The organism is Wujia chipingensis, assembly GCF_014337155.1.
Taxonomy (GTDB): Bacteria; Bacillota; Clostridia; order Lachnospirales; family Lachnospiraceae; genus Coprococcus_C; species Coprococcus_C hominis.
The window spans coordinates 932,672-1,163,357 of sequence record NZ_CP060632.1 but is presented as its reverse complement, the minus strand read 5'-3'; the positions used below and the strand labels follow the sequence as shown (position 1 = coordinate 1,163,357).

General features: G+C 43.6%; 212 protein-coding genes, 11 tRNA genes and 1 pseudogene (2 of these 224 cut by a window edge). 35 read left to right on the top strand and 189 right to left on the bottom strand.

The features are described from left to right. Both H9Q76_RS05530 and H9Q76_RS05525 read right to left on the bottom strand, forming a co-directional pair. Nucleotides 1–200, bottom strand: partial view of a cadherin-like beta sandwich domain-containing protein gene (locus H9Q76_RS05530; RefSeq protein WP_021984301.1) — the 5' end (the start) only. The gene continues 1,762 nt to the left of window position 1, outside the view; the window shows 200 of its 1,962 coding nt (coding positions 1–200); it begins with the start codon at nt 198–200; its stop codon lies beyond the left edge, outside the window. 39 nt (nt 201–239) lie between these two features. After that, nucleotides 240–2,060 (bottom strand): dockerin type I domain-containing protein, encoded by a 1,821-nt coding sequence (locus tag H9Q76_RS05525; protein ID WP_118670862.1) that lies wholly within the window; start codon nt 2,058–2,060, stop codon nt 240–242. 192 nt (nt 2,061–2,252) lie between these two features. Between H9Q76_RS05525 and H9Q76_RS05520 the strand changes: the two genes are divergently transcribed. Then, nucleotides 2,253–2,325 (top strand) — tRNA-Thr (locus tag H9Q76_RS05520). 57 nt (nt 2,326–2,382) lie between these two features. Here H9Q76_RS05520 and sigH read toward each other — a convergent pair. The 6 genes from sigH to H9Q76_RS05490 form a co-directional block, all read right to left on the bottom strand. Continuing rightward, nucleotides 2,383–2,976, bottom strand: a complete 594-nt coding sequence (gene sigH, locus H9Q76_RS05515; protein WP_249321807.1) for an RNA polymerase sporulation sigma factor SigH — start codon at nt 2,974–2,976, stop codon at nt 2,383–2,385. Between the two features lie 18 nt (nt 2,977–2,994). Next, nucleotides 2,995–3,768, bottom strand: coding sequence for a 23S rRNA (guanosine(2251)-2'-O)-methyltransferase RlmB (gene rlmB, locus H9Q76_RS05510; protein ID WP_249321806.1), 774 nt, complete (start codon nt 3,766–3,768; stop codon nt 2,995–2,997). A gap of 21 nt (nt 3,769–3,789) precedes the next feature. Further along, nucleotides 3,790–4,206, bottom strand: a complete 417-nt coding sequence (locus H9Q76_RS05505; RefSeq protein ID WP_249321805.1) for a Mini-ribonuclease 3 — start codon at nt 4,204–4,206, stop codon at nt 3,790–3,792. Next, complete coding sequence (gene cysS, locus H9Q76_RS05500; protein WP_118545083.1) at nt 4,191–5,600, bottom strand: cysteine--tRNA ligase; 1,410 nt, start codon at nt 5,598–5,600, stop codon at nt 4,191–4,193. Before cysS ends, H9Q76_RS05505 begins: the two co-directional genes overlap by 16 nt. A 79-nt stretch (nt 5,601–5,679) precedes the next feature. Beyond that, nucleotides 5,680–7,446, bottom strand: coding sequence for an ABC transporter ATP-binding protein (locus tag H9Q76_RS05495; RefSeq protein ID WP_249321804.1), 1,767 nt, complete (start codon nt 7,444–7,446; stop codon nt 5,680–5,682). Further along, on the bottom strand, nt 7,439–9,175 hold the full coding sequence (locus tag H9Q76_RS05490) for an ABC transporter ATP-binding protein (protein ID WP_249321803.1): 1,737 nt from the start codon (nt 9,173–9,175) through the stop codon (nt 7,439–7,441). The genes H9Q76_RS05495 and H9Q76_RS05490 overlap by 8 nt, the downstream gene beginning before the upstream one ends. A gap of 127 nt (nt 9,176–9,302) precedes the next feature. Between H9Q76_RS05490 and H9Q76_RS05485 the strand changes: the two genes are divergently transcribed. After that, a complete protein-coding gene (locus tag H9Q76_RS05485; protein WP_021984293.1) occupies nt 9,303–9,617 on the top strand; it encodes a DUF1292 domain-containing protein in 315 nt (104 codons plus the stop codon). A 6-nt stretch (nt 9,618–9,623) separates the two neighbouring features. Here H9Q76_RS05485 and H9Q76_RS05480 read toward each other — a convergent pair whose 3' ends face one another. The 22 genes from H9Q76_RS05480 to H9Q76_RS05375 all read right to left on the bottom strand — a co-directional run bounded on the left by H9Q76_RS05480 (nt 9,624) and on the right by H9Q76_RS05375 (nt 32,652). Next, nucleotides 9,624–10,322, bottom strand: a complete 699-nt coding sequence (locus H9Q76_RS05480) for a hypothetical protein (RefSeq protein WP_196020039.1) — start codon at nt 10,320–10,322, stop codon at nt 9,624–9,626. Beyond that, nucleotides 10,304–12,139: an ATP-dependent helicase gene (locus H9Q76_RS05475; RefSeq protein WP_249321802.1), complete on the bottom strand. Its 1,836-nt coding sequence runs from the start codon at nt 12,137–12,139 to the stop codon at nt 10,304–10,306. The genes H9Q76_RS05480 and H9Q76_RS05475 overlap by 19 nt, the downstream gene beginning before the upstream one ends. Before the next feature lies 1 nt (nt 12,140). Continuing rightward, on the bottom strand, nt 12,141–12,647 hold the full coding sequence (locus H9Q76_RS05470; RefSeq protein WP_021984290.1) for an SEC-C metal-binding domain-containing protein: 507 nt from the start codon (nt 12,645–12,647) through the stop codon (nt 12,141–12,143). An 80-nt stretch (nt 12,648–12,727) separates the two neighbouring features. Continuing rightward, entirely contained in the window at nt 12,728–12,970 is a 243-nt protein-coding gene (locus H9Q76_RS05465; RefSeq protein ID WP_249321801.1) for a hypothetical protein, read from the bottom strand. Nucleotides 12,971–12,997: 27 nt separating this feature from the next. After that, complete coding sequence (locus tag H9Q76_RS05460; protein WP_117780745.1) at nt 12,998–14,299, bottom strand: ABC transporter permease; 1,302 nt, start codon at nt 14,297–14,299, stop codon at nt 12,998–13,000. Between the two features lie 19 nt (nt 14,300–14,318). Then, nucleotides 14,319–15,560: an efflux RND transporter periplasmic adaptor subunit gene (locus tag H9Q76_RS05455; RefSeq protein ID WP_021984287.1), complete on the bottom strand. Its 1,242-nt coding sequence runs from the start codon at nt 15,558–15,560 to the stop codon at nt 14,319–14,321. Continuing rightward, a complete protein-coding gene (locus tag H9Q76_RS05450) occupies nt 15,553–16,257 on the bottom strand; it encodes an ABC transporter ATP-binding protein (protein ID WP_021984286.1) in 705 nt (234 codons plus the stop codon). The genes H9Q76_RS05455 and H9Q76_RS05450 overlap by 8 nt, the downstream gene beginning before the upstream one ends. Continuing rightward, complete coding sequence (locus H9Q76_RS05445; protein WP_249321800.1) at nt 16,257–17,684, bottom strand: efflux RND transporter periplasmic adaptor subunit; 1,428 nt, start codon at nt 17,682–17,684, stop codon at nt 16,257–16,259. Before H9Q76_RS05445 ends, H9Q76_RS05450 begins: the two co-directional genes overlap by 1 nt. Before the next feature lie 11 nt (nt 17,685–17,695). Continuing rightward, nucleotides 17,696–19,021, bottom strand: coding sequence for a replication-associated recombination protein A (locus tag H9Q76_RS05440; protein ID WP_117780720.1), 1,326 nt, complete (start codon nt 19,019–19,021; stop codon nt 17,696–17,698). Between the two features lie 10 nt (nt 19,022–19,031). Further along, a complete protein-coding gene (locus H9Q76_RS05435; protein ID WP_021984283.1) occupies nt 19,032–19,421 on the bottom strand; it encodes a response regulator in 390 nt (129 codons plus the stop codon). Nucleotides 19,422–19,449: 28 nt separating this feature from the next. Next, nucleotides 19,450–20,043 (bottom strand): TetR/AcrR family transcriptional regulator, encoded by a 594-nt coding sequence (locus H9Q76_RS05430; protein WP_021984282.1) that lies wholly within the window; start codon nt 20,041–20,043, stop codon nt 19,450–19,452. Between the two features lie 214 nt (nt 20,044–20,257). Beyond that, a complete protein-coding gene (locus H9Q76_RS05425) occupies nt 20,258–20,461 on the bottom strand; it encodes a cold-shock protein (RefSeq protein ID WP_021984281.1) in 204 nt (67 codons plus the stop codon). An 84-nt stretch (nt 20,462–20,545) separates the two neighbouring features. Next, the gene (locus tag H9Q76_RS05420) at nt 20,546–21,442 is read right to left on the bottom strand and encodes a DUF5688 family protein (RefSeq protein ID WP_249321799.1); all 897 of its coding nucleotides are present in this window, start codon (nt 21,440–21,442) and stop codon (nt 20,546–20,548) included. 108 nt (nt 21,443–21,550) lie between these two features. After that, nucleotides 21,551–22,597 (bottom strand): histidinol-phosphate transaminase, encoded by a 1,047-nt coding sequence (hisC, locus tag H9Q76_RS05415; RefSeq protein ID WP_118545088.1) that lies wholly within the window; start codon nt 22,595–22,597, stop codon nt 21,551–21,553. Between the two features lie 18 nt (nt 22,598–22,615). After that, nucleotides 22,616–24,073, bottom strand: a complete 1,458-nt coding sequence (locus tag H9Q76_RS05410; RefSeq protein ID WP_249321798.1) for an aminoacyl-histidine dipeptidase — start codon at nt 24,071–24,073, stop codon at nt 22,616–22,618. 36 nt (nt 24,074–24,109) lie between these two features. Beyond that, nucleotides 24,110–26,476, bottom strand: coding sequence for a beta-glucosidase (locus H9Q76_RS05405; RefSeq protein WP_021984277.1), 2,367 nt, complete (start codon nt 26,474–26,476; stop codon nt 24,110–24,112). Nucleotides 26,477–26,503: 27 nt separating this feature from the next. Further along, complete coding sequence (locus H9Q76_RS05400) at nt 26,504–27,337, bottom strand: undecaprenyl-diphosphate phosphatase (protein ID WP_021984276.1); 834 nt, start codon at nt 27,335–27,337, stop codon at nt 26,504–26,506. Nucleotides 27,338–27,396: 59 nt separating this feature from the next. Further along, the gene (gene pap / locus H9Q76_RS05395; protein WP_249321797.1) at nt 27,397–28,881 is read right to left on the bottom strand and encodes a polyphosphate:AMP phosphotransferase; all 1,485 of its coding nucleotides are present in this window, start codon (nt 28,879–28,881) and stop codon (nt 27,397–27,399) included. A gap of 21 nt (nt 28,882–28,902) precedes the next feature. Beyond that, nucleotides 28,903–30,183: a glutamate-5-semialdehyde dehydrogenase gene (locus tag H9Q76_RS05390; protein ID WP_021984274.1), complete on the bottom strand. Its 1,281-nt coding sequence runs from the start codon at nt 30,181–30,183 to the stop codon at nt 28,903–28,905. Between the two features lie 63 nt (nt 30,184–30,246). Then, nucleotides 30,247–30,867, bottom strand: a complete 621-nt coding sequence (locus H9Q76_RS05385; RefSeq protein ID WP_118373668.1) for a flavodoxin family protein — start codon at nt 30,865–30,867, stop codon at nt 30,247–30,249. 40 nt (nt 30,868–30,907) lie between these two features. After that, complete coding sequence (locus H9Q76_RS05380) at nt 30,908–31,684, bottom strand: ZIP family metal transporter (RefSeq protein WP_249321796.1); 777 nt, start codon at nt 31,682–31,684, stop codon at nt 30,908–30,910. A gap of 131 nt (nt 31,685–31,815) precedes the next feature. After that, nucleotides 31,816–32,652, bottom strand: coding sequence for a pyridoxamine kinase (locus H9Q76_RS05375; protein WP_249321795.1), 837 nt, complete (start codon nt 32,650–32,652; stop codon nt 31,816–31,818). 200 nt (nt 32,653–32,852) lie between these two features. On the opposite strand from H9Q76_RS05375, the gene pdxR reads away from it, so the two are divergent. Together pdxR and H9Q76_RS05365 are read left to right on the top strand one after the other, a co-directional pair. After that, nucleotides 32,853–34,271, top strand: a complete 1,419-nt coding sequence (gene pdxR, locus H9Q76_RS05370) for a MocR-like pyridoxine biosynthesis transcription factor PdxR (RefSeq protein ID WP_249321794.1) — start codon at nt 32,853–32,855, stop codon at nt 34,269–34,271. Nucleotides 34,272–34,396: 125 nt separating this feature from the next. Then, on the top strand, nt 34,397–35,239 hold the full coding sequence (locus H9Q76_RS05365; protein ID WP_249321793.1) for a putative ABC transporter permease: 843 nt from the start codon (nt 34,397–34,399) through the stop codon (nt 35,237–35,239). Nucleotides 35,240–35,278: 39 nt separating this feature from the next. Here the strand turns inward: H9Q76_RS05365 and H9Q76_RS05360 are convergent, their stop codons facing one another. From H9Q76_RS05360 to rho, 8 genes are all read right to left on the bottom strand, one after another. Next, nucleotides 35,279–37,213 (bottom strand): EAL domain-containing protein, encoded by a 1,935-nt coding sequence (locus H9Q76_RS05360; RefSeq protein ID WP_249321792.1) that lies wholly within the window; start codon nt 37,211–37,213, stop codon nt 35,279–35,281. A gap of 30 nt (nt 37,214–37,243) precedes the next feature. Beyond that, nucleotides 37,244–38,044, bottom strand: coding sequence for a hypothetical protein (locus H9Q76_RS05355; protein ID WP_249321791.1), 801 nt, complete (start codon nt 38,042–38,044; stop codon nt 37,244–37,246). 66 nt (nt 38,045–38,110) lie between these two features. Continuing rightward, nucleotides 38,111–38,548: a GatB/YqeY domain-containing protein gene (locus H9Q76_RS05350; RefSeq protein WP_021984266.1), complete on the bottom strand. Its 438-nt coding sequence runs from the start codon at nt 38,546–38,548 to the stop codon at nt 38,111–38,113. Between the two features lie 46 nt (nt 38,549–38,594). Continuing rightward, nucleotides 38,595–39,671: a peptide chain release factor 1 gene (gene prfA / locus H9Q76_RS05345; RefSeq protein WP_021984265.1), complete on the bottom strand. Its 1,077-nt coding sequence runs from the start codon at nt 39,669–39,671 to the stop codon at nt 38,595–38,597. Between the two features lie 145 nt (nt 39,672–39,816). After that, the gene (prmC, locus tag H9Q76_RS05340; RefSeq protein WP_249321790.1) at nt 39,817–40,692 is read right to left on the bottom strand and encodes a peptide chain release factor N(5)-glutamine methyltransferase; all 876 of its coding nucleotides are present in this window, start codon (nt 40,690–40,692) and stop codon (nt 39,817–39,819) included. Between the two features lie 8 nt (nt 40,693–40,700). After that, a complete protein-coding gene (locus H9Q76_RS05335) occupies nt 40,701–41,648 on the bottom strand; it encodes a DUF1385 domain-containing protein (protein WP_249321789.1) in 948 nt (315 codons plus the stop codon). Between the two features lie 75 nt (nt 41,649–41,723). Next, nucleotides 41,724–41,927: a 50S ribosomal protein L31 gene (gene rpmE / locus H9Q76_RS05330; RefSeq protein ID WP_021984262.1), complete on the bottom strand. Its 204-nt coding sequence runs from the start codon at nt 41,925–41,927 to the stop codon at nt 41,724–41,726. 154 nt (nt 41,928–42,081) lie between these two features. After that, on the bottom strand, nt 42,082–43,551 hold the full coding sequence (gene rho / locus H9Q76_RS05325; RefSeq protein ID WP_118734038.1) for a transcription termination factor Rho: 1,470 nt from the start codon (nt 43,549–43,551) through the stop codon (nt 42,082–42,084). 235 nt (nt 43,552–43,786) lie between these two features. Here rho and H9Q76_RS05320 point away from each other — a divergent pair, with 235 nt between their 5' ends. After that, complete coding sequence (locus tag H9Q76_RS05320; RefSeq protein ID WP_021984260.1) at nt 43,787–44,305, top strand: DUF4364 family protein; 519 nt, start codon at nt 43,787–43,789, stop codon at nt 44,303–44,305. On the opposite strand, the gene yihA is transcribed toward H9Q76_RS05320, so the two are convergent. From yihA to H9Q76_RS05265, 11 genes are all read right to left on the bottom strand, one after another. Beyond that, nucleotides 44,280–44,879, bottom strand: coding sequence for a ribosome biogenesis GTP-binding protein YihA/YsxC (gene yihA, locus H9Q76_RS05315; protein WP_021984259.1), 600 nt, complete (start codon nt 44,877–44,879; stop codon nt 44,280–44,282). The genes H9Q76_RS05320 and yihA overlap by 26 nt on opposite strands. Continuing rightward, nucleotides 44,879–46,171 (bottom strand): ATP-dependent Clp protease ATP-binding subunit ClpX, encoded by a 1,293-nt coding sequence (gene clpX / locus H9Q76_RS05310; protein ID WP_021984258.1) that lies wholly within the window; start codon nt 46,169–46,171, stop codon nt 44,879–44,881. The genes yihA and clpX overlap by 1 nt, the downstream gene beginning before the upstream one ends. A gap of 35 nt (nt 46,172–46,206) precedes the next feature. Further along, nucleotides 46,207–47,493, bottom strand: coding sequence for a trigger factor (tig, locus tag H9Q76_RS05305; protein ID WP_021984257.1), 1,287 nt, complete (start codon nt 47,491–47,493; stop codon nt 46,207–46,209). 212 nt (nt 47,494–47,705) lie between these two features. Beyond that, on the bottom strand, nt 47,706–47,909 hold the full coding sequence (locus H9Q76_RS05300; protein ID WP_117780736.1) for an alpha/beta-type small acid-soluble spore protein: 204 nt from the start codon (nt 47,907–47,909) through the stop codon (nt 47,706–47,708). Between the two features lie 87 nt (nt 47,910–47,996). Continuing rightward, nucleotides 47,997–53,711 (bottom strand): YDG domain-containing protein, encoded by a 5,715-nt coding sequence (locus tag H9Q76_RS05295; RefSeq protein ID WP_249321788.1) that lies wholly within the window; start codon nt 53,709–53,711, stop codon nt 47,997–47,999. 207 nt (nt 53,712–53,918) lie between these two features. Next, on the bottom strand, nt 53,919–54,137 hold the full coding sequence (locus H9Q76_RS05290) for a hypothetical protein (RefSeq protein ID WP_021984255.1): 219 nt from the start codon (nt 54,135–54,137) through the stop codon (nt 53,919–53,921). 116 nt (nt 54,138–54,253) lie between these two features. After that, entirely contained in the window at nt 54,254–54,733 is a 480-nt protein-coding gene (locus H9Q76_RS05285) for an S-ribosylhomocysteine lyase (protein WP_021984254.1), read from the bottom strand. Between the two features lie 84 nt (nt 54,734–54,817). Further along, entirely contained in the window at nt 54,818–55,519 is a 702-nt protein-coding gene (locus tag H9Q76_RS05280) for a 5'-methylthioadenosine/adenosylhomocysteine nucleosidase (protein WP_118373677.1), read from the bottom strand. A gap of 327 nt (nt 55,520–55,846) precedes the next feature. Beyond that, nucleotides 55,847–56,557: a YkgJ family cysteine cluster protein gene (locus tag H9Q76_RS05275; RefSeq protein WP_249321787.1), complete on the bottom strand. Its 711-nt coding sequence runs from the start codon at nt 56,555–56,557 to the stop codon at nt 55,847–55,849. 375 nt (nt 56,558–56,932) lie between these two features. After that, nucleotides 56,933–57,796, bottom strand: a complete 864-nt coding sequence (locus H9Q76_RS05270) for a zinc ribbon domain-containing protein (protein WP_249321786.1) — start codon at nt 57,794–57,796, stop codon at nt 56,933–56,935. A 32-nt stretch (nt 57,797–57,828) separates the two neighbouring features. Further along, nucleotides 57,829–59,187 carry an NPCBM/NEW2 domain-containing protein gene (locus tag H9Q76_RS05265; protein ID WP_249321785.1) on the bottom strand — a complete coding sequence of 453 codons (1,359 nt, stop codon included), beginning with the start codon at nt 59,185–59,187 and terminating at the stop codon, nt 57,829–57,831. A 149-nt stretch (nt 59,188–59,336) separates the two neighbouring features. Between H9Q76_RS05265 and H9Q76_RS13875 the strand changes: the two genes are divergently transcribed. Then, complete coding sequence (locus H9Q76_RS13875; RefSeq protein ID WP_177986922.1) at nt 59,337–59,498, top strand: helix-turn-helix domain-containing protein; 162 nt, start codon at nt 59,337–59,339, stop codon at nt 59,496–59,498. Nucleotides 59,499–59,515: 17 nt separating this feature from the next. Here H9Q76_RS13875 and H9Q76_RS13770 read toward each other — a convergent pair whose 3' ends face one another. The 14 genes from H9Q76_RS13770 to thyA form a co-directional block, all read right to left on the bottom strand. Continuing rightward, the gene (locus H9Q76_RS13770) at nt 59,516–59,638 is read right to left on the bottom strand and encodes a hypothetical protein (protein ID WP_283243530.1); all 123 of its coding nucleotides are present in this window, start codon (nt 59,636–59,638) and stop codon (nt 59,516–59,518) included. Nucleotides 59,639–59,956: 318 nt separating this feature from the next. Further along, complete coding sequence (locus tag H9Q76_RS05255; protein ID WP_021986153.1) at nt 59,957–61,018, bottom strand: electron transfer flavoprotein subunit alpha/FixB family protein; 1,062 nt, start codon at nt 61,016–61,018, stop codon at nt 59,957–59,959. A 25-nt stretch (nt 61,019–61,043) separates the two neighbouring features. Next, entirely contained in the window at nt 61,044–61,823 is a 780-nt protein-coding gene (locus H9Q76_RS05250; protein ID WP_021986152.1) for an electron transfer flavoprotein subunit beta/FixA family protein, read from the bottom strand. A 13-nt stretch (nt 61,824–61,836) separates the two neighbouring features. After that, nucleotides 61,837–63,003, bottom strand: a complete 1,167-nt coding sequence (locus tag H9Q76_RS05245) for an acyl-CoA dehydrogenase (RefSeq protein ID WP_021986151.1) — start codon at nt 63,001–63,003, stop codon at nt 61,837–61,839. A 77-nt stretch (nt 63,004–63,080) separates the two neighbouring features. Next, nucleotides 63,081–63,953, bottom strand: coding sequence for a 3-hydroxyacyl-CoA dehydrogenase family protein (locus tag H9Q76_RS05240; protein ID WP_021986150.1), 873 nt, complete (start codon nt 63,951–63,953; stop codon nt 63,081–63,083). A gap of 34 nt (nt 63,954–63,987) precedes the next feature. Beyond that, nucleotides 63,988–64,779 (bottom strand): enoyl-CoA hydratase-related protein, encoded by a 792-nt coding sequence (locus H9Q76_RS05235; protein WP_021986149.1) that lies wholly within the window; start codon nt 64,777–64,779, stop codon nt 63,988–63,990. Nucleotides 64,780–64,822: 43 nt separating this feature from the next. Next, nucleotides 64,823–66,007 (bottom strand): acetyl-CoA C-acetyltransferase, encoded by a 1,185-nt coding sequence (locus tag H9Q76_RS05230; protein ID WP_117781522.1) that lies wholly within the window; start codon nt 66,005–66,007, stop codon nt 64,823–64,825. A gap of 115 nt (nt 66,008–66,122) precedes the next feature. Beyond that, the gene (locus tag H9Q76_RS05225; protein ID WP_117781528.1) at nt 66,123–68,066 is read right to left on the bottom strand and encodes a YgiQ family radical SAM protein; all 1,944 of its coding nucleotides are present in this window, start codon (nt 68,064–68,066) and stop codon (nt 66,123–66,125) included. Between the two features lie 102 nt (nt 68,067–68,168). Beyond that, nucleotides 68,169–69,170, bottom strand: coding sequence for a rod shape-determining protein (mreB, locus tag H9Q76_RS05220; protein WP_021986146.1), 1,002 nt, complete (start codon nt 69,168–69,170; stop codon nt 68,169–68,171). Between the two features lie 109 nt (nt 69,171–69,279). Further along, nucleotides 69,280–71,997, bottom strand: a complete 2,718-nt coding sequence (locus H9Q76_RS05215; RefSeq protein ID WP_249321784.1) for a hypothetical protein — start codon at nt 71,995–71,997, stop codon at nt 69,280–69,282. A 55-nt stretch (nt 71,998–72,052) separates the two neighbouring features. Continuing rightward, nucleotides 72,053–74,410, bottom strand: coding sequence for a tetratricopeptide repeat protein (locus H9Q76_RS05210; RefSeq protein WP_249321783.1), 2,358 nt, complete (start codon nt 74,408–74,410; stop codon nt 72,053–72,055). 30 nt (nt 74,411–74,440) lie between these two features. After that, a complete protein-coding gene (locus tag H9Q76_RS05205) occupies nt 74,441–75,538 on the bottom strand; it encodes a heavy metal-binding domain-containing protein (protein ID WP_249321782.1) in 1,098 nt (365 codons plus the stop codon). 145 nt (nt 75,539–75,683) lie between these two features. Further along, nucleotides 75,684–76,187 carry a dihydrofolate reductase gene (locus H9Q76_RS05200; protein WP_021986142.1) on the bottom strand — a complete coding sequence of 168 codons (504 nt, stop codon included), beginning with the start codon at nt 76,185–76,187 and terminating at the stop codon, nt 75,684–75,686. A 22-nt stretch (nt 76,188–76,209) separates the two neighbouring features. After that, on the bottom strand, nt 76,210–77,040 hold the full coding sequence (gene thyA, locus H9Q76_RS05195) for a thymidylate synthase (protein ID WP_021986141.1): 831 nt from the start codon (nt 77,038–77,040) through the stop codon (nt 76,210–76,212). A 105-nt stretch (nt 77,041–77,145) separates the two neighbouring features. Here thyA and H9Q76_RS13975 point away from each other — a divergent pair, with 105 nt between their 5' ends. Further along, nucleotides 77,146–77,505, top strand: a complete 360-nt coding sequence (locus H9Q76_RS13975) for a helix-turn-helix transcriptional regulator (RefSeq protein ID WP_408646520.1) — start codon at nt 77,146–77,148, stop codon at nt 77,503–77,505. After that, entirely contained in the window at nt 77,430–77,765 is a 336-nt protein-coding gene (locus H9Q76_RS05190) for a helix-turn-helix domain-containing protein (RefSeq protein WP_021986140.1), read from the top strand. Before H9Q76_RS13975 ends, H9Q76_RS05190 begins: the two co-directional genes overlap by 76 nt. Here the strand turns inward: H9Q76_RS05190 and H9Q76_RS05185 are convergent. The 4 genes from H9Q76_RS05185 to H9Q76_RS05170 all read right to left on the bottom strand — a co-directional run bounded on the left by H9Q76_RS05185 (nt 77,755) and on the right by H9Q76_RS05170 (nt 83,318). Then, complete coding sequence (locus H9Q76_RS05185; RefSeq protein ID WP_118373831.1) at nt 77,755–78,219, bottom strand: hypothetical protein; 465 nt, start codon at nt 78,217–78,219, stop codon at nt 77,755–77,757. The two genes, H9Q76_RS05190 and H9Q76_RS05185, sit on opposite strands and share 11 nt — an antisense overlap. Nucleotides 78,220–78,280: 61 nt before the next feature. After that, entirely contained in the window at nt 78,281–81,481 is a 3,201-nt protein-coding gene (gene carB, locus H9Q76_RS05180; protein ID WP_249321781.1) for a carbamoyl-phosphate synthase large subunit, read from the bottom strand. Next, nucleotides 81,481–82,554: a carbamoyl phosphate synthase small subunit gene (locus H9Q76_RS05175; RefSeq protein ID WP_021986137.1), complete on the bottom strand. Its 1,074-nt coding sequence runs from the start codon at nt 82,552–82,554 to the stop codon at nt 81,481–81,483. The genes carB and H9Q76_RS05175 overlap by 1 nt, the downstream gene beginning before the upstream one ends. Before the next feature lie 155 nt (nt 82,555–82,709). Then, a complete protein-coding gene (locus H9Q76_RS05170) occupies nt 82,710–83,318 on the bottom strand; it encodes an epoxyqueuosine reductase QueH (protein ID WP_021986136.1) in 609 nt (202 codons plus the stop codon). Between the two features lie 217 nt (nt 83,319–83,535). Between H9Q76_RS05170 and H9Q76_RS05165 the strand changes: the two genes are divergently transcribed. Beyond that, nucleotides 83,536–83,769: a hypothetical protein gene (locus H9Q76_RS05165; protein ID WP_021986135.1), complete on the top strand. Its 234-nt coding sequence runs from the start codon at nt 83,536–83,538 to the stop codon at nt 83,767–83,769. Nucleotides 83,770–83,853: 84 nt separating this feature from the next. Here H9Q76_RS05165 and H9Q76_RS05160 read toward each other — a convergent pair whose 3' ends face one another. The 5 genes from H9Q76_RS05160 to ispF form a co-directional block, all read right to left on the bottom strand. After that, a complete protein-coding gene (locus tag H9Q76_RS05160; protein WP_021986134.1) occupies nt 83,854–84,375 on the bottom strand; it encodes a DUF6106 family protein in 522 nt (173 codons plus the stop codon). Nucleotides 84,376–84,377: 2 nt separating this feature from the next. Next, complete coding sequence (gene gltA / locus H9Q76_RS05155) at nt 84,378–85,766, bottom strand: NADPH-dependent glutamate synthase (RefSeq protein WP_021986133.1); 1,389 nt, start codon at nt 85,764–85,766, stop codon at nt 84,378–84,380. A gap of 13 nt (nt 85,767–85,779) precedes the next feature. After that, nucleotides 85,780–86,625 carry a sulfide/dihydroorotate dehydrogenase-like FAD/NAD-binding protein gene (locus tag H9Q76_RS05150; protein WP_021986132.1) on the bottom strand — a complete coding sequence of 282 codons (846 nt, stop codon included), beginning with the start codon at nt 86,623–86,625 and terminating at the stop codon, nt 85,780–85,782. Between the two features lie 125 nt (nt 86,626–86,750). After that, complete coding sequence (locus H9Q76_RS05145; protein WP_118670836.1) at nt 86,751–87,761, bottom strand: GNAT family N-acetyltransferase; 1,011 nt, start codon at nt 87,759–87,761, stop codon at nt 86,751–86,753. A gap of 36 nt (nt 87,762–87,797) precedes the next feature. Beyond that, nucleotides 87,798–88,364, bottom strand: a complete 567-nt coding sequence (gene ispF, locus H9Q76_RS05140) for a 2-C-methyl-D-erythritol 2,4-cyclodiphosphate synthase (protein WP_021986130.1) — start codon at nt 88,362–88,364, stop codon at nt 87,798–87,800. Between the two features lie 218 nt (nt 88,365–88,582). On the opposite strand from ispF, the gene H9Q76_RS05135 reads away from it, so the two are divergent. Beyond that, complete coding sequence (locus tag H9Q76_RS05135) at nt 88,583–89,617, top strand: hypothetical protein (protein ID WP_021986129.1); 1,035 nt, start codon at nt 88,583–88,585, stop codon at nt 89,615–89,617. 82 nt (nt 89,618–89,699) lie between these two features. Here the strand turns inward: H9Q76_RS05135 and H9Q76_RS05130 are convergent, their stop codons facing one another. The 4 genes from H9Q76_RS05130 to H9Q76_RS05115 form a co-directional block, all read right to left on the bottom strand. Then, nucleotides 89,700–90,602 carry a hypothetical protein gene (locus H9Q76_RS05130; protein ID WP_117781527.1) on the bottom strand — a complete coding sequence of 301 codons (903 nt, stop codon included), beginning with the start codon at nt 90,600–90,602 and terminating at the stop codon, nt 89,700–89,702. A gap of 303 nt (nt 90,603–90,905) precedes the next feature. Further along, nucleotides 90,906–90,979 (bottom strand) — tRNA-Met (locus H9Q76_RS05125). Nucleotides 90,980–90,986: 7 nt separating this feature from the next. Continuing rightward, a tRNA-Val gene (locus H9Q76_RS05120) sits at nt 90,987–91,059 on the bottom strand. Between the two features lie 129 nt (nt 91,060–91,188). Beyond that, nucleotides 91,189–92,136 (bottom strand): AEC family transporter, encoded by a 948-nt coding sequence (locus H9Q76_RS05115; RefSeq protein ID WP_196020065.1) that lies wholly within the window; start codon nt 92,134–92,136, stop codon nt 91,189–91,191. 191 nt (nt 92,137–92,327) lie between these two features. On the opposite strand from H9Q76_RS05115, the gene H9Q76_RS05110 reads away from it, so the two are divergent. The 7 genes from H9Q76_RS05110 to H9Q76_RS05080 all read left to right on the top strand — a co-directional run bounded on the left by H9Q76_RS05110 (nt 92,328) and on the right by H9Q76_RS05080 (nt 93,131). Then, nucleotides 92,328–92,402 (top strand) — tRNA-Pro (locus tag H9Q76_RS05110). A gap of 33 nt (nt 92,403–92,435) precedes the next feature. Continuing rightward, nucleotides 92,436–92,506, top strand: a tRNA-Gly gene (locus H9Q76_RS05105). A 40-nt stretch (nt 92,507–92,546) separates the two neighbouring features. Continuing rightward, nucleotides 92,547–92,620, top strand: a tRNA-Arg gene (locus H9Q76_RS05100). A gap of 15 nt (nt 92,621–92,635) precedes the next feature. Then, nucleotides 92,636–92,709 (top strand) — tRNA-His (locus tag H9Q76_RS05095). A gap of 42 nt (nt 92,710–92,751) precedes the next feature. Beyond that, nucleotides 92,752–92,823 (top strand) — tRNA-Gln (locus H9Q76_RS05090). 16 nt (nt 92,824–92,839) lie between these two features. Next, nucleotides 92,840–92,912, top strand: a tRNA-Lys gene (locus H9Q76_RS05085). 137 nt (nt 92,913–93,049) lie between these two features. After that, nucleotides 93,050–93,131 (top strand) — tRNA-Leu (locus H9Q76_RS05080). A gap of 46 nt (nt 93,132–93,177) precedes the next feature. Here H9Q76_RS05080 and H9Q76_RS05075 read toward each other — a convergent pair. From H9Q76_RS05075 to H9Q76_RS05035, 9 genes are all read right to left on the bottom strand, one after another. After that, nucleotides 93,178–95,637 (bottom strand): transglutaminase domain-containing protein, encoded by a 2,460-nt coding sequence (locus H9Q76_RS05075; protein WP_249321780.1) that lies wholly within the window; start codon nt 95,635–95,637, stop codon nt 93,178–93,180. A 129-nt stretch (nt 95,638–95,766) separates the two neighbouring features. Next, entirely contained in the window at nt 95,767–97,884 is a 2,118-nt protein-coding gene (locus H9Q76_RS05070; RefSeq protein WP_249321779.1) for a zinc-ribbon domain-containing protein, read from the bottom strand. Nucleotides 97,885–97,890: 6 nt separating this feature from the next. After that, nucleotides 97,891–98,598, bottom strand: coding sequence for an ion transporter (locus H9Q76_RS05065; protein WP_118734027.1), 708 nt, complete (start codon nt 98,596–98,598; stop codon nt 97,891–97,893). Between the two features lie 71 nt (nt 98,599–98,669). After that, entirely contained in the window at nt 98,670–98,972 is a 303-nt protein-coding gene (locus H9Q76_RS05060) for a DUF2442 domain-containing protein (protein ID WP_207660254.1), read from the bottom strand. Nucleotides 98,973–98,984: 12 nt separating this feature from the next. Further along, the gene (locus H9Q76_RS05055; protein WP_118670833.1) at nt 98,985–99,248 is read right to left on the bottom strand and encodes a DUF4160 domain-containing protein; all 264 of its coding nucleotides are present in this window, start codon (nt 99,246–99,248) and stop codon (nt 98,985–98,987) included. A 128-nt stretch (nt 99,249–99,376) separates the two neighbouring features. Further along, the gene (locus H9Q76_RS05050; protein ID WP_177983976.1) at nt 99,377–100,777 is read right to left on the bottom strand and encodes a uracil-xanthine permease family protein; all 1,401 of its coding nucleotides are present in this window, start codon (nt 100,775–100,777) and stop codon (nt 99,377–99,379) included. Between the two features lie 29 nt (nt 100,778–100,806). Further along, entirely contained in the window at nt 100,807–103,107 is a 2,301-nt protein-coding gene (locus H9Q76_RS05045) for a xanthine dehydrogenase family protein molybdopterin-binding subunit (protein ID WP_249321778.1), read from the bottom strand. Nucleotides 103,108–103,110: 3 nt separating this feature from the next. Continuing rightward, a complete protein-coding gene (locus H9Q76_RS05040; protein WP_118545106.1) occupies nt 103,111–103,584 on the bottom strand; it encodes a (2Fe-2S)-binding protein in 474 nt (157 codons plus the stop codon). 2 nt (nt 103,585–103,586) lie between these two features. Then, nucleotides 103,587–104,381: an FAD binding domain-containing protein gene (locus H9Q76_RS05035; protein ID WP_249321777.1), complete on the bottom strand. Its 795-nt coding sequence runs from the start codon at nt 104,379–104,381 to the stop codon at nt 103,587–103,589. A gap of 128 nt (nt 104,382–104,509) precedes the next feature. Here H9Q76_RS05035 and H9Q76_RS05030 point away from each other — a divergent pair, with 128 nt between their 5' ends. Genes H9Q76_RS05030 through H9Q76_RS05010 form a run of 5 tightly spaced genes read left to right on the top strand, consistent with a single transcriptional unit; the run spans nt 104,510 to nt 108,757 of the window. Then, nucleotides 104,510–105,625, top strand: coding sequence for an ABC transporter substrate-binding protein (locus H9Q76_RS05030; RefSeq protein WP_249321776.1), 1,116 nt, complete (start codon nt 104,510–104,512; stop codon nt 105,623–105,625). Beyond that, on the top strand, nt 105,600–106,589 hold the full coding sequence (locus H9Q76_RS05025) for a FecCD family ABC transporter permease (protein ID WP_249321775.1): 990 nt from the start codon (nt 105,600–105,602) through the stop codon (nt 106,587–106,589). Before H9Q76_RS05030 ends, H9Q76_RS05025 begins: the two co-directional genes overlap by 26 nt. Next, nucleotides 106,586–107,380, top strand: coding sequence for an ABC transporter ATP-binding protein (locus tag H9Q76_RS05020; RefSeq protein ID WP_249321774.1), 795 nt, complete (start codon nt 106,586–106,588; stop codon nt 107,378–107,380). Before H9Q76_RS05025 ends, H9Q76_RS05020 begins: the two co-directional genes overlap by 4 nt. Continuing rightward, entirely contained in the window at nt 107,377–107,712 is a 336-nt protein-coding gene (locus H9Q76_RS05015; RefSeq protein ID WP_117780956.1) for a winged helix-turn-helix domain-containing protein, read from the top strand. Before H9Q76_RS05020 ends, H9Q76_RS05015 begins: the two co-directional genes overlap by 4 nt. Further along, a complete protein-coding gene (locus H9Q76_RS05010; protein WP_330594784.1) occupies nt 107,645–108,757 on the top strand; it encodes an NTP transferase domain-containing protein in 1,113 nt (370 codons plus the stop codon). The genes H9Q76_RS05015 and H9Q76_RS05010 overlap by 68 nt, the downstream gene beginning before the upstream one ends. On the opposite strand, the gene H9Q76_RS05005 is transcribed toward H9Q76_RS05010, so the two are convergent. The 18 genes from H9Q76_RS05005 to H9Q76_RS04920 all read right to left on the bottom strand — a co-directional run bounded on the left by H9Q76_RS05005 (nt 108,729) and on the right by H9Q76_RS04920 (nt 136,841). After that, a complete protein-coding gene (locus tag H9Q76_RS05005; protein WP_330594783.1) occupies nt 108,729–109,715 on the bottom strand; it encodes a tRNA dihydrouridine synthase in 987 nt (328 codons plus the stop codon). The two genes, H9Q76_RS05010 and H9Q76_RS05005, sit on opposite strands and share 29 nt — an antisense overlap. Further along, complete coding sequence (locus H9Q76_RS05000; protein WP_249321773.1) at nt 109,712–111,052, bottom strand: MATE family efflux transporter; 1,341 nt, start codon at nt 111,050–111,052, stop codon at nt 109,712–109,714. Before H9Q76_RS05000 ends, H9Q76_RS05005 begins: the two co-directional genes overlap by 4 nt. Before the next feature lie 67 nt (nt 111,053–111,119). Then, entirely contained in the window at nt 111,120–118,172 is a 7,053-nt protein-coding gene (locus H9Q76_RS04995) for a Cna B-type domain-containing protein (RefSeq protein ID WP_249321772.1), read from the bottom strand. A gap of 314 nt (nt 118,173–118,486) precedes the next feature. Beyond that, nucleotides 118,487–118,741 carry a hypothetical protein gene (locus H9Q76_RS04990; RefSeq protein ID WP_118734023.1) on the bottom strand — a complete coding sequence of 85 codons (255 nt, stop codon included), beginning with the start codon at nt 118,739–118,741 and terminating at the stop codon, nt 118,487–118,489. 73 nt (nt 118,742–118,814) lie between these two features. Beyond that, the gene (gene pcrA / locus H9Q76_RS04985) at nt 118,815–121,094 is read right to left on the bottom strand and encodes a DNA helicase PcrA (RefSeq protein ID WP_249321771.1); all 2,280 of its coding nucleotides are present in this window, start codon (nt 121,092–121,094) and stop codon (nt 118,815–118,817) included. A gap of 4 nt (nt 121,095–121,098) precedes the next feature. Continuing rightward, on the bottom strand, nt 121,099–121,782 hold the full coding sequence (locus tag H9Q76_RS04980) for a PspA/IM30 family protein (RefSeq protein WP_021984951.1): 684 nt from the start codon (nt 121,780–121,782) through the stop codon (nt 121,099–121,101). 128 nt (nt 121,783–121,910) lie between these two features. After that, nucleotides 121,911–122,399, bottom strand: a complete 489-nt coding sequence (purE, locus tag H9Q76_RS04975; protein ID WP_021984952.1) for a 5-(carboxyamino)imidazole ribonucleotide mutase — start codon at nt 122,397–122,399, stop codon at nt 121,911–121,913. A gap of 41 nt (nt 122,400–122,440) precedes the next feature. Then, nucleotides 122,441–126,085, bottom strand: a complete 3,645-nt coding sequence (locus tag H9Q76_RS04970) for a CAP domain-containing protein (RefSeq protein WP_249321770.1) — start codon at nt 126,083–126,085, stop codon at nt 122,441–122,443. A gap of 21 nt (nt 126,086–126,106) precedes the next feature. Continuing rightward, nucleotides 126,107–127,582: a thymidine phosphorylase gene (locus tag H9Q76_RS04965; protein ID WP_117780962.1), complete on the bottom strand. Its 1,476-nt coding sequence runs from the start codon at nt 127,580–127,582 to the stop codon at nt 126,107–126,109. A 51-nt stretch (nt 127,583–127,633) separates the two neighbouring features. Continuing rightward, on the bottom strand, nt 127,634–128,824 hold the full coding sequence (locus H9Q76_RS04960) for a phosphopentomutase (protein WP_118734019.1): 1,191 nt from the start codon (nt 128,822–128,824) through the stop codon (nt 127,634–127,636). A gap of 25 nt (nt 128,825–128,849) precedes the next feature. Next, nucleotides 128,850–129,689, bottom strand: coding sequence for a formate/nitrite transporter family protein (locus H9Q76_RS04955; protein ID WP_117780964.1), 840 nt, complete (start codon nt 129,687–129,689; stop codon nt 128,850–128,852). 93 nt (nt 129,690–129,782) lie between these two features. Next, the gene (locus tag H9Q76_RS04950; protein WP_249321769.1) at nt 129,783–131,879 is read right to left on the bottom strand and encodes an aminopeptidase; all 2,097 of its coding nucleotides are present in this window, start codon (nt 131,877–131,879) and stop codon (nt 129,783–129,785) included. 27 nt (nt 131,880–131,906) lie between these two features. Continuing rightward, entirely contained in the window at nt 131,907–132,236 is a 330-nt protein-coding gene (locus H9Q76_RS04945) for a hypothetical protein (RefSeq protein ID WP_177983952.1), read from the bottom strand. Then, nucleotides 132,237–133,139, bottom strand: a complete 903-nt coding sequence (locus tag H9Q76_RS04940) for a dihydroorotate dehydrogenase (protein ID WP_249321768.1) — start codon at nt 133,137–133,139, stop codon at nt 132,237–132,239. Then, a complete protein-coding gene (locus H9Q76_RS04935; protein WP_249321767.1) occupies nt 133,139–133,903 on the bottom strand; it encodes a dihydroorotate dehydrogenase electron transfer subunit in 765 nt (254 codons plus the stop codon). Before H9Q76_RS04935 ends, H9Q76_RS04940 begins: the two co-directional genes overlap by 1 nt. Before the next feature lie 21 nt (nt 133,904–133,924). Continuing rightward, on the bottom strand, nt 133,925–134,851 hold the full coding sequence (gene pyrF / locus H9Q76_RS04930; protein WP_249321766.1) for an orotidine-5'-phosphate decarboxylase: 927 nt from the start codon (nt 134,849–134,851) through the stop codon (nt 133,925–133,927). 82 nt (nt 134,852–134,933) lie between these two features. After that, the gene (locus tag H9Q76_RS04925; RefSeq protein ID WP_118545119.1) at nt 134,934–136,259 is read right to left on the bottom strand and encodes a dihydroorotase; all 1,326 of its coding nucleotides are present in this window, start codon (nt 136,257–136,259) and stop codon (nt 134,934–134,936) included. Nucleotides 136,260–136,271: 12 nt separating this feature from the next. Next, a complete protein-coding gene (locus H9Q76_RS04920) occupies nt 136,272–136,841 on the bottom strand; it encodes a chorismate mutase (protein ID WP_249321765.1) in 570 nt (189 codons plus the stop codon). A 174-nt stretch (nt 136,842–137,015) separates the two neighbouring features. Here H9Q76_RS04920 and H9Q76_RS04915 point away from each other — a divergent pair, with 174 nt between their 5' ends. Genes H9Q76_RS04915 through spoVAE form a run of 5 tightly spaced genes read left to right on the top strand, consistent with a single transcriptional unit; the run spans nt 137,016 to nt 140,049 of the window. After that, entirely contained in the window at nt 137,016–137,672 is a 657-nt protein-coding gene (locus H9Q76_RS04915) for a stage V sporulation protein AA (RefSeq protein ID WP_021984964.1), read from the top strand. Continuing rightward, entirely contained in the window at nt 137,662–138,081 is a 420-nt protein-coding gene (locus H9Q76_RS04910; RefSeq protein WP_021984965.1) for a stage V sporulation protein AB, read from the top strand. Before H9Q76_RS04915 ends, H9Q76_RS04910 begins: the two co-directional genes overlap by 11 nt. A 24-nt stretch (nt 138,082–138,105) precedes the next feature. Next, complete coding sequence (gene spoVAC / locus H9Q76_RS04905; protein ID WP_021984966.1) at nt 138,106–138,558, top strand: stage V sporulation protein AC; 453 nt, start codon at nt 138,106–138,108, stop codon at nt 138,556–138,558. A 27-nt stretch (nt 138,559–138,585) separates the two neighbouring features. Continuing rightward, nucleotides 138,586–139,641, top strand: a complete 1,056-nt coding sequence (gene spoVAD, locus H9Q76_RS04900) for a stage V sporulation protein AD (RefSeq protein ID WP_249321764.1) — start codon at nt 138,586–138,588, stop codon at nt 139,639–139,641. Nucleotides 139,642–139,689: 48 nt separating this feature from the next. Then, a complete protein-coding gene (spoVAE, locus tag H9Q76_RS04895; RefSeq protein ID WP_021984968.1) occupies nt 139,690–140,049 on the top strand; it encodes a stage V sporulation protein AE in 360 nt (119 codons plus the stop codon). Between the two features lie 81 nt (nt 140,050–140,130). On the opposite strand, the gene H9Q76_RS04890 is transcribed toward spoVAE, so the two are convergent. Further along, the gene (locus tag H9Q76_RS04890; RefSeq protein ID WP_249321763.1) at nt 140,131–143,037 is read right to left on the bottom strand and encodes a transglycosylase domain-containing protein; all 2,907 of its coding nucleotides are present in this window, start codon (nt 143,035–143,037) and stop codon (nt 140,131–140,133) included. A 225-nt stretch (nt 143,038–143,262) separates the two neighbouring features. Between H9Q76_RS04890 and H9Q76_RS04885 the strand changes: the two genes are divergently transcribed. Both H9Q76_RS04885 and H9Q76_RS04880 read left to right on the top strand, forming a co-directional pair. After that, nucleotides 143,263–144,345 (top strand): FIST N-terminal domain-containing protein, encoded by a 1,083-nt coding sequence (locus H9Q76_RS04885; protein ID WP_249321762.1) that lies wholly within the window; start codon nt 143,263–143,265, stop codon nt 144,343–144,345. A gap of 24 nt (nt 144,346–144,369) precedes the next feature. Continuing rightward, entirely contained in the window at nt 144,370–145,338 is a 969-nt protein-coding gene (locus H9Q76_RS04880) for a methyl-accepting chemotaxis protein (protein ID WP_117780974.1), read from the top strand. A gap of 26 nt (nt 145,339–145,364) precedes the next feature. Here H9Q76_RS04880 and H9Q76_RS04875 read toward each other — a convergent pair whose 3' ends face one another. The 15 genes from H9Q76_RS04875 to mtaB form a co-directional block, all read right to left on the bottom strand. Then, on the bottom strand, nt 145,365–146,057 hold the full coding sequence (locus H9Q76_RS04875) for a zinc dependent phospholipase C family protein (RefSeq protein WP_249321761.1): 693 nt from the start codon (nt 146,055–146,057) through the stop codon (nt 145,365–145,367). Then, nucleotides 146,042–146,773, bottom strand: coding sequence for a hypothetical protein (locus tag H9Q76_RS04870; RefSeq protein ID WP_021984972.1), 732 nt, complete (start codon nt 146,771–146,773; stop codon nt 146,042–146,044). Before H9Q76_RS04870 ends, H9Q76_RS04875 begins: the two co-directional genes overlap by 16 nt. Nucleotides 146,774–146,786: 13 nt before the next feature. Then, nucleotides 146,787–147,428, bottom strand: a complete 642-nt coding sequence (locus H9Q76_RS04865; RefSeq protein ID WP_021984973.1) for a TetR/AcrR family transcriptional regulator — start codon at nt 147,426–147,428, stop codon at nt 146,787–146,789. 124 nt (nt 147,429–147,552) lie between these two features. Next, entirely contained in the window at nt 147,553–148,290 is a 738-nt protein-coding gene (locus H9Q76_RS04860; protein ID WP_118545124.1) for a SigB/SigF/SigG family RNA polymerase sigma factor, read from the bottom strand. Next, nucleotides 148,291–148,734 carry an anti-sigma F factor gene (spoIIAB, locus tag H9Q76_RS04855; protein ID WP_021984975.1) on the bottom strand — a complete coding sequence of 148 codons (444 nt, stop codon included), beginning with the start codon at nt 148,732–148,734 and terminating at the stop codon, nt 148,291–148,293. After that, the gene (locus tag H9Q76_RS04850) at nt 148,727–149,077 is read right to left on the bottom strand and encodes an anti-sigma factor antagonist (protein WP_021984976.1); all 351 of its coding nucleotides are present in this window, start codon (nt 149,075–149,077) and stop codon (nt 148,727–148,729) included. Before H9Q76_RS04850 ends, spoIIAB begins: the two co-directional genes overlap by 8 nt. Before the next feature lie 96 nt (nt 149,078–149,173). Beyond that, entirely contained in the window at nt 149,174–150,313 is a 1,140-nt protein-coding gene (locus H9Q76_RS04845) for a tetratricopeptide repeat protein (protein WP_195540832.1), read from the bottom strand. A gap of 1 nt (nt 150,314) precedes the next feature. Continuing rightward, nucleotides 150,315–150,500, bottom strand: a complete 186-nt coding sequence (locus H9Q76_RS04840; RefSeq protein ID WP_021984978.1) for a hypothetical protein — start codon at nt 150,498–150,500, stop codon at nt 150,315–150,317. Further along, nucleotides 150,497–151,816 (bottom strand): bifunctional folylpolyglutamate synthase/dihydrofolate synthase, encoded by a 1,320-nt coding sequence (locus tag H9Q76_RS04835; protein WP_021984979.1) that lies wholly within the window; start codon nt 151,814–151,816, stop codon nt 150,497–150,499. The genes H9Q76_RS04840 and H9Q76_RS04835 overlap by 4 nt, the downstream gene beginning before the upstream one ends. A 32-nt stretch (nt 151,817–151,848) precedes the next feature. Then, nucleotides 151,849–152,343, bottom strand: a complete 495-nt coding sequence (gene queF / locus H9Q76_RS04830) for a preQ(1) synthase (protein ID WP_021984980.1) — start codon at nt 152,341–152,343, stop codon at nt 151,849–151,851. Between the two features lie 10 nt (nt 152,344–152,353). Further along, nucleotides 152,354–156,055 carry a helicase-exonuclease AddAB subunit AddA gene (gene addA / locus H9Q76_RS04825; protein WP_249321760.1) on the bottom strand — a complete coding sequence of 1,234 codons (3,702 nt, stop codon included), beginning with the start codon at nt 156,053–156,055 and terminating at the stop codon, nt 152,354–152,356. Beyond that, nucleotides 156,025–159,282 carry a PD-(D/E)XK nuclease family protein gene (locus H9Q76_RS04820; protein ID WP_249321759.1) on the bottom strand — a complete coding sequence of 1,086 codons (3,258 nt, stop codon included), beginning with the start codon at nt 159,280–159,282 and terminating at the stop codon, nt 156,025–156,027. The genes addA and H9Q76_RS04820 overlap by 31 nt, the downstream gene beginning before the upstream one ends. A 52-nt stretch (nt 159,283–159,334) precedes the next feature. Next, nucleotides 159,335–160,120, bottom strand: a complete 786-nt coding sequence (locus tag H9Q76_RS04815) for a zinc ribbon domain-containing protein (RefSeq protein ID WP_021984983.1) — start codon at nt 160,118–160,120, stop codon at nt 159,335–159,337. Nucleotides 160,121–160,252: 132 nt separating this feature from the next. Next, nucleotides 160,253–160,324, bottom strand: a tRNA-Glu gene (locus H9Q76_RS04810). 131 nt (nt 160,325–160,455) lie between these two features. Continuing rightward, the gene (gene mtaB, locus H9Q76_RS04805; RefSeq protein WP_196020119.1) at nt 160,456–161,778 is read right to left on the bottom strand and encodes a tRNA (N(6)-L-threonylcarbamoyladenosine(37)-C(2))-methylthiotransferase MtaB; all 1,323 of its coding nucleotides are present in this window, start codon (nt 161,776–161,778) and stop codon (nt 160,456–160,458) included. A 135-nt stretch (nt 161,779–161,913) separates the two neighbouring features. Here mtaB and H9Q76_RS04800 point away from each other — a divergent pair, with 135 nt between their 5' ends. Then, nucleotides 161,914–162,147, top strand: coding sequence for an HPr family phosphocarrier protein (locus H9Q76_RS04800; protein WP_021984985.1), 234 nt, complete (start codon nt 161,914–161,916; stop codon nt 162,145–162,147). Nucleotides 162,148–162,207: 60 nt separating this feature from the next. On the opposite strand, the gene H9Q76_RS04795 is transcribed toward H9Q76_RS04800, so the two are convergent. The 13 genes from H9Q76_RS04795 to H9Q76_RS04740 all read right to left on the bottom strand — a co-directional run bounded on the left by H9Q76_RS04795 (nt 162,208) and on the right by H9Q76_RS04740 (nt 180,471). Next, on the bottom strand, nt 162,208–162,633 hold the full coding sequence (locus tag H9Q76_RS04795) for a GNAT family N-acetyltransferase (RefSeq protein ID WP_117780984.1): 426 nt from the start codon (nt 162,631–162,633) through the stop codon (nt 162,208–162,210). 32 nt (nt 162,634–162,665) lie between these two features. Continuing rightward, complete coding sequence (gene hisF / locus H9Q76_RS04790) at nt 162,666–163,427, bottom strand: imidazole glycerol phosphate synthase subunit HisF (RefSeq protein ID WP_021984987.1); 762 nt, start codon at nt 163,425–163,427, stop codon at nt 162,666–162,668. A 20-nt stretch (nt 163,428–163,447) separates the two neighbouring features. Continuing rightward, nucleotides 163,448–164,053: an imidazole glycerol phosphate synthase subunit HisH gene (gene hisH, locus H9Q76_RS04785; protein ID WP_021984988.1), complete on the bottom strand. Its 606-nt coding sequence runs from the start codon at nt 164,051–164,053 to the stop codon at nt 163,448–163,450. Nucleotides 164,054–164,201: 148 nt separating this feature from the next. Then, nucleotides 164,202–165,443, bottom strand: a complete 1,242-nt coding sequence (locus tag H9Q76_RS04780) for a tyrosine-type recombinase/integrase (RefSeq protein ID WP_249321758.1) — start codon at nt 165,441–165,443, stop codon at nt 164,202–164,204. Between the two features lie 93 nt (nt 165,444–165,536). After that, on the bottom strand, nt 165,537–165,746 hold the full coding sequence (locus H9Q76_RS13970; RefSeq protein WP_408646519.1) for an excisionase: 210 nt from the start codon (nt 165,744–165,746) through the stop codon (nt 165,537–165,539). Between the two features lie 58 nt (nt 165,747–165,804). Beyond that, a complete protein-coding gene (locus H9Q76_RS04775; RefSeq protein WP_249321757.1) occupies nt 165,805–166,128 on the bottom strand; it encodes a hypothetical protein in 324 nt (107 codons plus the stop codon). 92 nt (nt 166,129–166,220) lie between these two features. Next, nucleotides 166,221–166,781, bottom strand: coding sequence for a hypothetical protein (locus H9Q76_RS04770; RefSeq protein WP_249321756.1), 561 nt, complete (start codon nt 166,779–166,781; stop codon nt 166,221–166,223). A 366-nt stretch (nt 166,782–167,147) separates the two neighbouring features. After that, entirely contained in the window at nt 167,148–175,430 is an 8,283-nt protein-coding gene (locus tag H9Q76_RS04765; protein WP_249321755.1) for a phage tail tape measure protein, read from the bottom strand. 63 nt (nt 175,431–175,493) lie between these two features. After that, a complete protein-coding gene (locus tag H9Q76_RS04760) occupies nt 175,494–175,676 on the bottom strand; it encodes a hypothetical protein (protein WP_249321754.1) in 183 nt (60 codons plus the stop codon). A gap of 223 nt (nt 175,677–175,899) precedes the next feature. After that, entirely contained in the window at nt 175,900–178,716 is a 2,817-nt protein-coding gene (locus tag H9Q76_RS04755; protein WP_249321753.1) for a hypothetical protein, read from the bottom strand. 171 nt (nt 178,717–178,887) lie between these two features. Next, a complete protein-coding gene (locus H9Q76_RS04750) occupies nt 178,888–179,157 on the bottom strand; it encodes a hypothetical protein (RefSeq protein WP_249321752.1) in 270 nt (89 codons plus the stop codon). Nucleotides 179,158–179,323: 166 nt separating this feature from the next. Further along, a complete protein-coding gene (locus H9Q76_RS04745) occupies nt 179,324–180,055 on the bottom strand; it encodes an SEC-C metal-binding domain-containing protein (protein ID WP_249321751.1) in 732 nt (243 codons plus the stop codon). Nucleotides 180,056–180,297: 242 nt separating this feature from the next. Then, nucleotides 180,298–180,471 (bottom strand): hypothetical protein, encoded by a 174-nt coding sequence (locus H9Q76_RS04740; RefSeq protein ID WP_249321750.1) that lies wholly within the window; start codon nt 180,469–180,471, stop codon nt 180,298–180,300. 50 nt (nt 180,472–180,521) lie between these two features. Between H9Q76_RS04740 and H9Q76_RS04735 the strand changes: the two genes are divergently transcribed. Then, complete coding sequence (locus tag H9Q76_RS04735) at nt 180,522–180,758, top strand: hypothetical protein (RefSeq protein ID WP_249321749.1); 237 nt, start codon at nt 180,522–180,524, stop codon at nt 180,756–180,758. A 366-nt stretch (nt 180,759–181,124) separates the two neighbouring features. On the opposite strand, the gene H9Q76_RS04730 is transcribed toward H9Q76_RS04735, so the two are convergent. The 3 genes and pseudogenes from H9Q76_RS04730 to H9Q76_RS04720 form a co-directional block, all read right to left on the bottom strand. Next, entirely contained in the window at nt 181,125–182,318 is a 1,194-nt protein-coding gene (locus H9Q76_RS04730; RefSeq protein ID WP_249321748.1) for a hypothetical protein, read from the bottom strand. A 47-nt stretch (nt 182,319–182,365) separates the two neighbouring features. Next, nucleotides 182,366–182,653, bottom strand: a complete 288-nt coding sequence (locus H9Q76_RS04725) for a hypothetical protein (RefSeq protein ID WP_249321747.1) — start codon at nt 182,651–182,653, stop codon at nt 182,366–182,368. Between the two features lie 488 nt (nt 182,654–183,141). Then, nucleotides 183,142–183,342: pseudogene (locus H9Q76_RS04720) on the bottom strand (cold-shock protein); the annotation flags it as partial. A 655-nt stretch (nt 183,343–183,997) separates the two neighbouring features. Between H9Q76_RS04720 and H9Q76_RS04715 the strand changes: the two are divergent. Further along, entirely contained in the window at nt 183,998–184,816 is an 819-nt protein-coding gene (locus H9Q76_RS04715) for a hypothetical protein (protein WP_249321746.1), read from the top strand. 55 nt (nt 184,817–184,871) lie between these two features. Here H9Q76_RS04715 and H9Q76_RS04710 read toward each other — a convergent pair whose 3' ends face one another. The 11 genes from H9Q76_RS04710 to H9Q76_RS04660 form a co-directional block, all read right to left on the bottom strand. Further along, entirely contained in the window at nt 184,872–185,714 is an 843-nt protein-coding gene (locus tag H9Q76_RS04710) for an SH3 domain-containing protein (protein WP_249321745.1), read from the bottom strand. A 227-nt stretch (nt 185,715–185,941) separates the two neighbouring features. Next, on the bottom strand, nt 185,942–186,376 hold the full coding sequence (locus tag H9Q76_RS04705) for a hypothetical protein (RefSeq protein WP_249321744.1): 435 nt from the start codon (nt 186,374–186,376) through the stop codon (nt 185,942–185,944). 305 nt (nt 186,377–186,681) lie between these two features. Continuing rightward, entirely contained in the window at nt 186,682–186,918 is a 237-nt protein-coding gene (locus tag H9Q76_RS04700; RefSeq protein ID WP_249321743.1) for a hypothetical protein, read from the bottom strand. A gap of 182 nt (nt 186,919–187,100) precedes the next feature. Next, entirely contained in the window at nt 187,101–187,976 is an 876-nt protein-coding gene (locus H9Q76_RS04695; protein WP_249321742.1) for a tyrosine-type recombinase/integrase, read from the bottom strand. Between the two features lie 513 nt (nt 187,977–188,489). Continuing rightward, a complete protein-coding gene (locus H9Q76_RS04690; protein WP_249321741.1) occupies nt 188,490–188,924 on the bottom strand; it encodes a type II toxin-antitoxin system VapC family toxin in 435 nt (144 codons plus the stop codon). Further along, nucleotides 188,911–189,135: a hypothetical protein gene (locus H9Q76_RS04685; protein WP_249321740.1), complete on the bottom strand. Its 225-nt coding sequence runs from the start codon at nt 189,133–189,135 to the stop codon at nt 188,911–188,913. Before H9Q76_RS04685 ends, H9Q76_RS04690 begins: the two co-directional genes overlap by 14 nt. 14 nt (nt 189,136–189,149) lie before the next feature. Continuing rightward, nucleotides 189,150–189,497, bottom strand: coding sequence for a DUF6471 domain-containing protein (locus tag H9Q76_RS04680; protein WP_249321739.1), 348 nt, complete (start codon nt 189,495–189,497; stop codon nt 189,150–189,152). Nucleotides 189,498–189,658: 161 nt separating this feature from the next. Further along, a complete protein-coding gene (locus H9Q76_RS04675) occupies nt 189,659–189,967 on the bottom strand; it encodes a hypothetical protein (protein WP_249321738.1) in 309 nt (102 codons plus the stop codon). Between the two features lie 118 nt (nt 189,968–190,085). Beyond that, complete coding sequence (locus H9Q76_RS04670; protein WP_249321737.1) at nt 190,086–190,715, bottom strand: hypothetical protein; 630 nt, start codon at nt 190,713–190,715, stop codon at nt 190,086–190,088. A gap of 107 nt (nt 190,716–190,822) precedes the next feature. Beyond that, entirely contained in the window at nt 190,823–191,014 is a 192-nt protein-coding gene (locus H9Q76_RS04665; protein WP_249321736.1) for a hypothetical protein, read from the bottom strand. Nucleotides 191,015–191,073: 59 nt separating this feature from the next. Then, nucleotides 191,074–191,391 carry a hypothetical protein gene (locus H9Q76_RS04660; RefSeq protein ID WP_249321735.1) on the bottom strand — a complete coding sequence of 106 codons (318 nt, stop codon included), beginning with the start codon at nt 191,389–191,391 and terminating at the stop codon, nt 191,074–191,076. A 275-nt stretch (nt 191,392–191,666) separates the two neighbouring features. On the opposite strand from H9Q76_RS04660, the gene H9Q76_RS04655 reads away from it, so the two are divergent. Beyond that, on the top strand, nt 191,667–192,182 hold the full coding sequence (locus H9Q76_RS04655) for a DnaJ domain-containing protein (protein WP_249321734.1): 516 nt from the start codon (nt 191,667–191,669) through the stop codon (nt 192,180–192,182). Nucleotides 192,183–192,538: 356 nt separating this feature from the next. On the opposite strand, the gene H9Q76_RS04650 is transcribed toward H9Q76_RS04655, so the two are convergent. Then, on the bottom strand, nt 192,539–192,805 hold the full coding sequence (locus tag H9Q76_RS04650; RefSeq protein WP_249321733.1) for a helix-turn-helix domain-containing protein: 267 nt from the start codon (nt 192,803–192,805) through the stop codon (nt 192,539–192,541). Between the two features lie 316 nt (nt 192,806–193,121). After that, a complete protein-coding gene (locus tag H9Q76_RS04645) occupies nt 193,122–193,457 on the bottom strand; it encodes a hypothetical protein (protein ID WP_249321732.1) in 336 nt (111 codons plus the stop codon). A 132-nt stretch (nt 193,458–193,589) separates the two neighbouring features. Between H9Q76_RS04645 and H9Q76_RS04640 the strand changes: the two genes are divergently transcribed. Continuing rightward, a complete protein-coding gene (locus tag H9Q76_RS04640) occupies nt 193,590–194,117 on the top strand; it encodes a hypothetical protein (protein ID WP_249321731.1) in 528 nt (175 codons plus the stop codon). Here H9Q76_RS04640 and H9Q76_RS04635 read toward each other — a convergent pair. The 31 genes from H9Q76_RS04635 to efp all read right to left on the bottom strand — a co-directional run bounded on the left by H9Q76_RS04635 (nt 194,041) and on the right by efp (nt 219,132). Then, nucleotides 194,041–194,490: a zinc-ribbon domain-containing protein gene (locus tag H9Q76_RS04635; RefSeq protein WP_249321730.1), complete on the bottom strand. Its 450-nt coding sequence runs from the start codon at nt 194,488–194,490 to the stop codon at nt 194,041–194,043. The two genes, H9Q76_RS04640 and H9Q76_RS04635, sit on opposite strands and share 77 nt — an antisense overlap. A gap of 38 nt (nt 194,491–194,528) precedes the next feature. Continuing rightward, nucleotides 194,529–195,158: a hypothetical protein gene (locus H9Q76_RS04630; RefSeq protein WP_249321729.1), complete on the bottom strand. Its 630-nt coding sequence runs from the start codon at nt 195,156–195,158 to the stop codon at nt 194,529–194,531. 107 nt (nt 195,159–195,265) lie between these two features. Further along, a complete protein-coding gene (locus H9Q76_RS04625) occupies nt 195,266–195,652 on the bottom strand; it encodes a WGR domain-containing protein (protein WP_249321728.1) in 387 nt (128 codons plus the stop codon). An 18-nt stretch (nt 195,653–195,670) separates the two neighbouring features. Continuing rightward, nucleotides 195,671–196,345, bottom strand: a complete 675-nt coding sequence (locus tag H9Q76_RS04620; RefSeq protein ID WP_249321727.1) for a hypothetical protein — start codon at nt 196,343–196,345, stop codon at nt 195,671–195,673. 62 nt (nt 196,346–196,407) lie between these two features. Then, nucleotides 196,408–197,679: a hypothetical protein gene (locus H9Q76_RS04615; protein ID WP_249321726.1), complete on the bottom strand. Its 1,272-nt coding sequence runs from the start codon at nt 197,677–197,679 to the stop codon at nt 196,408–196,410. A 228-nt stretch (nt 197,680–197,907) separates the two neighbouring features. Next, nucleotides 197,908–198,195 (bottom strand): HU family DNA-binding protein, encoded by a 288-nt coding sequence (locus H9Q76_RS04610; protein WP_249321725.1) that lies wholly within the window; start codon nt 198,193–198,195, stop codon nt 197,908–197,910. 13 nt (nt 198,196–198,208) lie between these two features. Beyond that, nucleotides 198,209–198,640, bottom strand: a complete 432-nt coding sequence (locus H9Q76_RS04605; RefSeq protein ID WP_249321724.1) for a hypothetical protein — start codon at nt 198,638–198,640, stop codon at nt 198,209–198,211. Between the two features lie 389 nt (nt 198,641–199,029). Beyond that, the gene (locus H9Q76_RS04600) at nt 199,030–200,535 is read right to left on the bottom strand and encodes a hypothetical protein (protein WP_249321723.1); all 1,506 of its coding nucleotides are present in this window, start codon (nt 200,533–200,535) and stop codon (nt 199,030–199,032) included. 135 nt (nt 200,536–200,670) lie between these two features. Further along, on the bottom strand, nt 200,671–201,204 hold the full coding sequence (locus tag H9Q76_RS04595; protein WP_227572907.1) for a hypothetical protein: 534 nt from the start codon (nt 201,202–201,204) through the stop codon (nt 200,671–200,673). 41 nt (nt 201,205–201,245) lie between these two features. After that, nucleotides 201,246–202,064: a sporulation transcription factor Spo0A gene (gene spo0A / locus H9Q76_RS04590; protein ID WP_021984991.1), complete on the bottom strand. Its 819-nt coding sequence runs from the start codon at nt 202,062–202,064 to the stop codon at nt 201,246–201,248. Nucleotides 202,065–202,190: 126 nt separating this feature from the next. Further along, nucleotides 202,191–202,985, bottom strand: coding sequence for a sporulation transcription factor Spo0A (gene spo0A / locus H9Q76_RS04585; RefSeq protein ID WP_227572908.1), 795 nt, complete (start codon nt 202,983–202,985; stop codon nt 202,191–202,193). A gap of 129 nt (nt 202,986–203,114) precedes the next feature. Continuing rightward, on the bottom strand, nt 203,115–204,191 hold the full coding sequence (locus tag H9Q76_RS04580) for a SpoIVB peptidase S55 domain-containing protein (protein ID WP_249321722.1): 1,077 nt from the start codon (nt 204,189–204,191) through the stop codon (nt 203,115–203,117). Nucleotides 204,192–204,320: 129 nt separating this feature from the next. Then, nucleotides 204,321–206,006, bottom strand: a complete 1,686-nt coding sequence (gene recN, locus H9Q76_RS04575; RefSeq protein WP_249321721.1) for a DNA repair protein RecN — start codon at nt 206,004–206,006, stop codon at nt 204,321–204,323. Next, complete coding sequence (locus H9Q76_RS04570) at nt 205,997–206,446, bottom strand: arginine repressor (protein WP_021984995.1); 450 nt, start codon at nt 206,444–206,446, stop codon at nt 205,997–205,999. Before H9Q76_RS04570 ends, recN begins: the two co-directional genes overlap by 10 nt. 1 nt (nt 206,447) lies before the next feature. Beyond that, on the bottom strand, nt 206,448–207,284 hold the full coding sequence (locus H9Q76_RS04565; RefSeq protein ID WP_249321720.1) for an NAD(+)/NADH kinase: 837 nt from the start codon (nt 207,282–207,284) through the stop codon (nt 206,448–206,450). Further along, nucleotides 207,277–208,116, bottom strand: a complete 840-nt coding sequence (locus H9Q76_RS04560; RefSeq protein ID WP_118373861.1) for a TlyA family RNA methyltransferase — start codon at nt 208,114–208,116, stop codon at nt 207,277–207,279. The genes H9Q76_RS04565 and H9Q76_RS04560 overlap by 8 nt, the downstream gene beginning before the upstream one ends. A gap of 21 nt (nt 208,117–208,137) precedes the next feature. Further along, nucleotides 208,138–210,015 (bottom strand): 1-deoxy-D-xylulose-5-phosphate synthase, encoded by a 1,878-nt coding sequence (gene dxs / locus H9Q76_RS04555; protein ID WP_118373862.1) that lies wholly within the window; start codon nt 210,013–210,015, stop codon nt 208,138–208,140. Nucleotides 210,016–210,053: 38 nt separating this feature from the next. Further along, nucleotides 210,054–210,941 (bottom strand): polyprenyl synthetase family protein, encoded by an 888-nt coding sequence (locus tag H9Q76_RS04550; RefSeq protein WP_118545131.1) that lies wholly within the window; start codon nt 210,939–210,941, stop codon nt 210,054–210,056. After that, the gene (gene xseB, locus H9Q76_RS04545) at nt 210,931–211,128 is read right to left on the bottom strand and encodes an exodeoxyribonuclease VII small subunit (protein WP_021984999.1); all 198 of its coding nucleotides are present in this window, start codon (nt 211,126–211,128) and stop codon (nt 210,931–210,933) included. Before xseB ends, H9Q76_RS04550 begins: the two co-directional genes overlap by 11 nt. A 6-nt stretch (nt 211,129–211,134) precedes the next feature. Then, nucleotides 211,135–212,475, bottom strand: a complete 1,341-nt coding sequence (xseA, locus tag H9Q76_RS04540; RefSeq protein ID WP_117780992.1) for an exodeoxyribonuclease VII large subunit — start codon at nt 212,473–212,475, stop codon at nt 211,135–211,137. Further along, the gene (nusB, locus tag H9Q76_RS04535) at nt 212,472–212,918 is read right to left on the bottom strand and encodes a transcription antitermination factor NusB (protein WP_117780993.1); all 447 of its coding nucleotides are present in this window, start codon (nt 212,916–212,918) and stop codon (nt 212,472–212,474) included. The genes xseA and nusB overlap by 4 nt, the downstream gene beginning before the upstream one ends. Nucleotides 212,919–212,929: 11 nt before the next feature. After that, nucleotides 212,930–213,292: an Asp23/Gls24 family envelope stress response protein gene (locus H9Q76_RS04530; RefSeq protein WP_021985002.1), complete on the bottom strand. Its 363-nt coding sequence runs from the start codon at nt 213,290–213,292 to the stop codon at nt 212,930–212,932. A gap of 132 nt (nt 213,293–213,424) precedes the next feature. Beyond that, the gene (locus H9Q76_RS04525) at nt 213,425–214,060 is read right to left on the bottom strand and encodes a SpoIIIAH-like family protein (protein ID WP_021985003.1); all 636 of its coding nucleotides are present in this window, start codon (nt 214,058–214,060) and stop codon (nt 213,425–213,427) included. Between the two features lie 10 nt (nt 214,061–214,070). Further along, entirely contained in the window at nt 214,071–214,466 is a 396-nt protein-coding gene (locus tag H9Q76_RS04520; RefSeq protein WP_117780994.1) for a hypothetical protein, read from the bottom strand. A 4-nt stretch (nt 214,467–214,470) separates the two neighbouring features. Next, on the bottom strand, nt 214,471–214,941 hold the full coding sequence (locus tag H9Q76_RS04515; RefSeq protein ID WP_021985005.1) for a stage III sporulation protein AF: 471 nt from the start codon (nt 214,939–214,941) through the stop codon (nt 214,471–214,473). A 2-nt stretch (nt 214,942–214,943) separates the two neighbouring features. Further along, nucleotides 214,944–216,269: a stage III sporulation protein AE gene (locus H9Q76_RS04510; RefSeq protein ID WP_249321719.1), complete on the bottom strand. Its 1,326-nt coding sequence runs from the start codon at nt 216,267–216,269 to the stop codon at nt 214,944–214,946. A 16-nt stretch (nt 216,270–216,285) separates the two neighbouring features. Continuing rightward, a complete protein-coding gene (locus H9Q76_RS04505; protein WP_117780996.1) occupies nt 216,286–216,672 on the bottom strand; it encodes a SpoIIIAC/SpoIIIAD family protein in 387 nt (128 codons plus the stop codon). Nucleotides 216,673–216,683: 11 nt separating this feature from the next. Next, nucleotides 216,684–216,878: a stage III sporulation protein AC gene (gene spoIIIAC, locus H9Q76_RS04500; RefSeq protein WP_021985008.1), complete on the bottom strand. Its 195-nt coding sequence runs from the start codon at nt 216,876–216,878 to the stop codon at nt 216,684–216,686. 19 nt (nt 216,879–216,897) lie between these two features. Further along, nucleotides 216,898–217,437, bottom strand: coding sequence for a stage III sporulation protein AB (locus H9Q76_RS04495; RefSeq protein ID WP_249321718.1), 540 nt, complete (start codon nt 217,435–217,437; stop codon nt 216,898–216,900). After that, complete coding sequence (gene spoIIIAA, locus H9Q76_RS04490; protein ID WP_242995430.1) at nt 217,434–218,396, bottom strand: stage III sporulation protein AA; 963 nt, start codon at nt 218,394–218,396, stop codon at nt 217,434–217,436. The genes H9Q76_RS04495 and spoIIIAA overlap by 4 nt, the downstream gene beginning before the upstream one ends. 175 nt (nt 218,397–218,571) lie before the next feature. After that, nucleotides 218,572–219,132 carry an elongation factor P gene (gene efp / locus H9Q76_RS04485; RefSeq protein WP_117780999.1) on the bottom strand — a complete coding sequence of 187 codons (561 nt, stop codon included), beginning with the start codon at nt 219,130–219,132 and terminating at the stop codon, nt 218,572–218,574. Between the two features lie 444 nt (nt 219,133–219,576). Here efp and H9Q76_RS04480 point away from each other — a divergent pair, with 444 nt between their 5' ends. Further along, nucleotides 219,577–220,941, top strand: a complete 1,365-nt coding sequence (locus H9Q76_RS04480; RefSeq protein WP_117781285.1) for a citrate/2-methylcitrate synthase — start codon at nt 219,577–219,579, stop codon at nt 220,939–220,941. Between the two features lie 86 nt (nt 220,942–221,027). Here the strand turns inward: H9Q76_RS04480 and H9Q76_RS04475 are convergent, their stop codons facing one another. The 10 genes from H9Q76_RS04475 to murB all read right to left on the bottom strand — a co-directional run. Next, a complete protein-coding gene (locus tag H9Q76_RS04475) occupies nt 221,028–222,227 on the bottom strand; it encodes an esterase/lipase family protein (RefSeq protein ID WP_249321717.1) in 1,200 nt (399 codons plus the stop codon). A 19-nt stretch (nt 222,228–222,246) separates the two neighbouring features. Further along, a complete protein-coding gene (locus H9Q76_RS04470; RefSeq protein ID WP_021985014.1) occupies nt 222,247–222,537 on the bottom strand; it encodes a hypothetical protein in 291 nt (96 codons plus the stop codon). Between the two features lie 115 nt (nt 222,538–222,652). Beyond that, the gene (locus H9Q76_RS04465; protein ID WP_249321716.1) at nt 222,653–223,450 is read right to left on the bottom strand and encodes a DUF3169 family protein; all 798 of its coding nucleotides are present in this window, start codon (nt 223,448–223,450) and stop codon (nt 222,653–222,655) included. Further along, nucleotides 223,443–223,658, bottom strand: coding sequence for a helix-turn-helix transcriptional regulator (locus H9Q76_RS04460; RefSeq protein ID WP_117781281.1), 216 nt, complete (start codon nt 223,656–223,658; stop codon nt 223,443–223,445). The genes H9Q76_RS04465 and H9Q76_RS04460 overlap by 8 nt, the downstream gene beginning before the upstream one ends. Further along, nucleotides 223,645–224,385 carry a hypothetical protein gene (locus tag H9Q76_RS04455; protein ID WP_118373868.1) on the bottom strand — a complete coding sequence of 247 codons (741 nt, stop codon included), beginning with the start codon at nt 224,383–224,385 and terminating at the stop codon, nt 223,645–223,647. The genes H9Q76_RS04460 and H9Q76_RS04455 overlap by 14 nt, the downstream gene beginning before the upstream one ends. Nucleotides 224,386–225,291: 906 nt before the next feature. Beyond that, nucleotides 225,292–228,012, bottom strand: coding sequence for a tetratricopeptide repeat protein (locus H9Q76_RS04450; RefSeq protein ID WP_021984213.1), 2,721 nt, complete (start codon nt 228,010–228,012; stop codon nt 225,292–225,294). Between the two features lie 79 nt (nt 228,013–228,091). Continuing rightward, nucleotides 228,092–228,349 carry an HPr family phosphocarrier protein gene (locus H9Q76_RS04445; protein WP_021984212.1) on the bottom strand — a complete coding sequence of 86 codons (258 nt, stop codon included), beginning with the start codon at nt 228,347–228,349 and terminating at the stop codon, nt 228,092–228,094. Then, a complete protein-coding gene (gene whiA / locus H9Q76_RS04440) occupies nt 228,339–229,193 on the bottom strand; it encodes a DNA-binding protein WhiA (protein ID WP_021984211.1) in 855 nt (284 codons plus the stop codon). Before whiA ends, H9Q76_RS04445 begins: the two co-directional genes overlap by 11 nt. A 2-nt stretch (nt 229,194–229,195) precedes the next feature. After that, entirely contained in the window at nt 229,196–230,071 is an 876-nt protein-coding gene (rapZ, locus tag H9Q76_RS04435) for an RNase adapter RapZ (protein WP_021984210.1), read from the bottom strand. Beyond that, nucleotides 230,068–230,686: the 3' portion of a UDP-N-acetylmuramate dehydrogenase gene (gene murB, locus H9Q76_RS04430; RefSeq protein ID WP_021984209.1), read on the bottom strand. Its footprint extends 260 nt past the window's final position; the window shows 619 of its 879 coding nt (coding positions 261–879); its start codon lies beyond the right edge, outside the window; it ends in the stop codon at nt 230,068–230,070. Before murB ends, rapZ begins: the two co-directional genes overlap by 4 nt.

Sequence of the window (230,686 nt, the reverse complement as noted above, 5' to 3'; positions counted from 1 at the left end):
TTGTAGGACACATAGATCGTGTATGCGGAAATATCCGAGCCACTGACGGATATCGTTGCAGTAACGTTATTTCCCACGCTCACGGTGCTTGCGCTCAATGCAATCACTACATTTGCCGCCTGTGCATCAATCTTTCCAAATTGCAGGCATAAAATGAATGCCGTTAAAATTGCCAGTCCACGTTTCAAAAATTGTTTCATGATAGTCCTCCTGCTTTTTCCTGTCGTTTCTCATGTATGTTACTGGATTGTCTCCAATCCAACAATATGCCGCTGTATCTTGACGATATCCAACGCGGTTACTTTTCCATCTCCATTGATATCCGCGATTGCAAGCACATCACTGTTTAACGCGTCCAGACCAACGATCAGACGCTGCAGCTTGACAATATCCAAAGCCGTGATCTTGCCATCACCGTTCAGGTCGCCCTTCTTGCCACCCGCAGACGGTGTCGTCGGGTTGTTCGTTGCCGTGCCCCGCACGACTGTTAATTTATAGGTTCTGGTCGCACCACTCTGCGCCGTTACCACAAGGCTGATCACGTTTGTTCCCTGTGACAGACTCACCGTTCCTGCGCCGCTCACACGGGCATTCTTATTCACCGGTGTTGCTGTGATATTGATCTTATCTACGGAAGCGGACACGATCAGAGAATAATCCGTCGTATTGTTCACCGCATAGGACGGTGTCAGTCCGTATCCCGCAATGGAAAGCGTTTTGAGCCAATTATTTGGATTTCCGGAATCCGCAGGTTTTGAAACTGCCTGTGACGGCAGGCTGGAATAAACCGGAATCTCAAACATCATCGAAGAGTTGAGCAGATTATTGTTTTTATATGCATTGTAGCTTGTCAGGCACTCCGTTGCCGGTGACTGGATATTCGTCATGTACTGATGACTGAACAGACTGCTCTTGTTTGTCACGTTAAATTTCTGTGTATATAACGTATTCTGTCCGACATTGATATACGATGCACCGAGATACTGTGCACCGCCAATGATAGACTTTGCTGCGGTGTTCCACGGACGTCCATATGAACCGCTTCCGGCCGCCCATTGCAAGCCCTTTACCGCTGCATTGCCATTTGGCGTGTCAAATGCTCCAATGTTGTAGAAGTTATAAATGCCCGGATATGAGGAATTCGTTCCAGAACATGCAGTTCCAATCGTAGAACCCATCTCCAGACGGATACGGCTCGCAATATGATATGGGCTGACACCGGACTGTGCCGCTGCCTCCATAATGATCTGTGCATAGGTGCGGCTGTCACCTGCCGGTTTTGTCTGCGACATAAAGGTCCCCTTCAAAATTGCTTCCACACCAGTCTCATTCTGTACGCCCTGCTGATAAGACAGGCTCTCAAATGCAAAAATATAATTTTCATACAAGTATGTACGTGGGTCCATATAATAAGCAACCAGTTCATCCGATGCCGCAAACCATGTCTTTCCATCGAAGGAACTCCATGTGTCCGTTGCAATGTTATAGCCGATTGTCGTCGATCTCCAGTTATAATGCGGATACGAGCTTGTTCCATAGATCAGATTCTTGACCTGCCCGGATTTGGATACCTCATTAGCTACAAGTGTATTCCAATCCACTCCGGTCTGAACCGCCCGAAATTCCCAGTTTGGGTATTTCTCATGGATGGCACGCAAATAAGGCTTATAGCTGTCCGGGAACCCCTGCGCCGAAAGCTTTGCCTCAAAATCAGCATCCCCACTCGGTGTCGAAGGTGTCGGTGCTACACCAGCCACCACGTATTGGGAACTCACATATCCGGTATAGCTGCCCCCATTATAGGTGAGCGTTACCTTATACCAGCTGGAATTGGATGTATCCTGTATCGTCAGTGCCTGTCCACCATTTAAATAAATTGTATTTCCATTGGAATCTTTTATCGGCGTACCACCGGGTGTCTCACGAAAATAAACCCCAGTTACACCAGATTTTATAGAACCTTCCGTTGCTGCTGACGCATGCAAAACGGGTATATATTGAAAAAGCAGAACAACCATGCAGATTGCCACTACCGTTGCTATCCATCGTTTTTTTGTCATCAAACCACACCTTTTCTGAATTTGAGCCTAGTTATACAAGGGTAGTATAACACAATATATTGATGGTTGCAGTAATTTTTTGGCTTTTTTTGTGATTTTTCACAGAATTTTCTGAATTTTTGTTTTCAACATTCCCTCTTGACAGAAAACCAATAATAAAGTATTATCTCTGTTGTGCTTTATACAAAGCAAGCTGGTATGGCTCAGTCGGTAGAGCGTCGCATTGGTAGTGCGGAGGTCACGGGTTCGATTCCCGTTACCAGCTTATTTTAAAAAAGAAACTTCCTTAACAAAGGAAGTTTCTTTTTCTTTTTGTCTAATTTTATTTTTTCGATAATTTCCCACGGATACGCTGCAATGCATTGTCAATCGACTTCTCTGTCTTTCCGAGCTGTTCTGCGATCTCCTCGTAGGAAAGTCCCTGCAAATACAGTTTTAACACCTGCTGTTCAAGCTTGCTAAGCTCTTTTTTGATACGAGCATTCCGATCTTCGATCTGTTCGCGTGCAATCAATAGCTTCTCCGGGTCTTCTTCCCGGCTTGTGGAAAGACGTTCCTCCAGCATGAAGTTGTCACCCTCCTCGCTGTTCATATACAACGATACATAGGAATTTAACGGCACATGCTTCTTGCGGTTCGAGTTTGTGATTGCATTCTGAATCTGTCTGCGGATACAGACACTGGCAAAGGTGGAAAAGCTGGCTGCCTTGTCCGGGCTGTAATCCCGGATTGCCTTAAAAAGCCCAATCATCCCCTCCTGCGCCAGATCCTCGGTTTCCGCGCCGATCAGATAGACTGTACGCACTTCCCGTTTGACCAGATATCCATACTTTTGCAACAGGAACTCTGTTGCCTCATCCTCACCAGCCCGTCCAAGCGCAAGTATTTGATTGTCGTCCATCTTTGTATAATCCAACGCTTCTTCTCCGTATTTTTACCGCATTCTCTGCCGCACAACCTCATAGGCAAGCACGCCGGCTGCCACGGATGCATTCAACGAATCTATATCGCCCTTCATCGGGATCGATACAACATAATCACATTTTTCTTTGACAAGGCGGCTCACACCGCTTCCTTCGTTTCCGATCACAAGACCGATCGGTCCGGTCAGGTTCGCCCGGTACATCACCTCACCGCCCATATCAGCGCAGGCAAACCATAGGCCTTTTTCCTTTAGTTCTTCGATTGTCTTGGCAATATTTGTCACCTTGGCAACTGGTGTATAGTGGATTGCACCTGCCGAAGCCTTGACTACCGTTGCAGTCAGTCCGACTGCCCGGCGCTTCGGAATGATCACGCCATGTGCCCCACACAGATTTGCAGTACGGATAATCGCACCTAAGTTATGCGGATCCTCAATCTCATCTAAAATAAAGATAAACGGATCCTCGCCCTTTTCCTTTGCTTTTTCTAAGATATCATCCACTTCCGCATATGAAAATGCCGCTGTAATTGCCATCACACCCTGATGCTTCCGGTCTGGAGACATCTGATCAAGCTTTTCCTTGCTCACAAAATTTACGATCACATCTTTTTTCTTCGCATCACGTAAGATGGATGAAATCACGCCATCGCGCAGACCATCCTGAATATACAGCTTGTCGATTGTTTTTCCGGCACGAAACGCCTCTAACACCGCATTTCTGCCTTCAATCATATGGTCGTCCTGCGGTTCCTGTTCATTTATAATATTCTTATTCTCACTCATCTTTGTTTTCCTTCATCATACTTATGATTCTTTACTCTCAAGATACTGCCGGATCATACCATCCACAAAATATTGCAGCCGGTCCATATCTCCCTTCAGATACAGATATCCATACAGTGCCTCTAAACCGGTCGCTTTGCGGTACTGTCCCATCGTGGCATTCTTTGCCTTGGAATGGGTATTCGTATTTCTGCCACGCTTGTAGACATCCAGCTCATCTTCTGACAGTTCTTCCATGATCTGGTCGATATAATCTGCCTGATTCACCGCCTTAACGATCTTGCTGACCTCCACATGATACTTATGCGGCTGCATGTTGGAATGTGTGACGAAATATTTCTTCACAAGCAGATCCAATATACTGTCACCCATATACGCAAGCGCAAGTGGCGAGTACTGATATGCATTTACCTGTTCGGTCTTTACGCTCTCTTCCATCTTACACCTTCTCTGGTATCCTCCAGAATGATTCCCTTCTCTGTGAGCAGATCACGGATTTCATCCGCTCTCGCAAAGTTCTTTGCCTTTCTGGCTGCCTGACGTTCCTCGATCAGATTCTCGATCTCCTCGTCTAAAAGCACCTCCTGCTCCTTGATATCAATACCAAGAATATCCATCAGCTGTTTCATCGTATCATAGATCTTCTGCGCAAATGCCTTGCTTGTTACACCAGCCTCGACATTTGTATTTGCAAATTTTACAAGCTCAAAGATAACAGAAATCGCATCGGCTGTATTTAAGTCATCTTCCATCGCATCTTCATAGCGCTTTACAAACGCTGGAATCTCCTCTGCCAGCTTTGTCTCTGCCTCGGTCATATCTGCAACTGTACTGTTGTTGATTGCTTCCTCTACCTTTGATGCTGATGTGCGGATTCTGTCCAGTCCGTTCTTAGAGCTTTCCACAAGCTCTGATGAGAAATTAAGCGGACTTCTGTAATGTGCGGAAAGCATGAAGAAACGGATGACCTGCAGATCGTACTTTTCTCCAATCTCTCTTACCGTGAAGAAGTTTCCAAGTGACTTGGACATCTTCTCGTTGTTAATCTTCAAAAATCCATTGTGCATCCAGTACCGTGCAAACTCTGTATCATTGGCTGCCTCACTCTGCGCGATCTCATTCTCATGATGTGGGAAGATCAAATCCTCTCCACCGGCATGAATATCAATGACATCGCCAATATACTTCTTCGACATAACCGAACACTCCAGATGCCAGCCTGGTCTTCCATCGCCCCAAGGAGATGGCCATGATGGCTCGCCTTCCTTCTTCGGCTTCCAGAGTACAAAATCAAGCGGATCTTCCTTCTCATCCTCACCGGATACAAGAAGTTCACGGTTTCCGGCACGCAGATCGTCAATATTCTTCTTAGAAAGCTTACCATAATCAGAGAACTTTCTCGTACGGAAATATACGGTTCCATTTACTTCGTATGCATAGCCCTTCTCAATCAGCGTCTCTACCATTGCGATCATGTCCGGGATTTCCTTCGTTGCCTGCGGATGTGTCGTTGCTTCTTCTACATGAAGCGCTGCCATATCCTTCTTGCACTCTGCGATGTAGCGCTCGGAAATCACAGACGCATCCACACCTTCTTCATTCGCGCGCTTGATGATCTTGTCATCGACATCGGTAAAGTTTGACACATAGTTTACTTCATAGCCCTTGTACTCAAAATATCTGCGCAATGTATCAAACACGATCATCGGTCTTGCATTTCCGATGTGAATATAGTCATATACGGTTGGTCCACAGACATAGATACCTACCTTGCCCTCGTTGATCGGATGAAATTCATCCTTATGTCTGGTGAGTGTATTAAAAATCTTCATACCTGTTTGTTCCTCCTGCGATCGTTCCATTTTTCTTTTTCAAATATGTCATGCAATCCGCGGTTTGTCAAGCAAAAGCTTAGTGTGCAAACTGTGAATTGTACAGATTCGTGTAGAAGCCATTCTGTGCCATAAGCTGGTCGTGGTTTCCCTTCTCGATGATATTTCCATCCTTCATAACTAAGATTACATCTGCCTCGCGGATTGTTGACAATCTGTGTGCAACAATAAAGCTCGTTCTGCCCTGCATCATACGGTTAAATGCCTTCTGGATCCGGATCTCCGTACGTGTATCAATGGAAGAAGTCGCCTCATCTAATATAAGCATCGGCGGCAATAACAGCATCACCCGTGTGATACACAAAAGCTGTTTCTGACCCTGTGAAAGATTGCCGCCATCCTCAGCGATCACCGTGTCATAGCCCTGTGGCAGACGGCGGATGAAGCTGTCAGAATGTGCAAGCTTCGCTGCCTGTACGATCTCCTCATCGGTAGCATCCGGCTTTCCGTATGCAATGTTCTCACGAATCGTACCGCTCTTTAACCATGTCTCCTGCAATACCATACCATAATTCTGGCGCAGGCTGTCTCTTGTCATATCCCGGATATCTGTACCATCAACGGAGATCGCACCGGTATCCACATCGTAAAAGCGCATCAGCAGATTGATGAGTGTACTCTTTCCACATCCGGTCGGACCAACGATTGCCACGCGCATACCCGGCTTTACGGAGAGGTTCAGGTTCGTGATGAGCGTCTTATCCTTTACATAGGAGAAGTTCACGTCCTTAATCTCGATCGCGCCCTTCGTATCTGTTAATACATATGCGTTTTCTTTCTCCGGTACCTGCGGTGTCTCATCCAAAAGCTCAAACACACGTCCGGCACATGCCATCGCATTCTGAAGCTCGGTAATGACGTTCGATATCTCGTTAAATGGTTTCGTATACTGGTTCGCATAGCTCAAAAAGCATGTAAGCTGTCCGACAGTAAATCCGGTCGAAATTACGGAAACTGCGCCGATGATACCAACCGCCGCATACACAAGGTTGTTAACGAATCTTGTACACGGATTGACAATGGACGAATAAAACGTAGCTGACATGCTGTCCTTCTCCAGACGTTCGTTGATCTCTTCAAAGCGGTCTAACGCATCATCCTCATAGCCAAATGCCTGCACGATCTTCTGCTGTCCGATCATCTCATCCACAAGCGATGTGATATCTCCACGTGTCTCCGACTGCTGATGGAACAGATGATAGGTACGCTTCGCAATAAACGATGCCACAAACAAAGAAAGCGGAGTCAATACAATTACAACCAATGCGATCGGTACATTTACGGCTATCATAAATCCAAGCGTTGCAAGAATCGTTACGATTCCGGTGAACAACTGTGTAAATCCCATCAAAAGTCCGTCTGCAAACTGATCGATATCCGACACGATACGGCTCACGATATCGCCATGCTTGTGTGAATCGATATACGAAAGCGGAAGCTCCTCCATATGATTAAACACTTCGATACGGATATCCCGCACAACGGAGTATGTGATATGGTTGTTAATAATATTCATAAACCACTGTGAAAGCACTGTCACAACGGTTACCATCAAAAATGTATAGATGATGTCCTTGATTCCATCGAAGTCAACCAGACCTTTTCCGACGATCAGGTCGATTGCATTACCGGTCAGAATCGGTGCATACAAGGTAGAGGCAACGGTGATCATTGCACAGACAAACGAAAGGATGACCAGAATACGGTATTTCTTGATGTGTGTCAGTACACGTTTTAACACAGCTTTATCAAAGCCCTGCAGCTTCTTTTTCTTATCCTTAGACATCTGCCTTCACCTCCTTGTTCTGGGATGCATAGATCTCCTGGTATACCGGACAATTCTTCATCAGTGTATCATGATCGCCTATCCCCGCGATCTTACCATCGTCCAAAACGACGATCTTATCTGCATACATGATGGAGGATGCACGCTGCGATACAAGGAACACGGTCGTATGATCCGTTTTCTCCTTGATTGCTTTCCGGAGTGCAGCATCCGTCGCATAGTCAAGTGCGGAAGAACTGTCATCAAGAATCAGGATCTCCGGCTTCTTCACAAGCGCACGCGCGATCGTCAGTCTCTGCTTCTGTCCACCGGACAGGTTCTTACCGCCCTGGTTCAGCATAAACCCGATCCCTCCATCCTTCTGCTGCACAAAATCCTCCGCCTGTGCAATCGAAAGCGCTTCCTCGATCTCCTCGTTCGTTGCATCTTCCTTACCCCAGCGGATATTATCCGCGATCGTTCCGGAGAACAGCACTGCCTTCTGCGGAACGACACCGATTTTTTCTATCAACTGCTCTCTTGGATATTCCATTACATCCACACCGTCGATTTTAATACTGCCCTGTGTGCAGTCATAGAAACGAGGGATCAGATTCACAAGTGTGGACTTACCAGAGCCGGTACCTCCGATAATACCAATCGTCTCGCCACGTTTTACCTTCAGCGATAAGCCCTCGATAGAAGATTCCTTTGCCTCCGCATACGTGAGACCAGCATCGACAAACTCCACCTTCGGAATCGCTGTACCACCGGCTGCTTCCACGGATGCAGTCTCATATGTCTGGCTGCTTGTCGTCTCAAAGATTGCCCCAAGACGGTTTGCACAGGCAACTGCCTTGGTCTCGGTAATGATAAGGTTGGCAAGCTTTACAAGTTCAATCAGAATCTGTGACATGTAGTTTACAAGTGCGTAGACCTGACCCTGTTTCAAGATACCAAGATCTACCTGCTTTGCGCCGCCCCAGATCAGGGCTACAATCGACAGGTTAATGACTGCGTAGGTCAGCGGATTTAAGAAAGAAGAAATCTTTCCGACGAAAAGCTGTCCTTTCGTCAGTGCTTCCGTTACCTCGGCAAACTCCTCTTTTTCCTTCTTCTCCTGATTAAATGCACGGATGACACGCACACCGGACAGATTCTCTCTGGATTTCAATGTCACTGTGTCAAGCTTGCTCTGTACTTTCTTATATAAAGGAATCGAAACAAGCATGATTCCAAATACGATCACGATCAGAACCGGAAGCGTGATAAAGAATACACGCGACGCCTTCGCATTGACCGTAAATGCCATGATCGTTGCGCCGAATACGATAAACGGTGAACGCATAAACAGACGCAGGAACATATTGATTCCTGTCTGCACCTGATTGACATCACTTGTCATACGTGTGATAAGTGTCGCACTACCGAGCTTATCGATCTCTGTATAGGAAAGTGTCTCGATATGCTTGAACAGATCATACCGGATTTCCTTTCCGATTCCCATTGCCGTCTTCGCTGAAAAATACTGCGCTGTGATGGAACATCCAAGTCCAATTACGCCGAGTCCGACCATGACAAATGCCATCTTGTAGATATACGGCTTGTCATTTCCCGCAATACCATTATCAATGATTGCCGCCATAACGAGCGGTACCAAAAGCTCAAAGGCCGCTTCTAACATCTTGAATAACGGTGCTAAAATTGCTTTCCATTTGTAATTTTTGAAATATTGTAATACTTGTTTCACGTTTCTTTCCTTTTTCTCTTTCCCTTATTTTATAGTTGACCTATGATACAAATTCCCTTAAACTATTATAGACAAGGATTTTTCTTTTTCAATACAAAATCAAAAAAATGTAAAGGAGATTCATACTATGGACGATAAAAACAGATCATTTTCAACCGATAATACCGACGACGATGACTATGTAGACATGGTGTTAGATGATGGCACAGAGCTTCATTGCAGTGTCATTGCCATCTTCCCAGTCGAAGGTCAGCAGTATATCGCATTGCTTCCGGACAAAGTCATAGAAGGCTACGAAGAAGACGACGTCTTCCTCTACCGTTACACAGAGAAGGAAGGCGACGACGTCGAACTTGGCATGATCGATTCCGAAGAGGAATACGAGATCGTTGCCGATGCGTTCGACGAGCTTTTAGATAACGAAGCCTACGAAGATATGTAAGCTTCTCTATTCTGTAAGGTCATAGATTTCCACTGTCTGTGTTTCAAACTGGAAGCTGTAAATGTATGACCACTGTGTCGTTCCGTTCAGACACAGATCGACATTTCCATAAAATGTACAATTATCATTTGCATCCAATGAAAATCCATCTACTGTCACACCGTAGATGGATGTTTCTTTGTCTGACAGCTCTTTCATCCGCAGGCAACTGTCGATCACCATCTGCCGCACATCATCAAGCGTGGTTTCTTTCTTCACAAGCGCATCCGTCAGCGTAAGCTTCTTATCCTGAATCCTGTCATAATTATAGCTTGCTATGTCTCCATAGCCACCGACAAGTGGATATTCGACATAGCGTACAACCGCCTGTAAATACTGATTCGTGCTATATTCTGTTGTGCGGATCTCCGGGATGATCTCTTTTCCATCTTTGTCTTTCTCATAAATTGCTCCCGGTCCATCCATGATGTCCTGATTCAATTCTTCGATCACCGCACTGTCATGCGTCGATGTAAATTGCGGAAGTTCTATCGCATGTCCGTCCAGTTCCGTATGTACTGCATACGTCAGGGAAGAATCCTCCGATGCATAATTTACCGCTTCGGTTGCATCTTCCTTTGCTGCACAGCCAATCAGGCACAGACAGCTTCCAATCGCCGCAAGCACCATAACCAGTTTTCCCTTTTTTAAGATTCCTTTTGCCATGTAATATCCTCCACAAACCGGCTCTTATCTTTTGCCTTTCCTGCGATTGTTCTCGGTACATAGATATGCATCGCATGTCTTGCCCGCGTCATCGCCACATAAAACATCCGCCGTTCCTCTTCGAGTTCCGCTGCCGTTTTTGCCTTTTTATACGGCGTAATCTCTTCCACTGCATCGAGAATGTACACCGTGTCAAATTCCAATCCCTTCGCACTGTGCATCGTCATAAGATTGACACCCTTCCGCATCCGGTTCTTCTCCTGCTGTCTCGCAAGCTGCTCTTTGTATTCATCTATAAATGTAAAAAGCTCCGCGTAGCTTTCCATATCTTTAATCATATATCCAAATTCATCTAAAACCTCATACATCTCCGATGCATCAAGCTGGCGGTATTCCGCGTAATCCTTAATATACGTGTCATAACCGATAAAATTCCGTATGAAATTGAGTGCCGGATACGGGCGCAGCTTCCGAAGCATCTTTACATCTGCCATCAGCTTATCCAGATTCTCGACGACGGACTCCTTATTGCGGAGCCGAAACCGCAGCTTATCATAATCAACCGGATCTTCAAGCAAGGCGTCCCGGCTGATATAGCGCGACGGTTTATTTATGATTCTTAAAAATGTCGCCCGCGAGGTATCGCCCATCGCAATCCGCATATAATCCAGCACATACCGCACTGCAAAATGGTCAAACAGATTCGGCAATGCATCACTCAACGTATATGGGATATTATATTGATTGAGCTTATAGGCAAGCCGACGCGGCTGTAAATTTGTCCGGTACAACACCGCTTGTTTTTCATATGCGATTCCAGCCTGATACTGTTCCCGAATACGCCGTATGATACACTCGTTTTCCTCCGCCTCATCCTTCACGGTATGCATCTGTACAATCCCAGGTTCTTTTGAAACTGCTTTTAACTGCTTCTTATATCGCGTCTGGTTCTTCTCAATTACCTGCGTTGCCGCCTGCACGATCCGGTAATCGGAGCGGTAATTTTCTCCGAGGTACACAATCTCACAACTTGAAAAATCCTTGCGAAACTGCTGCATGATCTCTGGTCTTGCGCCCCGGAATCCATAGACGGACTGGTCATCGTCTCCGACGATACATGCATTTTGCCGTGGATTTGCCAGCATCCGAAAAATCTCATACTGAATCCGGTTGCTGTCCTGAAACTCATCTACCATGATATATGGAAACAAACTTCTACATTTATCCAAAATATCCGGTCGCGCTGTTAATAGTTCATAGCAAAGTACCATCATATCGTCAAAATCGATCAGCTTCCTGCGTTTTAACTCTGCATCCAGCCGTCGGTACAATTCCCGGAATGCATGTTCTGGCATATCCTTACTGTAATAATTTTCCACATCCATCATGTCGCATTTGACAAGGCTTACCTGTGAAACAATACTGCTTACAATCTCTTCCTTGTTCTCGTAGCTCAGCTCCATCGTATGTAAAATCTGCTCGATGATCCCCCGCTTTTCTTCCTCGGAAATCACACGCAGCATGGATTGCCCATATGCAGTTTTTAAAATCCAATAAAATATGGAATGAAAGGTTCCAAATCGAACCGGATATTCCTTTCCGGGTGTCATCGCACGAAAGCGTTGCTGCATCTCCCCTGCGGCTGCCCGTGTAAAGGTTATAACAAGAATATCTGCGGGTGAAACACCCGCAGATTCTATCAGATACTTGATTCGTTTTGTAATTACAGTTGTCTTCCCGGAGCCCGGTCCTGCAATCACCATCATAGGTCCATCCACATGCGAAACCGCCTTGGATTGTGCCTCGTTTAATTTCATATTATGCATTCGCTCCACAGCACTTCTTATACTTCTTTCCGCTTCCGCAAGGACATGGATCGTTACGTCCAACCTTTGGCGGCTTTACGATTGTCTTGGAAGACTTCTGGATCTTGTACAGTTCCTTTCTTCTCTCAGGAGTCAGGATCTTATCCCACTGTGGAAGTGTATACAACCACTCTGCGTTGCAGTCTACCATGTTCATATAAAGCTTCTCTGGATCATAACCAAGCGCTACCTGTGAATCTTCTTCCAGCTCATCGACCTTGTTTGGCACGATCAGACTGTCCTCGATACCATCCAGAAATCCGATCATCAGCTCAATGCTCATATCGTACTTCTCAGCCAGTTCTTTGACTGTACCGCCCTCGATCTCAACCGGATTCTCAAGAATCTTCTCATAGATTGCCTTTTCTCTCTGGAAATAATCAAGCCAAAACTCCTTTCCTTCTGGAGTTCTGTCATCAAGACTATATGCATGCTCACGCCATTCTGTTAATAAACTCATAACCGTACCTACACAGTGTTATCCTGTGTTTTCCTTTCATTTTTTCATCCAATCTAGTATAGCAAACCAGCCTTTATTTTTCAAGACCGATTCTTTTTGTGATTTTGCAGAACCTTTCCCAGCCAAAGCACCACATAAATGAGTATCGGTACTATAATCACCAGCGCCAGACTCGGCATAAAATATTTGCTGCCCGTCACGCCGGTCACGATCACCAATATGATCAGTGCAAAGATCACAACCAGTCCCACCCACGCCATTACACGTAAAATCGGGCGTCTGCGTATACTTTGTTCATACGTTTCTGTCTTTTTTTCTTCCATGCTCTCTCCATCGCCGCAGCGTTTTGCTTATTCATATCGAAGTGCATCGATTGGATTCAGGTTCGATGCCTTGACCGAAGGAATAAATCCAAACACAATTCCAATCACCATAGAGAAGATTACTGAGATTGCAATCGCTGCTCCGCTGATTGCAACCGGAACTGATGCAACATCAGAAATCAGATATGCAAGTCCCACGCCAGCGCCAACTCCGATGATACCACCCATGCTTGTAAGCACAGCTGCCTCTGTCAGGAACTGCATCAAAATCACTGATTTTCTAGCTCCTAACGCTTTCTTCAGACCTATCTCTCTCGTACGTTCTGTCACAGATACCAGCATGATATTCATAACGCCGATACCACCTACCAAAAGAGAAATACTTGCAATCCATATGAGCTGCTGGCTTGTCGATGCACTGACCTCCTGCATTGCCTTCGCAGTCTCCAGAAGATCTTCACTCTTATACTTAAATGAAGAGCTGCTGCTATCTTCATCCGTTCCGCCTTCCGAAACATTCTCACTGCTTGTGGCTGGCATATAGGAATTCATGATATCCGCCGTTTTCTTTCCTGCATTTGTCATGGCATCTGTACCCGCCGGCTTCACAACCAAGTTATATGGCTCATCAAACGAGAAGATCAAAGGCCAGTTGACATCTGTGATAAACACCTGACCGGAGGATGTATTTCCATAGTAGGTATACCAGTCATTCATATTGGTAACCTTCGGAGTAAACCCATCAATCTGTTCAACAACACCGACAATAATAAACGGCTCGCCCTTGATCTCCAGGGTCTTACCGATCGGATTCTCACTTGCAAACAATGTATTCGCTGCAACGGTATCCAGAATTACGCCCTTGGTATAATTCGTCCAGTCCTGATCCTCAAACAGTCGCCCGGTCTGCACGGTATATCCCATCACACGGAAATAATCCTTATCTACACCATAAACCGGTGCATTGCCCAGATCCTTTGTTCCGCTGTTGATACCTTCATAAAGTGCGCCATACCGGTAAGATGCAACAGCCGTTACCTCATCCACTGCCAGAATCTCATTTTTTATATCATCTGTGACCATTGGCATATTCTCCGGTGTAGAAGAATCACCGGATGTATAGGTCCATTCACCCTGATACAATTTTACATTTACAATATTATTTCCAGAGCCGACCAGATTCTCTTTGATCTGCTCACTGGTTCCCTTGATTGTTGATACAATCGCAATAATTGCCGCAATACCAATAATAATACCAAGCATGGTAAGAAGGGAACGCATCTTATGTGCCCAAATACCTTGGAACGATAATCTTATATTTTCTAACATAGACTGATTTCCTTTCTTATCAATTATACAGATCATCCGTCGACTTCTGTACAGTCTTTACGCCTTCCACTGCCTCATCGAGATATGGGAATGCAATATAATCCTGCATCGTCAGACCACCAAGTATCAGAACAGCATCTCCGGATGTCTTATTTCCAACCTTAATGTAGGTTTTCTTCAATCTTCCATCAACATCCTTCATGACATAGTAATTGCTTCCTTCCTGTTTCATAAATGCCTTCGACAAATAGAAACCGCCACTCGTGTCCTCCGAACCGGAATTCAGTGTAATCTCCATATACATATTCTGACTGACATCCGTGGAATCAGTCAACGCAATCTTGATTGGATAATAGGTTTCCACCTTGCCATTGTAATTCGTATATCCATCCGCCGGGAACGTAGAAATCTCTGTGATCGTACCTTCATAATTCATACCGGTATCATAGCAATACATCGATACGGTATCACCAACCTTGACCGTTGACATTGCAAGCTCACCAATTTGGCTTTCGACCAGATATCCATCTGCCGCACTGACAACAAGAACCGGATCTCCGCTCGAAGCTGCTTCATCCGCAGTTATCACGCTCTTTACCACGCCATCGAAATTCGCCAGTACTTCACCGGTTGCGTTCTGCATCTCTTCCATCTGAAGCTTGACCTGTGCAATCTCGTACTGTGTCTGCATTGTTTTGATTTCCTGTTCTTTCTGCGCGATCTGATTCTTCAATTCCTCTCTTGTCGGAGGCGTATCTGCATCCGGATCTGTATCCGGATCCGGCTGTGGCGCATCTGAACCTGTTGCAACCGGAGTCGCCGGTGCCTCTGTTGTCGGAATATCCTCTAATGGTGTAGTTGCTTTTAACTTCTCGAGTTCACGCTGTGCATCAATAATCGACACGCGGGATAACTCCAGTTCCGATCTTTGCAGTTCTAACTGTAAGTCGTTGGCAGTTGTATCATACACAAGCAGCACATCACCTGCTTTCACGCTCTGACCTTCCGTTACCTTGATCTCCGATACGGACTGTGTCTTTCCTACATAGACCTTCTGCTCAGAATTCACAGTCACATTTCCACTCAATGTACTGTTATCCCACATATCCGAAGCGTCATATCCAATATCACTGACCGCATACACGCCTGCAGTCTTACTATTCTGATTCTTCTGCTTCAAGGTGCGGAGTGCAAAATAAATACCACCGAGCACAACCACGCAGGAAAGAACGATAATAATTATTTTCTTTGCCTTATTCATGCTCATCACCTCCGGTCACCGGCTGGGCATCTCCCTCATACAGCTCACCATCAATGATTTTTACAACTCGATCTGCATAAGACGCAATCTCGTCAGAGTGCGTAATCATAATGATTGTCACTCCCTGCTTATGCAGTGTGTCAAACAGCTCCATCACCTGTAAACCTGATTTGGAATCAAGTGCTCCCGTCGGCTCGTCGGCAAGCAGAATCTTCGGATCTGCCACCATCGCACGCGCAATCGCCACACGCTGTTTCTGTCCACCGGAAAGCTGTGTCGGCTTGAAGCTGACACGATCCGCCAGATCAACCATCTCCAGCATTTCTTTTGCCTTTTGTTTTCGTTTCTTGATCGGCACCTTCGCATACTGTAACGGAAGCGCTACATTGTCAAGTGCACTCTGTCTTGGCAGCAAATTAAAATTCTGAAATACGAATCCAATCTTCTGGTTGCGCACTTCGGAAAGTTCTTTATCTTTGCACTTTTCAATCTCCACATCATCAAGCAGATAAGTTCCTGAAGTTGGCTTATCAATACATCCGATAATATTCATCAGCGTGGACTTACCAGAACCTGATGGTCCCATAATCGCCACATACTCCCCTTCTTCTACACAGAGATTGATATCTTTCAGTACAGGCACTTCCATCGTGCCCTGAATATAATTCTTATAGATATTTTTCAATTCCAGTAACACTATTGCACCACCTCGCTATCGCTGTCTGGCGCAGATTCATCCTGTGGTGCAGCTTCTTCCACGGATCCATCAATGCCATCCGTATTGGCACCATCATCAATATTATTTATGCTGCCATCATCTAAAATACCATCATCCGTGTAACCGTCCACGCTGCCATCATCCGTGTATCCATCATCATAAAGACTATCTCCACCGGTTGCATCCTCTACCGTATCGTCAATCACAACGTCCTCATAGTTATGTGTAACCTTCATACCTTCCTTGACACGATCTTCCGGATATGCAATATAATCATCCTCCGTCAGACCAGACAGAATCTGATACCGCATCATATTCTCATCATACTCACCAAGTTCTACTTTACGCTTCTCAATGTATCCCTTTGCATTTTCTGCCCATACATAGGCACCATCGTCCTCCTGCATGATATAATATTCATCCAGCCACAGACCTTCCTTCACGTCACCCTGTCCATAGTCTGCTTCCACATAGACATGCTGACCGAGCATCAGACCATCCGTGCTGTCCAGGCTGATATAAAATGGATACTTTGTTGCTGTTGTTCCTGAACTCATATAATAATCATTGTTGTTTCCATTGTCCGGATGTTCGAGATCAATCTTCGTTACAGTACCTGTCCAGGTTGAATCATCCACTCTGGAACGTATAATCATGCTCTGTCCCTCTGACATACTGCGGACTGTCAGTTCGCTTGCGGTTGCCTTGATTCGGTAATCGCCCTTTGCCATAATTGTGATATACGCGTTGCTTGTCGAATCTGAACCATTATCCGAATTACTATTGCTGCTATCATCATCCGAGCTGCTTGTCGAATTGTTCTCATTGATTGTCTTGATGATACCATCCATCGGTGCAACAACCTTTGTATTCTCCATAGAAAGCTTCTGACGATCAATCTCCAGCTGCTTTGCACTTGCATCATAGTTGGCCTGATTGACCTGTGCCTGCAGATTCTGGATCTGTGCGCTGTAGCTTAACTGCTCCTCCGCTGGTGCTGCTGCCTTCTCTGTCGTAAGCGATGCAATCTGTTGATTCAGTGTCGCAATGTTATTGTTGATGCTTGTAAGCTCCAGCTCCAACTGACGAAGCTGCAACTCCATGGACTCGGTATCGTACTCAAACAGTACTTCACCTGCCTTGACTTCATCTTCTTCCTTCACATACAATTCCTTGACTTTCTTGTCACTGTCACGGTTTACACCCTTGACCTCCTGTGACTCAACCGTTCCCATATAGCGGCTTTCTGTCAGGTCATATCCTCCATTTAAGTCGGATATTTTTGTTGCATATACCAACTCTTCGTTCGATGCCTTTTTATTATGCAAAACATAATAAATTGCTCCGGCTGCGCCTGCAAGAACAAGCAGTACTACAATTAAAATGATGATTCCCTTTTTCTTCATTTCCATACCTCTTACTTTTCTTTTTTTATCAGGTGAAACCAATCCTGTATACGCTTTTCATATCCGAGATTCCCCGGCTTATAGAATGTTCTCCCTACTAACTGATCCGGCAGATACTGCTGTTCCACATAATGATTTTCATAGTCATGTGCATACTTGTATCCAACGTTTCCAAGCTTTTCCGCCCCGGAATAATGCGCATCCCGGAGATAGACCGGCACCTGACAGTTTCCAACCTCTTTGACTGCCTGCATCGCATCGAAAATCGCATTGACTACCGCATTGCTCTTCGGTGCACATGCCACATAGGTTGCCGCCTGCGCCAATATGATCTGCGCCTCTGGCATACCAACACGTTCCACTGCCTGTGCACATGCGGTTGCCACCTGTATTGCCTGCGGGTCTGCGTTGCCGACATCCTCACTGGCACAAATCATAATTCTTCTGGCGATAAATGTCACGCTCTCCCCTGCGTATAACATCTTTGCCAGATAATACACGGCGGCATCCGGATCGGAACCGCGCATGCTTTTTATAAACGCGGAAATAATGTCATAGTGGTTATCTCCGTCTTTATCATATCGTATGGAGCGCCGCTGAATGCACTCCTCCGCCACAGGAAGATCTATCACAATCTTCCCCGTCTCCGGATTCCGCTCGGTCGACAGGATGCCAAGCTCAACTGCATTCAGTGCATGTCTCGCATCGCCCTCCGACATATCTGCCAGAAAATCAACTGCCTCCTCCGTAATCTCCGCGTCATAGCTTCCCATACCCTTTTCGGTATCGGTCACTGCACGCCGGATCAACGTCTTGATGTTCTCCTTCGACAACGGTTTTAACTGAAAAATAGAAGAGCGCGATATTAACGCAGAATTCACTTCAAAATAAGGGTTCTCCGTTGTCGCGCCTATCAGTATTACCGTTCCATCCTCTACAAACGGGAGAAGATAATCCTGCTGCGCTTTGTTAAACCGATGAATCTCGTCCACAAAAAGAATCGTCTTCTTGCCATACATTCCGAGATTATCTTTTGATTCCTTCACCACTGCCTCGATATCCTTCTTCCCGGCAGTCGTCGCATTCAGTTCCTTAAATACCGCGCTCGTCGTATTGGCAATCACCATCGCAAGCGTTGTCTTCCCCGTCCCTGGTGGACCATATAAGATAATCGAGCTGAGCTTATCTGCCTGTATCACACGGTACAACAGCTTATCCTTTCCAAGAATGTGCTCCTGCCCTACTACCTCGTCCAATGAAGTCGGCCGAAGCCGCTTTGCAAGCGGGGATTCGCCCTTCTTCATGTTTGTCTCTCTCATATAATCAAATAAATCCATTTGCTTTTACCTAGATGATCTCAAGCTTGCGAATCAGGCTGTCAAACTTCATGATATCAATCGGTTTACACATGTACTCCTCATAATCATCACTCGCATAACTTGCATCAAACCCTTCATCAAGTGCACTGATCATAATGACCTTACAGCGCTTGTCTCTTGGTGTACCAAGCTTCCGCTCCGCATCCCGGATAGACGCCAGCGCCTTATATCCATCAATCTTTGGCATCATAATATCCATACAGATCAGATCGAACCGTTCGTTCGTGCTGACCGCATTTACAAATTCATCCACGGCTGCGATTCCATCTCTTGCCAGTACGACTTCACCATACTTTGACAACAGCTTCTGCATAAATTTTCCACTTGCCAAATCGTCCTCTGCTACTAATACTTTCATAAACTGCCTCCCAATCCTATTCTCACGCTTATTTTTTTATCTGAAGTAACTGCATCCATTTCTGAATATTATCCATATATTCTTCCTTGAACGACTTCTTGTGATAAGAAATTCTGCGTTCCAATATATGACTCATCGCCATACCCGTTACATTGTTTGCCAACACAGGCGCCGAAATGACGTCTGAGATTTCTCCGGCGTCCATTGCTTTTTGAAACAAGTCTCCCAGAAATGCCAAACGTTCTGTGATGCACCATGCAATCCTCTCCCGCGTCTCCACGATATGTAACAGTTCTTCATACTGAAGCATCAATGTGGAAATCGCATAATAGTTATCATAATAGGTTGCATACGCTTCCAGATAATCGATCAGTTTTTCCACATAGGTTGCATCCTTTGCCTGCACCGTCTGACGAATGCCTTTGTCAAACTTTGAATATGTTTCGACCACCTCCACGAGCACTTCATCAATGCCGCCAAAATATTTGTACATGAGTGCCTCTGACATATTTTCCTTCAGGGCAAGGTTTTTAGTTGTAAGAGCTGATAATCCGGATTCGCTGATAATTTCGATTGCAGATGCAATTATTCTATCTTTTCTCGATACAAAGCTGTCCCCCAATAGTATTCCTCTCCGTCCTATTTTTTACATACGTTCATTCTATGCCATTTGCCTGTTTTTGTCAATAAAATACAAAAATAGGAGCCATCGTTTTACACGGTGACTCCTACTTTGTTTCACTCAATAAATATAACAAATCCCAATTCAAAATTCAGTATAACAATGCATGCAGAATCTATAAAATATAGGTACCCTGTTACTTGATTAAGCTAAACTACTTGATAACAGTTACGTTTGTAGCCTGTGGTCCCTTCTCGCCATCAACAACATCAAACTCAACCTTCTGATTCTCTTCAAGGTTCTTGTAACCTTCCATGTTCAGTCCTGAGTAATGTACGAATACATCCTTGCCGTTCTCGTCTGTGATGAATCCAAAGCCCTTCTGGCTGTTGAACCACTTTACTGTACCTTTTGTCATGACAAATCCTCCAATTTTTAAAATCGCATTTCTATCTGAAAATGCGTTTTAACAATAGCACACACACGTGCATTCGTCAAGCATTTATCCTACAATATTTCCCAATTCTTTATCGTAAAAATAGACCGCATCTGACAGAAATTCCGTGTCGGGAACTACAAATTCATTGACTTCCCGCAGTGTATTTTCTAACATTTCCTTTTCTTTTTTTGCATCTGTAAGACACAATAACAGCTCGTTCACACTCGACGGCACGATGTAGACACTTTTTCCCATCTGCTCTGCAAACGAGGCGACCACATCCTTGTAGAGCAGCATCGTCGCACCATAGATAAACTGCCGGTTCGATAGGATATAGACCTCCGGTTCCTCCGGATACACATGTTCCTGTGGAAACCGTGTCCGCAAAAACTCATCCAGCCGCATAAGAAATGGCGGAAACAACCGGATCGTGTTCTCCTTTGCCATACAGTACAGTTCTTCCACTGTACATGCGCTCTTCTCCATGCTGTCATAGTCAATCAACGCAGACGCAATCCCCGCCTCGTCCATCTTTACAAGATAGCGGAACGTAATTGCCATATCATGAAACGGAATATACGGGCAGTTTGCAAGCGTCTCCTGATTGCGTTCGTAATTCACCAGACGCAAAAACACACGACTCTGCATCTGATCCAGATCAACTGTCAACGGTTCCTGCTTTTGCAGGCAGTCTTCCACCAGTCTGTATTCCTTTGCGACCAGTTCTAACACATCGGAAAGTGATGCCTGCTGCCGCACCATATACTGATAATATTGTTCCAGATAAATCGTTGGGGATACATAATCTCCCTGCAATAAGATCACAAGTCCGACATGCTCGACGCCATTGTTATGACACACCGTCTCCAGCCGGATGCTCTCGATCTCATACTGCAAAAGATACTCTGCGATACCGTTTACCACGGCATTACAAAAAGATTTAAAATCCATACGCTCCATATTTAAAACTCCTTTATTCTAAATAATTCACGTAGGAAAATTCAGACCGGACATGTCTGAATGATGACATCCCTTATTATATTTTCTTTTTTACAAAAGCACAACCACTTACAGCAAAGTTTTCAAAAATGCAACAAATAATTGCATTTCTTTATCGGTTCCAATGCTGATACGCAGATAATTGTCAATCCTTGGCTTATCAAAATACCGTACGAAAATCTTATGTTCTCTTGCGTTCTCAAATATTTCTTTCGCCGGAATCGTCTTGTGTGTCGCAAATACGAAGTTCGCACTTGACGGAAGCACAGTAAATCCAAGCGCCTCGATCTCCTTTACAAACCATGTTCTCGTATCGACAACCTTCTTGACCATCTCCTTAAAATAGTCATCTGCCTTGATCGAGCAGGTTCCAAGCTCGATGCTTGTCAGATCCATCGTATAGGAATTGTAGGAATATTTGACATCGTTTAAGTAACCGATCAGTTTCTCATTTCCGAGCGCATATCCGATACGGAGTCCTGCCATCGAACGGGACTTCGAGAATGTACGGACAACAAGCAGATTGTCAAATTCCTTCAGAAGCGGCAGTGCTGTCTGTCCACCGAAGTCGACATATGCCTCATCCACGATCACGATCACATCCGGGTTGTGGCTTACGATGTCACGCACAAATTCAACCGGCTCTGCGATTCCGGTTGGTGCATTCGGATTCGGGAATACAACGCCTCCATTTTCCCCATAATAATCGGACGCTTTGATACGGAAGTCCGCATCGAGCGGCTTCGTCTCATATGGAATCCGGAGCATATCTGCCCACACATCGTAGAAGGAATATGTAATATCCGGGAAGAAAATCGGCTTTCCCGAATTGAAAAATGTCATAAATGACATTGCAAGTACATCGTCGCTTCCGACACCGACAAATACCTGATTTTTATCCACACCGTGATACTCTGCAATTGCATCAACCAGCTTTGTCGCTGCCGGATCCGGATACAGACGCAGATTTTCTAACTCTACCTGCTTATTTAATACCTCAGGTGCCGGTGGATATGGATTCTCATTTGTATTTAACTTGATAATGTCCTGTTCCTTTGGCTGTTCGCCCGGTACATATGGCACAACCTTTCGTATATTTGCTTCCCAGTTTCCCATAAGTCTCGTTCCTCCAAACTATTTCAGTCTCTTTAAGATCTCCAGTGTATATTCCCACGTTCTCTGCACGCTGTCAACATGCAATCGCTCGTTCGGTGTGTGGATGTCATACATCTGCGGGCCATACGACACGCAGTCCAGATCCTTCATCTTATCCATGAAAAGTCCACATTCCACGCCCGCATGGATCACATCCAGCTTCGGCTTCCCGCCATATAACTCCTCGTAGACAGCGACCATCACATCGCGCAGCTTTGATTCCTGCTTATACTCCCATGCCGGATATGTCCCGCTCTCCGTGTACTGTCCACCCAGATGTTCACACAATGTCCGGATCTGTAAAGCAAGCAGATTCTTCTCACTACCTACACTGCTCCGCACCGAAAATCCCATCTGTACTTCCTCTTCCTTCATGGTAAGAATTCCAAGATTGAGCGACGTCTGCACGAGTCCCGGCATCGCATCACTCATTTTCTGCACGCCATTTGGAAGCAGTACGAGTGCATCGATAATTGCATCGCCGCTCGCACGGTTCATCACCTGTGCCACCGCTTCTGTACATTCTTTTATCTTCAATGTCACATCCGGATCACTTACCTGGTATTCATGGCTGATCGTCGCCTGCAGCGTCTGCACCGCCTGCTTCACAGTATCCTTTGCTTCTGCTTCCACGACAAACACTGCCTGTGCCGCACGTGGAATTGCATTATCCTTCTTGCCACCGTCGATCAACACGAGCCGGATGTCTGCCGCTGTCTGTATCGCCTTTAACGTTCTGCCTAGCGTCTTGTTCGCATTCGCGCGCTGCTTGATGATCTCCATGCCAGAATGTCCACCGAGCAGTCCATCAACACTAAGCTGCATACAGACCGGATGCATCAGATTACATGCTTCCCACACAATCGGCATATGGCAGACCGCCGTCATACCTCCGGCACAGCCGACCAGAAGCTGTCCCTCATCCTCCGAATCAAGATTCAGCATATACGATGCCTGCAGATCATCGGTTGTAATCCCTGCCGCACCAAGCATGCCGATTTCTTCGTCGACCGTAATCACAACTTCCAGCGCCGGATGTGGTATATCTGCAGCATCCAGAATGGCAAGTGCAAATGCAACCGCGATTCCATCGTCGCCGCCAAGGGTTGTCCGGTCTGCACGTATCACATTCCCATCAAGCACCAGATCCAATCCCTGCGTATGGAAATCAATCTCCTTGTCGTCCGTCTTCTCACAGACCATATCCATATGTCCCTGTAACATCACGACCGGCGCATCTTCGTAACCGCTCGTCGCCGGTTTCTTGATGATGACATTTCCAAGTGTATCCTGTCTCACATAGAGATTCCGTTCCTTTGCAAATGCAACCAAATAATCGCTGATTGCCTGTGTGTCCGAAGATTCGTGCGGAATCCCACAGATCTCCTCAAAATAATGAAAGACTGCTTTCGGTTCTAACTGTGCAAGCACTGCCATAGTGGCTGCCTCCTTTTTTTCGCAATTACATGCATATTATTTTTTCTTTATAGCTCTTACTTTCTCTTCAAATGCGGCAATGAAATGTGCCACCTTCTCCTCCGTCCGAAGGTGTGCGTCGAGATCGACTAATATCTCGCGCAAAGACTTCTGTGGGGAGTACTGATAATTGTTCCGGATCACGCCGATATCCCAGCCCTCGGCTGCCCACGCCTGATTTGCCGCTGTAAGCAGTGCCTCATTCTCGCAGATGACCTTGAGCTGTGTATCCACACTATAACTATATGGAGATTTCACATCGAGATAGATGCGTGTCTCGCCAAATACATCCTCCGCTGCCGAAGAGGTTGCAGCCAGAATATCATAATAGCCTTCCTCCACTGCAAACTGTTCAAGATCCATATCATACGATGCAAGATCCCGGATTGCAATGGCGAAAGTTACATCCTTCTTCTCGCCCGGTGCAAGCTTCACCTTCTCGAAGGCTTTCAGCTCCTTCTCCGGCTTTGCAAGTGTGCTGTACGGATCATGAATATAGATCTGTATGACTTCGCTACCTGCGACCTTACCGGTATTCTCCACGGTTGTATGAACCTTGATCGTATCCCCATCGACTGCCGCATCCACCAGCTTGCAGTCAAATGTTGTATACGACATGCCATAGCCAAATGGATACCTTGGACGGAGCTTCTTCTTATCATAATACCGGTAACCGACGTAGATACCTTCGCCATACGATACATGATACCCATCTCCTGGGAAATTCATGTATGTTGGCATATCCTCGATCCGCTCTGGGAATGTAATCGTCAGTTTACCAGATGGATTTACCTCACCTGCGATCATATCGGAAAGTGCCTTTGCACCTGCCATACCCGGAAGGAACGTTGCAAAGACTGCCTTTACATTGTCTGTATCAATCTCACGCATATCGATCGGTCCACATGTGTTCAGAACTAAGATCACGTTCTTGCCAGCCTGTGCTAACCGCTTTAACACTGCCAGATCCTCATCGGCAAGCGCAAGTGTCTTCCGGTCATTTCCTTCCATGCCCGGTACGATGCCGATCATAACCACATACTCTGCCTGCGCTTCGTCAACTACATCGAAATACCGTGCAAACTCTGCCGCTACGTCCCCGTGACGGCTTGTATCAATCCCGGCAGAACCGGAGCCACACTCTAACATCTGTGCATGTCCGCTGCCAAGCAGTGCGATCTTCGTATGCTTTGCAAGCGGGCAGGCTGCATCATTCTTAAGCAGTACAATTCCCTCGCAGGCTGCCTCGTAGGCTGCCTCGTCCGTCTGCTTTATGATTTCATCTACCGGAAGCTTGTCAACTTCTTCCTTCTTATAGTTTTCTGTAATCCACTTGATTGCAGTAAGTACACGTTCGCATGCCTGATCGACCTTCTCCTCTGACAGTGTAGCTGCTTTCACTGCATCATAGATTGCCTGTGGTTCGCCCGGTCCCGGCATCGCGAGATCCGTTCCGCCAGCAAGTGCCTTTGCAGGATCTAAGACAGCGCCCCAGTCCGACATTACCATACCGTCAAAGCCGAAATCCTTGCGCAGCTTCTCCTCTAATAACCATGCACTCTCTGTACAGCGCACACCGTTGATCCGGTTGTACGCATTCATGATAGACTTCGTGCCACCCTCTTTTACGCACGCACGGAAGCCCGGAAAATAAATTTCCTCCAATGCACGCTTCGAAATCGTCTCATCGATTCCTACCCGGTTTGTCTCCTGGCTGTTCGCCGCATAATGCTTCACGGTTGCAGAGACACCATAGCTCTGGATGCCCTTGACGATTTCCGGTGCAAGCTTCGATACGACACACGGATCCTCAGAATATCCCTCGAAGAGACGTCCATTTCTCGGATCACGCAGAATGTTGACATTTGGTCCGAGCAGGAAATGCACGCCATAGACACAACACTCTAATCCAAGTGCCTCACCAACCTTGCGGATTACCTCCGGATTCCACGTACAGCCAAGCAAAATGCCCGGTGGATAACAGCCCGGCGCATAATCCTTACCCTGCAGGCGCACGTCCATATGCTTCTTCACCCAGCCGTATAACACCTTCTCATCTTCCGAAAGCTTCTCCGGCTCAAAATAATGCTCAATCACATGTACAAGCCGCGTGCTTCCAATCATATTGACCGGCTTGCTCGTATCTGCGTCGATCTGCTTACGCTCCTCGGCATTCGACCAGTCCTCATACTCGGTCATATCGCCGAATACCTGCTCCAGATTCATACCGGTTGCACCGTCCAGAAGCTGCATACGCGGCACACCGAGACGGTCGATTCCATAGCTTCCGAAGAAGGTCGCACCATTTACCAGATGCGACTTCTCCTCGAGCGTCATATTCTTTATAATTTCCTGTATTTCCATTTCTTTTCCTCCAGTATATAGATAGCTTTATGCAGCCAGTGCAAAATATGCGATCACGGCGATGCCGAGGATGATACGATACACACCGAACACCTGGAAATCATGCTTTTTGATATAGCTCATTAGGAACTTGATCACTACAAGTGAAACAGCAAACGCAACGGCACAGCCGACAATCAGGATCACAAGCTCCGAGCTTGTGATTGCCACACTCATCTTAATTACCTTCAAAAGCGAATATCCAAACATAACCGGAACCGCTAAGAAGAATGTAAATTCAGCAGCTGCTACACGGGATACACCGATCAGGAGTGCTCCTATGATCGTCGAACCGGAGCGGGATGTACCCGGTACAATGGATAACACCTGGAAAAGACCTATCAAAAACGCAGTCTTATATGTGATATCTTCCAGCTTCTCCACCTTCGGTGTCCGCGTCTTGTTCCAGCGTTCCACGATGATAAAAACGATACCATAAAAGATCAGGGCACCTGCGATCACATACGGCGTCTCGAAATGTGCTGTGATATAATCATCAAACAGCAGTGTCACGATAGCACCCGGGATGCAGGCAACAACAACCTTAAACCACAGGGAAAATGTCTCCTTCACACAGACCGGTTTTGACTTATCTTTCATCTGAAATGGCCACATTTTTTTCCAGAACAACAGGATAACTGCCAAAATTGCGCCAAGCTGAATGACAACAAAAAACATCTCCTTGAACTCTTTGGATGCCTGAATCTGGATGAACTCATCCACCAGAAGCATATGTCCGGTACTGCTGATCGGAAGCCATTCTGTGACTCCTTCTACAATTCCTAAAAAAACAACCTTTAAAATTTCAACTATACTTAACATGGTTTCCTCCGGCAGAAGCGTTTGTATCCGAAACGCCCTGCATTTTTGATTTTAATATTTTATGAATTTTTCTTTTTCTTGATCTGCTCTTCCATCGCCTGAATCACAATCTCCAACGCTTTTATGCGCGCATATTTTTTATCGTTGGATTCCAGTATATGCCAGGGCGCATACGTCGTATTTGTCTTTTGCAGCATCTCATTAACCGCATCCTCATAGAGATCCCATTTTCCCCGGTTTCGCCAGTCCTCATCAGTGATCTTCCAGCGTTTCTCCGGGGTATTCTGACGAAGTGTGAACCGCTCTAACTGGGTATCCTTGTCGATCTGCACCCAGAATTTCACGATGACGGCACCCCAATCATCAAGTTCTTTCTCGAACTCATTGATCTCGTTGTACGCCCGCTGCCAGTCGTTTTCCGAACAGAAGCCTTCCAGACGCTCTACCATCACACGTCCATACCAGGTACGGTCGAAGATTGCAATGTGTCCGCTCTTCGGCAGTCTGGTCCAGAAGCGCCACAGGAAATGCCGGTTTTTCTCGTGTGGCTCCGGGCTTGCAATCGGGTGAACCTCATAACCGCGTGCATCGAGAGCCGCAGCAATCCGCTTGATATTACCACCCTTTCCGGCGGCATCCCAGCCCTCATAAGCGATGATAACCGGAATCTTCTCACGATATAACACATTGTGCAGTTCCGACAACCTTTTTTGCAGCTTTTCGAGCTTCTCCTGATATTCTTCCTCGGTAAGTTCCTTGTTCAAATCCACATCCGCAAGCTTCGGGATTGGAGAAAGCGGGAACAGATTCGGCAGGATCGGTACTGCACGTCCACTGTTTGCAAGCGCAGTCTCAATATTCTGATTGATACGCTCTAAGATCTGCAGCTCTGCCCATTTCTTACTCTTTGCATCAATGGCATACCACGGTGCATACGACTGATTTGTCTGCTCCATGTAAGTCTGATAAACCTCTGAACATTTCTTATGCTTTTTGTTCTGCCACAAGTCCTCCTCGGAGACACGCCATGCCGTGTTCTCATCAGCAAGCAGCTCCTCCATCCGCTTCTTCTGCTCATTCTCATCAATATAAAAGAAGAATTTCAGGATCGTGCAGCCGTTATCCGAAAGTGTCCGTTCAAACCGCTTGATACTGCAGATCTTCTTTCCAAACGCTTCCTCGTCCAACTGCTCATGCACACGGTCTCTCACGATTTCTTCCATCCAGCCGCCATCCATGAACGTGAACTGTCCATTCTCCGGAATCCGCTTGAAATATCGGTATAAAAATGGTTTCCGAAGCTCGGTCGGCTCCGGCTGATCCATTGTCTCAACATGGAAAAAACGCGGATCCATGTTCTTAATGATCTTGCTTAACACACTGCCCTTTCCGGCAGCCCCAAATCCCTCGAACAAAACCAGTACCGGAAGCTTCGCTTCTTTGACCTTGATCTGCAAGGTGGCAAGCTTCTCTCTCGCTGCGGACAGTCTCTCCTTGAGTTCCTCGTCCTTCGGTTTCGTGATTGATGCGATCGTTTTCTCCATAGGCATCCTCCTTCTTACCTCTTACGGCAAATCAACAAAATGGAACTTCTTTCTTCCCTGTGCATAATCATCGACGATATGTCCATCGCCAAACAGCTTATATTTGTAACTGAGCAATCCCTCTAACCCGACTGGACCTCTCGCATGTAATTTACTTGTACTGATGCCGACCTCTGCGCCAAATCCATAGCGGTAGCCGTCGGCAAACCGTGTGGAACAGTTCTGATATACGCCTGCTGAATCAACCATTCGCATGAAATGAAGTGCCGTCTCCTTGTTCTCAGTCACGATGCTGTCCGTGTGATGGGAACCATGCCGGTTGATATGGTCGATTGCCTCATCCACCGATTCCACAATCTTCGCCGACAAAATATAATCAAGATACTCGGTATCATCGTCCTTCTCCGTCGCAGGTACACAATCTACCAGCGCCTGAATCTCCTTCGTTCCACGAAGCTCGACGTGCTTTTCTTTAAGTGCCTGTGCCAGCTTCGGAACCAGCTCCTTCGCAATATCCTTGTGTACGAGCAATGTCTCTACGGTATTGCAGGCACTAACATACTGTGTCTTCGCATCTAAGATAATTGGAATCGCCTTCCCGATATCCGCATCCTTATCTACATAGATATGACAGATGCCATCCGCATGCCCCATAACCGGGATATTCGTATGACTCATAATATACTGCACAAATGCATTGGACCCACGTGGGATCAGCAGATCCACAGAACTCTGACAGGTAAGCAGCTCATTGATCTCACTTCTTGCCTCGAGCTGCAGCATACAGTTTTCCGGAAGTCCTGCTTCCCGTACCGCCGCATAGATCGTATCAAATAAGATCTTATTGCTCTTTGTCGCCTCACTGCCACCCTTTAAGATCACACAGTTTCCACTCTTGATACAGAGTGCGGATATCTGCACAAGTGCGTCCGGTCTTGCCTCGAAGATCACACCGATCACACCGATCGGACATGTCTCACGGTACAAGGTAAGTCCCTCATCGAGTTCTCTGGCAAGCTTCGTCTGGAACAGTGGATCCGGCATCTGCACCAGATCATGAATACCATTTATGACATCGCGCAGCTTTCCTTCATCGAATTTGAGACGCTTTAAGACAGGCGCTGCAATCCCATCTTTTTCTGCCTGTTCCATATCCTGTCTGTTTGCGTCAAAGATCGCATCCTTGTTGTCCATCAATGCTTTCGCAACTGCCAAAAGCGCCTGGTCACGAAGCTCACCGGTTGTTCCTGCCAGCTTCGGGCTTGCCAGCTTCACAAGTCCTGCCTGTTCTTCTATCGTCATATGCTCCTCCTTGCTGTGTGTTCCACAAAAATCACAGAACTCACACATTGTATTTTCTTATTACTATCGTATAAAATTCGTCTGGTTCGAGCGGTCTGCCGTCGGCGGTACAAGCCCCTTCTCCTTACCAGCTTCTAAGCATTTCAACACCCACGCCATATTGTGTCCGAGGTTCCGCATCGTCTGCATACCCTCGAGATCCTTCGCCGCATCCTCTGCATTTCTTCCATGCACCTGATTCCAGTAGGTCGAACCGACGGTAATCATCTGCGTGATACCGAAATATTTGTTCAGCACATCAAAGGTCGTCGCGGTGCCGCCACGTCTGGCTACTGCCACCGAAGCGCCCGGCTTATGTGCAAAATGCTTACCGCTGCTGTAAAATACCCGGTCTAAGAACGACTGGATCCGTCCACTTGGATGCGCATAGTAAACCGGCGTACCGAATATGTATCCATCCGCGGCTTTTGCCTTCTCCACAAAGGCATTTACCGCATCATCGGAGAAGATACATCCGCTCTCTGTGCACTGTCCACAGCCAAGGCAGTCTGCGACCGGACCACCGCCGATCTGGAAAATCTCATACTCGATGCCATCTTCCTCGAGTGCCTTTCCGACCTCGGTCAAGGCTGCCATCGTCGTTCCGTTGATATGGGAGCTTCCGTTTAACATCAATACTTTCATTTTATTTCACTCCTTATTCTAACTAATTCTATATTAACATTTATCCAAGTGCTACATCGAGCACCATCATCAACGCAAAGCCAATCGCTGTCCCGATTGTTCCGATATTCGTATGCTCACCTGCCTGTGCTTCCGGAATCAGTTCCTCCACAACAACATAGATCATCGCACCGGCCGCAAAAGACAGAAAATACGGAAGGATCCGCGTCATCTGTGCTGCAAGCAGGATCGTCAGAAATCCGAACACCGGCTCCACTGCACCGGATGCCATGCCACATAAGAATGCTTTCGGCTTTCCCATTCCCTCGCCCTTTAAAGGCATAGAGACAATCGCGCCCTCCGGGAAATTCTGAATCGCAATACCAAGTGACAGAGCAAATGCACCCGTAATCGTAATTCCGGCATTGCCTGCAAGCGCACCGGCAATCGTGACACCGACCGCCATGCCTTCCGGTATATTGTGCAGCGTGATTGCAAACAGCATCATCAGTGTCTTGCTGATCTTCGCATGCACGCCCTCCGGCTTATCGCTGTTTAAGTGCAGATGCGGGATCAAAGTATCGAGCAACAACAAAAATGCAACACCAAACAAAAATCCGATGGTCGCCGGTACCCATGCGATTCCGCCCTGTGCCTCTGTCATATCGATCGAAGGAATCAGAAGCGACCAGACCGATGCAGCAATCATCACGCCGGACGCAAAGCCGAGCAACGCTTTCTCAAGCTTCGGAGCGATTTTTTCTTTCATAAAAAATACCATTGCCGCGCCAAGAGTTGTTCCTATAAAAGGTATGCCAAGGGCAATCAATATATTCATATATGCCTCCTTATTTCGTAGATATCCATATTATATACAAAATACCCGGAATCGGCAACAAAGAATAAAGGATTGCACGGCCAAAACCAATGCAATCCTTCCTTGGGGATTCAGATATAAGTAATACGCATTTATTTGTTCAATTCCGTCACAAGCATCGGCAATGCACGCTCAAAGCATACGCCATACCAGTGTCCGTCGTCTGTTTTCTTAATACTGTCCACAACGAAATCAGCAGCCATCTTTGCAGCTTCGGAAATCGTCTTTCCCTGCATCATCGCACCTGTAAAAGCTGCCGCATAACAATCGCCGGTTCCATGTGAGCTCTTTGGCACCTTCTCTGTGAAATAATATTCTGCTTTTTTCTCTGCGCAGTCATATACGACAACTCCGATCTTATCATCTTCAAAGCTGATGCCTTTTAAAACAATCTTCTTGCAGCCAAGCTTCGCAAGAGCCTCTAAAATCATCTGTACATACGCTTCATCCTGTCCTTCTAACCGCAGTTCACAGCCAGTCATAAATGCCGCCTCTGTAATATTCGGAAGGATAATATCCGCACTGCCGCAGAGCTTTGCCATCTGTGCAACAAACGCATCATCAAATCCATAGTACAGGCTTCCGTTATCCGCCATCGCCGGATCCACGATCAGAAGTCCGTCTTCCTTCACAACACGTTTTTTCAGATCATACACATATTCAATCTGTGTGATACTGCCAAGGTATCCGGTGTACAGGCAGTCAAACCTGATGCTTTCTTTCTCCCAGTGATTCATAATACCCGGGATATCCTCTGTCAGATCACGGAATGTATACCCGGTAAATCCGCCCGTATGTGTGGATAGCACAGCGGAAGGCAGTATGATAGTCTCTACGCCACATGCCGAAATGATTGGAAGTGCAACTGTAAGGGAACACTGTCCCATACATGAAATATCCTGAATAGTCAAAACTTTTTTATCTGTCATATTAAACACCTCTTTTTTATTTTCTCTAACTATATAGTCATTTTGACCTTGTGTAAATCTCCAATTGTAAAATATCTGAAAATGTCAGATTTACAAAAATATAAATATAGTTTATACTTTTTAAAAGAAAACATCCAATTCTATATAAAATAGCGGCATTTTCAACTTACAATGCCAGAATACAGAAAAAGGAGCTTATCATGTTAACCTACTCTTTCGATAAACGCGGCGGTCAAAGCCTGTATGAATACCTCTATAACTGCATGAAAACTGACATTATAAACGGTGTTTTATCCCCAAATGAAAAGCTGCCATCCAAACGTGCATTTGCAGGCAATCACGGCATCAGCATTGTCACGGTCGAAAACACGTATGGACAGCTGATGGCAGAAGGATACATCTATTCCAAACCCAAAAGCGGATTCTTCGTTTCCCCGATACAAAGTCAGATTACTTCCGTAAGTAACGAATCTGACCTTATTGAAGCAAAAAAAGCTTACATTCATGACAATTCCATCAATCTGATTTCCAATCATACAGCTCCGGAGAATTTTCCTTTTTCTATCTGGGCGAAGCTGACTCGTCAGATTTTAAGTGAGCAAAGTCCGGATCTGTTAGTGCCTCCACCTGCCGGCGGTGTACCGGAATTACGTACAGCCATTGCCAGACATCTGCACGAATTCCGCGGCATCAACGCATCCCCGGAACAGATCATGATCGGTGCCGGAACAGAATACCTGTATGGTCTGATCGTGCAGCTGCTTGGACGGGAGCTTGTCTACGGACTGGAAAATCCGAGTTCCAAGAAGATACGCAGCATCTATGAGGCTCTCGGTGTGAAGGTTGCACCGCTCGAGATGGACGAGGAGGGGATTCAATTAGATGCCCGGAATCTGACGATTCCCGACATCATCCAGATATCTCCATCCCACCATTTCCCAACCGGTATTGTAACTTCTGTGAGCCGGAGATACGGACTTTTGCAATGGGCAAACGAATCGAATTCCCGCTATATTATCGAAGATGATTTCGACAGTGAATTCCGTCTGCAGGGAAAGCCGATTCCATCCCTGTTCTCGATGGATACTACAGACAAGGTTATCTATTTTAACACCTTTACCAAAAGCCTTGCCTCCACGATTCGTATCAGCTATATGGTTCTTCCCAAGTCCCTGCTTCATCTGTATTACAACAAGCTTGGCTTTTATGCCTGTACGGTATCGAATTTCGAGCAGTATACACTTGCAGCCTTTATACGGGATCAATATTTTGAGAAACATATCAATCGTATGCGGAACCACTATCGCAGTCTGCGCGATGAGTTGATTGCAGGTTTTAAGCAAAGTCCGCTTGCTGATAGGATCACAATCAGCCAGGAAAATGCAGGACTGCATTTTCTGCTGCATATTGACAGCAAAAAAAACGATCAGGAATTACAGGCGATGGCTCAGGTCCACGATATCACACTCGCATTCGTCTCCGATTATTACAGCTTTGATTTCAAATCTGATATAAGCCGGTACGACCACACTGCGATCATCAATTATTCCGGACTTAACATGGACGATATCCCGGTCGTGATCAAACGGCTCAGCAGTGCCTGGAGCGATTCACTATGATGCCTGCCGCAGCATTTCAATTATTTGAATTGTTCCATATATATCTTTGAAAATGTATATTTTCTTCGCAAACAACAAATGTTATACTTATGTTATCTTTATACGCAAACACAAAGGAGGATATTATGTTCGCTTATAATCTCTGGCAATGGATTGCCTTTTTCATCATCTACTGCCTCATCGGCTGGATCGGTGAAAGCTTATATGTATCATGGGAACACAGGAAATGGGTCAATCGCGGATTCCTGCATGGTCCGTTTCTTCCGATTTACGGATTTGGTGCTGTGATCATTCTGATTTCCACCATTCCGGTCCGCAATAACTATTTTTTAATTTTCCTGTTTGGTATGCTTGGTGCCACCCTGCTTGAGTACTTTACCGGATGGGCGATGGAACAGATCTTCCACGTCAAATACTGGGATTACACCTACGACTTCTGTAACCTGCACGGTTATATCTGTCTTGGCTGTTCTCTCACATGGGGCGTCTGTGCACTGCTTCTGACCGGGCTTGTGCATACCCCGATTGAAAAACTTGTTTTATCCCTTCCTGCTGTACCTCTGATGGTCATCGATATCGTATTCGCGGTTTATTTTATCTGGGATATGATTACATCTGCACAGGAAGCATTTGATTTAAAGAAGATCATCCTTGAAAACGAGGAAGTCCAGCGTCTGCAGAAACGTCTTGATGTGATACATGCCTTTGCGGAGGACGACAAACAAAAATTTGAAGACCATCTGAAAGAAAAGAATATGCAGTACAATAAGAGCAAAGAAGAAATCACGAAAGAGTTTGAAGCAAAGCTGCAAGCTGCTAAAGATCGCGTAGCGAATCGTTCCGAAAAAGCAAAGACACACGCGACCCGCATCATCCGCAGAAATCCGGGTTCTATCTCTTATAAACACAAAGAAGAATTTGAAGCAATCCGGAAACGTATTGAAGAACGTATGCAAAGCAAACGCTAAATTACACATCCTTTTACAATAAAAATCCAGGCGTTCCTCTTATGAGGATGCCTGGATAAATTTTACGAATTCTTCCCGCGGAATCGGCTTTGAAAAATAATATCCCTGAATATATTCACATTCAAGCTCCGAGAAAAGCTTCAACATCTCTTCTGTCTCCACGCCTTCGACTACAATCTTCATCTTCATTGCCTTGATCATATTGATTGCATTCGTCAGCACAATCCCAAGCTTCGGATTATCGTATAACTCCGTAAATGTCCGGTCTAATTTAATAATATCGAATGGTAATTTTACGATACGCTGCATATTCGAATATCCGGTTCCGAAATCATCCAAAGAGAATTTCATCCCCATGTTGGTCAGATCTTTGATATTATCCTCAAGTGCCTGCTGCGAGATGGATGCAGCTGTCTCTGTAATCTCCAGATTCAGCTGTTCCGGCCGTACTCCATAGCGGGTTAAAATCTCCATAATGTGATTCGCAAGTTTCGGCTGCATGCACTGTACCACAGACAAATTCACTTCGATATAGGACATTCCAAGCTTCTTATATTCGTCGCTTGCAATAAATGCACACACCTGTTCAAGCACGAAATCACCAATTTTGTGGATTGCTCCACTCTTCTCCGCTACCGGTATAAATACCTCCGGCGAGATAAAACCATACTTTTCATCCTTTAGCCGGATCAAAGCTTCCGCAGAATGGAACTTTTTTTCCTTCACAGAATAAATTGGCTGATAGTATACCTCGAACCGTTTATTTGACAACGCAGATTCAATAATCGTATCCATATCGTGCATCATATCATAATGTAGCCGCTTCAACAGTTCTGAAGCAGTCATAATGTCACCAGTAAACGGAACTTCCTGTAAAGTATCTCCAAATGCCATCAAAGTATCCACATCGGAGATATCCTCCGGGCAATCCGCAATACAAATATTAGTAATAAAATTGACCGACATCTGATTGATCACAAAACAGGCTTTCAAAGAGCGATTTAGTTCCTCTGCTATATCCGGAGCATGGCCCGACAGCGTATCTTCCAATACATATCGGAATTTTCCTTGTCCCAGATAATACATCGCAGCCTTTAACTTCTTCTCTTTATCCAGACGCATCATATATTCCGAAATCCCCGCCATCACCTGCATGCATTTCCCATATCCAAGCAATTCACGCAAGGATGCATAGTTTGTAATGTTGACCATAATGATATGTATCGGCTTTCTCGTCCTGAATGCATGCCGCATATCATCCATATACGCCGTCATCTTATCCAATCCGGTTATCATATCCAATCGTTCCTCCGGGCGCTGCAGCATCAGAGAAATAAACATCAGACCGATTGCCATGCAAAGCATCTCTACCAATGACGTCGGATAAAAATACTGTATAGCGACACCGGCAATTTCCGCCACAAAGACAATCCCCAGAGAAACGAGATATCTTCGCCGGAACATCTTCCGATGTATTCCAAGATAAACCAATCCGTAAATCAAATAAATCACTGCACATACATATAACAGCGTAAAATATTTACCTCGCGTATATTCATACTGTGCGTTGATATAAAAAATCCATTTTGTTGCCGGACTCGTCAGAATCAGTCCGGTTATCACAAGCACCGGGAACGATGACAAAAAGGCAAGCAGCCGTTTCGCCTTGAACAAATGCCAGGTATCTGTCATTGCTACCAGATATGTAATATAAAATGGCATTTCTAAGCTATGCAGCACCAGGTATCCCATATGCGCCACATATTTTGTAAACACCTGCTGCACACCAAGATTATCCAGATGCACCGCCCAGATATCAAACAAAATTGTAAGCCATGCCACAACTAACACTTCCAAAAAGGAACGGTTCACTTTTCCCTTGATCATTCGTCTGAGAATCGTTGTTATAATCAATATGGATATAATCAACATGGCACAATAATCATAATTGACATTTTTGTAAATGACTCCCATAGTCCCTCTTCTTTCGCTTCCATATACTTCTTACATATCCGGATATAAGAAATGAACCACATCCTCTGCCTGCATCTCCTGCAGGTGGCATGGATCTGTCTCCTCGTCCGTATACCACCGCATACTGACAGAATCCTCCAGATAGAAATACCCGACTCCGCACTCCGGATGTCTCGCGTACCACGCCGGATACTGTTTCTGCATCACCTGTTCGGCAAGCTTCACCGCCTCGCTTTTTGCGCCATCATCAAGATATGTCCCACAGATACGCACACCTGGCGGACTTGCATGTACAAGCAGTACACTTCCATCCATACAGCGCCCCAGACTCATCCAGACATGCCCTTCCATACTGCATATATCGCCCGGTTTATAGTCTCCCTGCACCAGATACCCCCAACTGCGTGCCGCACAGGCACGTGCCATCTTCGACGCTCCGGTCACATATCCGGTCTCTCCGTTTCGGGTATGAAATACATTGTACAAAAGCCAGCCGATATAACCGGAGCAATCCAACCCATCGTGACTTTGATATCTGGTCTTGTCAAAATCATATGTTTCTGTCTGTCTTGCAGCATATTCCGCCCATCGCTTTGATACACCAAGTGTGACAGCCTCCCTGCCAGCCCCTGCATCCTCCTGATTCCAGCCGCCGCCCCAGATATACATCGTCTGTCCAACCGGAAGCAGCGATGTCCGAAGCAGCCGTTCCATCGAAAATTCCCGCAGATGCTCCGGTGCCGGTCTGTGTAACACAAGACTCATCAAAATCCCTATTACGAAAAGCAGGATGCCTGCTGCACCCTGCCTGATGCGCGTGGAACTGTTCATATGTCATCTTCTTTCATATCTATCATTCAAACATATGATGAAGTTCCTGCACAATATTACTTTCTTTTACTTACAAAGTTCTGCTACAACCGCATTGATCACCTTGCCGTCTGCCTTGCCCTTTAACTGTGGCATAACCGTCTTCATGATCATTCCCTTGTTCTTTGTAGCGATCACATCTGCACATTTCTCTGTCAGAAATGCCTTTACCTCATCCTCGCTCATCAGAGATGGCGCATACTCGTTAATGACATCGTAACGTGCCTGATACTCTGCAAGCAGGTCTGTACGCTCTGCCGGGCAGGTATCGATCTGCTCTTTGGCTGTCTTCAACTCCTTTAAGATTACGCGGTCTACCAGTTCTTCCTTGATATCATCGCGGCAACCCTCGTCGATAGCTACCTTCTTTACTGCGGAAATCAGAGAAGAAATGGAATCCTTTCTTGCCTTATCTCTTGCCTTCATAGCGGCGATCATGTCTTTCTGTAATGTTTCTAACTGCATAATTTTATTCCTCCATTCATATTTATACGGGTATGGACACGCCATCCTATTCTTCATTCATCTTAGCAAGCTTCGCAGCCTGATCCGCTGCGATACATGCATCGATAATCTCCTGAATGTCACCATTCATAATCTTGTCCAATTTGTATAATGTCAGTCCGATCCGGTGATCCGTCACACGTCCCTGTGGGAAGTTATACGTACGGATCTTCTCGGAACGGTCACCCGTACCAACCTGACTCTTACGAAGATCTGCTTCTGCGTCGTGACGCTTCTGCATCTCAATATCTAACAGTTTTGTACGAAGCAGGGCAAATGCCTTTGCCTTGTTCTGAAGCTGTGATTTCTCTGTCTGGCTGTAGATCACGATTCCGGTTGGAATATGCGTCAGACGTACCGCAGAATCCGTTGTATTGACACACTGTCCACCATTACCGGATGCACGCATGACATCGATACGGATATCCTTATCCGGGATATCTATCTCATCCACTTCCTCTGCCTCTGGAAGAACAGCAACACTGGCGGTACTTGTATGGATTCGTCCGCCACTCTCTGTCTCAGGCACACGCTGTACACGGTGTACACCACTCTCGTATTTCAATACGGAATACGCACCATTTCCGGTTACCATCGCTGTAACTGACTTCATACCTCCGATACCGATTTCTTCAGCTTCCATCAGTTCAACCTTCCAACGACGACTCTCCGCATAGTGCACATACATACGGTAAAGCTCTGCTGCAAAAAGTGCTGCCTCATCGCCACCGGCACCTGCACGGATCTCTAAGATGACATTACGCTCATCGTTCGGATCTTTCGGCAGAAGCAGGATTTTAAGTTCGTTCTCGCACTTTTCCACCTGCTGCTTCGCTGAAGAAAGCTCTTCCTTCAGCATCTCACGCATCTCCTCGTCGCTTTCGCCCTCCAGCATGGATAAGCTATCCTCGATCGTCTGCTTCGCTTCCTTATACTCCTGATATTTCTCTACGATTGGTGCTAAATTTGCCTGTTCCTTCATCAGATTCCGGAAACGTTCTGCATTGCTTGCCACATTCGGATCTGAAAGTTCATTTTGTAATTCGTCCAGACGGGCTACCAGATCCTCTAATTTATCAAACATATTTTTATCCTCCAACTATTTTTCTATCTCAATATACCCTTCCTATGTGCCAGACATCTATAACATCTCATTTATCCGATTATATACGCCACAAGGATTGTCTGGCTGTTTCAGCCAGATCAGGTATCTCATTATGTATTTTCTCTTATGCGAGCGCTGGATACCGCGCCATCACGATCCGGTCAAGTCCCGCATAATCTTTCATTTCCTCTACATCCACATATCCATTCTCTACAAGGAGTCCCCGAACAGCATCCAGCTGATCCTGTCCAATTTCAAACAGTATATATCCATCTTCATACAGATACTCCCTCGCTTCCCGAATAATCTTATCATAAAAATACAATCCATCCGCTTTTCCGTCAAGTGCCAGATGTGGTTCAAAATCACGCACCTCTGCCATGAGCTTTGGAATCTCATCCGTCCGGATATATGGCGGATTTGATATTATCATATCATATTTTTCTTCAATCTGCGCAAATAAATCGGTCTGTATTACCGTACAATCTGCCTGTAACCGCTCCCGGTTTTTCTTCGTAAGAGTGATTGCCGCATCCGAAATATCCGCAAGGTCAACCGATACAGCCGGAACAAGCTTTGCTACACTGATTCCGATACAGCCACTCCCACAACACATATCTAACACACGCAGCTTTCCGTCACCGGTTTGTTTCCGTTTTTTCTCTCTGAGTTTCTCCAGCTTTCCACATGCCTGTTCCACGAGAAGCTCCGTCTCCGGTCTTGGGATCAGCACTTCCGGTGCTGTTGCAAACTCCATCCCCATAAATTCCTGTGACCCAAGAATGTACTGGCATGGCTTATGCGTCATACGTTCCGTGACATAAGCACGAAGCTTCTGCGCCTGTTCCTCTGACGCTTCCTCTGCCATACGCAGAATCAGTGTCGAATATGTACAGCCTGCCACATCCATTGCAAAAAGCCGGATATCACTGTCCGCCTCCGGAATGTCTGCCTGTCTCAGACGCTCTAATTCTTCCTTCATCAATGCCTGCCACGTCATAGTTTTCCTCACTTCTCATTCTTTGCCTGTTCTGCCAGATATCCACGCCAGTCCAAAACTGCCTCCACCGAAGCAATCGCAACCTCGACCATATCCTCCGTCGGCTCCTTGGTCGTCAGTCTCTGGATCAGAAGTCCCGGCTTACTGAGCAGATTGGCGATCCACGACTCACTGTTTCCTGCAAACCGGATAAATTCATAAGAAATTCCTGCAATCACCGGAACAAGCAGGACACGCAACAATAACCGCAGCCACATGGCATCTACTGTAATACACATAAACACTAAAATACTAACAATCATAACGATGAACAGAAAACTCGTTCCACATCGTTTGTGATACCGGGATGCCTGCATGACATTCTCCACCGTCAGCTCATTTCCATGTTCCAGACAGTTGATCGTCTTGTGCTCTGCACCATGATACATATACGTTCGCTTAATATCTTCCATACGTGAAATCGCAATCACATACCCAAGAAAAATTGCCAGACGGATCACGCCTTCAATCAGTCCGATCAGCGCATGGCTTTTTATCACATCATCTAACAGCGATGCAATCCACGCCGGAAGCAACATAAAAAGTCCGACTGCCAGCACAATCGAAAATGTAACAGTCCCTGCCATCTCTGCTTTCTCCGCACGTGCTTCCTGTTCTTTCGTTTTTTCTTTCTTCTTTTTCTTTTCCTTCTTCGGCGCTTCCTCTTCCTCGTCCTCGAAGAACTGTGCCGAATACATCAGTGTTTTCACACCGATGGTGAGCGACTGTACAAAACTGAATACTCCTCGCACAATCGGCAGATTACAAACTGCCGGACGATCAGAGGTTCCTGTACACCGATTTGTCTTTACTTCTATTTGCTTATCTGGTTTCCGGACGGCGACAGCATATCGGTCATTGTTACGCATCATGACACCTTCCATAACTGCCTGTCCGCCGATATTTATTCTGCTCATACTCCACCTTTTTCATACATATGAAAATAGGCTTGCTACATTATTGTAACAAGCCTATTCCATGTCATTTCCGTATTATGCCTGAACACCGTACTTACGATTGAACTTATCGATTCTACCACGAGCCTGTGCAGCCTTCTGCTGACCTGTGTAGAATGAATGGCACTTTGAACAAATTTCAACATGGATATCTTCCTTTGTTGAACCTGTTACGAACTCGTTACCACAGTTGCAAACAACCTTTGCCTGATAGTACGCTGGATGGATTCCTTCTCTCATTTCTTTCACCTCTTAAATCATACTTGCTACCATGTGCTAGACATAGCAGACTGTTTATTACACAACATACGGATTTTATCATACCATATCAAGAAATTCAAGCATTTTTTTGATATTTCTGATAATTTTTGTCACATTTATTCCGGCTGTTTTCCTATCTTCTTCCATATGGCAAAATCTTCTTTACCATCTCGATAAATTCCCGGTTATTCTTTGTTCTTGCGAACAACTTCAGGATTTCATCGGTAAATTCTTCCGACTTTGCAGAGGTCAGTGCCTTATGGATCATATTGACTGCCTCCTGCTCCTCTGGAGTCAAAAGCAGATCGTCACGTCTCGTACCAGACTTCGCAATATCGATTGCCGGGAAGATTCGTTTCTCGGATAATTTCCGGTCAAGCACCAGCTCCATGTTGCCAGTTCCCTTGAACTCCTCGAATACGACATCATCCATACGGCTTCCGGTCTCTACCAGTGCCGTTGCAAGAATTGTCAGGCTTCCGCCCTCACGCATATTACGTGCCGCACCGAAAAACCGCTTTGGCATATGCAGTGCTGCCGGGTCAAGACCACCAGACAACGTTCTTCCACTTGGTGGTACCGTCAGGTTGTATGCTCTTGCCAGTCTTGTGATACTGTCAAGCAGGATCACAACATCCTTGCCATGCTCGACCAGACGTTTTGCACGCTCGATTACCATCTCCGATACACGCTTATGGTGATCTGGAAGCTCATCAAATGTCGAATAGATAACCTCAACATTTTCACCCTCGATAGACTCGCGGATATCTGTCACTTCCTCTGGACGCTCATCGATCAAAAGCACGATCAGATGCATGTCCCGGTTTCTTGTGCTGATACTCTTTGCAATCGCTTTCAGCAGGGTTGTCTTACCTGCCTTTGGAGGCGATACGATCATACCTCTCTGTCCCTTTCCGATCGGAGAAAGCAGATCCACGATACGGATAGCGACCGGAGCACCTGTCTCGTCAAGTGAAATACGCTCATTCGGGAAAATCGGTGTCAGATCCTCGAATGGTTTCCGCTTTGCTGCGACCGATGGCAGCATACCATTCACATGACGGATAAACAAGAGTGCCGAGAACTTCTCGCCTTGTGTCTTGTTCCGCACCGGACCTCCGATGATATCACCTTTCTTCAAACAGAACTTCCGGATCTGTACCGGCGATACATAGATATCACGATCACCTGGCAGATAGTTTGCACTACGGATAAATCCATAGCCCTCAGTCATAACTTCCAGAATACCATTTGCCTCCGAACCACTGTCTAGCTTCGGATTGTATTCCTGTCCGTCAAATACCTGAATCTCCGCTTCTGTCTCGCCTTCCTCCGGCTCAATGTTCCGAAGCTCCTGATAATTTTCTGCCGGATTCTTTATGCGGTTCGCCTGTCGTGTATCCGGACGTACTTTTGCCATTTCCTGGTTTTTGCGCTCCGTAGCTTTCTTCTGCTCGGCTTCTTTTTTCTTCGCTGCCATCATCTTCTCCATATTTTCCAGAAGCTCGGCAAGCTCGGCTTTTTTGAGTGTTGAAATATTGCGGATTCCTTTTTCTTTCGCATACTCCCGCAACTCAGCCAAAGACATTTTTCTAAATTCCATGCGTGTCTCCTTTTTCAAATAACCTACTTTTATGTTGCATTTTGTACTTAACTATTTGTATTCTCTAATTCTGGGGCATCTCACTGAATAATGAAGTGATACTTTATACCTTTAGAAAGATTATATTTATCTTAGCACACTTAATGAAACTCGTAAACCTTTAATTTTGCTTTTTTTCTTGATTTTTGCTTTCTGGTAGCGTAAAGTAAAAAGGACACAATAGGAGGAACGTATCATGGAAGGGTTATTACTATACAAACTGATGATTTTATATATGCTGGATCGGACCGATTATACGATGACGAACTCTCTGATCTCGGGCTTTATTGTTGGAAAAGATTACACGAGTGTGTTCAATCTGCACGAGTCCTTAAGCGAGCTGATCAACGATGAGTTCATCTCCACGGACACAATCCGCGACACGATTCATTATAAGATCACAAGCTCCGGCGAGGAGGCACTCTCCTATTTTGAGAACCGTCTGCCTTACGCCATCAAGGAAGATATCTTAGAATATCTCAAGGCAGAGCGTATCAACGTAAAAAAAGAGTCCGAAATCTATGCGGACTACTTTTACAACGATTCGAACTGGTACACCGTACAGTGCATCATCAAAGATCGAAAGGAAACCTTGATCGATCTGAAATTCGATGTCCCAACAAAATCACAAGCCGAAACCATTTGCAACAACTGGCGCAGCAAAAGTTCCGGCATTTATGAATATCTTGTCAATCAACTGTGGATGTCTGAATAGAATCCTCAATCAAGTTCCAAATCTCCTCTTTCCCCTGTTTTGATACAGCGGAGAAGGGAATTATTTTTGTCTCTTTTCCACATCCCAGTGTCTCTCGAATCACTTTTATGTTCTTGTCTTTCTGACTCCGCTTGATCTTGTCCAGCTTCGTCGCAATGATAACCGGCTCATATCCATTTGCCACGATCCAGTTATACATCGTTACATCATTTTCTCCCGGTGCATGCCGGATATCAACCAAAAGCAATACTGCCTTTAACTGTGTCGACGCATGCAGATACCGTTCAATCATCTTGCCCCATTTGTTACGGATTTCCTGCGATACTTTCGCATAGCCATAACCGGGCAGATCAACAAAATACAGATTCTTGTTGATATTGTAGAAGTTGATCGTCTGTGTCTTTCCGGGCGATGCCGAAGTCCTCGCCAGCGATTTCCGGTTCAATAAACCGTTGATCAGCGAAGACTTTCCAACATTTGATTTGCCCGCAAAAGCAATCTCCGGGAATGTATTTTCCGGCAATTTACTCGTAATGCCGCATACTGTTTCTAATTCTGCTGATTTGATAACCATTACGCGATTGAATCCTCTTGCTTTATACGCTTACGGGAAGCGTTTTTCTTCGTTCTTGGTTCGTCTGAGCGCTCAATGATCGGACCTGCAACGCCATCCACCATATCCTTTGTAATACGGCAGCTGACAACGGTATCATCAGAAGGAATCTCATACATCTGTTCCATGATCGTCTTCTCAATGATCGCACGCAGTCCTCTCGCACCGGTCTTTCTTGTCATAGCTTCCTTCGCAATCTCACGAAGTGCATCTTCATCAAAAATCAATTCGACACCGTCTAATTCAAACAGCTTCTTATACTGCTTGCAGATGGAGTTCTTTGGCTCTGACAAAATCTGTACCAACGCATCCTCATCCAGAAGATCCAACGTAACACTGACTGGCACACGTCCGATAAACTCTGGAATCAGACCATACTTTACAAAATCCTCTGGCAATACCTGCTTTAAAATCTCGCCAACCTTCTTGTCGGAAGAACGGTCTGCGATCTCTGCATTGAAACCGATGGATTTCTTACCGATACGGTTGTCAATAATCTTCTCCATACCTTCGAATGCACCACCACAGATAAAGAGAATATTCGTCGTATCAATCTGAATAAACTCCTGCTGTGGATGCTTTCTTCCACCCTGTGGTGGAACGGAAGCAACCGTGCCCTCGATGATCTTCAAAAGTGCCTGCTGTACACCTTCACCCGATACGTCTCGTGTGATAGATACATTCTCAGACTTCTTTGTAATCTTATCGATCTCATCAATATAGATAATACCATGCTGTGCACGCTCGATATCATAATCGGCTGCCTGAATCAGCTTCAATAAGATATTCTCTACATCTTCTCCGACATAACCAGCCTCAGTCAAAGCAGTTGCATCTGCGATTGCAAACGGAACATTTAAAAGCTTTGCCAGTGTCTGTGCCAGATATGTCTTACCGGAGCCCGTAGGTCCGATCATGATGATATTACTCTTCTGAAGCTCGACATCAAAATCCTTCTCTGCCAAAATACGCTTATAATGGTTGTATACGGCAACCGAAAGCACCTTCTTTGCCTGCTCCTGTCCAATCACGTAATCATCCAGAAATTCTTTGATTTCCTTCGGTTTCAAGAGATTGATTTCTGAATCGGAAGGCTCATTATCAAATTCATCCTGTATAATCTCAGAACAAATCTCAATACACTCATCACAGATATATACATTCGGTCCTGCAATCAGCTTGCGCACCTGTTCCTGTGATTTGTTACAGAACGAACATCTCACTTTTTTCTTATCGTCTGAACGATTTGCCATTCTAATTATCTCCTAACTCATGTGAAGCTTTTTGATTAAACTTCCTTACAATTCTCGCCAAGGAATTCGAGTGCCTTTCTGGAAGCGATATCCTTCTTGATATTCTCCAGCTCTGGTGCACCGATCATATCTTTCAGTTCCTCTGGCTTCATCTGGTACTGTGTAGCCATATCCTGGATCTCAGCATCTACATCGTCATCACTTGCAACGATATTCTCAGCAGCTGCAACTGCTTCAAGAACAAGGCTTGTCTTGATTCTTGCGATTGCATCTGGCTTTACACGCTCTAAGAACTCTTCCTTTGTTGTTCCCATGAGCTGGAGATACTGCTCCATCTGAAGTCCCTGATACATCATTCTCTGAGACATCTCATTCATGATTCTTTCCTGGTTGTACTTAATCATTGCCTCTGGAATCTCAACCTCAGCTGCCTCAGCGATCTTCTCAACTACCTTAGACTGCTTCTCGCGCTTTGCCTGCTCTTCCTTCTTTACTTCCAATGTCTTCTTCTTGTCTTCCTTGTACTCAGCAAATGTCTCAAAAGAAGAAACATCACTTGCGAACTCGTCATCAAGCTCTGGAAGCTCCAGAGTAGAAATTGCAAGAAGCTCTACCTTAAATACAGCTGGCTTACCCTTCAGATCTTCTACATGATACTCTTCTGGGAATGTTACGTTTACATCGAACTTATCGCCAATATTCTTGCCAACGATCTGATCCTCAAATGTATCAATGAAGGAGTGTGAACCAAGTGTAAGCTTGTAGTTCTCGCCCTTTCCACCTTCGAATGCAACATCATCTACAAAGCCTTCGAAATTGATTGTAACTTCATCATCCATCTGTGCAGCTCTGTCTGTTACATCGATCTTTCTTCCGTTTTCCTTCTGATCCTTCAGGATCTCTGCCATAACGTCTTCGTCTGTTACTGTTGTATCGATCTTCTCGATCTCAACACCCTTGTAATCACCAATCTTGATTTCTGGCTTTACAGCTACAGTTGCTGTAAAGATGAAATCCTTACCCTTCTCGATCTGTGTTACATCGATCTCTGGGTTTGAAGTGATCTCTTCCTCACAGTTCTCGAGTTCCTTTGGATAATACTCATTTATAAGCTGATTTGCAGCATCTTCATAAAAGATAGCAGCACCGTACATTTTCTCGATGAATGCCTGTGGTACTTTTCCCTTACGGAATCCAGGTACAGAGAATTTACTCTTCTGCTTGTTGTATGCAGAAGTGATTGCCTTTGTAAACTCCTCAGCTGGTACTGTAATTGTTAATTTTGCCATGCTTCCGTCTAATTTTTCTACTGCTAAACTCATTTGTTTTTTTCCTCCTTAACTTGCAACGCCTACTATCCATTGTAAGCACTATTCTCTGCATTATATCATAAGATTTTTCGCAAGTCTATATATTTGCTCAAAAAAAGAGCTTGTTTCTATATCTTATGCAATAATGTTTCCCATTATCACCGATATAGAAACAAACTCCCTTACATGGTCTTACTTAGCGCATATCCATCTGGTCAGATTGATTACTTACCAGACATCTGCTGCTCCTGCTTCTTGATCATCTGTCTGACCATCTCGCCACCGATTGAACCGCTCTCACGGGAAGTAAGATCTCCGTTGTAACCCTGCTTCAGGTTTACACCGAGCTCGTTTGCTACTTCCATCTTGAACTTGTTCATAGCTTCCTTAGCCTCTGGTACGCTTGTTGTGTTGTTTGAGTTCTTCATAATTATCTACCTCCATACTTTTAAATTAAGACATGTTTGTCTTACTCTTATTATGTTCGGTATGCGAAGAACTATAACTGTTAATTTTTAGAAACTTTTTCTCTTTTTGATCGTAACTACGATTCCTGCACCTGCAAATACGATTGCACATACAAGCAATACAATTGGTGTTGCATCACCCGTCTGCGGAGAACCAGTCGCTCCCATATATGTATACTTCACTGGGTTCTTTGACGTGTTCTGTCCACCGTTTGCTCCGTTACCACCCGGTGTCACATTTGCATTCGGTGCCTTTGGTCCCTCCGTTGTACCCGGTTGCTCTGTCGTACCTGGATTTTCCGTTGTGCCAGGATCTTCCGTTGTATCATCACGCTTTGTCGAATAGAACCATGCGAGAATGACCATATCCTTTGTGACATTTGTATAATCCTGATCCCAGCCTTCAAAGGTGTATGTGTAATCCTTGGTTGGTGTCTTCGTCGGTGTTCCCTCTGGTGGTGTTGCAGAAGCACCCTCTTCTACAGTCTCTGTCTTCAGGATATTTCCATCGCCGTCCTTCCATACAACCGTGTAAGTCTTCGGCTGTGTCACACGATACAGTGCGTAGGTCGAGAAACGGTCTGTGTTGATGATCACATAATCATGCGTCAGTGTAACCTCACTTGCATCTGTCCAGCTCTTGAACAAATAATCCGTTCCCTCTGCATGCAGCGATGCTACCTTGATGTTCTCACCTGCCAGATCCTCCAATGGGAAGGAGATCGTCACGGGCTCATACAGTCTTGTCAGATTCTGTGAATACTCTAAATTTCCAAACTCATTATATACATTTTTCACGATGTATAATCTTATATAACGAACAATTTCTGTCCGGCTGCCAAGCTTATCTGCGAAGATTCCCTGCTCTTCGGATGTCACATCGCTTACCTTGATGTAGCTTGCATGCAAAGCAATATCGATCCGGCCACCATTTTGAACGATTCGAAGATCATCATCCGTTACATTTCCCTTGTAGTAGCTGTTGTTGTAGATCTTATCCAGACCATCCACAGCAATCTCTACATCGCCATCATCCAAAATCACATCCGTAGACAGACCGGAAAGTACAAAGTTGATTCCTCCGGTTGTCGAATAGGTCTCTGGATAGGTGATCATGCCATCGGCAACTGTCACGGATGCCTCTTTCGTCAGAGTACCGTTTGTTGCAACGATACGATACGTTCCATCGGATACACCGGTGAACATATACCGTGTATTGTCTGCGCTTGTTACAACCTCACCGCCGACAATCGTATTGCCACGGTACAGGTTAATGTAGATTGGCTTATCCTTCACATCATCTGGCAGTGAATCGTTATAAGCTGCCGTACCGTAGATCGTAGTCGTCGAATTGCCAGACAGCGTCTTAAAGCTTCCTTCGATCACACGCTCCTCAGAAGAATTCAGTGTCGCTGCATGTACACGGTAATTATATACCGTATCTGGTGTCAGCTTGCTGAAATTGTAGATCATCTCAATTCCGCTTGCAGTATCTGTCTTATTGACAAGTACGGTATCGTAGCTTGTCTCAGTCGCTTTCTTATACTCGATATAGCACAGGCTCTTTGACAATGGGTTTGTTCCCTGAATTACCTGCGCCTCGATATGTGCTGTTGTATTTGTGATTGCTGTTACCGGTGTTACTTCCAGTCCAAGCGGCTCAAAGCTTACCTCTGCGGACTTGTTGCCTGCATTATCATAAGCAACAATCGTGTAAGTTGCACTGCCATCTGCCTTGAAGCTTCCCTTTGCCACACCATCTGTATCTGTTACCGATACAGCGTTGCCATTTACGAGTACCCGGTCAGTATCTACACCACTGATCAAATCAATTGCCTGGAAGTTGATTGTTACATCTCCATTTGCATCAACCACAGAATCTGTGATCGTCACAGCCGGTCCATCAATATCAACCTTTGCATCCTCAGAAGCAGTATCACTCTGACAGCCCGCCTCGCTGACTGCCCACGCTTCCACTGTCACATCACCCTGTCCGTCCAGCGCAAATGTATAACTCTCTCCGGTAAAACTATCCTGTGATTCATGCTTTCCACTTGCGTCTGTATAAATCACTTTATAATATGTCTTGACCGGAACCTTATCACTTGTTTCCGTTGTTGACTTGATTGTTACCTTCGGCTTATCCTCGATCAACCAGCCTGCATTTCCAATCGCACCATTATCGCCCTTCGCGATTGATACGCTTGGCTTGTCTGGTCTCTCCGAAGAAATATGACTGTAGGTTACCTGCTCGGTAGACTGATTACCTGCAATATCCGTTACAACTAAGATATAGGTTCCACTCTCTGTTACATCATAGCTTTCTGTCCAGCTCTTCGCGCCAGCGGCAGACCATGTCTGGATCGGCTCACTGCCTGTGCTGTCCTTGTACAGTGCGATGCTGTCAATACCACTTTCCAGCTCACCCTCTGTCGCATCCATCGTAATCGTGACATCGGACTGGAACTGCGTCTGGCTTTCTCCATCATCAGACAATGTCACTGCCGGTTTGATGCCATCGAAGAGGAATGGACCCTGCTTCTCTACATCTACCGTATTGCCTGCATTATCCTTTACCACTGCCGAGATATAATACTCACCCGGTGTGTAATTATTTGATGCACCACCTGTAATGATCTGGTGGAAGGTATAATCTGTAATCTTTGCATTCTTTGTCGCATTGGCACCATACGCAGATGTCGTAGCTGTCACAGTTGTACTTGGTGTCTCAACACTCCATGTCACTTCATCCAGTCCACTGTCGATATCCGTTGCTGCGATTGCTGCATCCAATGTATTGTACCACTTATCTGTCAGCGCAGCCTCTCCATTTCCCTGTACGCTCAGCGCAGCAGTTGGAGGGGTTCCTTCAACCATCCACTCATAATATTTATCTGTCAGACTTGCATCAGTGTTCGTTGTATAACATACCAGCTTTGTATGTGCAGACTCCTTCTGCTTTGTATCGGTTGCCCATACAACCAGCTGTCCGGCATAGCCGCTTCCTACCAGAAGTGTTGCCTCATACAGACCATTTCCCTTCGATACCATCTTTGTCTGCATCGTCGTGGTCGGAACGGTACTTGCGTCCTCACCTGCGAAATAATAATGCAGGTAATCACAAGGGCTTTCGTCTGAACGGTATGTAACTGTCAGTGTCATACCTGTGACATTGTTCTGCGAATGATAATATGTACCAAACCCAAGCTGATTTACAAAGCCGGTCGGTTCCACTGTATGGCTTACATAAACCGGAATCTTTGTATCTACAATGATCGTCTCCTTCACTGTGTAGATTGTAGAGATTGCATTGGTTGTCGAATTGTACAACTGGAACCGGATGTTCGTGTAAGTACCATCTGCCGTAATACCTGCGGACTGGTTCTTGAACAACGCTTTTGCCTGTGCACGTGTCATCGTGTCGGAAATATCAACCTCGCCATCACTCAGGATTCGAACCATATCATATCCGTTCGTTGCCACGATCGTATAACTTGGATAATATCCACCAACCGCAGTCTCCTTGATGGAGAAATATCCATCGGAGCTTTCTCTTGTCACCGAGAATTTCGGTGGATTTGCAACAACTACTTCATAGTTTCCGTTGCTTGCAAAGGTTGGACGGATATAGTAATACGCATTTGCCGGGCTGCTATAAATCTTGCGGTTTGTCTCCCATGCATCCTTGTTATTCAGTCCAAGATATCTTGTCATAAATGTATTCGGATCTGCCGCATATGCATTCTGCTCTTCATTGTTATTTCCCTGTGCAATATTATCTGGATTCGTAATCGTCAGTGTACATTCCGGACTATCCTGTCCAAACAATACAGAATCCACATCATATGCAACCTCCACGTTCAAGGTACGCTTCGTTACAGTAGCTGCGTTTGCCACATCGAGGTGTCCCTCTTCTACATTCAGCAATTCATAGCAGTTTGCATTATTTCCAGATAATCTTGGTGATGTCAGACGGATCGTCTTTCCAGTTCCGACATCCTTGCCCTTCACACTTCCTGTATCAAGCATCTTTGCGGTTACATCGAACGTTACCTGAATCGCATCGTTTGTTATACAATCCGGTACACTGCCGTCCTGTGCTGTGACAGACGCTGTCGTCTGCACCTGGATAGTATCCGAATTATCATACACCTTCGTCAAAGTTCCTCCTGTGGAAGCATCCTTGACTTCTCCAATGATAACCGGAAGCTTTTCAACAGCAAACACAAGATTAAAGGTTGCTGTCTTACTTGTGTCATTCGTATCTGTCACCGTAAATGTATAGCTCTGTGCATCCGTTGTCACATTGTTCGGTGTACCTGTTATCGTATAAGAATTTGCCGATTCGTTTACAGAAAGTCCATAAGTACCAAGTCCGGTTGTAACCGCCTGCATACCATTTGTAAACTGGATGGACTCACTCTCTGCGCCATCTTTCTTGTACTTTGCTGTAATGACATGGTTCATAGCTGTACCGTACATGCCTGTCACAGCCGCATCACTGCCATCGACCTTATTGCCGTCGACATACAGCTCAATTTCCTTATATTTCCACTGACCGATCAGCTTAACCGGTGCAACATTCGTTGCATCTGTCAGTGCACCATTTTCTTTTACAAGTCCACTGTCAATCGTCGCAGCCATCGTTGCTGTCTGGGATGGATCAATAATCGTATCCGTGCCCTCGATCTTCCAGCCTGCGAAATAATATCCTTTATTCTGAATATAAGCACTCTCATCCAAAGTCATGATAGAGACTGTATCGCCATATGCAAAAGCTGCACTCTCAACAACTGCATCGGCTGACTCTACCGGATCAAGCACACCTACAACCGATGGATCATACAACTGGTATGTCAGCTTCATGTCCTTGATTGGCTCCCAGCCTGCCTTTACCGTAATCGTGTTCGTACGGACATCAGAAGATTTCACCTCGATACTCTGACCGATCATCTTGTCTCCAAGGCTGATATACTTATATCCTCTCTTATAGAAATGATAGGTATCGTCTGATCCCGGTACGGCAAATGTCATCACCTGTTCGACATTACCGGTATTTGTCTCATTTGTCGGTATTGTAACACTTGCGACGTCTCCCTGATCACCACAGTCAGAAAATGCAAGCGTATATGCGGTTCTTGTAATCTTTACAAATACCTGATATGTTCCATTTTCTGTCGTGGTCATCTGGTTGCCTGCGATCGGCGTTGTACACTGTGCATCGCTGTACAGATTTCTGTCTGTCGTAAAATATTTTGCATCCAGACCAAATCCCTGCAGAATTTCTGCATTATCGCTCATCAAAGTAATGGTAGAGTCTGCAACTGCACAAGCCTTTGAAAAACCGGCAATTGTCTGAGATGAGGTTGTATATGCATAGTATGTAACATTTGCTGTTTCTGCATCCGCCGTTCCGTCATCTGCGGCATCGGCATTTCCGTCTGCATCAAGCAACTGGATCGGATCATCCGCTCCATCCCCGCTGTTCATCACACTGGTTGCATCCGTAGCAGTGTTCGTGAGTGCTGCATTTGCATCATCACCATTATTTACAGCGGATGACGTCAGGAACAGCGACTGCGTGATCAGAAGTGCCACAACCATAATTGATGCGACCATCTTCTTGCCATTTCCGCGTCCCCAGCAGATGGCATGCGAGATTGCAGTTACAACCGCAACCAAAGCGAGCATCGGATAGACTAATATCCGGTGTTTCTTTCCGATATCCAATAATTTACTTACCAGCTTGTCTTTAAAGTTCATAGTTACACCTCTCTACCTTATAAACTCTCTATATCCTCGATACATTTTCCATAATAATTCAAGTCAAACTATACCTGTCCGCAATTATAATTCATTGTACCATACTGATATGTAAAATCAAATACTTTTTATAAAATTCCTACAAAATATTGGGGTTCATTTAGAAAAAATGACTTATTTTGTATCTTCGGGTGCTGGCCAAAGCTCCTACTGATACCACGACTGCTTCCAGAGCGGAACATATGAACCTTCATAAAACGATGACAGGTTCTGATTGAGATATGCGAGTTCCTTTTCATATTCGCTTCGGCTCATCCCTTTGTAATAAAAAGGTTGTTCCTCCACGATCGAAGGGTTACGGAATGCATCATACTCAGCCAAACTCTCATACTCAAGTTTTCTTGGAATGTCCTGTTCTTCTCCCATACAACTCCTCCTTCCATCCTTACCTTATAGTTAAGATGATAAGAGGTTTGCATGGGATTTTCAAGACATTTTGTAAAATGCAACAAATACGCGCATTTTGTGGATATTGTGGATAACTATTCCGGATAAACAAGTCTCTCTTCCGAAATATTCTCCAATACTTCCGTCAGATACTTCTTGCTCAGATATTTCGCCATCGGCAGGTTCATATCGAGATAATTTCCGCAATCCCGCGCACACGCGCCCGGTACATCGCCCTCGAACTCGCTCATAAATGTATACAGTTCCTTCAGCAACGGCACGATATCCTTCGATTCATACTCGCCTGCCAAGATCAGATAAAAGCCTGTCCGGCATCCCATCGGTCCAAAATAAATAATCTTCTCTCCGTATTCCTTATGATTCCGGAGAAAAGTTGCTGCCAGATGCTCAATCGTATGCACCTCTGCTGTATTCATCACCGGCTCATAATTCGGTCTGGTCATACGCAGATCAAATGTTGTAATCACATTTCCGCCGACGTTATCCTTTCTTGACACATACACACCCGGCAACAAATTCAAATGGTTCACTGTAAAGCTTGCTATTTTCTCCATGATTTTACCTGCTTTCTTATTGATTCTATATTCGACATGTGATTCTATTTATACATGGAATCACATATGAGATTAACTCTTATTCTATGCATTCGCATATCCTGCAACGATTGCCTGCACGAGCTTTACGCTGTGCGCGATTGCCTTCGCCTCAAAGGTTGGATAATCCTCCGTCGCACTGTCATCCGCCTTATCTGAGATCGCTCGGATAATCAGAAACGGAATCTGATTCAGGTAAGCAGCCTGTGCGATCGCTGCACCTTCCATCTCAGTACAATCGCCTGCAAATGTATTCAGGATAAATTCTTTCTTCGCCTTATCAGAAATAAACTGATCGCCACTGACCACGCGTCCTTCAAATACATGAATATCCGGATTCACGCGCTCGCAGCACTCCTTCGCCAGCTTTCGCAGCTTCTCATCTGCAATAAATGTCGATGTCTCCATCCGAGGAATCACGCCCGGCTCATATCCAAAGCCTGTCGCATCCATATCATGCTGCAGTGCATCAGTCGAAAGCACAATATCGCCGATATCAATCTTCGCATTTAAGCTTCCTGCAATTCCTGTGTTGATCACAGCATCCACATGATACAGATCACACAGAATCTGTGTGCAGATTCCCGCATTGACCTTTCCGATTCCAGAGCGGACAACGACAACCTCTTTGCCATTCATCGTTCCCTTATAGAATTCCATAGAAGCCTTTGTCTCGACTGTGACATCCTGCATAGTTTCCTTTAATTTTGCAACTTCTTCATCCATTGCGCCGATAATTCCGAGCATTTTTGTTCCTCCTTAATTCCAATATAATTGCAAAATGGATATTTCTATCTTCCATATTTATATTTGAAATCCAATTCTATGCGATGTATTGAAACTACGAATTACTAAATGTTCTGGCACACATTATCTCGTCACACGAAACCGCCGCCAATTCGCCATCCGTGGCTCAATGGCGGCTTGATTGAACATCGTGTTCAATCATTTCTGCTTATCTTCCAGAACATTAAGTAATTCTAAGTTCCAAACATATGCATATTCTTGAATTTCAAATTATAAATATGGAAATATGCATGTCCCGTTTTGCAATTATATATTTTCTTCCTCTTACTAAAAATGCGCGAGAGATTCTCTTGCATTTTCTATCTTATTACATAAACTTTCGTAGATTGTTGTGATTCCGGTATCGTCGTAAGCGGCTTCCGGCAGGTCCGCAACATAGAATTCGTTCAGAATATACATCGCCAATTCCTGAAGCTTCTCGCCACGGCCACTCTGCTTATGTTCCACCATCTTCTGTCCGGCTGTGCGGATCAATGCATGCCACACCGTGACAAATTCCCGGTTCTTCTCCGGGCATCGCAAGCATGTCCACTTTTTCACCTTGATCTTCGCAAGGTTCTTCTTGGCACATTCGCCTGTCTGCAAGAAATAAGAGAAATCTCCCTTGTCATCATAGACTCTTCCAAGCGGGAACAGCCGACAGATTCCCGGTCGCACATCATGAATCCGGCACCGCCCATCTGCATCAAGATAAGCACATCGTTCCTGTTCTTTCATGCTGAGATTCGGCAAGATCAAGCCATCCACGATATTCAGCTCCACATTTCCGGTTGCAAGGAGCTGTTCGAATGTCAGCTTCGCTCCCTCCGAGAAATTCTTCAACAGCCAGATATCATACGGATCCAAGATGATAGAATTTCCCATGCCTGTACAGCATTTGAAACAGCCATCACACCCAGCCGTATCCGCTTTCACCATATCATTTTCTCTATATGTCCGTCCATCGGATATCTCTTCCAGACTACATTCGCGTATCATAGGTAACTCCTTTTTCTGTAACTTTTTCCACGTAACGATAATAGCAGAATTATTTGCGTAATACAAGAGGATACCTTTCGTGAGGTATCCTCTTTGTGTTTTTACTACTCTTATTTGGTGCTTATGTAATTCAAAAAACCCACAATCACTAGCAAAAGAGTCAAAATCTCCATCGTGTTCATACGACCATTCTCCTTTCTTCTTATTTTGGAAGGATGCTTCCTTTTATATCTGTGTATAGATTTCAAAGCTCCCTTCTAAATATAGAATGTCTTGTTTTTTATTTTTTTTATAATTTCGCAAAATTTTTTTCTATAAAAAAGATTCACTGCATACGGGAGGATATACAGTGAACCTTTTTATTATCATATTAAATTATTCCTCTATTTCAGCGCCTCCCGCGCCTCCCAAATCAATATATACTATATCATTTTGATTGTATTCTGTATCAATTTCGAAGGTACCTGCCTTTTTAATCAATGAAAATAAAAGATTATCCATTTTTGCTGTTGGTTCTTTCAAAACCCACTGTTGATTCGCATAATCGAATTCCGCCCTTACCCAATTCTGATGTATTTGTCCATCATTTGGATATTTCCACAAAACACTATATTCAAACGAGTCATATGTATTCGTGATAGAAGTTACTCCCATTTGCATAACATTGTATGCATCATAGACGCCAATAAAATTCATTATATCCCTACCCGTAAATTCCGGTTCCACTTTATACTCAAATTCCGTATAATTTTTCTGAGTGTTTTCCTCATCTTTTAAATCTGCATAATATTTCTTTTGACTATAGCAATAATCCCATTTCACGTCAGTCTGACGAGAGCCTAAAATCGGAACTTTCAATGTAACCTGAACATTTGTCAGATATCCAATCCCCAGATCAATATCTGCTATTGCTGAAAATTCATTGAATTTTTCATAAAAAACAGATGTGATTTCAATCTGCTGCTCTGACTCAATATATATATCATTTATGTGATCGTTATCGTCTAGTACACTTCCCGATGATCCTACCAAAAAATTTGTTATATTACTGCCATCGGAATATTTATGCTCAATATATGAAAAATATGCGACACCAAAAATCACTACACATAATACACATATTACCATGCCCAACAGTATCCTTTTTATTATCTTTCCTGCCGTTGCCTGCGCGCTCCCACAATTCGGACAAACAGGCTGTCCTTTTTCTATATAATTCCCACAATTTTTACAATACACGTTATCACCATTCCTCTCATCCAAATGCAATCTTATTCATTTTCACTTGGCAAAACACCATTGTCCGCCTCACCTGATACGCCATCTGCATTCGTCCCTTTCGGCACATATGTTTTATTCAAATACAGATCACATAAGCCTACGGAGAAATCTTCTGTATAAGTCAAATGTCCACCATTCATAAAATTAACCACAAATACGCCTACTGAGACCTGATTTCTTCCAGATATATCTAAGTTGATTTCAAGCGGCATATCTCCACCCCGAATCCAATCGGATTTATATAAGATATCATCATCTCCTAAAACGAAGAACTGTGCTCCAAAATTATCTGCGGTACAATCTTTCGAATCGAAGTCTATTGCAAATAATCCAGTAAGTGTATCATAATTTCCATCAATATTGTAAATGGTCTTATATCTATAATCTTTTAAATCTCCAATTCCCATATTATCCTCAACACTTACTTTTTTGCCTGCATAACCGGAATTTCCTGTATTGGTCTTATCTCCGGTTGACCAGTTCTTTACAGACACATATTCTCCTGTCGTTTCAGCAAAAGAATCCAGAGAAAATAAATTTACCGGTGTAAACTCCTCTACACGAGCTTCCTGTGCCTTTAACTCTTCATCATCTTTTATACGTCCCAATGCAGGATTTAATACTTTCTTTGCATTTTGGTAGTCTCCATTGCTCAAATACTGTTCAGATTCTGCAACAACCTTGTTTACCCATTCATTTTCAAGCTCAGCTATTTTTACAGTGTATGTCTCATCCTTAAAATAATCATACAACTCATTGTAATCTATGATTGCTGTTTGATAGTCTCCATCCGACACGCACTTTTCAATCTGCGCTTCTACATTCTGCTTGTACTGACTTTCTGTATCCGCAATCCAAGTATCCGCACTGCCATCATCATATACATCCTTCGAATCTTTATATGCAGAAATTGCTTTTGCATATTTATCCTCAGAAATATATGTCTCGCCTAATTTATGTACCTCTTCCAAATACTTATTACCATCATCTACAATCGCCTGCTGTGCCTTTTCATAATTCGTATCTTCTGCAATTACATCTGCATAGCTCTTGATTGACAACTTGTAGTTATTTACATTACTTGCATTTTGCGCTGATGCGAACGCATCCTTTGAATTTTTGAGATTATCCAGTAGTGCTTGCTCTTCATCAATTTTTGTTTTCATTTCTGAATCTGCATTATTATACATAGAACTTAATTCTGAAGATGCTTCATCATAGGAAATATCTCCATTATTGTACTGCTTCACGACATTCGTAATTTCCTTGGAAAACTGTTCCTGACTTTTTGTACAACCGCATAAAATGATGGCACACATAACCAATAAAAATATTTTTATTTTTTTCATTTTAGTCTGCTCCCCTTGTTTATTATTTTATAAAAATTTTAGCATATTGTGATTATATTCACAATATGCTATTTTTAGCAATTTAGATATACTCTATAAAAAAGGAAAGGTTGATTCTTTTGATAGACTATTCTCCGCTTTGGGTTACCATGGAGCAAAAGAACATAAGTCAATATAAACTTTTAAAATCCGGAATTGATAATCGAACTTTAGATAGTTTGAAAAAAGGCAAAAATATTACAATGTTAACCCTGAATAAATTATGTAATATTTTAGAATGTACTCCAAATGATATCGTTACATTCAAATAAACAACCAATACGTCAAATTATTGGTTGTTTATTTTTTCAGCTAGTTTTCTCTCCGCAACCTTACGATAAGCTTCCGGGATGGTTTTTCTTGCTTGCTTTTCTCTTCCTGCACCCACGCCGTGGGTTTTTCCGCTTGCCACTTTCTCTCCACGCCCACTTTTCTCCCCGCAACCCAACAATAAGCTTCCAGGGTGGGCTTTCTCGCTTGCTTCTCTCTTCCTACGCCCACGTCGTGGGTTTTTCCGCTTGCCAATTTCTCTCCACGCCCACTTTGAGTCAACAAGCTTGCACAGAGACAAGATGGCGCTCTGCACATCTTGTCTCTGATTAGCGGTCGTCAAATGCACCGCATAAATGCGTGCATTTTCCTCGTCGCTATAACAAAAAACCACCGCATATCTTACGATACACGGTGGTTCTAAACTCTTATTTACTATTTACTTTTGCAAGTAATCAAATTACTTTGCAGCAAGCTCAGCCTTGATAGCCTCTGTCAGTGCTGGAACGATCTTGTTCAGATCACCAACAACACCATAATCAGCTACATCAAAGATTGGAGCGTCTGGGTCCTTATTGATTGCAATAATGATATCAGACTCTTCCATACCAGCTACATGCTGGATTGCTCCTGAGATACCGATTGCGAAGTAGAGCTGTGGACGTACAGTCTTACCTGTCTGACCAACCTGAAGCTCCTTTGGCTTCCAGCCTGAATCTACAACGGCACGTGAGCATGAAACCTGTCCGCCAAGTACGTCTGCAAGATCCTCCAAAAGCTTGAAGTTCTCAGCAGAACCAACACCACGACCACCAGATACAAGAATCTTTGCATCCATGATATCCTTGATGTCTGAAACAGCCTTAGAAATCTCAAGGATCTCTACATATCTGTTATTTGGTGTGAAACCTGGGTTGTAGTTGATAACCTCAGCCTTTGCACCCTCAACCTTGTCAAGCTTCTGCATAACGCCTGGACGTACAGTAGCCATCTGAGGACGGTTGTCTGGACATGCGATTGTAGCGATTGTGTTACCACCAAATGCTGGACGAGTCATAAGAAGCTGATTGTGCTTCTGCTCCTTTCCAGGGATTGGGTTAACAGGGAAATCACCGATCTCAAGTAATGTACAGTCTGCTGTAAGTCCTGTCTGAACTCTAGCTGAAACTGTAGGACCAAGATCACGGCCGATTGCTGTTGCACCAACCAACATGATTTCTGGCTTGAACTCATTGATAACTGAAGCAAGTGCGTGTGCATATGGCTCAGTTCTGTAATTCTTCAACTCTGGATCGTCTACTACGATTACCTTATCTGCACCGTAAGCAGCAAGCTCATCTACAAGTCCTGAAACATCAGAACCAACCAATACTGCTGTTACTTCTGTGCCTAACTTCTCTGCAAGTCTCTTTCCTTCGCCAACAAGCTCGAAAGAGATTCCGCTTAATACATTATCTACCTGCTGTGCAAAGACGAATACGCCCTTGTACTTTGCTAATTCTTCTGCATTCATTGCTCCCATTTTATTCACCACTTTTCCTTTTTAATTAAATTACGTGCTTATCCTTCAGTTTACCAACAATATAGCTTACTGGATCTGCGTCTTCTGGAGCCATCTCTCCCTGACCCTTCTTAACCTTGTCAGAAGCTCTGGCAATCTTTGTTGGAGAACCATTCAAACCGATGTTTGAATCATCAACATCTACAAGATCTGCTCTACCAAGAGTTGTGATCTCTGCATTGACTGCATCGAAGATTCCACCTGGTGTCATATATCTTGGATCATTTAATTCAGAAAGTGCTGTGATAAGACATGGCATCTGAGCCTTTACCATATGGTAACCGTCATCATACTGACGCTTAACGATTACGCTGTCTCCATCTACCTTGATCTCCTGTGCATAAGAGATAACTGGAAGTCCAAGGTGCTCAGCGATCTGAGGACCAACCTGAGCTGTATCACCATCGATAGCCTGACGGCCTGTGATGATCAGATCATAGTCAAGCTTTCTGATCGCACCAGCGATTGTTGTAGATGTTGCCCAAGTATCAGCACCACCAAGTACACGGTCTGTTACAAGAACACCCTTGTCAGCGCCCATAGCGATTGCTTCCTGAAGAACATCTGCAGCCTTTGGAAGTCCCATTGTAAGAACTGTAACCTCAGCGCCATACTGATCCTTCAGTCTAAGAGCTGCCTCAAGACCAGCCTTATCATCTGGGTTCATAATTGTGAGCATTGCTCCTCTATTCAATGTACCATCTGGGTTGAACTGTACGCCACCCTTTGTATCAGGTACCTGCTTAATACATACGATAATTTTCACGATAAGTACCTCCTTACTTTAACAAGTTTGCTGAGATAACCATACGCTGTACTTCTGAAGTACCTTCGTAGATCTCTGTGATCTTAGCATCTCTCATCATACGCTCAACGTCATACTCCTTGATGTAACCATAACCACCATGAAGCTGTACACACTTTGTTGTTACTTCCATAGCAACCTCAGCAGCATATAGCTTAGCCATAGCAGCCTCTACAGAGTAAGAAACCTTAGCGCCACTCTGATACTCATCTTTCTTTCTTGCAGCCTTGTATACAAGAAGCTTAGCAGCCTCGATCTTTGTAGCAAGATCAGCAAGTACAAACTGTGTATTCTGGAACTGGGCAATTGATCTACCAAACTGCTTTCTTTCCTTTACATAGTTTACAGTTGTCTCAAGAGCGCCCTCAGCGATACCAAGTGCCTGAGCAGCGATACCGATACGACCACCATCGAGTGTGTGCATAGCGATATTGAAGCCCTTGCCCTTCTGTCCAAGAAGTGCATCCTTAGGGATACGGCAGTCTGTGAAGATCAACTCATATGTAGAAGAACCACAGATACCCATCTTGTTTTCCTTTGTACCAAATGTAAATCCAGGTGTTCCCTTCTCTACGATAAATGCAGAAATCTCTTTCATCTTTCTGCCACGCTTCTCGATGATACCTGTAACAGCGATAACGATATATACGTCAGCTTCCTTACCATTTGTAATGAAGCACTTAGAACCATTCAGTACCCACTCGTCACCATCAAGAACTGCCTTTGTCTGCTGTCCCTGTGCATCTGTACCGGCACCTGGCTCTGTCAGGCCGAACGCACCGAGCTTCTTACCAGATGCAAGATCCGGAACATACTTTGCCTTCTGCTCTGGTGTACCAAATGTTACGATCGGGTCTACACACAGAGATGTATGTGCAGATACGATTACACCTGTTGTACCACAAACCTTAGAAAGCTCTTCTACACACATAACATATGTGAGAATATCACAGCCCTGTCCGCCTAATTCCTTAGAAACAGGAATTCCTAAGAAACCATACTTTGCCATCTTGTCTACAGTCTCTCTTGGAAATCTGTGCTGCTCATCAATTTCCTGCGCAAGAGGCTTTACTTCGTTCTGCGCAAAATCCTTGAACAGAGTCTGCGCCATTTCATACTTCTTGTCTAAAGTGAAATCCATTCTTTCTATCCTCCATAATAGATTGATTATTACATCCGCACATGGCTGAAAAGCCACGTGCGGGGATTGTACGCTTATTACTGAGCGTCAACAGGTGTCTTTGTGCGATCTGCGTTGTATACATAGAAGCCCTTGCCTGTCTTACAGCCGAGGTTTCCACCACGTACCATCTTACGAAGCAATGGACATGCACGATACTTGCTGTCGCCTGTTTCCTTGTACAGAACATCCATGATTGCAAGGCAGATATCCAGGCCCACGAAATCACCTAACTCAAGTGGTCCCATTGGGTGGTTTGCACCAAGCTTCATAGCTGCATCGATACCAGCGATATCAGAAACACCTTCCATCTTGATGAATGCTGCTTCGTTGATCATTGGGATAAGGATACGGTTTACAACGAAACCGGCAGCCTCATTTACCTGAACAGGTGTCTTGCCGATCTCTTCAGAGATCTTGATGATCTTATCAACTGTCTCCTGTGGAGTATTTACACCAGCGATAACCTCAACAAGTTTCATTCTGTCAGCAGGATTGAAGAAATGCATACCGATCATAGGACGTGTAAGACCATTTCCAATCTCTGTGATAGAAAGTGAAGATGTATTAGAAGCGAAGATACACTCTGGCTTTGCAATCTTGTCAAGCTCAGCAAATGTTGTCTTCTTAACTCCCATATCCTCAAATGCAGCTTCTACGATCAGATCGCAGTCTGCACAGAGATTTTCCTTCAGACCAGGTGTGATGCTTGCAAGAATCGCATCTACCTTCTCCTGTGTCATCTTTCCTTTTTCTACAAGTCTAGCGTAGCCTTTCGCGATCTTATCCTTTCCGCCTTCAGCCCACTCCTGCTTGATGTCGCAAAGTGCAACTTCGTAGCCATCAACCATAGCAAATGCCTTTGCAATGCCCTGTCCCATGGTACCAGCACCAATAATGCCAACCTTCATGTTTATTTCCTCCTTAAAATTTTAATTACTTTTATTATTTGTTCTGGAATGGAACAACCTTTAACTTCTTCTCCTTGTCTTTCTCAAGGAAGTTGCCCATGCCAGCCTTCTGGTCTTCTGTCTCGAAGCAGTCACCGAAGAGCTTCTCTTCGATTACAATTGCTGTATCCATATCTACCTGAAGACCATCATTGATTGCCTTCTTGCAGTTTCTGACAGCGATCGGAGCATTTGCTGCGATGCCTGCTGCCATCTTCTTCGCTGCCGGAAGAAGCTCTTCCAATGGATATACAGCGTTTACAAGACCGATTCTGTATGCCTCATCAGCCTTAATATTTCTTGCTGTGTAGATCATCTGCTTTGCCATACCAGCACCTACCAGACGAGCGAGTCTCTGTGTTCCACCAAATCCAGGTGTGATACCAAGACCTGCCTCCGGCTGACCGAATACCGCATTCTCAGAACAGATACGGATGTCACAGCTCATAGAAATCTCACAACCACCGCCAAGTGCAAATCCGTTGATTGCAGCGATTACCGGGATTGGGAATGTCTCGATCTTACGGAATACATCATTTCCCTTCTTACCGAATGCTTCGCCCTCAGCCTTTGTAAGTGTAGACATCTCTCCGATATCAGCACCTGCAACAAATGACTTCTCGCCGGCGCCTGTAAGAACTACGGCTCTTGTTGTATCCAGATCGATTGCATCGAATGTAGCCTCAAGCTCATCCAACACCTGACTATTCAACGCATTCAAAGCCTTTGGTCTGTTGATCGTTACAACGCCTACAAAGCCTTCCTGCTCATAAGTAATAAATTCCATCTTAATCTCCTTAAACTCTATCCAAGTATGTTACGCGGCTCAATTAGTCCTCAATCTTAACGATTGTAGAGCAGCCCATACCACCACCGATACACAGTGTAGCAAGACCTGTCTTAGCGCCTCTTGCCTGCATCTCATGAAGCAATGTAACAAGGATACGGCATCCGGAAGCTCCAACCGGATGACCAAGTGCGATTGCACCACCGTTTGGATTAAGCTGCTTCTCTGTATCAATACCAAGATCCTTACCAACTGCGACTGACTGTGCAGCGAATGCCTCATTTGCCTCGATGATATCGAAATCTTCGATCTTCATGCCTGTCTTAGCCATAACCTTCTTTGTTGCAGCAACAGGTCCGATACCCATGATTGAAGGATCAACACCTGCAAGTGCACCTGCAACGAATGTAGCCATAGGCTTAACACCAAGCTCCTTAGCCTTCTCCTCAGACATAACAACGATTGCTGCTGCACCATCGTTGATACCAGAAGCGTTACCAGCTGTAACGAATCCGCCTGGGTTGATTGTACGAAGCTTAGCCAGAGTCTCAACAGTTGTTCCAGGACGAGGACCCTCATCCTTCTTGAACTCGATCGTCTCTTTCTTCTTCTTAACCATAACTGGAACGATCTCTGCGTCAAATGCACCAGACTCCTGAGCTGCTGCTGCCTTCTGCTGGCTGTTTGCTGCAAATGCATCAAGCTCTTCACGAGTCAGACCCCACTGCTCACAGATGTTATCAGCTGTCTTGATCATGTGGTAATCATTGAATGCATCCCAAAGAGCATCGTTTACCATTGTATCAACGAGCTTGCCATTGTTCATTCTGTAACCAAAACGAGCGTTCATAGCTGCGTAAGGAGCCATAGACATGTTCTCCATACCACCTGCTACAACGATGTCAGCATCGCCAGCCTGAATCATCTGAGCTGCCATGTTAACACAGTTCAGACCAGAACCACAAACTACGTTTACAGTAACAGCAGGTGTCTCGATAGGAAGTCCAGCCTTCAGAGATGCCTGACGAGCTACGTTCTGTCCAAGACCTGCCTGGATTACGCAACCCATATATACATGATCGACCTGATCTGCAGGAACGCCTGCTCTGTTCAGAGCCTCCTTGATTACGATAGAACCTAACACTGGTGCTGGTGTTGTTGAAAGTGCACCACCCATAGTACCGATTGCTGTACGACATGCGCCAGCTAAAACTACTTTCTTTGCCATGTTGAAAATTTCCTCCATTTCGTTTTATTGTTTCTATCTGTGCCGATCATGCATATGTCGACACGCCTAGATAGATAATATCATAATTTCCATGGTTTCGCAATAAAAGAAACCTTTACTTTTGTTTCTTTTTATGTACATTGCGTATACTTTTTTTGTTTTTTGTATTCATTTGCTGCTTCTGGTTTTGCCCCTGCTTCTGTGCAGAATTTTTATGTTGCACATTCGAACGATTTCCAGATTGTTTATTCGATGCGCCATATTGAGATTTTTTCTCATTTGCAGCATTCTTCATCTTCCGCGGTTTGATCAGACAGTTCTTATCGAACCCGATCAGATCCGTCCGTCCTGCTTTCACAAGTGCCTCATGCACCAGATCGTAATTATCCGGATTCCGGTACTGGATCAGTGCACGCTGCATCGCCTTTTCATGTGGAGAATTTGGCACATATACCTTCTCCATCGTCCGCGGATCCACGCCAGTGTAATACATGCAGGTTGATATCGTCGAAGGTGTCGGATAGAAATCCTGCACCTGTTCCGGCATATAACCCAGATCCCGCAGATATTCCGCCAGTTCCACCGCTTCTTTCAGAGTGGAACCCGGATGTGACGACATGAGATATGGTACCATATACTGCTTCAATCCAAGTTCCTCATTGATCCGTTTGTATTTCTTGCAAAATGCCTGAAAGACTGCATTTTCCGGCTTACCAAGCTTCATCAGTACCTTGTCAGAGATATGTTCCGGCGCCACCTTCAGCTGCCCGCTGACATGGTATTTGCAAAGTTCCCGAAAGAATGTATCATCCTTGTCCGCCATCAGATAATCAAACCGGATACCCGAACGGATAAATACCTTCTTCACCTTCGGCAGACTTCGGAGCTCCCGCAGTAATTTCAGATAATCGGAATGATCCACAATCAGATTCGGACATGGCTTTGGGAACAGACACTGACGGTTCGCACAGACGCCGTATTTCTCCTGTTTCTTGCAGGCGCGCTGCCGGAAATTCGCCGTCGGGCCGCCAACATCATGGATATAACCCTTAAACTCCGGATCTTTCGTCATTTCCTTTGCCTCTTCTATAATGGATGCATGACTGCGTGTCTGCAATGTCCGCCCCTGATGAAATGTAAGCGCACAGAAGCTGCACCCGCCAAAGCACCCCCGGTTGCTGACCAGCGAGAATTTGATCTCCGATATCGCAGGGATTCCACCCTGTGCCTCATAAATCGGATGATAGGTCTTCGTATATGGAAGCGCATACACCTCGTCCATCTCCTGCTCCATCAGTGGTTCCGCCGGTGGATTCTGGATCACATATTGATAATCCTTATATTTTTCTACCAGAATCTTCGCGGTGATATGATCTGTGTTATCATATTGGATTTTAAAGCTTCGCGCGTAATTTAATTTGTCTTCCTGCAACGCGTCATACGACGGAAGCTCAATATAGTCTTCATACAGATGTTCCAGATTTCTTGCTTTGTAGACCGTTCCATGAATAAAACTTAAGTCTTTGATGTCGATGCCGCTTTGCAGCGCATCCGCGATCTCCACAATGGCATGCTCACCCATACCATAGATCACAATATCCGCCTGTGCATCAACGAGAATCGAATGTTTCAACTTATTGGACCAGTAATCATAATGTGCCAGCCGGCGCAGACTTGCTTCGATACCGCCTGCCACAATTGCCGCATCCTTGTATTTCTTCCGGATCAGATTGCAGTAAACGATTGTCGCATAATCTGGTCGTTTTCCCATCTCGCCACCCGGGGTGTATGCATCTGTATGCCGTCTTTTCTTGGAAACAGTATAATGGTTCACCATTGAATCCATATTTCCGGCGCACACCAAAAAGGCAAGCTTCGGCCTGCCATAAATCGCAATCGAATTTTCATCCTTCCAGTCTGGCTGTGAAATGATTGCCACTTTATATCCATGTGCCTCTAACACACGGCTGATGATCGCCGGTCCAAAAGATGGATGATCCACATAGGCATCTCCGATCACATAGACAAAGTCCGGCTGTTCCCAGCCCTTTAATTGCATTTCCTTCTGCGTGAGTGGGAGGAACCGCTCATCATATGTATATTCCACACCATGTTCACGCAATGTTTTCTTCTTATTTTCCACGTATTTCTATCCTGTCTCTTACTCTTCCAAGGTTCTTCCGTCCTTGATATAATAATGGGCTGTTCCTGCACCTGTCGCAACAACCTGATCCGGATTCTTGATGTTCACAACCGGGACACCAATCTTATCCATAATAAGCTTGTCCATACCAAATATCTTGCTTCCGCCTCCGGCAAGGATAATACCATGCTCGGATATATCGGAAACCAGTTCCGGTGGTGCCGCCTCCAACATCTCCCGAACGGAATCCAAGATCTGATCTGTCTCCTCCTGACACGCCTCGATCATCTCAGAGGATTTGACTGCCATCTTCGTTGGAAGTCCGCGCACCAGTTCCTTTCCACGTGCATACCCGATCGCATCCTGTTCCCGCGGATACACAGAACCAATGTCCTTCTTCAACTGTTCGGCAGAGCTTTCGCCCAGCAGCACATTATGACGTTTCCGCATATAACGGATGATTGCCTCATCGAAATCATCGCCACCAATCTTGATGGAACTGCTATGCTGCACACCGCCTCTTGCTACGATTGCAATATCCGTCGTTCCCGCACCGATATCCACAACCATCGCACCAACTGCCGACTCAATATCCACACCTGCACCGATGGCTGCCGCAAATGGTTCCTCAAGCACATACACATTCTTTGCACCGGTACGGTATACTGCATCACACGCTGCACGCCGCTGTACGTCCGTGACACCACTTGGCACACAGACGCAGATGTTTGGTTTGCCCCAGATCTTTCGTTTTGCAATCGCTGACTTCACATAGATCTTGAGCATACGCTCCGTCATAATATAATCGGAGATAACACCATTCCGGATCGGACGTGTCACCTCAATATCCTCCGGTGTCTTTCCAAGCATCTTTTTGGCTTTATTTCCAACCGCAATGATCTTTTTACTTTTAGCCTCATATGCAACCACCGATGGCTGGTTGACTACGATTCCTTTGTCTTTTATGTATATGACCGTATTCGATGTTCCAAGGTCTATACCGATATCTATATTTACCACGTTTTATACCTCTTATCTTCTGGTTTCTTATTTATCATCCCGTCTATTGGCTTATCACGTAAAAAGCCGATGCTTAAATTATAAGCATCGGCTCTGATTTTTTCAACGATTATTTAAAATCTTCACTTAGTAAATATTTCCGGCTGGAACCTTTTGCCTTCTCACGATCGTCACATTTGAGCATTGCCTCATCGCAAGCCTTGAGCATACGATCGATATTTCCAGACTCCATTGCCATCAGGAGATTCTTTACAGTGCCTTCTACAGAATCATCTGTCTTAAAGCCCTGCTGTTTGAAATATCCCTTTGCAATCGCAAGCATATCCTGTGTAGAAATGCCTTCCATATTGATCTGGTGTGTAAACTTATCCTTGGCATCTCCAGTCGCTCCAAACAAGCGGTTGATAGACTCAGTCGCACCTGTCAGAATCACAACAACATCGTTTACATCCTTGGCTGTAAGTTTCATCAGCTCTGTCATCTTATCTGGTGCGATCAGACCTGCATTTTCAACAACCATACATCCACCGGCAAGCTTTGACATTGCATCTGCAAGTTTAACCTTGTTCAATGCCTGTGCCTTGATCTTCGCGATCGTCTTCGCCTTGCAGATTCCCATATCGTAGAAGCTTCTTGCGAAATCTTCTCCGACACTGGTCAGACCAAATCCGTGATCACCCATCATACATACGTTACGATTCTCCTGATCAACAGTAATGGCATTGAATGTATCCACGAGACTCTTTCCGGATTTCTCCATCTTTGTATACTTTTCAAGGTAAGATGCAGCAAGTGGAAGTTTTCCTTCCTCCGCTGGCTGTGTCAGGTCGATCTGAATGCTGTCTGCCTGCTCTGCCGCCTTCAGCGCTTCCTCTTCGGCCTTCTTTGCAGCCTCTAAGATCTTGCGGGCTTCCTCAGCCTTCGCCTTTGCTTCCGCCTCTGCCTTTGCAGCTTCCTCGGCTGCCTTCTTGCGAGCCTCTTCTTCTGCCTTTGCAGCAAGTTCTTCCGCTGCCTTCTTCTTTGCTTCCTCTTCGGCTTTCTTCTTTGCTTCCGCCTCTGCCTTCTTCTTAGCTTCTTCTTCAGCCTTCTTGCGTTTCTCTTCCTCAGCCTTTGCCTTTGCGGCTTCTTCCGCTGCCTTCTTTGCATCTGCCTCTGCCTTCTTACGAGCTTCCTCAGCTGCCTTTAGTGCTGCCTCTTCCGCCTTCTTTGCTTCTTCTAAGATACGCATAGCCTCTTCGGCTTTCTTACGGGCTTCTTCGGCTGCTTTCTTTGCTTCTTCCTCAGCCTTCTTACGGGCTTCTGCTTCGGCTTTCTTCTTGGCTTCTTCCTCTGCCTTCTTCTTTGCTTCCGCCTCTGCCTTCTTCTTTGCTTCCGCCTCTGCCTTCTTCTTTGCCTCTGCTTCGGCTTTCTTCTTTGCTTCTTCCTCAGCTTTCTTCTTTGCTTCTGCTTCGGCTTTCTTCTTTGCTTCTTCCTCAGCACGCTTCCGATTCTCTTCTGCACGCTTTGTTGCTTCTTCTTCTGCCTTCTGTGCCTGTTCTAAGATACGCTTTGCTTCTTCGGCTTTCTTCTTTGCCTCTTCCGCCTTCTTCAAAGCTTCCTGCTTTGCCTTGGCTCTTGCCTCTTCCTCAGCCTTCTTGCGGGCTTCCTCGGCTGCTTTCAGACGTGCCTCTTCCGCTTTCTTACGTTTTTCTTCCTCTTCTGCCTTGAGGCGTGCCTCCTCGGCTGCACGTTTCTCAGCGGCTGCAGCTGCACGCTGTTTGGCTGCTGCTTCTGCGATTCTACGCTCCTGTGCAGCTGCCTTTTCTTCTGCCTCTTTCAGCTTCTTTCTTCTGGCTTCTTCTTTCCGCTCAGCTTCCTCAATAGCCGCCTTCTTCTTGGCTGCCTCTGCCTCCGCTGCCTTCTTCGCCATCTCTTCCTGCGCCTTTTTCTTTTCTTCCTCTGCCTTATTCTCAGCATCGCCATACTGCGCAAGCTTTGATATCTCTGCACCCAGAGCATCCTCATCCTCATCGCCAAGATCGTACATACTCTTCACATCATTGGTTGGAGTACTCCGGTTTGGCACAATGCTGATGATATCATCTGCATCATCCTTGGATGCTTTGTTCTCCTGTGCTTTCCACTCTACACCATCGGAAATAATCGTTGTATTTCCCTGTTTTGTAAAGGATGCTTCCTCTTCTGCATCATCCCCATTGATTACCTTTACATCGCCACTGCCACCGGATAATTTTGTAGGACGCAATCTTGCTTTTTCATCATCCTGGGCCTTTTTCTTCTCAGGTGCTTTCTCTTCCTGCTTGTTACCCATGTCAATATTGAGGCCAAGCCCTCCAGATGGCTCTGTAGCTCCAAGGCTACCGCCCAGTCCTCCAAGTCCTTTGCTCTCTGTCTTGCCACCTGACAGTCCGCCACCTACTGGTGCTCCAAGTCCGCCGCCAGCCGGCTTATCTAAGGATTTTCCAGACTTATCTGCCTGAATGCCAACACTCATGCCAAGTCCTTCATCACTTGCCTTCTTTGGCTCTTCCTTCGCAGGTTCTGCTGCCTTTGCAGGTACCTCTTCTGGTTCCTCGTCCTCCAATTTAATACCAAGTTCTGCAGCTTTCTTACGACGCTTCTTCTCTTCGATTTTCGCAAGTTCTTCTGCTGACAGAGTTTTGTATTTTGGCTTATTGTGGTCTGCAGCAGCTTTTCCCGCATCTGCAGCTCCAGACAATTGCATTGCTTCCTGCTCTTTTTTCAGTTTTGCAGCCTTGGCAGCCTTCTCTTTTTCTACCTGTGCTCTTACTGCAGCAATCAATGCTTCTCTTTGATCAATAGCCACTCCCATTGCCTCCTTTCAGTCATACCTTCTCTCGGTCATATCTTCTCGTCAAGAATTATCTGTATTCTTTTACACGTTTTAGCAAATTCTTCTTAACAGAATCTATCTTCAAAGATGCTTTTAACTCATCTCGTGAAGGTCCTTTTTGTACCGGCTGTTCCTCATTCACCTCAGCCTTTGGTGTTGTTGGAATCGCATCCATGCTGATACCAAGGGATGCAAGCAATGCTTCCGCCTCTCTCTGCATCTGCTCTTCCTTCTGCATGTTCTCCGTCATCTTATCCTGCGCTTCTTCCATGATCTCGTTGAAATTATTTTCAACAACTTTCACTTCTTTGTGATAATCCGGGAATAACGATGACTTGAATACCGGGAAGTCCAACTTCTTTTTTTCCGGTTTCGTTGTAAACGGAGCTACATGGAATTCCTCTTTCGGTTCTTCCTCCGGCTCCTCGATTTCTTCCTCTGTCTCTGGTTCTTCCTCAACAACATCTTCTACTGTCTCTTCGATCTCCAGTTCTGGCTCGGCTTCCACCTCTGGCTCTGGTTCTACGACCTCCGGCTCCTCGATTTCTTCCTCTGCCTCTGGTTCCTCTTCGACAGTCTCTTCAATCTCCAGTTCTGCCTCCGGTTCTTCTTTCACAGCTTCTTCCACCGTCTCTTCGATTTCCGGTTCTGGTTCGGCTTCAATCTCTGGCTCCGGTTCTACAACCTCTGGCTCCTCGATCTCTTCCTCAACCTCCGGTTCTTCTTCGACAGTTTCTTCTGTTCTCTCTTCGATTTCCGGTTCTTCTTCGACAGTCTCTTCAATCTCCAGTTCTGTCTCCGGTTCTTCCTCCACAGTTTCTTCAATCTCAGGTTTCGGTTCCGGCATCTTCATCTCTCCGAATTCATCATCCACAGTTTCAGAGAAATCGTCAACCTCATATTCTTCCTCAAAATCTTCCGGCGCCAGTTCCACTGTCTGGAATTCAAACGTCGTTTTCCTGGCTGTTGTCACTTCTGCTTCCTTCGTCTCGGTCTCCTGCGTCACATGTTCCTTGGATGCAAGTTCCTCAATCGTATCCGCTTCTGCTTCAAAACCATCATCTTCATCTACTACGACTACATCTTTTGCAATTGTCCCTTTTCCATGTCTCATATCTTCCGCCTGCCCTGTTGTCTCTGCAATCTCTGATGAAATGTCACTATTTGATTCTTTCGGCTCTTCCGATGGTTTTACATCTTCCGATTCCGATGTTACTTCTTTTGTTTCTTCTATATCAGCATCCGTTGTCTCAGATTCTTCCTCGTGTTTCTTTCTCTTCCGTCTCTGGAAAAATCCCTTCTTTTTTTCTTTTTCCGGTTCTTCCGCTTCTGTCTCAGACGCTTCCTCTGCCGTTTTTTGTTCTGATGTTTCTGTCACAGATGCTTTCTCTGCTGTTTCTTGTTCTGTCACAGTTGTTTTCTCAGACATCTTCTGTTCTGTCTCATCCGCAACTGTCTCAGGCACTTTCGTTTCGGTTTCCGTTTTTTCTTCGGTAGCAGGTTTCACTTCTGCCTCAGTCTTTTCAGCTTCCGCCGCTGCCGCAGCTTCTGCCTTTTCCTGCTGCTTCTGTTTTTTCAACAGCTTCTTTTCTTTCCGTTGCTCTTCGCGTTCCTGCTTTTTGAGCATCTTCTGCACTTTCTTCTCCGAACCGGCAGGTGTATATGAATCCTCATACATGATCGTGATCTCTGCCTCTTTCGGATGCATCCGCAAATCATCGGCTGCAAGCAGCTCCTGTTCTTCTGCACGAAGTGCCTCCATATCTGGATCATCATCTACAGCTTCAGTGTCCGCATATATATCGAAATATGTATCTACCTTTACTTTTCCAGCTTCGATATCCAATATAATCTGGCTGTTATCGGAATTCTTGAACGATGCATGATATAACTCAGCCAGCGTCGCCGCCTCGTTCTGTTTTTCCTCTTTCTTGTAAAGCAGATATAACTCAAAGCTCCAGTCATAGTCCAGATTGTGTGCATACCCGGCAATCAATGGTTCCAGCGTCTTGTAATCGTCCGCATGTTCATGCTTATTCCAGACATATTCCATGTCCCGGCTGTCATATGCATTGGCATCAAACATATACATATCGTAATACGTCTTTGCCAGCTGGAAATATCCCATCCGCAAATACAGCTCCACAAACGTATACAAAACCCGCTTCGATTCCGGTCCCAGACGATGCGCCATGATCAGACATCGTCTGGCATCCTTATATCTATCATTTTTTATGTAAATCTCTCCACACAGTCTCAGGAACTGTGGGTTCAGGGATTTTGTCAAATCCTGATGTTCCACTAACTCAAGTGCCAGACTATATTCTCTGGAATTCGCCAACTCTTTAATTTTATTTACACTCGCCATGCTGAGTCCTGCGCCCATACCCTGTCACCTCTGCCAGTTTCATTTTACTTAGTGTCCTTCAAAGACCTTTTCTACCTTCTCGATTACGGTGTCTTTCATGTTGCCTCTTGTCTTTTCATACTGCAATCCTGACTCCATAATCTCCAAAAGTTCCATTCTGTACTCGCTATCAATATCCTTGATGTATTCCATCAATACATCCTTCAGTTCAATGACATATTCCTTCGTCTGCATCTTTGCAAGCATCTCATCTGGATTGAACTTCGATGTACTCTTCATGTCTTCCTGCTTACGTCCACAGATCAGACATTCATCTGCGCCAGCCTCGTTTACATAACCACAGTTACATGTCCAGATCATGCCATCGGTACGATACTTCTCGACTGCATCAATACCACGTTTTTCTTTAAGTGCAGATAATCTATGTAACGGCATGCTGACATCGATTGGCTGGTCGTTGCACGCGAATACACCACGGCTTGTCACATATTTGGAGATGCGTACCTTTGCATCCTTCAAAAGCAGAATATCCTTTGCAGGAAGCTTACACTCCATATCCTTGGATTCGATCAGAGAAACATTTCCTTTCTCAAATACAAAATCCAGATCCTTTAACAGCAATCGTTCTTCATACAGGTTTGTCAGCTCGACGTCTGCACGGATTGCACGAATATCATCTTTGTTATAATTAAAGAAATCTGTAGAAATTGTTACCCCATTCTTAGAACCACGTAACCATACACGTACCGGTCTTGGCACCAGACGATTATAGTAGTTGCTGACATACAGAGATTTTTCTGTAACTGGATTCTCCTCTGGCTTCTTCTTCAGGCGAACAGCTGTACCAGAAGCGATCGTTCCTACGGAATAGCTTGCAAACTGTGTATAATTCAGTTCCACGCCAATTACCGCATCCGCTTTCTTTCTTGCTGCGATTGTCTGCAAACGCTTCAGTGCTGTCTCATTTACCTGCTCCAGCTTGCCTGTCAGCTTCTCACTCTCGGAATCTGACATCTCACTCACACCGGCTGCAAACCCCTTGAAAAAGTTCGAGCTAAGTACCGACTGTACATTTACAAATCCCAAATACTCTACGATTTCGTAACCCTCAAAGCCCTGTCCGGACGTCAACATTACTTCTGCCATTTTTATTACCCTCCCAAAATAAAAATAATCGCTCAAATTTACCTTAAATGATACCATACTTCCGTCATATTTGAAAGACTTTTTGTATGATTTATAACATTTTCATCAATTATTTTGTGCATTTTATGCAAAAATCACCAAATTTCTAAAATGCTAATGGATTTTTATTCTCATATTTGTGGAAATAAAACTCCAAATCAAAATAGGTATGCTCATCGCTGTCCGCGATCATTTCCCAGTTCTCCAGTTCATCCAGATTCGGGAAATGTGTATCCGCTGCATAATCATAGTTGATCTTCGTCACATGCGCATATTTGCAATACGGAAGCAGCATCTCGTAGATCTGTCCGCCACCGATTACAAAAATTTCCTTATCCTCATATTTTTTCAGTTCCTCGAACAGTTCTTCTTTCGAGTGAACAACCGTACCCCCTCGCACGGTATAATTCGGATCAGTCGATAAAATGATATTATCTCTTCCCGCAAGCGGCAGGCCATTCGGGAATCCTGCCAGTGTCTTCCTTCCAAGTACAACGACATTTCCCATTGTCGTCTGTCGGAAGAATTTGTGATCCTCTGGTATTGATACGAGCAGATCGCCCTTGTTTCCAATCGCCCAGTTGTTATCTACTGCTACTATTAAGTCCATATTACCCTCCAAATATTTCGCTCTAAACCGCTATTGGTATGTTCTTGATCTGTGGTCCGGTCTGATAATCTTCGATTGTAAAATCATCAACCGTAAAATCATAAAAATCTTTGACATCTGGATTGAGTGTTACTTTCGGCGCCGGATACGTCGGCCGGCTGATCAGCTCTTCCACGATCGGAATGTGTCTGTCATAGATGTGTGCATCTGCGATCACATGTACCAGCTCTCCCGGTTCAAATCCAGTTACCTGTGCCATCATATACACAAGTGCCGCATACTGTACGACATTCCAGTTATTCGCTGCAAGCACATCCTGCGAACGCTGATTTAAGATTGCATTTAATTTGTTGCCTGTGACATTGAACGTCACGCTGTACGCACACGGATACAGGTTCATCTCGGACAGATCCTGATGCACATAAATGTTCGTCATAATACGGCGGCTGTATGGATTATTCTTCAGATCATAGATCACACGATCGACCTGATCCATCATACCCTCTTTGTATTTGTGCTTCACACCGAGCTGGTAACCATACGCCTTGCCGATCGAACCATCTTCGTCTGCCCACGCGTCCCAGATATGGCTGTGCAGGTCATGGACGTTATTTGATTTTTTCTGCCAGATCCAGAGCAATTCATCAATTGCGGATTTGATATAAGTTTTTCGAAGTGTGATCGCCGGAAATTCCTCCGCCAGATTATATCGGTTTACAACACCAAACCGTTTGATCGTATATGCCGAAGTCCCATCCTCCCATTTCGGACGCACCTTTTCGCCCTTCGTATCGTAACCGTTCTCAATAATATCCTTACACATCGCAATGAACAAATCATCTGCTTTACTCATGTTTTGTCTCCTTCTCCTATTTTGTGCAGTATTCACAGTCTCACTTGTGAATATGTGCCAATCTTATTTTTTCTGCTTGTATTTTTTTCTTTTTCTGTTAACATAATGCCCATGGAGGTACATTCTATGATTCCAAAAGAATTCGGGCCTCGTCTAAAAATTTCGCGTCGTCAAAAACATCTCAATCAAACCGACATTTCCAAACGACTCAATATTACAAGACAAGCCTACAGTAACTATGAAACGGGAAGATGTGCGCCGCCAGTCGATGTTCTGGCTGAACTTACACTGCTTCTCGAATATGATTTCTTTTCTATTTTTCTGGAAGCGGCTGCTTCCAAATTATTTCATTCCAATTTTCAATTTTATCCAGAAAGCGAGGATCTATCATGTCAGACACAACCACCTTTGGAGCTATGCTCATTCGTCTCCGACTCCACTCCGGTTACACCCAGAAAGAAATAGCCGCATCGACCGGCATCTCACGTTCATCGTATTGTCATCTGGAAGCGGACTACCGAAAGCCAACGATGGAATTTTTTATTAAGCTTTGCATCTTCTATAAGCAAAATCCCGTGAAGCTCCTGCTTCCACTTTTCCCGGAAGAATCCATGGATTCCCAGAAGCATTATCTGCAATATTTAAATTCGTTATGTGAAATCCGATACAAATCAGACACGAAGCGCAATCGAAAGCGCAACGTCAAATGCTGGTCTAAGAAATAGCATCAAAGTTGTTCCCGATCAGAAATCCGGCTTCCGCCTGTTTCCGGTTCTTCTCGTATGGATTACTCTCTGAATACTGGATCTGTGTCGTCGTCTCTCCACCTGCAACATACGTTCTGCCGCATTCCGGACAGACCCCCATCTTCAATGTTACATTCGCCGATATCAGCTTCGCGCCCGGCTTGCTGCTTTTCTGAATCGCATTTGCCACGTGCTCCCGTTCATGCGCACTTACCTTCGCGTATGATTCTCCTGCCGCAATCTTGCCCGGTGTCTTAAACGATACGTCCGGTTCATTCGAACCATCGACATACTCGCGGTTCTTACACGTCTGACATTCGACCGGCTTCACCTTCGTAGAAGTATCGACCGTATTGTCCGCATTGACCGGTGTGACGCGGCTGACACCGCTATATGGAATTATATAGTTGTTACTCATCGAACCAATATTCATTCCATCACCTCAAAAAATAAAGGTAACCAGACAGATAATCTGCATGGTTACCTTTATTTTACTATATTTCGCTTATATCCACAAGAGAAAGATTGTGTCTGTCAGATGACTCTAAGCTTGTAAGAAGCGCATGTGCGGTATCTAAGCTTGTGAGAACCGTCACACCTGTCTCGATTGCATTTCGACGGATTATGAAGCCGTCCTTGCTGTGTTCTACTCCCTGGGATGGTGTATCGATAACAAGATCGATCTCATGTGACAGAATCAGGTCTAACAGGTTCGGAGAAGGCTCTTCCACCTTGTTAATCGGTTTTGCAGGTACGCCATTCTCATTCAGGACACGGCAGGTACTTCTTGTCGAATAGATCTCATAACCAAGTGCGGTAAACCGCTGTCCGATTTCTACTGCATCCAGCTTATCGGAATCCTTTACTGTAAGTATCATCTTCTTATACTTCGGCAGATTCACGCCGTTTCCAAGGAATGCCTTGAACAACGCTTCGTTGTAATTTTTCGAGATACCAAGGCACTCACCGGTTGATTTCATCTCCGGACCAAGACTGATCTCAGCACCCCGGATCTTCTCAAAGGAGAATACCGGCATCTTGATTGCGAAGTATTCAGATTCCGGCTGTAATCCCGGTGTATAGCCCATATCCTTGATCTTCTCGCCTGTGATAACTCTCGTTGCAAGATCAACGATCGGAATACCGGTTACCTTACTGATGTATGGTACGGTACGGCTTGATCGCGGGTTAACCTCGATGACATATACCTCATCCTGATATACAATAAACTGAATATTGATCAGTCCGATAACATGCAGGCTGTTCGCAAGCTTCTTCGTGTAGTCTTCGAGCACACGCTTGATCTTCGGTGTGATCGTCTGTGCCGGATACACGGAAATACTATCTCCGGAATGGATACCTGCACGCTCGATATGCTCCATGATACCAGGAATCAGGATATCTTGGCCATCACATACGGCATCAACCTCGATTTCCTTACCCATCAGATATTTGTCAACCAGAACCGGATGTTCCTGCTCATGGCGATTGATAATCTCCATAAACTCAATGATATCCTTATCTGAGATTGCAATCTGCATACCCTGTCCGCCTAATACATAGGAAGGGCGAACAAGGACCGGATAACCAAGCTCATTGGCTGCTTCCAGCGCTTCCTTTGCTGTAAATACAGTCTTACCGGCAGCTCTTGGGATACAGCATTTCTCCAGAATCTCATCGAACAGTTCTCGGTCTTCGGCCGCATCGACATTTTCAGCACTTGTACCAAGGATTGGCACGCCCATCTCCAAAAGCGCCTCCGTCAACTTGATGGCTGTCTGACCACCGAACTGTACAACCGCGCCATCCGGTTTCTCGATATTTACGATAGACTCTACATCTTCTGCCGTCAGCGGCTCGAAATACAGACGATCTGCGATATCGAAGTCTGTACTGACTGTCTCCGGATTATTATTTACGATGATTGTCTCATAACCCTTATTCTTCAAGGTCCATGTACTGTGTACCGAGCAGTAGTCAAACTCGATACCCTGTCCGATACGGATCGGACCGGAACCAAGCACCATGATCTTCTTCTTATTCTCATCCACTTCGACTTCGGATTCGCCATCGTAGCAGGAATAATAATATGGTGTCTCCGCCTCGAACTCCGCCGCACAGGTATCTACTATCTTGTAGGATGCATGAATACCATAACCATAACGAAGCTCCTTGATTTCCTTTTCCTTCTTGCCAGTAATCTGTGCGATTACCTTGTCCGGAAACTCCATGCGCTTTGCTTCCTGCATCATTTCCTTCGTGATCTCAGGTGTCTCACGCAACAATTTTTCTTCCTGTACAATATTGTTGATCTTATCGATAAACCAGATATCTACCTTCGTAATATCATGGATTTCCTCTGCGGAGATTCCACGGCGCAGCGCTTCTGCGATGACGAAGATTCGACGATCATCAATGCGGTGCAGCATCTCATGGATTTCTTCCGTCGGAAGATCATTGTAATTCTCGTAGATCAGGCTGTCCACATGCTGTTCCAGGGAACGAAGTGCCTTCATAAGTGCACCCTCGAAGTTCGTACAGATACTCATAACCTCACCGGTTGCCTTCATCTGCGTCGTCAGCTTGCGGCTTGCCTTGATGAACTTATCGAAAGGAAGTCTCGGCATCTTAACTACAACATAATCAAGTGCCGGCTCAAAGCTTGCATATGTCTTACCTGTGATAGCATTTTTAATCTCATCCAGATTATATCCAAGTGCAATCTTCGCAGCCACCTTCGCAATCGGATAACCGGTTGCCTTCGAAGCAAGTGCCGAAGAACGGCTTACCCGCGGGTTTACCTCGATTACACAATATTCAAATGTCGTCGGATGCAATGCAAACTGTACGTTACATCCCCCCTGGATACCAAGCTCTGTAATGATATTTAAAGCAGCACTACGAAGCATCTGGTATTCCTTATCTGCCAGTGTCTGTGATGGTGCAACAACGATAGAATCTCCGGTATGGACACCAACCGGATCCAGATTCTCCATATTACATACGGTAATACAGGTACCGTTCGCATCACGCATAACCTCGTACTCAATCTCTTTCCAGCCCGCGATACAACGCTCAACCAATACCTGACCGACACGTGACAGACGCAGTCCGTTCATCAGTATCTCTACGAATTCTTCTTCGTTGTGCGCGATACCGCCGCCGCTTCCGCCAAGCGTATACGCCGGACGCAGCACGATCGGGTACCCGATCTTCTCAACGAACGCCAGACCATCCTTGATGTTCGTTACGACTTCGGATGGTGCACATGGCTCATGGATCTTCTCCATAGTCTTCTTGAATTCCAGACGATCCTCTGCTTTCTTGATCGTTTTAGAAGATGTACCAAGCAGCCTTACATTATGTTCCTTCAGGAAACCAGACTCTTCCAGTTCCATCGCGATATTTAACGCTGCCTGACCACCCAGTGTCGGAAGCACGCTATCCGGCTTTTCCTTCTTGATAACTGCCTTCACAACCTCCGGTGTCAAAGGCTCAATATATACCTTATCTGCAATATCCTTATCTGTCATGATGGTGGCAGGATTCGAGTTGATCAATACTACACAGATGCCCTCTTCCCTCAGGGAACGGCATGCCTGTGTACCGGCATAATCAAACTCTGCCGCCTGTCCGATGACAATCGGACCGGATCCAATAACTACAACCTTTTTTACGTGTGGATTCTTTGGCATTATTTAGACACCTCCATCATATTCATAAACTCATCAAACAAAAATCCGGTATCAAGCGGGCCTGCACAGGCTTCCGGATGGAACTGTACCGTCTGTACATTCTTTCCAAGGTAATGAACACCCTCAATTGTCTTATCATTTACATTGATAAAGCTTGGCTCTGCAATATCACGATCCAACGTCTCTTCCTTTACCACATAGCCATGATTCTGTGTTGAAATATATACCTTCCCGGTCTTTAAATCCTTTACCGGATGATTTGCTCCACGATGTCCATATTTCATCTTCTGTGTATCTGCACCGTTTGCAAGCGCCAGAAGCTGATGTCCAAGACAGATTGCGAAAATTGGAATCTTCGTAGCAAAAAGCTTCTTGATTTCCTCGATTGTCTTCACATTGTCCTTCGGATCGCCAGGACCATTCGTCAGCATAATGCCGTCCGGTGCATCCGCGATGATCTCCTCTGCAGGAGTCTCCGCCGGATATACAGTCACTGAACAACCACGCTCCAACAGACAACGCACAATGTTCTTCTTCACACCAAGGTCGATGACCGCAACCTTATAACCATCGCCTGGGAAGCTCATCTTCTCCTTGCATGTGACATCCAGCACAACATGTCCCATGCTCCATGCCTTGATCCTTTTGATACAATCGTCCTTATCAAAATTCTCATCCGTTGTGATCATGCCCTTCATCGTACCTTTGTCCCGCAGAATCTTCGTTAATGCACGTGTATCAATTGCCTCAATTCCGGTAATATCATTTTCTATAAGAAATGACTCGACACTTTCCTCGCTTCGGAAGTTGCTTGGCCGCTTCGCCAGTTCTCTGACAATAAAGCCAGACTGCCATGGGCGCTCCGCCTCCATATCTTCCTTACAAATACCATAGTTACCAATCAACGGATACGTCATACACACAGACTGTCCTGCATAAGAAGGATCCGTCAGTACTTCCAGATAACCAGTCATCGATGTGTTAAATACGATCTCACTGATAATTTCCTTGGTCGAACCGACGCTTTTCCCCTCGAATACATGGCCATCTTCCAGTATCAGAAATGCTTTCATAGTCTTTGTCCTTTCTTCTTAGATTTACTTGCAAAACAAGAAATTTGCTCAAAAAAAAAGAGTGAAACGGAAAAATTGCATAGTTATCCGAAGCTCTTTTTTTCTCAAATTGCAAAAATTATACATCAATTTTCGTCATAGCACAACCCCTTTTGTCAGATTCTTTTATTCTTCTTTTGTTCCTCCCTTTCCAAGCGGCTGTAAATACATCCACAATAGTCCTGCCGGTACAGGTGATACTCCCGTGACAGCTCGATGGAATGAGCATATCCATTTTTTTTCTTGAAATCACTGTACAGATATGCAACGCCATATTTTTCTGCCATCCGCTCACCGATCTCGTTTAACCATGCCGCGTTTTTGTGCGGACTAATCGAAAGTGTCGTCGTAAAAATATCGAAACCGTGCTCCTTCGCATACCGGGCGGTCTCCTCTAACCGCAGTTCATAACACTTATAGCAGCGGCGTCCACGCTCCGGTTCTTTCTCCAAGCCTTTCGCGATCGCATAAAACTTCTCCGGCTCATACGCACCGTCACACACAACTACATTTCTCGCAAACTCAGCCTCCTGTGTAAACCGTTTCAATTCTTCGATCCGCTTCTCGTATTCTTCCTTTTCCGTGATGTTTGGATTGTAAAAAAAAGCCGTGATATCAAATTCTTCATATAATACACTCAGCACATGGGAACTGCACGGTGCACAGCATACATGCAATAACATTTTTTTTGTTTTTTTTACATTTTCGTTTATTTCCTTGTCCATTTTTATCCCTTCCTTGTCACTTCGACGAAAAAAGTCGTCCAATCGACCTACAAAAATGACGATTTTTGTGCAATATTCACAGTTGACTTTAGCAATAATATACAATATACTAAAGTCAATGAAAGAACTATAATATGATTAGTTATGATTATATATTTTTACAGCTTGAAGGGCAAGAGTAAAAACGATAGAATCGCTATATGGGAGGTAAGAAACTATGACAGTGGATCAGGCAGTTAAAAAATTCAAATTAGAGCCACTTAACGTATATACGGCGAAGGCAAAAGCAAAAGAACTGAACGTAGAGGAAGTTCTGTATATGAATGTTCAGAAGAACAAATATGCCTACATCGTAAAAGATGGTGCGCGTGGCTATGTGCTCTATCAGGATGAAAAAAGTATTTATTCCAAGATGTACAAAGGTCTTAAGATGACCCCACTTGAGCCATAATTGTACATATTTCGTATACGTATATATAATATACACAAAAAGAAATCCGGAGCTTCGATGCAAATCGAGGTTCCGGATTTTTGGTTATTCACTATATTTATTCTTATAGAACAGCTTCACATGCTCTATGCATTTATCATTCAGTTCCACAATTACCGCTTCCGTGCGGTTTTTGCTGTTGTTGATGAATGCGTACCACTTCTCTTTCCTGTCCGGAAAGCAGGAAGTGTAATCCCGGATGATCATATCCGGATGTGCCTGACGTTCATTGTCAAACAGGATTGAAGTATATGGCAGCACCTTCTGAATCTTACCTGCCTCAAACTCATAAACCTTTTTCCGTGATGAGCGTTTTACGATCTTCGAGATCTCGCAATCCCCGTTCACAAATATATACTCATACTCCAATTCCTGCCGCGTCGCTGTAATAATCGTAAGAGCAATACCTATAATCAGAATCGACGGACCTACCCAGCCTGCTATAAACGTCCAGATCGCAAGTCCTACAACCATCAAAGCAGCGGATGCCACAACAGGCATCCGGTCCTTTGCTTTTAATTTCTTTTGTACTGCGTATTCCGCATAACCTTCCAAGTTATTTACCATACTTACATTTCCTTTAATGACTCATCAATTGCCTTTGCCGCCTTCTTACCGGCACCCATTGCAAGGATAACGGTTGCTGCACCTGTAACAACATCACCACCGGCATACACATGCTCGCGCGTACTCTCACCAGTTTCTTCGTTGACGATGATACCGCCCCACTTCTGTGTTTCCAGTCCTTCGGTTGTCTGGCGGATCAACGGATTCGGTGACTGACCGATTGCGATGACAACTGTCTCAACCGGAATTACCGTATTCGATCCCTCGATCGGCTGCGGACGTCTACGTCCGGAAGCATCTGGCTCACCAAGTTCCTGTGCAACTACCTCGATGCCAGTTACCCAGCCATCTTCTCCGTGGATCTCAACCGGGTTGTTCAGGAGCTTAAAAATCACGCCCTCTTCCTTTGCATGCTCAACTTCTTCCTTACGGGCAGGTACTTCCTCTGCACCACGACGATATACAATATATACTTCCTCTGCACCAAGTCTCTTAGCCGTTCTTGCTGCATCCATCGCTACGTTACCGGCACCGACAACGGCAACACGCTTGCCGACCTTGACAGGTGTTGGAACTTCGCCCTTCTTATAACCCTTCATCAGATTGACACGTGTCAGGAACTCATTTGCGGAATATACGCCAAGCAGGTTCTCGCCCGGAATGCGAAGGAAGTTTGGAAGTCCGGCACCCGTTCCAAGAAATACTGCGTCAAATCCGCGTGCAAACAGATCATCCACGGTCAGAGAACGTCCGATTACAACATTTGTCTCAAGATCTACACCAAGATCTGTAATATTCTCCAGTTCCTTTGCAACCAGAGACTTAGGAAGACGGAACTCAGGAATACCATAGCTCAACACGCCACCAGCCTTATGTAATGCTTCAAAAATCGTTACATCGTAACCCTTCTTTGCAAGTTCACCTGCACATGTAATACCTGCAGGACCGGAACCGACAACTGCTACACGCTTGCCATTCTTCTCGATGTTCAGTTCTGCCTTTGCACCGTGTGCCATGTGGTAATCTGCCACGAAACGCTCCAGACGTCCGATGGATACAGACTCACCCTTGATACCACGGATACACTTACCCTCGCACTGATTCTCCTGTGGGCAGACACGTCCACAGATTGCCGGAAGTGCATTCTCACTTGTAATGATCTCGTATGCTTTCTCGAAGTTACCGGCAGCTACCTGCTCGATAAATCCAGGAATCGGTACATTAACCGGGCATCCGGTCATACAAGGTCTGTTCTTACAGTTAATACATCTGGTTGCTTCCTCCATTGCCATCTCGGCTGTATAACCGGTTGCAACCTCTTCAAAATTCTTATTTCGTACATTCGGATCCTGCTGTGGCATAGGAACCTTTGTTGGACTCATATTTGGCATCTTTCGTTCCCTCCTAATTCTGCATCTGATCTGCCTGAAGCTTCATCATACACTCGTGTTCTTCTTCCTTGAAGAATGTCTGACGCTTCATACACTGATCGAAATCAACTTCAAATCCATCGAAGTCCGGTCCATCTACACAGGCAAACTTCGTCTCGCCACCAACTGTGACACGACATCCACCACACATACCTGTACCGTCGATCATGATCGGATTCAAAGAAACTGCGGTCGGAAGGTTATATTCCGGCTTCTTTGTAAGTGCTACTACAAACTTCATCATGATGAGTGGTCCGATTGCGATTGCATGGTCATATTTCACACCGGCATCTAACAGCTCCTGCAGCTTCTTTGTAACAACGCCCTGCTCACCAAGAGAACCATCATCTGTCATGATATATACATTGTCACAGAACTTCTCGAACTTCTCCTTGAGAAGTACAAGTTCTGCGGTACGTCCACCAATGATCACATCCACTTTTGTACCCTGCTCGGCAAGCTTCTTTGCCTGTGGGTAAAGTGGAGCTGCTCCAACACCACCTGCAACACCGATCACACGTTTCCACTCTTTGTTGAGTGGTGCCGGCTGTCCAAGTGGACCTACAAAATCCTGAAGGTAATCGCCCTCATTCAGCTTTGCCATCAGAGTTGTTGAATATCCAACTACCTGGAAAATAATCTCAACTGTATTGCGTTCGCGGTCAAAATCCGCAATTGTAAGAGGAATACGCTCGCCATCTTCATCCACTCTGACGATGACAAACTGTCCTGCCTCACAGCGTGCAGCTACATAAGGAGCTTCAATCTCCATCATGACAACAACCGAATTTAAGACTTCTTTTTTTACAATCTTATACATGGTCTACCCCTATCTCTTAAAAATTTACTTTATATTTACGCATCGTTTCTCGTGCGTCATTATCTGATAAATTATATCACATATACTTTCATAATCAAAGTTTTTCTTAAAAAATCTATCTGTTTTTATACAATTTCATCGAAAAAACTTGCTTCATGCAGTATTGACATCAATGAATCATCCCCCTGCAGTGAAAGCGCCATAAACCCATATCCGTCGTTCATCCGTACAGACACGCCAAGCATATTTGCAATATCATCGCAGAAATGCCGCTCCGACATCGTCACGACCAGTCTTCTGCAAAATGCATGTTCTGCCAGCCTTACCGCTGCATCCAGCACATATCGCACATGATCATCAAAGCTTTCAAAACGCTCCACATACATCGTATCATCATAGATATCATAAGAAAACATACCTGCCAGACGTTCTTCCACCTGCCCGTCATCCATGTGCATACCATCCTCATACACAGCTACCACATCTCCATTCTGGCAGCGATGTTCCATGCACATCTGCTCCAGATATTGCGGCGTACGATGCGCGTAAATCTGATATTTCTTTGCCAGTGCATCATTTACTTCTCCAGACAGATGCTCCAGTATATCTGCGCGTTCCTCATGCAGATCTTTCAGATTCTTCGTATAATATCCTTCCTCACCAGAAAGATCATCCGGTACGACATCCTCGTCCTCCAGCTCTGCAATATCAATATCCAGTTCCAACGTATGAAATACCTTCTCAAAGCCAAGGCTCTCATAGTATTCTTCCCGTTCCGGCATCAAAAACGTAAACGCTCTGCCGTCCTTTTTCATATCTGCAAGCACGCGCTGCATCATTTTGTGCATGATGCCCTGCTCCCGATATTCCGGTTTCACAGCCACTCCGACTATGTAATAGCACAGTTCCTTTTTCCCTTCTACTTGCATCTCATAAGGATTCAGATGGATCATGCCTGCCAGCACATCCCCCTTATAAGCAAGTAAAATCTTATTTTGCTTACAAATCTCTGTAAAATAATAATCCGCAAATTCCTCCGGATCATCAAATATTTCATCCCACATCTGTCGAACCTCAGCAAGCACCTCCGGTTCACCTTCAAAATATTTGAGCCTGCAACTGTCTCCGTCACTCATGAAACTAAAATATCCTCCTATATCTATCTATTATTTTTATCTTTTTGCACAACCCATGCATCCCATGCATGGATTGGCAGCATTTTCTACAGTATCATCTACCACACGCGAGCTTCGATAATCAAAATTATCGATTGTCTCAAGCAGGCAGATCGCCTGGGAACTGATTCCCTGTCCCTGCCCGGTAAATCCAAGGCCTTCCTCTGTTGTCGCCTTGACATTAACCTGATTTTTATCAATCTGCAGCCGTGCCGCAATGTTCTCCCGCATTGCATCAATATACGGCGCAAGCTTTGGTCGCTGCGCAATCACGGTTGCATCTACATTTCCAATCACATAATTATTTGCATCCAGAAGCTTCCGCACTTCCTCCAGAAGCCGCATACTGTCCGCGCCTTCGTAAGCCGGATCGGTATCTGGGAAATGTTTTCCGATATCTCCCAAAGCTGCAGCCCCAAGCAGCGCATCCATAATCGCATGCACCAGCACATCCGCATCCGAATGTCCAAGCAGACCTTTCTCATACGGGATCTCCACGCCTCCCAAAATCAGGCGGCGTCCCTCGACTAATTTATGCACATCATATCCCATGCCAACTCTCATGGTTCCTACGCTCCTTTATATCAGGCAAAATTAAAGTATCGTACTATAATCTATCATATTTGCCCCATATATGCAAACGTTTCCTTTTCTCATGGTTAGAATTGCCACAATTTGTTTTTCTATATTTACGAATCTGTCATTTCATTGTAAAATGTTACTATCACAGGCATAGAGTAAAATGTACTGTACAAATTTATACATAATGAGGAGGGTTTATTATGGGTAGATCCGGCGGCGGTGGCGGCGGCTTTAGCAGCGGCGGTCACGGTGGCGGCAGTCATCATGGTGCAAGTTTCAGCGGCGGTGGCGGTAGCTTTCGCAGCAGTGGTTCACGCGGAGGCGGTTTTGGCGGTGGTCCAAGGCCTCACGGTCCCGGTCCGGGACCTAGACCATACGACGATTACGGTCCGGGGCCACATTACTATCATGGAGGTCCGGGCATGCCACCACCTCCACCACCGAGAAGAAGATATTATGGAGGCAGAACAACTTACGTATATTCAAACGGCAGTAGCGGCGGTGCATTTGTTACTATAATCATGCTCATGCTCGTCCTGATCGTATTCTCTTTCTATATGCAGTTTAAAGGTGGATATACAGGCGACACACTCAGCGATAACCGTATTTCCGAATACGCAGAAGATCAGTATAATACAATATTCAGCGGTCGCGAGGACGGACTGCTCCTGGTCGTAGATGAAAACGACAATGGTCAGTTCAAATATGGTGTCAAAGCCAATGCACTTATGGATACATACATTAACAGTATGATCTCCGCATATCAGAATAACTACAATGATGATCTCGGTATCCAGTTAAAGGGCATGCTGGAAGACACATTGGAAATCATGAAGCAGGATGGCATCTCAAAAATCAAATCCGACAAGGCATTTGACTCTCACTGCTATCGGGATGATTTAAACTGGATTGATACAAAGAACAACGTCGTAACCGGCGCACAGGAATTCTACGATGCAACCGGTATCCAGTTCTATGTAATGTTCGTAAAGACTCGTACCATCGCCAAGGCAACGAATCATTCTGCCGGCGTATTCAAGGTACTGATCATCGCAGCAGCGGTTGTCATCGTCGTATGTATCCTCTTCTCATGGTGGAAGAAGCGTACCGCACAGAAGAACAAGGAGCAGGAGGACTTAGAGCGTACATTAAAGACACCGCTTGAAACCTTTGGTTCCACACCGATGGATGATTTAAAGGCTAAATACGATAATCAGGATAATAACCAGTCATAACGCTGAATCCGAATTTGCCAATTTGATTTAAAAGAAAAAAGGGAATGTTTCCATGTAATTCATGAAAACATTCCCTTTTCTTTTACCATGCAGTTGCAATATCTAACTGATTTGGATTTGACGCTGCAAATCCGCCTGTATCTACTACTATCGCTGTACCAAGGCTGCTCTCTACAAGCGATCCTCTTGGATGTGTGTTCAGATCTGCGGCAACCATAACATAATCACCGTACATTTTTACGCCATCCTCGCGAACCCAATACTGCCCTGGAATTCCCATTCCCTGCATCGTTGCTACGACACCATTCATATTCAAGTTGTAATACGTTTCTTTTCCGCTTGGTCCGTAGTTTACACCCTTGGATGCAGTCAGCTTTCCGTCTCCGGTCTGATTTGTATATGTAGTCACATATGTCTGTGCATTTTGTGCGGTTTTTAAAACTGCCTTCTCTGCATAATATGTCTCTACCGTCTTCAGGAATTCATCATAATTGTCGCGAACTGCCAATACCTTGTCTCGCTCGTCGCTCGCCATCAGTGACGGCTTGATCTCAACTGGTAATGACTTTACATGTGCGATGAACTCCGAATATACCGGATTCGTCCGTGCTTCGACCATCGTCTGAAGCATGCTTCTGTCTGCAACCGATGTTTCTTCTATCATATTTGTCACATTCATATTTGTCTGAAACTTCGGTGTGAGTTTTGCTACATCAGTCGTTACAGCCTTTGTCATATCATTCCCAATACTCTCTGTAACTTTCGCTGCCTGAACAGCTTCTCCGATGCGCTCCTGCGTTGTAACTGCTGCAAGCACCATAGACTCTGTTGTCATTGCCGGTGCCGGAGCTTCTGCAAGTACCTCTGTTACCTTCTCATTTGTTGTGCTATTGGCTTTGTAATCTTCCAATAATGTTGGTGCGTATAAACATACTGCTAAGATCATCACAAATCCTATCATTAGCTTTTCGATGTTTAACCTCATCTAATCACTCCTTTTCCAAAACCGTTTGTTCGCAACAAACTTCCCCTATTTAACATCATGTTTGTTAACTTGTCAATACATTTTTGAAATTTTTTAGAAATATTTGAAACATTTTTGTAACATTTTTCGATGTTTTGTCACAATTAATCACATTTCCTGCATTATTTACATATTTTAGAACAGCATCCGAACGAATTCGACAACCGCGCATCGACAAAAAGGCACAAAAAAATCTCATGCCATTTCTGACATGAGATTCTATTTGCACATTCTATTCTATATAGAATTTCAGGCATAAAAAAATAGCGGAAGGGGGATTTGAACCCTCGACACCACGGGTATGAACCGTGTGCTCTAGCCAACTGAGCTATTCCGCCATAAAAATGGGACCTATAGGGCTCGAACCTATGACCCTCTGCTTGTAAGGCAGATGCTCTCCCAGCTGAGCTAAGATCCCATTCGTTTTTGTGTTGTTTGCTCAACACTCTTGCTATTTTACATACCTTGCTTCCATTTGTCAAGCATTTTCTTGAATTTTTTAACATATTTTTTCAAATGCTCTGAAGCCCGCATATTTACGTGGTTTTTAGATGCATCCAATCGAGCGCAAAATAAAGATCCACAAGGTAAGTGTCACAGATGACAGCAATGTCGTAAGCACAATAACATTGGAAGTCAGGATATCATCGTTGTCCATATTCTTCGCCATGACATAACAGCTCACCGTCGTCGGGGATGCCAGCATAATCAAAATCGCTACCATCTCACTCGGTGCAAATCCGAGCTTATATGCAAATGGTAAAAACACGAGTGGCAATCCGATCAGTTTGATAAAAGTTGCACCAAGGGCAGGCTTGAGTCTGGCAATCGCCTGTTTCGTGTCAAACCCGGCACCCACCGCCAGCAATGCAATCGGTGTTGCAGTCTGCGCAACATAATTGAGTGTCCGTGCCGGAATCGTCGGGATTGGCAACCGTACCAGTGATGCGATCAGTCCCAGAACAATTCCTATAATAATTGGATTTTTCGCAATGTTGATACAAGCGTTCTTGATTTTACCATAATCTTTATTTGCCTCTGTATTTGCATTAAATACCAATATAATGACTGATAATATATTGAAGAACGGAACTGCCGCCACGATCATAAGCGGTGTCATGCCGATCTCCCCACAGATATTCTCCACAAATGCAACACCCAGAATTGCTGCGCTTCCCCGCGCGCCCGCCTGTGCAAACGCCCCTACCATTGTCTTGTCCTTCAGGGTAAGCTTTGCAATGCCCCACACAAGAAAGAACATAATGATCGTCACGATCATACAGAACAGGAAGAACTTTACATTCATATCCTTTCTCACATCGGAACCTGCAATATCCCGGAACAACATAACCGGAAGTGCGACAATAAACACATATTTATTCGCCACACGCACAAATTCGTCCGTCAGAAAACCGATCCTTCTTAATATATATCCTAACAGAATAATCAGGAAAATCGGAATCGTCACATTCACACTAAATATAAAATTATCCATTGTTTTTTCCTCTTTAAAAATCTTTTTGCATTGCCTAGTGTACCACACTCGTCGACAAATTCCAAGAAATGGCGCTATTTTCCTATATTTTTCGGCATTTTAAATTTTTTAAAAAAAGTTGTTGACAACCACCCCTGCTTTATGTATAATAACACTTGCGTTGAGACGAGGCAGACAAATAAATGCCTTATCGGGGTGTGGCTCAGTTTGGCTAGAGCGCCTGATTTGGGATCAGGAGGTCGCAGGTTCGAGTCCTGTCACCCCGACTTAATATCTTCTCTTCGCCAAGCTCAGATTAAGCGGGTGTAGTTCAATGGTAGAACACTAGCCTTCCAAGCTAGATACGTGGGTTCGATTCCCATCACCCGCTCTTTATTTTGCAAATACATTTCGTGTATGCAAGATATTATGTGTCCGTAGCTCAGCTGGATAGAGCAACGGCCTTCTAAGCCGTGGGTCGGGGGTTCGAATCCCTTCGGGCACATTTTTATATTATATGGTGGGTATGGCGCAGTTGGCTAGCGCGCCAGATTGTGGCTCTGGAGGCCGAGGGTTCGAGTCCCTCTATCCACCCTCTTCTTTTAGATTGCAGGCTTTGCAAGAGTAGGTTTTTAATGGGCTATCGCCAAGCGGTAAGGCACAGGACTTTGACTCCTGCATTCGTTGGTTCGAATCCAACTAGCCCAGCTTTTTTATTTTATACGGGCCACTAGCTCAGTCGGTAGAGCACTTGACTTTTAATCAAGTTGTCGGGGGTTCGATTCCCCCGTGGCTCACTCTTTGGCAGATGAATTCATCTGCTAATTTTTTATTAGGGCGACAGCCCGTGACCGAAGTAAGCGCAGCTTACGGAGGGGCATGGATTTAGCTTTCGTTCTTTCATATTATAATATATTAATTTCACAATTCACATGCGGGTGTGGCGGAATTGGCAGACGCGCTAGATTTAGGTTCTAGTGGGCAACCCCGTGCAGGTTCAAGTCCTGTCACCCGCATTCCATAAAAAAGCAAGAGTTTGAACTCTTGCTTTTTTTATCTCTGTTATCGTGCTATAAACGTATTCGGATTATTCTGTATCATCCCACCATAATTCGATGCCGGTGCTGCTGCCCCTTTCGGCACCAGAAGAATCTGGATTCCTTCCAGCCGGTAAGCATATCCCGCGGTTCCGGAAGACTCTCCGTTCTTCGCCCAGCCAAGCCATCCAAAATGCTGCGCATGCACCCGGTAATAGATATCATAATGCTGTGCCATCTCACCGGTAAGCCGGATCTGGATTGCCTCTAAACGTTTCGCCTGACCGGAAGTTCCTGACATCGCACCATCCTGTTTCCAGCCGCTCTCCCATCCATAGCTCTGGATGTGCGTTCTGTACTGCACACTACCGGAATAACCACAGTTTGACAGCTTGATATTGATTCCTTCCAGCCGTTTGCTCTTGCCGAATGTCCCGGAGCAATCTCCGTTCAGCTTCCAATTCTGCCATCCAAATGACTGCACATGTGTCTTGTACATGACATTCGGCTGACTGTTGTACCCCGGAATCGCAATACTGTTTGACGATGTTCCATTTACATACGCTCTTGTACGATACGCAGAGCCGGATGCATTCACGCCTGCATAATTCACAGATGGCGCTGCACTGCCTGCAGGCAGGACAACAATCTGGATTCCCTCGAGACGTTTCGCCAGTCCAGCTGTACCGGATGGTTCGCCGTTCTTCGCCCAGCCAAGCCAGCCAAATGACTGTGCATGCACCCGATAATATACGTCATATTTACCGGCATCAGCACCGGTAAGCTGAATCTTAATCGCCTCTAACCGTTTGCTTTCCCCGCTCGTTCCATTCGTCTCTCCATTGTAGGACCAAGGAAGCCAGCCATAGGTCTGACAGTGCGTCGTATACTGAATCCCAAGATTGGATTCGTTCTGAATATTGATCCGAATCGCCTCAAGGCGCTTCGCCATCCCCGATGTGCCTGCCATCGTTCCATTATATCGCACGTCCTGCCAGCCAATCGACTGCACATGCGTACTGTACGCAACAGACGCAAGCTTCGAGATTGCAGCGCCTCCTTCTGTATAATCACATCTGGAACAGCCGATTACCTGTTCCCTGCCATCATTCTGATTCGTCGGTGCAACCCGTTCGGATACAACTCTGGTCATGCTATGTCCGAGTGCCGGAAGCTCCTCTGTCCTTGTCTGCTTACAGCCAGCCGCTGTGCATCTATAAGTCCGAATCCCCTTCTGTGTACAGGTTGCTGCTTTTGTCACAGTTCCCGCATCCCATCTGTGCTCCGTATGTTCTTCCACATAAGAAACCCGAAATGTGAACTGTGTCGCACTTCCTGTTGCCTGCAGACTCACATCGAAATTGCCACATGACCAATCCATCTGATTGATTGCATAAGCAGTTATACCATTCAGTATTCCGGAATAGCTTGGCGGATAACTGCTGTTATCCGCCGCAATTGTAAATGTCGTCTCCCGCGCATCAAGCTTTGCCTGTATCCGCGCCCGGTACGCTTCTGCCCACCTTGCCGCATCTCCATTTCTTACAAGGTAATTATTCGCAAGACTTGTCGAACGCGTCTGGTACCCGGATGTCGTATACAGATCTGCATGATGTTCATGCGCAATCGCCATCAGTTCATCGGTCAAGCCGAAATACATATATCTCTGGTCAAAATCATACCAATGTTCCGATGTATCATCCCACGTACAATCAACCTGATACCACTCGCCGTCTAACTTCACGGCATTCCATGTATGATTATCTGCCCTATCTTCGATTCGTTCGTTCGGAATACCCGTAGCCGTCAGAAGCTTCGCATACGCCCGCTGGTAGCTCTCGCAGGTTCCTAACCCTCTCGTCAGTGCACCTTCTGCGGAACACCACGCAAGCGTTTTGTCGTACTCCAATTTCGCATTCAGCCAGTTATGCAGCCACAATGCCCGGTCATAGTCAGAACCGGTTGTTTTCCTGTTGCACTGCGCAACGGCGGATTCCACAATGGAATCGACGCTTGGATGATCCGCGTCAGAGACGGATATCGTCACATCTATAGAAAAGTACACAACCGGCGAAGACATATTCATAACGTAAAACCGGAAATAATACGTTCCCGACGCGGTCATTTTGAACTTCAAGTCATAGGTACTGCACTCTTTTGTATAGTTTTTCCATTCACTATAGGTTGGATCCACAAGCATTTCCCGTTCTGTGCTTCCGGGATTCGAATAGTTCGGTGATGTCATATAATACTTATTTGACGCATTTCCTCCTGTCGCTGACAAATGAAATACCGTTTCTTCCCCTAATTTCGGTTCATCCCATTCCACCTTGAATGTTACACCTTTTTCCGTTTTGGTCTGACAGTATTGATAGCTTTTCTCTGCCGCATGTACCTGCACGATGTGTATGTTCATAACAACCATCAGCATGCACACCAATAACGAAATAACTCTGTAAAGCCTTCTCTTTGTTTTGTTCCTCATACCTCGCCTCCTCATTTGTAATATTACTGTTTTCCCCCCCTTGCATTCTATCCCCGAAATACACTTCCCACCGCAGCCAGATACTCCTCTATCTAAAATCAGGCGCATATTAATTTTACTTATTCTATATCAATTCGTTTTACCACATCTAGGGCAAATATTTTTTCTACTCATATAATTAATAACAGCTTCCCATTCGCAACCACAACTGCACTTCCACCATGCTTTTTTATTGCTAAAAGGAAACACCTGATTCGCTTCTATGCCATTCTTTTGACTATCCCATCGCTCTGCGACTAATGGAAATTTTGTTTGTAAATCGTTATATCCTTTCAAAATCCTTCTATTTGAGCAATATGGGCATCCCCTACCAAGTGTTCTCTTACTTATAACCGCTTCCCACTCGTGTCCCTGCTTACACCTCCACCAAACCTTTTTGTTACTAAATCTTGTATACTGCGATGGTATTTTTTTATTCTTATTATAATCCCATTCCTTTGCCAGCTCCGGGAAAAAGGTTTGTAAATCATTATATCCTTCCAAAACTTTTTTATTAGCACAATAGGGACAACCTTCTCCATTTACTCTGCTCTTTATTTCCGCTTCCCACTCATGCCCCTGTTTACACTTCCACCAAACCTTTTTGTGACTTCCAACACTCACTTGTTCTGGCAAAATCATGTTGTTTTTTTCATACCCCCATTCCCTTGCCAAGTCAGGATATTTCCTCAATAGGCTATTCGATTTTGCTAAGTTTATATACTTAGCCCATATTTCCTGCTTATCTCTATGTATGTCTATATCCGGCTCATACTTTTTCCCGTTAATTTTACTTATTTTTGCAAAAATCTTATAAATAACATTTTCAAGTCCAATATCTTTTCGTTTTAAATTTCTATATATTATATTTTTTTGATCTTGGATATCTTGTTCCGTTTCTTTTACTCTTATTAAAACAATATCTGCTTTATGCAGATATTCATCTTTTCTCAATTCTCTCTCCTTAGCTTCCAAGGAACTATGATAAAAAATCCCATCATATTCTATTCCAATGTGATAATCAGGAAGATATATATCCACTTCATTTTTTTCTATAACATATCTGTTAATTACATCTTCATATTTTGAAATATAGTACAGTATCGCCTGTTCCGGGAACGATGTATGTAATTCCTGAGAGCAAACTGGACATCCTGTATGTAAAGAAACCCTATTATTAGGCGTAGCCATCCACTCATGGCCTCTTTTACATTTCCACCAATACTTCTTACCGCTATTGGGCATTATCTCAAAGGGTTTTATTAATTCATTTTTATCATAATTCCATTCTCTTGCAATCTCTGGATATACTGTTTGTAAATCATTCTCCCCAATTATTGTTTTTTCACCGGCACAAAACGGACAACTACATCCTGAAGCTCTACTATATATATTCGCCTGCCATTCATGCCCATATTTGCATTTCCACCATACTTTTTTTGAACTTCCTGCAGTCAGCTTTGTTGGTGAATATTCCAAATTTCTATCATAATTCCATTCTGCTTTTAATTGAGGTTCTGTTGTAAACAAATCATTATACCCTATCAATACTTTTCTATTAGCACAATACGGACAGCCTGTTCCCTTTGATTTTGTTCTATCATTTACCTTAGCAAGATAAGAATGATTATTCGCACAAATCCACCATGCTTTATAGCCACTATGTGCACTTATAGTTTCTATATCTCTATTGTTTTTTTCATAATCCCATTCCTTTTCAAGTTCCGGAAATAATGTCTGCAAATCATTAAAACCTACCAGCACCTTATTTCCAGCGCAATACGGGCAGCCTGTTCCCTTTGATTTTGTTCTATCATTTATCTTAGCCTCATATTTATGTCCTTTAGCACACACCCAATGCACTTTATAATTTGAATTTCCGAAATAATCTGATGGTTTGTTACCATTTAATTTCCAATCCCATTCTTTCGCAATATCTGGATATAAAGTTTGTAAATCATTTTCTCCTTTTAATAACTTCTTTCCCGAACAATATGGGCAATTACTATCTTTTACTGATGTTCGATTATTTACGGATACCACCCATCTATGTCCTTTTTCACATTTCCAATGAATTTTTTTAGTACTTCCATATGAAAGACTATCTGGTGTATATCCACCATTCATTTCCATATCCCATTGTTTAATGTATATATCTTTTTGATATTTTTCACACCATTCTCTAAAGGTCAATTTAACTGTCCCCATCAAAAACTATTTCTCCTCTATCTCACTCATATAACCTGCCGTAATAATACCTGCCGGTAATGCAACAATCGCTATTCCGACAAACGAAGATAACATTGTAATAATTCTTCCTGCATCAGTAACTGGATATATATCACCATAGCCAACCGTTGTTAATGAAACCGTAGCCCAATATATTGCATCAAACAATGTCTCAAATGAGTCTGGTTCAACATTAAATATAACAAGTGCTGCTATCATAATATAACAAACAGCTAACGAACCTACAGTAACCAATGAATCTTTCGATTTCTTCAAAACATTCGAAATTATCTGTATATTTTTCGAGTAACGTACTGTTTTAGCAATTCTGAAGACTCTAAATGTTCTAATCATTCTACACAATCTCAAAGTCTTAAATCCAGCATTCAATACTGTTATTGATGGCAAAATAGATATAAAATCGATGATTGCCATTATAGAAAATGGATATAACACAAATGATAGTTTCCCTTTTTTCAGTTTCATGTCTGCCGTGAACCATCGTATTATATAATCTACAATAAAAATACCAGCTGCTACCTTATCTATTATCAGAAGAATATTATAATCTTTCTTAAACGCCAATGGTATCAGACTGATAAAAATAATCACCATCATAAATATATCATATACTTTACTAACCTTATCGTTTTCACTTGAATGTTCTACTATTTCAAATAATCGTTTTCTCATAAGATTCCTCACCTGATCATATATAAAAACAGCAATCAAATAACCACTGACTGCTGTTTTTATATTTCCATTCACATTGCGCTCTTCAAAGAATCATACGGATAGCTTTCCTGATAGACAGTTTCTGGTGCTATATCTATTTCACCATCCATCCATGTAATAACACCGTGGAAAACGCTCATATTTTTCAACACTTCCTCATCTTTTAACGGTTCAAATGCACTTCCTGTCAACAATGTCGTATCAAACAATCTTTTTTCACCATTTGAAAATGTTACAAGAATCATTCCGCCGCGAAGCAATGTTGCATCTTTTACTTTTATTTCTTTTGCTTCACTTGCCGCATAACAAACTCCATCTACAACGTACATCATGAAGCACCTCCTTTACATAGGTTTAATTTTATTAAAATGTTCTCCACGCACCGCCAAATTCCATGCGGCATATGCCTCTTCTTCGTGAAATGCAAGCCAGCCCGTTACCATTTTTAATTGTTTATATGGCAATGAGCCTGCCAGCAATTCACCATCTATTCCTATTGCTGCCTCATACTCTCCATAATATACATGAACATGGGGTTTATTATGTTGTTTTGTATCCATAAACAACATATAAATGACCATTCCCCCAAATCTACTTAACTCTGGCATATAATTCCCCCTTTAATATTTATCTCAAATATATCGTAACATCTACATTGTAATTTATCAATATATTTCAGACATACTTGCCAGATTTTTCTATCCCCGAAATACACTTCCCACCGCAGCCAGATACTTTACTGCTCTTCTTTTTCTTTTGGAAGTACAATATTCAACAGGATTGCCACAATCGCAGCAGGCACGATTCCAGAGCCGCCAAACACAAGCTGTACAAGCTTCGGTGCATGGACAAGGATATCCGGATTTGCTCCCATACCATAGCCAACACCGAGCGCTACAGAGACAATGGAGAGATTACGCGAATTCATCGGATTCTTCGTGATCAGCTGGATTCCACTGAATACAATCGAAGAAAACATCATAACTGCGGCACCACCGAGTACTGACTGCGGCATGATAGAAATAAGCGCCGCAAGCTTCGGACAGAGTCCACAGAGAATCAGGAACACAGCTCCCGTTGCAAGCGCATAACGATTCACAACCTTTGTCATGGCAACAAGTCCGACATTCTGGCTGAAAGACGTATTCGGCAGGACACCAAAACAGGCAGCAAGCGAAGATCCAAGTCCATCACACATAACACCACCGGACAACTCCTTATCGGTTGCTTCCCGTCCCAGACCACCTTCCATAACACCGGAGATATCTCCAACTGTTTCAACCGCTGTAACAATAAACATGATCATAACCGGCAGAATTGCACGCATATCAAATACCGGCTTGACCGGCATGATCTTCGGGATAGCAAACCATGCAGCATCTGCTACCTTGTCCCAGTTCAGCACCCACGCTTTTGTATACTCGACGCCATCGGCAGTCACCCCGGTCGTAGGAAGCACAAATCCCATAACGATTGCAGCAATATATCCAGCAATAATACCCAATAAAATCGAGGAAGAACTCAAAAATCCTTTTGTGCAATGCTTGAAGATCAATATCACAATCAGCACAAAGAGTGCCAGCAGCAGATTCTCCATCGAGCCGAAATCTTCCGCCTTGTTTCCACCGCCAAAAGAATTGATTCCAACAGAAATCAGGCTTAAACCGATGGACATAACAACTGTACCTGTCACAACCGATGGGAAAAACTTCCGGAGCGGTTTTAAAAAGAACCCAAGCACCGTCTCAAAAAAGCCGCCTAAAATTGATGCCCCCATGATTGCTCCATATGCGGATACACCGCCCCCCATCGTTGCTGCGACGCTGTTAAATACACCAATAAACCCGGATGATGTACCCATGATGATCGGTACACGTCCGCCGACCGGACCGATTGCAAAAAGCTGCACCAATGTCACAATTCCTGCAACAAGCATTGCATTCTGAAGCAGGGAAAGCTGCAGCCCGGCAAACTCTCCTCCTGCGATTCCACAGGCACCTGTGATGATTAAAAGCGGTGTAAGGTTTCCAACAAACATCGCCAAAACATGCTGCAATCCAAGAGGAATTGCCTGCGCAAGTGGCATCTTTCCATCCATCTGAAATGCCGCATCCGATAACTTAAAACTCTTTTTCATCTGTTTTTCTCCTTGTCTTTGGTATTTGCTTATCTAAAATCATCTTCCGGCATCGACATCAATATCTTCTCCGGTGTGATCGGAAGTTCTCTGTGCCATACACCTGTCGCCCGGTAAATTGCATGAGCAATCGCCGGTGCCGGTGTGTTGATCACGATTTCCCCGATGGATTTTGCGCCAAATGGACCTGTCGGCTCGTAGCTATTCTCAAACTCAACCCGTAGGTGTCCCATGTCCAGCCGCGTTGGGATTTTATATTGCATAAAATTGGACTCAACCGGTTTTCCGTTTTCATCATATGTGATATTCTCAAACAACGTATGACCGATTCCCTGCACGATTCCACCCTCTGCCTGGATACGTGCAAGTGCCGGGTTGATTGCGATTCCACAATCCACAACTGCCACATAATCGAGGATTTTTACCTCCCCGGTATAGCGGTCAAGCTCAATTTCCACCATACCAACCATATATGGCGGTGGAGAAACCGGTGAAGAATGTGATGCAGTTGCAACCGCCGCAATATCATTTGCCACCTGATCCTTCACACTGATCTGCGCCAGTGTAACACGCTCGTCTGTGTTAATCTTCCGCACACACCCATCTTCGAATACCGTTTCTTCCGGTTCACATCCAAGCATTCCCGCCGCAATCGCACACAGTTTTTTCTTCAGCTCCTCGCAGGCAAGCTCTACTGCTTTTCCTGTTACATAGGTAGTCGAAGATGCATAAGAACCGGAATCATACGGAGATGCGTCCGTATCTGCGCCAAATACTGCCACGTCATCCACAGAACAGTCCATACACTCAGCCACCATCTGCGCCAGAATCGTATCACAGCCGGTTCCCATATCTGCCGCACCGATGATCAGGTTAAACGTTCCATCATCTGCCAGCTTCACAGTTGCAGAACCGACATCGACGTTGGATATACAGGAACCCTGCATCGCCATCGCAACACCGGCGGTCCGCACTTTTCCATCGCCCATCTCCCGGACCGGATATTTCTCTTCCCAGCCAAAAAGCTCACGGCATCTTGCCATACAGCGGTCAAGCGCGCAGGCATTTGCAATCTCTCCATAATACGCCGGCATCTTCATGCCCTCCCGGAGCATATTTTTCTCCCGAATCTGCGTCGGGTCGATGCCAAGCGACTCCGCAAGCTCATTGACCGAGGACTCCAGAGCAAAGATTCCCTGGGTTGCGCCATAGCCGCGATAAGCACCCGCCGCCATTGTATTTGTATAGACGACATCGTAACCAAACCGGAACGCCTCAAGTCCTCCTGTATAAAGTGGAATTGACTTGTGTCCGCTAAGTCCGACCGTCGTCGGTCCATGTTCCCCATATGCACCTGTATTGGAAAGTGTGTACAGATCAAGTCCGCGGATATGTCCGTCCCGGTCTGCACCCAGCCGGACAGTGACTTCCATCTCATGCCGCGGCGAACCTGCAATCTGGCTTTCGTACCTTGTAAAGATGAGTTTCGCCGGGCGCCCCGTCTGCATCGTCACAAACGCCGGATACACTTCGCTGACTGCAGTCTGCTTCGCACCAAATCCACCACCAATCCGCGGTTTTTCCACGCGGATTTTGCTTTTCGGGATTCCAAGCGCTCTCGATAAAATCCGGCGCACATGGAAAACAATCTGTGTCGAAGAAATCACATGCAGTCTTCCATACCGGTCAAGACATGTATATGTGCGAAATGTTTCCATCATTGCCTGGTTGAACGCACGCATATGATAAGCATGGGAAAATGATACCTCACAGTCCGAAATCACGGCATCGACATCGCCATCTCCGCTTAATTCATGTGCGATCACATTCCGTTTTGCATCACCACCCACATCAACCGGCGGATACCAGTCATCCTCCGGATGCACAAGCACCGGATTATCCTTCGCTTTGTGGAAATCAAGCACCGGCTCTAACACATTGTATTTCACTTTCACAAGCTTCATCGCTTTGCATGCCGCTTTTTCATCCTCTGCTGCAATGATTGCGACAACATCTCCCACAAACCGCACGTGCCGGTCGATAATCAACCGGTCATACGGAGATGGTTCCGGATAAGTCTGACCTGCGATTGCAAACCTTGTTTTCGGCACATCCTCCCATGTATAGATATCCACCACGCCCGGAATTTTCTTTGCAATTTCTGTATGGATTTCTTCCACAATCGCATTGGCATGCGGACTGCGTAGAAGCTTCACGACAAGCGCAGGACCCGTGATATCATCTGTATACACCGGTTTTCCCAGCAGCAGCTGCATGGAGTCTTTCTTCCGGACTGATTTGTGAATGGCATTGTAATTCTTATGTTCCATCGCTTACTCCTTTCCCTGCTTCTTCCTATTTATATAGTCCAGGTAATTCCGGATTCCCCGGAGCTGTCCTTCGTATCCGGAACACCGGCATAAGTTTCCTGCCAGGTACGCACGTATCTCATCATCCGAAGGATCCGGATTCTCTCGGAGCAATGCAATCGTATTCATGACAAATCCCGGATTGCAAAATCCGCACTGATCAGCCCCCTGGTCAGCGATAAATCCAACAAAACCGGATGCTTCCTCCTGCAGTCCTTCGAGCGTATATACTTCATGTCCATCCGCTCTTGCACAGAGCACCGAACATGACAAGACTGGGGTTCCATCTAAAAGCACGGTACAAAGCCCGCAATTTGCGGTCTCACAACCGCGCTTCACACTGTAGCAGCCATGCTTCCGCAGAAAATCAAGGAGCAGAAGATCCGGCGATACTGATTCACAAATCAGTGTTCCATTTACTTTGATTTTGATATCCATGTCTATGCCTGCTCCTCTCCGATTTTCTTTGTTAACCGATAGCAAAGCGCACCTGTAAGGCGTGTGCGGTATGCTGCACTGCCCCGGTGATTGCCGGCTGTCGGGATTTTTGTCTCTACCCATTTTGCAAACTGTTTTGCACGCTCTTCTGTGATTCCGTCTGTGAGAAATCCTTCCTCATCCGTGATACAGATTGCTTTGCCCGGTCTCGCACCGACAGAAATCCGGTATGTACCGGAAACATTTGCCGCTGCACATGCAAGAACCGGGAAATCTGTCCGTTGATTACGAACCGATGCATACGCATAGACACCCGGTGTTTTCTTCACGATCAGACGCACAAGCACGTCCCGGTCCGGTTTTTTCTCGGCGAACTCCTGCAACGGAATTATACCGCCCTGAAACAGTTCCACGTATGTATCCATAGCAAGAAACATCGTCAGGACATCCGAGAAGCCAAACCGTCCCCAGATACTGCCGCCGACAGTTGCCAGGTTCCGGAACTGAACACCGACAATATCCTTTAAGGCATCTCTGACCGCGCCCTGCGTATATGCATACAGTCCTTCATGCAGCTCGATTTCACGCAGAGACACCATCGCACCGATAAAAAATGCATCCGCGTTCTCATCAATCCTGTCAAGTCCCAGCTCGCACAGATCGATTGCCGTCTGGATTGTCCGATCCTGCATCTTCGTCCAAAGCATTCCACCGAGGATCATGCTTCCTTTTTTCTGGTTCAGCGTATAAGCTTCTTCCAGATTTTTTACACGAACATAATTCTGTATTGTTACCATAAAAGCTCCTTCTATTTCTCTAACCGCTTTTTTCCAATTTTATATTATAGTAAAAATACTTGCCTTTGAAAAGCGGTTTTGTTACAATACCGTTGTATTATCAAAAGTATAACGAAAGGGTTTTTATTATGAAACAAAGATTCAAAAAACATGTAGCACTTATACTCATCGGCCTGATGCTGCTCTCTCTGATCGGATGCAGCAAACCTGCATCCACAGAGACAACCACAACAACGGAAACAGCTGTCACAGAAGCACCGGCAGCCTCCATATCGGATGCTGCTACAACGGCAGACAGCACCCCCGCAGATGCCAGTGAAGAGGGCTCTGATGCGCAGACGGTCTATCCGGTCACAGTCACCGACCAGACTGGTCGTGAAGTCACAATTGAAAAAGAACCGGAGTCAATCGTGAGCGGATACTATATCTCCACAAGTCTCCTGCTTGCACTCGGTCTGAAAGACAAGGTAACAGGCATCGAAGCAAAAGCAGGTAAGCGGCCAATCTACAAACTTGCGGCGCCAGAATTCCTCGAGCTTCCAAATGTCGGCACAGCCAAGGAATTTGACTTAGAAACCTGCGCTTCCCTCTCCCCAGAGCTTGTCATCCTGCCTATGAAATTAAAGGATGCAGCGCAAAGCCTCTCTGAGCTTGACATCCCTGTCCTGCTTGTCAATCCGGAAAGCGAAGATCAGTTAGAACAGATGATTGAACTTGTCTCCACCGCAACCAACACAAAGGAAAACGCAGATGCCCTTCTTTCTTATATTGATGAGAAAAAAGAGATGCTCGAAAAAGACTTATCCGGCGTCGATGCAAAAAGCGTCTATCTCGCCGGTAACTCTTCCCTTCTTTCCACTGCCGGTCCGGCGATGTATCAGTCAGGGCTTATCGAACTGGCAGGCGGTAAAAATGCAGCATCCGAAATCACGGATACCTATTGGGCCGAGATCAGCTACGAGCAGCTTCTGGCATGGGATCCTTCTTATATTATTCTCGCTTCGGATGCAGAATACACACCCGAAGATGTATTAAACGACGAGAATCTGAAGGAGTGCACCGCAGTCAAAAACGGAAATGTCTATGCAATCCCTGGCGATATCGAAGCATTAGACAGTCCTGTACCAGGCGGAATCCTGGCATCCATCTGGCTTGCCGGAATCCTGCACCCGGATCAGGTATCTGCAGATATGTATACAGAAGAAAAGGCAGCGTTCTATGAAACTTTCTACGGAATCAAGTAATAAAATTAAATTCGCCCTTATCGTCGGAACCGTTTTCTTAACGGTTCTGACGATTTTTTCATTTTTTGTCGGCCGCTACCCACTCACACTCTCCGGAATTATATCCGGTGATTCAAGACAGTGGCAGGTGTTTGTGACATTGCGCGCAAGCCGCGGAATCGTCGGCTGTATCGGCGGTTTCGTTCTCGGCGTAGCAGGTTTTGTCTTCCAGACTGTATTCCGGAATCCATTGGCATCACCAGATATCATCGGTGTATCTTCCGGTGCCAGCGCCGGTGCCGCGTTCGGCATCCTGTTTCTGTCCGGCTCTATGGCAGTGACTGCGTCTGCATTTGCCGGTGCTCTCGGTTCTGTTGTTCTAGCGCTTATGCTCGCATCCCTCACTGCCGGGCAGGATGGCAGAGGAATCGTGTTGGCGGGAATCGCGGTACACAGCTTAGCCCAGACAGCGCTCATCTTCCTGAAGCTGCTCGCCGACCCGGAAAAACAGCTTGCATCCATCGAATACTGGATTATGGGGAGTTTAAATGGTATCAGTCTCTATTCCATCAAAGGAAATGTGATTCTCTGTATCCTCTGTGTCAGCGCACTTTTTTTGTTGTACCGGCAGATTATGATGCTTTCCCTGCACGATGACGAAGGGCGTATGCTCGGTGTTCACACACAACATCTCCGGCTTTTGATTCTCCTGATTGCAACGCTGGCAACATCCGGAATCATCAGCATGACCGGGCTTATCAGCTTCATCTCTCTGCTTGCACCGCACGGTGCACGTCTGATCATCAAAAACAACCGGCTATCCACGATGTTTCTAAGTGGGATCATCGGTGGCTGCCTGCTGACACTCGGAGATATTCTGGCACGAAGCGTAGCTTCCACAGAACTGCCGGTCAGTATCTTCACCAGTCTTGTTGGCGCACCATTTTTGATTTATCTATGCGTAAGGAGGAACCGCGAATCATGAGTCTGCTCACAATCAGTCACCTGTCTGCCGGATATGGCAGAAAAGAAATCCTACACGATATCAGCTTTACGTCGCGTCCTGGAACAATCACCGGTATTCTCGGTGCAAATGGATGCGGCAAAACTACACTTTTAAAAGCGATTGCGAACATCCTCCCGCACAAAGGTTCCTGTCTGCTTGCAGAAAATACACTGGAATCACTTTCTGCACGGGAACTTGCAAAGCAATGTGGATATATCCCCCAAAAAAGCGGAATCACAATTGATCTGACAGTCCTGGATGTTGTCCTGATGGGGTATCATCCGGACTTATCGCTGTTGCAGCCTCCCACCGTGCAGATGAAAGAACATGCCAAAGCAACTCTCACGATGGTCGGTCTTCCCGATCGTGAGCAGGCAAACTACAACCAGCTAAGTGAAGGACAAAAACAGTTATGTATCCTTGCACGGACATTCGTCGGTGCACGTAAGCTTCTGCTCCTCGATGAGCCGGAAAGCGCCTTAGATTTCCGGTTCCGGAACCAGATGATGCAGCACCTGCGGACATATGTGACTGCCCATGACGCCTGTGCGCTTGTCACACTCCATGACCCTTCTCTGGCATTAAACACCTGTGACGAGCTCCTTGTCCTGTCGAAAGGCACACGTTCCGGGAAAATCTCCCCGAAATTGACTCCTGTTTCAAAGATGGAGTCGCTGCTTTCCTCGATTTATGGTACAATCAATATCACAAAGCTCCACGACAAAAGCGGGAACGAACACCTTGTTATGATACAGGAGGAGTCCATATGAAAGCTGTTACAAAAATTACTTTTTACGATGAACAGGATGAAAAATTCTTTGGTGAAGGTCCCTGTCGTCTGCTGCATGCCATCGAAGCAGAGGGCTCCCTGCGTGCAGCTGCAAGCTCGATGGGACTTGCTTACTCGAAAGCGCTTCGTATGATAAAAAATGCCGAGCATGCACTCGGATTTCCACTCACAAGCAGGACTGTCGGTGGCAAATCCGGTGGTGGAAGCACTCTGACACAGGAAGGAAAGGAATGGATAGAAAAATATGAACGGTATCGAGATGCCTGCATACAGGCCAACCGCAAATTGTATCTGGAGATCTTTTCGCGCTAGCAGCAAAAAGCATCTGATTCTGACCGGAAGCCGCGGAAGCGGAAAGTCCACGCTTCTTTCTGCCCTTTTCCCACAACCAATGCCCGGGCTTACGTCCTATGTAGTACCCGAAGATGGTGTCTATATGAAAAAAAACCTGTCAGGCGAGGCTGTCCAGATTGGAAGATATCAGGCAGATGCACCCGGAAACACAAACAAAATGCAACCGGTTCCGAAAGCATTTCTCACAAAAGGCATCGAATTTCTGGATATGTGTATCCGTCATCCATCCGACTGGGTAACCATCGACGAAACCGGTTATCTGGAACAGACAATTCCTGCGTATCAGGAAGCAATTTCCCGTCTGCTCGCAGCCAAACATGTACTTTTAGTTGTCCGTAAACAAAAACTTCCTTTCCTGGACGCTCTCTGCAAGCGGGATGATTGTTTTCTCGTAGATTTAGATAAGCCTTATGGAGACACGTTCTGTATCATCATGGCATCCGGGAAAAGCAAACGCTTCGGTGCCAATAAACTCCTCACTGATTTTAATGGGAAACCACTGATTGCATACGCGTTTGATGCGACCGAAATGCTTGGGCAAAACCGGCTGGTTGTGACGATCCACCCGGAAATTGCACATATATGTAAGAAACAGGATATCCCATTTCTTCTGCATAATCTGCCGGACCGGAACGATATGATTCGACTTGGAACCGGTGCAATAAAGAACAAAGCAAGCCACTGTCTGTTCCTGCCTTCAGACCAGCCGCTCGTCTCACGGGAGACAATCGGTGCATTGCTTTTCTGCGCCAAAAATGCACCCGATACGATCTGGCGGACTTGCAATCAGAATACTGTCGGTTCCCCGGTTGTTTTTCCATCTGCTTACTTTGATGAACTTTCTGCACTACCTCCAAAAAATGGCGGCAATACTGTGATTCAAAACCACAGGGAACATGTAAGACTCCTACCGGTTACACAACACTATGAGCTAGCAGACATCGACACACCAGAGGATATGCAGGCAATGAAGATTATTGCAGCGCATGCACGGGCAAAGTAAATACACTTCTCACCGCAGCCAGGTACTCCTCCGGTCGATCTGCTTTCTTTACCTTCTTCAGCTCCCGCTCTGCTTCTGGAAACATCTTACCCAGATAAAACCACACTTCCTTCATCTTAAAGAGCGCATCCCGCTCACAGTCCATCTCTTCCCGGTACCCAGCATACAACCGGTCATGGTACTCCTTTAGCTCTGCCGTTGTTACCGACTGCCCTGTCCGGATCTCCCGTACCAGTCCCGGATTCGCAATTACACCTCTTCCAAGCATAATGCGGTCTACCTGTGGAAACATCTCCCGGAACACATGATAATCTTCCACCGTGAAGATATCTCCGTTATAACAGACCGGGTGCACACATTCCTTCAGTGCTTCCGCAAATACATCGAGATTCGGTTGATTGTTGTAGAAATCCTTCTGCAGACGTGGATGAATGATCACTTCGGAGATAGGATACCGGTTATAGATCTGCAGGATATCCGCAAACTCTTCGGGAAACTCCATTCCGATCCGCGTCTTCACAGAGATCTTGCAGCTTCGCTCCTCCGGCAGTCTGGATATCCCCTCAAATACCGCATCAAAGAACCGGTCTAATCGATCTGGTTCCTCTAAGAATCCACTTCCTTTCTTCTTCGATACGACCGTTGCCATCGGACAGCCCAGATTCAGATTCACTTCCTGATAGCCAAGCTCCGCCAGCATATTGCACGTCGTAAGGAACTGTTCCGCATCGTTCGTCAGAATCTGCGGCACGACATACATGCCCCGGTTATGCTCCGGTGCTACATCCTTCCGCTCTCTTGTCTTCAATATTTTCTTCTTCGATGGTGCGATGAACGGTGTCACATACTTGTCCATATCGCCAAACATCGCATGATACACATTCCGGTACACATACCCTGTCACGGATTCCATCGGTGCCAGATAAAATTGTATTTTCTCGGATTCTGTAATACTCACCGTAGCTCTCCTCTATCATCAGCATTTTCTTCCACATGTTTCGGGCGGAATATATACAGCAAAATTGCTTTACATATATTGTCTGCGATCATGCAAAGCCAGACTGCCTTTAAACCCAGTCCAAACACATTCACGCATAAGAACGTACCAAATATCCGGATGCCCCACATGCTGACCGCCTCACACGCGAACACATGCTTCGTCCGACCCATACCATAGGAAATACCCTCTAAGACAATCATCAGTCCAAAAAACGGCTCTGAAAACGAAACCAGACGCAGCATCTCACTTCCGATCCGCGCCGCATTGACTGAGTTCGTAAACAGACGCATAAATGGATATGCGAATAGGTAGAGTCCGATACCATTTACTACCATAATCAATAATGTGATCAGGATCGATACCCGCTCCGTTGCTTTTAATTTCCGGATATCCTTCTCTCCGAGTGCATTTCCGACCAATGTACTGGTCGCCACACGCAGTCCGTATCCTGGAATATAGACAATCTGCTCCGCTGTAATGGCGATTGAATGCGCCGCAAATATCGTCGTTCCCATACCAGATACCATCCGCGCAAACGCAATGTATCCAAAGCAGCTTACGAAAGTCGTGCCAAGCGCTGGAAGTCCAATCGTAAATGTCTCTGACAGAATCTCCCGGTCGAATCTCCTGTCCTCTCGCGTTGGTCGAAGCTTCGTCTTGCTGAGCATCAGCAGAAACATCGCAATACCGCCGATTCCAAAACTGATGCAGGATGCGATTGCCGCACCTGCCACGCCGAGATTCAGACCATATATAAATACCGTATTCAATAGGATATTTAACACATTTTCACCCACGCTGATAAACATCGGCGATTTCGTATCCTTAATGGATCGAATCATCGCGGAAAAGACGCGGGAAGACGCCCGAAACACAAGTGAAATGCTTGTAATTGTGAAATACACGCTTGCCGGTCTTACAATATCCGGTTCAACGCCCATCCACACCGGAATATACGGGGACAGCACAAGCGCGATCACTTCCAATAACGTTCCGATTGTAAATGCATATAGTATTGATTGTCCAGCCAGTTTCTTCAGTTTGGCTTCGTCCCCGGCTCCATTTGCCTTCGATGCAATCGCCAGCACAGCAACCGCAATCGCACTTGGAATTGAGTGGATCAGCCAGCCGATGGTTGTTGTCGTGCTGACTGCTGCCGTTGCTTTCTCACCCAGATGTCCCACCATCGCCGTATCAACATATTGAAGCAGCGTCGACAGCACCTCTTCTAATACCGTCGGGATGGATAAGGTAATCAGCGATCGAAACGCTTCCTTATAGTATGTTTGTTTCATTTATTTTCAAATCCTTCTGTTTACTTAAAAGAAGGGCTTATAGAAAGCCCTTCTTCGTAAAACTTATTTACTTATCGCTTCGTTTCTTTTTGGAAACACCAAGTATGATTATTCCAACAGCCGCAACTATCATTATAATGGTGATTGGAGCAATCGGCGCTGTATCACCTGTCTTCTTCACTGTGTTGGAAGATGTCGTAGTTGTAGTTGTTGTCGTACTCGTAGTACTTGTCTCCGTCGTCGTAATCTCTGTGGTTGTATCCGTCGTTTCAGTGGTTTCTGTAGTCTCAGTCGTTTCTGTGGTTTCTGTGGTCTCGGTCGTCTCAGTCGTTTCCGTTGTCTTATCATACGTATTTGTATATGCAACACTTGCTGTCGCATGATCTCCGATTACAACCGAAGCGGTTTTGCCCTCCACCGCAGTCTGCGCGTCTACCACATATGTGATCTTGCTCAACGTATATCCATCTACATCTGAAGCAATCTCATTGACTGTATAGCTGCCTGCATTGCAACTGATTTCCTTTGACCACGTCTTACTAGCAGTATCATAAGAAAAATCTGCAAGACTATAGGTTGTCTTTGTACCGGTTGCATCCTCAACAACCTCAAAGCGAATTGTCTGCTCCGCATCTGTTTTGGATACACCACCCGCTACGGTCTTTGTCAACACAAGCTTCGCCGGAGCATATGTATTTGTTACAACAATCGTATCTCCAATACTTCCACTTGACGGTGCATAAGAAGCTACATAATTTGCAACCTCTGTCTCTCTCACACTATACGATATCTCAACGCCATTCTCGTATTTGTCGAGATCTGTAAATGTACCCTTCCAGTTATTTGTCTTATCCAGCTTCAAAGTCTTTGTCGTTGCAACACCATTCTTATAAAGCGTGACTGTGATTGCACTATGATCATCTGCTGCCAGGTTGTCGCCAACCCACTTCTTTTCAACCTCGATATCACCCTTTTGTGTTGTATATGAATTTCGAACCTCAAATACACCGTTTTCACCAGCATCTTCTGCTGTCACAGTTGTACCAGAAGCATTCTTCTTCACATAACTTACTGTATATCCGGCTGGTACATCGACTTCTTTGACTGTATATACATATTCTGTATTTGCTGCTACATCACTGTACTTCGGAAGCTCTGTCCATGTATAAGTCCAATGATTTGTTTCACTCAAAGTTACCGTGTCATATACATTTCCATCGTACATTAACTGTACCTGTATGCTGGTTGGTCGTTTCCGGTCATTATTATTCTGATCATCCCATACCTTTGTCACAGTTCTTGTTGTCGATGGATAAGAATTGGTAATTGTGATAGAACCATTTCCTGTTGCATCAACTGTCATCGGACTGTAGGATACGCCATAACCCTGTGGTACAGCGACCTCCTTGACTGTATATACAATCTGCTGACCAGCCTCATTATATGGAAGGTCATTCCATGTATAAGTCCAGTGATTTGCATCTTCCAGTGTTACAGCGGCTCCAACCGCGGAACCATTTGCATATAATTGAACATCTACACTCGTCGGACGGGATGTAGCATTATTATCCGCCCATACTTTATTGACTGTGATATTTCTTGTCCGAACTGTACGTTTATTCGTAATCGTTGTCGCTGATCCTGATGTCACAACAGTCGTTGTATAACCGCTAACTGTACCAACTTCTTCAACCGTATACACAATATCCGTACCTGCCGCATTCTGCTTGTTCAGATCATTCCACGTGTATGTCCAATGATTGGTCTCATTCAATTCCTTCGTTGCTTCCGGATCTGTAACAGCTGTGCCATCCGCTATAAGTCGTACTGTAATTGGTGTCCGCAATCCATCGCGGTTGTTATTATCATCCCATACCTTTGTCACTGTATGACTGACTTTATCCATCGAGTACTGGTTTGTGATAACCGCCAGATACGTTCCATCACTCTGCTTCTGGATTACAGATGACTTCTGTGAATATGAAGCAGGCATGCTTGCAGTATCTTCAACAACCGAATACTTGATCTCTACACCATTCTTATAAACCGGCAGATTGCCCCAGCTTGCAGTCCAGTTATTCCCTGCTGTCAATGTAATATCCTTCGACAGGGAAACTCCATTTTCCATTAAGGAAACCTTAAGGGTCCGCGGTCTATATCCATCCGCGTCATTATTATCATCCCAATCCTTCCGGATTGACACCTTCGTTGTCTGTAAAGTATTCGTGATATCATAGCCATTCGCTGCATATCTCGTCGTATACCCAGAAACCGGTGTTTCTTCTACCTTATACCGGATTTCCTCATCTGTACCTGCATAGTATTTATCCAGATTATCAAAGGTAAAGTTCTTCGTCGTTTCTGTTGTACTCAGACTCTGTGTTTTTACCAACTCCCAATCGGCTGTCGTACCATTCTTCAATCGATACAGTTTCAACTCAATGCTGGATGGACGATACGCTTCATATCCCGTATCTACCCATGTCTTGGTTCCTGATACAGATGTTTTTTCCGTTTTATTCTCGAAGATGACGGCACCTAAGCTTGTTCCTGCACTGCCGCTCGCAGCTCCATTCACATATTTCTGCACAGAAGTAACTGCGGCATCCAATTTGTTGCCTGCAGTATTCTTTGTCACATTTACCTTGACTACATAATACGTATCATCTTTTGTAACACCTGCATAACCAGATTCTTTTTCATAAATCTTGTAAATGTGCTCTCCGACATTTCCTGTCACTGCAGAATCATATGTTAGTGGTGTGAATGTTACGGTTCCATTTGTACTTCCATTTGTTGTTCCTGTAGCAGCCCCTGCCGTCTTTATTGACAGATCTGCATTCAGCTCATCCACTGCAAATCCCGCAAATGTATAGTTAGCTGAATAGTTCGTTGCATTATCCAGCTTCTTTAATGCAGTAAATGTAATGCTGCCGGATGTCTGAATCATTGTATTCACGATATCATAAGTACCTGCAGGGTAACTTGTCGTATATCCAGCGACCGCTGTCTCTACTACCTTATATGGAATCTCAGTAGCCATTCCCGGATAATACTTTGGCAATGTTCCAAATGAATACTTCCATGCACTTGCTGCATCTACAGTCCTGACTGCTCCGACCTGCTCCCAATCGGCATCGTCATTCTCGTTTCCACCCTGTTTCAACTTATATAACTTTACCTGAATGCTAGCCGGACGATCTGCTGTGGTATCACCAACCCATGATTTTGTACCCTGAATCGTCGTAGTCACGGTCGTATTATTAAATACAACCTCTGAAGCCGTGGTACCGGTTCCTGCACTGTTATACTTCGTAATCTTACTGCATGTTGCAACCAGCTTTGTCGGATTTGTAGCATTATCCAATGCAACATCTACCGTCAGAATATAATAGTTCGTATCCGTTGTTACATCTGTGTACCCAGAGCTTTTCTCATAAACCTTGTAGTAATGTTTTCCTACATCTCCTATTGTTGCAGAACTATAACTTACCTTATCCTTAAATATAATTGTTCCCGTTGTATTACCAGCAGTTGTTCCGGTCGTAATATCCTTTACCCTGGTAGCGTTTGCAGCGTCTGCTGATACCTCTTCCACTGCAAAATTCTTAAAGGTATAGGTGTTGCCACTTGCATAAGCGGTTGTGCCATCCAACTGCTTTGTAGCTGAGAAGTCGTAGGAACCTGTATAGTATGTAGACTTTTCATTCTCATATGGAAGATTATATCCCGTATCATTTGTAAACGTCTTTCCCTCGTAACTGTTTGGAATCGTTATGTTCGACGACTTTTTAAGTACAAAGTAAAACGAATCTGCCCGAACATCAAACCCTTCTGCAGCAGATACCTCTACCAATTCATAAATCTGATCATAATTCAATCGGTCAATCGTCAACTTACCTGCAACATCATCCGTTACTTTCAACACATCCGTATCCTTTACCATCGTTCCACGTGTCATGATACCTGTTGTAGAATCATAGGTTGCTTCATACAAACGGAATGTAGAATCTTTCAGTGCATGTGTCGTTCCAGCCGCATCGGTCCAATATTTATATAACTCTATCGAGCCATAATTAGATTCTGCCTCATGCTGTCCTTTGGTAAACACCTGTCCCTGGAACGTTTTCGATCCACCCTGATCTGGCTGATACCCATTTAATGTAAACGTATTGGAAGACTGCTCATCTGTCAATGTTATCGAACTATTTCCTTCCATAAACTTCAGATTACACTTCGTTGTATAGGTTATCTTCAAATACTTGCTATCTGGTAATTCAAATTTCAGTGAATTTGAAGATCCATCATAGCTGACTGTATAATCGGTTCCACTTGTCAATGGTGTTTCTGTACCGCCATTTACTTCGTATACCTTGATACTCTGCATATTATAAGAGAATGCAGTACCGAGTTTATCCACAGCCGTTAATTTTCCATCTCCCGGTACCAGATCATAAGCACCCTTGTTGACTTCGATCGTATACTCCGCTGTATTATATTTACTGTTATCTGCACCTGTCGTGTTATCATAGGTACCGTAAAATACTCCGTCCTTCGATACCAATGCAGGTGCTTTCAATGTCGTTGTCGTTGATACTGGTGTTCCAACATTTGTACTGCCTATCTTTAGCTGAGCAGAATTCGTAAAGGTTTCCGATCCCTTCTTTGCAAAATCCTCCAGACTTGTTACTTCTGTCGTATACTTAATCCGAACATGTGTCTCTGTTCCCGCTGAATAGTTGTCAATGGCATTCATCAAAGCAATATAACCCGCAGTAATCGGAATCGTAAAACTTGCAATTCCATTCGTTTCACTTGTCTGAAGATCAATGTTCGGTATCGTTGCTCCACCTGCATAATACGGCATATCCGATAACTTCCCCGCTGTATTATGCGCTACATCCCTGACATAGAAGTATGCAGTTATCATGCTGGAAGATAATTTCATATCCGTTGGTAATGTATCCGCAATCGTAACAGATTCTCCACCTGAAAGCGCAATGGAATTCAATGACACATCTAACATGTAGCTAATCTTACCTGTTTCATCTACCTGCGTTGTAACTGTCTTATTCAAAGGTGGCAATGGATTTGTATATACATCCTCATCACTTTTTTTCTCTTCCTTGCCATTTGCAGAATAATAAATGTTTGCTTCGTTTTTATAATTTCTCTGTACCTGATTCAAATCAGTATCCAAAATCTTAGTCTTGTATTCTAATGTTATTTCCTTTACCGGATTCGATCCTGTAAAGAGACTATCTTTAAACGCAAACTTATAATCATATCCTTGATTATTTCCTGCAGTGTCTGGTGTATATGTCACATATTCATTGTCAATATTAGCATCATTCGAATCAGTTACATCTACATCAAACGATGAATTATCTTTTCTTGTAAATGTAATCTTTGTGTTATATATGCCTGACATGCTTCCCGGATTATTCCAGTATTTTTGCATATTATCTTTGATATACACATTTGTCAGATTTTCTGGAATATCTTTCACAGAAACCGTCCAATAAATATATCCATCCTGCATTTTCACAGCATGCTTTTCAATAGACCATTCTTTTCCCGGCGTCTGCACAGTTCCGGTTCCCGTATATTTATAACCCTTATTTGTTGTAAGAGTTACATCATTTTTCACATCCAGTTTGGTCGCAGAATCCATATAATCATCTGTTACCTTTGTGTAAACAGTTGCCGTATATACACCGTTGTTCCCCGTAAAATCAGTAGCGCGCAATGTCTGTTTTGTATCTCCCAGCAAATTGCCATCCTTATCACACAGCCCTGATCCAATCTCTGGCATATCCTCAATTGTGCCAGAACCAAGCAACGCATCCAAAGAATCATACTCTCCTGCATAATCCTTCAGATCAATCGTAATCGTCCATGTCACAACCTTGGAAGTTTCATCCAACGAACCTGTTTTCTTTACTTCTGGTCTTGTCACATCGTAAGTTGCTGATGTAGTTCCCGTTTTTGTCTCTTTTTTATTATTCTTATATGTATAATCTACTGTATTCGTATAAGAAGTACTATTCGCATTATCCGGATCAAAAATACCTTCATCTGTCTCTACATCATAAGTAACTTCCACGGTCGTAGTACTGCCATCCGATGAACCAAGTTTGTTCAAAGCATTTGCCAGAGCACCAAAGCTTCCATATATGGTATTCGCAGTGACATTTGAATCATTGCTGCTTGCAATCTTGATATTGGAGATATTCTTTAAGTTTGCACCTAAACTATCTGTCAAAGATACCCCGGACACAGAGCCAGTCGTTTTTAATGTCAACTTATATGACTGCTTCCACGTATTTGTACTCTTGTCATAGGTTGCTTTTCCATCGGTTGCTTTCTGTACTGTCAATGTACTTGTTGCTGTTCCATCATCGTAAATCACATCTGAAACTTTTTTCTTTGCAGTTCCAATCGTTATTTTATCTCCGGATCCCTTATCGGTTTCCGTCAGCTTTACATTTCCATATATTGTTCCATCTCCCTTTCTTGTGTTTTCCGTCAAGAAAGTCTGATTATCAAGGCATATATATGCATAACCATTACTAATATAAATATAACCTACTTTTTTTCCTTCAAGCATAATATCCTGTTTTCCGGATATCAATTCAAGGTTATTCAAATCATTAAAATTTACTTTGATATAAATAGGATTTCCATCTCTTGGAATGGCACTGTTATCTAACTCCCATTTATATTTTAAGTTAAACTCATCACCTTCGAATACTTTTGTTACCTGATCCAAATCCGTCTCCTGCCCATTATGTTTAACACTGGCAGTAAAATTCATCGTTATTCCATTTGACGTATCTGTATATGCATTGTTCCAAAGTGAAAGATCTACGGAATCATCTGCCACATTTTGTGAGGTTTCATTCAGATTCTCTTCTTCTAAAGGAACACCATTTTGATTTTCTTGTGTTCCTAAACTTTGCTGCCCTGTTGCGAAATTTGCATCACTCTCCGATGCGACACTCTCTGTCTCCCCGCCTTCCGCAATCGGTGTATAGCTGATGTTCTGGAATAATGAAATTAACATCAACATAGAAAGCAGAAATGCAACTACTTTTTTTCTGGTTTTTTGTTTGTTCATAAACTCCATCCTCCATTTTCTTTTTTCAAATGCATCCTGGCATATATGCATTGGAACCATCTATGATAAACTCTGACGTTTCTTCACGCAGAGAACAATTAGATTAATTACTGTTCAGATTTTATATCGACAGTAACCCACTATTGCATAATATTCTACACGAAACCATCCGTATTTTCAATATATCATGCCTGCAAAAACACGCTATTTTTGACTATTTTAGAATCGTGCACCGCAAGGCGCACCACCACAAAAAAACCTGCCACACCAATTCTGGTGCGGCAGGTTTTTGTAACCATCTTCCGAAGTATGTTTTATTCTCCGTCCTTCTTCTCCTCTGCGGATGCCTCTGCATCGTCATCATCAAAGAAGCTATCATCAAAGTCATCATCGTAATCATCGAAATCATCTAAGTAATCTGGTGTCAGGTACTTGTAAACTGCTACGCAGATACCTACGATGATTGTCAGAATACCAACGATCAATGCAACAGAGAGAAACGCGTTCTTTGCTTCTGTTACGCATTCGTCTTCTTTTACAACTTTTACTTCGTCACAACACTTTCTCATAGTTTTCTACCTTCCTTTCATCGCTACTGATAAACTAATTTTACCACAGCTTATCCGATATTTCTACCGTGATTTACAACTTTTTCATTTTTACAAGCGATGCAAATAAATGTTTTTCACCAACACGGTCGAAATTCACGACGATTTCCTGATCGCCGCCCGATGGAATCACATCAATCACCTCGCCATTTCCAAATTTAATATGGCGTACTTTATCTCCTACTTCATAGCTTGCCGGTGCAGAAGCTGCATTTCCCATCGGAAATGCCTTTCCAAATCCCGGATTGGCACTCGGGTTCGCATTTGACGTGGCAGAGCGCGTATACGGATTGTTCTTGCCATATGCCTTTAGCTGAATCACCTGCTCTGCCGGTTTCTTTGATGGAATCCGATCCATATTCGCAGGTGCATAGCCAAAAGCCTTCTCTTCATACTCGAGATAATGCTTCGGAATCTCCTTGACGAACCGCGATACTTCCTCGAAATTCGTCGAACCATGCACCATCCGTTGTCCGGCAGCCGTCATATACAGTTTCTCCATCGCACGTGTAATTCCGACATAGCAAAGTCTCCGCTCCTCTTCAAGCGCATCTGGATCATCCGAATCCAGCGACATGCCACTTGGGAATAACCGTTCTTCCATACCTGTCATAAATACATATGGAAACTCCAGACCTTTCGCGCTATGTAATGTCATCAACGTCACCTTCGCGGTTGGCACACCATCTTCGTCTTCCTCCTCAGTGTCTGCCACGAGTGCAATATCTTCAAGAAGTCCGGTCAGCGTCGGCACCTCTGCACTCTCTTCATAGGTAACGATCTTATTCTTTAATTCCTCTAAGTTATCCAACCGGGTACGCGCCTCATCCGTAGCCTCTGCGGTAAGCGCTTCACGATATCCACTTTCATCCATGATTGCATCGAACACTTCACTGATGAATTCTCCATGTACCAGACGCGCCTTAAAGCCTTCCATCATATCTGTAAACTTGCGAATCTTCTCCACGTTACGTGTCATGCCTGGTACTTCTTCGATATCTAACAATGCATCATACAGATTATACTCATTCGACTGTGCATACATATCAAGCTTATCCACGGTCGTCGCACCGATTCCACGCTTCGGCACATTGATAATACGTTTGATTGCCTGATCGTCAATCGGATTTGCAAGCACCTTCAGATAGCTTACGAGATCCATGATTTCTTTTCTTCCATAGAAATTCTGTCCACCATAGATCTTATATGGCAGATTCTCATACAGAAGTTTTTCCTCAAGCACACGGGACTGCGCATTCGTACGATACAGGATCGCGATATCATCGAGTGATACCCCCTGATTCTTCAAGGTTTTGATCCGGGACGCAACACCGTTTGCCTCCTCGTACTCCGTACCGTAACGGGTAAATGTTACCTTCTCACCATCTTCCTGCTCAGTCCAGAGACGTTTATCCTTTCTTCCCTCATTATTCGCGATCACCGCATTCGCAGAATTTAAGATATTCGCCTTGGAACGATAGTTCTGCTCAAGCTTTACCACCTTAGCATCCGGGTATTCTTCCTCAAAATTCAGGATATTATAGATGTTCGCGCCACGGAATTTATAGATACTCTGGTCGTCATCACCCACGACGCACAGATTCCGGTATTTTGCAGCCAGCATCTTCACCAATATAAACTGTGTATGGTTTGTATCCTGATACTCGTCCACCATAATGTACCGAAACCGAGTCTGGTATTCGGCAAGCACATCCGGGTTCGTCTCAAAAAGGAAGATCGTCTTAAAAATCAGATCGTCAAAATCAAGCGCATTGTTGCTCTGCAGACGCTTCTGATATTCCCGGTAAACCTCTGCAATCTTCTGGTCCCGGAAGCTTGCTGCATGTTCTTTCTCGTAATCGTCCGGTGTCATGTACCCTTCCTTCGCCTTCGATATCGCCGAAAGCATCGCCCGCTCCGGATAGAGCTTCGGGTCTAATTGCAGATATTTCAGCACTTCTTTTACAACTGTCTTCTGTTCACTTGCATCATAGATTGTGAAACTGCTTGTTCCACCAATCTTGTCAATATGTTTACGCAGAATCCGCACACACATGGAATGGAAGGTTGATACCCACACACTCTCAGCACCAAATCCTACCAGATTATCTACTCGTTCCCGCATCTCTGCCGCAGCCTTGTTCGTAAATGTGATTGCCAGTATATTGTATGGATTGACTGACATCTCATCAATCAGATATGCGATCCGGTGCGTGATCACTCTGGTCTTTCCAGAGCCAGCACCAGCTAAAATAAGTAAAGGCCCGTCGGTTGTACAACAGGCCTCTAACTGTTTGTCATTTAATCCTGGCATCGGTTTACTGTAAACCTAACTTTGCCTTCATCGCTGCCAGCTCATCCTGTACAGCTGCATTTGGAGCTGCATCATACTTGGCTGCTAAACTGTCGATACCACTCTCCTGTGTTGTCTGATTTAATTCGGTCATGGCATTTGCCTGATCAAGCATTGCGTTCGCCTTTGCTTCCATACGATCAAAGGCAGCCATGCTGCTTGCTGAATCTGACAGATTGTTCGTCATCTTGTTCAGACGATCCTGAGTCTTAGCAACCTTCATCTTCGCCTTGATTGCATCACGGCGGGAGTCAAGCTGGTTGATATCTGTCACAAGCTTGTCATGCATCTGACGCATCTTCATCGCATTTGCAGCTGCAACATCATAGGTCTGCTGCAAGCTTGCCTGCTTCGCTGTAAGCTGGTTCTTCTGCTCTAAGAACTTCATGGCATCTGCTTCGTTTCCGGCAAGAAGTGCCTTCTCTGCGTATGCCTGCATCTTTGTAATCTCAGAATTCACTTCATCAAGCTCACGCTTGCATCTCTGCTCATCTGCCATAACGGCAGCTGTTTCCTTCTTCACTTCTGCCAGATCCTTCGTCAGGTTGCGAAGTGTCTGATCAATCATCTTCTCCGGATCTTCTGCCTTATCGAGAAGTGCATTGATATTTGAAGCCATAATGTCTTTAAATCTCTGTAAAATTCCCATTGTAATAAAACCCTCCTATAATTCTCATCTTCATACCGTGAAATCCACGTTGCTTTTATTATACTTGATAAAGATAGTAAAGTAAAATGGAATTTTGTTAAAAATTGGTGTTGTCTCTGCAACTTGTCTTAGTTGTATTTTGCAATCACTTCTTCGTTTGCCTTCATGGCGCTTTCTTCCATCTGCTTTCTCTCTGCAAGGAGCTTTTCCTGCACTTCCTTATGCTGTACACCGATGATCTGCAATGCGAGATATGCGGCATTCTTTGCACCATTGATTGCTACGGTTGCAACCGGAATTCCGGATGGCATCTGCACGATAGAGTAAAGTGCGTCCTGTCCATCGAGTACGGAACCGGAGATTGGAACACCGATAACCGGAAGAACCGTCTGGCTTGCAACAACGCCCGGAAGTGCGGCTGCCATACCTGCGGCTGTAATAAACACTTCTGTGCCATTTCCGTTTGCTTCCTCGATAAATGCGGAAAGTCCTGCATGTGCACGGTGTGCTGACAGGCATCGCACATCAACCTGTACGCCATAGTCCTTCAGAATCTTAATTGCTGGCTCTACCTTTGGAAGATCACTTGTGGAACCCATAATCACTGCTACTCTCATTTGTTCTGCCTCCTTGATGTTAAATATATTGTATTGTATCACTATCTCCTGATAAAGGAAACAGTATTTGTTGCTGTTATGTTATCGTATGTTCTTCCGGGTTCCGGAGATCCCTTTGGAACCAATATGATTTGTATACCTTCCAGTCTTTTTGCCAGTCCGGCAGTTCCGGATGCTTCTCCGTTTTTTGCCCACGACAGCCAGCCAAACGACTGTGCATGTACGCGGTAATAAATATCATAGTGTTCTGCCATCTCTCCATAGAGCGAAATCCGGATTGCTTCTAATCGTTTTGCCTGTCCGCTTGTACCGGACATTTCTCCATCATTTCTCCATGTATTCGGATCATTTTCATTTCCCTGCCATCCATAAGATTGTACATGCGTTGTGTACCTTACACCACCTGAATATGATGCGTTCGACAACTTGATATTGATTCCTTCCAACCGCTTTGCCTTGCCGCTGGTTCCGGACATCTGTCCGTTGGTTTTCCATGTCTGCCAGCCAAAGGATTGTACATGGGTCTTATACATTATATTGGCGTTATACGCATCCCCCGGAATCTGAATCGAACCATTCTGCAAAGCAACATAAGCACGGGTATTCACAGATGACGGATTCACATTCGCATACGATTGTCCTGGCGCCGATTCTCCTTTCTTCACTACAACAATCTGAATTCCTTCCAACCGCTTTCCATACCCTGCTGTTCCGGATGGTTCCCCATTTTTTGCCCATGCAAGCCAGCCGAATGACTGTGCATGTACACGATAATAAATATCATAGTTATCTTTATCTGCTCCGGTCAGACGGATTTTGATTGCTTCTAAACGTTTTGCCTCACCGCTCGTTCCGTTTTTCTCGCCATTTGCAGACCACGGCAGCCATCCATACGTCTGGCAATGTGTAGTGTACTGTACACCAAGATTCGCATTTCCGGATACACGCACCCATATATTTTCCAATCGTTTTGCTTCACCACTTGTACCTGCCATCCAGCCATTTGACATTGCCGGTTGGGAATCACCATATGTCTGGATATGCGTCTTGTAGCTGACATCTACTTGTGGAATTACCGTTGGTCTTGGTACTGTAGTTCCATATGTAAATGTACTGCTTCCACTTACCGCGCCACACTGTGAACAGCTATAATAGTACACAGCTGGCGAATCATAGGTTGCATCCGACTTTTTCGTTGTATTGCTTACTATCTTCGCCGTAAATTGATGCGGCAATTTATCACCATACGTAAACACATCTGTACCTGTTTTTCCGCACCGACTGCACTCGTAATAATATGTTGCCGGTGACGTACATGTTGCTGCACTTGCCATGTAAGCATCAGATATATGCTTTACAGAATACGCATGCCCCAATGCTTTTCCATACGAATATTGCACATCTCCCTTCTCATTACATCCACTACATGCATAGTAATATCTGGCTGATGATGAACAATTCGCTGCACTTGCAAGATATGTATCGGATATTATCTTTTTAGTATAAGAATGATCCCCTGCCGTACCATATGTATACGTTTTTGCATTTGCAGACTTATCTACTGCTCCGCATCTCGCACAACTATAATAATAAATTGCCGGCGATACGCAATTTGCCGGTTCCTTTAACGCAGCTTCCGTCTGAACTTTCTGTGTATACTGATGGTTCAGTTTGTCTCCGCTATAAAATGTTGTCGTTCCCTTCTGTCCACATCCCGCACAGCTATAATAATACGCTGCCGGCTTTTCACAGGTTGCTGCACTCGCGAAATGCGCTGTATCTACATGCTGTACCGTATAAGAATGTGCTGCCAGACTGCCAGATTCAAAAGTCTCTGTACTTAGCTTTTTACAGTTGGAACAGCTCTTGTAATATGTTGCTTTCTTCGTACACGTTGCATTGCTTTTTAATGCTCCTGTTACTGTCGGATCATTCACATATGTATGTGTAATGGTGTATGTTTTCTCAACTGATTTTGAAAAGATGCCTTTACCCGTAATCTTGCATGTACCTGTTGTTCCACTCGTCGAATGACTCACGGTATAATCTGTTCCGCTTGTCAGCTTAATGCCATTATAAGTTACTGTTGGAGCAACCGCAGATGTACTTGTTCCACATGATATAGACGTCTTCGCCAGTGTCACTACCGCATTACTGATATCTACCGATCCAGTTGCTCCTACTCGAATTGTGTAGGATCTTTTTATAGAAGGGTTGTATTTTGGGTATACAGAAATCGTAACAATTCCTGCTTTTTTCACTTTCAAAACAGCATCGTTCGGTTGTACAATACTCTTTTTGGGAGCCTCTACAATACTGTCATCTGAGCTTTCAAACATAACATCTCGATAACCGCTATCTCCATTCACATCTTTTACATAACACAAAATATTTGAACCTACTGAATTTTCAGTTGGTACACTTAGATGATAATAACTATCCGACGATTCACTATTTCTCCAACATAACAACATTGATGTCGGAGGAACAATCGTAATCGTTGCGTTACAGAAAGAGCAGACACCGGTTGCCTTGCCTGTACTGTCAGCCGTACCATAGACGTAGGAATGTGGTGCTTTTTCTATTGTTTCTTTTATGGTCATCCCGCATTTTGAACACTTGTATATGTTCTCTCCGGTTGTCTGACACGTTGGTTGAACTGTTGACTGCAATACTTTATTATGATTACAGCTCACAGTAAGACTAAATGTACAAAGTACGGTACTTCCTTTTTTGCAAGTAATCGTTGTAGTTCCGGCTTTCTTTGCAGTAACTACTCCATCCGCTGTCACGCTTGCTACTGTTGTATCAGAGGATGTGTATGTAACAGTATCAATCACCCAGAGATCAAGAGTCTCTGATCCATTTACCAGATGAACCATCGGTGTGAGTTTCTGCGTTTCTCCTAAATACTGTGTTGCTTCCCCCTTAAGATAATACTTGTTGATATATGCGTCTTTTACTTCGACTTTCTGCATAATATCTGTATGTCCTGATAAGGCAGACTGGCTTAAGCTCTGGGAAGTGCTGTTAAACTCACCCGCTAACGTATTCGGATAACCAGAGGCAGTTGTATAAAAATCCCCCAGTCCAACATAGGTATTCCTTGGATCAATCATGCTTGTATAGTGACCGGTTACGGCATCTGATGTCTGCTTTACCCAGTCAGATTTCTCGTCATACCACTGGTTAATCCCCGATACCAGATTTCCCTTATTCCAATTATACGCTAACACTTCGGCATATGTTGATACACCATTGTATTTTACAGTACTCAAGCCTTTCCCATTCAGACGGTTATGTCCACTTCCCACAAATCCGAAACACAATCCACCTTCCACCGCACGGATTCTCGCAATCCGCTCCAGATCGGTCGACCATTTGATTGGTACATAATCGGATGCCGTAAGCATCCGGTTTGAATTTCTCGGATCTGGTACATTTCCTGCCTCGCATGCTTCTTTTCTTATTTCATTAATCCGGTTCAATGCATTTTGTGCATCTACATAATACGTTCCATACACCCCGAACATCGTACATCCTGTCGATGGCGCACTTACATCCGTCTCCAGTATTGTGTACTGTGCCGCCTCTGCGATTGGCGACAGTTCCGTCATACCCATACTGAATATCATTGCAAATGCAATGATATATGCAACAAGTCTCTTCCCTCTACGTTTTTTCATTCGCCCCTCCTGTAATTTTCCCTACACCACTATATCTTTCACAAGTTTCTCTGGTTTTATTTGTCTCTGCTCAACCGTATATGCCCCAAGCAACCGTTTCTTTGCTTCTTCGAATACACCCATATCATCGATATACATATAAGCAAGCACGTCGCCTTTTCGCACTGCGTCGCCCAGATGTTTTCTGATATCCAGCCCGACACCTAGGTTGATCGTGCTGTCCTTCGTTGCACGTCCGCCGCCTAAGATGAGGTTCACCATGCCAACCTCGCTTGTGTTGCAGGCTGCCAGATATCCATCCTCTTCACAGACGATCGGAACACAGTTTGCCGCGAGCCGGAATTTGTTCACATCGTCGATGTATGTGCCATCGCCACCCTGTGCTTCCACAAACTCTTTGAACTTGGCAAGTGCCGCACCGCTCTCGATTGCTTTTTCACACTGTGCCTTCGCAGCTTCAAAATCATCGGATTTTCCTGCCGCCATATACATGTATGCCGCCAATGTGAGTGATACAGTAAGCAGGCGGTGAATACCATGCCTGTCGTAGCCCGCACAATTTTCCATCCCCGCACAATCTGCCTTGTCTGTGCGGTCCGCACCATATCCCTGTTGCGCTATATTTTCGATTGCACTATAGGCATCACACCGGCTCTGCACGTCTGTATCCCCGCTTGTGTCATATGTGAGATATGGCTTCACATCCTTCATCGACAACACCTGCACCGCCTCGATCACTTCGAGCGCATTGCCAACCTTGCAGCCGAGCGGTTCGTTCATATCCGTAATCACACCATAACACGTTCTGCCAGCAGATTTGCCGATATCAACCATGATCTGTGCCAACGCCTTTGCATCTGTTTCGTTCTTCATAAATGCGCCGCTGCCACATTTCACATCCAGCACGATTGCATCCGCACCTGCCGCAAGCTTCTTGCTCATAATCGAAGATGCAATGAGCGGCAGACTGTCGACTGTCGCCGTCACATCGCGCAGCGCATAGATCTTCTTATCTGCCGGTGCCAGATCTCCGGTCTGTCCGACAAGCGCCAACTTCATCGAATTGACGTGTTCAATAAATTCTGTCTCCGGGATACTCACACAGAAACCCGGAATCGCCTCTAACTTATCAATCGTACCGCCCGTGTGTCCAAGTCCTCTGCCGCTCATCTTCGCAACCGGTACCCCCAGACTTGCGAGGATCGGAGCCACGATAAATGTCGTCTTATCCCCGACACCTCCGGTACTGTGCTTATCGACCTTCACACCGTGGATGGCTGCAAGACTGAGCTGGTCGCCGCTTTCCGCCATCGCATGTGTCAGTGCGCAGGTCTCATCGTGCGTCATGCCTTTGTAGTAGACACACATCAGCCACGCACTCATCTGATAATCAGGGATTTCTCCCTTCGTAAACCCTTCCACGATAAAACGGATCTCATCTGCAGTATGCTCTGCGCCGTTCCGCTTCTTCATGATCATATCGTACATTCGATACATCTTACGTCACCCCCTGTGTCGTAAATACATCCTAGCGATTGTCATATCATGCTACATAATATCCTGCAGGAAACTCTTCCCAATTGCCTTTTCATCATCCACACAGCTTCCAAGCAGGTACTCCTCCACGGTCTTTCCAATATCCGCAAAAGTCGGTCTTGTGCCAAGATCCGTTCCCTGCTTCAATCCCTTTCCATACATCAGAATCGGAATATATTCCCGTGTGTGATCGGTTCCCTTAAAGGTTGGATCACAGCCGTGATCCGCATCCACGATCAAAATATCCTCGTCCGTCATCTGCGCATACAGTTTCGGCAGCCATGCATCGAATTCTTCGAGCGCATTCTTATAGCCAAGCGTATCTCTTCGATGTCCGTATTTCATATCAAAATCAACCAGATTCGTGAAGATCAGTCCCGCCGGTTCTGTCTGCATATAGTCAAGCGTCTTCTGCATGCCATCGGTATTTCCGGTCGTATGCACCGACGCACAGATGCCACTGCCATGGAAGATATCACTGATCTTACCGACTCCGCATACCCGCACGCCCGCATCTGCCAGATGCACCAGCACATTGTGTTCCGACGGTTCTAACGCATAGTCACGCCGGTTGCTCGTACGCTCGAACCCATCGCCTTTTCGTACAAATGGTCTTGCAATCACACGTCCGACGCCATGTTCACCAACCAGAATCTTTCTTGCAATCTCACACATCTCATACAATCTTGGAAGTCCGACCTTCTCCTCGGACGCCGCGATCTGGAATACCGAATCTGCCGACGTATAGACGATCGGATATCCGGTCTTCATGTGTTCCTCGCCATATTCTGCAATGATCGGAATGCCGGATGCGACCTTGTTTCCGTAGATGGCTCCACAACCGGTCTGCTCGATAAATGCATCGATAATCTCCTGTGGGAATCCATTTGGATACGTCGGGAATGCATGTTTTGTATGAATCCCAATCATCTCCCAGTGTCCGGTTGTCGTATCCTTGCCGTTGGATAACTCCTGTGCCTTTCCATACACGCCGATCACATCCTGCTTTGTTGCTGCATCGTAAAACGATGTGTTCTCAATCGCACGAAGTCCAAGCTTCGTCAGATTGTCAAATTTTGCATCTGGATATGTCTCTAAAATATGTCCAAATGTATCGGAGCCAACATCGCCGAACTTATCTGCATCCGGTTCCTCTCCGATTCCTGCACTGTCAAGTACGATCCATATTACACGTTTTGCCATATTTCACGTCCTTTCTGCAAAAGTTCTATGCTTCTGCCTTGTTTTTATTTCTGTAAATCAGGTACAGTGGTAACGCTACAAATACGACTCCACCCACGATATTTCCAAGTGTTACCGGAAGGAGGTTGTTCAGGAAGAACTTACCAACTGTCATCGAATTAAGCTGATCCGGTGTCATGCCTGCCATGATTGCCGCATTGTAGTATGCCTCACCGTGCTTTGCAAGAAGTCCGGCAGGAATGTAATACATATTTGCCACGCAGTGCTCATAGCCTGCAATAACAAACGCCCAAATTGGGAAGAAACATGCGAAGATCTTTCCAATCGCATCCTGACATACACCTGCCAGAAGCACTGCCAGACATACAAGGATGTTACACATGATTCCAGATGTAAATGCCTTCATGAAACTTAAATTCATCTTATTATAAGCCGTCTTGATCGTCGCTGCTGCAAGTGCGCCATTCCCATAATCAAGCTGTCCACAACGGTTTACCAGAACAACTACGATACACGCACCGATCAGATTCGTGATAAATACAACTACCAATACACGAATCATATCGAGAAGCCTGATCCGCTTGTCAAATACAGCAAATGACATCAGGCAGTCACCTGTGAAAAGCTCTGCGCCAATCAGCACAACAAACATCAATCCCACCGGGAATATCGCACCTGCTAATGACTTCGCAAGTCCTGTATTGCTGATTCCGTAAACTGCCGCGCTGCTGCTCGATGCACCAATCGCAATGAAAGCACCTGCCAGCATACCGAGCAATACCAGCTTTCCGAACGAAAGCTTTGTTTTTCCTTCGTATACCCCCATGTTATCTGTAATCAGATCACCGATCTTTTTCGTACCCATTTTTTCTTCCTTCCTGTGTCTTCCATTTTATAATTTTTATATTCTATCAGAAGTCAACAACCGGCTTCCGCAGAAATCTTTCTCTTAGCACGCTTACTTCAGTGCTTCATTCAGTGCTTCTGTACCCGGAAGCACAAACCTTCCATCCTCAATGATTGCCGTCTTTGTGCCATCCGGCTTCACGGCATAGATTCCTCCAATCTCCTCATATGGGATCGTGATATCGGTATGGCAGTTAAAATATGCACCTGCCCGCGCCTCCTTGTCCTCTGAATTGCGCAGTGCGGAGCACTCATTTTCCTTCGCTACGATCTCTCTACCATCGGGGTTGTACAGACGACTGTCTTCGCTGTAGCTGTAACATGTATCACCGACTGCAAAATGCGGTCCCATCTTCTCTACAATCAGAATCGGGAGCTTGTATAAGATTTCATATTTTCTTGCCATCGCATATGCCGTCGTGTTCGTACCGATCGCGAATTCACCGATTGGAAGTGTCTCATGGTGGAATAGCAGATTCTCCTTGATAAGCCGCTTGTTCTCTGCCTCATCCTCGAAGTTCTTACAGGTATAATCAGCAACCTTTCCATCCTCGAAGGTAAGCTTCAAGTCTGTGTATTTAAGTTCGTTCAAATACACCTGGCTCACATGCAGCGTTCCCTTCGTACCGTTGAGTACCGGGGAAGTAAATACTTCACCAAGCGGGATATTCACATCTGCCAGACAATTCTCGAAGTTCGTCTGTGTCTTGCGGTCGATCTTGTGCAGCATCACCTTCATGTCCGTCTGGTTGCCACCCTTGCCAAGCACCTGTACATATTCTGCATCATCGAGACAATCAATCATCGTCTGCTGGATGGATTTGTATTTCTCATTATCGAGCGTATTCACTTCCACAACTGCATCGAAGATCTCCTCGAAATCCGCACCAATCTCCGGGATTGGATATGCGATAATCGTGAAGCTGTACTGGTCATGTGGAATGTAATGATTTGTGATCTCCGCCGCCTTCGACGCATATTCCACAGACATCTTCTGCTGCTTGTCGGATAATTTCCAGACTGTCGGCTTCGTCTGCGGGCTGAACGGATCTTCGCCGAACACCTCAATGACCGCCGGACCTGCATAGACAAGCGCAGCTTCTTTCTCCTGCTCATAGGTCTGCTCCATAACTTCGAGCTTCCGCTCCATGAACGCGCGGTCGAAGAACACTGCATCATCGCCCGCATGGTCATACTCATACTGCTTGTTCGCCGGTGTCGCAGCATATCCGGTACGGATCGTTGCCTTCCGGTTCATACGGCTGACCGGATACCGGAACAGTATTGATGCCAGACCTTCTTTCTCAAACATCTGGATTGCCGCTTTCACCATGCGCTCCTGTCCGATCGCATAGCGGATATTCACAGACTTCTTCGGGCTGATATCGATCCGCATCGTCTCAAAGCCCTTGATAAAGCCCTGCACATACGTGCATGCCAGACTTTCGATCTTCTCCTCCGGAAGCTTCGCCAGATACTGCGCCATCCGAAGCTCATTTTCACCGATATATTCGCCGTACGCATACAGATAATCCGGTGTCATAAGGTCACTCTGCATGATGATATCATACGCAAAAGGATTCACGCATGTAACCGTCTCCCGGATTCTTCTTGCAACAAGCACATCCGCATAATCATACATATAGTAATAGATAGCTTCCTTGATCTCCTTCTCGTCTGGAAGCTTCTCTCCTTCGGATGCAGTAAAGATTCCATACACCTCTAAGAAAAGCTCCATCAGGGAAATCATCGCCTGCATCTCATCTTCATACGCGTACGCAATCATAGCACGGATCTCCGCGTATAACATACATAAATATTTGCCATATTCACCAAGTTTTTCCACGGCATAATCCGGGTTTGCAAAGCTTGCGTCATAATGCTCCGGCAAAATGTCTGCATATAAATTGTGATTGATCTCCTGTAATTTCGAAAGTGGAAGGTCGATCTTACCCGGCTGTGACACAATCTCGTACACGTCATACACATACAGAATAAACTCTGCCACACTGTCAAAATATGTTTTGAGATTCTTCGCACCTGCATCCATCTTCGCAAGTGTATCCCAGATTGTCTGATCCTCTTCCTTTATTTCACTGATTCGTTCTATCGCAAGCTGCATACGCTCCTGCAAATCCGCGTCGTTCATAGTTTCCTCCTACCTCGTCCAAAGACTTTAAAATCTGCCTAATAAAATGATTATGACCGGAACCACAAAGGATACGATGTTCAGCCAGATGGAGATCCGCTTGCCACGCACGCCGCCCTTCTGGGACTGTAAACCCATGCGTGCAAAGATCTCTCCAACGATCGACAGCAGCATGGCGATGATATACAATAACCCGAATACCTCCGGCACATGCCCCGCCGTCGCGATGGACACAATCACACTGACAACTTCGATAATCAGCGCGATTCCACCCATGCAGTCAGCGATAATCGTATCGCTCGCAAACGATGAATCTGTAAAATAATATCTTCGTTTCTTGAACAAACCCATAATCATTTATTTTACACAGCCAATCAGGGTGTTGATATCATCTACCCCGTTTGCCTGCATATATTCCTCAATTCCTTTTATAATCTCAACGGTTGCATATGGATTGTGGAAATTCGCCGTTCCAACTGCAACTGCGGTTGCACCAGCCATGATCATCTCCAATGCATCCTCTGTATTCATCACGCCTCCCATACCGATGATTGGCAGTTTCACGGCATTTGCCACCTGATATACCATACGCACTGCAATCGGATGGATCGCCGGGCCGGATACACCAGCCGTCTTGTTTGCAACTGCAAATGCACGGCGCTTTATATCAATCTTCATTCCGGTCAAGGTGTTAATCAGGGAAAGTGCATCACTTCCGGCTGCCTCGGCTGCCTTCGCCATCTCCGTAATATCTGTGACATTCGGAGAAAGCTTCATGATGATTGGCTGCTTCGCCTTCGCCTTAATTGCCTTCGTGATATCATACAGGGCTTTTGGATCCTGTCCAAATGCGATACCACCCTCTTTCACGTTCGGGCACGATACGTTGATCTCCAGAAGGTCAACCGGTTCATCGCCCAACCGCTCTACGACATCCAGATAATCCTCTGTGCTCTTGCCGCACACATTGACGATGATCTTCGTATCCTTCTCCTTTAAGAATGGGATATCCCGTTTCACAAATGTGTCAATTCCCGGGTTCTGCAATCCAATCGCATTCATCATGCCGCCATAAGTTTCTGCCACACGCGGTGTCGGATTCCCCGGCCACGGAACATTTGCCACGCCCTTTGTCGTTACGGCTCCAAGGAGATTTAAATCTACGAACTCGTCGTATTCCATACCGGAGCCAAATGTACCGGATGCAACAGTGATTGGATTCTTAAGCTCCACTCCTGCAATACTTACCTTTGTATTCATTATAGCTCCACCTCCTCAGCATAAAATACAGGGCCATCCTTGCATACACGCTTATTCTTCACCTGTGAATGGTCGTCAATCTCCTTCGACTTGCATACGCAGGCAAGGCAGGCACCCACACCGCATGCCATACGCTCTTCCAAGGATAACTGTGCTTCGATGCCATGCTCCAGTGCATAGCTCTGAATCGCACGAAGCATCGGTGTTGGTCCGCAGGCATAAATCTCTGTGCCCTCGATGCCGTACTCGCGAATTGCATCCATAACCGTTCCTTTGACACCGATCGTGCCGTTGTCGCTGGATTTGTATACCGTTCCGTATGGTTCAAATTCCTCGGATAAGAATTCCTCATCACGGAATCCAAGCACGATTGACTTCTCGCATGTAAGCTCTTTCGCAAGCTGCAGCATCGGTGGAATACCGATTCCGCCGCCGATCAGGATTGCCTTCTTATCCTTCTTCGTAAATCCGTTTCCAAGTGGTCCGAGTATCGTGATCGTATGATCGGAGGTGAGCATCGAGAATTCCTTTGTGCCCTTTCCTGCAATACGATATACGATCCGGAGTGTACCTGCTGCACGGTCAATCTCACACAGACTGATTGGACGTGGAAGCAGCTTGCTTCCGTCTGCGGAATACAAGTCAATAAACTGTCCCGGTACTGCCTGGCTGGCAATCTCCGGTGCCTGTATCACCATTGAATATATGTCTGTGGCGATCTCGTCCTGACGGATGATCTTCGCCTCCATCTTTATCTTTCCCATTTTCGACTCCTCTTAATTCTCTTAACGGTTTGCTCTGGCGCCGTTAATGTCGGCGATCATGTCCTTGACTGCCTGGCGGCTCGCATCTGCATATCCGGTCTCACCGAAAGATGCGTATTTGTCCTGCTTGTAAGCAGCGATGATGCCACGGGAAGAGTTGACGATCGCGCCAAGTCCATCCGGATTGAAGTAATGTACGAGATCTGCTGCCTTACCGCCCTGTGCACCGTAGCCCGGTACAAGGATGTATGTCTTCGGCATCAGCTTCCGGAGTATCTTACCCATCTCCGGATATGTCGCACCAACCACACATCCGACATTGCTATATGTATCGCCCATGCAGGCTTCACCCCACTCAACGACTTTCTCTGCAACAAGCTCGTACAATGGACGGCCATTAATAAGCTGATCCTGGAACTCGCCGGAAGATGGATTGGATGTCTTCACAAGTACGAAGATACCCTTATTGTACTGCTTGCATACATCCACAAATGGCTTCACACCATCGGTTCCAAGATATGGATTGACTGTCACGAAATCCTCATCGAATCCAGCATATTCTTTGCTTCCTACCTGCACCTTGCCAAGATGTCCGACTGCATATGCCGTTGATGTAGATCCGATGTCACCACGCTTGATGTCGCCGATGATTACAAGTCCCTTCTCCTTTGCATATGCACAGGTCTTGTGGAATGCAATGAGTCCCTCGATTCCAAACTGCTCATACATTGCGATCTGCGGTTTCACCGCCGGAATCAGATCGTAAGTTGCATCGATAATTCCTTTATTGTATTCCCAGATTGCCTCGGCTGCACCTTTTAAGGTTTCTCCATACTCAGAAAATGCTTTCTTCTGGATATACTCCGGTACATAGGAAAGCATCGGGTCTAATCCAACTACGATTGGTGCGTCCTTCTTCTCAATCTGTGCTACTAATTCGTTAATCATTTATTTGTCCTCCTAATAATTTGTGTCCTCACGGCAGATCGGCGGCGTCATCCTGAATGGAACTTCGTTCCATGGCCGCCTCCTATTGGTCTTCTATAATTGCTCCATTGTAACGAAGCTCACCATCTACGATGGTCGTCAGAACTTTTCCAACTAATGTCTGTCCGGTATATGGGGTATTGTGTCCCTTCGATTCAAACTTAATCGGATCAACGACCCATGTTTCTTCCGGATCGAAGATTACGATGTCCGCCTTCGCTCCCGGTGTCAGTCTTCCGTACTTGTCATCGATGCCGATGATCTTCGCAGGATTGTAGCTCATCTTCGTCGCCATATCCATGATATCCATAAGGCCAGGTGCTACAAGTGCCGTATACGTAAGTGCGGCAGACGTCTCTAATCCGACGATTCCAAATGGTGCCTTATCAAAGAACTGAGCCTTCTCTTCTGCGGAATGTGGTGCATGATCGGTAGAGATTGCAGGCATCGTTCCGTCTACCAGTCCTTCCACCAGTGCCTTTACATCCTTCTCTGTCCGGAGTGGCGGATTCATCTTGTAGTTGCTGTTGGCTTCCTTGATATCTGCATCCGTCAATGTGAAATGATGCGGACAAACTTCGGCTGTGACATGCGCGCCAAGCCGCTTCGCCATCCGCATAAGCTCGACCGTTCCAATTGTGGAACAATGGCAGATATGAAGCTTCGCCCCTGTCTCATGCGCAAGAAAAATATCACGCGCGGTGATGACATCCTCCACGGAATTCGGAATACCCGGCACACCGAACTTCTCGGATGCAACGCCCTCATTTAACACGCCTTTTCCAACGAGATCCTTGTCCTCGCAGTGCGCCATGATCACTGCACCAAGCTCGGCTGCCTTCTTCATCGCCTCGCGGTAGACACGGATATCCATAACACTTTTTCCATCTTCGGAAAATGCAACAGCGCCTGCCTTTAACATCGCTTCCATATCGACAAGTTCTTTTCCTTCCATCCCTTTCGTAATAGAGGAAAGCTGCTTCACATGCACATATGCATGCTCCGCACGTTGCAAAATATCCTGCAATACTTCCACGTTATCGACAACCGGTTTTGTGTTTGGCATCGCACAGACTGTCGTCACACCACCCGCGGCTGCTGCACGCGAACCGGTAATGATGTCTTCCTTGTATGTCAGTCCCGGATCACGAAAATGTACATGCAGATCAATAAAGCCCGGCATTACATATTTACCCTTTGCATCGATCACAAGATGTCCATTTTCCTGGGCTTCGTTGTAATCTGCCTGCTCGCCGCGGCTTCGCACGTAAATCTTCTTTATACAATCCTGTTCAATCAATACGTCTGCGATCTCGTGCAACCCGGTTGCAGGATCGACGACGTGACCATCAACTATGAGCATAATAATCCTCCTGTGTATTTATACTACATACATCTTATACGTCACACTTTCCTTGTATAACATGTAGAATAACCTTCGTTGTGATTCGAGTGCATCCGTACCGGAAACACGCACGGTTACACTTACTTTACTGCCTTCGTACTGCAATGCAGTCACTTCGGTTCCGAAGTCGCCAAGTACGGAAAGCATATCCTGTATAGACATCCCCTGTTCCGCCTGTGGATCGGGTGTCAGCTCGATCTTCACAGATGCATCTGTGGTGTCTCTTTCGTTTATCGCTGTCTGAACTGATCTATACTGCGTCTCAAATTCCGTATCCACATTTCCTTTTCCAAGGAAGATTCCATACTGATGATACCGCGATAATTGCATAACCTTCCGCACATACAGACGGTACAGTTTTTCCTCATCTGCATCACCGGGGAAACGTGCGTACACCTGCTTTTCGCGCTCTGGTTTGTATACGCTGTCCTGCGTTTGAAGCTTCGCTTCTGCCACATCTTCCGAGCAGCGCAGGCGATCCGTAAAATAGCGATGCATCGCATCATCCACCGCGTTGATCTGTTTTCGTATCTGATCTAATTCCATATTCTGATTTGTATTCCTTCCTGAATCCTTTTTCAAACCATAATTATTTTTTATTTTACCATAAGTCGACAAAAAAAGAAATGTTCTTGCTAGAATTTAACAGGATATCCCTGCAAAAAATTCTCATACTATCCATATATATCAAATCAATCAGAAAATGGAAGGGAATGTATTATGAATCAAACAGAGCACGCAGAAACAACCGTATATCTTTCCCTCGATGCAAGCACGATGGTTGCGTCCAAGCAGGTACACATTGAAGATATTGCTTCCGTCTTTTGCAGCCAGCCGGATATCATGCACGACGTGAAAAAAATCAAGCTGTTTACATTTCGTGACAACGAGCAGGGGCAATTAGTCGTCAATGCCCTTGCAATCATTGGAGAAATTCTGAAATACGATAAATCCGTGACTGTCCAGAATATTGGCAGCCAGGAATGCGTCGTCTACTATCGGAACTTAAGCGACGGACACAAACGAACCGGAAAAATAAAAGCCGCATTTCTGATGCTGCTCGCCTTTTTCGGAACCGCCTATTCGATCATGTCCTACAACGGGGACGTCGGTGCCATTGATCTGCTGCAGGATCTGTATCAGATGTTTACTGGAACGCAGGCAAGTGCAACCACTGCCGGATATCGATTTGGCATTCTGTTTTACTGTGTCGGGCTGTTCTTCGGTATGCTGCTCTTCTTCAATCACGGTCTGAACCACAAGAAAGCCGATGATCCGACACCGCTGCAGGTACAGATGCGATTATATGAGCGGGATGTCAACGATGCAATCGTTGTAGACAGCGCACGGGAGGGAACGAGTCTCGATGTTGATTAAAACGATTGCTTACTGTTTCTTTTGTATCTGTGCCGGAAGTGCTGTTTCCGCTGGTTTTGTCGCATTTATCACGATGCTTGGTATCTTCGATAAACTGGCAGAGCAGATGAAATCCGGCAAAGGTGTCCACCGGATTGAAGCTTTGATCATCGCCGGTGTCACGATTGGAAATGCTGCGTATCTGTTCGGACTCCGGATTCCGATCGGGCTGGCAGGATTCAGCATCTTCAATCTGTTTGGCGGCATTTTTATCGGGTGTCTCGCCGGTGCTTTAGCAGAAACCTTACAGGTCATGCCAATTCTATCCCGCCGTTTGGGCGTGCGGACATGGCTCCCTTATGTGATTGCCGCGGCTGCCATCGGAAAAGCACTCGGCTGCGCCTGGCAGATTCTGTTTTTCCCTTCTTAAATTATAGCGAAAGGAGTTATCTCTATGAAAGTAAAGCAAAACGACCAGGAATATAACCGTTACGTCGAAGCGATCACGCCGAAACACAGTTGTTTCAAAAACTGCCTGCACGCCTTTCTCGTTGGCGGCTGTATCTGTCTGCTCGGGCAGGTGATCTTCAACGTATGTACGACGCAGTTTCATTATGAGGAGGCAGACGCAATGAGCGTCTGTTCGATCCTGCTTGTATTTCTCTCCGTCCTGCTTACGGGGTTAAACCTCTACAAACCACTCGCGAAATATGGCGGTGCCGGTGCTCTGGTTCCGATTACCGGATTTGCGAATTCCGTTGCCGCCCCAACGATCGAATACAAAAAAGAGGGTGAAGTGTTCGGAAAAGGTGTCAAAGTGTTCACGATTGCCGGACCTGTTATCTTATTCGGTGTCGTAGTAAGCTTTGTCGCCGGTTTCATCTATTGGATTTTCAAACTACTGTAATAACAGATTATCCAGAAAGGAGTTATTATGAATCAGAATGAACAAGAAAAAACAAATCAGGCTGTCGGAAAACAGACCATACGCTTTGCCTGTCCACCAGCAATTTTAAGCCGTGCCTCAATCGTCGGTGACATGGAAGGGCAGGGACCTCTCGCCTCCTATTTCGACCAGATTGAGCCAGATCCTGCCTTCGGCATGGACTCGTGGGAAGAAGGCGAATCCGAAATGGTGCGCCGCGCAGTACAGACTGCCATCACGAAATCCGGCATCGCCAAGGAGAATATCCGCTATATCTTCGGTGGCGATCTGCTTGGACAGTTGATCGGTTCTACATTCGGTCTGAAAGATTTTCAGATACCTATCTTCGGTCTGTATGGTGCCTGCTCCACCTGTGGCGAAGCATTGTCACTTGCAGCTATGACTGTCAATGCAGGCTATGCCTCGCATGTCATTGCTGTGACAAGCAGTCACTTCGGTGGTGCAGAAAAACAGTTCCGGTTTCCACTGGAATACGGAAACCAGCGCCCACTCTCTTCTACCTGGACAGTCACTGGAAGCGGCGCATTCCTTGTATCTGCAACCAGTCCAGATCAGCCGATGAAAGAATACCCTCGCATCACTTCTGTGACAACCGGAAAAATCGTTGATTACGGCGTACGGGACAACATGAACATGGGCGCCTGTATGGCACCTGCCGCAGCAGATGTCATCTACCAATGTCTCGAAGATCTCGCCGTCAAGCCATCGCATTTTGATAAAATCATCACTGGCGATCTTGGAAAAGTCGGCAGTGAAATTCTGATAAAACTGTTACGGGATAACGACTACGACATTGAGAAACAGCATATGGACTGCGGCGTCTGTATCTTCGACAACGAGGAACAGGATACCCACAGTGGCGGCAGTGGCTGCGGCTGTGCAGCTGTCACACTTGCCGGCTATATTCTGCATCAATTAGAATCAAACGAATGGAAACGCGTGTTATTCGTCCCTACCGGAGCATTGCTTTCTACAGTCAGCTTCAACGAGGGACAGACGATCCCCGGCGTCGCGCACGCCGTTGTCATCGAACACATCGAATAATACACGCATCCGCGTGCTTCATTATATCTTAGATTGGAGGATGTATATATGGACTATATTCTTGCTTTTGTCATCGGTGGAATCATCTGTGTACTGTCACAGATTCTGATGGATACAACCAAGCTTATGCCCGGACGGGTGATGGTGATCTTAGTCTGCACGGGGGTAATCTTAGGGGCAGTTGGCATCTATGAGCCTTTCATGAAATTTGCCGGAGCGGGTGCTTTCGTTCCCCTGACCGGATTCGGCTACAACCTGTGGAAAGGAATCAAGGATGCAGTAAACGAAGATGGCTTTCTCGGACTGTTCCGCGGTGGTTTCAAAATGGCAGCCGTCGGAACCTCCGCCGCTTTGATCTTCTCTTACTTTGCATCTCTCATCTTCTCTCCAAAGATGCCAAAGAATTGAAGCTTTATTTATAACAAAAACAAAAAGAAGTATCTGATTGCAGTCATAAACAACTGTTCTCAGATACTTCTTTGATTTATATTACGTTTGCGGCTCCGGTGCCTGTGTCGTCGGCTCCGGTTGCTGTGTTGTTGGTTGCTGCGTTGTTGGCGCCTGTGTTGTCGGCGGTTGTTGCGTCGTCGGTGCCGGCGGCTGTGTTGTCGGCGTTGGTGCCGGATCGGTACCTCCAGTCTTCTCAAAGGTAACACTGATCGTTCCGTTTGCCTGTACATCGTTAAATGTAAAGCTTGAAACAGCGCCCTGACTCTGTCCATTTACAATGACATCCTTGATCCGGTATCCATTGTGCGGTGTGATATAGAAGGTTACATTGGCACCCTTCGCAACTCGAACCGTCGGTGAAATCGTTCCTCCTTCACCTGCTGAAGAAGCAAGTTCAATCTCACCCTCCTCTAACGGTGTATGAATATCACACACCTCATCAGTATATGTGTATCCATCAGTAGATTCTCCATTGGAGCCTACCAGCTTCTTATTTCCGTTTTCATCAATCTCGACTGTAAATGAAACAGTCTCCGGACATCCACTGTTTGCAAGTTTATGTGATTCTGTACAGAACTCAAGTGCCTCGTGTCCACTACATCTCTGTGATGGGATATCTGCCTGTGCATAATAATCCGAAGAAGTTGGGCAGCCTTCACCCGGAAGCAATCCGGTGATCTCGCAGACGCTGATCGTCGTGATACCCTCAGGTCGCTCAAAGTCTGCCGATGTATCCTGTCCTTCTAACTCTACAATCTGATCCATGATATCGCGCCACATATATTTATGTGTATTCTGTCCACCCATATCAACGTTACTGTCATAACCCATCCAGATAGACGCGGTATAATATGGTGTCATACCGCAAAACCAAAGATCATAGTTTTCAGAGGTTGTACCTGTCTTACCTGCACAAGTCATACCAGACTGTAATCTTGCCGGCGTACCAGTTCCGCTTGTAACTACGGACTTCATCGCCTCGATCAACTGCCATGCAGTTGTCGGCTTGATTACCTCATGGGAGGTTGGTGTCGTGTTGTCAACTACCACATTTCCATCATGATCGATAATCTTGGTAAACAAAACCGGCTGATTGTAAACACCACCATTTGCAATCGATGCATAAGCGGCTGTCATCTCATAATTCGTAACACCATAACTCAATCCACCCAGTGCACACGCCTGTGTCTTATCTGTGAGCAGCGTACCATTGCTGTCCACCTCCTGGTCTACCAGTGTCGTATATCCAAACTTCAACAAATACTCAAATGCTGCCTCTGGTGTCTCTTCGGTAATTGCCTTTACCGCACAGACGTTAATGGAGCTTGCGATACTCTTACGGATCGTACAATATCCGCTATGTCCGCCACCGGCATTCCGAACCTCATTACCATTTGCATACTGATATGGCTCATCGTTAAACGATGTTGCAAGACCTGCCTTACCACTGTCGATCAGCGGTGCATATGCTGCTACGATCTTGAACGTGGAACCCGGCTGTCTCTCTGCCTCCGTTGCACGGTTAAATGCACGGTTTACGGTCTTCGTACCACGTCCGCCTACCAGTGCTTTTACATAGCCGGTATGCTGATCCATGATTGTGAACGAAAACTGTGGCTGCGGTGATACAGAAAATGCTTCAGCGACATAGGTTCCGCCTGTCTCTTCCAGCATCGCTTCCTTGAATGTGTCGGCTGCGGCTCTCGCATCCTGTTCACTCGGATAAATATTATTATACTTTGAATTTCCTGTCTGCTCTGCAAAATAATTGGTCAGATCGCCAATGCTGTAATTGTAATTTGTTTCTTTGTCGGCTCCCAGAAGTGTCAGCTTGTAGCTCAAACCAACCTTCGTGCTATTGCTTACATATTCCGGATTGTTGATGACATCATCACAGATCTTCTGGATTGCTTTATCCTGTGCAGAGTAAATCTCATAACCACCCGTGTAAAGCTTGTTCTCCGCCTCTGACTTTGTACAGCCATACATATCCATAAACTTCTCTATGACACCATTTATGATAGCATCCTGATAGAAAGTGTTCACGTCAGATTCTGCAAGCTGAACCTCATGCTCGGCATCGATTCTCGCATAGACATCATCTGCCACTGCCTCGTCATACTGCTGCTGTGTGATGTATTCCTGATCTAACATCTTCTTTAAAACTTCCGCCCGGCGCTTTTTGTTCTCGTCTGGATTGGCAACCGGATCGTAACGGCTTGGGTTCTGTGGAATACCTGCAATAACTGCGATCTCTGAGATCGTAAGTTCCGTCATATCCTTACCGAAATATTTCTCGGAAGCTGCCTGAACACCACTGACACCACGTCCCAGATAGATTGTGTTCAGATAGTACTCAACGATTTCTTCCTTTGTGTACTGCTTTTCGAGTTCAATTGCCAGATACTGCTCCTGAATCTTACGTTCCAGCTTGTCCATAAATGTCGTCTCATCCAGACCGACATTAAATACCTGATTCTTGATGAGCTGCTGCGTCAGCGTCGATGCACCCTCATTAAAGTGACCGCTTGCCGCGCCCTTTGCAAACGCACGGAAGATACCGCGCACATCAATACCATTATGCGTCCAGAATCGCTGATCCTCGATTGCAACAAATGCATTGACCATATCTTTCGGGATTTGATCATAATATACATAAACACGGTTCGAATCAATCGTGGAGATCTCTTTTTCTACCGTGCCATCCTGTGACCGGATATTCGACCGGTATCCCTGTGGAACAATATTGATACTGGAGGTATCCGGTGCATTGTCCAAAATACCCTTCATCATACCGAATCCAGCTCCGGCTCCGGCTATGATCACTGCAATGATACCAACCAATATGATCTTAAAAAGTATAACCAGCACTTTTCTCGTATTTCGTTGTGTTTTGGAAACAAGTTTTCTCTGTTTTTTCTCAGTTTCCGCTTTTGAATAGCCCATCGAGCTACCTCCCTTTATTTTTGCATATAAGTATCCAGATAAACGCCATTATAGCAAACTTTTACCACAAATACAAGATATTACCTATTCTAAACATTTTTCTTTTCCTCTATTCTTTTTCTCCATTTTTTGGTAGAATAAGTTTAGGTGCCGCGGATTTTTCCGCGTGTAAATTCACTGCGCATTTACATGCCCCACAAGTATAGTCGCAGTCGGAGGCTTAAGATGAAAGGTTTTGTAGGCATCGGTCGCGCAGACCATGTGGAAACAGCCATAACGGAAGCAACCGCCGGATTGAAAAAAGCTGATTTTCTAATCCTGATTGCTCCTTTTTCAAAAATAGAAGCTGCCGCCGCCCTGCTCGGCGAGAAATATCCGGGCACACCGATGATCGGTACCAGCGGTGAAGGCATTGCGAAAGAGATGCGCCTGACACAGGCAATCATTGTCATTGGATTTGCAGGCATTGAAGTATGTACGGGCATAATTGAAGATGTCCGCACAACTCCGGTCAAATCCATGCATACATTTCTTGCGAATCTGCAGGCGATCGAACCGGGGGATTCCGATACGATCTGTCTGGAATTTATGACCGGATGCGAGGAACGCGTCCTGTCAACCATCCACGATTCCCTGCAGGAAGCCGGTGTTCCGTTGATCGGTGCCAGTGCCTATGGCGTCCTGCTCGGCGAAAAACACTGTGTGATTTTAGACGGGAAGGTTCATACGCGAAGCTGTGCGTATGCGTTTATCAAAAACAAAGGTGGCAAGATCCATCTATATAAGGAAAATATTTACAAACGGCAGAGCCGCCGTGCGCATTTCGCCAACTTGGTAGAACCGGGAACCAAAACACTGTTTCAGTTAGATGGCGTTCCAGCATTAGAGCTCTACCAGGAGGAAACCGGCGTCCAGCTCGAAGATATCCTCTCTGCCATGCCGCGCCATCCACTTGGACGCGCCCTTGGCGATGATACCTGTATCATCCAGACAATGTCGGTCGACCGGAACGGCGTCATGTTCAACGGCAAGGCAATCTATGAAAATGACAGCATCTATATCATGGATGTCGATGATTACCGGCAGATTCACGAAGAACTGCTTGCCTCCATACAGGCATCCCCGGTTTCATTCCTGCTTGGCTTTGACAGTGCGAACCGTCTGCGCCTATTTGCAGAGGACGATGTCCTGACCGACTATGTTGCTTCATTCCGTACGGTTGCACCTGCTGCGATCTTCGTCGGCGACGGCCAGCAGTTTAACAACCAGCATATGAATCAGACACTTGTGCTTGCAGCATTTGAATAATTACACGCAGGAGGTATAACCACGATGTTTAAAAAGAAAACAGAAATACATGCAGTTCCAACAGAAACGGTAACCGGGCTTGCCTTAAAGCAAAGCTTAGAGCCGATCACCCAGATTACGAAAAGCCTGAAGGAAAACCGGAAATCCCTGATTGAAGAAGAAATGCAGACCGCAAGTCAGATCTCTGATATCCAGGGTTCCTTTGATACGATCCTCGCGCAGTCCGATCAGGTTGCTTCCGGTATGGATTCCATCAAGCAGGAATTTGCCAATATCGTAGAAGTTTCTTCCCAGATTGAAACGAGCGTCAGCGGAGTACTTACCGCGACCGATCAGGCAAACGAAAATGTCGACAGCCTGCAGGAAAGCTCTTCCAATGTACTGAAGGATTTCCAGCATGTCGTGGAAGTCTTAAATAAATTCCAGAGCAGCTTCGACGAGATTCAGGAGACAATGTCCGGTATTATTGGTATCGCCAACCAGACAAACATGCTCTCCTTAAACGCTTCGATTGAAGCCGCCCGTGCCGGGGAGCACGGTCTCGGGTTTGCCGTTGTCGCAACCGAGGTCAGCACCCTGTCCGCAGAGATCAAGAAGCTCGTCGATACTGTAAATGCAAACATGGCACTGCTCCGCGAGGACGCTTCCAACTTAAATGCTTCGATGGAAACAGCAAACCGGATGCTCTCCCATGAACAGGAGCAGGTAAAAAAGACAACCGAACTGTTTGGCAATATCAAAGAATCCGTCAACGGTGTGATTGAGGTTCAGCAGCAGATTGCCGCTGCCGTTGACACTTGTAACGAAACCGCTGATCAGATTCAGGGAGATATCTTAAGTGCCAAGGACGGCTATATCGGCGTGTCCGAGACAGTCAACCAGTTATCCGGCGATATCACACGCAAGAATCAGTTGTACGAAAACATGATTAACCTCTTAGATCAGGTCGATCCGATCGTCGAAGAAGTACAAAAAACACATATCAATATTTAATGGCGACAAAAAAAGTGGCAGGGATTTTATATCTCTGCCACTTTTTTTGCGGTAACTTCCACCAACTGTTCCAGTTCCGGAAGCACAAATATCTGTAATTGCGGGATGATTCCCGGCTTGGCGATTGCAACACTCTGCGATAACTGGGCTTTTGTCCGTTCCATCGCTTCCGGCGCATAGTCCCAGTCGATCTCTGTAATCCGCCGTATACGTTCCCATTCTTTCGCATTGAACTCCAGATTCGGAAACATTACATTATATCTATTCGCGAAATACGCATTCATCCGGTCGTAATCACCATAATACCATTTCTTAGAGAAAAATTCCTGACGATCATACATCTGCTGCTGTTCCAACACTTCTACAAAAGTAACCGCATCATATAACACCTCCGGTTGCTTTTGCGCATTATAAAACCGGAAATGTCTGTCCCAGTACAGATCCAGAAAATTATAATCAAGCAAAAGATGCGCATAATATCCACGCACATACGGCTCCTGTAATGCATCACCATATTTCTGTAAAAACCAGTCCAGATCCGGTCGGCGCACCAGCTTGTCATAGGTCACATCGTTCCAGAAATGTGTGTAATGCTTATCCCTGCACATATCTGCGATCATATTTCCAAGAAAAAATGCATTTTGCTCCTGTGCGTTCATCTCCGGCAGCATCTCCAGCGCGCGTTTGGCACAGGATAAATGGATTACATAGCTTGGCATATCCGAACCTCCGACAACAAATCATCGTCCAGAAATACATTCTTGATATTTGGCATCGGCAAAATCTTCGTTTCCACCAAAGCTGTCACTTCCTTCCGCTCTGCCACATGCTTTGTCCGAACTGTCGTGCGCTTGTCTGTGACAAACTGCAGCTTCTGCTCTTTTACTGCCTTCATGCTGTAAAAAAGCAGTCCCTCCATCACATCGGCAATCCGTTCTGCCGTTGTAACCGAGCGCATCAGCTTCTCCTCCGTCGTTGTAAACTCGCGCTTGTAATCGATACATCGGATGTAAATATCTGAGATATCCCCCAGTCTCCGGCGCTCAAAGATATCCTGAAACTGTCCAAGTGTCTCCATCCGTACATTTGCGGTTCCATTTACTTCTGCAGATAAGACCTCTCCCATCGCGACTGCATACACATAGGTCGACGCAGACACCCGCAGATTCTGTAAAAATGCATATACCGCAAGGGAAATCCCCCACATCTTCGATGGGAACAAAATTCCCACACTGTCTGCATCCAGACATTCTCCATGATATTCTGTATATTTCATCACCTTGCAGTTTGGAAGATTCTGTACCATCTGTTCAGTCATTGCCTGCCGGCAGTCCATCTTCCATGCATGTCCTGCAGACACATCAATATAATCAGACACGTAAAAAATATAATTCCGTGCCTCTTCTATCTCATTTTTCAATTCCATACCCCTCATTTGTATCCTCCCACTACTCTCCCGAAGCTTTCTTCTGTACAAGTGATTCATACAGTGTGCGAAAAGCAAAGCTCCGATATTCTTCCATCGTCATCCCGGTCTGCTTCGTGATCTCTTTTTTCTTCTGTGCCGAAATCTGAATAATACCGCTTAAGGATGACCAGAGATACAAAACCGTCGGCTTTGTATCGAGTGTTTCCTGTAACACGTTTGTGTTTTTTCCCTTCTGGACGAGCGCTTCCATCAATCCATATAATTCCTGCAGGATCTCCGGCAGAATCACCGTGCCCTGCTTCCGGCTGTTGGTTGCCTTCTCCTCAAACATCAGGGAAGCATAATACTTCGGATATCGTTCACAGAAAGAAACCAGCCGTTCACACAGCTTGTAATAGCTGTCCTCAAAAGAGGTATCTCCCTCGATATACACCGTCATCTCACCAATCAGGATATCAAGATAATCAACCACTATGGAATTATAGATATCTTCCTTGCTCCGGAAATATACATAAATCGTCGACTTGCTGTAATCTGCCTGCAGCGCAATATCGTCCATCGTCGTGTCCTGAACGCCTTTCGTCTCAAATAACTCCCTCGCCGCCGTCAAAATATTGTCGCGATTAAACTGTTCCAGCGCAAGCTTCTTGCGTGCTCCCATATACTCTCCCGCCAAATACAACTATTGTTGACATTATACAACGCGAAGTATGTTTTTTCAACTATAAGTTTTATTATTCTACTTTTATTTCTAGCATTGTACTTTTTATATATAAATCGTACTTCTAGTTCGATTTATAAAAATCCAGATTCTGACGCATCTGAATCAGTATTTTCTTCTCCAGCCGGCTGACCTGCACCTGACTGATTCCCAGCACCTTCGCAACCTCTGTCTGTGTCCTATCCTCGAAAAACCGCAACCGGATCAATTCCTGTTCCATCTCCCCCAGCTTTTCCATTGCCTGTCCGACCAAGATCCGATTCATGATATTTTCCGCTGCCACTTCCGACTGTGCTTCATCCACCAGTCGCTCCACCAGACTGACCTGTGTCCCATCCTTGCCACAGATTGTCTGCTGGATGGATTCCACCTCCCGGTTCGCCTCTGTCGCCATCACGATATCCTCGACGCAAAGTCCCGTATAGTCTGCCAGCTCATCCAGCGTTGCCTCTCTTCCATATTTGTGCAGCAACGCCTCCTTCGCTTTGCTGATCTGATAGCCATTTTGTTTTAGGATACGCGATACCTTGATCGCACCATTATCACGCAGAAACCGTTTGATTTCTCCAGCGATCAGCGGCACGGCATAAGTGGAAAACTGCACGCCATAACGGCTTTCAAACCGGTCACATGCCTTGAGCAGTCCGATACAGCCAATCTGATACAGTTCCTCGAGATCATAACCACGATTGACAAACCGCCGCGCAATGCTCCACACCAACCCGGTATTATCTGAAACTATTTTTTCCTTTGCAGCCTTGCTCCCCATCTGTGCCTGTTGAAATAGTTCCCATTCATTCATTTATTCATAATGTGGTGCCGGTGCACCGATCTCCTTCCACATTTTTACCACGGTACCTTCGCCTGCGGCAGATTCAACCTCCAGCCGATCCATAAATGCCTCCATAAAGGAAAACCCCATACCAGATCGTTCCTCTTCCGGTTTTGTTGTGAAAAGTGGCTCCATCGCCTGTTTGACATCCGCGATGCCTATTCCTTTGTCCCGCACTTCTATGTACACCGAACGGTCTTCCACGACTGTACGAATCCAGATTTTTCCCGCACCTTTCTCATAGCCATGAATGATTGCATTTGTGACCGCCTCGGAAACTGCCGTTTTAATATCCGACACTTCTTCGAGCGTTGGGTTCGTCGACGTGATAAATGATGCCACGATCACACGGGCAAAGCTCTCATTTTTCGCCACACTATCAAATTCCACATTCATTTCGTTTGCACTATTCATAATATCCTCCCTTTACCATCTCCTTTTTTATCGCATCCAGAGAATCCATCTTCTTTAAGATGCGATAGATTCCTGACATCAACAAAATGCGATCGATCGTTTCATTGACATGCACCGCATATACACATCCTCCCTTGTCATGCACCATCCGAAACCGTCCGGTAATCAGCCCGATGCCGGAACTGTCCATGAACTGCGTCTTCGAGAAATCAAAGATCAGGTACCTGATCTCCTCCTCATCAAACACATGTGCCGTCTTTCGCTTGAGCATATCCGCCGCATAGTGATCAAGCTCCTCCGGCAGATAATAAATCAGCACACCATTTGCTACTTCATACACCATAAATTGCCTCCTATATCCATATATCCAGAAAAAAATGCAAAAGAAAAAGAAAGTGAAATCATTTCACTTTCTTTCGTAATTTCGAATAATCATCGATTACTCTTTGTCTATCATATTTTGTAAATCTGTATCTGACATGCCCGACACAACATTGGAATAATCAGGAAGATCCGTCTCCCCCTGTGCGGCTCCATTTTGCAGTGTATCAATCTGTTTTGTCAGACTGTCCACCTCTGCACTCAGGCTGTTGATCGTGGAATTTTTCCCGGCAAGCTCCTCACTGTATGTCTTAATCAGCTGTTCATTTTCTACCCGCAGCTTCTTTTTCTGTCCAGGCAGAATGAAAAAGCTGAAAAGCAGGACGCCAAACGCCAGCCCAAGCAACATATACAACCCAGAGTATTTTGCAAGGCTGACCTGTCCAAACTGTCCGGTTCGCACAACGCTTGTATCTTTCTTTGCCTTGATCTCCTGAAACAGATTCTTCTTCTCGATCTTCTTCGGTGCTCTGCCATCCTCGGTCACAACGATCTCCTCAAGGTAATCGTCGTCTAAGAGTCCATCATTATCCACGTTCTGTTTACGCATCTCAATGATGTTTTCCTCGGTATCTCCCATCTCCCGCAGATAATGCACCGCAAGGGAATTCGCCTTATCGATCTTTAAGACACGACGCAGAGTCACTCTTGCCTTCTCGTAGTTATCTGTCCCGATATACAAAAGGGCAAGCAGCAAATATCCTTTCACAAAATGTGGATTGTCCGAGAGTGCACTTTTGAGCTGCAAGATTGAAAGATCATAATCTTCGCTGTGCGCATACTGGATTGCCATGTTGAACTTCCGCGCAAGCTGATCGACACTCTCCAACCGGGCTGGATCTTTTTTCAGTTCTTTTAAGTATTTTGTCGCAAGGTTATTTTCCTGTTGATAGTTGATGCTCATAACCCATTCGCTCATCGCCTGCACAGCCTCACCCATCTCATAATAGATGAGTCCCAGCAGATTGCGTGCTGGCACATTTCGCTTGTTATACCGCAGTGCCTGCAACAGAGATTCAATCGCACCGGACAGATCTCTCGCCGATGCCCGGTCATACCCAATATTGTAATAATAATTGGATGTATTCTGCGCTTTTTTAAGCATCGACAACGGAAGATAACATTCCGAACAATATCCATTTTTCCGCACCTGTGCACCACAATGGGGGCACAGCACCGGTCGCATTGTTGTTGCCATCTTATCTTCTCCTTGCCCGCACAGATACTGCATTATCCAATATGCTGCCTGTATTTCTCAAGTCCTGTGTCATCTGTAATACAATATCACTGATATCCTTCAAATCATTGCTGTAAATGGCTTCCTCCGCCTGATTCACTTCCGGAATCGGCGAGAAACGCTTCAATTCTTCTTCAAAATTTATCATACGGTTTCCTCCCATATGTCTTTTATCTTTCCAATCAGATACAGAGAGCCCACGCAAAACAGCATGCCGCCGCGTGCCTCCACAGCTGCATATGCTTCCGCGAAACAGCTTCGGATGTCATTATCTGCATAGACATGTACATTGCGTTCCGTCTTCTTCGCACAATCGCGGAACAATGCCGCAATATACTCTGCGGAGATTGCGCGGTCAGAATCCAGCGACGTCACATAGACCGCCTCCACTTCCAGATTCTGCATCAGATATGCGATCATCGGTTCGTAGTCCTTATCCCCGGCGACTGCAAAGAGAAGTGTTTTCTCCCGGTCTGCATACCCGGCATTCACGCTCTCAGTAAATCGCTCGATGGCACTCTCGTTGTGTGCCCCATCGATCACGATATTCCCATTCAGCTTCTCCATACGTCCCGGCCAGAAAAACGCATCCAGCGCAAGCTGTATTTTCTCCTGTGCGATTTGCCTGCCTAACAGCACCGTACCTGCTGTGATCGCAGTCACGGCATTGTCTACCTGATAGGTGGCCACACTATCAAGCCGCAAACCATTGTAACTATAATAGCGGCTATACATTGAAAAATCAATGGTTTTATCTGTAAATTCATCGATATTATACTCCACATTTGCGACATTTATTGCTTCTGCCGCAAGTGCTTCTGCCTGATTTTTTACGACGGCATCCGCTTCCAGACTGCCCGTGTGGTACACAACTGGAACGCCTGTTTTTATAATCCCGGCTTTTTCTCCAGCAATCGCCTCGATCGTGTTGCCGAGATATTTCATATGATCGAGCCCAATCTCTGTAATGATCGTCAACACCGGCACAAGCACATTGGTCGCATCCAGTCTGCCGCCAAGTCCGGTCTCGTAAATCACATAGTCCAGCTCCAGCTTGGAAAAATACACCGCTGCCATCGCAAACAGGAATTCAAAATACGAGAGATGCTGCAGATTTTTCTGCACCGCATGCTCGCATGCATTCCGTACAATCTGGTAGCATTCGACGAATTCTTCTTCTGTGATTCCCTCGATCCGTTCTGTGATGGAGATCAGATGTGGGGACGTAAAGGTACGCACCCGGTATCCCTCCTCTGTGAGTATCGCACGCAGGAACTGCACCGTAGAACCTTTTCCGTTTGTACCAGCCACATGAATCGCCTTATGTGCAAGATGTGGATTTCCAAGCAATGCCATGACCGCCTCTAAGTTCTCATTTCCTGATTTATTTCTTCCCTCTGTATGAGGTCCAAACAGCGGGATCTGGTTAATATAATCTTCTGCCTCTTTCATACTGTTGTTCATAATTGATTACTTCCTTTTTGTCCCGCAATCACCTAGCGGTTATCCACTTTCTCCGGATATAAATCATGATGTACCAGACGATCGTAAGCGACCTTTTCCCAATTTGTGCCCGGACGTCCATAGTTACAATACGGATCGATAGAGATTCCTCCACGTGGAGTAAATTTTCCCCAGACCTCAATATATTTCGGGTCCATTGCCTTGATCAGATCCTTCATGATCGTATTCACGCAATCCTCATGGAAATCTCCATGATTTCGGAAACTGAACAGGTACAACTTCAACGACTTACTCTCCACCATGCGCACATCCGGCACATAGGAGATGTAGATTGTCGCAAAATCCGGCTGTCCAGTAATCGGACAAAGACTTGTGAATTCCGGGCAGTTGAATTTTACGAAATAATCATTGTCCGGATGTTTGTTGATAAATGTCTCCAGAATATCCGCAGAATAATCAGACGGATACGCTACGTGCTGGTTTCCCAGCAAAGAAATTCCTTTTTGTTCTTCCTCTGTTCTAGCCATTTCTATCACCTCATAATCGAATCATTTTATCTAAGTGGAAGGAATAGATCACCTGCTCCTTCACCTTTTTTCCTGTCAATCGTTCCAGCACCTCTGCATACGAGGCAAGCTGTGCCCGGTATCTGCCAACCAGAGTCTCCTCGTCTGCGGCATCGGTCTTATAATCCATGACCACCACGTCGTCATCCTCATAAAAGTATGCATCAATAATTCCCTGTACAACTAGTACATCCGGCTCCGTGACATCATACACCTCCGATGCCGGAATACCCGCAGAAAACTGCCGTTCCTTGTACAGATTGCCCAGGCGCGCAGCTTCTATCATACGGCATCCAAGCGTAGATTGCAACATCTTCCTGATTTTGGCTTCCCGGATTGCCACAAGTTCCCGCTCCTCGAAAATGCCCCGCGCAAGCAATGCCGCCTTTTGCTGTGCGATATACGCATCCAGATCTCCGTCTGTATCCACCGCTTCAAATGGCAGCATTTCCATAAATTTATGAACGATCGTACCACGCTCCGCACCGGTAAGTGTGCCTGTTTTTCCTGCAGACTGTGCTCGTTTCGGAAGGTTTTTTTCTATTTCCTGCTCCGCAGTATCCGGAAGGGCAAATTCCGTATTGATATCATACCCTTTTCCATCATAGGCTTTCATCTTCTTAATATCCGAGATTGACAGCTTCGCTCCCAGGGTCGTCATCGGCATATGTGGATATACATAGGATACACTCGCCTCGTTTTTCGCATAGAATACATCTTCCTCTGCCTGCTCCGCCATACGGCGGATGTCTTCTAACTGTAACCGTTTGTGAAGCTCCATCGGAATCATCGCTGTCAGAATTTCCTCCTGGTTGCAAATCTCCATACGAATCTTCCCCTGCACCTTGCAGGCTGCCGCCAGCCGGTTATAACGCACCATACAGGCAAGCAGATGCTTCGCATAGCTGTCGGCATTTTTGCGGACATTATACGGAAGCAGCAACGGCTCCATATCTTCTACATAGGCATATTTTGCAAGCAGACGGTCCGCACCGCGTATTGCACCTGTAAGGATCAGCTTTTCCTTCGCACGCGTCATCGCCACATAGAGCACCCGCAGATTCTCTGCCATCATCTCCGCATCCTCGAGTGCCGCATAGATACTCCGAATCGCAGTATTATGTTTATACCGTCCTTTTATGTGCATCGCCATTGCAGCCAGATAATAGTCCGGATGCACCTGCACATTATCCTTTAACTCCATCCGGTTAAACTGCCGTCCCATCCCTGCGACAAACACGACCGGATATTCAAGTCCCTTACTCTTGTGGATACTCATAATCCGCACAACATCCGCATCCTCGCTCAGCACGCTTGCTTCGCCCTCATCCTTTTCCATCAGCTTCAGCTTATCGACATAGCGCAAGAAATGAAACAATCCTTTGTAATATCCATTTTCAAACTGCACTGCCTTTTGCAATAGCATATCGACATTGGATTTGCGGATATCGCCTGCCGGCATTGCTGTCACGTATTCATAATATCCCGTCTGCTCCAACAGCTCCCAGATGAGATCCGATACTGATAAATGCTGTTTTTTCTCTTTTAGATCTTCGATCAGATCAAGCAGGCGTCTGACTTTTCCGCCAAGTTCTGTATCTGCCTGATCCTCTGCATAATACTCACAGATATCGTACAGACACAATTTTTCAGATACGGCATTCCGCACCGCAGCACATATCTGCGCAAGTTCTGACTCATTCAAGCCGCCGATCGGCGACAACAGCACTGCCGAAAGTGGAATGTCCTGCCGGCTGTTGTCAACCACGGAAAGCATCGCCATGATCACCTGTATCTCCACTGCCTGAAAATATCCCTTGGACTTTTCAAGATATACCGGAATCCCCTGCGCCGTGAGCGCATTGTAGATCACATCTCCATAGTCTTTCAGGCTTCTTGCCAGTATCACAATATCCTTATACCGAACCGGACGATAACAGGCTTCCTCCTCGTCATAGACTTGCATACCGGTATCCGGCTGCATCAGCGATCGAATCCGGTTCGCGATCATATAGCCCTCCACCGTATCTTTCTCCGGGGAGCCATACTGGCGAAGCTGCTCTTCGCTTAAGTCTCCTGTATCATCCACATCGGCAAACAAAAGCTCTACATCCTCGGCAATGCGGGCGCCCTCCGGCGGCTCCGGGAACTGTTTACCCGGTACAAGAGCCTGCTTCTCATCATATGTAATACCGCCCAAATCACTTCCCATCAACTGATAGAAGAAATAATTGATTGCGCGCAACACAACCGCACGGGAACGGAAATTATGATTTAGCTCGATCTTAATATCATTTCCTTCCGCCTGATACCGGTTGTATTTTTTGACAAATATCTCTGGACGCGCCATACGAAAACGGTAGATACTCTGTTTCACATCGCCCACCATGAACATATTATGCACATCGCGGGATTTGCCCGATACTGCAGTCAGAATATCCTCCTGCAGATAATTGCTGTCCTGATACTCATCAATATAGATTTCCTCATACCGGTTTGCAATCGTCTTTCCGATTTCTGTTGGAACTGCTGTACCATCCTCATCATAGCCGGCACACACAAGTTGGTATGCCATATGCGAGATATCTGAAAACTCCAGCATCTTCCGTTTCTGCTTCTCCTCCATAAACCGCGTCATGAATTCCTCAGTCAGGGAGAGTAACGGAAGCAGATACGTTTTTAAAAGCTGCATATCTTCTAAGATCTGTGCCTCCGACTGCTTGAAGCTATCAAGCTTTTTGCTGTCAAATTCATCCTTATATTCCTTGCGGAGCGTCTTACAGGCTTCCTGTAATTCTTTGTCTCCGGTAAACTTCTTTCTCGAAAGCGTCGCCCATTTACTCTCGATTGCCCCCTTCATCGTAGCATAACTGTCCGCCTGCCCGATTGCCTGCAGCTTCTCGATATCCGATTCGATCTGCTCCCGGTACTGCTCCGGTCCATCCGCCTCCTCGCAGATCGCAAGGCACCGCTCTGCAAGCTGTACGGCTGCCGCCGCCTTTTTATGCAGGATATCAAGCATCGCCTGCATCCACGGTGCATGGTTTAAATCCTCCGCCGTGTCAATCTGCAGTCCCATTCTCGCTTCCTCTAAAAACCGCTCCGGTGCTGGAAAACTTGTGATCTGCCGATAGATCTTGTCCAGCACATCCTTCAGATTGTCGTCCCGTTTTCCATCACAAAACACTTCCAGCAGCCGACCAAATTCCGTATCGCCCTGTTCCTGCAGCTGCGCATACTTTTCCTCAAAAAGTTCTGTCATCACATCATATTTCAGCATTTCCAGCATACCCGGATCACCGATTCCAACCGCCGGATCCAGATTCAGATAACTGAAATACTCCTTTACGATATTCAGGCAGAAACTATCGATCGTCGTGATATCCGCACTCTGGATCAACATGTTCTGCTTTGCAATGTGCTCTGATTCCGGATACTGCTCCTGTGCTTCCTCCAGCTTTTTCAAAAGCTTCTCTTTCATCTGCGCCGCTGCCGCCTTAGTAAAAGTCACGACCAGAAAAGACGTGATATCGACCGGATGCTCCGGATCAATCATCTTCTGGTAGATGCGTTCCACGAGCGTTGCCGTCTTACCGGAGCCTGCGGCTGCCGATACAAGAATTGTCTTGTTTCTCTCTTTAATTACCTGTTCCTGTTTTTCTGTCCATGGCATACGCTATGCATCTCCTCCAATAACTGTTCCTTCTCCTTTGCGCTGTGCTTTGTGTGGTGATAACGGTTGTTTCCGTATTTCTCATCAAACCGGCACACATCTTTGTATGCGCAGTAATCGCACGCGGTCTTGTTGGACTCCCGCATCGGATTTTTGTCGATCACTCCCGATTTCATCTGCGTGGCAAGTGCAGATGCCTTGTACTCGGCATAGGCAAGCACTGTGTCAAATTCCTCCGCGTCATCCCGTGCCAGTCCTTTGTATATCAGCTGCTTCTCCCGTGCTTCCTCCGCCTCTGTCTCATTTTCCGCCTGCACATATGGATCCTGCATATGATAATAATACATACTATCCGTCACAATCTTATAGCGTTCTGTCTCCGCGCGGTTTTTATTCCACTCCTGATCGACCAGTTCACGCATCACATCTGTATAGATTGCAAGCTGCAGCTCCAGCCCCTCGTACAGATCACCAAGATCAAACTCATGTGCCCCGGATTTGTAGTCGATCACACGCAGGGAGATCGTCTGCTCTGCTTCATTCACATACAAATCTCCGCGGTCCACCACGCCAACTAAGGACAACTGTTCATCTCCCACCTGCAGTTTTTTTCGGAATGCATACTCAAAATACCGCGGTTTGTAAGACGCATCCATCATCGCCTGCAGCTTCTGCACGGTTCGTTTTCCGATTCGGATCAAACTCTTCCGTAGCACTTCATACTGTCCGGCATCCAGCTCCTGTCCGGCGTATTCCTTCGCAAAGTTTTCATTCACGAATTCCTCTGTCTTCGCATCCCGCTCCTGCTCGGACAGTGTCTCCCACGCATTGTCCTTCTGATCCCGCACATAGCAAAACATCTGCTCCATCGCACCGTGCAGGATCATACCGACGTTCCGGTTGTCGATACCATGAATCTGCCGCTCCTCTAACCGTAGAATGTATCGAAGGAAAAATGCATACGCACAGCTTGCATACTGTTCCAGCTTCGATACAGACATCGCCATATCCTGTAACTGAATCAGCTGTGTCACCTGTTCTGCCAACTTCTCCGGCAGATTCTGGTACTGCATCGCCTGTTTCATCCGTTCGAGTGTCCGGGCATCTCCATGCTTCAGATACAGCTTATATAACTGCAGTGTCTCTTTCTCGTGGCTGTGATTACCCTCGAGCAATTCCCGGATTCCTATGATTAAAACCTCCAGCCCGGATTTGTCTGTCACGATCCGATTCTCCATCCGCTGTCCCTGTAATTCCTTCTTGTCCGGAAAAATTCTTCGAATCCGGTCTAATATATAAGATGGCCGCATTGTCTCATTCGTGGCACTCATACACACATAGGATAAATGCAGACAATCCTTTGGCTTCGTCATGTTCTGATACAGGTAAAACTGTTCGGTGTAGCTGTTCACCCGCTCTGTCGGCGCCATATGGATACCAAATGCACCCAGTCGTTCTTTCTCGCGGTCATTGATGATCTGACTGCGTCCGGCACGTTTCGGAATGACGCCGTCATTTACACCCACGATAAACAGCGCCCGGATATCACCCAGTCTGGTTCGCGTGATATCGCCGACTACGAGCATATCCAGTGTCGGTGGCACCATACCAAGTGTGACATCCTTCATTCCTACGGCAAACAGTTCCTCAAACTCCTGTACATTGACCGTGTCCTCCGGCATGATCTCCACCATCTTGTCAAAGATCTGCCGCACCTTCTCATACAGTCCGGCATCTTCAAACTGCGTCTCCATCGAAAGCGTCTCCATAAGCGCATAGATGGCTTCGACAAACACGGAAATCTTCTTTTTTCCACCGGAGACTGCCTTGTAAAATGGCTGCAATATTTCCATCACAACCTGACGCAGTTCATCCACGGTGTCATCCTCACCGTTTAGAAATGGCTGGCTCCAGCTCCGGATTCCCTTTCGTCCACGCGCCAGCACGTAGTTTTCCAGCATCTCGATCTCCGATTGTTCCAACGACTTTACAACTCCGGATTTTAAGAACGCAAACACACTGTCATAACTGAAATTCTCATCGACGATTCGCAGCACATGCGTAAGCGCATCCACACATGGATGATTCTTCACCGGCATCGTCATATCAATAAAATAAGGAATCTCATATTGCGGCAATATCCGCTTTGCAAATTCCGCCGTTTCCTCCAGATTTCCACTCACGATCGCAATATCCCGGTAACGATAGCCCTGCTCCATCACAAGGGTACGAATCTGTTCTGCAACGCCGGTCAGCTCCTGTGCCGGCGTATCATACGCCGTAATCGTAATCGCCTGTTCCTCATCTTTCCCGACACGGTACGGATAGCGGAACAGATTCTGCTCCAGATGTGCCAGCGGATGGCCCTTGCTCCACCGTTTACAGCCATCCTTTCCTAAGAACAATGCCGGTTCCACAACCACATGTGCCTGCTCGGCAGTAAGCAGCAAATGCTCGATTGTCTGCTTCGTAAGTGCAAACAGTTCATGCTCTGCCACGTGCTTTTTCTCATAGGTTGCCGCGTCAATCGTCAATACGATTGTCACTTTTTTCGCCCGGCGCAGCAACACGGAAATCAGATTCAACTGAATCGGTGTAAATCCGGTAAATCCATCTAATACGATCTCACTGCCTGCAATCAGCTCCGATTGTTCCGCTGCCGCGGTCAGGAGCTCCAGCATCTGTTCTGCTACGATAAAAGACTGCCCTTTCTTCTCCTCAAACGCATCGAAAATTACCAGCATGTCCTGCAGCTTTCTCGCAAGCACACGTGCCTCCTCCGAATCGTCCAGCTTCTGTAACGCCTCCCGCAGCCGTTCCCGTGGAATATCATACTGGTAGATCTCTGACATCAACGATTTTGCCTCGTCGATAAATCCTGCCTTATCCAGACTTCCGGCATACAGAGACAGCTCTTCTTTGTGCTCCTGTGCTGCCTTTCGCAGCAACATAGATTTTCCGAAATCCTCCAGCACCTTCTTCGGCTTGATATGCAGCTCATCAAATATCCGATATGCCAGCCGGTTAAACCCGATGACGTCAATCTGGAAGCTGCCACCGCGCGGATGCTTCTGCACAAGCTTTCGTTGAATCTCCAGCGAATACTGTTCCGGGACAAGCACGATCACATTTTCCCGCTCATCCTGCATTGTCCGACGTATAATGTCCTCGTAAATATATTCTGATTTTCCTGCCCCGCTTGGGCCAAGGATAAACTGTAACGCCATGTACGCCTCCGTCAAAAAAATAAGCCGGAAGTTTTTCGCTCCCGGCTTTTTCTTAATCCTGTTTAAACAACTGATCCTGTACCTCTTCGATATCCGGATACCAGACGCCTTTGATCTTGATGAAATCAATATTTACTTCCAGATACTGTCTCTTCACGCCATTGCGATCCTTCATCGTTCCACGCAGTCCAAGCTTCAGGGTAACACCCTCTCTTGCATCTGCAGTCTTACCATGCTCCAGCTGGATCTTGTCGTTGAATGCATTTACCTCAGAAGTGCCCCAGATGGATGTATCAATAATCTTGATCGATGTGTAGTTTGTCTCCTGCACATATGGTAAGATTTCCTCAACCAAGGCTTTGTTTGCTGTTATGTATTCCGGTACTAATGCCTGTAATTTCTCACTGTCATCCTCATTGACCGCTGTCTGGAATGCTTTGACTGCATCCTCATAAGTCTCCGGTCCGTTCGGCTTTAACACAACCTTTGTCACAAACATATAAATACCAAATACGATTGCTGCAAATATGATGAACTTGAAGATCGTGCCAAACACTTTGCCGACGCCGCTTCCGCCGCCCTGTTTCTTGTTCAGCTCTTTGTATTCCTTTACGTCTTCCTTCGTAATCTTGACAGGATCTGTTCCCCCGATACTGTTCCCATCATAGATGTCACCATAATCATCGGTTGGTGTATATGCCCTTTGCTGTACCGGCTTCTTTCCGTTCTCACCTTTCAGCCCAAGACTTGTCTTCATCTTCACCACCGGGCGCCCACATTCCGGACAGATCGTAATTCCATCCTGCACCCTTGCTCCACATGATTCACATACAGCCATATTACTAACCCCTTTCTTCTGTATCATATGTAGTATAGTATATCTCACGGAGGCATTTTCTTCAAGTGATTCTTTTCTTATAAAAGGGAAAATCGCGAAAAAAAAAGGATACAATCTGTATCCTTTTAAAAGCAGTTCGTAGGGGAATCGAACCCCTGTTTTCGCCGTGAGAGGGCGACGTCTTAGCCGCTTGACCAACGAACCATCTTGAAACCTTTGTTACTATAACAAATATATAACATGTTGTCAACAACTTTTTTTAATTTTTTTATTTTTTTTTAATTCATGGCATATTTTCGTAAAGATATACGTCCATATGCCATGATCCAACATCCTTATTTCGACTTCTCCGACCGGTACAAAATATCCACGAATGTATTGACACTCTGCTCGCAGACTTCTCTTGTCGTCTCCTGCTTCACAAGGATATAACGATCTGTGTGTCCCTTCATGACATACGCCGGCTTTCCATCCTTGTCGATACAGTCATACTCCTCCATCAGCACCGGAAGCAGCTCTCCGGAAAACTGTGCTTCAAATGCTGCCTTCTGGTTCGCCGTCAGCTCTAACAGCACATTGCTTCGCTTCTCCTTCACTGCATCGCTCACCTGATGCTCCATTGTCGCTGCGATCGTGCCGCTCCGCTTTGAATATTTAAATACATGCATCTCATAGAGATTCAGCTTCTCCAGATTTGCCACCGTTGTTGCAAATTCCTCCTCGGTTTCCCCCGGGAATCCTACAATCACATCTGTCGCGATCGCCGGACGATCATATGCCTTGCGGATCATCTCGCATTTTTCCATATATTCTTCGATTGTATATTTCCGGTTCATCCGCTTTAACGTCTCATTGCAGGCACTCTGCAATGACAGATGGAAATGCGGACACACCTTATCAAGCGCTGTGATACCATCCAGGAATTCCTCTGTGATCACACGCGGCTCCAGCGATCCCATCCGGATACGCTTAATACCATTCACTTTGGCAACTGCCTGTAACAGCATCAGCAGCGATGCACCATCCTCATCCTCATAGGAAGATAAATTGATTCCTGTAATCACGACTTCCTGTACGCCTTCTACTGCCAGCCCTTCTACCTCCCGCACGACATCCGCAAGCTTCCGGCTGCGGATTCTGCCACGTGTATATGGGATGATACAATACGTGCAGAAATTATTACAGCCGTCCTGCACCTTGACATAGGCACGGCATCGCTCGTTCGGCTTTACGAGCGTCATTTCCTCATATTCGTTCGTGTGATTGATGTCGATCACAACCTCATGCATGGACGTATCCTCATAATATTCACTTAAGATACGGGCAACATCCTTCTTGCAGTTGTTTCCGATCAGAATATCGATGCCTAGATCCTTTGCCAACGCTTCCTCGGCTGCCTGCACATAGCATCCGGCTGCCACAATGACCGCCTCCGGGTTCTTCTTTTTCGCGCGGTGCAGCATCTGTCTCGACTTTCGCTCCGCCATATTCGTGACCGAACACGTATTGACGATATACACATCTGCAAACTGTGAAAATGGTACAATCTCGCATCCATTTTTCTTCAAAATATCCATCATACTGTCTGACTCATATTGATTCACCTTGCATCCAAGTGTGCAAACTGCTACTTTTTTATTTAAAATATTCACATACATTTTACGCAAATTTCTCCTGCTGATTCTTGACTTTTATAGTGTAAACTTTTATTATAGTAACATAGATAAAAAAAGTGCGAAAGATATATTTTTGAGATTATTTTTCGCTTTCATAATATACAAGGAGGTTTCTATATGTTAAAGGTTAAAATTTCTCTCAACTCTATCGATAAGGTAAAGAGCTTTGTAAATGACATCAGCGGTTTTAATGCTGAGTTTGATTTAGTATCTGGTCGTTATGTTATCGATGCAAAGTCTATCATGGGTATTTTCAGTTTGGATATTTCCAAGCCAATCGACTTAAATGTACATACAGATAAGGATACAGAAGATATCATGGCAGCGTTAAAGCCATATCTTGCTGAGTAATCTCATAGTTCGATAGAAAGCAAAAAACCTCCCGGATGGGAGGATTTTTTGTTTTATTCTTTATTTTTCTGTCAGATACTGAATCATACCCGGTCCAAGTGCATCGGTCGGTCGCTGCATAAATCCATGTTTTTCATAAAATGGCTCTCTGCCCTTGGCACACATCAGACATAGCATCATCGTGCTTTCCTCTTCCCGCAGAGATTCCACATACGCTTTTAATTTCTGTATAATCTGCGAGCCAATGCCCTGTGCCTGCACCTGTGGAATCACGATCAGATCCTGAATATAACAGACCACGGCACCGTCTCCAACGACACGTCCCATACCAACGACCTGTCCGTCCGCATCGACCGCTTTTACTTTATACAGACAATTCGCAAGGGCATGTGCCGCCTGCTTGTCTGTCAGTTTCTTCCAGCCAACTTTCTCCCGAAGTGTCAGATACTCTTCCAGAGAAATATCATTTTCAATGAGTGTTATCATGTTTTAAGTCCTTCTTCCACCGTCGTATATCGCTACATACGCATCGGAATTCCACGCTCCGCCAGATATGCTTTGAGATCCATGATCTCCAGCTCCTTGTAGTGGAACAGGGATGCTGCAAGTGCTGCGTCTGCTTTTCCCTCTGTCAGTGCATCATAGAAGTGCTCCTTCGTTCCTGCACCGCCGGACGCAATTACCGGAACGGATACATTTTCGGCAATCAGTCTGGTCAGCTCCACGTCGTAGCCTGCCTTTGTTCCATCACAGTCCATACTCGTAAGCAGGATCTCTCCTGCGCCCATCTTATCTGCCTGCATCGCCCACTCGATTGCATCAAGTCCGGTATCGACACGTCCACCGTTCTTGAACACATTCCAGCCGCTTCCATCTTCTCTTCTTCTCGCATCAATCGCAACGACCACACACTGGCTGCCAAACTTGTCTGCAGCATCACTGATCAGCCGTGGTGTATTGATAGCAGAGGAATTGATACTGATCTTATCGGCGCCCTCACGTAAAATCGCCTTAAAATCATCAACTGTACGGATACCGCCGCCAACCGTAAACGGAATAAATACAGTCTCCGCAACCTTCCGCACCATATCGATCACGATATTTCTCGAATCCGAAGATGCTGTAATATCCAGAAATACAAGCTCATCCGCACCTGCCTTATCATAAGCAGCACCAACAGCAACCGGATCACCTGCATCCTTCAAATTCACAAAATTGATACCCTTTACAACCCTGCCATTGTTGACATCCAGACAAGGAATAATTCTCTTTGTATGCATACTCTCTTCCTCCCCGTCTCTTATAAGTGTATAAAGTTATCCAATATTTTCAGTCCTACCGTCGAACTCTTCTCCGGATGGAACTGACACGCAAATACATTTCCCTTTTCCACAGATGCATGAATCTCCACGGAATAGTGTGTCCGCGCTGCAACATCTGCTTCGTCCTTCGATTTCAGGTAATACGAATGCACAAAATATACATATGGGTGTTCCTCCACACCGGCAAATAATTTTGCGCCCGGTGTGATATCGAGAGAATTCCATCCAATCTGTGGCACCTTCAGATCCGGTGCATCTGGAATCCGTAAAATCTCGCCGTCCAAAATTCCAAGTCCCGTTGCTCCCGGGCTTTCCTCGCTTGTCTTATACAGAAGCTGTAAGCCAAGGCAGATTCCAAGAAATGGTGTCCCGGCATCTACCACATCGTAGATCACCTGATCCAGCTTGTACTCCCGCAGCTTACCCATCGCATCACCGAAGCTTCCCACGCCCGGCAGGATCACCTTGTCACACGATAAGATCAGATCCTTATCCCGCGTGATTACAGCTTCTTCGCCCAGATAATGCACTGCTTTTTCTACACTTTTAATGTTGCCTGCATCGTAATCTAAAATTGCTATCATCGTCTCATCCTCATTGTATTCAAGCATTTTTATTGTGTTATCTTATATTTTAGCCATGTTCAAATGGCATTTCGTTACTTTTTATTACAATCTGTTACATTTCGTTACACATCATAATTAGTAAATATTTAGTACGCTAACTTTCATACTAATTACAAATTAATTGCTTTGCTACTACATTGATCTGTAATAATTGTTCGCTACTTGGTTTTACATCAACATAGTTATCCATCGTCGTTGAAATTTTACTATGTCCTAATATATATTGCAATGTTTTAGGAGGTAAATACTGAAAATTTGTCGCAAAGCTATGTCTGCAAATATGCGGTTCAAATTTTCTTATTGGATTATCTGAATTTGCATTATTAAATCTCTTAATACAGTTTGCCAGATATTCTTCCACGTGTGATCGCACAATCGTTTTTCTACTTCTTGTTGCCAGAAATACAAATCCTTCATATGCATTTCCGCGCTCATCATAACACACAGGCTCAATATCGCCTTTAAGATAGCGATTTTTTAATATACGTTCAAAGCATTCATATACTCCATCCGTCATCGGTATTGTTCGGTATCCTTTAGCTGTTTTCGTTGGCAGAACAACATGCGTATGATTAATACATTGCAACTGTTTTTCTACCTTAATAAGCCTATTACTCATATCAATATTATCAAGCGTCAAACCACATAATTCAGATGCTCTTAAACCTGTCCAGAATAGCACATAAATCATATCATAACAATGTGCGCTATTTGTATCTTTAGAACAGAATTCAAGGAATCTATTCATATCCTCAACAGAGATTGCTTCCATGTTTTTACTATCGCTTCTATCCGTTGTAATTCCGCGGAATGGATTTTTGATAACATAATCGCGATCTATTGCATACTCAAACACCCGTTTTATGAGACTAATTTGTGTCTGAATAGATGAACCCCTGTATTTCTTTTTCATATCAACTAGCCAATCTTCACAATGCTCTGGTTTGATTTTTCCAATCTCCATATACCCCAACTTATATTGTTTGAGCGTATTCACTGTAACATTATATCCAACCTTTGTATTATGAGCTAACTTCTTCCTATTATAAAGAAACTGCAAATATCTATCCATTACTTCTAATAAAGTAAGTTTTGCTCCATCAATATCTATACTATTATCTAGTTGTGCTGTTAGTTCAGCCTCCTTCTCCCGTAAACTCTTCGACGATTTCTTACCTTTTGGTAATTGATCTGTTTCTTCAAGCCTATATGAACTTATTACCCTCTTCTTTCCTAGGCAGTCTGTATAATGATATTCATACCGCTTTGTCTTAGGATTATAATATTCATTATCTCGCAGTTTTTTTCGTGCTGGCTTGTTCTTTTCTGAAACAATTTTATTTGCCATTTTCCAGCCTCCTATCAAATAAAGAGTGCCTTAAATGTGCATCATGTGTCACATTATAGCACACCCAAAAACCTCTGTCTATTTCACATATATCTATATTTGCTCTACTTGATTTAAATAATTTTCAAATTGTTGCCGTTTTATTTTGATTGTTCTTCCAAGAGTTAGATGATATTTGCATCCATAATCTTCAGACACAATAGATCTCAACCGGTGTTCACCAATACCAAATAATTGAGATGCCTCCTTAATATTTAGCAAAAATTTGTTATCCAATGTTGCAATACTATCTATATAAATCATCTCCTTACATAAATTAAGGGCAGAAAATATATCTCTGCCCTTCCACAATTTATTATTTCTATTTTAATGCTCCTTCAAAATCAGCAATAGCTTTATCCGTTGCTTCTTGGAATTTTATTTCTTCCTTTTCCATATATCGCTTCTGCTTCTCTATAAGTTGTTCGTATAATGAACAAAGCCTCTTTGCTTTTTCAATTTGAGCCTTTAATTCTTGTTCATATGACTGGAAAGAAGCAATAGTCTCTTCATTGTGAATGGTACTCATCTCATTTACTTTCCACTGTAATTCCGCATTTTCCTTTCTCATTGCTTCATTTTCCACACGTAATCTATCCACTTCATCGCTAAGTAGGCGAATCTTTTTATCCTTTTTATCTTCCATTTATTCTTACCTCGTTTTTCTTGAAATTAAAAAAGACACCGCAGTTGGTGTCTTAGTTAGTCAAAATAATTATGCTATTTTGAAAAAGATTGCTATTTTTCTTTATTTTTGGAATATAATATACGATTTGACTCGCATAAATGTTTAATATCTTTACAAATTTCACTGTGTGTACTATATATTACTTCTGTTTTGTTAGCTTTAGAAGTGTCCAATATAATAATTTTTGTATCCACATTCCTAAAATCGCATAAAATATTGTTTTTTTTATCCATTATCATATACGATGCTAAAACAATATGCGGTTCATTGGAATAACTTTCATAGTTATGAAGCATTCCTTCGTATATAAAATCATCATATGATATTTTTATTTTCATTGGGTATTGGTTATCCAGAATATCATCCCAATAATATTTATTACCTGTATCTCTTATCTGCAAAAAATCCAAAATTTCTATAATTTTTTTATTTTTTATAATTCTACCAAATACATATCCAAATAATAAAGCAGATATAACAATACATACATTATCTACGTTATATGAAATCGTAATTGGTATCATAGCTGCAATCTTACAATATATAAAGCCAATAACCAACGATGACATTAATGTATTCTCAACGTTTGCAGAATTTTGCTTTAATGCCACAAAATGAAATGTTTTATAAAATATATATCCAGTTACAATATAAATAATTATCTGTGGTAAAATATCAATTAAATCTTTAATATCATCATCCCCAATCTACTTACTTTTTTCTGATCCCTTCTTATTTTTAGGTGGTTTATGAGGCGGTCTTCTTGAAAAAATTTCTTTTGTATCTGCATGAGTACGACTCGATTTTCGAACAGCATGAGATTTATTCAATTGACTTGCCTTACTTTGTGTTCTTGTAGTCATTTATCTTTCCCCAATTCTTAATATAATATACTATTATATACCAATAATCGACAGAATACTATTAGAACATACGTTTATACAATACAGGAGAGTGCCGAAACACTCCCCATAAAATTAGAATCGGTTTATGTCTTTGATACTTTTTCCTGCAACTAAATCAACTGTAGCTGCTTGAAGTACCTTTTGTACCTTAGAATAGTCTTTGACCACACCGATAAGTGCCTGTGCAAACTGATCTGGATTCTGAATACCATCTAACTTGATGTCACCAATTGAAACTGTTACATCGCCACCACGGTTAGTAGTAGCAAATGTATTCATAGTTGGCATTGCATTCTGGTAGAACTTCTCCGGGTTCTGCTTTGCAATATTCCATAAATTATCAGTCATTTCCCGAGTGAATACAGTTGTACCCCTTGTGATTGGAGTTAAAATGCTACCATCAGAACGTCTGATAATTTCCGCACCTTCCTCTTGCGTCCATGCTAAGTGATCGTATGTAGCTTCCTTTAGACCATTCTTATAGCCAATCTGATTACCTTTCACCCAACCATTACCGCCAGCACGTTTGCCTTTGATAATTGCCTGAATGTGGTACGGATAAGCACGACCATTTGCGATTTTGTCAATCTCAAAGTAATCTGGTTTAAATCTGTTGACGTTGCCTGTTGGAGCAGTGCCATAAGAATCATAATACCAATTACCTGTGGCATTAACTCTTGTTCCGACATTTGGTGATGCCTTTGGTGCTTGTGTAGCAGAAGAGTTATTGTTTGCATTTGCTTTCGGAGTTGCTTGTGGTTTAGATGCTGTTGAACCATTAGATGTAGAGCCATTTGCAACACCATTTGGATTATTTGCAGTTGCTATATTCTTATTCGCCTCTGCTTGTGCAATTTGAAGCATCTTGTCTATTGTGACTTGAATGCTATTGATTGCAGACTGCACAGTTGTAGCATAAGTGTCGAATTTTCCTGTGAAGCCAGAAATAACAGTACCTGCATCATTCCATATTGTCTTCATCTGATCGGATATTGTGTATCCTACATCAGAAGTAACAGTTGTAATCGTATCACTGATAGAGGATTGATTTTCATTGACCACACCAATTAACTCTTGAATGAGTATCTCGGTCTGCTCAAATTTTTCATCAATCTTATCGGAATACTCTTGGTACAAGTCGTCAAGCATTTTCTCTTGATCTTCGATGTACTTGTCGTACTCGGCATCAGAAAGTTCCTGCTTTTTTGATTCAATATCAACTTTGATTTGTTGTACTTTCTTTAGTGCTTCTTCCGAATTATCATTTTCATAAACACTTGCCTCTTTTTCAAGTGTAGCCAAATCTTTCGTTTTGCTGGCAATATCTTTTTGATATTCATATAAGTCCTTGGTCGAAGAGAGTGCTTCCTTTTTCTTATCTATGAGATCTTGTAGAACTTCTAAAACAGCATCATATCCATCACGAGCAAGGTCAATCATGGATTTCTTTTCATCGTTAGCTGAAAGTATAACATCTCTCTGCGCCTTAATGAGTTCTTCTTTTCGATCAATCAAATCCTTATTCGCTGGATCTTTCGCAATGTCTGCTTCAATCTTCTTAATCTCACTAGCATATTTCTCAGCTTGTGACATGTAAATATTATACTTAGACGCATAATTACCAAGCTGTGCAAGACCTTCATTTGTAAGTCCTCGATTCAAGTGACCATCGGTTAGATTGTCCCTATCTTCGAGTAGACTTTGTACAAACTCAATTTCGTCTGCAATACCTGTGATTTTATCCTGAACGAGATCGAATAAATCCCAATCAGCCTGACGTATATTATTATAGAACTCTTGAATTGACTTGTTGGATTCTACAATAGAACCGTTGACTTCATCAATCTGCTGTTTAAGATCATACCATGCTTCTGAATATTCTGTTACCTTACCTGTATTCACAAGTTCGTTCAACTCAGAAACCATTTGATCTCTTTGCTGAACTAAGAGTTTGTTATTCTCATTCTCATTTTGAAGCATTGCTTCGTAGTATGATTTTGAGATAATACGACCTTTTGTTTCAGCATAGTCCACCAGCTTATCAAGAATATCATTGGTATCCGTGAATACCTTCTCCATATCTTCAAACTGCGTTACTATGTTGTCGAATTTCTTTTGCGCTAGTTCAGAGAGCGATATATTAAGTTCTTGGATTTTGTCTTGTAGCTCTACAGCTTTTTCGTACCAATTCTGATAATCCTGCACACGATTGTACAAATCTTCATCAGTGATATCCTCAATATTTATTTCTCCGTTACGAACCTTCCGTTTGTAATCTTCGGACAATGCAACACTGTCTGCCTGTTGTAAATATCTCTTATATCCCTGTGTAGCCCATTCGATTTCGTCTGCTGTTTTAGCAATCTCATCATTTAGGGCAGTGGTGCGAAGTGTCCATCCAGAGAATGTATTTTCCTCTGTTTTATTCAGACGAGCAATAGCTTCTTCGCAACGATTTATTTTAATCTCAATCCAATCTATCGTCTCTAAAAATTCATCCGCTTTATCCTGTGCGCTTGAATCATTTGAACCACTTGAGTTAGAGCCTGAACTAGAACCGCTAGAACTATGTCTATTCGTCCAATCGTTATTTGTCCCACCTATAATAGTAGTCTTTGAACCAGTTGATTTACTATAGGCATGTGATAGTAATGTACCATTGACAAATCCACCACCAATAAGTTTTCCACGAATACCACCAATACCGTTTAATAGTTTCTCAGTATCAATATGGTTGAATATTACGTCACCCTTCTTTAGGTTCATAAATTCAGCACCACGCTTACCAATAAGCTGTGCCTGTCCATTACGAACTAATAATTCAGGTGCAACCTCTCCGACAAGAGCTTGTTGATCGTATGCAATCTGTCCATTGCGGACACCATTATTATAGGCATTAGTACCGCTTGCTTTACCGAACATAACTGTTTTTCTTGTCTTGGTATTGCCATGAGAAGTTGTAGTAGTGCCAGATGCACTTGCATTGACTTTGACGTTAAAACTCTGACTATTTAAAATACTTTGTAGATTTGCATGAAAGTTCTCTGACAGTTTCGCCTGTACCTTAATCTTTGCGGTCTGTTTACTTGCCTTAGATACTGCATTATTGAGTGCCTTATCATAAGCTGACATATCAGCATCGACCTTAATACTTGTATCCGAATCTTTTAAGAAACTATCAGGATTGAGATTTGCTAACTGTTCCTTGAATTTATCCGTATCAATTTCAGCATCAATACCGATTTTTGTGAGTTCACCCTGATCCTGTAAATTCTGCAACTGTGTTGTTACATTTGCAAGATGTGTTTCAGCATCGGTCGTATCAATACCAAGTGTTTCTGCCTGTTCTAGCTGTTGTTTTGCAGATATATAAGATTGTAATACCGCTAATACAGTTTGAGAACCTTCTTCGACCTGTGATGCATCAATACCCATAATTGCAGGCTGTTCAAGTTCCTGTTTCTGTTTGAGTAATTGTGCAATAACTGTCTGTGCATCTTTCCAACTATCAGAACCAATTTCAAGCCCATCACGATACGTTTGTAGACTACTAATCTGCTTATTCAAACTATCAACATCTAAATCTGCACTAAAATCAATTTTAACACTTTGGTCTTTTTCAGAAATTCGCTTTGCAGCTTCTTCCGCTTCACTTTGCAAATCGGTTGTATCCGCTAAATGTGCATAAAATTCTATCTCTGGTTGAATTTCCCCGGCAACCGAATCATACTGTTTCCATAATTCCGTTGTATCGAATCCAGCTTTATCTAATTCTTCAATTGTCTTTTTATAATCGGCTAAATCTGTTCTTGCATCAACTGATTTCTGATCAATAGCATTTAAACCATCTACAATAGATTCCGACATGTTATCGAAATTAATATCAATACCTTCTGCTTCTGTCATAGCCAAGAATAAATCTACAACAGCAGAACGAGACATATCTACATCTTCACAGAATTGTTCCAGATTTTGTACGTCTATTTTGAATGTACCATCAGAATTTTTAGTAATTTGATCTGATAGTTGACTAGCATCATCCAAGAATGTATATAAACCAGAAATATCTTCGGTGAAATACTTTTCGGCACGAGTAAGATATTTATCCCATAATGCATCAGAATATTCCAATTCATCATTTGCCGAACCGATATATTCCATGAATGTTTTGAAATCATCTGTTCCCGTCCAACCATTTTCCCATGCTTTACGAGCCGAATCTAACTGTCCTTGAACATATTCGAAATTATCATTATTATCTGGTGTCTCTAGCGCACGTTTGTAATTACTCAATGCAGACAAAGATGCCATAATACTTTGCTCAAGCGCATCATACTGATTGATTTCTTCACCAAGTGCAGAGATATTATCTAAATGTGTAGATAAACTTTCAGACCATCCATCATTATCCTTCTTGAGATTACTAATTTCCTTGCGAAGTGCATCAATGCCCTTATTCTTCGCAGATGTAAGTTTCTTACGGACATTTGTATCTTTTATCTCTGTCTTAATAATATCATTGATAGCCTTTGCTTCTTTTTGGTATTCCTGAACTGCAAACGCTTCTTTTAACTGCGTATTGACAAGTGCTGCTTTACCTACATTTTCAGTATATTCAGCCATATGTTCATTATTGAGAACTACACCAGAATCGGTATACTGAATGACCTTAGATAAATCTCCATATGCAGTTTTTAATGATTCGATGGTTTCAGTAGATAAATAACCATTCTGTGACTGTTCCGACTGTGCAGACTTTGCCGCATCAAAGGCAGTAGCAGGATCAAATTCATATGTAGTATCGTATACACTCTTTTGTGTAAGATACTTCTTCATGGCTTCTTCACGAGTTTCAGATTCACTCATGATTCTATTCCATGTTTGAATTTCTGCTTCCGTATTAATCGAATTTTCTTCGGCAAACTGTAATAGTTTGTCTTTTGATTCTTTCATGACATCCATTGTCATAGGAATAGAGCCATCGGATTTTAATGTCTGGGCATACTTACTAACACCATCCATCAACATCTCATAGTTATCCAGATATTTTTGCATACCAAGATCGGATGCTGTTAAAGGTTTGCCAAGTGCGTCACCTAATACATCATTGATTTCTTGCACATATGCTTCGATACGATTCTTGGATTCTTCCAAACTAATATCATCATCACTGATTGTCAAAGCATCGGTAATAATCTGCTTGAATTGATCGCCTGTATCGGCATTTGCCATTGCTGATTGTAAAGGTACAAGAATATTTGTTTCAATAGCACTTTCTAATTCTTCACCGCTTAAACCACTAAAATCGTCACCTTGAAGAATATCTCCCCAATTCAAACCACTCACAATACTGCTAAGAGCAGATTGCATTTCGTCATTGCCCGTCATTGCAAGGTATGAACCAGAAGAGTTCTGCATCCACATATTGACATATGATGCAAATTCAGCGTTGCTTGTGGATAACTGAGATTCAGCAGAACGCATTTCGGTATTTGCTGTACTAATTATTCCTGCATAATACTGTCTAATCTGTTCCTGTGTTTCCTTAGATAACTTTGCGAAATTGTACTCTGTTGCAGAAGTACCATCTTGACTAATAATAGCATCGGCAATATCAATATTCGCTTTTTCCATATCGGCAAGAAAATCTGCATAATACGTCTGTTTCTCTAATTCAGATTCAAAATTAGAAGCTGGCTTATTATTTGAAACACTTTCGTTGAAATTATCCAACGCTTTCTGGTACTTCTCGATCTTCTCTGTTTGAGTGTCGATAGTATCATTTTGTCCTTTTGCTTCCTTACCGAACACTTTAGATTGATTCTCAAAATATGTGTCGATATTTTTATTTATTTCCTGCTGAGCTAACTGTTGCTCAATTTCAAGAAGATCCTTTAATTTACCTGTAATACCATCTACATTACCTTGTAGATCAAGGATAGCATTGCCATTATCATCATATCCTTTTGTAAGTTGTGGGAATACATCGGCAAGCTGATTTGAAACGTCAAGAAATTCTTTGTATTCATCATCGGATAGACTGATATTTTTACCTGTAAGCTGATTTACTCCCTGTGCAAGTTCTGCATACTTTTTACCAGCTTGATCAACTGTATCTGCATTTTGTTTGATTTCAGATTGCAGCGATTTGATTTTGCTTTGTGCGTCTTGTGCATTTTTCTTTGCTGATTCAAATGCTTCTTCCTGTGCCTGCTTATGCTTTTTGATTGCTTTTACTACCCCGGCAATCGCACTAACTGTCATAACTGCAACCGCTACAGGATTATTCATTACTGCCATTTTAATGTTCTGCCCTAATCCCTTTACTGCAGAAGATAAACTAAATGTGCTTAATGATGCCTTCTGATTGGCAACCGCCTGTTTCTGCGTTGCCTGTGTTAATTCCATTTCCGCTAATTTTGCTTTCGCCTGAGTTTTACTTAGCCCGGTCGAACGAAGGATTCTAACTCGTTCAGATTCATTCAATGCATCATTCGACAATATATGCTTTAGCTGTGTTTCTGTTAAACTCGCAGATACCGCTTTAAGTGTATTTAAAGCATTGGTATATTCTGTTGTACCACTTTGAAGTGTAGACATTGATTTAACTGCACTTAATGCAGTACCAAAATTGCTTGCCTGTATAGCAGATGCCCGGAATGCTGTTGTAACCGTTGTAAGCACTTTAATAATACCGATTGTAAGCAATCCTTTTAAAGATGATTCTACCAGTCCAATACTATTTGCAAACTGCAATGCGGCGTTACCACAGTTTAATAAACCCGTTACTGTCTGACCATTTATTACGGATTGATATGTTTCTGTCATAGAAGCCTTGAAGCGATTTAAGGAAGCCTCACTCGATTCAAGATACTTGTCATATTCTCTTTGTGCAGAACCTGTTGAATGTAAACTTCGTTCGTATATATCCTGTGCTTCGGACATATTATTTAACGTGGCAGAAATTCCACTCGCACGGTTTTTACCTGCTATAAGGTCTAATAAAGCACTCTGATCCACATCTGACATCTGCTGATATACCTTAGATAAATCAACAAAAATATCATAGATTGAACGAAATGTTTTATTATCTGCTTCCAAAATCTTAACTCCACCATTACCATCTATATTAGTCAAACTCTCGATTTTATCAGCTAATTTCGAAGATGATGTATATACGTTTTCTGTACTTTCCCCAAGGGATTCTAACTCACTCTTGCATCCCCGGATACGAAGTGCTGCTGTACGTAAACTAAGTGCCAAGGTATCGGCATTTTGAAACTGCCTATTTCCGGCACTAAGCAAGGCTATAAATTCATCTACACTTGTATTTGCATCAGCAAAAACCGAACCAACTGTTTGTACTCCCTGGGCAATTTCCGCGGACGTAATACTTGCCGTATTTCCGATTTCATTATATTTGTCGATCAATGCGCCAGCCTTATTAACTGCATCTGTAAAACCATCGACATCCTTATATGCCTGTACACCAGAGATAATTGCTTTCGCACTATCTGAAGTTGACATATCACCTACGTTTGCCAGAATGGTACTCTTTTCAGCTAATGCATTAGATTCCGAAAGATTGTATCCCGACTTAGAAAACTCGGTTGCACCTTCCATCAATGATTTTTGTGTTGCGGCAAGATCCTGTGCTTTTTCATTACAGCGTTCCAAGTATTTGTCATAATCGCCCCTTGATAGTTCATCATTTACCTTTATCAAATCAGTAAATGCTTTATCAAGATCCAATGCTTCATTCCATGCATTTTTTAACTGTCGCGATAACATCATTACTCCGGCTGTACCCGTGAATAATTCGGTTGCTCTTCTAAAGGTCTTTTTCACTGAATCTCCCAGTGTCAAACCGCTTAGATTTGTGGCTTTTGCTTCAGATCGCATAGCCGATAATTGCATTCGAAGATTTTTGATTTCTTTATTTGACGTTGCCAGCTTTGCATTGTCTAGCAACGAAGAAAATTTTGAAGACATTTCAGCGTCTTTGAATAGTTTAGAATTTTGTTGACCAAACACACGAATATCATTAATCAATTTATCCTTCTTCAAAGAAGTACGAAATTGAATTGTATTCGCATCTGCGGTCTTTTGTGCTTGTTTTGCACTCTGCTGTACTGTACTTGTGATATTTTTTGTATTTACCTTACCATTAATATCAACCGTGGTTTTTAATGATGCCACATCTTGCTTTAATTGTGCGCTAGTCTTAGCTTGATCCAGAGTACCAACCAAGGGAACTTTTATATCTCCAAGATTTTTAGCATCTGATTCAATTTGTTGTTTACTTTTGCTGTGTAACTTTGCTGTAAGATTGACTATAAAATTATTGTCACTCAATGTGTTCCTCCTTATGTTAATTTTAATCGGTTAAATGTGGCAGATATGCCATGAAAATAGACTTTAAGAATTTGTAAGATAATCCTTTAATCTCTCAAACAGATTAGGGTATAAATCGAATTTTCCTGTTTTGAATTTAGATAAAATACTCGGACTAATATTGATCATTTCCGAAATATATGTCTGTTTCTCTCTTTTCAGACGTTCTTTATAGAGATTTCTTAATTCTTCTTGTGTCACTCTCATTCCTCCTTCCTATAAACATTTCTTGCAAACAAAAAGGCAGTATTTTTACTGCCCTAAGTAAATTGCCAGGCGTGGCTAGTTGGCTTGCTCATTTTATGAAGAAACTACTCAGCTTACGGTCTTTTCGCTTCTCCATAAGGGAAACAAACTTATCTCCAAAAAAGAAATAAATCTGTCTCTCCATAGGGAAATAAATGAAAACCCTTGTTTTTCTTGGGAAATGTCAACTTTCGGGTGACTTTTTGAACATTTCTAAGAAAAGTTCCATATCTTTATCATGTAAAACAACCAACAGACTATCCCTTATACTTTCATTATTAATTGCATATCGTACCAGATATTGCATAGTCGCCATATTAATTTTTCTTCCAGACAATTCTTCCATACATGCATCAAATGCCATGCCTTTGTTATTTGAATATGCTTCATCGTTTTTATCTAGCTTAGATACTGCATTCTTATACTTCTCAACCGCATCAATAATTACCTTCGATTGCCTTTTGTTTCTTATTTTATCTTCCGATAGATCAGCTAATAACTCCACATCTCTAACTGTCTTTACTTTTTGACAACCACGTGTACGCATGTCTACAATCTCTTCGCCAATTATCTGATATAGAATATCCATCGGGCAATCATAAAATCGAACATCATTATCATCAATATTCTTTTTCTTCCCTTTTTTATGCTTATCCTTTAGTTTCTGCAACTCCGCATAAAACCGCGGGTACCTTGGATCAGGATTCATACATGCTAATCCTTGTAGTCTCGTTAGTTCTCCTGCAACAGTAACATCAAAATTCCGCTTCGCACTATCAATACTACATTGTGCCAATACAGAACAAATGATAAATATATCCTCCAATTCCGTATCATTGCATCCTCCATCAAACCAATAGCTAAGGGCTAATTGCGCAATATTACTCGATACCCCGGTATCTGCCTGTGCCTTTGCAATTTGATTATCCATTTTTGCATATGATTCCATCTCTTTATAATAATCACTTTTCGCAGCACGTGGAATATTATTTATGATTGTGGGGTACTCCACATATGCTTTTCTCGCAAGTTCCGCTATATCCGGCTGATTTGTAGCATACAATGTATCACTATCCAAGTCCTGTGAATTAAGCCGATCTTGTACATCTGTTCCAATGCCATTTATAACAATGATTTCTCGCCCAAGATCAGGGAAATACTTCACCAATTCTTTCGGATACACATTTTCTAAATACACAATATTGTTGGGCGAATTATGCGGATTCCGAAACCCGGCAATTCTATCTCCTTCGGCAAACCGCCTTGTATAACATTGTATTCTATCATCATAAGTTTCAAAGCATCCCTCATTTATAAAATCCTGCCCCGTAACTTTTTTCAACAATGCAATTGGATTTCCGCATATTGTAAGGTTGTCTCCATTTTGAAACAGCTTACCTAACTGCAATCTCTCACGCTTTAATTTGCTGATTATTTCTCTCCGCTTCTTCTTGAAATATTGGGTATACCGAAATTGATCATTCCAATTATATAAGTCAATCAATACATTATTGATACTGTAATAAGCAGAGCCGGTTATTCTAAGATAATTCAGAAATGCTTCATCGTCCTGTTTTAATGCATTGCAATAATCAATGCTTGTTTTCGCAATAGATTTCAATTTTTCTCTATCTAATGTAAGTAATGTATTATTCATCTGGAATGAACTTCTCTGTAAATCACCATACTTACTAGCATGTGCAGTTTTTACAATCTGAAAAATCTCCCCATCTCGTTCCATGAATGATTTGTAATACCGAAATCCATTTTCAACAGAACCTGATTTACTCATATATTCAGTAAACTTTAACCATTTCAAAGAATTATCCGTGACAATAACCTTTATATCTGATATCTTCATCTTGCGTCCAAACAGGTCTATTCCATCATCAATATAGGCATTCTCATATTCATCTTTATAATAGTCTTGGAAATATTGTTGAAGATTACCTTTGAACAGACAGCTTTTGAAAAAGTGACTTCTGCAATAAATAAATCCGTTCATATCTGCCGGGAAAATTGATGAATCTATCAACCCCATACCATCCCATAAAATATTAGAGATTTCCCATTCTTTCTTTTTCTCTACTACACATTTATTATGTTTCTTTCCATCTGTATAATCTACTTCCTTCATAGGGCATCGACTTATATCTATCCCATAATCTTCAAATATCTGTTTCGATCTTTTAATATATGTCAAGTCTGGATTTTTCTCTTGTGTCCTTTTATATGTAGTAAATCCATATTGATTTAATGTCGGTTCAAATGCCTTAAAATCCTTCACTTGTCTTTTCTTAGAAACAGCATTTACAACACATGCCGTTTTCTTACATGCAACAGATTCATCCTTAACAACCAGCATATTATCAAGCGGAATATGAATATAGTCTATCGCTGTTGCGGTTATCAAAGGAGCATATGCTGATAGTTCTACAATCTTGGCACCCTTCATATTGGGGATTCTCTTATACAAACCCATCGTAAGATATTTAATCATATGGTTATATAATTTTTTCCTGATAAAAATACATTCACCCTTTTTTGCTTTACCCGGATTTCTATATAACATTCTATATGTTATAGTTTTCCGCATACCTACAATTTCTTTTTCTGTTTTCTTATCAATTGTTTTCCATGTAATTGTTGCATCGTTTTCATAGAAATATTTCCTAAGTGAATCAGCATCCATTGCCGGTTTAATATTCTTCTCATCTGAACTATCCTTATCAACGCCATATTCAAACTTCATTAGAATAAAATCAAGACTACAATCTTTTTTATTTACTGTTACACCATGCATTCTGGCATACTCTGAAAAAATGCTCTCATTAATAACTGCTGTTTTATAATCAATGAACGAATCAACATATTCATCTTTATCTTCCTCGTTTGATTTATCTTTTGATAAGAACTTATATCCATTGGCTACTCTATAAACACTCGCCGCTTGAACACTCCGCACCTTGATCATTTTTCTCTCTGTATTTTGTATTTTCATCAACCTCCACTCTGCTATATTTTCATACTCTATTTATTAGGGAAAACAGACGATATTTAGACCTATTTTGAATTTTTTGATAGCCGGTATATAAATGTGTACCCCTGATATAAAAATGAATTTTATATGCCTTTTCGTGCATTTTAACCCTTTATATACAATCAATCTAAGCTAACTTGAAATCACGATTTCTTTGGCTTTATTTTGCTTCCATTCTGCTAAATTGATAATCTGTGCCGGTTGTCTTCGGCTACATATCTTAATTTGAAATTCGTCCAGTTCCAAAAAGTCAAACACTTCATCGCCCGGCACATTACACAATGCAACTTCCTGTTCCATTGCTGTAATTGTCATATCAGACATAGATATATCCGTGACCGTATATACCTTATCCAATATCCGAATATATTTTATTTTTGTTATATTTGTTATTGAACTCACCTTACCCTTCCTGCTTTAACGTGTCCTATAATACTCTACCGCCTTTCTTAAATATATCCTTCTATATATAATATTCTCCATCTGATTTCTAATTTTGCATAAAAAAATACCAACCATCGAATATTGACGGTTGGTATTCATTATATAAATTCATATATCTATTATGTCATTGCAATTTCCTTGTAAAATCATAATAAGCATCATTTTTGTCATCTCTAATTCTTCTAAGCTTTTCCATTGTAAAATTATACCATGAATCATCCAAGAAATAAGCAAACCAATAAAATAACGGATAGGTTCTTTTTAATATTGCTTTCGTTGTATCTCCACTATGAGAAATAATACTTGCTTCGTTATACATTTTATATTTTTCTTCAAAATCATATTTTTTATTCTTTATAATTCTACATTCTTCTGTTATCCCATATCCCCTGCATATAGATGGGCGTACATTATAAATACTGCACTTATTATTATCTAAAAAAATACATGCTGGTAAATCAGGGGGATTAATTGAATCTTTAAAAAAAGATTCATCTATATTATCTACTGATTTCGGCATAAATTCGTTAAGTTTCTTTATTATTTCTGGATGAACTTTTTCAATATGCTTTTTAACCGCCTTTGCTTTACTAATATAATCATTTATATTTATTTTTCTATATATTAATTCTTCCAATATTTGTAGAAATTCACTTTCAGAAATAAAGAAATAGTCATTGCAACATTGTGAACATCCCTTTCTACAATTATTACATATTCCTTTTTGAATACAAGCATTATTGTACTCATTATATGCTCTATATATATTTGCTAATTTACTTTCACCATTAATTCTGTAATGACATTTTTTATATTTGATTCCGCTTCCACAGAAGCATCTATCGTTACGTTCCATTAAAAATCCTCCATATTGTATATCTTAGATTAAGAATACCACAACAACCGCCAATATTCAATTTTCAATGTACATTTATGACCTAATTTGAAAGTCTGTTTCATCAGGGGCGCCTGATAATACTTCATTTTTTAATTTTTCATTATTGGAGTTGAGAACTTTTGCACCCATGCGATGTGTTTCTTTTCCAACACCTGCAACTTGAGCTAGTTTTTTTGTTGTATCAATACGATTTTCGACCTTTACAAATTTGGTAAACCTTGATTTTGTTCAAATCTTTCTGAACGTCTATCTCCACCACTAGCTTGTTTTAAATTTTCTCTAGCTTGCTTTTCATACAATGAACGATACTTTTCAGCTCCGGCAATTCTCTGAATAGGAGATAAGTTACGTCTACCAAGCTGAATATCAAGCATCCATTCTTGACAGATATGTTATACTTTTTATAAAAGAAGGAGGTGGAATTATGAATGGTCATAATTTAGATTTTGACGAGCATTATCCCGTGGTAACAGATTGGAACGATTTAAGCAATTGCCCCTTTGCACGAAAATATTGGGTTAATCCATCCAATGTAAATCAAGAAAAAGATTATGAAAAGGGGGACTTTTTACGGGTATACTGTGATCATGATTTACGCTGGTGTGATGCTGAATTTGGATATGATTGTTGTCAAATTTGTACTGATCACCTAAACGAATAATTATCTTAATTGCGCTTTCTTTGCTACTTTCTTTGGCGCAGGCTTTTCACTTAGCGGAACCGCAATCTTTGATTGCGTTGTGTAGCTTAGTAGAAAAGGATGGTTTCAAAGAAAGTAGGATATATTAGTGGGAACATCCCACACCCTGTTAGTCAGCCAGCTTATCTTGCCGCCCCGGAGGGCGTCAATCTAATCTGTCCGCCTTTTTCGCTTGTGTGTCCTGTCAATTGCTTCGCACAGCTCGCAATATGCCAGTCCAACAAAGCGAAAATCATCTCTCTTTATTACATATTCTCTTTTAACGGTGGCACCCCGTAAAGCCTTGATTTTACTACATTCTTTCTTGATTTTAGGAAGGTCAACTTCCTAACTTACCTTCTTATGCTGATATTGCAAATTCATATTCATCCAATCAATCAGCAAATTTCTCATTCGCATACTTGGGATATAAATATTAATGGATTCCCCTTTTCGGATTCTACTTCTCCATATCCACTGAATCATTTCTGATAACCCATATAAATCTTCATTTATGCTAATTCCTCTTTGCAGGAAAAATTGAGTTATCCCCGGATGCAAATATACATTTACGCAATATGCCAAATTGTATGTGTCTGCATATTTATTCGTTGAACGGCAATTATAACTCACAAATTGACTTGAATACCCCTTGCCCTTCAGCTTTGCTTTATAGTCTTTAAATGTAGTCCACATAATGTTATCCGATTTTGCATTGACAATATTGGAAAAATAGTTATATAGATTCTTTTTGATTTGTTTGATACCATCTTGATTTATTCTTGCCTTAAACCAAGTGACCGATAGACCATTGATTTTTTGATATATATTATCATTCAGTTTACCATCATAAATATTAATCTTATCTAAGAAAACTGATGTATCTGGAATGTAATAGTTCGTAAGCTCATACTGTCCATCATTTTCCGAAATACTCTTTTGCTCATAATCAATTTTATACAAGTTAAAATAATTTTTCAAAATGCTTGCTTCAAACAAATATGTAAGTATATACACCTTATCAAATAATTCAAATATTTCAGGTGGATATCTCCATAAAAGTAATTTTTGATTAATATATATAAGGCTTCTGTTGTCCGCAAGTATTTTTATGTCATTATATTTTGTATCATAATTCAACTTTTCTTTATTCCATACAACAAAACCATCTTCATCCACTGTTACACAACCACTATCTTTCAGTAGTTTCATATCATCATTTCGAATATTATCATATGGTTCAACAACATTTAAGACCTCATCCAAGATCAATGTATAGTGACCCTTTTTGATATTTTCCCGGCTTTCTTCATCAAGGTGTTTGAACAGCTCATGTGTTGAAGCTATATCGTCTTGACAAGCTAACATCTCATTGATTGCTCCTAATTTACCATTTCCCTTATTTATCGGTTGCTTAAATTCCCTATCCGTATTTTCAATAATACGTTCTACCTCATCTAAAAATGGTGTTATATAGAGAAAATTATCAAACTTCTCTCTGTTAATATGTTGGATGCTCCAACTGGTTTTTCCTGATCCCATAAGGGAATCTACTACTGTAATTTTGCTAATAATTCATTCCTCCAATCTTAAATCCCATATCCTTCTTCGTTCCATCTATCACACTGCTGCTTTGCCGATTCATAATCTGTAAACATCCGATTTTCCTTTACTTTTCCATGATTTTCGATGTTATAGCATAGTTCATCTTCACCATACAATTTGTGCATATAGAAAATGCACAATACTTTCAATGGCTTGTCTTTCTTTGATTTCACAACCCATTTGAATCTTTTCTTCTTGCCGTTTATATAACATTTACGCCCCACCAAATGTACTTCCTGACCTACGTCGAATTTATTGTCAATCTGAATCATTTTTTTCACCTCTCTTTCAATTTAATTTAGGCACACCACCATAAAGGTAATGCGCCTGTCTATCCGTACTATATAAGTAATCAGTATCTTCACTGATAATTGTTTTAATAAAAGGGGATTTATACGCATCTACATTAGATAACATAGTAACCAATCTCATTCATTGGCAGACTTGCTACTCTCACCGTAAGTATATCTCTGTTAATAATATATTCTCCACTCGGAGATTGATTTTACTGATTTGATTATTGAGTCATACCTTTACAATATTCTTTTAAATTTGGCATTCTCTTTAAATTACGCACAATGCTAATTGCATCATCAATTTTAATAATATCTTTCTCTAACTCTAACATTTGATCAAATTGTATCAGTTCATAATTAGAATCTAATAAACATATTCCATTCTCATAATTCTGTTTTATAATATTGACAAATTCTTCTGTTAATTCAGCTTGTGTCATGTCATTGTATTTCTTATTATTAGAAATTCTCTTGACATTTACCGCTTGTGTCCTACCGGTTGTGTCTTCTCCAATTTCAAATTCCACAATGTCATTCTGATTTAAAGACTTCCGACCTTCCGTAGTAATGTTGGAGTAATGCACAAATACATCACTTCCTACTTCATCTGTGATAAATCCATAACCTTTTGCATCGTTGAACCACTTAACTTTTCCTGTTTTCATTTCTTAAATTCCTCGCTTTTTGTTATTTTTCTTCCATGATATAAGGCAGTAATGAGAAAATATCTCGTAATTCCTTTTATCATTCAAACTGAATGACCTCTATATTATTGTTCTCTCTTTCCTTGCATAATCTAACGCACATTCTTCCATCAGGATTTTCTATGTGATATAGAATTTATTTTTTAATTATCAAGGTACATATTCTCAAAATTTTAATGGAAATTGTTGAGTGATATACTCAAAAGACTTTTTATTTGAATTGAATAAATCTAATATATCTGCTATAATATGTTTTGCATAATATTACATATGTACAGATGAAAGTCTGTGCAAACATTGGATATTGCTAGTATCCAATTTGCTAAGTCGGATTTGCTAGATCCGACTTTTTTATTTCCATATCTGAATAGTAACACCTTGTTTCTCATCCGTCAAGCATTTTATACATTTTTTTGCAGAAATATTGTATTTTTTTTATTTTATTGTATGTTTTAAGTTGTATAAATATATTTTTACCGCATAAACATCCATATTTTTTATTATTATTGTATGGATATATTGTTTTTTTGTGTGTGGCGTATTATAATTGTATATATTAAATTGTATAAAATAAGAAATTCCATATAATTATCTTGTAGAAAAAGAGGTCATACAAATGCCATTTGCAAAAAAAACACCTAGATATAATAAAATGCAAAAATTATTTATTGACGGAAAAGAAATAACTTTAATAGAACATCTTCAAGAATTACGAACAAAAAATAAAATAACAAAGAAAAAAATATCTAACATAGTTAAACAAAACGATACCTGGTATTCTCAAATTGAGCGAAACGGAAAAAATGGTGATGATAATCGTCAAAAAACTATTTATAAACCTGATTTGATTAATATAATATCTATTGTTAAATATGGTGCAAATAATATATCTGAATTAGGAAATTATAAAGCGCAAAGCGAAGTATATCTTGACAAAATAATAAAAGCTGTACCTCTTGAAGAATCCTCGATTCCTCTGGAATGGTATCAATTGCCTAATTCAAGAACACCTGAAGAACAAGAAAAACTATTTGAATCTTTGATGGATTCTATAAATACATCACTACGTCAATCATTTTATAATCTTAAATACAATGACAAAAATGATTATTTAAATAAACTTAAGGAAATTAATGCCTCATTAAAACTTGACGTATGTTTTATTATTTCACTTGCAGGACTTCCATTTTCGGAATTTTTATATGAAGCAGATCAAAATAGAATTGACACTTTATTAAAATCTATCATGGAAACAATGGATCATAGAGAAAACACTTCAACAGAAAACAATACATCCACTAATTATTTTTATTATAATGAAATTTTAGATAAAATAAAAAATTATATTGAAATTGCCAAATATACAAGAAGAAATAGTTTTGAAATTCTACCTGTTGATGATATGTTTCCTAATAATCCTAATCCCCCAAAATGATATTTATATATCAAAAGTTTTATATAAAGGTCTGGCATAATACCAGACCTTTGTATTATTTATATAATTCTTCTTGATGAAATTGATATGTTCTATATGTCATAAGATTTCTTTTCGCTATCCATCCGGATATCAGTTTTCCATCACTTGTCTCATATTCAATCTTAATCCAGTTTTTTACGTCTTCCGTTTTATACACTTGATCGTCATACAAAAGCGTGGCAACTACTGCTGCATGACTGCTCGGTTCATAATACAATTTTGCGGACTCTGTATTTACTATGTACGTATCTTCTTTTCCCTCTTTATTTACTATTATTTTCTCATAACAGGACTTACATACATCTGCAATTTGTTTAACACCTGTATATACTGCAACTCCCGCCAAAAATAGAGTACCTATTATGAACATAGCTGTTAAACATGGTACTTTTTTCCAAAGAAAACTCCATATACATTTTTTTATTTCATCAGGAGATTTACCTTTGATTTCCTTAATAACGTTATTAACATTAAATTTTTCATCTTTTTCTTTAATATCTTCATGTGGTTTTAAAGAAACGTTCGGAACCAAATTCCAATTATCAATAAAATTAAATTTACTTAACGTAGATATAATATTATTAATAGCAATGTCACTCATATATACTATGTTCACCCTAAACACTTTTTGCAAAATATTTAGGCATGACTTAGCTACTAAATCTTCATTACCATTTTCTCTGTCATAAAACATGTTATTTATTATAGCTACATTTTGTGAGAAACCTTTTACAACAGATTCTACAGCATATTCATTTTTTACTGTTTCTAAACTTCTCAATAATGGTAGCAACACATCAACATTTGTACCTAATTTTTCCAATGCGTTGAAATATGTATAATTAATCTCGTCCATTTTTTCCTCACTAGACATATTTTTTATATACATTATCACATATTATTTTCAATATCTAGTCTTTTTTTTATTTTTTACACTATATCTAGTGTTCGTTTTCCCCAAAAAGAAAAGCCACAACCTTTTACAGTCATGACTTTTCCCAAATCAATCATATATTTAGGAGTTTCCTCAACTAAATACCATATACATTATATCAATAGATTGCCGAATTTGTAAATATCTGATTATATTACATATCCAGATTTCAAACCGGCTGCTTTCTGTAATTCTCGAATTCTATCTAATGTAATACAAGCCAACATATCAAAAAAATACTTTTTCATTCTGCCATAGTCTCTCAATGTTTCTACATCAATTTCCGTGTGCAATACCATATCAGCAGAATCGAAGATATATGTATTGACGATTACCTTGTTAGTGCTGGTATTCATTTCTATACTCATTGTTACATGAAAATCCGAAGGTTCCAGCCGCTTGCATGTATCCGCATAATAATCTGCAAGCATTTTATTGATAATCCCAGATAAACGATCCGCGATATCCATTGACAAAACCATGTTGTTTTCAATCTGAAATCCAACTATTTTACTATTGATATCCGTATAATTCTCTTCCGCTATAAAATTGATATCTTTTAATGTATAGCGTTGCTGTTCCATAAGATTACACCTGCCTTCTTACTGTAATTTTACTAAATATTATGTGTGCTTATGTGATACTTTCCGACTATTCACGATAAGCCATTCCGAACTTGTATCTACGTTTTTTGCGCTATATAAGTGCCAAAACCTGAATCACGCCAAACTCGTATATTTCCCATATACATCTTCATTTTCTGTCCTTATACAGTGACTTTATACCATGTGTTGTATTCCCTACTAATTAAGTAGGATTTGGGTTTATCGAGAAAAAATATGTAGGAAAATCAAGTGTTTTTCCAATTCTCGATATGTGATACGATAACCTATTTTCCGTATTTTTTGTTATATTCTGCTTCCATGTCGTCCATAATGTCTCGCAGATTCTCTTTTGCATCTTTTAGCCAATACAGACTGCCATTTGCCTGAATTGGTTTACCTTTTTTATACTGTCGCTCAATTTTATCCATCATATAGTGTATTCCAGCATTCACGCCCTGTAAAAATACCTGCTTTGTTTCATTCTCTATGATTTCTTTTTCACCAAATAAATCCTTCATCATTCCACCTCTCATTTACATACAAAATATTAAAAACAAAGTAATTACACAGCCTACCACAATTTGTAATGTAGTATGCTGTGTTGACGTTTTACGTTCTTCCTTCAACTCTCTGCTCCTTTCCATTTTATGTCTTCACCTATATATTCCTCATTTGAAAAACATTTTTGTACTTTTTTAATTTTTTATAAAAATTCAGCACGTTCTTTTATTTTCTTCATGGAAGGATTCGTATAGCGAATTGTTGTATGTATATTTGAATGTCCTGCTAACATAGCAACCTCCGCTATCGTATAACCAGCTTCCAATGCAGAACTACAAAAATAATGTCTCAATGTGTGTGGAGTAATATTTTTGCCTTTGATAGCATTTTCCCAAAATACTTTATTTATTGCGGTGCGATCAAGAGATTTTCCCTTTGCATTATAAAATAGCAAATCGGTGTCTTCCTTATTATAATGTCTTCTGTATTCATTAATAGCTTCTATTACCTTTGAATTCATAACCACAATGCGTTGCTTTTCTCCTTTTCCATCTGTCACACGAATTTCACCGCTAACTGTATTTACGTCTGTTCTTTTCAACCGCAACACTTCACTAATACGTAAACCTGTGTACATCATAACCGTTACAATCGTATAATTTCGTATTGCATGTGTACCCTCTGATTGCAAAATTCCTTGCCTGAACCGGTCTACATCCTCCTTTGTTACTTCTGTCGGATTAATAGAATTTTCTTGAATTTTAATAAAATCTGCCTTCGATATTACCATGTTATCTGGTTGCATCAATTCATTATATTTAGATATGGCAGATAATTTTGCATTAATGGTTTTTCCATTCAGATTATGATTGTCCTGACCAGTTCGCTTTATATTCTTCAAGTAATTTTTATATTCTTGAATATTAGCTCGATACAGACCTTTGAATTCAATATCTCCAAAACTATCATAGAACCATTTGAAATACTCCTTCATGTGACGAGTATATGATTTAATTGTGTTTTCGGATTTTCCTTCTTCTCTTAGTTTTTCAACAAATTCTTTTATGTATGTTTCCATATGCTCAACCTCCGTATAAATTATGTGGCGTTATTATTTCTATCTGTACTAATAAGTTATGTGGCAAAATAATTACGCTTCTATAATCTATATTCACTTTTTCGCTACATAATTGCCCTTATGTGGCAAAAATAATTTAGGCATTTTTCCTTTGATTTATTGTATATATTCCTTGCCTAGTCTATACTATATTTAGGAAGGAGCTGAGACACATTAAAAATATCGAGATTTACAAAACGAATCATTTCAAAATTGCATTACATAAAATTCACAGCAAAATCGAAGATTTATTATTTTCCATTATTCAACGGATTCCTGAACGCATGATTCCAACTTGCCTTATGAATTGGGTAGAAAAATACACCAGCAAACGCATATACGAATTAAAACAACAAATCATCCGTGATCGCTGGCATAGCGCAGAATTAGAACATGTGATTAAAGATATACACAATAAGAAGATATAAGAAAAGCACCTTCAGAAAGATTTCTCTTTCCGTTGGTGCTTTGTTATTATTCCAGTTCATCAACTGTAATACACTTTATTTCCTTGAATTGCCTTAACTGCTTATCATTCGTCAAGAATAAATCGCACTTTGTAAGACATGCAACCGCTAACTGAATTGCATCCATAGCCTTAAAGCCTTTATATTCTGCTCTGATTTGAGCTGCCTTTTTAGCAATCTCTTGGTTTACTTCTACAATCTCCATATCAGTAGTTTCAACAAGCCTGTCAAACATATCAATAAATGAATATAGTTTGTTTCTGTATGGAAATACAAAATATTCTTCCATTGTAATTACAGAAGTTACAAATTTTTTATCTGCCTCATATCCATTACTAAAAAATTTCTTTACCTTATCATAATACTGTGGGTTATTTTCATCCTTTTCAATAAAGTATATGAATGGTGCAGTATCAACAAATGCCTTTTTATAATCTGTCATTCTCACGCATCTCCCTCATATATTCATCTACATGCTGTCCCCTTTCGCTTGGAATGGCAAAACTATCCCAGTCAACAGGTGCTTTCTTTGCTTTTCTCTGTGGGTAATTTAACAGAGTAACAACAACCTCTGCTCCGTCATAATCTCTAATATCTTCATCTTCAATAACAACTGTATTACCTTGTACAATTCCCTTTACTGCTGCTAACATAGGGCATACCTCCTTTATTGGATCTGCTTCTTTGCATTTCTTGCTTTGGTTTCCTCTGATTTCTTCTGTGCAGCCTTTTTCTCTTCTTCTGTCATATTTCGCTTTGATTTTCCTTTTTCGTCTTCTGGATAATCAATTATATACTCCGTTCCATCTGCCTTATCTTTTAAAATCAGATTCATTTCCAGAGCATCCGCAATTTCCACTAATTCAAGAGATGAAAATTTATCCCTTGTCATTTTGTTACTTAAATTTTGCCTTGTTGTGTTGGTTGCTTCCGCAAGTTCCGCTTGTGATATATTTTTTGCCTTTATTATTTCTTTTATAACTGTTTTTGCCGACATGTCAATCAAACCTTCCATGCTTTATTATTCACCTCCGATTATACTTGAATTTTTGCGTTTTTTCAAGGATTCCATACAGTACATAATTATAGATTATTCTTCATTTTCTATTTTGATATTTTCCCTTTTATCACATTTAAGGATGGCTATATTTCAAACCACCCCTGATTATACTGTTGTTATCTTTCTTCTGGGAAACAAACTGTTGTTGCGTTATCTCCGGCTATTTCAGAAATCCGATTTGTAATTATCCAAATTCTGCCTTTTGAAGTATTGTAGGCACCCATAACATATAAATCATCTGGATAATTCAAAGCCTCCTCATTTGTCTGTTTATCTTCTGCGTCCATGTCTCCCCAATCTTTCATAGAATACCGCTGTAATGCAATAGTGATTTCTAATGCAAATTTGCGTTCCTTTGCCATATAACTATTGATTGATCTGGTAACTACAATCTGCCCCATATTGAAATATTCTGACTTTATCATGCTATTTTCCGTCCTTCCTTGTATTTCCATTATTGCCTTTACAATCTACTTTACTTTTTCTATCTTTCTATATGATGGTAAGTGTGCCATTTCTGACACACCACCATATATTTATTGATTAGATACCGAAAACCTGTTTGAAGATTTTTCTAAACTCTTTTCTATCCTCACGAACCGCCCAATACTGCAAGGAAAAATCATCACTACTGTACTTATCGAGTAAGAATTGTGCAATTTCTGTCATTGAATAACCTTCTAATAACATATTCAATTCAAACTGTCTCGTATCTGCCTGCACCATATCTGGATTTATACACTTATTATAGAAATCCTCATATAAAGTTCTTATGGTTGCTTGTCTTTCAACATTCATAAATTTATCAGTTGGTTCAAAATCACATTCTTTTCGTGCGCCATCTTCAACTTCATAGAACATTTCATCATAGCTCCATACACCGCCTTCAGGACAACGTTTTTTTCTATTCATATCTCTCCAATATCTGCTTCTGGCACTGTCAAGTGTTCTGAAGAAAATCTGTTCAAATTTAAGATTCTGCAATCTCTCATACTGATGGAATTTCTTTACCGCGTCCAAATAAGGAATGATTAAAATGTCGTACCATTCTTCCGGATTCAGTTTGTGCAAATTCATGTATCTGTAAATCAAATCATGATGCACTTCTGCAAATCTTCTTTCTTCCTCTGTCAATGGTCTCTGTGTGTGTTCTGATCTTCTGTAATTATCCATAATTACTACCTCCTAATGAATTTAATATGATTGATTTGTATGGCTTTTGATTGCCGATTGAGCAAGTGCAAATTGAAATGCCACGGCTTAACCGCTTGCCCAAGTGATTAGAAGTTATATACCGGAATCACATCTTCAATATTCAAATCGTTTTCAAACCAACAATGATTTGATACATCTGGAATATCTATAATTACATGATCCTTGAATGTCTCCTTGATTACTCCATCATGTATATCTTCATCCATTCTGCACTTTACTCTTTGACCTACTTTGAAAATATGCGTTAAATCTGCCATATAAAAAGCCTCCTTTGTTGTGGCGTTGGGTGGGTTTCCCCACCCTTACCACTTGCTGATTACTGAACTCGTAAAACTCCGAATGTGCTTCGTGTAATGCACTTCTCATACTCTTCATCAGTAAGATACTTTTTGACCTCGTCCTTCTTCACATTCTCGCGTGTCTGTGTAGAATATGTAGTCTTGTAATCTGTACCGATATACTGCTTAATAGGCTTACCGTTCTTGTCCACTGTCTCACACTCTACTGTTTCATTCAGAAACTCGATAATTCCACTCTCAAGTTCTCTGATCTGCTGTTCTGTCTCGTTCTTCAAAGTCTTGAGACTTCTCAACTCTTCTACTACCTTGTTCAACTCTGTTTTTGTCATACACATAATGACTACCTCCTTAAATATGATGATTGATTTTTTCGGTCTGTTTTGTTCGACCTTGATTGTATTGTACACTCTTTAGTGTATCTCGTCTATTCGCAAAATCAACAAAATACACTATTTAGTGTGTCGAGTTTTTGTGCATGTTCACTATTAAGTGTCATATTGCATAAAATCTTTATACACTATTTAGTGAATTTTACTATTGTGTTTATACACTCGTTAGTGTATTCTTGATTTATCAAATCAATCAATATATTTTTTAGGAGGTTGTTATTATGAATTATTTTAACAATGTAAAAACACTTGAAGAGTTAAGGAAACAGTACAAAGAACTATTGAAAAAGTATCATCCAGATAATCCTAATGGTAGTACAGAAGCTACAAAGGAAATCAATGTGGAATATGAAAAGTTATTCAAAGTATTAAAGAACAGACACGAGAACAGAGCAGAACGGACAAGCGACACCGACAAAAAAAACTATGATAATATGAAATATGATTTTTCAGAAGATGAAAAGTTAAGGGAAGTTTTACAGAGTATCATATCATTACAGAATATAAATATTGAAATTGTCGGTTGTTGGATATGGGTTGATGGTGAAACATACGAACACAAAGACAAATTGAAGGCTTTAGGATTCAGATGGGCACGAGAAAAAAAGAAATGGTATTTTCACACCGAAGCATTCAGAAAAAGAAGTAAAAGAAAGTTATCTATGGAAGATATACGGAATTATTACGGAAGTACCGAAGTACAGACAGAACAACCGAAGAAATTAAAAGAAGCGTAAAAAAATAGGGTGTAATCGTCAAAGGTTACACCCTATTTTTATTGTATATTCTGCTACTTTTAATTATATTTATATGATAAAATACAATGCTTCGGGGTACTAAAAACCATAAAAAAGAACTATATTTTTCTACCGGGGTGTATCTGGTTCATCTATACAGTGACTTAAAAATTTTTACTCTACGATATTTTTCTAATAATTCAATTCTCGTTACATAAATTTTGAGAGGAAAAATTTCACCTTTTCCGCTTCTCATTCCGCAAAGAAATCAATGCCAAAGAAAAAAGATATGACCGCCTCTTATTGGAATTGTTACAAGATTTAAGATGACACAAATCCAGTCTAGTCACTAGATTTTACATTTGCTTTAATTTCGCTTGAAGTTCGGCTATTTGTGCTTCGATTTTTGCCTTCTCTGCTTGTTCATCATCAACATAAGACATAATATCCCCTGGTTGACAATTTAACTCTTTACATATTTTATCTATAATTGACATTGCCACATATTTATTTTTGCTAAAATTAGCCATAGTTGATGGACTAGCCCCAATACTATGTTGCAGATCAATTTTTTTTATACCTTTGGATTCTAATAAAGAATCTAATTTATAATATACAATCATGTAAAACCATGCCTCCAATGTTATTTTTCTTTTTTTAGTATATCATTTCACTTTTGTATAAATCGCCTCATATCCTCGAACAAAATCGTACTAAGTCCGCAATTTTATCAACCATATAATCACAAAGTCAATCACACCTCAAAATTGTTCATTTTCGCAAAGGATAATAACATATGACACAGAGAGGGGGGGACACTTAAACCACGAAAATTTAAGTACCTAACCATATTCCGAGGTACTGTAAAACTATGGCAGAAATAAGTACAAAAATTTGCGTCTATATAAACAAAAGACCTATCTTCCGACAAGTCTTTCTTTAAAACATACTCTTAACAAATACCTTATATGCATCTTCATCCAGAGAAAGCAAACTCTTCTCTCCGTCTTTCCATTCCACAGCAACAAGATATTCATTACTCTTCTTGCCGCCTACTCCTGCTATTGCTCCGAAGCCACCAAATAATGCTACGCCTAAAGCACCTTTCCAGAATGAATACTGGTCTTTGTTGGATTCGTCTATTACGGTATAAGAAGAAATAGATAATTTGTTCATCGTTTGAGAATATGGTTCGCACTTAATCCATATTCTTGTGTTTCCGTAATCTATTTTATTATTTTTATATTGCCCTTCAATAACATAACTTTTTCCCATACAAAAACTATCCTCCTTTTTTGAAAAAGTATATCAAATTAATTAATTATATTCAATATTCACAAATAGAAAATCAAACAAACAATTAAAGACATTAGGGATTTAGCGGATTCAATTAAGACATTAAATGCTATGGGTATTGCTACCAATGATCTTAATAAAAATGACATATTAAATATTGGTAAAATTCCTGAAAGTCAATTAAATGCCTATATTCAAGAAATCCAATCTATCAAGCAAGCCAACTACGGAAATTTTGAATCACTTCAAATCCAAGAATATGCCAACGCTCTTTCCGATCTTGATTCAACACAGACTGCTCTATTATTAAAAACACAAGGTCTGACAAATGCACAGATTCAACAGACACTTGCTGCACAAGGAGCTTCTACTGCTGCACAATATCAAACTATGGTTGAAGCTGGATTGTTGGAATCTTCGACAATGGTTTGCTCACTCTTGCCGGAAAAGGAATCGAATGGGTATATAAGAAGATTTCTGGTAAAGCTGCGGAATACCTTATATGTATCTGAAATAACAGACTCTACATTACATCAATTGATTCTATCTTTGAGTTCTCACATCACCATTTATACCCACACTTTTTACAACACATACTCTTACCAATATCACTACTTGCCAAACCAAACAATCCAGTAGAAAGCCACCGTTTAGTTCCTGATATTTTTTGTATATCAGTTGAACCACAGGTAGGACAATGAGGTTTTAATGTCTCTTGCTCTTTGATGACATCATCTACTGTTTTAACAGTTAGTGTTTTGGGAATTATACCTGTCTCAATTATTTTATCTATATAATATCGAGATTGTCCTATTTCACATCCATGTTGCAGAGCAAACATTCGACATTTTGTTCCGTATTCAATTTTGTCATCCAATAAAAAACCCAAATCGAATTTTATACCATTTATAGTGCAGTTAGTATTTTGTTTTATTGGATATCCACAATAAACACATTGGTCACTTTGATCAGATACTTGTTTACCGCATTCTGGACAAATTATTAATGCCATAATTATTACCTCTATATTTTTATGATAAATTTAATGACTTATATTAGCGAGTATAATTTTTTCATTTTATTTACCATGTCAACCACAAAATCTTTGTATTCCTCAATAGGCGTTTTACTTATTCCTGCTATCATCTGTCCTGTTAAAATATGCTTCACATTACATGGTAAATCTGCAACATATGAATCAAACAAATCCACAAAAAGTTTATAATACTTTTCATTACTGTAATTTATTTTTTCATAGGCTCCTGCATCATAGACATAACATAAACACCAAAACTCTAAACTATCATCCGCATACGGTAATCCTAGCACCCATAAATAATAATGAATTATCTCATGTCGAATAGTTCTTTTTAATCTCTTATTAAGAATAGAATTTGATGCATCAATTCCAATTCTAATATATGCTTGTCTTTTCCCAGCACTGACAAAGCCGCCTTGCACAGCATAATCTAAATCATTATCTATTGAATATAAATATTCATCCATAATATTGAAACAGGATAGCGGAATTACTTTATCGTTTACCATAATACATGTATCTGTAGAAATGGAATTTCTACATAAATCTCTAAAAAATTCTATTCCATATTGCATAACCTTCTGTTCTCTAATAAAATAATTATGCATTTCCTCTTGTGACATTCTAATTCTCTTGTCCATATTAATCCCCTCCAATATAGTATTTTTTCTATTTTACCATATCAGACTTCAAAAATGGTAAAAAAATAGGGCATATCAGATAAATCAATATCTAATATACCCTAATCCTAATCTTCATACGAACTATAAGGACGCACCTCATACTTAATCAATGCATCAAATAGCCTGTCTGGTATCTTATCCCTATATCTCAACGCTAATATTCTAATCTCTGATTCCTTGAATAACTTGTATTCTTGAAACGCTTCTTCCTCTGTGTCCCAGTAATGAAGCTTAACTTGTTTATCATGTCCAAATGGTGTGATCCTTGCCAAATATTTATCTCTTGCTTTGTCATAGACAACACCGATAGCATAAACCTTTGCTGATTTATAACGTTTTCTACGCTTTGTTGCACTTGCCAATGCAGAATTGATTGCCTCTGGTAATATGCAACATTTATCTGGTGCATACTCTTTATTACCACGATTCAATAAATCTTTATCAACTGCCATGCGTTCTCCGTCACATTCTTAATAATTTGCAGAATACCATTCAGCAAAGGCATCTCTGCTATTCTTCCATTCATCGTACATAAAAGCATCATCGTAACAGCGGTTTACCAATAAAGAATTACCGCCATAGCATCTTCTATAAATACCAGCCCATATCGAATAAGCTGGATTACCCTTGACAGTATTGTAATCGTAATATTCCTGCTCTCTTCCAAGCTCTGCAACCGTTTTAACGTGTTTTCTCAGCAACTCATACTCTTCCGCAGATACATAAATCAGATTCTTGTAGTAGTTGTTATTCACATCCTCGTCTATATACCATATTTTATTGCATCCCGTAGACTTTATTAAGAAATGCTTTGCAACAAGTATTTCTGGGCTTGTCTCTTCATGTATTGCTGATCCATCAAAATCATAGGTTACAATCGTCCAATGAACACTTCTTTCTGAATTACCGCTATTCATCTTATGAAAGAAAAATGTTTTATCTTTCCTCATATTGTTCGTAAGTCTGCCATAATTTGAAATCCAGTAATGTTCTGTATCTTCCACCTGTACAAATATCTCATCATCACCAAGCAGATCTATATTATTTTTCTTTGTATCAAGTACCTTATCATCTGATAATTTTATGTAATCTCTAAATTCTTTTCGTTCTAATATTCTTCTGTCTTTAACCTTTATATAAGCCATCTTTCCTTTTTCTCCTTATAAACTGCAAGAGGCAGCAGAACTAAATCTGCCACCTCTGATTATTAGTCAATTTCAATTTTGTAATTCAGCATACCTTCATACACATAATCTGGCACTTTGCCCTTACACTTTTCCGCAAGATCACAAATATAATCTATCTTACCATCTATAAATCCAGTATGTGCTTCTTCCTCTGAATCGAATACACCTATATCCATCTTCTTATTAAGAACATTCATTGATACCGAATATGTACCATTATCATTCTGTTGGATATTGCTTTTAATTCCTCTATCTTCAAATACTGTATTCAAGAAATGTGTCATAAATACACAAGTCTCTGGACTATACATATTACTTTCCTTACAGAGTAAATCCTTATCTAAATCGACCTTAGTACCCAGAATATAATGTGCATCAAACCATATCTTAAAATTCTGGTAATTCTGCCATTCCTCGCATACATTTTTATCAATATAATACGGTTTTAATTTATGGATCTTTTTGTTATAGCATCTCTGAATCATATTTTTCCATTTGATAAAAGAATTTGATTCACTATCTATATCTGAATACTCTCCTCCAACATAACCTACACCTTCATATGTTCTTTTATTGTACCAAGGTTTCCAATCATCGGGTTTAAACTCTACCGCATTGACAATCTCCATAATCTGTTTATCTGCGATTGCTCCGTCCTGTTCATGCACCCTCAAAATCTCATTGTACTGTTTGTCTGTAACCGGGAATAAATGCTTGTAGTAATTATCCTTTGTATCATTGTTCTTATGCCACACCATAGTATTATTTTTCATGTCATAATTGACAACAAACATCTTAATTACAAGGTCACTGGCAGTTACCTTTTGTTTCCTATATCCCCATCTGTTCTTAGATTTGAAATATACATTCTTGTCAAGTGTATAGGTCAATTCCTTTGTGATTCTTGAATATACACCTTTTACAAGCTGATATGTTCCATCATCCAACTTCTGAATTATCCTGCCATAATTGGAAGTCCATACAGATTTATAGTCAAATAAACGCACAAATACTTCATCTTTTGCAATAGTATCAATACCAGATTCAGACCTGTACAATATCTGAAAATGATATGGTTTCTTATATTTCCTCTGCATCTTCATTGACTTATCTTTATGGTATATTTCCAAGCCATCTGATAACCTTTGTTGATAACGCTTTTCTCTCATTCCTTCATTGAAACACTCTTTACATATATTTCTCGTATAATTATGGTTTATTCCATACCGTTCTAATGGAAGTAACCTCCCACATTTCTTACATATTTTTGTTTCTTTATCTTCACTAATCATAGTCCTCCTTTTTTATAAATCAAAGGTCAAGAAATAGGTGCGACATAAAACGCACCCTAATAAACTGCTATATGCAGCAGACGTATTATTCAATTTTCTCATATCGGGAAATGTGCAGAATTGCACAAATGATAGGTTTATTTGAACCTCACAAAATATTCTTGATCTCTGATACAGACTTTCTTTTACTTCCTGCCTGTTGGGAAATAATATATTGTAACAAACATATTACTTTTTCGCTTTCATTGTTTTATCTAAATTTCTACTGGGTTTAATTCTTATCTTTTTATGTTCATCATCCATGAAAAAATCTTTTTGTCGAATATCATACCTTTTTGTTGCTTTTATTGTTATAGGTTCAATCCGAAATAAATTCTTCAAAAGAATCATATTCCCCTCTTCCATCTCTTCATACACTAACTCACGAAAAGCATCTAATACCAAATTGACATCTTTCTTATACAAGCCTGTTTTTTCTGCCAGCTTATTTCTAACATCTAAATTATGTAATACCATTTTTTTCTTCTCCTTACGTTGATACCGATAATCCTTGACTTTTCAAATACGAAATTGCTTCTTTTAGTAATGTTCCATCCTCTATCGTACATGTCAATGTTTCATCCCATACATGCGGAGATGTACCGACATTCAATCCACCATGTAAGCCTTCGTTTGCCCATGTAGCGACCTGATACCCTGTTGCATTATAATAATTACTCATAGATTCTGTATCTATGTATACATACGCCACCGCTTTTCCTCTTGACATTCTTCCTTTTACTTTAATTGCCGATCTCAAGAAATCATACTGTCTCCGATATGATACGGGGTTATATGAATCATAATAACTTTGCAAAAAGAAATTCAAAGTCTCATATACTCGGTTTGCTAATTGATCAACCAAACCAACCAATACCGGCTGCATGATTTTTGACAAATCATTCACGTTGTTAATTTCCATCTTCAACCTCCTTAATTCACATGAAATTATCATTTCAAATACTGTCGCTATTACTAGCTTAAAATTGCGTATTTCGTTCAAATTTGGCTTTAAATACTATTTAGGTATATTTCCTTACCTATGGATTTTAAGGCACTAAAATAAGCCACCTATCAATCATATTTCTATAACTGATAAGTAGCTTATTTACATGTCCTAATATTTATTTAGATGCACATTTAAAGCACTATAATTAGTAAATAATTAGTATTTTGGATAACGATAAGAATTACATCCTCAAAAATGTTATATAAACCGTAGATAATTGAGCAAATGATACGCATCGTAATCTAAAATTGCTATCATCGTCTCATCCTCTGTCACATTCATACAGTCAATAGTTGCATTTATTACTGTCCCTGCGCATCCGTCGGTGTTTCTGTCTCCGCCGCTTTTGCGCCAAGCTCCGACAAGGTTTTGGTATATTCCTGTCCTTCCATTGCTAAGATCTGGTATGCCGTCTCCTCAGTAATACCATAAGTATTCCACAAGGCATTTATAATCTTATCCCGGCAGGAATCAATATCTTTTACGATATCCAGTTCTACCGCCTCATCGTAATGCTCATCATATTTCTGAATACCACGGAGCAACGCATCGAGTGCCTTGTCCGCTCTACCAAGCTTCATGTTATTCTCATAGGATTCGTAGAGCCGTTCTACATACATAACTGTATAGATACGGTCTTTCAGATCCTGATCTTTTTCTTTGACTTCCACGCCAGATACTTCGTCATATGCCAGACGATATCGATGCCGTTCGAAATAATTCGCCGCTTTTTTGATTACCTGCGAATAGTTAAACTGATTCGTACCGAGTACGACTCCTGCCGCAAGTGCAAAAAACAGAACAAATACAACAATAACGGTCGGTGTCGAAACCTTTTTCTGATCTTTTTCGGCTTCAAGCTCTGCCGCATAGGCTTCATCTTTTTGTCGTTTTTTGTCGGCTTTTTCCTTCTGCTTTGCTTTATCCTTCGCCTGCTTCGCAGCAAGCATCTCCTGCTTGGCTGCGTCCTTTTCTTCTTTTTTCGCTTCCCGCTCTGCCTGTTTTTTCTTCTTTTCAGCTTCCTTCTTCGCTTTCTTCTCCTCGAACAAAGCTTCCTCTTCTAAGTCATCCTCATCCGGCTCACCAAAAAGAATCTCAGAAATCGTTTTCTTTTTATGTTCTGTCTCTTCTTCCTCGATTTCCGCTTTTTTCTTCTTCTCTGCCTTTTTCCGCGGCTGCTTCACCTTTTTTACCGGTTCCTCCGTTTTTTTGCCAATATCCTCGATATCAGCCAGATCCCCGTTCAACAAACTTTCTGCCATAGAGGACTGCAACAATGCATCCAGGCTATCCTCATCTGCCGTATATGGATTTTTTTCCTTCTCTGACAGTTCTGGTTCTTCTGACATTCCCATATCCATCGAACCAAACAAAGCATCATCGAACACGCCCTCTGGCAACGCGGTATCTTCCTGCATCTGCAAGTCTGCTTCTCCAAAAACATCGGTATTGTCCGCCTGCGCCGACGGCTCTTCCTGTGACGGTTCTGGTTTCACATTCTCCTGATTTGCCTTCTCGATCAGGGCATCCAGACTCATATCGTCCGTTTCCTGTTCCTGCGGCTTCTTCTTTACGACCGGATTGGCACCGGCATCCAGTTTCGTGATATCAACATCATCAAAATCAATATCATCGAAATCCAGATCTCCAAGATCCATGCCATCTAAATGATCCAGTTCATCGAGAGAAATGTCATCCATATCATCTGCATCGACATCCACGCCGGAATCTATATCAATATTCTCATTCAATTCTCCATCCATCGATGATAATTCATCCAACAGACTATCCAGATTGTTCTCGTCCAAAATGTTCCTCCATGTGTATCACAAATTCCACAGATAAAAGTATCATATCACATTCATTTCTCCAAGACAAGTAAAACCACTACATACCAGCACGCAAAAAGGCACCATACAAACTGCTGTATGGTGCCTGCCTTTTTATTCCCAATCATCAAAATCCTCATAATCATCATACGCGCCATTGGCATAGTTCTTCGTATAATTGATATTGCTTGACCGCTTCTGCTTTGGCTGCGGACGACTGGATTCCCGTTTTTTGTTGTTCTGCTTCTTCTTAACCGATTTCTGTTCCTTTTCTAAGCGCATCTGGACCTTATTTTTGTCCGGAATTGCGATCGTCGGCTTACTCTCCTTTGGACGGGATGGCTTGCTTCTTCTGCCTCTGTCTTCCTCATCCTCATCCTTTTTCGGAAACTTAGGAGCACCTCCGTAGTTTCGGTTTGGACGCTCATTTCTCGGTGGTCTGTCTCCATATGGTCTGTCACCGTATGATCGGTTTCCGTTTCCACGCGGTGGTCTGTCTCCACCTGCCTGTCGGTCACCTCGCGGTGCGCCGGAACGATCGGATTTCTGGAATCTTGTTCCTCCACCTGGTCGTTTCTCCCGATCAAAATATTTTCCTTGTCCTCTGTTCATGCTGGAACCACCTTCTCTTGTTCCTTCCGTTGCCACGTCTTTATCTCCTTTCGTAACTTTTGCATGGATTTTATTTTTTAGCTTGCATGCATTTTATACTCAATCCTCAGCTTGTCCGCGATCAGGGCAATAAACTCGGAATTCGTCGGCTTTCCTTTTCCTGCACTCACCGTATAGCCAAACATATCCTCGATGACTTCGATCTTGCCTCTTCCCCATGCCACTTCAATCGCATGACGGATGGCACGCTCCACACTGCTGGACGTCGTCTTGTATTTTTTCGCTATACTTGGATACAACAGCTTCGTTATATAATTGAGCATATTCATATCATTGACTGCCATCATGATGCCCTCACGTATGTACTGATATCCTTTGATATGCGCTGGAATACCGATCTCACGGATGATCTCCGTTACGTCGTTCTCCATCGTATGCATACCATAGTCATACACATTGTTGGCTGGCAGTTTGGTATCCTCATCTTCGCATCCTTCCATCGGCTCCCCAACCTTTGCAAAGTCTGCAATCTGTATAATTCGTTTTGCCAGTACCTTCGGATTACAAGGCTTCATCATATAATAATCGGCACCCAGATTAAATGCCATATTGATGATCCGGCTCGATCCCACGGTCGACAGAAAAATAATCTTCAGCTCCGTCAATGACGGATTCTCCCGCAGCTGCTCTAATACTTCCAGTCCGTCTACGTTGGTAATGAACACATCCATCAGCAACACATCCGGCTGTGCCTGCAGCACCTGATCATACACCTCATTTCCATCCGCTGTACAGCAAACGATATCGAATCTCTCCCCATTATAGGCTTCTAACTGCCGGCCAAGCATCTCATACCCGGCGTCCGCAATCATCACCCTGATTCTCTCCGTATTCATATTATCCTCCCCTTCTTGGAACCAACCTCCTATCAATCAAAATTAACCATAGGAAGATGATATAATTTCAAAATACCATTGTCAAGCGCATTTCCACAGAAATTTTCTTTTTGTGGATAATTTTGTCTACGCGCTTTTCATCTTCGATTCGAGTCGTATTTTGTCGGCGATAAGTGCTATAAATTCCGAGTTCGTCGGCTTCAGCTTTCCCTGCTGCAATGTATATCCAAATAGCTCATGCATCGTGTCGGAATTACCTCTGCTCCATGCCACCTCAATGGCATGCCGGATGGCACGTTCCACACGGGATGGTGTCGTTGCGTATGCCTTTGCAATCGAAGGATAGAGCTGCTTCGTGATGGAATCGAGGATATCCATATCCTGTACTGCCATCAGGATAGAGCTGCGCAGATACTGGTATCCCTTGATATGTGCTGGCACGCCTACCTCATGAATGATTTCCGTAACCTTTACTTCGAGCTTTGTCTGCAGTTCTTCTCCTGCATCCTCCGGCTGGCAGATACTCATCCCCGTCTGTTTGCCACGCGCTAAGGTCAGGATTTCCTTTTCCAGATCAAGATCATTATATTCTTCATCGATAAAACGGACGAAAATATGATCAACATTTCCCCGGCATGTATTTTGTGCAAATCGAATCTGGCTGGCATTCCCCTGCAACAGGAAGCGGTATCCACGGGTTCCCCATCCGTCGACCTCTTCCATCACTGCCAGTCCATCCAGATTCGGCAACAGGAAATCCAGCAAAATGACATTTGGATTTTGTGCGCGAATTGCCGAAACTGCGTTTCCGCCGTCTGAAATAATATCGCACACGCAAATATCCTTATTCTTTGCAAGCTGCTGTCTTAATTCCGTCGCTGCCTTTGTATCATGTTTTATGATAAGCACTTTTGTCTTCATAAAACTATCCCCCTCTAATCTTGATATCAAAGACATTATAGTTTCATTATTTTGCGAGGGCAATACATAATAAAACGCAAGTTGCGACAGTAAATATTGACAGCATTTTCGGTCAATTTTTCCCATTTTTTACTGCATCATTTCTTCGATGAAAATGCCGTAGCCTCGTGTCGAATCGTTGACAAATACATGTGTCACTGCCCCGATCAGCCTGCCATCCTGCAGGATTGGTGTGCCGCTCATTCCCTGCACAATTCCGCCGGTCAGAGAAAGCAATGTCGAATCGGTTACCTTAAATTCCATACACCGTCCGTTCTCATTGTCAGAATCGACTGACACAATCTCGATTTCGTATTGTTTCGACTCCCCGGATACCGACGAAAGCAGATACGCGGTTCCGACATGCACCTCTGATTTTCGTCCAACTGCCACCTGGATGTCCTGCGTATGTGTCTTTTGATGTCGTTTTGTCAAGTATCCGTGAATACCAAAGGCACTATTTTCCTCCACGCGCCCGATCACATACCGTCCGGTATAATTGATGATGCCCTCCAGTCGTCCCGGCTTATCCGCTTCCGGCTTTTTGATGCGCACGATCGTCGTCTCATACACCGCGCCATCGGACACGCGGAACATAATTCCTGTGTCGTTGTCATTGATGCTGTGTCCAAGTGCAGCAAACCGTTCTCCATCTGTATAGGTGATTGTTCCGATTCCGGAAATATCATCCTTTACCCAGAGTCCAAGCGCATAGCTGCCATCCTTTTTCTTTACCGGTGTTACACGCACCGTCCGGTACTCATTTTCCCGGCAGACACGAAGCAGCAATTCGTGTCCTTCGCTTTGCTGTACCAGTTCCAGCATTGATTTTTTATCGTCCACACTCTGTCCATTGATACGCATTACATAATCGCCCGGCGACAACAGATTCTCACATGGATTGCATGTGATTCCCTGTTCGTCCACAACCGAATTGACGCCGATCACCATTACACCTTTTGTTTTCACATAGATTCCAACTGGTTCTCCTGACGGACAGACCATGCATTCGGTCTCCCCTTCACTTGATACAACCGGCAGGGAATCCGCCTGCGTCTCCACATCTGTATCTCCTCCCTTTGCGAACAGGAACTCCCGGTTATGATACCCTAAGATGCCAAGCACTATCAGCAACAGTACAACTAAAAAGATTCGATACTTTCTCACATCGTTTCCTCCTCTCCTGATTTCATTTCTTTATTTCAAATCGCTTTATTTCATATAATTTGTGCTATAAAAAAGAGTACATAGATTCCTCCATGTACTCTTAGTATCGAATATTTCATTCTATGTAATTCAGTTTATTTTTGCCTGTTCTGCCAATCCTTTCATCTCGGTCACAGTGTGAATCGTCGTCTCCGTGATCTTTGCACCACCGATGAGTCTTGCCAGTTCTTCAATTTCCTCTTCCTTTGAAAGTAACCGGATGCTGGAAATTGTTTTCTCATTTTCCACATTTTTTTCAATCAGATAATGTGCATCTGCCATCGCTGCGATCTGGGAAAGATGCGTGATACAGATAACCTGATGCTGCCGTGACAGGATCGACATCTTCTCTGCCACCTTCTGTGCGGTTCTGCCACTGATACCGACATCGATCTCATCAAAGACAAGTGTCGGTGTGTCGTCCTGATTTGCAAGACAGGATTTCATTGCCAGCATGATTCGCGACAGTTCACCACCGGATGCAACCTCATGCAGCGGACGCATCGCTTCACCGACATTCGTCGAGATATAGAAGCACGCATCATCGTAGCCATTTGCAGAATAATTCGGGGATGTCTCAAACCGCATCTCAAACCGGACCATATTAAAGTTCATATCCTCCAAGGACTCCCGGATCTTCTTACAAAGCTTTTCCGAAAGTGCCCGCCTGTGCTCGGATAATACCCGGCAGCTCTCTTCAAGCTTCGCCGTCTGTTTCTTCCATTGTGCCTCAATCTCCTGCATATGCTCCTCATAGCCGGAAAGAGCATCATATTCTTTCTCGAAAGCTGCAAGGCTTTCCAAAATCCGGGAAATGGAATTTCCGTATTTTGCCTTTAAGGAATTGATCTGATCCAGACGACTTTCCATCTCACGAAATTGTCCTTCATCAAACTCCATATCCTTCATATACTCACTGATCTCACGATTAAAGTCTGACAGCAGACCATCGGCATCCTCTAAGATACCAGCCGCATCGGCAAGCTCCTCGTCCAGTTCCGTGAGTCTGCGCATATCCTTGATCGCACGTCCTAGCTGTTCTCCCGCAGAAGTAGCTCCATATCCGGTCAGTGCATAGATGTCGTTTGCATATTGCAGGATTTCCTTTGCATTGACCGCCTTCTTGTACTGCCGTTCCAACTGGACATCCTCGCCATCGACCAGCTTCGCATCTTTGATTTCCTTAATCTGATACTGCAGGAAATCCATGCGTTTGTTTTTCTCTGCCTCGTCCATGCTGCCTTTTTTCTTTTCTTCTACAAGTTCCCGGTAGATATGATAATCTTCCTGCACCTGTTTTTTCAACTTCTGGATATCCTCCCCGCCAAAACGATCGAGTATCTCCAGATGCTTTGCTGGCTTTAACAGTGTCTGCTGCTCATGCTGTGCATGCAGATCGATCAGAAGCGATGCGATTTCTTTTAACCGCGTGATCGTCACCGTCGTATCATTTACCCGGTTGACGGTTCTGCCATTCGGCGATAACCGCCGGGATATCAGCAAAGTACCGTCCTCATCCGGTGTCACCTCCAGCTTCTCAAGCGCTTCCACAATTGCTGGCTGGTCAACCGAAAATACAAGCTCGACCAGTCCATCCTTTGTGTCATCCCGCAACAGTTCTTTCGGGAATTTACCGCCCAGACAGATTCCCAGAGATCCAATGATAATAGATTTACCAGCACCCGTCTCTCCGGTCAGAATATTCAGCTGCTCGTGGAAATCAATGTCAATCTCCTCGATCAGCGCTATATTTTTTATGTGCATTGTCAACAACATTTTTTTATCTCTCCAATTATATGTTCTGCCTGCTGCCCATCTTTGATCGCCAGAAACAGCGTATCATCGCCTGCAATACATCCCATAATACCTTCCACCGACAGATTGTCGATTGCAGCACCAACCGCCATCGCCATACCAGATACAGTTTTGACTACAATAATATTCTGTGCGGCTTCAATCGAAAGAATACACGATGCCATCACATGCTGATAGGATGCATGTGTTCCGGTATCAGGTTCCAGACTTGCAGCGTAACGATGCTTCCCACTTCCGTAGGAAACTTTTTCCAGTTTCAACTCCCGTATATCTCTCGATACAGTTGCCTGTGTTGTCTCAAATCCAAGTGCCTGTAAACGTCTGGTAAGCTCTTCCTGCGTGTCTATCTCATATTCCGATATCAATTCCAGCAATGCCTGCTGGCGTCTCTGCTTACTCATGTTAAGCGCCTCCTATTTTTTCCCGAAGTACACTATAAAAGCTGACATCATACATTTTTATCAATCGGATCTCACGCTTCGAGCAGGTCACTTCCACGCTCTCACCCGCAGATAATTCGATATTGTCTGCTCCGTCAAAGGAAACGATTGCTTCTGTCTCCTGTGTTCTCCGTTTCTTGACAACCTCGATCCGTATACGGTCTGCACTGTCAAACACGACGCTCTTGGAGGTAAGCGAATGCGGAGAAATCGGTGTCACAACGACTGCCTTGGATTTCGGGCTGATGATCGGTCCACCGGCGGACAAATTATATCCGGTCGAACCAGTCGGCGTCGCCACAATCACACCATCTGCCTCATACGTGTCTAACAACTGCTCATTTACATAGATATTCAGACCTATGATCCGGGAAAATCCTGCACGTGTGATCACCACATCGTTCAGGCAGGAAAAGGATGTCTCTCCCTTGCGTCCCTCAATCATCATCCGTTTTTCTATGCTGTAATCGTCCGCCAACAGACGGTCGATTGCTTTATATGCGTTTGACTCTTCCACCTCAGTTAAAAAACCAAGCGTTCCGAGATTGACGCCCATAAGTGGAACATCATAGGTTCCAATGCTGTGTGCTGCACGGAGCATCGTTCCATCCCCGCCAAGCACAATCACAGCCTCTACGCCTTCCATGTATTCGGGCTTGACCGTCGTGCCATTGTAGTGCTGCTCATCGCTCACCACAACCGCCTGCGCACCTTTTTCCCTGATGTACGCAACGATATCCTGCGAAAGTTTTAAATTGATGTCTTTGTCAGTATTTGCGACGATTAAAAACTTATTCATTACACGGTTCCTTATCTAACGTATCATGTGAAGCTGTAACAACTGCTTTTATATCAATGGATGAAGTATCCACGATTTCCTGATCTTGTTTATTCTTGGATAAGAATAATAAATACTCAATATTTCCCTCTGGTCCCTTCACCGGAGAAAAATCCAGTGCCAGCGGATAAAAATCAATCGAAGAGGCATAGTCCATCACCATGCGGATCACCTCTTCATGGACAGCGCGGTCACGCACAACGCCCTTTTTTCCTACCTTTTCCCGTCCGGCTTCAAACTGCGGCTTGATCAGACAGACCACCTGTCCATCCTCCGTCAGAAGATTCTTCACCGGAAGCAAAACCTTCGTCAACGAGATAAACGATACATCAATCGAAGAAAATGCTGCCAGCTCGTCAATATCCTCCGGCACAACATAACGGATATTCGTCTTTTCCATGCAGACTACCCGCTCGTCATTGCGAAGTTTCCACGCAAGCTGTCCATGTCCGACATCGATTGCGTAGACTTTTGTCGCTCCGTTTTGCAACATACAATCTGTAAATCCGCCGGTCGAAGAACCGACATCCATGCAGACTTTGCCAGACAGTGTGATCGGGAATTTCTGCATTGCCTTTTCCAGCTTCAGACCGCCGCGGCTCACATACGGCAGAGTTTTCCCCTTTACCTCGATCACCGCGTTCTCTGGAAATGTCGTCCCAGCCTTATCTTCTTTGTTTCCATCTACATATACAATTCCCGCCATGATGATTGCTTTTGCTTTCTCTCTCGAAGGCGCCAGTCCTTTCTCCACAAGCAATACATCCAGCCGCTGTTTCTTCTGCTTCTCCATCGTTCTTCCTCTATATTATTTCTATTTCAAATGTTTCTTATAACACGGTACAATCTTTTCTGCCAGTCCCTCTGCATCGATCTGCATATGGTGCCTTAACTCCGGAATTGTTCCCTGTGGCACACTCGGAAGTGGAATCGCTCCGCTGATAAATGTATACTGTTCCGGACTGTTTTTCTCTGCCAGATACGCATGCAGCTTCTCGCCATATCCGCCCTGCATGATCGTATCCTCCAATGTTACAAAGACGGTATGCGTCTTCATCAGCCGGTCTAAAAGCTCCGTATCAAGCATCGACTGGAACCGCACATTGACCAGTGTCACAGGAATCTGCTTCGCCTCTAACCGTTCCACAAGGCGGTCTGCTTCCTCCATCATATGTCCACAGGAGAACACTGCCACGCCAGATGCCTCCTGTATCACTTCACTCTTTCCATAGACAATCGGCGTCTGAATATCCGCATGTCCCTTATACGCACTGCCTCTTGGATACCGGATTGCAATCGGTCCATCATATGCATAGGCATAATCAAGCATTGCCTCCAACTCATACCGGTTCTTCGGAGCCAGTACGATCATATGCGGCATATGCGACAGATACGCCAGATCATAGATACCCTGGTGCGTCTCTCCATCCTGTCCGACAAGACCGGCACGGTCAATCGCCAAAATCACATGCAGCTTCTGCAAGCACACATCATGTAGAATCTGGTCATACGAACGCTGCAGGAACGAAGAATAGATTGCCACGACAGGCACCATACCTGCGGCAGCCATACCAGCAGCAAAAGTCACCGCATGCTGTTCTGCAATTCCCACATCGAAAAACCGCTTTGGGTACGCCTCTTCAAATCGTACCAGTCCGGTTCCCTGTGCCATCGCAGCCGTGATCGCTACAACATCCTCATGTGTCTCTCCAAGCTTCACCATCTTCTTCGCAAAAATATCGGTGTAACAGCTTGTCTTTTTCGCGGCAAGCACCTTACCGGATATCCGGTCAAACGGCGCAATCCCATGGAAATAATCCGGGTGCCGCTCCGCATAGCCATAGCCTTTTCCTTTTTTCGTCTTCACATGAATAATAATCGGTTTATCCAGCCGGAATGCATGCTGAAATGTCGTGATCATCTGATTGATATCATGTCCGTCAATTGGTCCGACATACGTGATTCCAAGCTCCTCGAAAAACATGCCCGGCACAAAAAACTGTTTGATATTATCCTTCGAGCGCTTCAGTACCTTCGCAATCTTCTTTCCGGTTTTTGACCCCATCAGACTGCTTTCCACACCGGTTTTTAACTCATTGTACGCATTTCCAAGCCGGATTTCATTCAGATACTTGGACAGACCGCCGACGTTTTTACCGATCGACATATTGTTGTCGTTAATGACAACGACACACCCGGTTTTCAACTGCGCAAGCCCGTTTAACGCTTCATACGCCATACCTCCGGTCAGTGATCCGTCACCAATCACAACGGCGACCTTCTCATCCCCGCCGCACAGATCTCTGGCGATTGAATACCCCATCGCCGCTGAGATACCAGTCGAACTGTGTCCGGTGTCGAACGCATCGCACGGACTCTCGTTGCGTTTTGGGAACCCGCTTAAGCCATCGTACTGCCGCAGTGTCTCAAACGCATCCTTTCTTCCGGTCAGGATCTTATGTGTATAGGATTGATGTCCGACATCAAAGATCAGCTTATCTTCTGGGAAATTCATCACTGCATGCAGTGCCATCGTAAGCTCCACCGTACCAAGATTGGACGCCAGATGCCCACCATGTATACTTACTTTCTCAATCAGAAAATCCCGGATCTCTGCTGCCAGTGCCGGATAATCCTGTCTTTCTATCTGCTTAATATCGTTTTCTTTTGTTATCTTCTCTAACATATGCATTTGCCTTTACCTGTCATAAATATGCTTATGCGATCAGGTTAATGGTCCCGGTTGATCAAGCTTTTTACAAGCGCGATCATATCCGCTTTTGCCCCCTCATCCCACGCTTTTATATTCTCCAATATACGGATCGCTTTCTCGGACATTTCTTCCACGTACTGCTTTGCAGCATCCATTCCGTGCAATGTCACATAGGTCACCTTATGGTTTTTATCATCCGAATGTAATGGTTTGCCAAGCAACTGCTCGTCCCCGACCAGATCTAAGATATCATCCTGCACCTGAAACGCAAACCCGACTGCATAGGCGGCCTCCTCTAACTGTGCGACAACCGCATCATCTGCACCAGCAAGATATGCACCACACATACATGCCGCCGCGATCAACGCGCCTGTCTTATTCTCATAGATAAACGCAAGCTGATCTTCATCCATCGGAAGTCCGGCACGCTCCACATCAAGCACCTGTCCGCCAACCATACCATAGATACCAGCTTTTTTTGCAAGCACCGCAAATGCCTTCTCCACATTGGCATCGCCCGGCTTCACCGCAAATCCCTGACACGCCGTTTCAAATGCAAAGTTTAACAATGCATCTCCGGCTAAAATCGCCATATCCTCACCAAACTTGACATGCACGGTCGGAAGTCCCCGGCGTAGCGCGTCGTTGTCCATCGCCGGAAGATCATCATGCACAAGGGAATATGTATGGATCATCTCCATTGCCGCCATAAATGGGCGCACCAGTGCCTCCTGCGGTTCCTTTGCAAACATCTCATAACACAGACGGAGCATCATCGGACGCAGCCGTTTGCCGCCTGCTTTTACCGCATAATTCATCGCAGCCAGCACAGTTTTCTGATGTCCGGTCTCCTCCGGCAGATACGCCTCTATCATCTCCTCAATTGCCTTGGCATCATACTTCATCTAATATCTTTATCTCCTTTTCCACACCTGCAAGTTCTTCCTTACAGGCATTCGCAAGCTCCACGCCCTCTGCATATAACGTCATGGAGTCTTTCAGATTTGTATCGGGATTTTCCAGAAGCTTGTTGATCTCTTCCAATCTGGCAAATGCTTCCTCTATGTTTAATTCCTTCTTTTTTTCTGCCATGTTGTTTTATTCTCCTTGTACACCATTTGTATCTGCTTCCACAGAAACGACCGTCGCATGGATTCTGCCATCATGCAGAGTAACATGAAGCGGATCGCCTGCCTGCATCTGTCCCGCTGACATTACAGGCTTTCCCTCTGATTCAAGATATCCGAACCCACCTACCAGCTTGGCTGTCGGTGCGTTGCCATGCAGTCTTGTTAACAACAGATGCAGTTGATGTTCATATTCTTTAAACTTAAGCTGGATCCGGTTTTCAAGTCGTTCTCTGCTTTGCTTCAGCTTCTCCTGCTGCTTTTCGAGTTTTGCTCTCGGATTCAGTGCTGCCAGTTGCTGCATATACATCTGCAGCTTTGTCTCTTTCTCCTGCAGACGTCCCTGCATCCGGAGCCGTAATTCCCGCTCACAGGAATCCAGACGTGCCTGATAATTCTGTTTCTTATTTGCCACGTGATAATTCATTGTCCGCAGCCGAAGCTCGATTGTCCGTAAAATATCGTCGATCAGTGGAACGGCTGCAGTTGCTGCTGCCGTCGGCGTCTCGACACGCAGATCTGCCGCATCATCTGCCAGCGATGTATCACCCTCATGTCCAGTTCCAGATATGATCGGCGTCTTCGCCTCATAGATTGCACGGACAACTGCCTCATCGTCAAAGACCTCCAGATCTTCCCTCGATCCACCGCCTCGTCCAATGATAATCGTATCCACGCCCATTCTGTCGAGTCTGCGGATACCCTGCACGATCAGCTCGCGCGCATTTTCGCCCTGCGCCCGCGCATCACAGACGATCATCTGCACATAGGGATTCCGCCGATGTGATACGCTCATAATATCCTTATACGCATTCGTACCTATGGAGATCACGACGCCGACTGCCCTTGGATATTTCGGAATCGGCTTCTTGATCGCCGTATCGAAGATACCTTCCTGTCCCAGTCTGCGTTTCAGCTCTGCATAAGCTTCGCCATGCCAGCCACGCTCTTCACGCCGCTGTACAGACACGGCATTCACACTGTACTCACTTTTCGCATCATAGATAGAGCAGCTTCCCTTCACAATCAGGATATCGCCCTGCTTGACCGTCGTCAGATTGAGCTTTGCCGCGACACTTTTCCACACATTCACACGCAGGATTCCGTTGTACGGCGCGCCCTCTGGCAGATCGCCCGGAGCTGTACAATCCTTGAGTGTGATATACAGATGCCCGGTCGGACCTTTGCTGAAGCTTGACACTTCCCCTTCAAAACAGATGTTTTTTAACAGATAATCATTTTTTATTATATTGCCAATATACGAATTGACTTCCCGGACAGAAAATACTTTCTTTCCATTTTCTACTCTCATGGTTCCTCAACCTTCGCCAATACTGCGTTGATAAATCCGCTTGCATCTGGATTACAGTATTTCTTTGCCAGTTCTACCGCCTCATTGATTGCTACGCGGAATGGAACTTCCTCATCATAGAGCATCTCATAGAGTGCCAGACGCAGGATTGCAAGTTCCGGCTTGCCCAGTCTGCCGATCTGCCAGCCATCAGAGATCTCGCTGATCTTCTCATCGAGTGCCGGAAGCATGGAAAGAATCTTGTGGGACTTGTCTGCAATGTAGGCAAGATCCTCCTCTTTTACCTTTCCCGTTTCTGTTATCGCAACATCCTCCGGATCTTCTTCCGGTTCTTCGATCTTACTGATTGAATAACGGATCTGTTCTTCCATCTCTTCCTGATTGTTGAATTCTGCCTTAAATACGATCAGAAAAATATTTTCTCGTATGCTTCGTCTTGTCATAATTAACCGCCTTACTCTTTATTCATCTTGATGCCGGATACGACAACATTTACCACGCGCACATGCAGTCCGGTCATATTCTCGATTGCCTGCTTTACCTTCTCCTGCACGCCCTCGGATACTTTCTTGATGCTTGTACCATATTCAACTTCCAATGAAACATCTACGACTACATTTCCATCTGTGATCTCTACCTTCACACCGTTGGCAAGATTCTTCTTACCAAGCTTTGCAACAAGCTCCTTCGAGATATTTCCAGTCAGCTTGGAAACACCTTCTACCTCGATGGCTGCAATCCCGGCGATGGATGCCACCACGCCGTCTGCTATACTGATTTTACCAATTTTTTCTTCTTCATTTATCATATCGCTCATAATTGCCTCCTTATCTTATCCTTCCTACTTTATTTCATTGCATATGTAAAATATTATACCCAATTTATGCATATTATGCAACTAAAAAGCCTTGCAACTGTGCAAGGCTTTCTGCTGATTTCTACAATTTTATTACTGTGCCAGTGTGATGACGATTGCGTCCACCGTACATCCGGTCTTTCTTGTTACAACATCCTCGACCTGTGCCCGTTTTTCATCCGGCAGATCGGTACAATTTAAGATAACATCCACGCCAGAATCGCCAATCGACACGATCGCTTCTCCGAAGCCCTTTGCCGCAAGGATTGACTCTGCTTCCTGTTCTTTCTCCGCATCCTCAGTCAGCTTCACATATGCATCGGTGGCTGCCTGTACCGCCTGTGCATCCATGCCATCCCCGTTGATGATCTCCAGCAATGTCTCCTTGTTCTGGCTGCGGCTCTGCTCCCGGTTTAATTTGATTGACACGAAATTATTTGCCGCATTTGCTGAGGTCAGCACTGCTTCCCCGATTTTTTCCTCCTCCGAGTTCAGCTCGATATACTCATCCTCCGGAACATCAGAGACCGTCAGCTCGCCGGACACAATCTCCGCTGGTTTTGCATCTGTCTCCGTCTGCTCCTCTGCAAAGGCAGATTCAGTCGGTTCCAGCTCGCCCGGTGCCAAATCCAGTTTATTGCCGGAGAAATTTATGTAGCCTGCCACACCAAGCAACACGGTAAGTGCCCCGATAATAATCTGGTTTCGTTTCATGGTTTTTTTCTTCATAAAAACCTCCCTAATTTTTTACCAAAACCGCCACCTTATGTGCCGGCAGATCAAAAAGCGCGCATACCGCCAAGGTAATATCTGCAATCGTGGTACCTGTGACCGCTTCCTTTTTAATTGTGATCAACACGCCCGTGATCGTCTCTGTGCCGCCAGATCCATAATACGTCTGTGTGCGATCCCCTGCATAGATCAATACGTCAACCATGTCCGCACCGTAGGTATCCGCAAGCAGCTCCCGCAGACGCACCTCATAGGAAGCGGTTGTGTCAGACGAAGATCCGGTCTGCCCCACCGCGGTCTGCACCGTCTTCTGCGGCATCACGATCACAAGCAGTAAAATCCCGCACAGTACAACCAGAATTACCTTGTTCCATTTTTCATTTTTCTTAAATTTCCACTCCATATTCTCACCGTCTTACTACATATATACGAGCATCCTCCAGATTATAGACATCCGAAATGTATTTTTTTATTTCTTTTTCCATCTCTTCTGTTGCCTTTGCCTCACTTATGTAAATCGTGCATTGCAATAGCTCTCCACCGGCATCCGTTATGATCGCAACATCCTCAACCGAATAACCTTGAAGTTCTTTTTTGAGTCCCTCTCGGATGCCCATACCATAATAATCCGTGATGCTTCCGCCGACTCCTGCGACGGACTCCTGTCCTTCCACATGCTCGATCTCCTGCAACAATTCCTGCAGATCTCCGCTTCCAAATTCAAACAGGAATTTGAGCGGACTTGCAAGCAGCACAATCACGACCAGTCCAATGAAATACCGGATATATTGCTTATATTGATTGGACGGCGCCATATGCGTCACAATCGTTGCGAGCAATAGATAAAAGATCAGACTTTTCATCCAGCCAAACAGCATAGCTACCCTCCTATTCCATTCGTTGCCCCCGACATGATCGCGAGAGTTATGATAAATAAAACGAGTGCACTTGCCAGCGCCTGCATCAGCATGCCGATTCCATTTGCCAGCGCCGTCGTGCCATCCACATACCGCTTATCGCCCATCGGCTGAATCAGCGCGGTTGTGATCCGCACCGTAAACATCAGCAAGAAAAGCTTGATGATCGGAATCAGACAGATGCCGGACAGAATCAGGATACCTGTGATACCGATACTATTTTTTACGATCATGCCACACGCAAGATAGGTGCCTGCAAGCACCGATACGACGCTTCCCGGAATCGCAGTTAATGCCCGGTTCACCGCCGTTTTCCCAAGGATGTCCATCTGCGGCTCCAGCAAGCCCTTGATCACATTTAATCCGATCACCACGACGATGATCGTCCGCAAAATCCATTTGATCAGGCTCTGCACAAGCTCACACAGTTTCGAGAAGCTGTCCTCTTTTTGCAGGTTGTTCACAAGTGCCACGATCACATAGAATTCAATGAGCGGCAGCACCAGCCGGATAATCACCGCCTGTATCAGCCAGATTCCGACCAAAACGAGATTGTATGTGCCGCCTGCCGTCGTAGCATGTCCGATAAACTGCAACACAAGCAGAAACGCCGGAACTAACAGCCGTACTGCAACGAGCACCTTGTCGAGTGCCGCAAGTGTAATCGAATACGCCATCGAAAAGGACGTCAGCAACAGCGATGTCATCAGCATATAAGTAATATAGAATCCATTTTCACTGATAAATCCTCCCGCAAAGGAGTTCGACAGATTCACAAAGATGCTTCCGATCAGGACGATACCGACCAACTCTAAGAGCAGCCCTTTGTTCTGCGACAGCTCGCCGAAAAAAACGCTGCTGATTGTCGCAAGCAATGCCGATAGCACCGACTTATTGTCACCCTCCACCTGTTTTTTTACCATCTCCGTAATTGGCATAGCCGTCTGAATGCCCTGTTGCTGCAACGCACGCTCCACCTCTTCCAGATTCAGTTCATCGAAGATGGAGTCATAAATCACATTCGTCTGCTGTCCTGATTCTGTTATTGTCTGAGAATTGTATGATTCCTGTGTTGTTTCTGTCGTGGCTACCTGTCCACTCTGCTCTTGTGTGGCTTCTATCGTAGTTGCCTGTCCATCCAGCTCCTGCGTGGTTCCTGTCGTGGCTTCTGGCAGTTCCTGCGCCCGCGCAGGCAGTACATGGATATCCGCAAAAAAGAAAATGGCCAGTACCACTACCAGCCATCTGCAAGTGAAATATGTAGTTGTATGTGTAGTCCGCAGGCTCATTTGGCAGGTTCCTCCATCAATCGATCAACGACAATACCGTCTGCACAACCTGCATAAAAACCGGAAGCGACACAACCAGCATCGTAAGCTTTCCAAGCAGCTCAATCTGGGATGCAACCGCACTGTATCCGGCATCCTTGCTGATACTCGCCGCAAACTCACAGATATAGGCGATCCCGATCAGCTTGACCAGGATCACCAGATAGGTACTGTCCATCCGGATCTTGTCCGTCAAGACTTCAATACCTGAAAGCATCACACGCATCCGCGACACGCAGATAAATAACAGCACAAGGCACACCGCCACACTGATAAATGTGCTGTACTCTGGATTTTTAGATTTCAAGGACAACGCCAAGATTACCGCCACGATTGCAAATACCATCGTCACTCCCAGATTCATACTCTGCCCCCTTAAAATCCAAACAATGTGTTGATATCCTGAAACAGCTGATTGACATAGGGAATAATCCACGTCAGTACGATAATCAGACCTGCAAGGCTCACCAGATATGCCTGATCGTCCCTGCCAGAATGCTTCAATACCTGATTGATGAGTGCCACGACAATTCCAACGGCTGCAATTTTAAAAATCAACTGAATCGTCATTTCCATTCCCCTGCATCTGCTAAATCAAGATTATAATCAATAACACACCTGCGACACTTCCCACCACAAGCGACAATCGCATACGATCTTTTGCCTCTGTCTCAAGCTCCCGGATATGTCGTCCCAGATCTGCCTGCAGCAACGCCAGTCCTTCCTCCTGTGCCTGTACATCCAGATATCCGATAGTCTGTCCCAGGTTATATATATATTCCATATCTTCTTGTTTTAGACCGGAACTTTCGTACAGCCTGTCTGCATGCTTCCTCCAGATCTGATCAAAATCGGCAGCCACTTCCGTATAAGAATATGCCTGTCTCTGCTGCGCCTCCATGAGTGCCTGTGAAAGCTCTGACAGCCACGTGGCATATGGCTGGCGGCATTTTTTTGCAACACGGACAAATACCTGTGCCAGAATATCTCTCCGATACCGAAGCTCCGCCGTGGCAACGGAAAGCACACGTGCATATTCCTGCATTTCCTTCACGCGACGGCGGATTGCCATCGCGCGAAGAATCCCCATAGCCACGCAGCCGCCAAGCACACAGATGATTCCGATCAATTTGCAACCGACAGTGAACCAATGTATAACTCATTACCCCTCTCGTCAAAGATCGATTCAACCGTTCCGATCCCTGCGCTCCGTCCAAGTACGATGTAGCGTTCAAACACCTTCTCCTCGACCAGCTTCCGAAGCACCGGACGCGTGCGGATATCGTCGATCGAGTCGCCATGGATTGTCGCCAGAATCCCACAGCCACAATTGATAACATACGAGATTGCATCGATATCCTCCCGGCTTCCGATCTCATCCACCGCAATCACCTTCGGACTCATCGACCGAAGCAGCATCAACATCCCTTCCGCCTTGGGACACCCATCTAAGATATCCGTGCGGAGTCCGACATCATTCTGCGGAATTCCCATGTAGCAGGCGGCAAGCTCCGAACGCTCATCCACCACGCCAACATTCATCCCTCTACAATAACTGTTTCCATCCGATATCAGCCGCACCAGATCCCGCAAGATTGTCGTCTTTCCACATCCCGGCGGCGATATGATCAGTGTGTGCAACAACCTGCCATCCTTGATCACATATGGCAGCAGGCAAGTCGCACAGCCCTTGATCTGATGGGATACCCGAATATTAATAAACGATATATGCTTCACGTTTCTTACTCTCCCATGCTCCAATACAACCTGACCGGCAACGCCGACGCGATGCCCGCCACAAACCGTCACAAACCCCTGTCTCACTTCATCTTCATACGCATATAACGAATAATCCGTGACAGCATCAATAATCCCCCGGATATCATCCGCGGTCACGCGATACGCTTTTTTCCGATCGAGTGTCAGTCCCCCACAATTCTGCACAAAGTATTCCCCCTGCGTAAAGACCAGTATCAACGGCTCGCAGATCCGGAACCGAAGCTCTATCAGGGAGTTATAATCTATGTCAATCTGATTGATTATGTACCGAATACAAGGGGGGAGTAATTTCAAGATTTCATTTTTCACAGCATTCACCCCTACCATATATATATGCGGGATGCGGAAATATATGATTGTAAATTTTTGATTTTATCCGGATTGCAGATCGCACAATTTCTGCATGGCGGCATATTACACAAAAAAGCACGCTCCGAAACGGAACGTGCCTTTGATCATTCTGATTCAATTCGTAATTTTTAAATTACTTTGCTCTTGAAAGATACTTTCCTGTACGTGTATCGATCTTGATAATCTCACCCTGGTTGATAAACAGAGGAACATTCAATGTTGCACCTGTCTCAACTGTACATGGCTTTGTAGCGTTTGTAGCTGTATTTCCTGCTACACCCGGTTCACACTCTGTAATCTCAAGCTCTACAAAATCAGGACCTTCTACTGCAAATACATTTCCTTCGTAGATAGAAATCTTACATGTCATGCCTTCCTTAACAAACTTCATAGCGTCACCAACTACGCTCTCATCGACAGGAATCATCTCGAATGTCTCCTGATCCATGAAGTAATACAGGTTACCATCTCTGTAAGAGTAATCCATATCCTTACGCTCGATATACGCAGAATCGAACTTTGCTGTAGGGTTGAAACTTGTCTCTCTGATTGCACCTGTGATAATATTCTTATACTTTGTACGAACGAATGCAGCACCCTTACCTGGCTTTACATGCTGAAACTCTATTACCTGACAAGGCTGACCATCACATACAAAAGTCACACCATTTCTGAAATCACTTGCTTCCATAATTATCCTCCTAAAATAACATATACATTCGAAATTAAATACATTCAGTATCTTTGTTATTCTAATATACCTAATAAAAATTTTCAATAACTTTTCCGGAATTTCTGAAATTTTTCATTAAAAACCTATATAATCCCCTATTTTACCATTCGGTATGCATCCAATTATGCTGTTTTTTCGTATATTTTATATTCAATTTACATTTTTTGTATAATTTTCACAATTTTTTCACGGGAAATGGTTTGCCAAAATATTGAAATTATAGTATGCTAATATATAAGTTATCGCAAACCGCGATAAACATATAGCATAAAATTCGCATATATCATATATGTGCAATTATCAGACTGTGTCATTGTCTATCAGCATGTACTTATTGCATTGTTACATTTGCTGGTTTCAGCGTCTGCAATGCATCATTAACAAATCAGATAAGGAAGTGAATATATGAATCAACAGGAATTTTCAGCAGTCACACCGGAGTTCGAGCGTTTGGCAAAATTATGCGAAAGCCACGATATGATTGATCCCGAATTGTATACAAAATATCAGGTAAAGCGCGGGTTGCGTGATTTAGACGGTAAAGGAGTTCTGACAGGCCTTACAGAGATCTCCACAATCATCTCCTCCGAGGAGGTAAACGGTGTCACCATACCAATCGACGGCCAGCTCTACTACCGTGGAATTAACATTTATGATCTGGTCAGAGGCTTTACTTCCGAGAAACGTTTTGGTTTTGAAGAAACTGTCTATCTTCTGCTCTTCGGCGAGTTGCCGAACAAAAAAGAGCTTGCAGATTTCAACACGCTGCTCGGTTCCTACCGGAAGCTGCCACATTATTTTGCAAGAGACATTATATTAAAAACACCGACACCCGATATCATGAATGCTCTTGCGAAAAATATCCTCACACTCAGTTCTTACGATACAAACGCCATGGATGTCAGCATTCCGAACGTCCTTCGTCAGAGCATTGAGCTGATTGCGAATTTCCCGGCGCTTGCCGTGTACTCGTATCAGGCATACCGCCACTACGAGCTTGGGAAGGGACTTTATATCCACAAGCCAAAGCCGGAGCTTTCCACTGCCGAGAATATTCTGCGCCTCCTGCGTCAGGATAAATCTTATACCGATACCGAAGCAAAAGTGCTCGACTTAGCGCTTGTGCTCCATGCGGAACATGGCGGTGGTAACAACTCCACATTTACAACACACGTTGTTACCTCCTCCGGTACGGATACATATTCTTCGGTTGCCGCCTCTCTCTGTTCTTTGAAGGGGCCAAAGCACGGCGGCGCCAATGTCAAGGTAAAGCGTATGTTTGACGATCTGAAAGAGCACGTCCGTGACTGGGATGATAAAGATGAAATCCGCCAGTATCTGTGCGATATTCTGGACAAGAAAGCCTTCGACCGTTCCGGACTGATCTACGGAATGGGACATGCAGTATATTCCATCTCCGATCCACGTGCGAATGTATTCCAGTCCTTTGTCGGAAAACTGTCTGAGGAAAAGCACAAGGAAAAAGAATATAAGCTTTATATGGATGTCGCTGAGATTGCGAAGGAAGTCATCGCAGACAAGCGCAAGATCTATAAAGGTGTAAGCCCGAATGTCGATTTCTACAGCGGTTTCGTATACACCATGCTTGATCTGCCGGAAGAACTCTTTACACCGATGTTCGCAGTCGCCCGTATCGCCGGCTGGAGCGCCCACCGTATCGAGGAGCTCATCAACGTAAACAAGATCATCCGCCCGGCTTACAAATCGATCGCGGAAAACCGTGCATATACACCGATTGCAGATCGGTAAGAAATTATCGTACCGGAAGCTAATCAGGAAAACGGTAAAGGGGAACGATTTCTCGTTCCCCTTTTTCAAGTTCTAATATTATATTTCTATAATCCTCGTTCTTTAAGTTTTGACACAAGTTGCACATAGAATTCCCGTACATCAAATCCCGGAATATCCTCGCGGTTCAAGTCGATCACATCCCCGTGCGAGATTCCCCGCTTGCCCTTTACAGTCAGGAACTGGTAGTCTTCTCCCCACGCAAAAGACTTCTCTCCAACCAGACCATCATTCGGTCCGTCAAACCGTTTAACAAGCAGATACGACAGATTGAGCGGGAATCGTCCGGATGATGGACGATTCAATTTCGAGCCAAAAGACTGGTAATAAATCCCCGGTGCATCCTTTGCCTCTTCATTAAATTCCGCACAATTTGTAGAGGTGAGATCATGGACGGCTGCCATGAAATCCGGATTCGTATCTCCAAGCTTTTCCGCCCCTACGTTGTATGCTTTTTCAATCGCCTTTTGCTGTGCCTCCGGAATATTGTCTAATAAATAATCGGCAAATTCACAGCCTCTGTGTGGCGTGTTGATTGTCGTAAGTGACGCAATATAATCTCCTGCGGAAGTAAGTGCGATTGCCGCTCTCGTATCAAGTCCACCTTTGGAATGCGCGATCACATTTACCTTCTCACAGCCGGTTTCCTCGACAATCTGCCTGATACGTGTCTCTAATTCCTTTGCACTGTCCCGCACAGCCGCGGCACTGTTATGGTTTCCGTAATAGATCTTCGCACCATTTTCCGTAAGCTCCGCCGGTATTCTGCCCCAGTAATTTAGGTGTTCAAAATCCCGGAAGAACACGCCATGCACCATAAGTATCGGATATTTTGTTTTACATATCTGCTTATCTGCCCGCGCAGCATTTCGCTTCGCACGCAGCTTCTCGAACTTTACTTCCCGTCTTACCGTCCGGATAATGATATGCAGCATCACCAGATGCGCAATCGGAATCCAGCCACATATAAGCCCCAACACACGCCAGCGGATTCCCAGCTGCTGTGATGTCAGATACACGCTGATCATTCCAATCCAGAATATCGTAATCTCAACCAGGAAGATAATACACAGACGGATCAGCCAGTATTTTTTCTCTACCGTAATTCCTGCCGGACCATTCGCAAACCATCGCTCATAGAATCCGCAAAACCCAAGAATCAGATAGATGGCTGCAAGCAATGTTGTCACATAAAATATCTGCAGCATGTTTTTACCAAAATTACATATCTTCAATTTTCCTGTCATTGTTTTCTCCTATCGGCATCTATCCCTGCAGTCCTGCTGACTGACGGATCATATCCTCGACAACAATATCGTAGATCTCGCCAACTGTACTGCAATACTCCAGCACCTTCCAAGGCTCATTTGTATGAAAATGAATCTTCACCAGATCCTCGTCTCCAGCCGCGATCAAGCTGTTTCCCTCGATATGATCCGTGATATAATCTGCAATTTCATCCTCATCCAAATCCTTATCTCTCCGGTCGATCAGCAACTGCGTATCATACCGATATGCAAACTGATCATCTTCTGCATCAATTGAATTCATTCCCATATTCGTTTCCTCCATCTTCAATCTTTACTCTGCTTCCGTTATTTCCTTCGTAAACACATGTCTTCTCCAATTCCAGCGTAGCCGCTTCTAGTTCAGCAATATCCAGCTTGCAGTGTTATCTGCGTCGCTCCAGCTTCGCTGCACGCATCATGTAACTTACATTGTTCACAAGCAGAATCATACATACATATACAAATCCCATAATATCTGTCTTAAACAAAAATGTAAAGATAAATATGACAATACACAAGATCAGGCATACCACATTTGTGCTCAAAAATGCCTGATACCCTGCACGGTACACAATCAACCGTTCTGCTTCATCACAAGAACTCATCCACACCTTACGAAACTGGAAGTCTAATGCATTTCCACGTTTTTCCGGATTTAACTTTTTCTCAATATCAACAGTAAGTTTCGGAATCAGAATCTCAATTGCCATCGTTATCACGAACATCGCAACAGCAATCACCCACATCGCGGACTGATATCCGCTCACTTTTCCATATCCTTTTTCTACATCATATAAGAAGCAGAAAAACAGACAAAGCTCTATAATCGAAAAAATGTTTGACATGATCATCGGTACATTCAATTTTTCCTCTAACGTATCCCACAGATCATCATTTTCACGATCTTTCTGTAACTGCTTATATAACATGTTGCATCTTGCATATGCGATTACCGGAAGCAGACATCCGAGAAGCGATACAACTGCGAAAAGTATCGGAATCGCATCAAGCGCAAATGCTCGGATTGCCGTAACAACCGCGTCGAAACTCTGCGTCTTTTCTACCTTTCCCATGATTTTACCTACAATATATCCCGCCAGAAAACAAATTGCCAACGCGGAAATCAAAATGATTAATGCCTTTTTTGTTGATTTTTCCTTCGTTTTCTTATCTTTACTCATCTTCCGCACCCTCCGTATATTCAAAGATATCTTCCACAGTCACGCCGCATGCTTTTGCAAGCTTCAACGCTAATGTGACCGACGGCGAATAATCGCCACGTTCAATCTGACTGATTGTCTGGCGCGATGTCTGCACCAAAGCACCCATCTCCTGCTGATTGACTCCGAGCTTCGACCGGTATTCCTTCAAATGATTATTCAGTGGCATCGTGATTCTCCTCTCCACCATGATATTTCGGATTCACAAACACAAAGGTTTCCCACACCTTTTTATTTTTCACTCCTCCAAAAATCATGTTTCCGTACAGATTTGAAAATATCACTGCATAGCAGATTCCAAAAGCAATATTATCCATTGCCATCCAGCCAACAGTGAACCCGACAACAGCCCCAAGAAGATATCCGAATGCAACATTCTTTTTCTCCTTTGGATCCATATTCTTCTTGTAAACAAGTTCATCTCCCCACTCGATTCCAGCCCAGAATCCGTCGCTCATACAGCCTTTCATGTAGTTGCGGATCATATCCTCAATCTTATTTTTCTGGTCGGACAACGTATCCGGCAGATACCATAAAATAAGCTTCATCGCAGCTTTGCTATCTTCAAAAATCTCTTTCAATTTCCTGACAGCTTCCTGACTCTCCATCCGCCGTTCACCTGCCATAGCTTCTGTCTCTCCGGCTTCTATAAAATAATCCTCAATCCTCTCAAACACATATATTCCGACCAGTTTTTTCTCCTGATAAATGCCGCACACCTTTCCGTTACTTACCAGTGCCTTGTCTACAGCTTTTTTTATATTCTCACTGGATGCCTCAATCGGTACTGCCTCGCCCACATGGGCGCCCAGCTGGAAATCCTCTCTATCCACACGCTTACCCTTGATCGTATAGATTTTCAGCTTCTTATCCGCTTTTACAGTTCCAATCTCCATATCACACACTCCATTCTTCCGCGCCCTTACATAATTGCATTGCCCGGTTATTTATACTCACTCTTTTTATACTTGACAACTATTCTTGTCATTTGTGCACGATCTATATATAGCATATGACAAGTTTTCTTGTCAATATATTTTGACAACTTTCTCTGTCATTTTTTCGTTTGCTTTCCTCTACCCCGGGTGTCACCACATCGTGGGTTTTTCCGCTCGCATTCCACTCCTCACGCCCAGTTTTCTCTCCGTCACCTGCCTATTAGTTTCCGGTTTGGGTTGTCTCACTTGCTTTTCTCTCCCCAAACCCACGCCATGGGTTTTTCCTCTCGTTTCTTACCCCACACGCCCAGTTTTCTCTCCTCCACCTGCCTATTAGCTTCTAGTTTGGGGTTTCTCGCTTACTTTTCTCTTTCTACGCCCACGACGTGGTTTTTTCCGCTCATATCCTTCTCCTCACGCCCAGTTTTCTCTCCGCTCCCCATCAATCAGCTTCCGGGGTGGGTTTTCACGCTTGTTTTTCTCTTCCTGCACCCACGACGTGGGTTTTTCCGCTTGCAAACACCCGCGCACACCAATTTAATAAAATGTATCTAACCATGCGGTCAACTCATATATAATATGTTTAGAATTTAGAAGTTCTTGATGTTCTGTTTGATACACAGCAATACCTGAACACGATGTTCAGGTAAGCCGCCACTGAGCCATGGACGGCGAATTGGCGGCGGTTGCGTGCATGTTTATTACCTATATCAGAACATCTTAGAACTTCTTAATTTCAATACATCATATATGAGTTGACCACATGGCTAGATACAAAATTAACAGGATGCGCGGGGATTCGCTCATAAAAAAACGCCATGCAATTGGGAATCCCAAACGCATGGCGTTTCATAAACTCTAAACTTATTCTGCTTTTCCGATTGAAAGGAATCCATTGTCGTTCGACTGAAGCAGGAACGAAAGTCCAATCTTCTTCTTTGCTTCCTCGGTTGCAACATAGATCTCGCCAGTCTCAACCAGAGACTTCGCAATCTCAAGCACCTTATCCTTGAACATCATCATCTCACGACGATCTCTGGAGCTCAGTTTGAACAGATACTGGTTCTTTGAACTGATCAACAGGATACTGTAAGAATGTACGTTGTTCTTTGTCTCACGCATACCGGAACCGATCATACGGGAGTTCGCAATGATAATCTCTGCATTCTCATCCGGCAGGTACTCAGACAGGATCAGCTTGTAAATCTTCAGGTAATCTTCCTCCTGATCTGCACTGACTGGCATCTCAGCAACTGCAAATTCTACAACGGAATCTGCAAGTTTGATCGTACCACCCTCGTCGTTGATCACGGCTGTACTCTCCTTCGGAACGCACAGACGGAAGAACTTGTTCTCGATCACCTTCTGTCCACTCGTTGGCTGCTTGATAACAAGGTCTGTATACTTCTTCTCCAACATATTCATAGAGATAATCGCGCTGTCATCACCGGTCTCCGCAATCTCACACAACTCACGATACAAGTCTACGATATCCGGTGTGATATACGCTACCATCTCAACAATCTTCTTCACGGCAGGGACATATGCCTGTTTAGCACTCTGCATATAAAACTCGATCTGCTTGCTCATATCGCTTGTCTTGCCAGCCTTATACTCGATGACCTTGAACAGGTTGTCCTTATCGAAGTCCTCATATCCATTGTCGTAAGCTTTCTCAAAGTACTTGATACTCTTGATCTCGCCACGATAATTCTCATCTGCCTCCTGCTGCTGGTAGATCTTACCAAGCTCATAAGCAGCCTGATAGCTTCCCAGTCCAAGGGCTTCCAAAAATGCTTTCTCAATCTCATACGAATTTGCAATGTAGAACACCTGACTCTGCTTGTACAAGGCAACCTTCAAAGCTGCCTGTCCGCTTCCGGCTTCTACGGAACGCTCCCATGTCTCCACAGAACGCTGCAAATCCTCGTTGCCAAGCTCCTGAATATCCTTGATATAAGCTTCTGCTTCCAGAATACCATTTGCCTGCGCTTCCTTGAAATACTCTAACGCCTTGATACCATCACGCTTCGTACGAAGTACACCATAGTAATAAAAACGTCCGAGATAGAATGCAACCCGTCGATGACCGAGACGATGTGCGGTCTCGTACCAGTTGAGTGCCTTCATGTAATCCTTCATCTTCTGATCGTAAATGTTACCAAGCAGGAATGCCAGATCCGGATCTTTCGTCGCATCAAACAACTGCTTTGCGTAACTGATCGTCTTCTCGAGATCCTTATACGGTGAATCATCATCGTAATACAGCTCGATCAACAGATAACTTGCCTTAATACTACCAAGCTTCAATGCCTGCTTTGCAGCCGCCATCGCGCCCTCGTAGTCCTCTAAGTAATAGCAGTACAATGCCTCACTATAATACTGGTTATCCTTACGGTTCAAGCTCTGGTCACTAACCAGGGTTGGATCAACGAATGCGAACGAGTTCGCTGTCTCGAAAATGATCTCCTCGTACTGCTCGATGATCTCCATGGATGCACATACAAAACGCATACATGCAAGACGCTTACCCTGATAGAACGCAAAGGTTACAATACCCTTTTCCATCTCCTTGTGGTAGAACGTTGTGCAGATACCATCTGCATATTCTGTGATGTATGCTTTCAACTGTAATTCCTCGTCAAATGCATCGTTGCAATAACGAAGATAATTCTCCAATGTCTTTTTGGAATCTCTTGGAATACTGTCATAGCTTACATACATCGCAAAATCCTTGTAAGTAAGGCTTGGTGCATAATATTCCTCGTCCGTATCGCTGTTGATGGTCTTTACCCAGTCCTTAGGAAGCTTGTGGATATAACCATCAATCTGGTTATGTACATAGGTGTACTGATACTGCAAACGTGCCGGATCGATTGCTTTATACTTTGGTTCCTTGCCTTTCGCACGTCTTGCCTCTGCAATCTCTGTATACAGTTTGTCCTTCTCTTCGAACTCAATACTGTCTGTATGCTGACTTGCATAATCGACACGGTCATACGCAGCCTTTGCTTTCGTATCTCCCATATCTGCAAGCTTCTTGTACCACGACATTGCCTTCTCGTAATCCACCGGTACGACAAAATCACTCTTGTTTCCATACTGATCGATACGATTTAGACCATTCTCATAGATACTACCGAGATTCATGTACGCTGCCTTGATACCACACTCCGTTGCCTTCTCAAAGAATGTAATCGCCTTTGAGAAATTCTGAATATCCAACAACATCTGTGCGAGCTTGTAGATCATCTCGCCATCCTTACTCAAATTCGTATATTTCTCATAGTACTGTGTCGCCTTATTCAAATCCACATCGACAATACAGTTGCTATACTTTCCGGTCTCATACAGCTCCCCTAATATTTTCAAGGCATCCGTACCGAAATTCTTATAATTCGGATCCATGATTGCAATATCTACAATCTTTTCGAATATCTCTACGGCGTCCTCGGCATTTCCATTTTCCATCAGGTTGATTGCCTTATCATATTGAAGTTCTACGTTGCTCTTGGCTGACTTTTTCTTGCCGCCAAGACCGGACAAAAACGGAATCTTGCTAAAAAAACTGCTAAGCTTTCCCATCTGATATCCTCCTTTGTGGTCTTTCCCCCTGCATAATTATTTATATAATAACATAGTTAAAATTCTTATGCAACAAAGACTACTTGACAGATTCAATATAATTTTTCATTTCCTCGACAGCAACCTCCTCATCCGGTCCATTGGCTTCGATTTCAAGCGCATCCCCGTTACCGAATCCAAGGCTCATCATTCCCATGATGCTTTTCGCATTGATTCTCCGGTTCTGAGAATTGATTGTAATTTTACTCTCATACTTGCTTGCAATCTGCACGAGAACGGCCACCGGTCTTGCCTCTGCATCTGCTGGTAAATTCACAACGACTGTCTTACTGATCATTTTGGTTCCTCCTTAGCTCATTGGCTATATCACTTATTTTTTTCAATCTATGATTGACTCCGGATTTTCCAAGCGGTGGATTTAATTTCTTACCAAGCTCCACTAGACTCGTATCCGGTTCTTCCATACGCAGACTTGCGATCTCCCGCAAACGCTCTGGAAGATATTTTAATCCCTTTGTCTGTTCAATATACGTGATGTCTTCCATCTGCTTGACGGCAGCACTCACAACCTTGTTTAAGTTCGCAGTCTCACAATTTACACGCCGGTTGACGGAATTGCGCATGTCTTTTAAAATGCGTATATTTTCCATATCCATCAGGGACACATGCGCCCCCATGATATTTAACAGATCAACGATCATTGATCCATCCTTGATGTAAACCACATAATATTTTTTGCGCTGGATCTGCTTCGGTTCGATTGAAAAATCACGAATCAGTCTGGCTAACATATCCGCCTGTTCCGCATGGTCACAGACGATCTCGAAATGATACCCCTTCTCCGGATCAGTCAGGGAGCCAGTTGCCAGAAATGCCCCGCGGATAAATGCCTGCTTACAGCAATTCCGTTCTACCAGAATCGGATTCACCGAAAGATAATCTCCATGATCCGTCAGCTTTAACATCTGTCTGCCCTCTGGTGTGTTAATATCCACATCCAGAAGTGCAGTAAGCTTCGTGATTTTCTCCTGTAAGATCGTGTTTTCCCCGCGCATCGTCCAGACACCATCCCGGTATTCACCGGACATTGCGATCATAGCAGCAAGCTCTGCCATCCGGCAATGTCTGCCTGTGCTGATATGGGAAAGCAGTTCCGCTTTCACCTTTGATGAAAACGACATACCTACTCCCCTTTCACAATACGGTCTTTGCCAATATCTCTATGATACAGACGTACCGTATACGGAAGCTTCTCCAATGTCTCGTACAGTGCATTTGCCACTGTCACAGAGCGGTGTTTTCCTCCGGTACATCCCACGGAAATCACTAACTGATTTTTACCCTCTTTCAGATAATTGGGAATCAGAAACTCCAGCATATCTGTGAGCTTCTCCATAAATGCCGGATATTCTTTGCAATCCTTCACCATATCAGAGACCGGTTTATCATTTCCTGTCTGCGGGCGAAGCTCCGGAACATAATATGGATTCGGCAAAAAACGTACGTCAAATACAAGGTCGGAATCTCTCGGGATTCCATACTTGAATCCAAAGGACATCACAGTCACAATAATGTTATTATACTGTTTGCCCTCCACAAATATCTTCTCAATCTCATGCTTTAACTCTCTTGTAAGCAGATTGCTCGTATCGATAATATAATCCGCACGCTGGCGCAAAAACTCGATCTTCTCGCGTTCCTTGACGATGCCTTCGTTGATCCTGCCATGCTTGGACAGCGGATGCGCTCTTCGCGTCTCCTTATATCGCTTTACAAGCACCGGTTCATTGGCATCAAGGAAAAGAATCTCGTAAGTAAAGTTACGCTTTTTCAAAGTCTCCAGACACACGGACATCTCACCGAGTGCCTGCCCGCTTCGGATATCCACACCGATAGCGACATTGTCGACCTCAAGCTTATCATCATGCGCAATCTCTGCGAATTTTTCAATTAACATGACCGGAAGGTTATCGACGCAGAAGAACCCCATATCTTCTAACATCTTCAACACCGTTGATTTTCCTGCTCCGCTCATTCCTGTTACAATTACAAATCTCATCGGATTATTCTTACCTCCGGTTCCAACATCACACCGTACTTCTCATTTACAACTTCCTGCACATGCTGCATCACTGCCAGCACATCTGCACTGCTTGCCTGTTCCACATTCACAACAAACCCACAATGCTTCTCCGATACCATCGCACCGCCGACCCGGTATCCACGCAATCCACTGTCATCAATCAGCTTCGCTGCAAAATACCCTTCCGGACGTTTAAACGTCGATCCTGCACTCGGATATTCGAGCGGCTGTTTACTTCGTCTCGCCTCCGCCAGTTCATTCATCCGGTCAAGAATTGCTGTCTTATCTCCGTGTTCCAGTGTCAGTCCGACACCAACCACGATTTTATCTGCATCGATGATGCTATGGCGATAAGCAAACTCCATCTCATCACAAGCATAGCTTCGAAGTGTGCCATCCATCGACAGCACCTCCACATACGATACGATATCCTTCATCTCACCACCATAGGCGCCTGCATTCATCACAATCGCGCCACCGATGCTTCCCGGTATACCTGCAGCGAACTCCATGCCTGTAAGTCCCGCCTCATATGCCAGATTCGCCACGCGCGCCAGAATCGCTCCTGCCTGCGCATACACGGAAGTCCCA

Coding starts and splice junctions, on each gene's coding strand:
- H9Q76_RS05525 (WP_118670862.1), bottom strand. CDS start 2,060: ATGACAAAAAAACGATGGATAGCAACGGTAGTGGCAATCTGCATGGTT.
- rlmB (WP_249321806.1), bottom strand. CDS start 3,768: ATGAGTGAGAATAAGAATATTATAAATGAACAGGAACCGCAGGACGAC.
- H9Q76_RS05505 (WP_249321805.1), bottom strand. CDS start 4,206: ATGGAAGAGAGCGTAAAGACCGAACAGGTAAATGCATATCAGTACTCG.
- cysS (WP_118545083.1), bottom strand. CDS start 5,600: ATGAAGATTTTTAATACACTCACCAGACATAAGGATGAATTTCATCCG.
- H9Q76_RS05495 (WP_249321804.1), bottom strand. CDS start 7,446: ATGTCTAAGGATAAGAAAAAGAAGCTGCAGGGCTTTGATAAAGCTGTG.
- H9Q76_RS05485 (WP_021984293.1), top strand. CDS start 9,303: ATGGACGATAAAAACAGATCATTTTCAACCGATAATACCGACGACGAT.
- H9Q76_RS05480 (WP_196020039.1), bottom strand. CDS start 10,322: ATGGCAAAAGGAATCTTAAAAAAGGGAAAACTGGTTATGGTGCTTGCG.
- H9Q76_RS05475 (WP_249321802.1), bottom strand. CDS start 12,139: ATGAAATTAAACGAGGCACAATCCAAGGCGGTTTCGCATGTGGATGGA.
- H9Q76_RS05470 (WP_021984290.1), bottom strand. CDS start 12,647: ATGAGTTTATTAACAGAATGGCGTGAGCATGCATATAGTCTTGATGAC.
- H9Q76_RS05465 (WP_249321801.1), bottom strand. CDS start 12,970: ATGGAAGAAAAAAAGACAGAAACGTATGAACAAAGTATACGCAGACGC.
- H9Q76_RS05460 (WP_117780745.1), bottom strand. CDS start 14,299: ATGTTAGAAAATATAAGATTATCGTTCCAAGGTATTTGGGCACATAAG.
- H9Q76_RS05455 (WP_021984287.1), bottom strand. CDS start 15,560: ATGAATAAGGCAAAGAAAATAATTATTATCGTTCTTTCCTGCGTGGTT.
- H9Q76_RS05445 (WP_249321800.1), bottom strand. CDS start 17,684: ATGAAGAAAAAGGGAATCATCATTTTAATTGTAGTACTGCTTGTTCTT.
- H9Q76_RS05440 (WP_117780720.1), bottom strand. CDS start 19,021: ATGGATTTATTTGATTATATGAGAGAGACAAACATGAAGAAGGGCGAA.
- H9Q76_RS05435 (WP_021984283.1), bottom strand. CDS start 19,421: ATGAAAGTATTAGTAGCAGAGGACGATTTGGCAAGTGGAAAATTTATG.
- H9Q76_RS05425 (WP_021984281.1), bottom strand. CDS start 20,461: ATGACAAAAGGTACAGTAAAGTGGTTCAACAGCCAGAAGGGCTTTGGA.
- H9Q76_RS05420 (WP_249321799.1), bottom strand. CDS start 21,442: ATGGAGCGTATGGATTTTAAATCTTTTTGTAATGCCGTGGTAAACGGT.
- hisC (WP_118545088.1), bottom strand. CDS start 22,597: ATGGGAAACTGGGAAGCAAATATACGAAAGGTTGTGCCATATGTACCG.
- H9Q76_RS05410 (WP_249321798.1), bottom strand. CDS start 24,073: ATGGCAGTGCTTGCACAGTTAGAACCGAAAGCAGTCTTTCATTATTTT.
- H9Q76_RS05405 (WP_021984277.1), bottom strand. CDS start 26,476: ATGGAAATACAGGAAATTATAAAGAATATGACGCTCGAGGAGAAGTCG.
- H9Q76_RS05400 (WP_021984276.1), bottom strand. CDS start 27,337: ATGTTAAGTATAGTTGAAATTTTAAAGGTTGTTTTTTTAGGAATTGTA.
- pap (WP_249321797.1), bottom strand. CDS start 28,881: ATGGAGAAAACGATCGCATCAATCACGAAACCGAAGGACGAGGAACTC.
- H9Q76_RS05390 (WP_021984274.1), bottom strand. CDS start 30,183: ATGACGATAGAAGAACAGGCAGGACTTGTGAAGCTGGCAAGCCCGAAG.
- H9Q76_RS05385 (WP_118373668.1), bottom strand. CDS start 30,867: ATGAAAGTATTGATGTTAAACGGAAGCTCCCATATCAACGGAACGACG.
- H9Q76_RS05380 (WP_249321796.1), bottom strand. CDS start 31,684: ATGAATATATTGATTGCCCTTGGCATACCTTTTATAGGAACAACTCTT.
- H9Q76_RS05375 (WP_249321795.1), bottom strand. CDS start 32,652: ATGACAGATAAAAAAGTTTTGACTATTCAGGATATTTCATGTATGGGA.
- pdxR (WP_249321794.1), top strand. CDS start 32,853: ATGTTAACCTACTCTTTCGATAAACGCGGCGGTCAAAGCCTGTATGAA.
- H9Q76_RS05365 (WP_249321793.1), top strand. CDS start 34,397: ATGTTCGCTTATAATCTCTGGCAATGGATTGCCTTTTTCATCATCTAC.
- H9Q76_RS05360 (WP_249321792.1), bottom strand. CDS start 37,213: ATGGGAGTCATTTACAAAAATGTCAATTATGATTATTGTGCCATGTTG.
- H9Q76_RS05355 (WP_249321791.1), bottom strand. CDS start 38,044: ATGAACAGTTCCACGCGCATCAGGCAGGGTGCAGCAGGCATCCTGCTT.
- H9Q76_RS05350 (WP_021984266.1), bottom strand. CDS start 38,548: ATGCAGTTAGAAACATTACAGAAAGACATGATCGCCGCTATGAAGGCA.
- prfA (WP_021984265.1), bottom strand. CDS start 39,671: ATGTTTGATAAATTAGAGGATCTGGTAGCCCGTCTGGACGAATTACAA.
- prmC (WP_249321790.1), bottom strand. CDS start 40,692: ATGACGTGGCAGGCATTGATGAAGGAAGAATTAGAGCGTCTGAGACAG.
- H9Q76_RS05335 (WP_249321789.1), bottom strand. CDS start 41,648: ATGAGCAGAATAAATATCGGCGGACAGGCAGTTATGGAAGGTGTCATG.
- rpmE (WP_021984262.1), bottom strand. CDS start 41,927: ATGAGAGAAGGAATCCATCCAGCGTACTATCAGGCAAAGGTTGTTTGC.
- rho (WP_118734038.1), bottom strand. CDS start 43,551: ATGGAATTTAGAAAAATGTCTTTGGCTGAGTTGCGGGAGTATGCGAAA.
- H9Q76_RS05320 (WP_021984260.1), top strand. CDS start 43,787: ATGGAAGGGTTATTACTATACAAACTGATGATTTTATATATGCTGGAT.
- yihA (WP_021984259.1), bottom strand. CDS start 44,879: ATGGTTATCAAATCAGCAGAATTAGAAACAGTATGCGGCATTACGAGT.
- clpX (WP_021984258.1), bottom strand. CDS start 46,171: ATGGCAAATCGTTCAGACGATAAGAAAAAAGTGAGATGTTCGTTCTGT.
- tig (WP_021984257.1), bottom strand. CDS start 47,493: ATGAGTTTAGCAGTAGAAAAATTAGACGGAAGCATGGCAAAATTAACA.
- H9Q76_RS05300 (WP_117780736.1), bottom strand. CDS start 47,909: ATGAAGAACTCAAACAACACAACAAGCGTACCAGAGGCTAAGGAAGCT.
- H9Q76_RS05295 (WP_249321788.1), bottom strand. CDS start 53,711: ATGAACTTTAAAGACAAGCTGGTAAGTAAATTATTGGATATCGGAAAG.
- H9Q76_RS05290 (WP_021984255.1), bottom strand. CDS start 54,137: ATGGGAGAAGAACAGGACATTCCAAGAAAACTTGAGTATGAGAGTTTG.
- H9Q76_RS05285 (WP_021984254.1), bottom strand. CDS start 54,733: ATGGAGAAAATAGCAAGCTTTACAGTGAACCATTTGAATTTGTTGCCG.
- H9Q76_RS05280 (WP_118373677.1), bottom strand. CDS start 55,519: ATGCTCGGAATTATCGGCGCAATGGATGAAGAAGTTGCAAAATTAAAG.
- H9Q76_RS05275 (WP_249321787.1), bottom strand. CDS start 56,557: ATGATACGCGAATGTAGTCTGGAAGAGATATCCGATGGACGGACATAT.
- H9Q76_RS05265 (WP_249321785.1), bottom strand. CDS start 59,187: ATGAAAAAAATAAAAATATTTTTATTGGTTATGTGTGCCATCATTTTA.
- H9Q76_RS13875 (WP_177986922.1), top strand. CDS start 59,337: ATGGAGCAAAAGAACATAAGTCAATATAAACTTTTAAAATCCGGAATT.
- H9Q76_RS05255 (WP_021986153.1), bottom strand. CDS start 61,018: ATGGGAGCAATGAATGCAGAAGAATTAGCAAAGTACAAGGGCGTATTC.
- H9Q76_RS05245 (WP_021986151.1), bottom strand. CDS start 63,003: ATGGATTTCACTTTAGACAAGAAGTATGAAATGGCGCAGACTCTGTTC.
- H9Q76_RS05240 (WP_021986150.1), bottom strand. CDS start 63,953: ATGAAGGTTGGCATTATTGGTGCTGGTACCATGGGACAGGGCATTGCA.
- H9Q76_RS05235 (WP_021986149.1), bottom strand. CDS start 64,779: ATGGAATTTATTACTTATGAGCAGGAAGGCTTTGTAGGCGTTGTAACG.
- H9Q76_RS05230 (WP_117781522.1), bottom strand. CDS start 66,007: ATGGCAAAGAAAGTAGTTTTAGCTGGCGCATGTCGTACAGCAATCGGT.
- H9Q76_RS05225 (WP_117781528.1), bottom strand. CDS start 68,066: ATGCAATTAAAGGGCTGGGAACAGCCGGACTTTGTCTATGTGATCGGA.
- H9Q76_RS05210 (WP_249321783.1), bottom strand. CDS start 74,410: ATGGGCGCAGGACTCAGCATGGCGAGTGTAAATAAAATTAAAGAGTTG.
- H9Q76_RS05205 (WP_249321782.1), bottom strand. CDS start 75,538: ATGGCAGAAGTAATGTTGACGTCCGGACAGGGCTTTGAGGGTTACGAA.
- H9Q76_RS05200 (WP_021986142.1), bottom strand. CDS start 76,187: ATGGACTTAATAGTAGCAGTAGATAACAACTGGGCGATTGGAAACAAG.
- thyA (WP_021986141.1), bottom strand. CDS start 77,040: ATGAGTAAAGCAGATGATTTGTTCATTGCGATGTGTAAGGATATTATT.
- H9Q76_RS13975 (WP_408646520.1), top strand. CDS start 77,146: ATGCCCATGGAGGTACATTCTATGATTCCAAAAGAATTCGGGCCTCGT.
- H9Q76_RS05190 (WP_021986140.1), top strand. CDS start 77,430: ATGTCAGACACAACCACCTTTGGAGCTATGCTCATTCGTCTCCGACTC.
- H9Q76_RS05185 (WP_118373831.1), bottom strand. CDS start 78,219: ATGAATATTGGTTCGATGAGTAACAACTATATAATTCCATATAGCGGT.
- carB (WP_249321781.1), bottom strand. CDS start 81,481: ATGCCAAAGAATCCACACGTAAAAAAGGTTGTAGTTATTGGATCCGGT.
- H9Q76_RS05175 (WP_021986137.1), bottom strand. CDS start 82,554: ATGAAAGCATTTCTGATACTGGAAGATGGCCATGTATTCGAGGGGAAA.
- H9Q76_RS05170 (WP_021986136.1), bottom strand. CDS start 83,318: ATGGACAAGGAAATAAACGAAAATGTAAAAAAAACAAAAAAAATGTTA.
- H9Q76_RS05165 (WP_021986135.1), top strand. CDS start 83,536: ATGACAGTGGATCAGGCAGTTAAAAAATTCAAATTAGAGCCACTTAAC.
- H9Q76_RS05160 (WP_021986134.1), bottom strand. CDS start 84,375: ATGGTAAATAACTTGGAAGGTTATGCGGAATACGCAGTACAAAAGAAA.
- gltA (WP_021986133.1), bottom strand. CDS start 85,766: ATGCCAAATATGAGTCCAACAAAGGTTCCTATGCCACAGCAGGATCCG.
- H9Q76_RS05150 (WP_021986132.1), bottom strand. CDS start 86,625: ATGTATAAGATTGTAAAAAAAGAAGTCTTAAATTCGGTTGTTGTCATG.
- H9Q76_RS05145 (WP_118670836.1), bottom strand. CDS start 87,761: ATGAGTGACGGAGACAGTTGCAGGCTCAAATATTTTGAAGGTGAACCG.
- ispF (WP_021986130.1), bottom strand. CDS start 88,364: ATGAGAGTTGGCATGGGATATGATGTGCATAAATTAGTCGAGGGACGC.
- H9Q76_RS05135 (WP_021986129.1), top strand. CDS start 88,583: ATGGGTAGATCCGGCGGCGGTGGCGGCGGCTTTAGCAGCGGCGGTCAC.
- H9Q76_RS05130 (WP_117781527.1), bottom strand. CDS start 90,602: ATGAGGTTAAACATCGAAAAGCTAATGATAGGATTTGTGATGATCTTA.
- H9Q76_RS05115 (WP_196020065.1), bottom strand. CDS start 92,136: ATGGATAATTTTATATTTAGTGTGAATGTGACGATTCCGATTTTCCTG.
- H9Q76_RS05075 (WP_249321780.1), bottom strand. CDS start 95,637: ATGAGGAACAAAACAAAGAGAAGGCTTTACAGAGTTATTTCGTTATTG.
- H9Q76_RS05070 (WP_249321779.1), bottom strand. CDS start 97,884: ATGGGGACAGTTAAATTGACCTTTAGAGAATGGTGTGAAAAATATCAA.
- H9Q76_RS05065 (WP_118734027.1), bottom strand. CDS start 98,598: ATGAGAAAACGATTATTTGAAATAGTAGAACATTCAAGTGAAAACGAT.
- H9Q76_RS05060 (WP_207660254.1), bottom strand. CDS start 98,972: ATGATGTACGTTGTAGATGGAGTTTGTTATGCGGCAAGTGAAGCAAAA.
- H9Q76_RS05055 (WP_118670833.1), bottom strand. CDS start 99,248: ATGCCAGAGTTAAGTAGATTTGGGGGAATGGTCATTTATATGTTGTTT.
- H9Q76_RS05050 (WP_177983976.1), bottom strand. CDS start 100,777: ATGAAAAAGAGTTTTAAGTTATCGGATGCGGCATTTCAGATGGATGGA.
- H9Q76_RS05045 (WP_249321778.1), bottom strand. CDS start 103,107: ATGGAACATAAGAATTACAATGCCATTCACAAATCAGTCCGGAAGAAA.
- H9Q76_RS05040 (WP_118545106.1), bottom strand. CDS start 103,584: ATGGATATCAAAATCAAAGTAAATGGAACACTGATTTGTGAATCAGTA.
- H9Q76_RS05035 (WP_249321777.1), bottom strand. CDS start 104,381: ATGGTAACAATACAGAATTATGTTCGTGTAAAAAATCTGGAAGAAGCT.
- H9Q76_RS05030 (WP_249321776.1), top strand. CDS start 104,510: ATGAAACAAAGATTCAAAAAACATGTAGCACTTATACTCATCGGCCTG.
- H9Q76_RS05025 (WP_249321775.1), top strand. CDS start 105,600: ATGAAACTTTCTACGGAATCAAGTAATAAAATTAAATTCGCCCTTATC.
- H9Q76_RS05020 (WP_249321774.1), top strand. CDS start 106,586: ATGAGTCTGCTCACAATCAGTCACCTGTCTGCCGGATATGGCAGAAAA.
- H9Q76_RS05015 (WP_117780956.1), top strand. CDS start 107,377: ATGAAAGCTGTTACAAAAATTACTTTTTACGATGAACAGGATGAAAAA.
- H9Q76_RS05010 (WP_330594784.1), top strand. CDS start 107,645: ATGAACGGTATCGAGATGCCTGCATACAGGCCAACCGCAAATTGTATC.
- H9Q76_RS05000 (WP_249321773.1), bottom strand. CDS start 111,052: ATGAAACAAACATACTATAAGGAAGCGTTTCGATCGCTGATTACCTTA.
- H9Q76_RS04995 (WP_249321772.1), bottom strand. CDS start 118,172: ATGAACAAACAAAAAACCAGAAAAAAAGTAGTTGCATTTCTGCTTTCT.
- H9Q76_RS04990 (WP_118734023.1), bottom strand. CDS start 118,741: ATGAGAAAGTGTTGTGACGAAGTAAAAGTTGTAAAAGAAGACGAATGC.
- pcrA (WP_249321771.1), bottom strand. CDS start 121,094: ATGCCAGGATTAAATGACAAACAGTTAGAGGCCTGTTGTACAACCGAC.
- H9Q76_RS04980 (WP_021984951.1), bottom strand. CDS start 121,782: ATGGGAATTTTACAGAGATTTAAAGACATTATGGCTTCAAATATCAAT.
- purE (WP_021984952.1), bottom strand. CDS start 122,399: ATGAGAGTAGCAGTGATTATGGGTTCCACAAGTGATCTTCCAAAGGTA.
- H9Q76_RS04970 (WP_249321770.1), bottom strand. CDS start 126,085: ATGAAAAAACGTAGAGGGAAGAGACTTGTTGCATATATCATTGCATTT.
- H9Q76_RS04965 (WP_117780962.1), bottom strand. CDS start 127,582: ATGTATCGAATGTACGATATGATCATGAAGAAGCGGAACGGCGCAGAG.
- H9Q76_RS04960 (WP_118734019.1), bottom strand. CDS start 128,824: ATGGCAAAACGTGTAATATGGATCGTACTTGACAGTGCAGGAATCGGA.
- H9Q76_RS04955 (WP_117780964.1), bottom strand. CDS start 129,689: ATGGGTACGAAAAAGATCGGTGATCTGATTACAGATAACATGGGGGTA.
- H9Q76_RS04950 (WP_249321769.1), bottom strand. CDS start 131,879: ATGAACGACGCGGATTTGCAGGAGCGTATGCAGCTTGCGATAGAACGA.
- H9Q76_RS04945 (WP_177983952.1), bottom strand. CDS start 132,236: ATGATTATGGGTTTGTTCAAGAAACGAAGATATTATTTTACAGATTCA.
- H9Q76_RS04940 (WP_249321768.1), bottom strand. CDS start 133,139: ATGAATACAAAGGTAAGTATTGCAGGAGTGGAGCTTAAGAATCCAATC.
- H9Q76_RS04935 (WP_249321767.1), bottom strand. CDS start 133,903: ATGGGAAAGATAAAGATGGAGGCGAAGATCATCCGTCAGGACGAGATC.
- pyrF (WP_249321766.1), bottom strand. CDS start 134,851: ATGATTAACGAATTAGTAGCACAGATTGAGAAGAAGGACGCACCAATC.
- H9Q76_RS04920 (WP_249321765.1), bottom strand. CDS start 136,841: ATGGAATTAGATCAGATACGAAAACAGATCAACGCGGTGGATGATGCG.
- H9Q76_RS04915 (WP_021984964.1), top strand. CDS start 137,016: ATGAATCAAACAGAGCACGCAGAAACAACCGTATATCTTTCCCTCGAT.
- H9Q76_RS04910 (WP_021984965.1), top strand. CDS start 137,662: ATGTTGATTAAAACGATTGCTTACTGTTTCTTTTGTATCTGTGCCGGA.
- spoVAC (WP_021984966.1), top strand. CDS start 138,106: ATGAAAGTAAAGCAAAACGACCAGGAATATAACCGTTACGTCGAAGCG.
- spoVAD (WP_249321764.1), top strand. CDS start 138,586: ATGAATCAGAATGAACAAGAAAAAACAAATCAGGCTGTCGGAAAACAG.
- spoVAE (WP_021984968.1), top strand. CDS start 139,690: ATGGACTATATTCTTGCTTTTGTCATCGGTGGAATCATCTGTGTACTG.
- H9Q76_RS04890 (WP_249321763.1), bottom strand. CDS start 143,037: ATGGGCTATTCAAAAGCGGAAACTGAGAAAAAACAGAGAAAACTTGTT.
- H9Q76_RS04885 (WP_249321762.1), top strand. CDS start 143,263: ATGAAAGGTTTTGTAGGCATCGGTCGCGCAGACCATGTGGAAACAGCC.
- H9Q76_RS04880 (WP_117780974.1), top strand. CDS start 144,370: ATGTTTAAAAAGAAAACAGAAATACATGCAGTTCCAACAGAAACGGTA.
- H9Q76_RS04875 (WP_249321761.1), bottom strand. CDS start 146,057: ATGCCAAGCTATGTAATCCATTTATCCTGTGCCAAACGCGCGCTGGAG.
- H9Q76_RS04870 (WP_021984972.1), bottom strand. CDS start 146,773: ATGAGGGGTATGGAATTGAAAAATGAGATAGAAGAGGCACGGAATTAT.
- H9Q76_RS04865 (WP_021984973.1), bottom strand. CDS start 147,428: ATGGGAGCACGCAAGAAGCTTGCGCTGGAACAGTTTAATCGCGACAAT.
- H9Q76_RS04860 (WP_118545124.1), bottom strand. CDS start 148,290: ATGAATGAATGGGAACTATTTCAACAGGCACAGATGGGGAGCAAGGCT.
- spoIIAB (WP_021984975.1), bottom strand. CDS start 148,734: ATGAATAGTGCAAACGAAATGAATGTGGAATTTGATAGTGTGGCGAAA.
- H9Q76_RS04850 (WP_021984976.1), bottom strand. CDS start 149,077: ATGGTGTATGAAGTAGCAAATGGTGTGCTGATTTATTATCTGCCGGAG.
- H9Q76_RS04845 (WP_195540832.1), bottom strand. CDS start 150,313: ATGGCAACAACAATGCGACCGGTGCTGTGCCCCCATTGTGGTGCACAG.
- H9Q76_RS04840 (WP_021984978.1), bottom strand. CDS start 150,500: ATGATAAATTTTGAAGAAGAATTGAAGCGTTTCTCGCCGATTCCGGAA.
- H9Q76_RS04835 (WP_021984979.1), bottom strand. CDS start 151,816: ATGAACAACAGTATGAAAGAGGCAGAAGATTATATTAACCAGATCCCG.
- queF (WP_021984980.1), bottom strand. CDS start 152,343: ATGGCTAGAACAGAGGAAGAACAAAAAGGAATTTCTTTGCTGGGAAAC.
- addA (WP_249321760.1), bottom strand. CDS start 156,055: ATGCCATGGACAGAAAAACAGGAACAGGTAATTAAAGAGAGAAACAAG.
- H9Q76_RS04820 (WP_249321759.1), bottom strand. CDS start 159,282: ATGGCGTTACAGTTTATCCTTGGCCCAAGCGGGGCAGGAAAATCAGAA.
- H9Q76_RS04815 (WP_021984983.1), bottom strand. CDS start 160,120: ATGGCTGTATGTGAATCATGTGGAGCAAGGGTGCAGGATGGAATTACG.
- mtaB (WP_196020119.1), bottom strand. CDS start 161,778: ATGTATGTGAATATTTTAAATAAAAAAGTAGCAGTTTGCACACTTGGA.
- H9Q76_RS04800 (WP_021984985.1), top strand. CDS start 161,914: ATGTTAAAGGTTAAAATTTCTCTCAACTCTATCGATAAGGTAAAGAGC.
- H9Q76_RS04795 (WP_117780984.1), bottom strand. CDS start 162,633: ATGATAACACTCATTGAAAATGATATTTCTCTGGAAGAGTATCTGACA.
- hisF (WP_021984987.1), bottom strand. CDS start 163,427: ATGCATACAAAGAGAATTATTCCTTGTCTGGATGTCAACAATGGCAGG.
- hisH (WP_021984988.1), bottom strand. CDS start 164,053: ATGATAGCAATTTTAGATTACGATGCAGGCAACATTAAAAGTGTAGAA.
- H9Q76_RS04780 (WP_249321758.1), bottom strand. CDS start 165,443: ATGGCAAATAAAATTGTTTCAGAAAAGAACAAGCCAGCACGAAAAAAA.
- H9Q76_RS13970 (WP_408646519.1), bottom strand. CDS start 165,746: ATGATTTATATAGATAGTATTGCAACATTGGATAACAAATTTTTGCTA.
- H9Q76_RS04775 (WP_249321757.1), bottom strand. CDS start 166,128: ATGGAAGATAAAAAGGATAAAAAGATTCGCCTACTTAGCGATGAAGTG.
- H9Q76_RS04760 (WP_249321754.1), bottom strand. CDS start 175,676: ATGAGAGTGACACAAGAAGAATTAAGAAATCTCTATAAAGAACGTCTG.
- H9Q76_RS04755 (WP_249321753.1), bottom strand. CDS start 178,716: ATGAAAATACAAAATACAGAGAGAAAAATGATCAAGGTGCGGAGTGTT.
- H9Q76_RS04745 (WP_249321751.1), bottom strand. CDS start 180,055: ATGGAACGTAACGATAGATGCTTCTGTGGAAGCGGAATCAAATATAAA.
- H9Q76_RS04740 (WP_249321750.1), bottom strand. CDS start 180,471: ATGCTTGATATTCAGCTTGGTAGACGTAACTTATCTCCTATTCAGAGA.
- H9Q76_RS04735 (WP_249321749.1), top strand. CDS start 180,522: ATGAATGGTCATAATTTAGATTTTGACGAGCATTATCCCGTGGTAACA.
- H9Q76_RS04730 (WP_249321748.1), bottom strand. CDS start 182,318: ATGGGATCAGGAAAAACCAGTTGGAGCATCCAACATATTAACAGAGAG.
- H9Q76_RS04725 (WP_249321747.1), bottom strand. CDS start 182,653: ATGATTCAGATTGACAATAAATTCGACGTAGGTCAGGAAGTACATTTG.
- H9Q76_RS04715 (WP_249321746.1), top strand. CDS start 183,998: ATGCCATTTGCAAAAAAAACACCTAGATATAATAAAATGCAAAAATTA.
- H9Q76_RS04710 (WP_249321745.1), bottom strand. CDS start 185,714: ATGGACGAGATTAATTATACATATTTCAACGCATTGGAAAAATTAGGT.
- H9Q76_RS04705 (WP_249321744.1), bottom strand. CDS start 186,376: ATGGAACAGCAACGCTATACATTAAAAGATATCAATTTTATAGCGGAA.
- H9Q76_RS04700 (WP_249321743.1), bottom strand. CDS start 186,918: ATGATGAAGGATTTATTTGGTGAAAAAGAAATCATAGAGAATGAAACA.
- H9Q76_RS04695 (WP_249321742.1), bottom strand. CDS start 187,976: ATGGAAACATACATAAAAGAATTTGTTGAAAAACTAAGAGAAGAAGGA.
- H9Q76_RS04690 (WP_249321741.1), bottom strand. CDS start 188,924: ATGACAGATTATAAAAAGGCATTTGTTGATACTGCACCATTCATATAC.
- H9Q76_RS04685 (WP_249321740.1), bottom strand. CDS start 189,135: ATGTTAGCAGCAGTAAAGGGAATTGTACAAGGTAATACAGTTGTTATT.
- H9Q76_RS04680 (WP_249321739.1), bottom strand. CDS start 189,497: ATGGAAGGTTTGATTGACATGTCGGCAAAAACAGTTATAAAAGAAATA.
- H9Q76_RS04675 (WP_249321738.1), bottom strand. CDS start 189,967: ATGATAAAGTCAGAATATTTCAATATGGGGCAGATTGTAGTTACCAGA.
- H9Q76_RS04670 (WP_249321737.1), bottom strand. CDS start 190,715: ATGGATAATTACAGAAGATCAGAACACACACAGAGACCATTGACAGAG.
- H9Q76_RS04665 (WP_249321736.1), bottom strand. CDS start 191,014: ATGGCAGATTTAACGCATATTTTCAAAGTAGGTCAAAGAGTAAAGTGC.
- H9Q76_RS04660 (WP_249321735.1), bottom strand. CDS start 191,391: ATGTGTATGACAAAAACAGAGTTGAACAAGGTAGTAGAAGAGTTGAGA.
- H9Q76_RS04655 (WP_249321734.1), top strand. CDS start 191,667: ATGAATTATTTTAACAATGTAAAAACACTTGAAGAGTTAAGGAAACAG.
- H9Q76_RS04650 (WP_249321733.1), bottom strand. CDS start 192,805: ATGATTGTATATTATAAATTAGATTCTTTATTAGAATCCAAAGGTATA.
- H9Q76_RS04645 (WP_249321732.1), bottom strand. CDS start 193,457: ATGGGAAAAAGTTATGTTATTGAAGGGCAATATAAAAATAATAAAATA.
- H9Q76_RS04640 (WP_249321731.1), top strand. CDS start 193,590: ATGGGTATTGCTACCAATGATCTTAATAAAAATGACATATTAAATATT.
- H9Q76_RS04635 (WP_249321730.1), bottom strand. CDS start 194,490: ATGGCATTAATAATTTGTCCAGAATGCGGTAAACAAGTATCTGATCAA.
- H9Q76_RS04630 (WP_249321729.1), bottom strand. CDS start 195,158: ATGGACAAGAGAATTAGAATGTCACAAGAGGAAATGCATAATTATTTT.
- H9Q76_RS04625 (WP_249321728.1), bottom strand. CDS start 195,652: ATGGCAGTTGATAAAGATTTATTGAATCGTGGTAATAAAGAGTATGCA.
- H9Q76_RS04620 (WP_249321727.1), bottom strand. CDS start 196,345: ATGGCTTATATAAAGGTTAAAGACAGAAGAATATTAGAACGAAAAGAA.
- H9Q76_RS04615 (WP_249321726.1), bottom strand. CDS start 197,679: ATGATTAGTGAAGATAAAGAAACAAAAATATGTAAGAAATGTGGGAGG.
- H9Q76_RS04610 (WP_249321725.1), bottom strand. CDS start 198,195: ATGGTATTACATAATTTAGATGTTAGAAATAAGCTGGCAGAAAAAACA.
- H9Q76_RS04605 (WP_249321724.1), bottom strand. CDS start 198,640: ATGGAAATTAACAACGTGAATGATTTGTCAAAAATCATGCAGCCGGTA.
- spo0A (WP_021984991.1), bottom strand. CDS start 202,064: ATGAATACGGAGAGAATCAGGGTGATGATTGCGGACGCCGGGTATGAG.
- spo0A (WP_227572908.1), bottom strand. CDS start 202,985: ATGAAGACAAAAGTGCTTATCATAAAACATGATACAAAGGCAGCGACG.
- recN (WP_249321721.1), bottom strand. CDS start 206,006: ATGTTGTTGACAATGCACATAAAAAATATAGCGCTGATCGAGGAGATT.
- H9Q76_RS04570 (WP_021984995.1), bottom strand. CDS start 206,446: ATGAGTAAGCAGAGACGCCAGCAGGCATTGCTGGAATTGATATCGGAA.
- H9Q76_RS04565 (WP_249321720.1), bottom strand. CDS start 207,284: ATGAATAAGTTTTTAATCGTCGCAAATACTGACAAAGACATCAATTTA.
- H9Q76_RS04560 (WP_118373861.1), bottom strand. CDS start 208,116: ATGGAGAAGCAGAAGAAACAGCGGCTGGATGTATTGCTTGTGGAGAAA.
- dxs (WP_118373862.1), bottom strand. CDS start 210,015: ATGCATATGTTAGAGAAGATAACAAAAGAAAACGATATTAAGCAGATA.
- H9Q76_RS04550 (WP_118545131.1), bottom strand. CDS start 210,941: ATGAAGTATGATGCCAAGGCAATTGAGGAGATGATAGAGGCGTATCTG.
- xseB (WP_021984999.1), bottom strand. CDS start 211,128: ATGGCAGAAAAAAAGAAGGAATTAAACATAGAGGAAGCATTTGCCAGA.
- xseA (WP_117780992.1), bottom strand. CDS start 212,475: ATGAGAGTAGAAAATGGAAAGAAAGTATTTTCTGTCCGGGAAGTCAAT.
- nusB (WP_117780993.1), bottom strand. CDS start 212,918: ATGACAAGACGAAGCATACGAGAAAATATTTTTCTGATCGTATTTAAG.
- H9Q76_RS04530 (WP_021985002.1), bottom strand. CDS start 213,292: ATGAGCGATATGATAAATGAAGAAGAAAAAATTGGTAAAATCAGTATA.
- H9Q76_RS04525 (WP_021985003.1), bottom strand. CDS start 214,060: ATGAAGAAAAAAACCATGAAACGAAACCAGATTATTATCGGGGCACTT.
- H9Q76_RS04520 (WP_117780994.1), bottom strand. CDS start 214,466: ATGGAGTGGAAATTTAAGAAAAATGAAAAATGGAACAAGGTAATTCTG.
- H9Q76_RS04515 (WP_021985005.1), bottom strand. CDS start 214,941: ATGCTGTTTGGCTGGATGAAAAGTCTGATCTTTTATCTATTGCTCGCA.
- H9Q76_RS04510 (WP_249321719.1), bottom strand. CDS start 216,269: ATGAGCCTGCGGACTACACATACAACTACATATTTCACTTGCAGATGG.
- H9Q76_RS04505 (WP_117780996.1), bottom strand. CDS start 216,672: ATGAATCTGGGAGTGACGATGGTATTTGCAATCGTGGCGGTAATCTTG.
- spoIIIAC (WP_021985008.1), bottom strand. CDS start 216,878: ATGACGATTCAGTTGATTTTTAAAATTGCAGCCGTTGGAATTGTCGTG.
- H9Q76_RS04480 (WP_117781285.1), top strand. CDS start 219,577: ATGAATCAACAGGAATTTTCAGCAGTCACACCGGAGTTCGAGCGTTTG.
- H9Q76_RS04475 (WP_249321717.1), bottom strand. CDS start 222,227: ATGACAGGAAAATTGAAGATATGTAATTTTGGTAAAAACATGCTGCAG.
- H9Q76_RS04470 (WP_021985014.1), bottom strand. CDS start 222,537: ATGGGAATGAATTCAATTGATGCAGAAGATGATCAGTTTGCATATCGG.
- H9Q76_RS04465 (WP_249321716.1), bottom strand. CDS start 223,450: ATGAGTAAAGATAAGAAAACGAAGGAAAAATCAACAAAAAAGGCATTA.
- H9Q76_RS04460 (WP_117781281.1), bottom strand. CDS start 223,658: ATGCCACTGAATAATCATTTGAAGGAATACCGGTCGAAGCTCGGAGTC.
- H9Q76_RS04455 (WP_118373868.1), bottom strand. CDS start 224,385: ATGGAGATTGGAACTGTAAAAGCGGATAAGAAGCTGAAAATCTATACG.
- H9Q76_RS04450 (WP_021984213.1), bottom strand. CDS start 228,012: ATGGGAAAGCTTAGCAGTTTTTTTAGCAAGATTCCGTTTTTGTCCGGT.
- H9Q76_RS04445 (WP_021984212.1), bottom strand. CDS start 228,349: ATGATCAGTAAGACAGTCGTTGTGAATTTACCAGCAGATGCAGAGGCA.
- whiA (WP_021984211.1), bottom strand. CDS start 229,193: ATGTCGTTTTCATCAAAGGTGAAAGCGGAACTGCTTTCCCATATCAGC.
- rapZ (WP_021984210.1), bottom strand. CDS start 230,071: ATGAGATTTGTAATTGTAACAGGAATGAGCGGAGCAGGAAAATCAACG.